The 230,686-nt window shown below is 59.0% G+C and carries 168 protein-coding genes, 1 tRNA gene and 61 pseudogenes (2 of these 230 running past the window's edge); 106 read left to right on the top strand and 124 right to left on the bottom strand.

Features of this window, described 5'->3' with window-relative positions; translation table 11 throughout:
- Together serS and cysG are read left to right on the top strand one after the other, a co-directional pair.
- Window positions 1–474, top strand: partial view of a serine--tRNA ligase gene (gene serS, locus AB4N76_RS02785; protein ID WP_460164091.1) — the 3' end only. The gene continues 807 nt to the left of window position 1, outside the view; only the last 474 of its 1,281 coding nucleotides appear in the window; the start codon falls outside the window, past its left edge; the stop codon is at window positions 472–474.
- Window positions 475–1,868: pseudogene (cysG, locus tag AB4N76_RS02780) on the top strand (siroheme synthase CysG).
- A gap of 49 nt (window positions 1,869–1,917) precedes the next feature.
- On the opposite strand, the gene AB4N76_RS02775 reads toward cysG, so the two are convergent.
- From AB4N76_RS02775 to AB4N76_RS02735, 9 genes are all read right to left on the bottom strand, one after another.
- Window positions 1,918–2,919, bottom strand: coding sequence for a glutathione S-transferase family protein (locus AB4N76_RS02775; RefSeq protein WP_046032470.1), 1,002 nt, complete (start codon window positions 2,917–2,919; stop codon window positions 1,918–1,920).
- A 90-nt stretch (window positions 2,920–3,009) separates the two neighbouring features.
- Entirely contained in the window at window positions 3,010–4,011 is a 1,002-nt protein-coding gene (locus tag AB4N76_RS02770; RefSeq protein WP_077431878.1) for a glycosyl transferase family protein, read from the bottom strand.
- Window positions 4,008–4,343: a TusE/DsrC/DsvC family sulfur relay protein gene (locus AB4N76_RS02765; protein ID WP_046032468.1), complete on the bottom strand. Its 336-nt coding sequence runs from the start codon at window positions 4,341–4,343 to the stop codon at window positions 4,008–4,010. Before AB4N76_RS02765 ends, AB4N76_RS02770 begins: the two co-directional genes overlap by 4 nt.
- Entirely contained in the window at window positions 4,340–4,633 is a 294-nt protein-coding gene (tusB, locus tag AB4N76_RS02760; RefSeq protein ID WP_046032467.1) for a sulfurtransferase complex subunit TusB, read from the bottom strand. Before tusB ends, AB4N76_RS02765 begins: the two co-directional genes overlap by 4 nt.
- Window positions 4,633–4,995, bottom strand: coding sequence for a sulfurtransferase complex subunit TusC (gene tusC, locus AB4N76_RS02755; RefSeq protein WP_046032466.1), 363 nt, complete (start codon window positions 4,993–4,995; stop codon window positions 4,633–4,635). Before tusC ends, tusB begins: the two co-directional genes overlap by 1 nt.
- Before the next feature lies 1 nt (window position 4,996).
- Entirely contained in the window at window positions 4,997–5,389 is a 393-nt protein-coding gene (gene tusD, locus AB4N76_RS02750) for a sulfurtransferase complex subunit TusD (protein ID WP_046032465.1), read from the bottom strand.
- A 212-nt stretch (window positions 5,390–5,601) separates the two neighbouring features.
- On the bottom strand, window positions 5,602–6,306 hold the full coding sequence (locus AB4N76_RS02745; protein WP_046032464.1) for a YoaK family protein: 705 nt from the start codon (window positions 6,304–6,306) through the stop codon (window positions 5,602–5,604).
- A gap of 25 nt (window positions 6,307–6,331) precedes the next feature.
- Window positions 6,332–6,661, bottom strand: a complete 330-nt coding sequence (locus tag AB4N76_RS02740) for a DUF6388 family protein (protein ID WP_046032463.1) — start codon at window positions 6,659–6,661, stop codon at window positions 6,332–6,334.
- Window positions 6,662–6,681: 20 nt separating this feature from the next.
- Window positions 6,682–6,930 (bottom strand): hypothetical protein, encoded by a 249-nt coding sequence (locus AB4N76_RS02735; RefSeq protein WP_034146936.1) that lies wholly within the window; start codon window positions 6,928–6,930, stop codon window positions 6,682–6,684.
- A gap of 149 nt (window positions 6,931–7,079) precedes the next feature.
- Between AB4N76_RS02735 and AB4N76_RS02730 the strand changes: the two genes are divergently transcribed.
- Entirely contained in the window at window positions 7,080–7,430 is a 351-nt protein-coding gene (locus AB4N76_RS02730) for a hypothetical protein (RefSeq protein WP_046032462.1), read from the top strand.
- 5 nt (window positions 7,431–7,435) lie between these two features.
- Here AB4N76_RS02730 and AB4N76_RS02725 read toward each other — a convergent pair whose 3' ends face one another.
- Window positions 7,436–7,864: a GNAT family N-acetyltransferase gene (locus AB4N76_RS02725; protein ID WP_046032461.1), complete on the bottom strand. Its 429-nt coding sequence runs from the start codon at window positions 7,862–7,864 to the stop codon at window positions 7,436–7,438.
- A 146-nt stretch (window positions 7,865–8,010) separates the two neighbouring features.
- Between AB4N76_RS02725 and AB4N76_RS02720 the strand changes: the two genes are divergently transcribed.
- The 3 genes from AB4N76_RS02720 to AB4N76_RS02710 all read left to right on the top strand — a co-directional run bounded on the left by AB4N76_RS02720 (window position 8,011) and on the right by AB4N76_RS02710 (window position 9,895).
- The gene (locus tag AB4N76_RS02720; protein WP_046032460.1) at window positions 8,011–8,448 is read left to right on the top strand and encodes a hemerythrin domain-containing protein; all 438 of its coding nucleotides are present in this window, start codon (window positions 8,011–8,013) and stop codon (window positions 8,446–8,448) included.
- Window positions 8,449–8,560: 112 nt separating this feature from the next.
- Complete coding sequence (locus AB4N76_RS02715; RefSeq protein ID WP_046032459.1) at window positions 8,561–9,154, top strand: NUDIX domain-containing protein; 594 nt, start codon at window positions 8,561–8,563, stop codon at window positions 9,152–9,154.
- A 429-nt stretch (window positions 9,155–9,583) separates the two neighbouring features.
- Window positions 9,584–9,895, top strand: a complete 312-nt coding sequence (locus AB4N76_RS02710) for a hypothetical protein (protein WP_460164090.1) — start codon at window positions 9,584–9,586, stop codon at window positions 9,893–9,895.
- An 18-nt stretch (window positions 9,896–9,913) separates the two neighbouring features.
- Here AB4N76_RS02710 and AB4N76_RS02705 read toward each other — a convergent pair whose 3' ends face one another.
- Window positions 9,914–10,432, bottom strand: coding sequence for a methylated-DNA--[protein]-cysteine S-methyltransferase (locus AB4N76_RS02705; RefSeq protein ID WP_460164089.1), 519 nt, complete (start codon window positions 10,430–10,432; stop codon window positions 9,914–9,916).
- 150 nt (window positions 10,433–10,582) lie between these two features.
- Here AB4N76_RS02705 and ggt point away from each other — a divergent pair, with 150 nt between their 5' ends.
- Entirely contained in the window at window positions 10,583–12,310 is a 1,728-nt protein-coding gene (ggt, locus tag AB4N76_RS02700; RefSeq protein ID WP_046032456.1) for a gamma-glutamyltransferase, read from the top strand.
- Between the two features lie 70 nt (window positions 12,311–12,380).
- Window positions 12,381–12,914, top strand: coding sequence for a cysteine hydrolase family protein (locus AB4N76_RS02695; RefSeq protein ID WP_077431880.1), 534 nt, complete (start codon window positions 12,381–12,383; stop codon window positions 12,912–12,914).
- Window positions 12,915–12,963: 49 nt separating this feature from the next.
- On the opposite strand, the gene AB4N76_RS02690 is transcribed toward AB4N76_RS02695, so the two are convergent.
- Entirely contained in the window at window positions 12,964–13,866 is a 903-nt protein-coding gene (locus AB4N76_RS02690; protein ID WP_046032454.1) for a LysR family transcriptional regulator, read from the bottom strand.
- Between the two features lie 145 nt (window positions 13,867–14,011).
- Between AB4N76_RS02690 and AB4N76_RS02685 the strand changes: the two genes are divergently transcribed.
- The 8 genes and pseudogenes from AB4N76_RS02685 to AB4N76_RS02650 all read left to right on the top strand — a co-directional run bounded on the left by AB4N76_RS02685 (window position 14,012) and on the right by AB4N76_RS02650 (window position 22,811).
- The gene (locus tag AB4N76_RS02685; RefSeq protein WP_460164088.1) at window positions 14,012–15,511 is read left to right on the top strand and encodes a purine-cytosine permease family protein; all 1,500 of its coding nucleotides are present in this window, start codon (window positions 14,012–14,014) and stop codon (window positions 15,509–15,511) included.
- Window positions 15,508–16,348: pseudogene (locus tag AB4N76_RS02680) on the top strand (nitrilase family protein). The gene AB4N76_RS02685 and the pseudogene AB4N76_RS02680 overlap by 4 nt, the downstream one beginning before the upstream one ends.
- Before the next feature lie 448 nt (window positions 16,349–16,796).
- Window positions 16,797–17,393, top strand: coding sequence for a hypothetical protein (locus AB4N76_RS02675; RefSeq protein ID WP_460164087.1), 597 nt, complete (start codon window positions 16,797–16,799; stop codon window positions 17,391–17,393).
- Between the two features lie 645 nt (window positions 17,394–18,038).
- Entirely contained in the window at window positions 18,039–18,617 is a 579-nt protein-coding gene (locus tag AB4N76_RS02670) for a hypothetical protein (RefSeq protein WP_460164086.1), read from the top strand.
- A 132-nt stretch (window positions 18,618–18,749) separates the two neighbouring features.
- Window positions 18,750–19,592 (top strand): DUF6502 family protein, encoded by an 843-nt coding sequence (locus AB4N76_RS02665; RefSeq protein WP_046032449.1) that lies wholly within the window; start codon window positions 18,750–18,752, stop codon window positions 19,590–19,592.
- Window positions 19,589–21,193: a DUF5666 domain-containing protein gene (locus AB4N76_RS02660; protein ID WP_046032448.1), complete on the top strand. Its 1,605-nt coding sequence runs from the start codon at window positions 19,589–19,591 to the stop codon at window positions 21,191–21,193. The genes AB4N76_RS02665 and AB4N76_RS02660 overlap by 4 nt, the downstream gene beginning before the upstream one ends.
- A gap of 102 nt (window positions 21,194–21,295) precedes the next feature.
- Complete coding sequence (locus AB4N76_RS02655) at window positions 21,296–22,045, top strand: transporter family protein (RefSeq protein WP_460164085.1); 750 nt, start codon at window positions 21,296–21,298, stop codon at window positions 22,043–22,045.
- A 205-nt stretch (window positions 22,046–22,250) separates the two neighbouring features.
- The gene (locus tag AB4N76_RS02650; protein ID WP_046032446.1) at window positions 22,251–22,811 is read left to right on the top strand and encodes a hypothetical protein; all 561 of its coding nucleotides are present in this window, start codon (window positions 22,251–22,253) and stop codon (window positions 22,809–22,811) included.
- A 45-nt stretch (window positions 22,812–22,856) separates the two neighbouring features.
- Here the strand turns inward: AB4N76_RS02650 and AB4N76_RS02645 are convergent, their stop codons facing one another.
- From AB4N76_RS02645 to AB4N76_RS02625, 5 genes and pseudogenes are all read right to left on the bottom strand, one after another.
- Window positions 22,857–23,174 (bottom strand): cytochrome C oxidase subunit IV family protein, encoded by a 318-nt coding sequence (locus AB4N76_RS02645; RefSeq protein ID WP_046032445.1) that lies wholly within the window; start codon window positions 23,172–23,174, stop codon window positions 22,857–22,859.
- 13 nt (window positions 23,175–23,187) lie between these two features.
- Window positions 23,188–23,901, bottom strand: a complete 714-nt coding sequence (locus tag AB4N76_RS02640; RefSeq protein ID WP_077431882.1) for a heme-copper oxidase subunit III family protein — start codon at window positions 23,899–23,901, stop codon at window positions 23,188–23,190.
- Window positions 23,902–23,907: 6 nt separating this feature from the next.
- A complete protein-coding gene (locus AB4N76_RS02635; RefSeq protein WP_046032443.1) occupies window positions 23,908–24,600 on the bottom strand; it encodes a cytochrome c oxidase subunit 3 in 693 nt (230 codons plus the stop codon).
- Window positions 24,597–26,371, bottom strand: a pseudogene (ctaD, locus tag AB4N76_RS02630) (cytochrome c oxidase subunit I). The gene AB4N76_RS02635 and the pseudogene ctaD overlap by 4 nt, the downstream one beginning before the upstream one ends.
- 42 nt (window positions 26,372–26,413) lie before the next feature.
- Complete coding sequence (locus AB4N76_RS02625) at window positions 26,414–27,892, bottom strand: c-type cytochrome (RefSeq protein ID WP_460164084.1); 1,479 nt, start codon at window positions 27,890–27,892, stop codon at window positions 26,414–26,416.
- A 316-nt stretch (window positions 27,893–28,208) separates the two neighbouring features.
- On the opposite strand from AB4N76_RS02625, the pseudogene AB4N76_RS02620 reads away from it, so the two are divergent.
- Both AB4N76_RS02620 and AB4N76_RS02615 read left to right on the top strand, forming a co-directional pair.
- Window positions 28,209–28,546, top strand: a pseudogene (locus tag AB4N76_RS02620) (hypothetical protein).
- Between the two features lie 334 nt (window positions 28,547–28,880).
- Window positions 28,881–29,311: pseudogene (locus AB4N76_RS02615) on the top strand (glycine zipper domain-containing protein).
- Window positions 29,312–29,808: 497 nt separating this feature from the next.
- Here AB4N76_RS02615 and AB4N76_RS02610 read toward each other — a convergent pair.
- Window positions 29,809–29,970, bottom strand: a complete 162-nt coding sequence (locus AB4N76_RS02610) for a hypothetical protein (RefSeq protein ID WP_460164083.1) — start codon at window positions 29,968–29,970, stop codon at window positions 29,809–29,811.
- Window positions 29,971–30,049: 79 nt separating this feature from the next.
- Here AB4N76_RS02610 and AB4N76_RS02605 point away from each other — a divergent pair, with 79 nt between their 5' ends.
- The gene (locus AB4N76_RS02605; RefSeq protein ID WP_460164082.1) at window positions 30,050–31,435 is read left to right on the top strand and encodes a multiheme c-type cytochrome; all 1,386 of its coding nucleotides are present in this window, start codon (window positions 30,050–30,052) and stop codon (window positions 31,433–31,435) included.
- A 117-nt stretch (window positions 31,436–31,552) separates the two neighbouring features.
- Here AB4N76_RS02605 and AB4N76_RS02600 read toward each other — a convergent pair whose 3' ends face one another.
- Window positions 31,553–32,374 (bottom strand): DUF1254 domain-containing protein, encoded by an 822-nt coding sequence (locus AB4N76_RS02600; protein ID WP_460164081.1) that lies wholly within the window; start codon window positions 32,372–32,374, stop codon window positions 31,553–31,555.
- 159 nt (window positions 32,375–32,533) lie between these two features.
- Window positions 32,534–32,959 carry a hypothetical protein gene (locus AB4N76_RS02595; RefSeq protein ID WP_077431885.1) on the bottom strand — a complete coding sequence of 142 codons (426 nt, stop codon included), beginning with the start codon at window positions 32,957–32,959 and terminating at the stop codon, window positions 32,534–32,536.
- 168 nt (window positions 32,960–33,127) lie between these two features.
- On the opposite strand from AB4N76_RS02595, the gene AB4N76_RS02590 reads away from it, so the two are divergent.
- Window positions 33,128–33,802, top strand: a complete 675-nt coding sequence (locus AB4N76_RS02590; protein ID WP_460164080.1) for a TetR/AcrR family transcriptional regulator — start codon at window positions 33,128–33,130, stop codon at window positions 33,800–33,802.
- A 351-nt stretch (window positions 33,803–34,153) separates the two neighbouring features.
- A complete protein-coding gene (locus AB4N76_RS02585) occupies window positions 34,154–34,852 on the top strand; it encodes a response regulator (RefSeq protein WP_046032435.1) in 699 nt (232 codons plus the stop codon).
- Here the strand turns inward: AB4N76_RS02585 and AB4N76_RS02580 are convergent, their stop codons facing one another.
- The 5 genes and pseudogenes from AB4N76_RS02580 to AB4N76_RS02560 form a co-directional block, all read right to left on the bottom strand.
- Window positions 34,853–36,316: a sensor histidine kinase gene (locus AB4N76_RS02580; protein ID WP_046032434.1), complete on the bottom strand. Its 1,464-nt coding sequence runs from the start codon at window positions 36,314–36,316 to the stop codon at window positions 34,853–34,855.
- A 50-nt stretch (window positions 36,317–36,366) separates the two neighbouring features.
- Window positions 36,367–36,850, bottom strand: a pseudogene (locus tag AB4N76_RS02575) (adenosine-specific kinase).
- Window positions 36,851–37,028: 178 nt separating this feature from the next.
- Window positions 37,029–38,276 carry an MFS transporter gene (locus AB4N76_RS02570; protein WP_046032617.1) on the bottom strand — a complete coding sequence of 416 codons (1,248 nt, stop codon included), beginning with the start codon at window positions 38,274–38,276 and terminating at the stop codon, window positions 37,029–37,031.
- Between the two features lie 78 nt (window positions 38,277–38,354).
- Complete coding sequence (locus AB4N76_RS02565; RefSeq protein ID WP_046032432.1) at window positions 38,355–39,032, bottom strand: DUF3313 domain-containing protein; 678 nt, start codon at window positions 39,030–39,032, stop codon at window positions 38,355–38,357.
- Window positions 39,033–39,058: 26 nt separating this feature from the next.
- Window positions 39,059–39,490 carry a hypothetical protein gene (locus AB4N76_RS02560; RefSeq protein ID WP_460164079.1) on the bottom strand — a complete coding sequence of 144 codons (432 nt, stop codon included), beginning with the start codon at window positions 39,488–39,490 and terminating at the stop codon, window positions 39,059–39,061.
- 182 nt (window positions 39,491–39,672) lie between these two features.
- Between AB4N76_RS02560 and AB4N76_RS02555 the strand changes: the two are divergent.
- Window positions 39,673–39,903: pseudogene (locus AB4N76_RS02555) on the top strand (methyl-accepting chemotaxis protein); the annotation flags it as partial.
- A 312-nt stretch (window positions 39,904–40,215) separates the two neighbouring features.
- A pseudogene (locus AB4N76_RS02550) lies at window positions 40,216–41,429 on the top strand (aldose 1-epimerase family protein).
- A gap of 6 nt (window positions 41,430–41,435) precedes the next feature.
- On the opposite strand, the pseudogene AB4N76_RS02545 reads toward AB4N76_RS02550, so the two are convergent.
- The 3 genes and pseudogenes from AB4N76_RS02545 to AB4N76_RS02535 form a co-directional block, all read right to left on the bottom strand.
- Window positions 41,436–41,612 (bottom strand): annotated as a pseudogene (locus AB4N76_RS02545) (magnesium chelatase subunit ChlI family protein); the annotation flags it as partial.
- A 247-nt stretch (window positions 41,613–41,859) separates the two neighbouring features.
- Window positions 41,860–41,973 (bottom strand): annotated as a pseudogene (locus AB4N76_RS02540) (acyl dehydratase); the annotation flags it as partial.
- 69 nt (window positions 41,974–42,042) lie between these two features.
- A complete protein-coding gene (locus AB4N76_RS02535) occupies window positions 42,043–42,666 on the bottom strand; it encodes a LysE family translocator (RefSeq protein ID WP_046032429.1) in 624 nt (207 codons plus the stop codon).
- A gap of 190 nt (window positions 42,667–42,856) precedes the next feature.
- Here AB4N76_RS02535 and AB4N76_RS02530 point away from each other — a divergent pair, with 190 nt between their 5' ends.
- Window positions 42,857–43,309, top strand: a complete 453-nt coding sequence (locus AB4N76_RS02530) for an Lrp/AsnC family transcriptional regulator (RefSeq protein ID WP_046032615.1) — start codon at window positions 42,857–42,859, stop codon at window positions 43,307–43,309.
- 200 nt (window positions 43,310–43,509) lie between these two features.
- On the opposite strand, the pseudogene AB4N76_RS02525 reads toward AB4N76_RS02530, so the two are convergent.
- The 6 genes and pseudogenes from AB4N76_RS02525 to AB4N76_RS02500 form a co-directional block, all read right to left on the bottom strand.
- Window positions 43,510–46,393, bottom strand: a pseudogene (locus AB4N76_RS02525) (multicopper oxidase domain-containing protein).
- Between the two features lie 399 nt (window positions 46,394–46,792).
- Complete coding sequence (locus AB4N76_RS02520) at window positions 46,793–47,155, bottom strand: DUF6463 family protein (RefSeq protein ID WP_046032427.1); 363 nt, start codon at window positions 47,153–47,155, stop codon at window positions 46,793–46,795.
- A gap of 393 nt (window positions 47,156–47,548) precedes the next feature.
- Window positions 47,549–49,402: an ABC transporter ATP-binding protein gene (locus AB4N76_RS02515; protein ID WP_460164078.1), complete on the bottom strand. Its 1,854-nt coding sequence runs from the start codon at window positions 49,400–49,402 to the stop codon at window positions 47,549–47,551.
- Window positions 49,403–49,530: 128 nt separating this feature from the next.
- A pseudogene (locus AB4N76_RS02510) lies at window positions 49,531–49,661 on the bottom strand (LysR family transcriptional regulator); the annotation flags it as partial.
- Between the two features lie 51 nt (window positions 49,662–49,712).
- Window positions 49,713–50,036, bottom strand: a pseudogene (locus tag AB4N76_RS02505) (Dyp-type peroxidase); the annotation flags it as partial.
- Window positions 50,037–50,487: 451 nt separating this feature from the next.
- Window positions 50,488–50,882 (bottom strand): annotated as a pseudogene (locus tag AB4N76_RS02500) (hypothetical protein).
- 271 nt (window positions 50,883–51,153) lie between these two features.
- On the opposite strand from AB4N76_RS02500, the pseudogene AB4N76_RS02495 reads away from it, so the two are divergent.
- Window positions 51,154–51,919, top strand: a pseudogene (locus tag AB4N76_RS02495) (tetratricopeptide repeat protein).
- Between the two features lie 100 nt (window positions 51,920–52,019).
- Here AB4N76_RS02495 and AB4N76_RS02490 read toward each other — a convergent pair.
- Window positions 52,020–53,237, bottom strand: a complete 1,218-nt coding sequence (locus AB4N76_RS02490; RefSeq protein WP_460164077.1) for a M24 family metallopeptidase — start codon at window positions 53,235–53,237, stop codon at window positions 52,020–52,022.
- Window positions 53,238–53,397: 160 nt separating this feature from the next.
- Between AB4N76_RS02490 and AB4N76_RS02485 the strand changes: the two genes are divergently transcribed.
- From AB4N76_RS02485 to AB4N76_RS02460, 6 genes and pseudogenes are all read left to right on the top strand, one after another.
- The gene (locus tag AB4N76_RS02485; protein ID WP_046032422.1) at window positions 53,398–53,964 is read left to right on the top strand and encodes a helix-turn-helix domain-containing protein; all 567 of its coding nucleotides are present in this window, start codon (window positions 53,398–53,400) and stop codon (window positions 53,962–53,964) included.
- Between the two features lie 263 nt (window positions 53,965–54,227).
- A complete protein-coding gene (locus tag AB4N76_RS02480; protein ID WP_460164076.1) occupies window positions 54,228–55,829 on the top strand; it encodes an ABC transporter substrate-binding protein in 1,602 nt (533 codons plus the stop codon).
- A gap of 206 nt (window positions 55,830–56,035) precedes the next feature.
- Entirely contained in the window at window positions 56,036–57,046 is a 1,011-nt protein-coding gene (locus AB4N76_RS02475; protein WP_046032420.1) for an ABC transporter permease subunit, read from the top strand.
- A 4-nt stretch (window positions 57,047–57,050) separates the two neighbouring features.
- Window positions 57,051–57,980 (top strand): ABC transporter permease subunit, encoded by a 930-nt coding sequence (locus tag AB4N76_RS02470; protein ID WP_408980958.1) that lies wholly within the window; start codon window positions 57,051–57,053, stop codon window positions 57,978–57,980.
- A gap of 10 nt (window positions 57,981–57,990) precedes the next feature.
- Window positions 57,991–58,960: pseudogene (locus AB4N76_RS02465) on the top strand (ABC transporter ATP-binding protein).
- Complete coding sequence (locus AB4N76_RS02460; RefSeq protein ID WP_258666402.1) at window positions 58,960–59,931, top strand: peptide ABC transporter ATP-binding protein; 972 nt, start codon at window positions 58,960–58,962, stop codon at window positions 59,929–59,931. The pseudogene AB4N76_RS02465 and the gene AB4N76_RS02460 overlap by 1 nt, the downstream one beginning before the upstream one ends.
- A 256-nt stretch (window positions 59,932–60,187) precedes the next feature.
- Here AB4N76_RS02460 and AB4N76_RS02455 read toward each other — a convergent pair whose 3' ends face one another.
- From AB4N76_RS02455 to AB4N76_RS02430, 6 genes and pseudogenes are all read right to left on the bottom strand, one after another.
- Window positions 60,188–60,310, bottom strand: a complete 123-nt coding sequence (locus tag AB4N76_RS02455) for a hypothetical protein (RefSeq protein ID WP_460164075.1) — start codon at window positions 60,308–60,310, stop codon at window positions 60,188–60,190.
- A 189-nt stretch (window positions 60,311–60,499) separates the two neighbouring features.
- Window positions 60,500–60,957 (bottom strand): annotated as a pseudogene (locus AB4N76_RS02450) (transposase); the annotation flags it as partial.
- A gap of 185 nt (window positions 60,958–61,142) precedes the next feature.
- Window positions 61,143–62,486, bottom strand: a complete 1,344-nt coding sequence (locus AB4N76_RS02445; RefSeq protein ID WP_460164074.1) for an OprD family outer membrane porin — start codon at window positions 62,484–62,486, stop codon at window positions 61,143–61,145.
- Between the two features lie 141 nt (window positions 62,487–62,627).
- Complete coding sequence (locus tag AB4N76_RS02440) at window positions 62,628–63,896, bottom strand: MFS transporter (protein ID WP_223524962.1); 1,269 nt, start codon at window positions 63,894–63,896, stop codon at window positions 62,628–62,630.
- Between the two features lie 119 nt (window positions 63,897–64,015).
- Complete coding sequence (locus AB4N76_RS02435) at window positions 64,016–65,089, bottom strand: M14 family metallopeptidase (protein WP_223524964.1); 1,074 nt, start codon at window positions 65,087–65,089, stop codon at window positions 64,016–64,018.
- A complete protein-coding gene (locus AB4N76_RS02430; RefSeq protein WP_460164073.1) occupies window positions 65,086–65,910 on the bottom strand; it encodes a gamma-glutamyl-gamma-aminobutyrate hydrolase family protein in 825 nt (274 codons plus the stop codon). The genes AB4N76_RS02435 and AB4N76_RS02430 overlap by 4 nt, the downstream gene beginning before the upstream one ends.
- A 108-nt stretch (window positions 65,911–66,018) precedes the next feature.
- Between AB4N76_RS02430 and AB4N76_RS02425 the strand changes: the two genes are divergently transcribed.
- Window positions 66,019–66,948: a LysR family transcriptional regulator gene (locus AB4N76_RS02425; RefSeq protein WP_158283928.1), complete on the top strand. Its 930-nt coding sequence runs from the start codon at window positions 66,019–66,021 to the stop codon at window positions 66,946–66,948.
- Between the two features lie 135 nt (window positions 66,949–67,083).
- Window positions 67,084–67,332 carry a DUF2790 domain-containing protein gene (locus tag AB4N76_RS02420; protein WP_223524968.1) on the top strand — a complete coding sequence of 83 codons (249 nt, stop codon included), beginning with the start codon at window positions 67,084–67,086 and terminating at the stop codon, window positions 67,330–67,332.
- A gap of 302 nt (window positions 67,333–67,634) precedes the next feature.
- Here the strand turns inward: AB4N76_RS02420 and AB4N76_RS02415 are convergent, their stop codons facing one another.
- From AB4N76_RS02415 to AB4N76_RS02390, 6 genes and pseudogenes are all read right to left on the bottom strand, one after another.
- A complete protein-coding gene (locus AB4N76_RS02415) occupies window positions 67,635–69,194 on the bottom strand; it encodes an amino acid permease (RefSeq protein WP_046030566.1) in 1,560 nt (519 codons plus the stop codon).
- Window positions 69,195–69,333: 139 nt separating this feature from the next.
- A pseudogene (locus tag AB4N76_RS02410) lies at window positions 69,334–70,493 on the bottom strand (iron-containing alcohol dehydrogenase).
- A gap of 3 nt (window positions 70,494–70,496) precedes the next feature.
- A complete protein-coding gene (locus AB4N76_RS02405) occupies window positions 70,497–71,888 on the bottom strand; it encodes an aldehyde dehydrogenase family protein (RefSeq protein ID WP_460164072.1) in 1,392 nt (463 codons plus the stop codon).
- Window positions 71,889–71,895: 7 nt separating this feature from the next.
- Window positions 71,896–73,269, bottom strand: coding sequence for a glutamine synthetase family protein (locus AB4N76_RS02400; RefSeq protein ID WP_046030559.1), 1,374 nt, complete (start codon window positions 73,267–73,269; stop codon window positions 71,896–71,898).
- 115 nt (window positions 73,270–73,384) lie between these two features.
- Entirely contained in the window at window positions 73,385–73,909 is a 525-nt protein-coding gene (mug, locus tag AB4N76_RS02395) for a G/U mismatch-specific DNA glycosylase (protein WP_046030556.1), read from the bottom strand.
- A gap of 8 nt (window positions 73,910–73,917) precedes the next feature.
- A complete protein-coding gene (locus AB4N76_RS02390) occupies window positions 73,918–74,580 on the bottom strand; it encodes a TetR/AcrR family transcriptional regulator (protein ID WP_460164664.1) in 663 nt (220 codons plus the stop codon).
- Window positions 74,581–74,768: 188 nt separating this feature from the next.
- Between AB4N76_RS02390 and AB4N76_RS02385 the strand changes: the two genes are divergently transcribed.
- The 5 genes and pseudogenes from AB4N76_RS02385 to AB4N76_RS02365 all read left to right on the top strand — a co-directional run bounded on the left by AB4N76_RS02385 (window position 74,769) and on the right by AB4N76_RS02365 (window position 80,880).
- On the top strand, window positions 74,769–75,905 hold the full coding sequence (locus tag AB4N76_RS02385; RefSeq protein WP_077431901.1) for an HlyD family secretion protein: 1,137 nt from the start codon (window positions 74,769–74,771) through the stop codon (window positions 75,903–75,905).
- Window positions 75,905–77,389 (top strand): DHA2 family efflux MFS transporter permease subunit, encoded by a 1,485-nt coding sequence (locus AB4N76_RS02380; RefSeq protein ID WP_460164071.1) that lies wholly within the window; start codon window positions 75,905–75,907, stop codon window positions 77,387–77,389. Before AB4N76_RS02385 ends, AB4N76_RS02380 begins: the two co-directional genes overlap by 1 nt.
- A gap of 19 nt (window positions 77,390–77,408) precedes the next feature.
- Window positions 77,409–78,881 carry an efflux transporter outer membrane subunit gene (locus AB4N76_RS02375; protein ID WP_046030545.1) on the top strand — a complete coding sequence of 491 codons (1,473 nt, stop codon included), beginning with the start codon at window positions 77,409–77,411 and terminating at the stop codon, window positions 78,879–78,881.
- A 31-nt stretch (window positions 78,882–78,912) separates the two neighbouring features.
- Window positions 78,913–79,862 (top strand): annotated as a pseudogene (locus tag AB4N76_RS02370) (aldo/keto reductase).
- Window positions 79,863–79,939: 77 nt separating this feature from the next.
- Window positions 79,940–80,880: pseudogene (locus AB4N76_RS02365) on the top strand (LysR family transcriptional regulator).
- Between the two features lie 51 nt (window positions 80,881–80,931).
- Here the strand turns inward: AB4N76_RS02365 and AB4N76_RS02360 are convergent.
- Complete coding sequence (locus AB4N76_RS02360) at window positions 80,932–81,195, bottom strand: DUF2790 domain-containing protein (RefSeq protein ID WP_046030537.1); 264 nt, start codon at window positions 81,193–81,195, stop codon at window positions 80,932–80,934.
- Window positions 81,196–81,421: 226 nt separating this feature from the next.
- Between AB4N76_RS02360 and AB4N76_RS02355 the strand changes: the two are divergent.
- The 3 pseudogenes from AB4N76_RS02355 (at window position 81,422) to AB4N76_RS02345 (ending at window position 86,123) form a co-directional block, all read left to right on the top strand.
- Window positions 81,422–82,433, top strand: a pseudogene (locus AB4N76_RS02355) (helix-turn-helix transcriptional regulator).
- Window positions 82,434–82,587: 154 nt separating this feature from the next.
- Window positions 82,588–84,435, top strand: a pseudogene (locus tag AB4N76_RS02350) (amidohydrolase).
- Between the two features lie 274 nt (window positions 84,436–84,709).
- Window positions 84,710–86,123: pseudogene (locus tag AB4N76_RS02345) on the top strand (purine-cytosine permease family protein).
- A 96-nt stretch (window positions 86,124–86,219) separates the two neighbouring features.
- On the opposite strand, the pseudogene AB4N76_RS02340 reads toward AB4N76_RS02345, so the two are convergent.
- The 3 genes and pseudogenes from AB4N76_RS02340 to AB4N76_RS02330 form a co-directional block, all read right to left on the bottom strand.
- Window positions 86,220–86,622 (bottom strand): annotated as a pseudogene (locus AB4N76_RS02340) (GFA family protein).
- Between the two features lie 161 nt (window positions 86,623–86,783).
- Window positions 86,784–87,642, bottom strand: a pseudogene (locus AB4N76_RS02335) (TauD/TfdA dioxygenase family protein).
- Between the two features lie 249 nt (window positions 87,643–87,891).
- Window positions 87,892–88,917: an AraC family transcriptional regulator gene (locus AB4N76_RS02330; RefSeq protein ID WP_460164070.1), complete on the bottom strand. Its 1,026-nt coding sequence runs from the start codon at window positions 88,915–88,917 to the stop codon at window positions 87,892–87,894.
- Window positions 88,918–89,026: 109 nt separating this feature from the next.
- Between AB4N76_RS02330 and AB4N76_RS02325 the strand changes: the two genes are divergently transcribed.
- Window positions 89,027–90,064, top strand: a complete 1,038-nt coding sequence (locus tag AB4N76_RS02325) for an alpha/beta fold hydrolase (RefSeq protein ID WP_460164069.1) — start codon at window positions 89,027–89,029, stop codon at window positions 90,062–90,064.
- A 63-nt stretch (window positions 90,065–90,127) separates the two neighbouring features.
- On the opposite strand, the gene AB4N76_RS02320 is transcribed toward AB4N76_RS02325, so the two are convergent.
- Both AB4N76_RS02320 and AB4N76_RS02315 read right to left on the bottom strand, forming a co-directional pair.
- Window positions 90,128–90,607, bottom strand: a complete 480-nt coding sequence (locus AB4N76_RS02320; RefSeq protein ID WP_046030525.1) for a 2,4'-dihydroxyacetophenone dioxygenase family protein — start codon at window positions 90,605–90,607, stop codon at window positions 90,128–90,130.
- A 107-nt stretch (window positions 90,608–90,714) separates the two neighbouring features.
- Window positions 90,715–91,588: pseudogene (locus AB4N76_RS02315) on the bottom strand (TauD/TfdA dioxygenase family protein).
- A gap of 502 nt (window positions 91,589–92,090) precedes the next feature.
- Here AB4N76_RS02315 and AB4N76_RS02310 point away from each other — a divergent pair.
- The 3 genes and pseudogenes from AB4N76_RS02310 to AB4N76_RS02300 all read left to right on the top strand — a co-directional run bounded on the left by AB4N76_RS02310 (window position 92,091) and on the right by AB4N76_RS02300 (window position 95,083).
- Window positions 92,091–92,750 carry a hypothetical protein gene (locus tag AB4N76_RS02310; RefSeq protein WP_460164068.1) on the top strand — a complete coding sequence of 220 codons (660 nt, stop codon included), beginning with the start codon at window positions 92,091–92,093 and terminating at the stop codon, window positions 92,748–92,750.
- Window positions 92,751–92,827: 77 nt separating this feature from the next.
- Window positions 92,828–94,617: pseudogene (locus AB4N76_RS02305) on the top strand (SulP family inorganic anion transporter).
- Window positions 94,618–94,819: 202 nt separating this feature from the next.
- Window positions 94,820–95,083, top strand: coding sequence for a hypothetical protein (locus tag AB4N76_RS02300; protein ID WP_052961888.1), 264 nt, complete (start codon window positions 94,820–94,822; stop codon window positions 95,081–95,083).
- Window positions 95,084–95,211: 128 nt separating this feature from the next.
- On the opposite strand, the gene AB4N76_RS02295 is transcribed toward AB4N76_RS02300, so the two are convergent.
- The 3 genes from AB4N76_RS02295 to AB4N76_RS02285 all read right to left on the bottom strand — a co-directional run bounded on the left by AB4N76_RS02295 (window position 95,212) and on the right by AB4N76_RS02285 (window position 98,465).
- On the bottom strand, window positions 95,212–96,507 hold the full coding sequence (locus AB4N76_RS02295) for an OprD family porin (RefSeq protein WP_185752268.1): 1,296 nt from the start codon (window positions 96,505–96,507) through the stop codon (window positions 95,212–95,214).
- 146 nt (window positions 96,508–96,653) lie between these two features.
- Entirely contained in the window at window positions 96,654–97,094 is a 441-nt protein-coding gene (locus tag AB4N76_RS02290) for a type II 3-dehydroquinate dehydratase (RefSeq protein WP_046030519.1), read from the bottom strand.
- Between the two features lie 15 nt (window positions 97,095–97,109).
- Complete coding sequence (locus AB4N76_RS02285) at window positions 97,110–98,465, bottom strand: MFS transporter (RefSeq protein ID WP_460164067.1); 1,356 nt, start codon at window positions 98,463–98,465, stop codon at window positions 97,110–97,112.
- 166 nt (window positions 98,466–98,631) lie between these two features.
- On the opposite strand from AB4N76_RS02285, the gene AB4N76_RS02280 reads away from it, so the two are divergent.
- Both AB4N76_RS02280 and AB4N76_RS02275 read left to right on the top strand, forming a co-directional pair.
- Window positions 98,632–99,516: a LysR family transcriptional regulator gene (locus AB4N76_RS02280; RefSeq protein WP_046030516.1), complete on the top strand. Its 885-nt coding sequence runs from the start codon at window positions 98,632–98,634 to the stop codon at window positions 99,514–99,516.
- An 82-nt stretch (window positions 99,517–99,598) separates the two neighbouring features.
- Window positions 99,599–100,990 (top strand): MFS transporter, encoded by a 1,392-nt coding sequence (locus AB4N76_RS02275; protein WP_460164066.1) that lies wholly within the window; start codon window positions 99,599–99,601, stop codon window positions 100,988–100,990.
- A 57-nt stretch (window positions 100,991–101,047) separates the two neighbouring features.
- On the opposite strand, the gene pcaG is transcribed toward AB4N76_RS02275, so the two are convergent.
- The 4 genes and pseudogenes from pcaG to AB4N76_RS02255 form a co-directional block, all read right to left on the bottom strand.
- Window positions 101,048–101,650, bottom strand: a complete 603-nt coding sequence (pcaG, locus tag AB4N76_RS02270) for a protocatechuate 3,4-dioxygenase subunit alpha (protein ID WP_460164065.1) — start codon at window positions 101,648–101,650, stop codon at window positions 101,048–101,050.
- A gap of 12 nt (window positions 101,651–101,662) precedes the next feature.
- Window positions 101,663–102,382: a protocatechuate 3,4-dioxygenase subunit beta gene (gene pcaH / locus AB4N76_RS02265; RefSeq protein WP_046030504.1), complete on the bottom strand. Its 720-nt coding sequence runs from the start codon at window positions 102,380–102,382 to the stop codon at window positions 101,663–101,665.
- Between the two features lie 122 nt (window positions 102,383–102,504).
- Window positions 102,505–103,433: pseudogene (gene pcaQ / locus AB4N76_RS02260) on the bottom strand (pca operon transcription factor PcaQ).
- A gap of 91 nt (window positions 103,434–103,524) precedes the next feature.
- Window positions 103,525–103,788 carry a hypothetical protein gene (locus AB4N76_RS02255; RefSeq protein ID WP_046030602.1) on the bottom strand — a complete coding sequence of 88 codons (264 nt, stop codon included), beginning with the start codon at window positions 103,786–103,788 and terminating at the stop codon, window positions 103,525–103,527.
- A 258-nt stretch (window positions 103,789–104,046) separates the two neighbouring features.
- Here AB4N76_RS02255 and AB4N76_RS02250 point away from each other — a divergent pair, with 258 nt between their 5' ends.
- Window positions 104,047–104,388, top strand: a complete 342-nt coding sequence (locus tag AB4N76_RS02250) for a YajG family lipoprotein (RefSeq protein WP_046030500.1) — start codon at window positions 104,047–104,049, stop codon at window positions 104,386–104,388.
- Between the two features lie 247 nt (window positions 104,389–104,635).
- Here AB4N76_RS02250 and AB4N76_RS02245 read toward each other — a convergent pair whose 3' ends face one another.
- A complete protein-coding gene (locus AB4N76_RS02245) occupies window positions 104,636–105,295 on the bottom strand; it encodes a MarC family protein (RefSeq protein WP_046030499.1) in 660 nt (219 codons plus the stop codon).
- Between the two features lie 320 nt (window positions 105,296–105,615).
- On the opposite strand from AB4N76_RS02245, the gene AB4N76_RS02240 reads away from it, so the two are divergent.
- Window positions 105,616–106,611 carry a metallophosphoesterase gene (locus AB4N76_RS02240; RefSeq protein WP_460164064.1) on the top strand — a complete coding sequence of 332 codons (996 nt, stop codon included), beginning with the start codon at window positions 105,616–105,618 and terminating at the stop codon, window positions 106,609–106,611.
- Window positions 106,612–106,662: 51 nt separating this feature from the next.
- On the opposite strand, the gene AB4N76_RS02235 is transcribed toward AB4N76_RS02240, so the two are convergent.
- Window positions 106,663–107,523: a LysR substrate-binding domain-containing protein gene (locus tag AB4N76_RS02235; RefSeq protein ID WP_460164063.1), complete on the bottom strand. Its 861-nt coding sequence runs from the start codon at window positions 107,521–107,523 to the stop codon at window positions 106,663–106,665.
- Between the two features lie 132 nt (window positions 107,524–107,655).
- Between AB4N76_RS02235 and AB4N76_RS02230 the strand changes: the two genes are divergently transcribed.
- The 5 genes from AB4N76_RS02230 to AB4N76_RS02210 all read left to right on the top strand — a co-directional run bounded on the left by AB4N76_RS02230 (window position 107,656) and on the right by AB4N76_RS02210 (window position 112,128).
- Complete coding sequence (locus tag AB4N76_RS02230; protein ID WP_077431914.1) at window positions 107,656–108,708, top strand: agmatine deiminase family protein; 1,053 nt, start codon at window positions 107,656–107,658, stop codon at window positions 108,706–108,708.
- 4 nt (window positions 108,709–108,712) lie between these two features.
- On the top strand, window positions 108,713–109,621 hold the full coding sequence (gene aguB / locus AB4N76_RS02225) for an N-carbamoylputrescine amidase (protein WP_046030489.1): 909 nt from the start codon (window positions 108,713–108,715) through the stop codon (window positions 109,619–109,621).
- A 1-nt stretch (window position 109,622) separates the two neighbouring features.
- Window positions 109,623–110,726: an extracellular solute-binding protein gene (locus AB4N76_RS02220; protein ID WP_046030486.1), complete on the top strand. Its 1,104-nt coding sequence runs from the start codon at window positions 109,623–109,625 to the stop codon at window positions 110,724–110,726.
- Window positions 110,727–110,795: 69 nt separating this feature from the next.
- A complete protein-coding gene (locus AB4N76_RS02215) occupies window positions 110,796–111,920 on the top strand; it encodes an agmatine deiminase family protein (protein WP_460164062.1) in 1,125 nt (374 codons plus the stop codon).
- Between the two features lie 133 nt (window positions 111,921–112,053).
- Window positions 112,054–112,128: transfer RNA gene (locus AB4N76_RS02210), tRNA-Gln, on the top strand.
- A 74-nt stretch (window positions 112,129–112,202) separates the two neighbouring features.
- Here AB4N76_RS02210 and lipA read toward each other — a convergent pair.
- From lipA to AB4N76_RS02185, 5 genes are all read right to left on the bottom strand, one after another.
- Window positions 112,203–113,189, bottom strand: coding sequence for a lipoyl synthase (lipA, locus tag AB4N76_RS02205; RefSeq protein WP_460164061.1), 987 nt, complete (start codon window positions 113,187–113,189; stop codon window positions 112,203–112,205).
- 52 nt (window positions 113,190–113,241) lie between these two features.
- Window positions 113,242–114,498, bottom strand: coding sequence for a serine hydroxymethyltransferase (glyA, locus tag AB4N76_RS02200; RefSeq protein WP_046030478.1), 1,257 nt, complete (start codon window positions 114,496–114,498; stop codon window positions 113,242–113,244).
- 42 nt (window positions 114,499–114,540) lie between these two features.
- On the bottom strand, window positions 114,541–114,924 hold the full coding sequence (gene gcvH, locus AB4N76_RS02195; RefSeq protein WP_460164060.1) for a glycine cleavage system protein GcvH: 384 nt from the start codon (window positions 114,922–114,924) through the stop codon (window positions 114,541–114,543).
- A 405-nt stretch (window positions 114,925–115,329) separates the two neighbouring features.
- Complete coding sequence (locus tag AB4N76_RS02190; protein WP_460164059.1) at window positions 115,330–116,838, bottom strand: sigma-54-dependent transcriptional regulator; 1,509 nt, start codon at window positions 116,836–116,838, stop codon at window positions 115,330–115,332.
- Between the two features lie 79 nt (window positions 116,839–116,917).
- Complete coding sequence (locus AB4N76_RS02185; RefSeq protein ID WP_460164058.1) at window positions 116,918–117,832, bottom strand: LysR family transcriptional regulator; 915 nt, start codon at window positions 117,830–117,832, stop codon at window positions 116,918–116,920.
- A 151-nt stretch (window positions 117,833–117,983) separates the two neighbouring features.
- Between AB4N76_RS02185 and speB the strand changes: the two genes are divergently transcribed.
- From speB to AB4N76_RS02145, 8 genes and pseudogenes are all read left to right on the top strand, one after another.
- Window positions 117,984–118,982: an agmatinase gene (gene speB, locus AB4N76_RS02180; RefSeq protein WP_460164057.1), complete on the top strand. Its 999-nt coding sequence runs from the start codon at window positions 117,984–117,986 to the stop codon at window positions 118,980–118,982.
- Window positions 118,983–119,049: 67 nt separating this feature from the next.
- Window positions 119,050–120,558, top strand: coding sequence for an aldehyde dehydrogenase family protein (locus AB4N76_RS02175; RefSeq protein ID WP_460164056.1), 1,509 nt, complete (start codon window positions 119,050–119,052; stop codon window positions 120,556–120,558).
- 285 nt (window positions 120,559–120,843) lie between these two features.
- Complete coding sequence (locus AB4N76_RS02170) at window positions 120,844–122,412, top strand: purine-cytosine permease family protein (RefSeq protein WP_046030468.1); 1,569 nt, start codon at window positions 120,844–120,846, stop codon at window positions 122,410–122,412.
- A 2-nt stretch (window positions 122,413–122,414) separates the two neighbouring features.
- A pseudogene (betA, locus tag AB4N76_RS02165) lies at window positions 122,415–124,104 on the top strand (choline dehydrogenase).
- 218 nt (window positions 124,105–124,322) lie between these two features.
- A complete protein-coding gene (locus AB4N76_RS02160) occupies window positions 124,323–124,976 on the top strand; it encodes a peroxiredoxin (RefSeq protein ID WP_046030465.1) in 654 nt (217 codons plus the stop codon).
- A gap of 22 nt (window positions 124,977–124,998) precedes the next feature.
- A pseudogene (locus tag AB4N76_RS02155) lies at window positions 124,999–125,458 on the top strand (GNAT family N-acetyltransferase).
- 270 nt (window positions 125,459–125,728) lie between these two features.
- Window positions 125,729–125,920 carry a type II toxin-antitoxin system RelB family antitoxin gene (gene relB, locus AB4N76_RS02150; protein ID WP_046030461.1) on the top strand — a complete coding sequence of 64 codons (192 nt, stop codon included), beginning with the start codon at window positions 125,729–125,731 and terminating at the stop codon, window positions 125,918–125,920.
- Window positions 125,910–126,179, top strand: coding sequence for a type II toxin-antitoxin system RelE/ParE family toxin (locus tag AB4N76_RS02145; protein ID WP_109786729.1), 270 nt, complete (start codon window positions 125,910–125,912; stop codon window positions 126,177–126,179). Before relB ends, AB4N76_RS02145 begins: the two co-directional genes overlap by 11 nt.
- Before the next feature lie 117 nt (window positions 126,180–126,296).
- Here AB4N76_RS02145 and AB4N76_RS02140 read toward each other — a convergent pair.
- Window positions 126,297–127,720 (bottom strand): annotated as a pseudogene (locus AB4N76_RS02140) (M15 family metallopeptidase).
- A gap of 146 nt (window positions 127,721–127,866) precedes the next feature.
- Between AB4N76_RS02140 and AB4N76_RS02135 the strand changes: the two are divergent.
- The 5 genes and pseudogenes from AB4N76_RS02135 (at window position 127,867) to AB4N76_RS02115 (ending at window position 131,911) form a co-directional block, all read left to right on the top strand.
- Window positions 127,867–128,843, top strand: a pseudogene (locus AB4N76_RS02135) (NAD-dependent epimerase).
- A 43-nt stretch (window positions 128,844–128,886) separates the two neighbouring features.
- On the top strand, window positions 128,887–129,627 hold the full coding sequence (locus tag AB4N76_RS02130) for a glycosyltransferase family 2 protein (RefSeq protein ID WP_046030456.1): 741 nt from the start codon (window positions 128,887–128,889) through the stop codon (window positions 129,625–129,627).
- Complete coding sequence (locus AB4N76_RS02125) at window positions 129,624–129,902, top strand: lipid-A-disaccharide synthase N-terminal domain-containing protein (protein ID WP_046030454.1); 279 nt, start codon at window positions 129,624–129,626, stop codon at window positions 129,900–129,902. Before AB4N76_RS02130 ends, AB4N76_RS02125 begins: the two co-directional genes overlap by 4 nt.
- 3 nt (window positions 129,903–129,905) lie before the next feature.
- A pseudogene (locus AB4N76_RS02120) lies at window positions 129,906–131,446 on the top strand (ArnT family glycosyltransferase).
- Between the two features lie 135 nt (window positions 131,447–131,581).
- Entirely contained in the window at window positions 131,582–131,911 is a 330-nt protein-coding gene (locus tag AB4N76_RS02115) for a hypothetical protein (protein ID WP_046030600.1), read from the top strand.
- Between the two features lie 165 nt (window positions 131,912–132,076).
- Here AB4N76_RS02115 and AB4N76_RS02110 read toward each other — a convergent pair whose 3' ends face one another.
- The 6 genes and pseudogenes from AB4N76_RS02110 to AB4N76_RS02085 form a co-directional block, all read right to left on the bottom strand.
- Window positions 132,077–132,478, bottom strand: coding sequence for a heme-binding protein (locus tag AB4N76_RS02110; protein WP_046030451.1), 402 nt, complete (start codon window positions 132,476–132,478; stop codon window positions 132,077–132,079).
- A 21-nt stretch (window positions 132,479–132,499) separates the two neighbouring features.
- Window positions 132,500–133,717, bottom strand: coding sequence for a glycolate oxidase subunit GlcF (gene glcF / locus AB4N76_RS02105; protein WP_046030450.1), 1,218 nt, complete (start codon window positions 133,715–133,717; stop codon window positions 132,500–132,502).
- A 3-nt stretch (window positions 133,718–133,720) separates the two neighbouring features.
- Complete coding sequence (glcE, locus tag AB4N76_RS02100; protein ID WP_109786722.1) at window positions 133,721–134,785, bottom strand: glycolate oxidase subunit GlcE; 1,065 nt, start codon at window positions 134,783–134,785, stop codon at window positions 133,721–133,723.
- Window positions 134,785–136,285 (bottom strand): annotated as a pseudogene (gene glcD / locus AB4N76_RS02095) (glycolate oxidase subunit GlcD). The gene glcE and the pseudogene glcD overlap by 1 nt, the downstream one beginning before the upstream one ends.
- A 174-nt stretch (window positions 136,286–136,459) precedes the next feature.
- Complete coding sequence (locus AB4N76_RS02090) at window positions 136,460–137,587, bottom strand: caspase family protein (protein ID WP_460164663.1); 1,128 nt, start codon at window positions 137,585–137,587, stop codon at window positions 136,460–136,462.
- Complete coding sequence (locus tag AB4N76_RS02085) at window positions 137,584–138,213, bottom strand: hypothetical protein (protein WP_460164055.1); 630 nt, start codon at window positions 138,211–138,213, stop codon at window positions 137,584–137,586. The genes AB4N76_RS02090 and AB4N76_RS02085 overlap by 4 nt, the downstream gene beginning before the upstream one ends.
- A gap of 618 nt (window positions 138,214–138,831) precedes the next feature.
- Here AB4N76_RS02085 and AB4N76_RS02080 point away from each other — a divergent pair.
- The 5 genes and pseudogenes from AB4N76_RS02080 (at window position 138,832) to AB4N76_RS02060 (ending at window position 144,201) form a co-directional block, all read left to right on the top strand.
- Window positions 138,832–140,834: pseudogene (locus AB4N76_RS02080) on the top strand (aminotransferase class I/II-fold pyridoxal phosphate-dependent enzyme).
- A 27-nt stretch (window positions 140,835–140,861) separates the two neighbouring features.
- A complete protein-coding gene (locus AB4N76_RS02075) occupies window positions 140,862–141,644 on the top strand; it encodes a transporter substrate-binding domain-containing protein (protein ID WP_046030438.1) in 783 nt (260 codons plus the stop codon).
- A gap of 132 nt (window positions 141,645–141,776) precedes the next feature.
- Entirely contained in the window at window positions 141,777–142,490 is a 714-nt protein-coding gene (locus AB4N76_RS02070) for an ABC transporter permease (RefSeq protein WP_046030435.1), read from the top strand.
- A 5-nt stretch (window positions 142,491–142,495) separates the two neighbouring features.
- Window positions 142,496–143,194: pseudogene (locus AB4N76_RS02065) on the top strand (ABC transporter permease subunit).
- Window positions 143,194–144,201, top strand: coding sequence for a DMT family transporter (locus AB4N76_RS02060; protein WP_460164054.1), 1,008 nt, complete (start codon window positions 143,194–143,196; stop codon window positions 144,199–144,201). The pseudogene AB4N76_RS02065 and the gene AB4N76_RS02060 overlap by 1 nt, the downstream one beginning before the upstream one ends.
- On the opposite strand, the pseudogene AB4N76_RS02055 reads toward AB4N76_RS02060, so the two are convergent.
- Window positions 144,157–144,642, bottom strand: a pseudogene (locus AB4N76_RS02055) (TetR/AcrR family transcriptional regulator); the annotation flags it as partial. The gene AB4N76_RS02060 and the pseudogene AB4N76_RS02055 sit on opposite strands and share 45 nt — an antisense overlap.
- Window positions 144,643–144,815: 173 nt before the next feature.
- Between AB4N76_RS02055 and AB4N76_RS02050 the strand changes: the two are divergent.
- Together AB4N76_RS02050 and AB4N76_RS02045 are read left to right on the top strand one after the other, a co-directional pair.
- Window positions 144,816–145,830: pseudogene (locus AB4N76_RS02050) on the top strand (M14 family metallopeptidase).
- A gap of 136 nt (window positions 145,831–145,966) precedes the next feature.
- Window positions 145,967–146,344: pseudogene (locus AB4N76_RS02045) on the top strand (RidA family protein).
- Window positions 146,345–146,405: 61 nt separating this feature from the next.
- Here AB4N76_RS02045 and AB4N76_RS02040 read toward each other — a convergent pair.
- Entirely contained in the window at window positions 146,406–148,118 is a 1,713-nt protein-coding gene (locus AB4N76_RS02040; protein WP_046030430.1) for an amidase, read from the bottom strand.
- A 244-nt stretch (window positions 148,119–148,362) separates the two neighbouring features.
- On the opposite strand from AB4N76_RS02040, the gene AB4N76_RS02035 reads away from it, so the two are divergent.
- Window positions 148,363–148,767 (top strand): DUF1801 domain-containing protein, encoded by a 405-nt coding sequence (locus AB4N76_RS02035; RefSeq protein ID WP_460164053.1) that lies wholly within the window; start codon window positions 148,363–148,365, stop codon window positions 148,765–148,767.
- Window positions 148,768–148,882: 115 nt separating this feature from the next.
- Window positions 148,883–149,218, top strand: coding sequence for a hypothetical protein (locus AB4N76_RS02030; protein WP_046030429.1), 336 nt, complete (start codon window positions 148,883–148,885; stop codon window positions 149,216–149,218).
- Between the two features lie 106 nt (window positions 149,219–149,324).
- Here the strand turns inward: AB4N76_RS02030 and AB4N76_RS02025 are convergent, their stop codons facing one another.
- Both AB4N76_RS02025 and AB4N76_RS02020 read right to left on the bottom strand, forming a co-directional pair.
- Window positions 149,325–149,621 carry a DUF7693 family protein gene (locus tag AB4N76_RS02025; protein WP_046030428.1) on the bottom strand — a complete coding sequence of 99 codons (297 nt, stop codon included), beginning with the start codon at window positions 149,619–149,621 and terminating at the stop codon, window positions 149,325–149,327.
- 93 nt (window positions 149,622–149,714) lie between these two features.
- The gene (locus AB4N76_RS02020) at window positions 149,715–150,284 is read right to left on the bottom strand and encodes a thioesterase family protein (protein ID WP_460164052.1); all 570 of its coding nucleotides are present in this window, start codon (window positions 150,282–150,284) and stop codon (window positions 149,715–149,717) included.
- 105 nt (window positions 150,285–150,389) lie between these two features.
- On the opposite strand from AB4N76_RS02020, the pseudogene AB4N76_RS02015 reads away from it, so the two are divergent.
- Window positions 150,390–151,356 (top strand): annotated as a pseudogene (locus AB4N76_RS02015) (GlxA family transcriptional regulator).
- 36 nt (window positions 151,357–151,392) lie between these two features.
- On the top strand, window positions 151,393–151,782 hold the full coding sequence (locus AB4N76_RS02010; RefSeq protein ID WP_460164051.1) for a c-type cytochrome: 390 nt from the start codon (window positions 151,393–151,395) through the stop codon (window positions 151,780–151,782).
- Window positions 151,783–151,802: 20 nt separating this feature from the next.
- Here AB4N76_RS02010 and AB4N76_RS02005 read toward each other — a convergent pair whose 3' ends face one another.
- The 14 genes and pseudogenes from AB4N76_RS02005 to AB4N76_RS01940 all read right to left on the bottom strand — a co-directional run bounded on the left by AB4N76_RS02005 (window position 151,803) and on the right by AB4N76_RS01940 (window position 167,163).
- Window positions 151,803–152,609, bottom strand: coding sequence for an alpha/beta fold hydrolase (locus AB4N76_RS02005; RefSeq protein WP_460164050.1), 807 nt, complete (start codon window positions 152,607–152,609; stop codon window positions 151,803–151,805).
- 118 nt (window positions 152,610–152,727) lie between these two features.
- Window positions 152,728–153,993: an MFS transporter gene (locus AB4N76_RS02000; RefSeq protein WP_460164049.1), complete on the bottom strand. Its 1,266-nt coding sequence runs from the start codon at window positions 153,991–153,993 to the stop codon at window positions 152,728–152,730.
- Window positions 153,994–154,025: 32 nt separating this feature from the next.
- Window positions 154,026–155,099 carry a sugar phosphate isomerase/epimerase family protein gene (locus AB4N76_RS01995; RefSeq protein WP_460164048.1) on the bottom strand — a complete coding sequence of 358 codons (1,074 nt, stop codon included), beginning with the start codon at window positions 155,097–155,099 and terminating at the stop codon, window positions 154,026–154,028.
- Window positions 155,100–155,211: 112 nt separating this feature from the next.
- Window positions 155,212–156,720, bottom strand: a complete 1,509-nt coding sequence (gene pdxR, locus AB4N76_RS01990; protein WP_460164047.1) for a MocR-like pyridoxine biosynthesis transcription factor PdxR — start codon at window positions 156,718–156,720, stop codon at window positions 155,212–155,214.
- A gap of 172 nt (window positions 156,721–156,892) precedes the next feature.
- Window positions 156,893–158,108 (bottom strand): annotated as a pseudogene (gene gltS, locus AB4N76_RS01985) (sodium/glutamate symporter).
- Window positions 158,109–158,379: 271 nt separating this feature from the next.
- Window positions 158,380–159,549 (bottom strand): methyl-accepting chemotaxis protein, encoded by a 1,170-nt coding sequence (locus tag AB4N76_RS01980; protein WP_460164662.1) that lies wholly within the window; start codon window positions 159,547–159,549, stop codon window positions 158,380–158,382.
- A gap of 93 nt (window positions 159,550–159,642) precedes the next feature.
- Window positions 159,643–159,945 (bottom strand): annotated as a pseudogene (locus AB4N76_RS01975) (PAS domain-containing protein); the annotation flags it as partial.
- Between the two features lie 247 nt (window positions 159,946–160,192).
- Window positions 160,193–160,488, bottom strand: a pseudogene (locus AB4N76_RS01970) (hypothetical protein).
- A gap of 71 nt (window positions 160,489–160,559) precedes the next feature.
- The gene (locus AB4N76_RS01965) at window positions 160,560–160,883 is read right to left on the bottom strand and encodes a hypothetical protein (protein WP_460164046.1); all 324 of its coding nucleotides are present in this window, start codon (window positions 160,881–160,883) and stop codon (window positions 160,560–160,562) included.
- Window positions 160,884–160,927: 44 nt separating this feature from the next.
- A complete protein-coding gene (locus AB4N76_RS01960; protein ID WP_460164045.1) occupies window positions 160,928–161,095 on the bottom strand; it encodes a hypothetical protein in 168 nt (55 codons plus the stop codon).
- On the bottom strand, window positions 161,088–161,303 hold the full coding sequence (locus AB4N76_RS01955) for a hypothetical protein (RefSeq protein WP_460164044.1): 216 nt from the start codon (window positions 161,301–161,303) through the stop codon (window positions 161,088–161,090). Before AB4N76_RS01955 ends, AB4N76_RS01960 begins: the two co-directional genes overlap by 8 nt.
- A gap of 17 nt (window positions 161,304–161,320) precedes the next feature.
- Window positions 161,321–161,971: a winged helix-turn-helix domain-containing protein gene (locus AB4N76_RS01950; RefSeq protein ID WP_460164043.1), complete on the bottom strand. Its 651-nt coding sequence runs from the start codon at window positions 161,969–161,971 to the stop codon at window positions 161,321–161,323.
- A gap of 133 nt (window positions 161,972–162,104) precedes the next feature.
- On the bottom strand, window positions 162,105–163,229 hold the full coding sequence (locus AB4N76_RS01945) for a response regulator (protein ID WP_460164042.1): 1,125 nt from the start codon (window positions 163,227–163,229) through the stop codon (window positions 162,105–162,107).
- Between the two features lie 184 nt (window positions 163,230–163,413).
- Window positions 163,414–167,163, bottom strand: a complete 3,750-nt coding sequence (locus tag AB4N76_RS01940) for a hybrid sensor histidine kinase/response regulator (protein WP_460164041.1) — start codon at window positions 167,161–167,163, stop codon at window positions 163,414–163,416.
- Window positions 167,164–167,370: 207 nt separating this feature from the next.
- Here AB4N76_RS01940 and AB4N76_RS01935 point away from each other — a divergent pair, with 207 nt between their 5' ends.
- Entirely contained in the window at window positions 167,371–167,763 is a 393-nt protein-coding gene (locus AB4N76_RS01935) for a GFA family protein (RefSeq protein ID WP_077431937.1), read from the top strand.
- A gap of 60 nt (window positions 167,764–167,823) precedes the next feature.
- Here AB4N76_RS01935 and AB4N76_RS01930 read toward each other — a convergent pair whose 3' ends face one another.
- Window positions 167,824–168,708: a ChaN family lipoprotein gene (locus AB4N76_RS01930; RefSeq protein WP_077431938.1), complete on the bottom strand. Its 885-nt coding sequence runs from the start codon at window positions 168,706–168,708 to the stop codon at window positions 167,824–167,826.
- Between the two features lie 275 nt (window positions 168,709–168,983).
- Here AB4N76_RS01930 and AB4N76_RS01925 point away from each other — a divergent pair.
- A pseudogene (locus tag AB4N76_RS01925) lies at window positions 168,984–169,798 on the top strand (transporter).
- A 48-nt stretch (window positions 169,799–169,846) separates the two neighbouring features.
- Here AB4N76_RS01925 and AB4N76_RS01920 read toward each other — a convergent pair.
- From AB4N76_RS01920 to AB4N76_RS01910, 3 genes are all read right to left on the bottom strand, one after another.
- The gene (locus tag AB4N76_RS01920; protein ID WP_460164040.1) at window positions 169,847–171,505 is read right to left on the bottom strand and encodes an arylsulfatase; all 1,659 of its coding nucleotides are present in this window, start codon (window positions 171,503–171,505) and stop codon (window positions 169,847–169,849) included.
- Between the two features lie 286 nt (window positions 171,506–171,791).
- The gene (locus AB4N76_RS01915) at window positions 171,792–172,205 is read right to left on the bottom strand and encodes a hypothetical protein (RefSeq protein ID WP_460164039.1); all 414 of its coding nucleotides are present in this window, start codon (window positions 172,203–172,205) and stop codon (window positions 171,792–171,794) included.
- A gap of 194 nt (window positions 172,206–172,399) precedes the next feature.
- Window positions 172,400–173,350 (bottom strand): LysR family transcriptional regulator, encoded by a 951-nt coding sequence (locus tag AB4N76_RS01910; RefSeq protein WP_046030383.1) that lies wholly within the window; start codon window positions 173,348–173,350, stop codon window positions 172,400–172,402.
- A gap of 169 nt (window positions 173,351–173,519) precedes the next feature.
- Between AB4N76_RS01910 and AB4N76_RS01905 the strand changes: the two genes are divergently transcribed.
- Window positions 173,520–175,556, top strand: coding sequence for an alkyl/aryl-sulfatase (locus AB4N76_RS01905; protein WP_077431940.1), 2,037 nt, complete (start codon window positions 173,520–173,522; stop codon window positions 175,554–175,556).
- 218 nt (window positions 175,557–175,774) lie between these two features.
- Here AB4N76_RS01905 and AB4N76_RS01900 read toward each other — a convergent pair whose 3' ends face one another.
- The 7 genes and pseudogenes from AB4N76_RS01900 to AB4N76_RS01870 all read right to left on the bottom strand — a co-directional run bounded on the left by AB4N76_RS01900 (window position 175,775) and on the right by AB4N76_RS01870 (window position 181,517).
- Complete coding sequence (locus AB4N76_RS01900; protein ID WP_460164038.1) at window positions 175,775–176,176, bottom strand: hypothetical protein; 402 nt, start codon at window positions 176,174–176,176, stop codon at window positions 175,775–175,777.
- 131 nt (window positions 176,177–176,307) lie between these two features.
- Entirely contained in the window at window positions 176,308–176,880 is a 573-nt protein-coding gene (locus AB4N76_RS01895) for a chorismate mutase (protein ID WP_046030374.1), read from the bottom strand.
- A gap of 155 nt (window positions 176,881–177,035) precedes the next feature.
- Window positions 177,036–177,464, bottom strand: a complete 429-nt coding sequence (locus AB4N76_RS01890) for a nuclear transport factor 2 family protein (protein WP_046030371.1) — start codon at window positions 177,462–177,464, stop codon at window positions 177,036–177,038.
- A gap of 2 nt (window positions 177,465–177,466) precedes the next feature.
- Window positions 177,467–178,175 (bottom strand): annotated as a pseudogene (locus tag AB4N76_RS01885) (SGNH/GDSL hydrolase family protein).
- A 232-nt stretch (window positions 178,176–178,407) separates the two neighbouring features.
- On the bottom strand, window positions 178,408–179,241 hold the full coding sequence (locus AB4N76_RS01880; RefSeq protein ID WP_460164037.1) for a DUF2950 domain-containing protein: 834 nt from the start codon (window positions 179,239–179,241) through the stop codon (window positions 178,408–178,410).
- Window positions 179,129–180,838 carry a DUF3300 domain-containing protein gene (locus AB4N76_RS01875; protein WP_460164036.1) on the bottom strand — a complete coding sequence of 570 codons (1,710 nt, stop codon included), beginning with the start codon at window positions 180,836–180,838 and terminating at the stop codon, window positions 179,129–179,131. The genes AB4N76_RS01880 and AB4N76_RS01875 overlap by 113 nt, the downstream gene beginning before the upstream one ends.
- A gap of 217 nt (window positions 180,839–181,055) precedes the next feature.
- A complete protein-coding gene (locus tag AB4N76_RS01870) occupies window positions 181,056–181,517 on the bottom strand; it encodes a hypothetical protein (RefSeq protein WP_046030365.1) in 462 nt (153 codons plus the stop codon).
- Between the two features lie 111 nt (window positions 181,518–181,628).
- On the opposite strand from AB4N76_RS01870, the gene AB4N76_RS01865 reads away from it, so the two are divergent.
- Entirely contained in the window at window positions 181,629–182,987 is a 1,359-nt protein-coding gene (locus AB4N76_RS01865; protein ID WP_460164035.1) for an MATE family efflux transporter, read from the top strand.
- A 94-nt stretch (window positions 182,988–183,081) separates the two neighbouring features.
- Window positions 183,082–183,745: pseudogene (locus AB4N76_RS01860) on the top strand (phosphoribosyltransferase).
- Between the two features lie 6 nt (window positions 183,746–183,751).
- Here AB4N76_RS01860 and AB4N76_RS01855 read toward each other — a convergent pair.
- Window positions 183,752–184,494, bottom strand: a pseudogene (locus tag AB4N76_RS01855) (SDR family oxidoreductase).
- Between the two features lie 205 nt (window positions 184,495–184,699).
- Between AB4N76_RS01855 and AB4N76_RS01850 the strand changes: the two are divergent.
- Together AB4N76_RS01850 and AB4N76_RS01845 are read left to right on the top strand one after the other, a co-directional pair.
- Window positions 184,700–185,269, top strand: a complete 570-nt coding sequence (locus AB4N76_RS01850; protein WP_139348147.1) for a YceI family protein — start codon at window positions 184,700–184,702, stop codon at window positions 185,267–185,269.
- A 98-nt stretch (window positions 185,270–185,367) separates the two neighbouring features.
- Window positions 185,368–186,494 (top strand): annotated as a pseudogene (locus AB4N76_RS01845) (GGDEF domain-containing protein).
- Window positions 186,495–186,506: 12 nt separating this feature from the next.
- Here AB4N76_RS01845 and AB4N76_RS01840 read toward each other — a convergent pair.
- The 3 genes and pseudogenes from AB4N76_RS01840 to AB4N76_RS01830 form a co-directional block, all read right to left on the bottom strand.
- Entirely contained in the window at window positions 186,507–186,992 is a 486-nt protein-coding gene (locus AB4N76_RS01840) for a DUF3592 domain-containing protein (RefSeq protein ID WP_046030355.1), read from the bottom strand.
- Between the two features lie 168 nt (window positions 186,993–187,160).
- Window positions 187,161–190,497: pseudogene (locus AB4N76_RS01835) on the bottom strand (Ig-like domain-containing protein).
- A 315-nt stretch (window positions 190,498–190,812) separates the two neighbouring features.
- Window positions 190,813–191,253: a hotdog fold domain-containing protein gene (locus AB4N76_RS01830; protein WP_460164034.1), complete on the bottom strand. Its 441-nt coding sequence runs from the start codon at window positions 191,251–191,253 to the stop codon at window positions 190,813–190,815.
- A 164-nt stretch (window positions 191,254–191,417) separates the two neighbouring features.
- On the opposite strand from AB4N76_RS01830, the pseudogene AB4N76_RS01825 reads away from it, so the two are divergent.
- From AB4N76_RS01825 to AB4N76_RS01765, 13 genes and pseudogenes are all read left to right on the top strand, one after another.
- Window positions 191,418–192,054: pseudogene (locus tag AB4N76_RS01825) on the top strand (TetR/AcrR family transcriptional regulator).
- A 25-nt stretch (window positions 192,055–192,079) separates the two neighbouring features.
- Window positions 192,080–192,789, top strand: a pseudogene (locus AB4N76_RS01820) (GNAT family N-acetyltransferase).
- A gap of 316 nt (window positions 192,790–193,105) precedes the next feature.
- Window positions 193,106–194,755: pseudogene (gene mqo / locus AB4N76_RS01815) on the top strand (malate dehydrogenase (quinone)).
- A gap of 391 nt (window positions 194,756–195,146) precedes the next feature.
- Entirely contained in the window at window positions 195,147–195,770 is a 624-nt protein-coding gene (locus AB4N76_RS01810) for a sulfatase-like hydrolase/transferase (RefSeq protein ID WP_460164033.1), read from the top strand.
- Entirely contained in the window at window positions 195,731–196,759 is a 1,029-nt protein-coding gene (locus AB4N76_RS01805; RefSeq protein ID WP_460164032.1) for a sulfatase-like hydrolase/transferase, read from the top strand. Before AB4N76_RS01810 ends, AB4N76_RS01805 begins: the two co-directional genes overlap by 40 nt.
- Window positions 196,760–197,156: 397 nt before the next feature.
- Window positions 197,157–197,507, top strand: a complete 351-nt coding sequence (locus AB4N76_RS01800; RefSeq protein ID WP_460164031.1) for an ArsR/SmtB family transcription factor — start codon at window positions 197,157–197,159, stop codon at window positions 197,505–197,507.
- Between the two features lie 69 nt (window positions 197,508–197,576).
- Window positions 197,577–198,581: pseudogene (locus tag AB4N76_RS01795) on the top strand (ArsJ-associated glyceraldehyde-3-phosphate dehydrogenase).
- A 94-nt stretch (window positions 198,582–198,675) separates the two neighbouring features.
- The gene (arsJ, locus tag AB4N76_RS01790) at window positions 198,676–199,824 is read left to right on the top strand and encodes an organoarsenical effux MFS transporter ArsJ (RefSeq protein WP_460164030.1); all 1,149 of its coding nucleotides are present in this window, start codon (window positions 198,676–198,678) and stop codon (window positions 199,822–199,824) included.
- Window positions 199,825–199,946: 122 nt separating this feature from the next.
- A pseudogene (locus tag AB4N76_RS01785) lies at window positions 199,947–200,356 on the top strand (DUF6632 domain-containing protein).
- A 482-nt stretch (window positions 200,357–200,838) separates the two neighbouring features.
- Complete coding sequence (locus AB4N76_RS01780; protein ID WP_460164029.1) at window positions 200,839–201,090, top strand: DUF2790 domain-containing protein; 252 nt, start codon at window positions 200,839–200,841, stop codon at window positions 201,088–201,090.
- A gap of 290 nt (window positions 201,091–201,380) precedes the next feature.
- Window positions 201,381–202,023, top strand: a pseudogene (locus AB4N76_RS01775) (hypothetical protein).
- A gap of 83 nt (window positions 202,024–202,106) precedes the next feature.
- Window positions 202,107–202,313: a co-regulatory protein PtrA N-terminal domain-containing protein gene (locus AB4N76_RS01770; RefSeq protein ID WP_046030326.1), complete on the top strand. Its 207-nt coding sequence runs from the start codon at window positions 202,107–202,109 to the stop codon at window positions 202,311–202,313.
- An 842-nt stretch (window positions 202,314–203,155) separates the two neighbouring features.
- A pseudogene (locus AB4N76_RS01765) lies at window positions 203,156–204,564 on the top strand (MFS transporter).
- On the opposite strand, the gene AB4N76_RS01760 reads toward AB4N76_RS01765, so the two are convergent.
- Window positions 204,551–205,855, bottom strand: a complete 1,305-nt coding sequence (locus AB4N76_RS01760) for an AbrB family transcriptional regulator (protein ID WP_460164028.1) — start codon at window positions 205,853–205,855, stop codon at window positions 204,551–204,553. The pseudogene AB4N76_RS01765 and the gene AB4N76_RS01760 sit on opposite strands and share 14 nt — an antisense overlap.
- A gap of 204 nt (window positions 205,856–206,059) precedes the next feature.
- Here AB4N76_RS01760 and AB4N76_RS01755 point away from each other — a divergent pair, with 204 nt between their 5' ends.
- The 3 genes and pseudogenes from AB4N76_RS01755 (at window position 206,060) to AB4N76_RS01745 (ending at window position 208,966) form a co-directional block, all read left to right on the top strand.
- Complete coding sequence (locus tag AB4N76_RS01755; RefSeq protein ID WP_460164027.1) at window positions 206,060–207,058, top strand: bile acid:sodium symporter family protein; 999 nt, start codon at window positions 206,060–206,062, stop codon at window positions 207,056–207,058.
- Between the two features lie 34 nt (window positions 207,059–207,092).
- A pseudogene (locus tag AB4N76_RS01750) lies at window positions 207,093–207,553 on the top strand (metallophosphoesterase family protein).
- A gap of 168 nt (window positions 207,554–207,721) precedes the next feature.
- Window positions 207,722–208,966 (top strand): T6SS phospholipase effector Tle1-like catalytic domain-containing protein, encoded by a 1,245-nt coding sequence (locus AB4N76_RS01745; protein ID WP_046030581.1) that lies wholly within the window; start codon window positions 207,722–207,724, stop codon window positions 208,964–208,966.
- A 120-nt stretch (window positions 208,967–209,086) separates the two neighbouring features.
- Here AB4N76_RS01745 and katG read toward each other — a convergent pair.
- Window positions 209,087–211,340 (bottom strand): annotated as a pseudogene (gene katG, locus AB4N76_RS01740) (catalase/peroxidase HPI).
- Window positions 211,341–211,750: 410 nt separating this feature from the next.
- Complete coding sequence (locus AB4N76_RS01735) at window positions 211,751–212,206, bottom strand: glycine zipper 2TM domain-containing protein (RefSeq protein ID WP_046030315.1); 456 nt, start codon at window positions 212,204–212,206, stop codon at window positions 211,751–211,753.
- A gap of 178 nt (window positions 212,207–212,384) precedes the next feature.
- On the opposite strand from AB4N76_RS01735, the gene AB4N76_RS01730 reads away from it, so the two are divergent.
- Complete coding sequence (locus AB4N76_RS01730) at window positions 212,385–213,110, top strand: DUF2238 domain-containing protein (protein ID WP_077431951.1); 726 nt, start codon at window positions 212,385–212,387, stop codon at window positions 213,108–213,110.
- Here AB4N76_RS01730 and AB4N76_RS01725 read toward each other — a convergent pair.
- A complete protein-coding gene (locus AB4N76_RS01725; protein ID WP_077431952.1) occupies window positions 213,028–213,888 on the bottom strand; it encodes a CAP domain-containing protein in 861 nt (286 codons plus the stop codon). The two genes, AB4N76_RS01730 and AB4N76_RS01725, sit on opposite strands and share 83 nt — an antisense overlap.
- Before the next feature lie 219 nt (window positions 213,889–214,107).
- Here AB4N76_RS01725 and AB4N76_RS01720 point away from each other — a divergent pair.
- Window positions 214,108–214,815 (top strand): annotated as a pseudogene (locus AB4N76_RS01720) (MCP four helix bundle domain-containing protein); the annotation flags it as partial.
- Between the two features lie 42 nt (window positions 214,816–214,857).
- Entirely contained in the window at window positions 214,858–215,721 is an 864-nt protein-coding gene (locus AB4N76_RS01715) for a methyl-accepting chemotaxis protein (protein WP_408981002.1), read from the top strand.
- Between the two features lie 63 nt (window positions 215,722–215,784).
- On the opposite strand, the gene AB4N76_RS01710 is transcribed toward AB4N76_RS01715, so the two are convergent.
- The 3 genes from AB4N76_RS01710 to AB4N76_RS01700 all read right to left on the bottom strand — a co-directional run bounded on the left by AB4N76_RS01710 (window position 215,785) and on the right by AB4N76_RS01700 (window position 218,976).
- Window positions 215,785–216,225, bottom strand: a complete 441-nt coding sequence (locus AB4N76_RS01710; RefSeq protein ID WP_046030309.1) for a hypothetical protein — start codon at window positions 216,223–216,225, stop codon at window positions 215,785–215,787.
- A gap of 105 nt (window positions 216,226–216,330) precedes the next feature.
- Window positions 216,331–218,013: a dihydroxy-acid dehydratase gene (ilvD, locus tag AB4N76_RS01705; protein WP_460164026.1), complete on the bottom strand. Its 1,683-nt coding sequence runs from the start codon at window positions 218,011–218,013 to the stop codon at window positions 216,331–216,333.
- A gap of 66 nt (window positions 218,014–218,079) precedes the next feature.
- Complete coding sequence (locus tag AB4N76_RS01700) at window positions 218,080–218,976, bottom strand: LysR family transcriptional regulator (protein WP_460164025.1); 897 nt, start codon at window positions 218,974–218,976, stop codon at window positions 218,080–218,082.
- A 130-nt stretch (window positions 218,977–219,106) separates the two neighbouring features.
- On the opposite strand from AB4N76_RS01700, the gene AB4N76_RS01695 reads away from it, so the two are divergent.
- Window positions 219,107–220,450 carry an MFS transporter gene (locus tag AB4N76_RS01695; RefSeq protein WP_046030307.1) on the top strand — a complete coding sequence of 448 codons (1,344 nt, stop codon included), beginning with the start codon at window positions 219,107–219,109 and terminating at the stop codon, window positions 220,448–220,450.
- A 132-nt stretch (window positions 220,451–220,582) separates the two neighbouring features.
- On the opposite strand, the gene AB4N76_RS01690 is transcribed toward AB4N76_RS01695, so the two are convergent.
- The 6 genes and pseudogenes from AB4N76_RS01690 to AB4N76_RS01665 form a co-directional block, all read right to left on the bottom strand.
- Entirely contained in the window at window positions 220,583–221,431 is an 849-nt protein-coding gene (locus AB4N76_RS01690) for a hypothetical protein (RefSeq protein WP_460164024.1), read from the bottom strand.
- Between the two features lie 152 nt (window positions 221,432–221,583).
- Window positions 221,584–222,242 (bottom strand): annotated as a pseudogene (locus tag AB4N76_RS01685) (helix-turn-helix transcriptional regulator).
- Between the two features lie 18 nt (window positions 222,243–222,260).
- Window positions 222,261–222,890, bottom strand: a complete 630-nt coding sequence (locus AB4N76_RS01680; protein ID WP_046030304.1) for a hypothetical protein — start codon at window positions 222,888–222,890, stop codon at window positions 222,261–222,263.
- 127 nt (window positions 222,891–223,017) lie between these two features.
- Complete coding sequence (locus AB4N76_RS01675) at window positions 223,018–224,076, bottom strand: acyltransferase family protein (RefSeq protein ID WP_077431954.1); 1,059 nt, start codon at window positions 224,074–224,076, stop codon at window positions 223,018–223,020.
- Window positions 224,077–224,151: 75 nt separating this feature from the next.
- Window positions 224,152–224,385 (bottom strand): hypothetical protein, encoded by a 234-nt coding sequence (locus AB4N76_RS01670; protein WP_046030302.1) that lies wholly within the window; start codon window positions 224,383–224,385, stop codon window positions 224,152–224,154.
- Window positions 224,386–224,522: 137 nt separating this feature from the next.
- Window positions 224,523–226,001: a family 16 glycosylhydrolase gene (locus AB4N76_RS01665; protein ID WP_077431955.1), complete on the bottom strand. Its 1,479-nt coding sequence runs from the start codon at window positions 225,999–226,001 to the stop codon at window positions 224,523–224,525.
- 23 nt (window positions 226,002–226,024) lie between these two features.
- Here AB4N76_RS01665 and AB4N76_RS01660 point away from each other — a divergent pair, with 23 nt between their 5' ends.
- Window positions 226,025–226,072: a hypothetical protein gene (locus AB4N76_RS01660; protein ID WP_371916738.1), complete on the top strand. Its 48-nt coding sequence runs from the start codon at window positions 226,025–226,027 to the stop codon at window positions 226,070–226,072.
- 56 nt (window positions 226,073–226,128) lie between these two features.
- Here the strand turns inward: AB4N76_RS01660 and galE are convergent.
- From galE to AB4N76_RS01640, 4 genes and pseudogenes are all read right to left on the bottom strand, one after another.
- Window positions 226,129–227,085 (bottom strand): annotated as a pseudogene (gene galE, locus AB4N76_RS01655) (UDP-glucose 4-epimerase GalE); the annotation flags it as partial.
- A 29-nt stretch (window positions 227,086–227,114) separates the two neighbouring features.
- A complete protein-coding gene (locus AB4N76_RS01650) occupies window positions 227,115–228,533 on the bottom strand; it encodes an oligosaccharide flippase family protein (protein ID WP_460164023.1) in 1,419 nt (472 codons plus the stop codon).
- A 13-nt stretch (window positions 228,534–228,546) separates the two neighbouring features.
- Window positions 228,547–229,500, bottom strand: a complete 954-nt coding sequence (locus tag AB4N76_RS01645) for a glycosyltransferase family 2 protein (protein ID WP_046030298.1) — start codon at window positions 229,498–229,500, stop codon at window positions 228,547–228,549.
- A gap of 15 nt (window positions 229,501–229,515) precedes the next feature.
- Window positions 229,516–230,686, bottom strand: the 3' portion of a protein-coding gene (locus AB4N76_RS01640; protein ID WP_460164022.1) for an O-antigen ligase family protein. 143 nt of this gene lie beyond the right edge of the window; the window shows 1,171 of its 1,314 coding nt (coding positions 144–1,314); its start codon lies beyond the right edge, outside the window — the gene reads right to left on this strand; the stop codon is at window positions 229,516–229,518.

Genomic DNA, 230,686 nt, shown 5'->3' with positions numbered 1-230,686 from the left:
TCGGGTCGTGATACGCGCGGCATGATCCGTCAGCACCAGTTCGACAAAGTCGAAATGGTCCAGGTCGTTGAGCCATCGACCTCGATGGAAGCACTGGAAGGCCTGACCGCCAACGCCGAGAAAGTCCTGCAACTGCTGGAACTGCCTTACCGCACCCTGGCGCTGTGCACCGGCGACATGGGCTTCAGCGCGGTCAAGACCTACGACCTGGAAGTGTGGATTCCGAGCCAGGACAAATACCGCGAGATTTCGTCGTGCTCCAACTGCGGCGACTTCCAGGCCCGTCGTATGCAAGCGCGTTTCCGCAACCCGGAAACCGGCAAGCCTGAACTGGTTCACACCCTGAACGGTTCTGGTCTGGCAGTCGGTCGTACCTTGGTCGCGGTGCTGGAAAACTATCAGCAGGCCGACGGCTCGATCCGTGTGCCGGAAGTGCTGAAGCCGTACATGGGTGGCATTGAGGTCATCGGCTAAATGAACTATCTGCCGCTGTTTCACAACCTGCGCGGCAGTCGTGTGTTGGTCGTCGGTGGGGGGAAATTGCCTTGCGCAAATCCCGCCTGCTGGCCGATGCCGGTGCGCTGCTGCGGGTGGTTGCACCTGAAATCGAACTGCAACTGCGCGAACTGGTTGCCGGCAGCGGTGGCGAGTGCCTGTTGCGTGGTTACGTCGAGGCGGATCTGGACGGTTGCGGGCTGATCATTGCCGCCACCGACGACGAATCGTTGAACGCACAAGTCTCCGCCGATGCTCATCGGCGGTGTGTGCCGGTCAATGTGGTGGATGCACCTGCGCTGTGCAGCGTGATCTTCCCGGCGATTGTCGATCGTTCCCCCTTGATTATTGCCGTGTCCAGCGGCGGCGATGCGCCGGTGTTGGCACGCTTGATCCGCGCCAAGATCGAAACCTGGATTCCTTCCACTTATGGTCATCTGGCCGGACTGGCCGCTGGCTTTCGCCATCAAGTGAAAAAACTGTTCCCGGATGTGCAGCAGCGCCGGGCGTTCTGGGAAGACGTATTCCAGGGGCCGATTGCCGACCGCCAGCTAGCCGGACAGGGCGCCGAAGCCAAGCGCCTGCTGCAAGCGAAAGTCGATGGCGAGGCGCCAGTGACCACCGGTGAGGTATATCTGGTGGGCGCAGGGCCGGGGGATCCCGATCTGCTGACGTTCAAGGCGCTGCGCCTGATGCAGCAAGCCGATGTGGTGCTGTACGACCGTCTGGTGGCGCCGGCGATTCTGGAGTTGTGCCGCCGCGACGCCGAGCGGGTCTACGTCGGCAAGCGCCGCGCCGATCACGCTGTGCCGCAGGATCAGATCAACCAGCAATTGGTGGTCCTGGCCAAGGCCGGCAAGCGTGTAGTGCGGTTGAAGGGCGGTGATCCGTTCATCTTCGGTCGCGGCGGTGAAGAGATCGAAGAGCTGGCGGCCCAGGGCATCCCGTTCCAGGTGGTGCCGGGTATCACGGCGGCCAGCGGTTGCGCGGCCTATGCCGGGATTCCGTTGACTCACCGCGATTACGCGCAGTCCGTGCGATTTGTTACCGGGCATTTGAAGGACGGTTCCACCGATCTGCCGTGGGCCGATCTGGTCGCGCCGGCGCAGACATTGGTGTTCTACATGGGCCTGGTGGGCTTGCCGATCATCTGCGAGCAATTGATCAAGCACGGTCGCGGGGCGGACACCCCGGCAGCGTTGATCCAGCAGGGCACCACCGTTAATCAGCGTGTATTCACCGGTACCTTGGCGGATTTGCCACAGTTGGTGGCGGAGCATGAAGTGCATGCGCCGACGCTGGTGATCGTGGGCGAAGTGGTGCAACTGCGCGAGAAACTGGCGTGGTTCGAAGGGGCTCAGGGGCAGGTCTAGAAACCGGCTAACTGATCATTCCCACGCTCTGCGTGGGAATGATCAGCTGTCAGGCCCAGCGCCAAACCCCTTTCCCATTCAACCGCGCCCGGTCATGCGGCACATTGAAATCCTGCTCTGGCCCCTTAGGCACAACCCCCGTCGGGTTGATGGTCTTGTGGCTGCCGTAGTAGTGGTTCTTGATGTGGGTGAAGTCCACCGTCTCGGCGATTCCTGGCCACTGATAAATCTCACGCAACCAATTCGACAGGTTCGGATAATCGGCAATCCGTCGCAGATTGCATTTGAAGTGCCCGTAATACACCGCGTCAAAACGGATCAGCGTGGTAAACAGCCGAATATCCGCTTCAGTCAGGTATTCACCCGTCAGATAGCGGTTGGCGCCCAATAGCTGGTCCAATCGATCCAGTTCTTCAAACAAGCCATCGAACGCTTCTTCATAGGCCTGTTGCGACGTTGCAAATCCAGCCCGGTAAACGCCGTTGTTCACCGCGGGGTAAATTCGCTCGTTCACCGCATCGATCTCGGCGCGCAGTGGCTGCGGATAGAAATCCAGGTCATTGCCCGTTAAGTCATCGAATGCGCTGTTGAACATGCGGATGATCTCCGCCGATTCATTGTTGACGATGCGATTCTGCTGCTTGTCCCACAAAACCGGCACCGTGACGCGGCCGGTGTAGTGGGCAGTGTCGGTGGTGTAGCGCTGGTGCATGAAGTCGAGGTGATCGAGCTTGTCACCGGTGGAGCCCAGGCTCTGGTCGAAGGTCCAGCCGTTTTCCAGCATCAGCCAACTGACTACAGAGACGTCGATCAGGCTGTCGAGGCCTTTGAGTTTGCGCAGGATCAGCGTGCGGTGGGCCCACGGGCAGGCGAGGGACACGTAGAGGTGATAGCGACCGGCCTCGGCGGCAAAGCCACCGACGCCCGTCAGCCCCGGCTTGCCGTCGGTGGTCACCCAGTTGCGACGTTGTGCCTGTTCACGCTGGAAAGCGCCGTCCTTGCTGCTTTCGTACCACTTGTCTTGCCAACGGCCATCGACTAACAAACCCATGTTCAAGACTCCTGAACCAATAATCGTTGGAGTTGAGTCTATTCCCATGAACCTGAACAAAAAGCGCAAAGATCGGGAGAAAATGATCGGTTAAATAGATTTGTTGCGTGCAACCCAATACTGCTCGGCGGTTTCGAAGGCTTGCTCGCGGCTCTGACCGAGCCCGCGCAAGGCCAGGGCCATGGTCGAAATCAGGGCCATTTGCGGATAGCTGTCGACCACGTCGCCGCGCCAGACGGCCTTCAAATGCTCGGGGTCGAGGGACGCCGGTTTGACGTGACGCTGGGCCGACAGTTGCGGCCATTCTTCATCCCAGCTTTCGCCGCCCGTGGTGCCGTACAAATGGCTGTCGGCGTCCGGGTTGATCTCGATCTCGCCGCCGTCGCCCTTGACCACAATGGCCGTGTCGCCCAGCAAGCCGCTGGCATCGCGATGCACGGCCTGATAGCCGGGGTGGAAAATACTTTGCAGGCCGCAGCGAGCGCCCAGCGGATTGAGGATGCGCGTCAGGGAATGGATCGGCGAACGCAGGCCCAAGGTGTTGCGCAGGTCGATCATGCGCTGGAGTTGCGGCGCCCAATCCACCAGCGGCATGAACGCCAGGCCACCGTTATCGAGTGCATCACCGACCTGTTGCCAGTCGCGGCACAGGGGGATGTTCAGGTCATTGAGCAATTGTTCGCTGTACAGCCGACCGGCCGTGTGTGCGCCCGCGCCGTGCATGAAGATACGCACACCGTTCTGCGCCAGGCACTTGGCCGCCAGCAGGTACCACGGCAAATGACGTTTCTTGCCGGCATACGTCGGCCAGTCCAGATCGACATTTAAGAAGGGAGCTTGCAATCGTTCACGCAGGGCCTCGGTGAAACCGGCCATTTCCTCGGCGCTTTCTTCCTTGTGTCGCAGCAACATCAAAAACGCCCCGAGCTGGGTGTCTTCGACCTTGTCGTCGAGCACCATGCCCATGGCTTCGCGGGCTTCTTCATGTGTCAGGTCGCGGGCGCCGCGCTTGCCTTTACCGAGGATTCGCACGAACTGGGCGAACGGATGCTCGGCAGGTGTTTCGAGGGTCAACGCTGGGAAGTCGGTCATAAGCAATTCGTCGGTTTGGGCAGGCCCGCCAGTTTCGCGGCGAGTTTGGCGGGGGTGCCTTTAAACAGTCGGTTGAGGTGCAGGCTGTTGCCTTTTTCCGGGCCGAGCTTCAATGCGGTGTATTTGATCAAGGGGCGGGTGGCCGGCGACAGCTGGAACTCGTCGTAGAAACGGCGCAGCAGTTCGAGGATTTCCCAGTGCTCAGGGCTCAACTCGATGTCTTCGGCTGCGGCCAGGGCGGCAGCGACGTCGGCGGACCAGTCACTGAGTTCGACCAGAAAACCGTCCTTGTCCAACTCGATGGCGCGGGCGCCGACCGTCAGGGAATTCATAGCCAACTGTTGACCTTGTCATGGTGAATCGACAGCTCGACGAAGGCCGGGTAGTCGATGGCCTTGGCCCAATCCGGGGTTTCAATGGACCGGGCTTGAACATCCTCGGCCAGCACGAAAAGGTTCAGGGCGCGAGAGTTCAGTGTATTGAACGGCGCAGTGCCCGGCTGCAGGGCATACACCGCGTCGCCGCTCAGCAAGAGCGCATCGTTCGCGCCGATCACGCGCAGGCAACTGCTCAGGCGATCGTCGCCGAACGGGGAGTGAGACAACACATGCAAAGTCGACATCAGAGGGTGATCACCTGGTCGTAGCGGTCAATAAGGGCGGTGATTTCGGGAGCGGTCAGCGTCCGGGCTTCTTCGAGCGGCAGGCTGTTCGGGTCCAGCCCACGTTCTGCGGCACTGTCGGCACAGACGAACAGCTCGTCGACACCGAACATCGGCAGGGCTTGCAGGTTGGCGCTCAGGTCTTTTTGTTGCAGGGCCTTGGCGTCCTGTTTCGCGGCGAGCTGGAACACCCCGTCATCGAGAAACAGCAGGCCGATGGGCAGGTCGAAGGCGCCGCCGGCGAGGACGATGTCCAGTGCTTCACGCGCATTCGGTCCGGACCAAGGCGCCTGTCGGCTGATAATCAGCAAGGATTTAGGCATCTTACGCGCCTCCAAAGCAGATCAAACGGTCGGCGCCCTGCACCGCGTCATGCAATTGCCCCAGACCGGACAATTCCCACGGCGCGCCCACGGCAACGGCGTCACGTTGATAACGCCCGGCTTCTTCTTCGTTCAATACCCCGCGACGCAGGGCCGCGGCGATACACACGACGCCATCCAGTTGGTGCTCGCTGACAAAGGCGCGCCATTGTTTGGGCACGTCCAGCTCATCTTGCGGCGTGACCACGCTGGCGGACGCGTTGTAGACGCCATCCTGATAAAAAAACAACCGGACAATCTCATGCCCGCCGGCCAGCGCAGCCTGAGCAAACAGCAAGGCGCGGCGCGAGGAGGGCGCATGGGCGGCGGAAAACAGCGCAATGGCGAATTTCATGACGGACTCGATCAACAAACTGCGGCCATGATAAAGCTTTATCGGCGGGGCGGCTAAATCGATGTTGTCTGGGCGGGCCTCATCGTCGGAACGCCGCCCGGAGCAGGCTCAGTCCTGCAGGAGGTTGGGTGTTGCCTGAGATTGCAGTTTCACCACAACCATCTGTAGGAGTGAGCCTGCTCGCAATAGCGGTCTAACAGGCAACACCTGAATCAACGCGGCATATACCCCAACTGCCAGCGCCGCGGAATCTTCAACGACACCACCCCCAGCACCCCCGCCAGCAATCCGCTGGCAAACAATGCCTGAAGTCCCAAATGATGTTCCAGCACCGCCCCAAGGACAGCCCCGGCGAACATCCCGGTCCAGGGGATCAGTTGCACGCGCCAGCCATTGCGCCGTTCGCCGAGCATCCAGCGCCCCAGCCCCCGTCCGAAGCGCGACAGGGCGCCGGTGACATAGGTCAGGCCAACCGGCAGGCCGTTCACTTCCTCGACGGCGGCATTGAGCATGCCCATGGCGATGATCGCCGCCAGCAGCGCAGGCAATTGTTCGTCGTAAGGCCAGGTGGCGGCCGCGCACAGCAACGCGGCGATGGTCAGCATCAAGGGCAGCGCCCGTCGCCCGCCGAGGCGGCTGACGACAATGCCCAAGGCGTTGCCAACGATGAACGTGGCCACGAGCAGCAGCAAACGCCCGGTCAGCCCCAGATCGCCGACGCTGATGGCCACGGCGAGCCGAGTGGTATTGCCACTCATGAATGAAACGAAATCGCCGCTGGCCATGAAGCCGATTGCGTCGGTCATGCCGGCCAGTACCGAGAGCATCGCTACCAGGGTCATGCCAATGCGCCCACGCCACTTTTGCGTGTGCAGGTGACCGGGGCTGGCGTGGGAGGTTGAGGCGGAAGGCAGCATGGGCGATGACATCCTTGAGCGGTGGTTACGGTTGTATCCCGTACATCTCGCAATAGTCCAGCCAGTCCATGCCAGCCATCTCCGCGACTTCGATGTGCACTTCCCTGCGCTGGGCTTCGTATTCTTGTGGTGTAGCCGCCGTCAGCCGCAGCGTCAGTTCCCAGGCGAACAACCCTTGGCGCTCGGCCTCATCTTCGAACGCTTCATGCAAGCGCTCGTCGCGATACTGCGCCTGGGTTTCACCCTTGGCTTGTGCCAGCAGCGGGTTGAGGTTGTCGAGTTCGTGGCGCAGTTCAGGGCGCTCTTCGAGAAACTTCTTCAACGCTTGCTCGTGTTGCTGTTCGGTTGCCGCCATGGTCGCTCCTTGAGAATGGATTACGAAGACTGCTTCTTGCTGGCCTTGGCCGCTGCCGCCAGGCATTCGAGGGCGAACTGTTCGGTGTAGGTCATCTGGATTGGCGTGGTTTCGCCTTTGACGGTGCGTTCGCCGTCGAGGATGTAACGAATGCGCTTGTCGGTGACGCCAATGCGCTTGGCGATCCAGGAAGGCGTCTGGCCGATCTGGCTGATCAGTTTGTCGGCGTATTCGGTGGTCGGTTTGTAGAATTCGGCGTTGGGTGTCATTGGGCTTTCCAGAAATAGACGCGATGCGGCATGAATGGCGCGACAGGGTGCGCGAATCATCGCGCGGTGTCGCGGTATAAATGAAGTAAAGCAGAACGAAACGGCGCGCCACGATGATACAGTCCGCTTTTTCTTGATGAGCGAATGCAATGCGAATTCTGATGGTGGCGCTGGCCGTAACGTTGCTGGCGGGATGCGCGGGCTCGGTGATGGACGATGCTCGTACCAAGACCCCGTACAAAACCCTGAACTCGGACAAGCCGTCATTGGCCGTGGCCCAGTGCGTGCAGTTTTCCTGGCAGGACGAAGCGGTATTCGGCGTCGATGCCGCCGCTTATCTGCAGCCTGGCAAAAAGGGCGGGTCGACCGTCTACACGCGGTCGGCGGAGTCCTTTGTGGACGTGACCACCGATGCGTCCGGTACCGTGCTGAGTTACTACGCGCAACATGACGACTTCGTCGCCAAGCGCCGTTTGGCAGCGTTGGCGACCTGTTTGTAAGCGATTCAGGCGTTTATCAGGCGCTTCTGAAAAAAGAAGCGCTTGTGGCCGGGCGGGTAGTCGGCAATCTGGCCCAGCTCGCTGTAGCCGAGCTTTTCGTAAAACTTCGGCGCCTGAAAGTCGAAGGTGTCCAGCCAGATCCCCACGCATTCCTTTTCCCGTGCGAGATCTTCGGCCATCTGCATCAACTTCGAGCCCAGGCCCTGTCCCCGGCCCTGTTCGGGCACCGACAGCAATTCGATGTACAACCACTGGTAAAAGAAGCGGCCATACAACCCGCCGAGAATCTCGCCGTGGTCGTCGCGCACCAGCAAGGCCAGCGGTTGCGCATTGGACGGGCCGGCCTGAGCCGCGTTGTAGGCGCGCAGTGGTGTGAGGATGGCCTCACGTTGTTCATCAGTGGGGTTTTGCGACTGTTCAATTCGCAGGGGCATGAGCGACATCCTTATGGCAATGAATCAGGAGCCTAGCGTGGTGATGGCGTTTGTTCTATCCCTGGCGCACCAAAGGAACCGTCGTGGTGGCACGGATGTCTAGCCTAAACAGCGTCACCCCGGAACGCCGCCGATGAGGACAACCCGTGAATATTTTCGAAGCCCTGCGCGAAAGCCACGAACGTCAAAGGACCTATGCCAAGGCACTGATCAAAACCAGTGGTGACACCCCGGAGCGGGTCGAGGCTTACCAGCAACTCAAGTCCGAGCTTCAAGCCCACGCTACTGCCGAAGAACGCCACTTCTATATCCCGCTGATGGAATTCGACAACGGCGTCGACCTGAGCCGCCATGCCATCGCCGAACACCACGAGATGGACGAAATGATGGAGGAACTGGACGGCACCGAGATGTCCAGCCCGTCATGGCTTGTGACCGCGAAAAAGCTGTCCGAGAAGGTTCATCATCACCTCAAGGAGGAAGAGCAGAAGTTCTTCCAGATGGCCGGCAAACTGCTCGATGACAAGCAAAAAGAAGCGCTGGCCGGCCAGTACGAGAAGGAATACAAGGCTCAGTTGTCCTGAGCCTGTGGCTGGACCCGTTAAGGAGCTGCTACAAGGTTCGCATTAGGGAGATGCCAGGCTTTTTTCGTTTTCGCCTACCATGAGCACTTTTCACGAAAAAGGATGCGGTGCCATGGCGAACACAGCCGAACGGGTCAACATCATCCAATCCCAGGTGTTGTCCCACGACTGGTATCTGCTGAAGAAAATCACCTTCGACTATCAGCGTAACAACGGCGACTGGCAGCGCCAGACCCGCGAGGTCTATGACCGTGGTAACGGCGCGGCGATTCTGCTGTTCAATCGCCAGAAGCGAACCGTGGTGCTGACCCGGCAGTTCCGCTTGCCGGTGTTCGTCAACGGCCATGACGGATTACTGATCGAAGTGGCCGCCGGCTTACTTGAAGGTGCCGCGCCGGAAGAACGCATCCGCGCCGAAGCCGAAGAAGAAACCGGTTACCGCGTGCACCATGTGCAGAAGGTCTTCGAGTCGTATATGAGCCCCGGCTCGGTCACTGAAAAACTGCATTTTTTCATCGCCGAATACGACGCTGCTTCAAAAGTCAGCGAAGGCGGCGGGCTGGAAGAAGAGACCGAAGAACTGGAAGTGCTGGAGTGGGCGTTCGATGAGGCACTTGAGGCGTTTTATCGCGGGGAGATCTGCGACGCCAAGACCATCATGCTGCTGCAATATGCGGCGATGAAGAATATTTTCGTGCCAGCCTGACAGTGCTGCATGCCCAGCCGTCGCCACCCGGTGGAGGAATGCGGCTTTCGTTGCTATGCCTTATGCGTGGCAAGAATGAACCCTGGAGGTTTGTTGAAAGTGATTGGATGAAACGTGCAGTACTGTCGCCCGTCTGCCACTTCAGTCGCCCGTTTTCAACAGGAGGACAGGAAATGCCAATTACAGGAACAGGTTGGGAAATGTGCATCACCCGAAAGTCCGAACAACGCCGTGCCAGTGATGGGAAGCGAAGAACGGTGGGTGACTATCAGATTTATCACGATGGGCAAAAACAGACAGGAGCAGGTCTTTCAGGGATGGTCGCGGAAACCCGTGGCCCTGGCGATAATACCCACGAGAATAACAATCGGCGAGTGGAGGCGGGGCGCTATCCCTTGGCAACTCAGGATGGCGTTAAGTACGTGACGATTGGTTATAAAAAATTCGGACAGTATTTCTACGCGACCCAGGCCCGGGATCGAACTGAAGGAGACCGATCCGCGGACGGAAATTTTAATTCATCCGGGGATAGGCTTTCTCGCCAGTATCGGTTGCATCAATCCTTGCACATCGCTACCCAACGCAGATGAGCCGATCGACTTTATCCCCAGCCGCAAGCGCGTCATCGCCATTATTGAAGATTTGAAGAACTACCTGGGTGATGATTTCCCATCGAAAAACGGCAAGAAAATTCCCAAGGCATTTGTGGTCATTGATGGGGAGCCCGAGTTCGAGGGTTAGGTTGCAGTACGCGAGTGCTCAGTCCCACAAATCGCCCATATTTTTCGAGCCTGACCACTCGCACCCTTCAAGCGTCAGCAACCGCTCTTTCGCCTCAAGCCCACCCGCAAACCCGGTGAGCTTCCCCGATGCACCGATCACCCGATGGCAGGGCGCCACAATCGATATCGGGTTCTTGCCATTCGCGGCTCCCACCGCCCGAACTGCGCTCGGATTGCCGATTTGCTCGGCTATCTGGCTATAGCTGCGCGTTTCTCCGAACGGGATGGTCAGCAGCGCCGCCCACACCTTCTTCTGAAATTCCGTGCCGGCAAAATCCAGTTCCAGCTCGAAGCGATCGCGCGTGCCGGCAAAGTATTCCTGCAACTGCTGAGCGGCGCGTACCAGAATCGGGTTGTCCGGGGCTTCGTGCATCGGGCCAAGCCGAACCCGGTTCGGTTTGTCGTTTTCCCAGAGGATGGCCGCCAGTCTTGCGTCTTTCGCTACCAGCTTCAGTTCGCCAACCGGGGATGCCAGAGTGGTGAAGGTGTAGGTCATGCTGACGGACTCCGCAGAGGGGCTGAATAGAGGCCCAGCATACTGTTCCGACGGGGAGGCGCAATACGTAATCCCGACCATACTTGCCTGTGCTTTTGAACTGCTCACTCTGTTTTGTGCAGAGCCCAAAAACAAAAAAGAGACCGACTGATGAAGTACGAACCTTTTGCCAAATCGCTCATAGCGACCTCCTTGGCGCTTAGTTGCCTGACTGCCCATGCCGCTTCCGTAGCCCCGGTTGCGGCCGAAAACGGCATGGTGGTCACCGCCCAGCATCTGGCCTCCCAGGTGGGGGTCAATGTGCTCAAGAACGGCGGCAACGCCGTGGATGCCGGCGTCGCGGTGGCGTATGCGCTGGCGGTGGTGTATCCCGCAGCGGGCAACCTGGGCGGCGGCGGTTTCATGACCATTCAGCTGGCGGACGGGCGCAAGACGTTCCTCGATTTCCGTGAAAAAGCGCCGCTGGCTGCCACCGCCAACATGTACCTGGATAAAGAAGGCAATGTCATCCCCGACCTCAGCACCCGTGGCCACCTGGCCGTCGGCGTGCCGGGGACTGTGTCCGGCATGGAACTGGCCCTGACCAAGTACGGCACCAAGCCGCGCAAGGAAGTGATTGCCCCGGCGATCAAACTGGCGGAAGACGGTTTTGTCCTGGAGCAGGGCGATGTCGATTTGCTGGACTACGCCACCGACGTGTTCAAGAAAGACATGAAGGACTCGGGCTCGATTTTCCTGAGCAAAGGCGAGCCGATGCAGGTCGGACAAAAACTGGTGCAGAAAGACCTGGCCAAAACCCTGCGGGAAATTTCCGAGAAGGGTGCCGACGGTTTCTATAAAGGGTGGGTCGCCGACGCCATCGTCACGTCCAGTCAGGCCAACAAAGGCATCATCACCCAGGCCGATCTCGACAAATACAAGACCCGAGAACTGGCGCCGATAGAGTGCGATTACCGGGGGTATCACGTGGTGTCGGCACCGCCACCGAGCTCCGGCGGGGTGGTGATCTGCGAGATCATGAACATCCTTGAAGGCTACCCGATCAAAGACCTCGGCTACCACTCGGCCCAGGGCATGCACTATCAGATCGAAGCCATGCGCCACGCTTATGTGGACCGCAACAGCTACCTCGGCGACCCGGACTTCGTGAAAAACCCGATCGCGCACCTGCTGGATAAAAATTACGCCACCAAAATCCGCGACGCCATCGACCCGAAAAAGGCCGCTATCTCCAGCGAGCTCAAACCCGGCGTAGCGCCGCATGAGGGCAGCAACACCACGCACTTCTCCATCGTCGACAAATGGGGCAATGCGGTGTCGATGACCTACACCCTCAACGACTGGTTTGGCGCTGGCGTCATGGCCAGCAAAACCGGGGTCATCCTCAACGACGAAATGGACGACTTCACCTCGAAAATCGGTGTACCGAACATGTACGGCCTGGTGCAAGGGGAGGCCAACGCTATCGCACCCGGCAAAGCACCGCTGTCGTCGATGAGCCCGACCATCGTCACCAAGGACGGTAAAGTCGTGATGGTCGTCGGCACACCGGGCGGCAGCCGCATCATCACTGCGACCTTGCTGACCATGCTCAACGTGATCGACTACGGCATGAACATCCAGGAAGCGGTGGATGCACCGCGGTTCCACCAGCAATGGTTGCCCGAAGAAACCAACCTGGAGACCTTCACCACCAGCCCGGACACGGTGAAAATCCTCGAAAGCTGGGGTCACAAGTTTGCCGGGCCACAGGATGCCAACCACGTGGCGGCAATCCTGGTCGGTGCGCCTTCGCTGGACGGCAAACCGGTCGGCAAAAACCGTTTCTACGGCGCCAACGACCCACGCCGTAACACCGGGTTGTCACTCGGTTACTAAGGGTTGTGTTTAACAGGGGACGGATCTGCTTTTTCGTCCCCTGATCTACCGACTGATCAAGGAAGGGGCCATGGCTACCGCACTGCTAATTATCGACGTCCAGAGGGCGCTGTGCTCGGGCGAGTACGCGTGCTTTGAGATCAACCGCGTCATCGAGAACATCAACCACCTCAGCACCCGAGCCCGGATAGCCGGGGTGCCGGTTGTTTTCATTCAGCACGAAGAAGAGGGCAGCCCTCTGGCATATGGCACCGATGGCTGGCAACTGGCCGAAAGCCTGGAAGCCGAGCCCAAGGATTATTACGTACGCAAAACCACACCGGATTCGTTCTATCAGACCAACCTTCAACAGCTGCTGTCGAAAGAGGAATTCGAGCGTCTGATCATCTGTGGTTTGCAAACCGATTATTGCGTCAACGCGACCGTGCGCCAGGCACTGAAAATGGGATATGACGTGGTGCTGGCGGCCGACGCGCACTCCACCGTCGACAACGGTAACCAAAGTGCCGAAGACATCATCGTCGAGCACAATAAGGACTTGGCGCACCTGACCGGTTCGGTGGCGCGTATCGACGTCATGCCGGCGGGTGAGATCAAAATCTGAGCCGCGGCGAAACGACCCGCCACGCAGGCACATTCAGTTGTTTGTGAACTTACGTTGCAGCAAAAATCTCGATCAGCTCCGTGAGGAATGCACTCACCACGTCGCGCTGCCGCGCCGAATGCCGAACGGCCGCATGGAAGCCGACTTCATAGCGCAACTGCTCAGGGTTCAGCGGATGCAACTGCCCCAGTTGTTGATGCTTGGCCGCGTAGTGCTGTGGCAGAAAGCCCAGGTGCTGGCCCGACAGAATGAGCAGGGCGGCACCGTCCATGCTGTCGGTGAGTACGGTCAACCGCTCGAGGGTGGTGGGCGCGGGCATTTCCGGCAGCGGGTGGCTGGGCCAGACCCAATCGTAATCGCGGACGTCATCGCGGGTCAGTGCGCCGACGTGATCGAACAATGGGTGCGCCGGGGCGCAGTAGGCGATTTGGGTTTCCTGAAACAAGGGGAAGTAATCGATGTTGGGCAAACGATGCCAGAAGTACCCGATGGCCAGATCGATATGGCCGTTGATGATTTTTTCTTCCAGCAAGGATGACGACAGCTCGGTGAAGTGGAAGTACAGGCCTTCATGTTGCGAGCGCAAACGCGCGATGGCCAGGGCGATGTTCTTGTTGGCGGAGGGATCGATTTGACCCAGCAGGCCGATGTTGATGTTGCCCGACACCTTGCGATTGATGTGCTGGACCTCAACCCGAAACCCTTCGGCCGCCGCCAGTAATCGACGGGCCGCTTCGACAAACTGCCCCCCTTTGGGCGTCACCGAAAACCCTCCGCGACCTCGCTCGCACAGACGAAACCCGACCCTCGCTTCGAGCGTCGCCAATTGCGCACTGATGGTGGGCTGAGTGGTGTTGAGCGCCGTTTGCGCGGCCGAGATGCCGCCCGCCTCAACGACAGTCAGGAAGACCCGGATCAAGCGCAAATCCAGTTCCGATACAGTGCCCAGCATGTGTGCCCCCCTGTTTGCCACATAGATGCCGATCTATGTAAACAGTGTGCCTGCGATATTTTACTGCCCTGACTAACGCCCTACATTGCAATGAAACCGGCGCTTTGCCCATAAAAACAACAATTACCAGCATAGGAACAATCGTATGTCAGGTTCTCCACAGTCTGTGCACGCCATTGCAGCGAGCAGCGGGTTGGCCATCGAAGGCCACTCGATCGATTACATTCCGGAAAATGAACGTCACGCCAAACTGAGCAGCCAAGGGCCTTTCTGGTTTCTGGGCAACTTCCACTTCTTCACCATCTCCATCGGTTTTGTCGGCCCGAGCCTTGGGTTGTCGGCGCTGTGGACCCTGCTGGCCGGTGCGCTGGGCATTATGTTCGGCACCATTTTCATGGCGTTTCACGGCTCGCAAGGTCCGGAGATGGGCCTTCCGCAAATGATCCAGTCCCGCGCCCAGTTTGGTTATCGCGGTGTGATCCTGGCCTTGATGGCGACGATGTTTGTGTTCGTCGGTTTCAACGTGGTGAACATCTCGCTGATCATGAACGGCCTGGAACATGTCTTCGGTTTCGACCCGACGATTGTCGCCGTGGCGGTGGTACTGATTGGCGCGCTGTTGTCGATCTACGGCCATGACCTGATGCACAAAGCGTTCAAATGGGCATTGTTGGCGACGTTGCCCCTGTATGCACTGGTGACCATCGCCTTGATGTTCGGTGCCGGCCAGGAAGGCGTCACCCCGGCGACAGACCTGGGTTTCAACTGGGTTGCGTTTGCCACGCTGTTTGCCATCGGTGCGAGTTACAACATTTCCTATGCGCCCTATGTGTCCGACTATTCCCGATACCTGCCGAAAAACACCAGCCGCCCGAAATTGATCGCCGCGGTGTTCATCGGCGCTTCGCTGTCCGGTGGCTGGATGATCGGCCTCGGTGCGTGGCTGGCGCAGCAACTGAAAGCGGCGGATGCGCTGGTGGCGTTGAACCAGGTCGGCTCTTCGATGATTCCGGGCTTGGGCAATGTGCTGGTCATTGTCTCGGTGGCGGGCTTTCTGCCGATCATCGCGCTCAACACTTACAGCGCCATGCTGACGTTGCTGACCGGTGTCGACTCGATCAAAAAGATCACGCCGACACCGCGTGCCCGAGTCATGTCCATCAGCGTGATCAGCATCATCCTGTTGACCTGCGTGTTGTCGATCAAAGGTGATGGCATCGCGTTGTTGAACACCTTCCTCGTGTTGTTGCTGTACTTCCTCGTGCCCTGGACCGCCGTCAATCTGGTGGACTACTTTTTCGTGCGCAAGGGCCGCTACGCGATCCCGCATTTCTTCACGCCGCAGGGCATCTATGGCGCCTGGCAATTTCGCGGCATCGTCTCGTACCTGATCGGTTTTGCCGCGATGGTGCCGTTCTTCTACATCTTTGATGCGTCTGCCAACAAAGAGGTATTCGTCGGTCCGCTGGCGCGCATGCTGGAAGGTGTGGACATTGCCTGGCTGGTGGGACTGGTGGTGTCGGGCCTGACGTATTACCTCCTCAGCCGTTCCATAGACCTCGCGGCCGAACGCCGGATCATCGATTCGATTACCGAGGACGACATTATTTCCATGGCTAAACAGCCTGTTGAGGAGGCGCGTTGAACAGCGCAAAGAAAACGGTGGTCGCCTGCTGCCAGGTGGCACCGAGAGTCGGCGATCTGGCTTACAACCGGACGCTGTCCGAACGCGCGATTCGTTCAGCGGCGAATCAAGGCGCACAGATTGTGGTGCTTCCAGAACTGGTGCAGAGCGGTTACGTGTTCAACCACCGTAGCGAGGCCTTGTCCTTGGCGGAACCGACAGAGGGGCCAACCTTGCGCCTGTGGGAGGCACTCGCCCGCGAACTGAACATCGTCGTGGTCGGTGGATTCTGTGAACGCTTGCAGGGCGATGAGTTGGCCAACAGTGCCGCCCTGATTGATGCCCAAGGCCTGCGCGCCGTGTACCGCAAAGCGCACCTCTGGGATGCCGAGCGTGAAATATTCAGTGCCGGTAACGCCGCGCCGCCGGTGGTTGAAACGGTTCATGGGCGAATCGGCATGCTGATTTGCTATGACCTGGAGTTCCCTGAGTGGGTGCGGCTCCCGGCACTGGCCGGCGCGGATTTGCTGTGCGCTCCGGTCAATTGGCCGGACGGACCGAGGCCTCCCCACCGAGCGGGCGGCGGAAGTGGTGCGGGTTCAGGCCAATGCTTCAGTTAACCGGATGTTCATCGCCGCGTGTGACCGGCATGGGCATGAGCGCGGTGTCGGTTGGGTGCAAGGCTCGGTCATCGTCGATGCGGATGGTTATCCGCTGGCAGGACCGGCCGAGCAGGGTGGTGAGCAGATTCTGCTGGCAACCCTCAACCTTGTCGAGGCGCGAAACAAACGCATCAGTGCACGCAACGATTTGCACCGGGATCGGCGGCAGGGGTTGTATGGGGGCGTCGAGGGATGAAGCGCTAGATCGCCGCTGTTTCTGTCACCGGGTGCGGTGGCAGGGAAGGGGCGACTGTTGGACGATTCTCAAAAGGCATTGATTGAGATTTTTGCTCCTGCGCGTTCCTTGGTCCTGATATTCGGTTGTTGACACCCGGGCTGACAGTACTAACCTATAGCTGTGGGAATATTTCCCACAAACGATGCTGACTGGCTCTGAAGGACCGTGCGGAAACCGCAGTTGCTCGTTGTTGCTGCATATTCATGGCCGCGCCGGTTGGCTGGCCGCTTCAATGGGCGGCCGGGAACTCATTGGATATTGCGTTCGATACGGAGATGACTTCGCAACTCCAAGTGGAGGTGCATCATGCTGCTCAAGAAATGTTTATTGGCTCTGGCAATCGGCGGAGTCCTGTCGGCATCGACTGTTCTGGTGCCTGATTACATCAATAGTTTCTCCAGCGTGTATGCCAAAGATGGCGGCAGCGGCGGTGGTGGAGGAGGCCACGGCGGTGGCGGTGGCGGTGGCGGTGGTCACGGTGGAGACGGCGGAGGCGGTCACGGTGGCGGAGGCTCTGGTAATGGAGGCTCCGGCGGCGGCGGTGGTCACGGTGGCGGCAGCGGTGGCGGTGGCTCCGGCAATGGAGGCAATGGAGGCAATGGAGGCGGTGGTCACGGTGGCGACGGCGGTGGCTCCGGAGGTGGTGGTCACGGCGGCGGCGACCATGGCGCTGGCGGCGATCATGGTGCTGGTGGCGATCATGGTGCTGGAGGCCATGACGGTAACGGTCATGCAGGTCCGGGACGCGGCGACGCTGACCATGGTGGTGTTGCTGGGAACAGAGGCCCAGGCAATGCGCGTGACAACGATGACAACGATGACAACGATGCCGCAGATGCAGCCAGGGACGCTGCCAGAAACGATGCAAATGCAGCCAGAGATGCTGCCAGAAATGATGCAGATGCAGCCCGGGATGCTGCAAAAGCTGCTGCAGATGCAGCTAGAGATGCCGCCAGAGCCGAGGCGGATGCAGCCAGGGATGCTGCAAAAGCTGCTGGCGTAGCGGGCGCAGATGCAACCCGAGACGCTGCCAGGGCGGCTGCCGATGCAGCCAGGGACGCCGCACGGCGAGATGCAGATGCAGCAAGAGATGCTGCAAGGGCTGCTGCCGATGCAGCCAGGGACGCAGCTAAAGTTGACGCGAACGCAGCCAGAGAGGCTGCCAAAGCTGAGGCGAGGGCCGCCAGAGAGGATGTGGCGGACGCCCCAGATGCCCCGGACGCGCCGGATTTCGACGCGGTTGAGGTACAGAACTAGGCCAGCACGTTCCGAACGAACACGGCTGGCATACCCGAAGAAAACGTCCCGAGCGTTTGAGGGACGTATCGGCAATGAGTCGCAAGCCCTGAAAAGACGCGGGGTTTGCGACTTTTTTTCGTATGGCGATCAAGAAACGCGCCAGACATACAGCGCATACCACGCCGTAAGGGCAACCCCCATCTCCATTCGTGCCCCTAGCCATCGGTCGGCTTTCTCCTGCGCGGGTTGACCCGGAGTCAGAAAGGACTAACTTACGTCTAGTGGGAAAATTTCCCACGAAAATTATTCTTAAGAAATTTTAAAGCTACGGGGTTGATCCCATGCCGCTCCCGGATTGCAACCTGATTGCGTTGGCTCAGCTCGTGGCAAATCACCTGGAGAATGCACGATGAACACTTACCTGCTTTTCAAGAGAGGGTTACTGGCGCTGGCAATCGGTGGCGTCCTTTCGGCTTCCATTGTTTTAGTACCAGATTCCATTTCCCATGACTCGAGTGCCTATGCCAAAGATGGTGGCGGTGGTGGTGGTGGTGGTGGTGGTGGTGGTGGTGGTGGTGGTGGTGGTGGTGGTGGTGGCGGTAATGGTGGCGGCGGTGGCGGTGGCGGCAACAGCGGTGGCGGTAATGGTGGCGGTGGAAACAGCGGCGGTAATGGCGGCAACAGTGGCCACAGCGGCAGCGACCATGGGAACGGGAATGGGAATTCAGGCCATGCCAGTTCCGGAAGCTCGAACTCCGGTCGCGGTGGTACCCACGCAGAAGCGGGTGACGACCACGGCAACCACGCCCGCGGCGAGCCCGGTGACGATCATGGCGTTCATGTTGGCGGTGAACCCGGTGACGACCACGGCGTCCACGTAGGCGGCGAGCCTGGTGACGATCATGGCGTCCACGCAGGCGGCGAGCCTGGTGACGACAATGGCAACCATGTTGGTGACGAACCCGGTGACGACAACAGCCGTATCTGACGCGGCTTGACGACCTCATACAAGACCCAGGGGGCCGGTTTTGTATGAGGTATGGCAAAAAATACGCGCTTGTGTTCATGGGATTATTTCCCACGCAGCTATACTGGGGTTAACTGTCTAGGAATGCGCTGAATGCAATCGTCTACCCTGCCCATGTCCCTTCTAAAAGCCCTGCGGCATGTCATGCGGCCGCTGGTTCGTTTGATGCTGCGCAAAGGCGTCACCTACCTGGTGTTCGCCGACCTGCTCAAAGAGGTTTTTGTCGATGTCGCGGACCGTGAGTTCCGTCTGGACGACAAGGCTCCAACCGACAGCCGTATCAGTCTGCTCACCGGTGTGCACCGCAAGGATGTACGGCGCTTGCGCAACACCAGCGACCCCGCTTCCTCCACGCTTCCGGCAAACGTCACCTTCGGTGCGCAACTGGTCAACGCCTGGTCCAGCGCGCCCTTTTGTGACAACGCGGGACAGCCACTGCCTCTGCCTCGATTGGCCAGTGTCGGTGGCGACCGCTCCTTCGATGCCTTGGTGGCGATGGTCAGCACGGACATCAGGGCGCGGGTGGTGTTGGACGAGTGGCTGCGCCTGGGCGTCGTACGTCTTGACGAACAAGAGTGCGTGCACCTCGAAGTCCAGGCCTTTGTGCCGCAAAAAGGCTTCGATGAGAAAACAGCGTACCTGGGGCATAACTTGCACGATCATGCCTGCGCCGCGGTACACAACCTGAGCAGCGAAGGTCCGGCCTTTTTTGAACGCAGCGTTCACTATGACGCACTGGCCCCGACGAGCGTCGAGGCGTTGCGCGAGGCCGTTGCCAGCGAGGGAATGCAGGCCCTGTTGAGCTTCAACCGACTTGCCGCCGAGCTGGAATTCCAGGACCTGCCCAGCCCTGAACCGCGCCAGCGCATCACGGTCGGCTTGTACTTCTACACTGAAGCTTCTGATCCCAATCCGCCAACAGCCCCTAAACCATGACCGTCCATGTGCGCCTGACTCGTGCAATCGCCCTCGTTCTGGGCCTCGGGCTTCCCATTGTGTTGCAAGCCGCCCCAGCCTGTGTCAGTCAGAATGATGCCGGCATAAGTGAAGTGCCGATCATCAATGCCCCGGGTGGCACCGGCGGCACGGGCGCAGCACCTGGCGGCATGGGTGGCACCGGCATCAGCACCGACAACGGTGGGGTCGGTGGTACCGGCGCACCGTTGAAAAAGCACCCTGGCGGCATTGGCGGCACCGGTGCCGTTGCAGGCGGTGTGGGTGGCACGGGCATCAGCAACGACAACGGCGGCATCGGTGGCACCGGCATTGTCGGCACCATCACCGGGTTCGCCTCGATTTGTGTCAATGGCGTGGAAGTGCACTTCACCCAAAACGTTCCGATCAGCGAGAACGGCGTTGCCGCCTCCAGTACCCACCTGGCGGTAGGCCAAGTGGTTGCCGTGGAAGCATTCAATTCCCGGCGTGGCCTGGAAGCCGGGCGCATTTCCATCTTGCACGTCTACGAAGGCCCCTTGACCGCTCTGCCACGCGATTCCATGCCCATGCGTGTCATGGGGCAACCGGTACGCCTGGCCAACGGTGCTCAAGTCGCTGCTGGTCTGCGTCCGGGTGATCCGGTACGGGTCAGTGGGCTGCGCGATGCTCGCGGCGAAGTAGTGGCCAGCCGCATCGACCGAGCGCCCGGCCTCAAGGAGGCCAGTGCTATCGGCTCGGTGGATCGCAGCGGCTATCTCGAGGGGCTCAAACTCGGCAATCAACCGCGCCCGGCGCAGGAAATGCTGGTACGCGGCCAGTGGACCGGCCGCGAGTTGGACGTCACCCAAAGCCGTCCCGACCCGAGCCTGCCCTTCAATGGCAGGGCACGCAATGCGGTGATCGAGGGCCTGGTACAGGGCCGACAGGACCGCCAATTGATGGTCGGTGGCTTTAAGGTGACGCTGGCGAACGACACCGTGTTTGTCGGTGTGCAGCCTTCGGGGCTGGCGCTGGATCGACGCGTGCGGGTCAGCGGCGTGTTCACCGGCGCGCGGGAGGTGCAGGCAACGCGCATCGAATTGCCCCGCGAGCGCGCCGATTCGCCGGCCAGCAACCGGCACGGACCACCCGGCACCAGCGAGCAGAGCACGGACGATTCAAGTGGTTCGAGCAACTCGAGCGGCTCCGGTAACTCTGGCAACTCTGGCGGTTCGGGGAATTCAGGGAGTTCAGGCAGTGACAGGAGCGGGCGCTCCGAGAGCGAGGGCAGCGTTGTCGACGATACTCGCCACGGGGGCAATGACAGTCATGGCGGTGGCGAGAAGACAGAGCGCGTGGACGTGGACAAGTCCGGTAAGTCAGAGCGTATCGAGAAGGTCGAGCAATCCGGCAAAGTCGAGAAGGTGGAGAGGGTAGAGAAGGTCGAAAAGGTCGAGCGTCCGGAGAAAGTCGAGAAAATTGATCGGCCAGAAAAAGTCGAGAAGGTAGAGAAAGTCGAGAAGGTAGAGAGGGTCGAGAAAGTCGAAAAGGTAGAGAAAGTAGAGAAGGTCGAGAAAGTCGAGAAGGTTGAAAAAGTCGATCACTCTGGCAAATCGGGTTAAACCGTGCAGGCATGATGCACTATTGTCATAAGTAACTAGGCTGGGTAAGTCACGCAACTCAGCATGCGTGTGAACTTCGAAGACGGAACACACGAGGTGAACATGAGCCCCAAGCGCATCCTGCTCGTCGGCTTGCTTGCCTGTCTGGCCATGCCAGTCCTGGCCGATACCTTCACGACCTCAATCGGAACCGACTACTCTCGAGGCGACTACGGTACCGGTACCACTTCTGAAACCTGGTATGTCCCGCTGGTGGGCAAATACGAAACCGGTCCCATGACCTACAAGCTCACGGTGCCCTGGCTGCGCATCACCAATCCTTCGGTCGGCCCTGATGGCGACCCGCTGCCCGGCGGTTGCGGCAAAGTGGAAAGCGGTCTGGGCGACACCGTTGCCGGTGCAAGCTATGCCGCGATTGATGGCAGCGTTGGCGGGTTGTTCGTGGACTTGATCGGCAAGGTCAAGCTACCCACGGCCGACGAAGACAAGTGCCTGGGCACCGGCAAAACCGACTATTCCGCTCAGGTCGATGTCGCCAAAGCCTTCGGTGCTGTGACCGGGTTTGCCACCCTGGGCTGGAAAAAATACGGCGACCCGTCGGACACCAACTTCGACAACCCGATATTCGCCGGCCTGGGCTTTGCGATGCCTGTGTTCGCGCGCACCACGGCGGGCGTGTCCTACGACTGGCGGCAAAAGGTCGTTTCCACGGGCGACCAGATCAAGGAACTCACTCTTTTTCTCACGCACAAGCTCAATCAGAACTGGAAGATTCAGTTGTATGCCGTCAAGGGTTTTTCCGACGCCAGCCCGGATGGCGAGGCTGGACTGTTGTTCAGCCACACCTACTGATTCCCCACGGGTCCAGGCGCAGCGGTGGGCTTAGGCAGCGCCAGTGAGGCTCATCAGATCGTCTGATCCGCATACTGTGGACTGCTATACTTTTTTCAGATTGCATGAAGTGTGCGACGTTCCTCGCGGTACATCGACTGCAAATCTCAGTTAGCGGCTGCCGGACAGAGGAGGTCTACAGCAAACTCGAGATGGGAGGTGTGACATGAATCGGCACTATTACATCAGTGACAATCTCAATGATCTTGAAACTGTTGAAAATGAACTGGAAGCCAGCGGCATTAATTCCGAACAAATTCATGTGCTCAGTGAAGAAGTTGCTGAAGTTGAAGAGCATCACCTCCACGAAGTTAATTCGTTAATGAAACAAGATACGGTTCACTCTGGAGAGATTGGTGCGGTGGTCGGAGTGCCTCTCGCGCTGCTGATCCTGGGTGGCGCCTATTGGATGGGGTGGACCGAATCCGCCGCCGGCTGGGTGCCGTTTATCTTCCTTGCCATTGTTGTATTTGGCTTTTGCATCTGGGAAGGCGGATTGTTTGGTATCCAGGTGCCGAACGCTCACTTCCGCAGCTTTAAACAGATAGTCGAGGAGGGCAAACATGTCTTCTTCGTTGATGTCGAACCGCATCAGGAATCGGTTCTGGACCGGGTAATCGAGCATCATCCAACGCTGATGGTCGCCGGCATGGGAGCGGCAGCCCCCCACTGGACAGTGGCCTGGCAGCACAAATGGCATCAGTTCAAGCGAGTAATATCGGGTTAGCTCCCGCAGACTCCGGGCCATCCGAAAGCTATTTCCGAAAGCCATTTATTGGCCGAAGGAAATGACCCGGCTGAGGAAAACATAGTCTGCCTCGCTGGCCATCAGCCCGACGAGCACCAGTAAACACAACGGTGGCACCAATATCGCGTAGACCATGGCCAGCCGCTCCCAAGCCATATGCATGAAGATGGAGACAATTAAACCCGCCTTCAACAACATGAACGTGATAATCAGGGACCACCGAAGGTAACCATGGAAGTGGAAATAGTCGACAAGGTACGACAGCGTGCTGAGTACGAATAACAGCCCCCAGATCTTAAGGTACAAACTGATTGGATGTTGCTGACCCTGAGCATGTGCCATCACCCGTGCTCCTCTACCATAAATAGAAGAAAGCAAAAATAAATACCCACACCAAATCCACGAAGTGCCAGTAAAGCCCGGCTATCTCGACATTCTGATAGTTTCCGGAGCGCTCATAATCTCCCCGAAATACTTTCAGCGCGACAATGCTGAGGTAGATGGCGCCGATCGATACATGCAGTCCGTGAAAACCGGTAATCATGAAAAAGCTGGCACCAAATTGCGCCGCCCCCATTGGATTCCCCCACGGACGCACGCCTTCTGCGATGAGCTTGCTCCATTCAAATGCCTGCATGCCGACGAACGTCACACCCAAGGCTGCAGTCGTCAGCATCAGGGCCGTGGTTTTCGCGCGATCACGGCGATAGGCGAAGTTAACGGCCATAGCCATGGTGCCGCTGCTACTGATCAGTACAAAGGTCATGATGGCGATCAGAATAAGCGGGATTTCTCTACCGCCGATCGTCAATGCGAACACTTCACTGGGGTTCGGCCAGGCGGTGGTGATGGTCATGCGTACCGACATGTAGCCGGTCAGGAAACAGGTGAATATAAACGTATCGCTGAGCAGGAATATCCACATCATCGCCTTGCCCCAGGGCACCTGCTTAAAGGCCTCTCTATCCGAGGACCAGTCGCTGGCGATGCTCTGCCATCCCGGTGCAGGCGGCAAGCCTGGTGGATTGGAAGAACTGGATTCGACTGGGGCTTGTGGGTGCGATGCCATGGCTTTTCACCTCAGGCCGCAGAATCTGGCGATGGCGTCATAGGTTTGAGGCGTGCTGGCCAGCAGTGCGAATAGCACGAACCAAAGACCCAGTAAGTAATGCCAATAGATGGCACAGAGTTCTACGCTGGCGCTCAGTTGCGCCAATGGCACATGACGCAGGAATTTAGCGACGATCCAGCACCAGGCGATCAGCCCGCCCAGCAGGTGGAGCCCATGCAGGCCGGTCAACAGGTAGAAGAAACTGTTTGCCGGGTTGCTGGCGACAAAGTAGCCCCAGGCGACAAACTGTTGCCAGACCCAGAGTTGCCCGGCCAGAAAGGCCATTGCAAAGACGCCCCCCAATGTAAAACCAATGACAGTAGCGTTCAGTCGAGCCTGTCGGGCGGTCATGCGTGACCACTGCAGTGCGATGCAACTCAACACCAGAAAAGCCGAATTCAGCCAGAGTGGACGGAGATTGCCTAACGGCGCCAAAGGCTCTGTCAGGGGGAGCCAGTCGGCCATTTGCGAACGGGCAATAAAGGCGATCAGGAAGAGAAAGAATAACGAACTCACCACCACCATAAACAAGCGCAGGCCGACTCTTGCGGTTTGCCTTCTGTCGGCGCCCTCGGTGGCGTGAATACCCTCAGGGCCGCGACGCCAACTGCCGCCGGGGTCAGAGCGGTCGGCGTTTCTCAATAGCAGCCTGTTCATGTCTTGGCGTCCGCTATTTTAGTTCCGGCACCGAGTTGTCGCATGTGCTCCAGCTCCTCGGCGGAAACCGTTTGCGGAACGAAGTCCTGCTCTATCCCCGGCACACTGTAGTCATAGGCCCAGCGATGCACGACCGGCAACTTCTCTCCCCAGTTACCGTGTTTCGGCGGGGTGTCCGGCGTTTGCCATTCCAGGCTGGCCGCGCCCCAGGGATTACTGCCTGCGGGCTTACCCTTGAACACACTCCAGGCCATATTGAACAAGAACAGCAGCTGGGAAACCCCGACAGTCAATGCGACCACCGTAATGAAGGCATTCAATTCTTGCGCCGACTGCGGGATGAACGCGTAGTTTTCATAGGCGTAGTAGCGACGTGGCATGCCCTGGAAACCCAGGTAGTGCATGGGGAAGAAGATGGCGTAGGTGCCCAGAAAGGTAATCCAGAAATGCAGCTTGCCCAGGGTGTCGTTCCACATGCGCCCAGTGACTTTCGGGAACCAGTGATAAATGCCGCCGAACACCACCAGAACCGGCGCGACCCCCATGACCATATGAAAATGGGCTACGACGAAATAGGTGTCCGAGAGCGGTATATCCACGATCACATTGCCCAGAAACAACCCGGTCAGACCGCCGACCAGGAAGGTGACGATAAAGGCCAGGGCAAACAGCATCGGCACGGTCAGGTGAATGTCGCCCCGCCACAGGGTCAGCACCCAGTTGTAGACTTTCAGCGCGGTCGGCACCGCGATAATCAAGGTGCTGATGGCGAAAAAAAGCCAAAGTACGGGTTCATTCCGCTGACATACATATGGTGCGCCCAGACCACAAAACTGAGCACGCCAATTGCAATAATGGCCCACACCATCATTCGGTAACCGAAGATGTTTTTACGCGCATGCGTGCTGATCAAGTCGGAGACCAGGCCAAATGCCGGGAGAGCAACGATGTAGACCTCCGGGTGGCCGAAGAACCAGAACAGGTGCTGGAATAATATCGGGCTGCCACCTTGGTGATTGAGCTGCTGCCCCAGAGAGATCATCGCCGGCATAAAGAAGCTGGTGCCCAACAGCTTGTCAAACAGCATCATGACCGCACTGACAAACAATGCCGGGAAGGCCAGCAAGGCCATGATCGAGGCCATGAAGATGCCCCATACCGAGAGTGGCATGCGGAACAATGTCATACCGTGCGTGCGCGCCTGCAACACCGTGGTGACGTAGTTCAACCCGCCCATGGTGGCCGCGACAATAAAAATAGCCAGTGAGATGAACATCAGGACAATGCCCCACTCGACCCCCGGTGTCCCCTGGCTAATGGACTGTGGCGGATAGAGCGTCCAGCCCGAACCAGTGGGGCCGCCAGGGACAAAAAAACTGCTGAGCAACACCAGTACCGCCACCAGGTAAAACCAGTAGCTGAGCATATTGACGTAGGGGAAGACCATGTCGCGGGCGCCCACCATCAGCGGGATCAGATAGTTGCCGAAGCCACCCAGAAACAAGGCCGTCAGCAAGTAGATAACCATGATCATGCCGTGCATGGTCATCGCCTGATAGTAAGTACTGGCGTCCATGAACGACAAACTACCGGGGAAGCCTATCTGCATGCGCATCAAGTCGGACAACACCAAAGCGATAAGACCCACGAACAGAGCCGTCAAGGAGTATTGAATGGCTATGACCTTGTGGTCCTGACTCCATATGTATTTGGTCAGGAAACTTTTGGGTTCGTGCAGTACTTCTGTTTCGGCATGCTCCGCATAGGCCATCACGTCATCCTCCTGCTGAAGTTTCAGTGTGTTTCTGGCTCCTTACGGCTGCTTTCCTGGCTCCGCTTTGCTCGTATCAGTTTCGGTGTTCGCTTTGGATTTGATAAAGGCGATCAGTGCGTTCAAGTCCTTATCACTCGGAGCAAAGGGTGGCATGACGGCTGCAAAGCCCTTGACGATTTTGGCGTTGGGATGAAGAACCGACTCTTTTAGATAGCCCTCATCGACCTTTACGCTCGTATCGTCGGCAAGGGTTTCTGTCTTGCCATACAGGCCCAGCCAGCTGGGGCCGATGCCTTTATTGCCATCAACACTGTGGCAGGCCAGGCAGCCAAGCGACCCGGCCAGCCGCTGTCCCTGCGCCGCCAGGTCTTCACCTGGGGCCGATGCTTCGCCGGTCGAAGGTTCATCGTCTTGCCGCGCAGTACCCAGTGATTTGATCAGGGCGATGACAGCACCCTGTTCATCGTCATTGAGAGTATAGGCCACCATCACCGGCGGGTAGCCCTGTACCAGTCGGGCCTTCGGATCGAGAATCGACTCTTTAAGGTAGGCCTCGTCGACTTGCACACGGGTGCCATCGGCGAGTTGTTCAGTGCGGCCGTACAGCCCCTTCCATCCCGGGCCGAGACTGGCAGTACCATCCTGGCTATGGCAGGCCTTGCAGCCATGTTGTTCGACCAACTGGCGGCCTTTTTCCAGCACGCTGTCTCGACTCGGCTTGGCAGCGGTCATTAATGTCTGCGCAAAAGTCGGTTGGCCTTTTAGCCATTGATCGAAGACATCCTGTTCTACCACGATCATATGACCGCGCATGTTGTAATGCCCTACGCCACAATACTCAGCGCAAAGGACTTCATAGTTCCCGGTTTTAGTTGGCGTAAACCAAAAGTACGACACCATGCCGGGCACCATGTCCATCTTGCTGCGAATTTGCGGTACATAGAAATCGTGCAGCACATCTTTTGAGCGCAGTAAAACTTTCACCGGCTTGTCGAGTGGAAGGTGAACTTCATTGTTTATTACAAGCACATCGTCCTGCCCTGCAGGATCCTTGGGGTCAAGGCCAAAGGGATTGGCGGAATCAATAAACCTGACATCCGATTTGCCCAGCTTTGCGTCTTGGCCGGGGAAACGAAAGGCCCACTGCCACTGCTGGGCGACCACTTCAAGTTCGTAAGCATTTTTCGGCACCCGGATGAAATCGTTGTAAACAACCAGACCTGGCGCCAACATCGCGGCAATACCTACGGAAGTAACGATGATTAACCATAATTCCAGTTTTTTACTTTCTGGCTGGTAGGCCGCCCTGACACCGTCCTTGTGACGATAGCGCATCACCGCTACAGCCATGAATACCGTGATGGCAATGAAAAATATCCCGCAAATAATCAGGGTGATGAACAGGGTGGTGTCTATGGAGCCCCAGTTGGAAGCGGCCGGTGTCGCCTGCCAGGGCGCTAGTATGTCGAATAGCACTGACGCAATAACGATTAGTATCAGGACAATTGCTATTGCCATTTCCTCTTCATCCTATTCCTGTTGTTCATTGGTTATGCAAAAGCATCGCCACTGACATCCAAGCAGGGCAGACAACTACCACCCGTCCGGGTGGCAAAGTCAGTAAGAAGTATAGAACCATCGGGTTGTACCGTGAGGCTGGCAAGCGAGGCCCGGCGACCAGCTATACTGAATTTCTGATGACGGACGGCAGGGTTCGGCCAGAAGCGGCGCCAAAAAGACGAACTCTGCCCTTGTCCAGTTATCCAACGTAAGTGATGGCATTGAGCAGGGACGATAGCGACAGAGTCCAGCAATCCACATGGGAGGTTTCGTCATGAGTGCCCTGACGATCGAAGGCTGGTGCAAAACCAGCGACGCCCAAAAGTCCACCCCGATGGGGAAGTCCATTTCTACGTCGACGGACCTCTCCATCTCCGTCTGGAAGAGGCCGAAGAGCGCTTGCAGAAGACCCAAGAGCCTGAAGCCATGGTCGATGTCGATATGGACTCGATGGAGTTGATCATGCCAAAGGGATACGCCCCCTTGTCCGACTGTCAAATGCGCGTCTATTTGCACGACGAACGCGGCCAGTTCCACCTGGTCGGACACCGCGCCAGTGATGGCAGCTTGATCTATACCAACGCGGTGTTGATTGATCAGCTGCTTGAGTAGTGGCTACGTGATTCTCGGCGTCGGTCTTTCTCTTCGGGGGGGAGGGCGGTGCCGAGTGTGACCGTATAGACCTTCAGTCGTAAGGAATACAACCGGGTGGCACATGATCCGAGTCGAGCCGATTGTCGACTCGCGCAAAGACGTGCGCTCATCCCCGGCGCGCTATCGACCCCCCGGTTTAGCGGGGTCGCCCACAGGTCATAATTGATCGATAAGCGGTTGTACTACTCACCGATTGATTGATCCACGTTACTGCGCGGCCGAATAAGTATTGACCTGACTGTTTCGTACCAACAGACTTTTCTACTCTTGTGTATTTTTTAAGGTCTGTCTGATGCGTAAATCATTCTCCATCGTTGCAATTAGCCTTCTTGTATCGCAGTACTCCCTCGCCGGCGAAACGACCAATACCGCTATCGGTGGCGGTGTCGGCGGCGCCCTTGGAAGCGTGGTCGGTCAAGCCATGGGAGGTAGCACGGGCGCCGCGATCGGAGCCGGGGTCGGTGGCGCGGCTGGGGGCGCAATGACGGCGAAGAGCGGCAAGAAGACTGAATCAGCTATTGGTGGGGGGCTCGGGGCAGCGGGTGGCCAGGTGATTGGCAACAGCGTCGGTGGCTCAACCGGTGGCCTGATCGGCGCTGGACTGGGCGGTGCTGCAGGGGGGCTGTCGGCAACAATATGGCCGATGACAACGACCACCACAGTTCTGACTACAAGCATAAGAATAAATATAAGGATAAACATAAACACAAGCATGGCGATTGATCGCGGGTGCAGAGTCAGAACTAGTGGAAACTTTGTTTCAACCAGGGGGGCGGGCATAACCTTCCCCCTAGGGGCGTCTTTTAGGCCGTGGAGTGGTGGTCTTCAACGAATCGGGCTGTAATCACGGGGAATTTGCGTAAAACGCGGCATGTCCATGTACGCGACGCAACCCCCGGTTTCGGCGTGAGTCCCCCCCCCACTAATGAGCGCCATTCCCCGGCAGCATTCGCGTCTCCATCAACACACTATTTCAGCCTGTGGCCAATGTGTGCGGGGCGTTCAGTTCATCGCACATGTTTGCCGCAGTGCTGGCAAAGTAATTGCTATGTCAGCTTATACCATCCACCAAAGGCGCAGAGTCGGGAAGCTTTGGAGCTGAAAGCACCCCCGTTGAGTGATTACATATAACCATCGGTTTGCGTCATAAAATTCCCCTGGCTACTCAATAGAAGTGCCGCAGTCATCCTCTGCAACCGTCTAGGGGGAATTCTTATGAATCACTCTAAACGTACGTGTACACCGGCAGCGTTGCACTGGTTATCGGCCTTGATGGTTCTATGGGTAATGTGCGCGGGCTCTTGCACGGCCTCGTTCAATGTGCCGGCTGGCGTCAAGCTGGCCCTTGTCGGCTTGAGTATTTCGCTCACGATATTGTTCATACTGTTTTTCCTGGTGATCAAACCTTTCGTTCGCCGTTTTTTGTGCTTTCTGGCTTGCCTGCTTACGGTCACTCTGGTCGTGGCCGATGAACCTCAGGGCAATGACACTCAAGCCAATGAGAAGTGGCTGGAGCCGGAACGCTCCAAGCTCATGCATGTGAATGGTGGGATGCCGTTCTTTCCGCACCGGGCCAATACCACTGGCAACCTGGTTTTGAATGTTAAGGACTTCGACAATGCCCAGGTATGTGGCGCTTGCCATACGGAGATTTACAAGCAGTGGCGCTCCTCGATGATGTCCCAAGCCTGGGATGAGCCCATCTATCGAGCCTTGCTCAAGCGTGCGAGTTCGGCCACCGACGGGAAGGTCGATAACTTCTGCACCGGCTGCCATACCCCGATTGGTCTCACGACCGGTCAGATCACTTCGGAAATCAACCGCTCATCGATTGAAGACAGCACCCAACATCATCCAATGCCCGGGGTCGATTGCGAGACCTGTCACAACATCAGTGCCCGCACGGGCCTCGATAACGGCGCTTATGTCTTGAGCCCTCGAGCGCACGGTAAACCCACCAAGTTCGGCCCGCGTAAAGATGCCGTTTCGCCTTATCACGACACCGTGTATTCCGCTCTGCACACGCGCTCGGACTTTTGCGGCACTTGTCACAACGTCACGCACCCGTTCAGCAGTGTGGCGGTCGAGCGAACCTATGACGAATGGCAGGAGAGTGCCTACAGCCTTAACGATGTAACCTGCCAGAGTTGCCATATGCAGGGTTTTGCGGGTAAGGCCGCGATCATGGGGCCGGACCGCGAGCAAGTCGCCTCGCATTGGTTCAGCGGAGCCAACGCCATGATGCTCAAGCACCTCGGTCAGGACGAGGGTGCGCAACGCGCGCGCGACATGCTCGTGCGTGCGGCGCAAATACAATTCCAGCAACTGCCGGCAACTGTCATTCCCGGGCAATACACCTCGGTTGCGGTCAAAGTTGCGAATGTCGGCGCAGGGCACAAACTACCGACCGGCTTTCCAGAGGGACGGGAGATGTGGATTGATTTCCGGGTACTGGATGCCAGTGGTCGCGAGCTCTATCGGCTGGGTTCGATCAAGGACGGCAAGACCGAGGACAACACCCGAAACTTCAAAGTGCACATTGGCGACAAGGACGGCAATCCGTTGGACGTCGAGGTCTGGAATGCCACGCAAATACTCTCGGACAATCGCATTCTGCCCAAGGGCTACGATATCGGGACGTTCTCCTTCCTGGTGCCGGCCGACGCAGTGGGGCCGCTCACATTGTCTGCCGAACTGAACTACTGGCCGTTTTCGCAGAAGCTGGCCGACTACCTGCTCGGCAAGGATCAGTTGCAGGTGGAAATTACCCAGATGGCCAAGGTCACGCAGAGCGTTCCTCTCTCGACCAGCCTGCCAGTCGCCAAGGCGGACACTGCGCACTTTTAGCTGCACAGTGTCGAGGTCCAGCGGGGGCTGATCTCTATATACGCCTTGCCGAAGGAGAGGGACGTTAGAGGAGGGCTCGTTGCACAGCAATCGACGCATGGCAAACGGTCGCGGACGTTATGAAGCCTTGACGATCTGCGGCGGGCTCCACGTTCCTTTGCCAGGCGGCAAGATGGAAGGCGCCTGCGTCTTCGGCCAATAGAGACGCATCACCAGGTAGATCCGATCATTCGGTGCGGGCAGCCAGTTGCTTTCCTTGTCCACGCCGGGTGAGTTTTTCTGCAGGTAGAGTGTTAGTGAGCCGTCCGCATTCTTCTTCATACCGGGCAACATTGGTGAGTTGATGAGGTAGCGATTGATCGGGTTTTCGATCAGCAATTGCGACTTGCCGTCGTACATTGTCACTGACCAGAAGGCATTAACCGGTGGAAGTTGTCCGGCAGCAAAGGTGATCGTGTAGTTGTGCTTGCTGCCGTCGAGCGGTTCGACATTTGGCAAGGTATTGGCCAGCGGGTACGTGGCCTCATCGGCATCGTTGGCGTATATGCCTGCTTGCGCAACAGCAGCACGCTTGAGCCAGTCGCCATTGTAGAAGGCGTTGTCGCCGCCGGCACCGACAACGTTCCAGCCATTAATCCTGGTGCCCAGATTTTTAATCCCTTCCTCAACCTTTGCATGCCCAGCCTGCAGGCCTTGAACCACCGCGGTTTTCTGTTCGGCGGACAGGTTCTGGAAGTTGAAGTCCTTGCCGACGCCGATTCGGGCAAGTTTCTCGCGGATCGCTACTTCGTCCGGTGTGGCCGGGTCGAACTGCAAGGCAAAGCCCAGATACTTGAAGAAGTCAGTCTTCACCAGGTCTTTATCGATCTTCGGGAAATCAATCGCGGGTGCTGCAGGTGGCGCGGGCTGCTGGAGATAAGCGGAAAGCGGCTGCACCATCACTGTCTGTCGGTATCATCGCCTGCGTCCTACGCTTTGACGTGTTCAAAGAACAGTGAGAAATCACTATGATTCCCGGTCGCAAAGGGCAGCATCCGATCCAGGGAGGACACACCCTGCACCGATACGCTGCCTAAAAACGACTAGAAGTAACCTGCGTCATGACTGACGCGATTCACCGTTCGTACCGCTAAAATTTTCGAATGTTACGCCGATGCGCGAGAACACCTGCCACACGAAGAGCAGCACACTGGAACCGATGAGAATTGATGCGAACGCAATCAATGGCTCGACTGAGGGGAAGCCCTTGATACGCAGTGTCAGTGCGCCGAGCATCACCGGTACGCCAACGTTGTACGTCCAGAACTGTGCGCTAGCGATGCGTCCTTCAGTGATTGACGGGTGCAACGTGCCGAACAGCCCGAACAGTGCCATCGACACCCACCCCAACAGATTGATATGGGCATGTACCGCGAAGAGTGAATGGTCGCCGGAAGCGCCCATCGTCACGCCCAGCGCCACGCCACTGGCAAAGTAGAGGGCCGCGAGCCGAAACCAGGTCCGTGAACGGGGATTGTGATTCATGGCATTCACCTCATGCGCCCTGAGGCGCGCTCAGTTGCTGAAAAAACGATGTGGAATCGTTATGCCCGGCGCGCCGATTGTGCTTCGCAAAGCGCCATTGGCATATCCTGCGTTGCGTGTCTATTATGAGACTCAAGTCTCATTACAAGACGGAGTATCATTTATTCCATGCCGACCTCGAAGTCAAGCCCGCCTGTCCGTGATACTGATACGCAAGGCCGCGCCAACCAGCGGCAACGCACGCGTCAAGCGCTGATCGATGCCGCCATCGCCTTACGCGACGAGGGCCACAACCCGACTGTCGCGCAAGTCGCCGAGCGCGCGATGGTGTCGCGGGCCACGGCGTATCGTTACTTTCCCTCGCCTGAGGCGTTGATCAGCGAGACGGCGGCCGATCGCGACATGACGCCGCTGGAGAACCTCTGGCGGCCGGGAGACGATCCGGTAAAGGGCATCGGCCTGGCGGCGAACGCGTTGAACACACTGCTGCTCGACGACGAGATTGGCCTGCACGTGATGGAGCGCTCGTTCATGACGGTGTGGCTCGAAACGGAACCCCACGAACCCTTGCGGCCGGGGCGACGCATGAGCTACATCGAGCCGATTGTCGACTCGCTGAAAGACGTGCTCTCACCCCGCGCACGCAAGCGACTGAAACAGGCGCTGTCGATCGTGATCGGCACCGAAGCGTTGATCGCCGTGCGCGATATCGGTGGCGCGAGTATCGAAGAATCGCTCGACACCTGCGTTTGGGCCGCTCGAGCGCTCGTCCGCCAGGCGCTGGCGGAGGATGAGCAGGCGCGGCAAAAGCGCAAGGCTGTGTCCGCAAGATTGCGAAAGTGAACCCGCATTTCACTGGGGGCGCACTCGAGTAGCCCGTCGACGCAAGTCCAGACGGGGCCCGGTGCTGCTGCATCGAAGAAGAGCGACGGTTGGTCGAATGAATGATGAATCCGGGTGAATGAGACTGTCTGTTTTTTGATGGGCGTAGCGGCCTTTTAAAACAATGGGTTGGGGTACAGAGGTTCAGAATCCCCACGTCGTGATTGCTTACTGACGATCGAAATTTATCCGACCTAAGTCTGATTTCTTGACGCCAGGAGCCTTGGACACTCGACGGATAACCAGCGGGGTCCCTGGTTCCCTGCTATTAATCAATGAGTGTTCGAGTGCTAATCCTTTCGGGAGCGCGTTATGAGTCCATCCATTCGCATCGGCATTGCCGACGATCATCCTTTGTTGCGTGAGGGCGTTGCCAATACGTTGAAAAGGCGGGCGGATCTTCAGGTCGTGGAGCAGGGCGCCAATGCGGATGAAGCCAGGGATATTGCCGTGAGGGTTCGTCCGGACGTGATGTTGATGGACGTCAATATGCCGGGCGATGTTTTCGCCGCGGTACGATTCATTGCCACTGAGCTGCCGGAAGTGAAGGTGCTGATGCTGACCGTTTCGGAATCCGAAGATGACGCCTTTTCGGCACTGGAGGCCGGCGCGCGCGGGTATGTGTTGAAAGGAGTCAGTGGACCGGAACTGGTCCTGGCGATCAGGTCGGTTGCCAAGGGCGAGTCATACATCACCCCCGAATTCGCCAATAAACTGCTTAATAACATCAAGAAACACAAAGCGGAAAATCAAACGTTTGATCTCACCCCTCGCGAGGAGGAAGTCATTTGTGAAGTTTCAAAGGGGCTGACCAATAGAGAGGTTGCGTCAAAGCTGTCGATCAGCGAAAAAACCGTCAAGCATCACATGGGCTGCGTGATGCAGAAACTGCACGCCCGAAATCGTGTCGAAGCGGTCACGGCCCTACGGCATTACAGGGAGCACGAAGCTGTCGGGCGGCTTCACATCGACGCAGGGAAAACACAAGCGGATGCCGGGAACGGCTCCTGACTAGATCTTGAACTGTGCATTGACCGACGTACCCGAGGCGCAAGAGTCGATGCTGAACAACCCGCCCAGCGATTCAACGCGATAACGCAAACCGGCGAGCCCCAATCGGGTTCTGCCGGATGTCTCGAGCAGCATGGCGTCCGCCGTCATGCCGGGACCCCTGTCCCTGACGCTGATATTCAATACTTCATCAATGTATTGCGCCTGGATGACCTGACCCTCGCCGTTGGCATGACGGTAAGCGTTGTTGAGGGCTTCTTGCACAAAACGGTACAAACAGAGTTTGAGTGGTAGTGACGCGGCCTTCGGTAGTCGCCCCAGGGCTAACGTGACCTTGGTACCCGTGCGTTGCTCGTGCCGTTGCGCCACCAATTGCAACTCTTCCACCAGGCTCAAATCGTTGATTTCCGGAAGTGCCAGGCCTCGTGATAATTCGCGGACCTCCCGCAATGCGTCGGTGGCGGCGCCACGAATGGTTTCCATCGACTCCTGATCGACCGCGGAGCAGTTTTCGGCCAAGTCGTCGAGCCGGATCAGAATCAAGGTCAATAACTGCGCCGGCCCATCGTGCAGGTCTGCACCAATGCGCCGCAAGGTGAGTTCGTTGACCCGGGAAAACTCCTGGGTCGCCGTCGCCATCTTGCGCTGGAGTTCGACATTACTGACGTGTAAACGGGTTTGCTCCTGCAGCCGTAAGTGCAGTGCCACTTGTTGGCGCTGGATAATCTTGTCACCGCGTCGCACGATGAAGAAAAGCAGCGTCAGCATTGCCAGCGTCGCGGCACCGACAACCTCCCATACCTGCTGTCGGACACGATTGATCTCGCGCTTGAGGCTCTCGGCCTTTTCATAAAACTCGCCCACCGCGATGACTTTCCTGGAGTTTGAATCCCGCAGAGGCGCGTAGATCTCATAGAGCGGCAGGTTGAGCTTGCGTTCGAACTCGTTCTCCTGCTGGCTCAGCTCTTCAAGGTCGGTGACCACTTTGCCTTTGAATGCCTCGGTGATCTCATCCACGGGGAATTGGTGGTTGGTGATGGCTTTATTCGTGCTGTAGACAACTGTGCCATCCGCCCGCCAGATCTTGATCGAAACAATGTGCTGTTTTAGCGCACGACTTTGCGTGAGGCGGTCCAGGGCCTGGACACTTTCAGCGGAGAGGTTGTTGTCCCGGCTCATCTCCTGCACATAGGGCTCCAGAAACGTGTCCATGTACTGAGCAGCGGCTTCTGCCGCGCTATGTACCGCGGCACCTTCTATTCGTAGGCTCACCAAATTGCCGACGAAGAACATGGTCAGTCCCAGGATCACCGCAGCGGCAATGACAAACTGGGTCGAGTGACTCAGATTGCGCACCTGGACTCTGATTCGTCTGTGCCAGATAGGGGAGGGGGCGCTCAGCGCCTCAGTCTCCTGCGCGATAAACGTCTCGTTTTTGGATTCGACTTTTGCATCGTTTGCCATCGATTGGGTTCCCTGAACATCCTGATAGGTCGATTGGACAACCCTGCAACTCACTGTTTGTAGCCAATTTGTCGCAACAGATTCTTGCGCCACTGAATGTCTTCATCGCCTTCAATGTCATTGGCACAAAAGCCATCCACTACGCCCAGGATTGCTCGCCCTTGTTCCGTCTCAGCGAGAATCACCTCGGTTGGATTGGCTGTTGCACAAAGATACGGCAGACCTCTGGAACCATTTTGATGGTGTTTAACACGTTCAGCGGATAGAAACCGTCGCCCAGGAAAATGATGAAGCTATGGCCTGCGGCGATGGCTTTCGCATTCTTCTGTGCAAGTTCAATCATTGGGGTATCGGTGCCAGACCATCGCACCAGGCATTTGCCAGAGGCTTCACAAAGGCCACGCCAAACTGGATACCTGGTACAGCATTGACCAGCGCTTCGTGGATGTCCTCGACGGACTTGATGAAGTGCGTCTGACCTAAAATGAAGTTCGTCACTTCCGGTTTATCGATTTTCAACGTGATGAGTTGCATCTCAAACCCCTCCATTCACGAAGTCGTTACCAGCGTCTGGCAACACACCAAGCATAGCTACTCATTTGTTATTGCTCCGGCAACCGACGGTTTCTGGCCGTTTGCTCCCTGTCGTGAGGGGGGGCAATCGACCAACGTCAGACGGACTTGTCGTCCTGATGGTCGTGACTGGGCGTTGTTATCGAACCTGGACTTTCGATCGGATCACCCACAACCCCAAAAAAGTCAAAACAGCAAAGCCCCCTCCCATCAAGAAGGTCGCTTGGTAGCCTGCCGTATCCCATAGCGCCCCCGCGATGACACTCGCCATCAGCAAGGCCAGTCCGGTCAACAAATTGAACATGCCAAATGCCGTCCCACGCAGTTCAGCCGGCGCGCAATCGGCGATGAGGGCGGCGAATATCCCCTGGGTAAACCCCATGTGCAGCCCCCATAGAACGACGCCGACGACCAGCCCCGCGATACCCGGCACAAACGCTAGCGTCAAATCGGCAGCCATCAGAAATATCAGACCTATGCCGAGCACCGGCACGCGGCTGACACGATCAGACAATGCCCCGGCGGGATAGGCTGACAGCGAGTACGCCACTGCCATCAGGACAAGTACCGCTGGCGCCCACATCGGCGCCAGCCCAACAGCCTGGCCGCGCAGGATCAGAAAGGCCTCGCTGAATCGCGCCAGGGTGAACACCGAAGCGACACCCACCACCCACCAGTAACCGGCGCCCAGTCGGGCCAGTTCCCGCCGACTCAAGGGCGTACGCACCCGTTGCGGCCCTTGCACTTGTCTGGGCTCATGAACGAACAAAAGCAGCACAGCGACGGCGAGGAAGGCCGGGATGACAGCCACCCAGAACACGGTCTGGAAGTGGTTCGCGGTCAGCCACATCAAACCAATCGCCAGCAACGGCCCCAGGAATGCACCAACGGTATCCAGCGTCTGACGCAGGCCGAAAGCCGCCCCGCGTACCGCGGGTGGTGTGATGTCGGCCACTAATGCATCGCGCGGGGCACCGCGAATCCCTTTGCCGATACGGTCGATAAAGCGAGCCCCGGTCAGCCAGTCCAGCGAGCCCGCCAAAGGAAAGATTGGTTTGGACAGCGCCCCCAGTCCATAACCCAGCGCCGCCAGCAGCTTGCGTTTGCCCAATCGATCACTGAGCGCCCCGGAGAATACCTTGGTGATCGAGGCAGTAGCCTCGGCTATTCCCTCGATGAGACCCACCGCCAGGACGGAGGTACCCAGTACTGTCACCATGTAGAGCGGCAACAATGCATGGATCATCTCTGAGGAGATGTCCATCAGCATCGAGACGAAGCCGAGCGCCCAGATGCCACCAGGAAGGGTGCGCCAGACATTGCCGGTTGACGCCTTCTGGATTGGCGCTGTAGTGGAAGTACCGCCCGACTTGTCAGTGGTTTTCATCATGAGCCTCACACTCCTTTAGCCGCGTCGGCAGGATGCCAGAGGAGGGAGAAAAAAAAGCTGAAAGGTTTGTAACGGTCAACTGTGGATGAACGTCCAGAGATCAGTGCTCAGTTTGTCGATAGCGGCTTTAAAGTCCTTGGTGGTGATGCGCTGGCTCTCGTTCTCTAGCTGGCTGCCGAATACCTTGCGTACCACTTTGGCCATGGTCTGATTCGTTCTCGCGTCAATGAACTCGGCTTCGAAGTAGATATTCGTGTCTTGATCCCGGTGCCCGGTGGCTGCCTGTGTCGCTCCGACAACGGCTGCGATCGGCATCACTTCATACCACTTCATGCCTTCGTTCGAGGCGCTGACGCCCGTGATCGCCGCACGCAGGATCAGGGGGCGTGAGCCGGCCGGTGCAGCGGCCGCGTTAGATACCCTCCGGTATTTCTGGCCCAGCACGATTTTGGCCTTCCTGGACATGTAGTCCTGCAATTCGACCAGCGTCTGCTGATTGACCTGTTCATTGGGCTTCGGCGCGGGGTAAAACTCCAGCGTTCTGAACGCGATGGTGTCATACGCATTCGGGTTCCAGGACGGGCTCACCCAACGCATTGCCTTCTCACCGGTGGCGGTGGTCACTTCTTCCAGGTTGTTGTAGTTGGACAGGAAGCCGGAGTACTGCTCGCGCTCAGTGACCTGGGAGGTGCAACCGCCAAGTAGCAGGCTGGCCATTGCAACGCCAACAAACAGTTTATGGGCCAGGGTCATAGTGAATTCACTCCTTGGAGCCAGGACTAATTACAGGACTCAGTTACAGCCTTCTCGGTGCGTTTGATTTCCTGCTTGATGTCCGTGGTTATTCGCTGTTCTTTGAGTTGCTGTTCGAGAAAATGCTGACTCCCCAGGTTTTTCAGTTCTGCATCGGTCGCTGCGTCCTTTGCCTCCAATTTTGCGGCGTGTGCGTCTATGACCGCTTCAACCTCCGCGTCATTGTTTGCGGTATCCAGCGCGCTGACCAATTCATCCACCTCAGAACTCTCCGCCTCGGCGTAAGCCTCCATAGACAGCCCCGCAGTCATCGCTCGTGCTCGAGTTTCCAGGGTTTTCATATGCTGCTGTACTGACCTGCACAGGGCCTCCTTTCGCTCGTTCTCGAACGATTTCCACTCCATGAACCTCTGCGTTGTTACACCCATCACCGTGATGATGACGGCGGCCCCAATCAATCCGGCTCTCACGTTTCGCAACCTCAACAAGATTTTGTGAGTGATTACCTTAAATCTACTCGAGAAATTAAAAAGCGTAGCAGGACGGTGCTAAAAATCGCTTCGAGCCGTTTCTGGGCATGCTGACTGATTCGGGCCGTTTTCTGTCTGTCGCGGAGGGTAGTAAACGACCCGAAGCGGACATTCACGAAGGTCTGCTTTCGGCTATCAGAGGCATTACCGTGTTTGCCCTGCGCTCGCTGGACGCTGCCAACCTCGCCACCCGCGAAGAGCATCTGGCGAGCGAGGCGCGGTTACTGGCCGATCAACTGAGCACTTTTCACGGCACGTTGCGTGAAAGTACCCAGCGCCTTAGCGGCCTGTTCGAGAAACGCTTCAGTGCCGGATTGAGCGTGCATCCGGATGAGCCGGTGGGCGGTGACTGCCAAAGAGCTGGAGAAGCTTGCGGCGGATTTGCGGCATGAGGTTGATCGGTTTCGTTGAGTCGTTGCCGAGATTGCCATCGCGAGCAGGCTTGCACACAGTTGATCTCGAATGTTCACAAAACCTGTGCTCACCTTCAAGTCTAAACATACAAGCGAGCCTGCTCGCGATGGCATCGACTCAATTTTTCGATTTGTCCCAAATCTTTCTTGGCATTTGCCGGCGTGGTATCGCTTTTTAAGCTTGCTGAAACGTTTCATCAAGTCTATAAAAATGGCACAACTCCAAGAAAGGCTGCTGCCATGACCCCGCTCAAACTCTTTGTTGCCCTCAGCGCACTGTCCGCTGCCTCCCACGCCATGGCCTGGGATTACGTTTTGCTCGACACCGACAAAGCCGCCCAGAACTGGCAGATCACCAGCCAGCAACTCAGCATAAAAACCGACAAACCCTTCAACGTTACCCTACGCACCTTGCACGGCGGTCGGCAGGAGGGCGTCAGCATCGTCGACATCGATAACGGCACGATGAAACTCTCGGTAGTGCCGACTCGCGGAATGAACGTCTTGCAGGCCTCGGTCGGCAATGTGCGCATGGGCTGGGATTCGCCGGTCAAGGAAGTGGTCAATCCGTCCTTCATCGAACTCAATGGCCGCGGTGGTCTGGGCTGGCTGGAAGGTTTCAATGAGCTGGTCACCCGCTGCGGATACGAATGGGTCGGCCACCCCGGCGTCGACAACGGCGAACTGCTGACCCTGCACGGTCGGGCCGCCAACATTCCTGCGAACAAAGTCACCCTGCACATCGATGAAAAACCACCGTACGCCATCACCCTGCGCGGCGAACTGAAAGAGCAGGCGTTCAAGAAGGTCGACTTCTCCGTCGCGACCGAACTGGTCACCGAACCCGGCAGCGTAGTGTTCACCCTCAACGACACCCTGGCCAACAACGGCGACTATCCGAAGGAATACCAGGCGCTGTATCACAGTAACTTCAGCACCCCGTTCCTGGAGCAGGGCGCTCATTTCGCCGCGCCGGTGAAACAGGTGTCGCCGTTCAACGACAAGGCCAAGGGCGATCTGCCCGACTGGCAGACCTACCGCGCACCGACCAAGGACTACGACGAAACGGTTTACAACGTGGTGCCGTATGCCGATGCAAAGGGCGATACGTTGACCGTGTTGCATAACAAGGCCGGCAGCCTGGGCGTTTCGGTCGGCTTCAACACTCAGACACTGCCCGTGTTTTCCCTGTGGAAAAACACCGATACCCAAGGCCAGGGCTATGTCACGGGGCTGGAGCCAGGGACAAGTTTTCCTACAACCGCCGTTATCAGCGGCCACTGAACCTGGTACCAACAATTGGGCCGAAGGAACACAAGCAGTTCCGCATCAGCTACAGCTTGTTGGCGGATAAGGCTGCTGTGGATAAGGCCTTGAAGCAGGTGAGCGAGATTCAGGGTGGGCGGGAGACTGAGGTGCGGCAGACGCCGTTGGTTGATCTGACCAAGGGGTGACACCGGCTAGAGCATTGTCGGCCGATATTGCAGCCCATCGGCCAAATGTTCGCGTCTGATCCCGTCGGCTTGTTCAAGGTCCGCCAGCGTGCGCGCGACCTTGAGCAGTCGATGGGCTGCTCGCAACGACGGAGTTAAACGCTCGCAGACGGATTCCAGCCTGTTTTCATCGACCGTGGATAGGTGTCTAGCCTGTTATTCGTATCGAGGATCTGCATTCTGAGCCTAGGGAGTCCGATGGATTTGTAAATCGTTCGGCTCTTGTCACTTTGCCATCAAAGCATCGAAATTATCGATAACCACTTTAAGGCGCTACTCGCTGATCACACCAGCATGTTGCTGTTTGCCTAATGATGTATTCGGTCACTGTCCGCTCTTGGCCGATTTTTGCCTGTCTCCACCGTCTATATTGGGTCGTTCACTTCCATTAGTCGCGTGAAATCTGCGCGAATTGGCGAATATCGTCATCTGAAAAGCAACGGACTACCGTGAACCGGTCTCCGACCTTGAGACCTTCGGCAGCGCGTTCTCTTGGGCTATTCATTACGACTTCCTGTAAGGCGAGGGTGGGAAAATCAAACAGTATGCTCGGGCCCGGGAAATTCTCCTGGGCTCACCTCAAGTGCAAAGATCCTTCGGCAAACAGAGCCAGTGCGATGAGGATCATGGCCGCGCCGGAAAAACGACTGACCCGTTGAGCGGCGGCTGGACGTGCCCGCAGAACAACCTGCGAGCCAAATCCGACTAGAAGGTAGATCACGCCACAGCTGATAGTGTGGACGAGCCCGAGCGCAATCATCTGCATCGGTACAGGCCAGGGGGCCGTGGCGTCGGCAAATTGCGGCAACAGCGCGAGGAACAGCAGGAACACTTTCGGATTCAGCCCGCTGACGCAAAGCCCCTTGAACGCCCAGCGCTTCCAGGAGCCTGACGCCTGAACCTCATCCGCGTGCGGAGTAGAGGGGCGCACGAGCATGTTGATGCCCAACCAAAGCAGATAACCCGCCCCGGCCATCGTCAGCACTGACAGGGCCAGAGGGTGGTTGGCGACCAAGGTGCCAACACCACCGGCTACCACCAGTGTGGCAATCAAGTGGCCGGATAACAGTCCGCCCACGGCGGGTATGACAACTCGATGCTTCAAGCCTGCGGATATCGCGTAGGCCCAATCGGCTCCAGGCGTGATCACGAACAGTATCGACACCGCCCAGAAGGCCACAAAAACACTGAAGGTCATGGCGTCACCCACGCCCGTTCATCACTCAACACTTCATTCATCATTCCACCTCTCAATTCCAAGGCCGTTCCTCTTGTTTCATTTTGAGGAGTACGGTTGTTAATGGTGGGAGGAAGATTAATGAAATCTGGTTAGAATTAGCTTTCAAAGACGGTCGCAATGGCGTTGCAGGTTGGGGAGATTATTCTGCGTGGATAGAATTGATCGGAAGATTCTTGCTGAGCTGCAAAAGGATGGCCGCCTTTCGGTCACTGAGCTTGCCGAGCGTGTAGGGCTGAGCCTCTCACCTTGTCACCGGCGAGTGCGGGCACTGGAGGAGTCCGGTGTGTTGCTGGGCTATCGCGCGCAACTTGATCCCGGCGCATTGGGCCTGAATTTTTCCGCCATGGTGTTTGCCACGCTTAGGGAGGGTGACAGGCAGGCGGTCGAGGCGTTCGAATCGGCACTCATTGATATACCTCAGATAGTCGATGCCCAGAGGTTATTTGGCGAGCCGGACTACCTGCTGCACGTCATCACTCAGGATCTACCGGCCTTCCAAAGGCTTTACGATGAAAGCCTCTCGACATTGCCCAATGTGCAGCGGCTGACTTCGACGCTGGTCATGAAGCGGGTTGTCCAGGATAGGCCGTTGCCTTTGTGATGGTGCTTGGTCCTGCTTCGCCTTTAAAACAGGGTCTTGCGCCAATCAGGGATGACCGCTCTTGGCCGATTGCCGTCTGTCACGAGGCTCCGCCATCGACCCAAAGCTGACTGTGATGATAGGCGGCTTTGGGTTTGAAACGCATACATAGCGGTCTTTTGCGCTTGCTGACGACACAACTAGCCTTTTGATAGGCGACGCTAACCTCCACCTCCACCTCCACCTCCACCTCTACCTCCGCTGCTAATGCTGTTTTCTGGGTCATTGTTGACCTTGACCTGCGGCCCGACGCCATCTCCCGTACGGAATGTCGGTAACGCAACCGAGTCCACGAATTTCACGCCGTCCCAGCTCGGTAACGGTGTGGGCATCAATTGGAACTGGCCCGGGTGCTCAGAGTCCCAGCGCAGCAGCATCGAGGTGTCCTCATGCTGTGTGTTGTGGCAGTGCTCCATGTAGGTACCGGCAAACTCACGGATGCGTATGGCCATTTCGACATTGTCGAGGCTGTCTGGATCGGAGCCAATACGGTAGACATCCTTGCGCGCCCCTTTTTCCCATTCGGGTGGTGTTTTGCCACCGCGAGTGAGAATGATCCCTTCCTCGAAATGCACATGCACCGGGTGACTCCAGCCATTGCCGCCGTTCTGGATCTTCCAGACTTCCAGCGTACCTTCACCCCTGAACCCTGCCGGTGTCGGGCCAGTGGCCAGTTGTGGCGCGGCTGAAATCCGGCGCGGGTCCATGTTGAAGCCTTCGCCGCCATCGGTCTTGATCGTCCACGGCTTGAAATCCGTGCCGTCGGAGCGGCCAAAGATAAAGGTTCGGTGCCGAGCCTGGGCGAGCCGGGCGATATCGGCAGGGTCATCACGGTGCAAGGGCAGCGGGATCATGAACCTGCCCTCGGGTTTGCCAGGCTTGGCGGGCTCGAAGTCGACGGGGTTCATGCTGACATCCTGGCCAGTGTAGGGCCTCACGTTCAGTTGCATGAACACGCCCACGCCCGGGTCGCCGTTGATCCACTGTGGCCCGTGGCTGGTTTGCCTGACGACGGGAAGGTACTTCTCGGAGAGTACATCTGCCAATGGAATGTCACGTTTGGGAAGCTTGCCGTTTTCATGCTCCTCGATGTTGACGAAGAAAATTTTGTCGCCCGGCTTGATGCCGTTTTTCGCGAAGTCGACGACGATGTCATAGCGCTCAGCAATACCCAGTATCGGCAGAATGGCATTGTGGTCCTGTTTGTCGCCGTCACCATCGAGGTCCAGGCTGCCATCGAACGGCACCGCGTGCTCCATGATATTGCCGTCGTTGGCAATCATGTGGAACGGCACCCGGTTGTATGAAAAACCGGAGTTTTTCGGGCCAGGAAACTCACCGCCATTACCTTTGATCTGACGCACCACCGCCAGCGTGAAGAAGCGAGAAACCGATCCGTTGAGAATCCTGAAGCGGTAGCGGCGGGCACGTACGTCCAGGAAGGGCTTGTACTCCCAGTTGGTCAGCACTTGGTCACCGAGAAAGCCGTCGGTGTTGAACGGGTTGAACCACAACTGGCCGGCCTTGTCCCAGGCCTTGTCGGCAATCGTCAAGTTGATGTCATAGTCGCGGTTACCCCAGCCCAGCGCCGAGCCGCTGGGCAAGCGCAGGTTGACCCCGTCGTCGACCGCCTCGTTGCCACGGTCCACGGCGCTGTAGTAGTTCATCATCGTCGCATTGCCCTTGTAGACATTTTGCGCGGTGAAATCGAGCATGTGGTCGTGGAACCAGTGGGTGCTCATGGTTTCGCGCCAGTCGCCACGGATCTTGATGGCGCCGTTGTTGCAGGTTTTGAAGCCTGGGTTGGCATCGTTGACGAAAAGCTTTTCACCGGGGTCGCACGGGAACGCTGCCCGTGCGTCCTGGGCATTAGTATTGATGCTGTCGTAACCGGCCAATTGGAGCGGCCAGCGATAGTCGTAGTACTGGCCCGGGAAGAAGAACGCGTTGGTAAAGCCGTCGCTTTCCGCGGGGGAGTGACCGTTATGTTCATGGGTGGTGAGGGTGTGCAGGCCAAAGCCCCGGTTGGCCGACGGGTCAATGGGCAAGGCATCGTAATGACGCATCAGCATCGCCTGGCCATTGCGGACTTGAAGCAGTTTCGGCGGAAAGGTGCCGTCGAACGTCCACAGTGCATTGTGGTCCTGGACAGGGAGGTTGGGGTGAAACTGCACTTGAATGCCCTTGGTTGTGCCCTCGTTGGCCGAGTTGCCGTTGGTGTTGTGATAGAGCCCGCCTGGCGCAAATTCCCCCACGGCGTAGTTATGCCGTTGCATACGATCACGCAAGCCGCTGTTGACGTGCGCGCCGGCTTGCACAGTCTTGAAGGCGTCGCGCGGGAAAAACTCATTGAAACGCTGGTGCGACCAGCCTTTTCCCGGTGGCCGGCCCTCTGCGGGCGAATCGACCCGGCGATTGAGGAAATCCTCGATCTGCGCCCTCCAGGGGGTTGCGGTCCAGTACATTGGAGAACTCTGTCGGGAAGGGCGTCAATGCCGGCTGCCTGAGAAAGGCATCCAGCGCAGCCGGTGACGGACCGCTACGCGCCACCTTCAATGGATCTTGCGCCGGTGCGGGGCCCACCGTCGGGACCGGAAACGGCACGGGTGATGGCGGGTCGGCCGCATCCAGTTTGTTCGAACCGAATTCCTCGAAAAGTTCTAGCTTCTGTGAGAACGGTTGAGCCCCGAATACCGGGCTGGCATTACCGTTGGTGGGGATATTGAAGCTGGGTTGCAGATCGGGTGGCAGCACATTGTCGACCAAGGGCGTCTTGCGGTTACCGACCACGCCATTGGGCAAGTCGAAGGCGCCGACGTTTGCGGGAGGCAGCTTGAGCAAGTTCCTCAATGCGGCGTCGGGGTCGGCGGGCTGATTGGTGAACGCCGATGGGTCGGTAGGGGGCGGTGGGTCGGTGTTGTCGAGGGGGGCTGCCTGGGTCTGGGACAAGCCCAGCCCAAACATGAACACGGCAGCAGAGATACTCAGCGCCAGCCTGGTTTTGGACAATGGACTAGGAGTCAACCTTCCGGTATCTAGTTTCATTGCAAACACCTCTGACGGGTTCTGCGGAGCGCGTGGCAATACTCGAGCAATGAGCCACGGCTACTAGCCCAGCTGGCGAAATGTTTGATTTCGAGCCGGGATGGGAGCGATGCAAGCTTTCCGCCAAAAGTGACAGGAGGTGACTAATGACTCTACGCCGCGCTTCTCTTGGCTGCTGGCTTTAAACAGACGTATGAGAACCCCCGGTGAAGGGGAATATGCCCCCCAATACAGGGTGCGATTTGGGGGCTAGAGAAGTGAGCATTTTCTGAATGTTTCGATGGCCACTATTGGCCGAGTGTTGCTTATCGTGAAGGACCACAATCGACCCCGATCGGACGTTGAAGCCCTCGCGAGAGGCGAGCGAAGCGAAGCGAAGCGAACGCCTTGAACCGATTGTCAGGCGTACAAGCCATACCCTGCCGCGATGATCAGCGGAGAAACCAGCAACGTTGCCCAGAATCCCGATTTTGGAACAGCAATGACGCAAATGATCGAGATCATAAGCACATAGATGCCAACAATTTTAAGTAGCACGAGATCGCCAACGGCTACGGCGTGAATCGCTGTCTGCCCTGCGAGCATAAAAAGCGGCCCCAGCATGGTAAACCAGAGGGCAGTACGCCGATCTTCGTGCGCTTTGAATTGGTCAACGAAGCCAGAGTCTATAGCGGCGGCGAATGCTGTTTTGAACTTGATGATACCGAATGGAATATGGAGGACGCCCAAGGCGAACAGGGTCCATGCGACGATGTTTGACATGTCTTATATGCTCCGTAACGGTAAGGTTGGATAGGTGCCTGACAATTGGTTAAGGGGGGCGGCACGCGGTCCCAGAGAGCGAAGCGAGAGGTTTGCGTTTCTTGTCGCGATGGTGTGTCGTACAACATTCCTTGTCATCCCGTAAGTCCTTGCCTGGCTTAGAAGTGGTCACGGCAAATGCGACATTGCTCAAGGAGAAACGCAACATGGGTGAGGGCAAGGACGGCTGCCCTCGAATGAAGCTACCCATTTGCCATCACCGTGTCCACCGTCCACTTTTGGCCGACTGCTGCCTCTCGAAAAACGCAGCGCTCGACCCATCCTGACGTTCTTGAGGGTGTCCGATTGGGTGCCGTGCTGGATGATTGTCTCGCCAGCAACGGCCGCTCATGCCTACTCCATCGCCTCAGCCACCCCCTGATCCTCGCCCAGAAACCCACCGCTCTGATGATGCCAAAGCCGCGCATAGGTGCCGTTTTTACGCAGCAATTCGGCATGGGTACCCTGTTCGATGATGCGTCCGTCATCCATGACAATCAGCCGATCCATGGCCGCGATCGTTGACAGCCGATGGGCGATGGCGATGACGGTCTTGCCCTCCATCATTTCATCGAGGCTTTCCTGGATGGCGACTTCGACTTCCGAATCCAGGGCGCTGGTGGCCTCGTCAAGCAACAGGATCGGGGCGTTCTTGAGCATCACCCGGGCGATGGCAATGCGTTGGCGCTGGCCACCCGAAAGCTTGATACCGCGCTCACCCACCAGGGTGTCATAACCGGTATGGCCTTGCCGGTCGCTCAGTTGACTGATGAAACCATCGGCCTGGGCGTTGGCGGCGGCCCTGCGGATTTGCGCGTCGGTTGCATCCGGGCGACCGTAGGCGATGTTGTCGCGAATGGAACGGTGCAGCAGGGAGGTGTCCTGAGTGACCATGCCGATGGCGCTGCGCAGGCTGTCTTGTGTCACCTGAGCGATGTTTTGTCCATCGATGCGAATCTCGCCACTGTCCACGTCGTAGAAGCGCAGCAGCAGGTTGATCAGCGTGGATTTGCCGGCTCCGGAACGGCCCACCAGGCCGATTTTTTCGCCCGGGCGGATGTTCAGGCTAAGGCCATCGAGCACGTGGCGTTCACCGTTGTAGTTGAAACCGACATTGTCGAAGGTCACCGCGCCGCCGGCGGGCACCAGCACTCCGGCGTCTGGCGCATCCTGCACCTTGGGGCCACGGGTCAAGGTCGCCATGCCATCCTGCACGGTGCCGATGCTTTCGAACAGCGAGGTCATCTGCCACATGATCCAATGCGACATGCCGTTGATACGCAGCGCCATGGCGGTAATCGCCGCAACGGCCCCCGTGCCGACTTCGCCCTGGTGCCACAGCCACAGGGCATAGCCGCCAGCTCCAATAATCAGCGCGACCACCAGCGCCTGGTTGACGATCTCGAACTGGCTGACCAGACGCATCTGGCGAAAGCCGGTCAGCTTGAAATCCTCCATCGCCGCGCGCGCGAAGTGTGCCTCGCGATTGGAGTGCGAGAACAGCTTCACTGTGGTGATGTTGGTGTAGGCGTCCGAGATGCGCCCGGTCATCGACGACCGCGCATGGGCCTGTTCCTGCCCGACTTGCCCCAAGCGTGGCACAAAGTACAGCATGGCCAGGCCGAACAAGGCGATCCAGGCAATAAAAGGCAGCATCAGTTTCAGGTCGAAGCCGCCGGCCAGTGCGATGATCGCGATGAAATAAACCCCGATCCCGGGGGCGATTTCGATGACGGTGAACAGGACCTCGCGCACGCCGAGTGCGGTCTGCATCACCTTGGTCGTCACCCGGCCGGAGAACTCATCGGAAAAGAATGAAAGGCTTTGCCGCAGCATCAGGCGATGGAAATCCCAGCGCAGCCGCAGCGGCAGATTAATCGCCAATATCTGGTGCTGCACCATGGTGCGTAGTGCTACCAACCCGATGCTGGTGATCAGTACGATGCCGATGCCCCACAGCACTCGACTTTCCTGCGCCTGTGCATCGCCGCCGGCCTGCCAGGTGGAGAGCAGGTCCACGACCTGCCCGAGAAAGGAAAACAACCAGGCTTCGTAAATCGACACACTGGCACTGAGCAGCGCAAACGCCAGGATATAACCGCGGGCGCCGCGGGTGCAGGCCCACAGGAACCGCACCAGGCCGACAGGTGGCGGCGGTGCTTCATCGGGTGGGAAAGGGTCGAGTCTTCGTTCAAGCACGCGAAGCATGGTGGCCTCAAAAAGGATCAAGTTAAGGCAATTCTGCCATTTAACGATTGTTTTGAGGCTTTTGCAGGTCAGGGGTTCGGCAAGGTGGGACCATTGTAAGTAATGGCCTGGGCAATTCAGACGACACTTTAGATCGGGTTCTTTACTGCAAACAGTTTTCGGGCTTCAGCAAAACATTTTTCGGCGATGGCCGAGCGCGGTTCGGTTTTGCGCATGACCAGGCCCAGGGGGGGGCGAGCACGCTGGCATCCGGCAGGTTGCTACCGCCGCTGAACGCCGGATCTTCATCGCCAATGATTGTGAAGTCGACTGCATGCCGACCCACCGGGTTTTCGGTGCCATCCACAAAGCCGACCATGCTGCGCATGTCGAAGTAACGGAAACCCTGGACCTCATCAACGACTGAAATCGCATCGCCCAGCGCCGAAAGCAACTGCGTCGCCAATTCGAAACACAGGTCCATCTGGTCCGCACGAATGTGCAGCAAAATGTCCCCCGGCGTTGCCATCGCGCGACGTCCCTTAGTGCCGAACTCGCGAAACGGGTGGAGTGAGGCGGGGCGCGGCTGACCAAAGAGTAAGTCCCAGGCACTGGAACCAAAGCCGCAGACGCACGACAAATTTCCGGAGGGCACCCGTTTGCCGACTGATCGCGTAAGGGCCGCGATGTCTGCGCACTAGCCCCGTACTTTCTCCGCGCGGTCGCTACCCGGAGCCACCGTTGCAACGATGAAGATCGCGCTTCTGGTGATGGGGCTGTAGACGGATTGAGGCTCGGGCGTTTGGTTAGTCATGGGGTGAGTATTGTCATTGATAAGGCCACAAGTGGCGAAAGAGCAAGGGGGAACGAGCGTAACAGATCAGATAGACCGCTGCCTTTGTGAGGGTACGGTCCCATGCCTCTGCTATTGGCGTTCAAAGCTGAAGGCACGGATCTAAGGAAGGAGCGCGGCACGCACGCCGGGGGCGGCGCCGAGGTGGCGACGGCGTCGCAGGCTGCGGATTGAGCGGGGCCTTTCGCCAGGGTGACCACCTCAGGCTTACCCCAGCCGTGAACTTCAGCGTCCTCTACGCCGTGGATTCGCACTAGCGACGATAGTAACGGTGATCGTCCTCGTAACGATGCCGCATGGCCCGATCCTGGTGGCGCTCCCAATCACGACGTTCAGCTTCTCGGCGGGCTTGCTCTCACGCCAATTATCTCTGCGCCATTCATCTCGGCGCCAATCGTCTCTACGATCGTGCCAACGGCCGTCATGCCAGTATCGATCGTCATGGGCTAGCAACGGCCCTGGCTGCTTGCCGGTCATACTGGCCAAGGTCGGCCAAGGGTTGCCGGCGGCCTGGACAGGCGCTTGAATGGCTGTGACTTCAGTGGCGAAAACCGGGGTTGAGGTTTTCATCTGTGTGGCTGATGCCGAGCTCACTGCCGCGAACGCGAACAGGCCGACGAGCACTATCCGTGGGACATGGAATTTCATGAGCGAAGGCAACCTCTGATGGACAATTGGACGTGTGGCGATCTGGCTGTGGTAAGCCTGCGGGGGACGTGCTTACCGAGCGGATGTGCCTATCCACATAGACCGATAAATAGGGAAAAGTTCTAGGAAGCCGTTGCTTAAATAGTCCCCGTTGCCCCAGGAACTTCAGGGTGTTGGCCCGGTCAATAGCGGCCCTGTATCGGAAATGCCGAGCAGCGCTGTGGTCTGTTTTACGCCAGTGCCGTCCGAGTTCAGTCGAGTCAACCCCCTGATGCCAACCAAGAGTTTTCTGCCAGGCCTCATCCTGGTGTTCTGTGCCGTCGCGTCGTTTTGTTCTGTCGCTGCCGAGCGAAGTGCACCCGCGCAAAGCAACAGCGCATCAACCACCTTGATCGAAACAGCCTCGCGGCAGTATGGGAATGGCCAGCTGGACCAGGCCGCCGCAACGCTGGAGCGTGCCCTGCATATCCAGCCGAACAATCCCGCGACGCTGCATTACCTCGGTGTATTGCGTCTTCAGCAGGGGCAGTACCAGCAGGCTGAAACCTTGGCGGCGCGTTCGAACATGAGGGTGGGGCGCAACGTCGAGTTGCGCAACCGTAACTTCCAATTGATCCAGGCGGCGCAGCAGGCCCAATCCTCGGGTATCCCACCCATCGGCAAAGAGGACCAGGTTGCAGTGCAGAAGGGGCTGGAAGAGGAGACCCAAAGGCGCCGCGAAGCGCAGATGGCGGTTGTTGAGCCATCCACTCCGGACACCGGGCGTGACGCTGGCAACTTCGCTAGCGCAGGGGCAGATCGGGTTTCGGATGTACCGACGGCATGGCAGCGCCGGGGCCGAAGGATATTTGCAAATGGCGAATGTCGAGCCAGAGCGGGCGTACGCTGAGCTTGAGATTCCCCGCGGCCATATGCCGCCTCCGGGCAAATGCCGGATTTGGTTTCCTGATCGTCCGCCAGGGCATCAGCCTGCACCCGGCAAATGCAAGAAGCTGCGATATCGGGTTCCTTCAGGGGCCTACCTGGTGCGCGGTTGAGTTTCCGAGTGTCCACTCCTGGCCGATAGCTGCCTGAAGTGAAGGGCCGCTACCGACCCTTTGTGACAGGTAGCGAGCCACCTCGGACAATCGCCTGCCCTCAGGCCTCCAACCCGAACGGGTCGTCTACGGAATAGCTCGGCTGGGTAAACCAGCGCGGGCCAGTGGCGGTCATGTAGAAATGATCCTCCAGGCGAATGCCAAACTCTCCCGGTACGCAAATCATCGGCTCATTGGAGAAGCACATGCCCTCGGCCAGCGGCGTCTGGTCACCACGCACCAGGTAGGGCCCTTCGTGAATGTCCAGGCCGATGCCATGTCCGGTGCGGTGCGGCAGGCCGGGTAACTGGTAGTCCGGGCCGAGACCGGCGGCTTCCAGGCTAAGCCGCGCGGCGGCATCCACCACCCGGCAGGGTTCGCCCAGGCGCGCGGCGTCGAAGGCGGCCAGTTGGGCGGCCTTTTCCAGGTTCCACATGGCGCGCTGGCGGACGCTCGGGGTGCCAAACACGTAACTGCGAGTGATATCCGACTGGTAGCCATGGAGCAGGCAGCCCGTGTCGATCAGCACCATGTCGCCGTCCTTGAGCACCTGCGCGTGCTTCACTCCATGGGGGAAGGCGCTGGCCTCGCCGAACAGCACGATGCAGAAGGTCGAACCCGGCGCGCCCACCTTGCGGTGCGCCTCGCGGATGAACTCGGCAACCTCGGTGGTGCTGATACCTGCGCGCAGGATGCTGGCGGCAGCCTTGTGCACTTCCAGGGTCATGTCTTTGGCGCGCTGCATCAGTGCCAACTCTGTAGCGGACTTGTGATAGCGACACGGGTTTATCACGCAAGAAGCGTCTACGAACTCGAAGCCCGATCCGAGGCGCCGGATTGCGTCGAACATGAAGAACGCCAGGGACGGGCACAGGCCCACCACTGCGTCGGCGGCGATGCCCATTCCAGCGAGCATGTCGAGCAGCAGGCGGTAGGGACTCTCGTGCTCATGCCAACCATGGATAACCCCATCCACCTCACGGAAGTCGCGGATGGTGCCCTCTTCGAAGGCCGGGGCGATATAGGCCAGCGGGCCGTTGGCGGGCAGCACGGCGCCGACCATGCGTTCGCTCGGGCTCCACTTCACTCCGGTGAAGTAGCACAGGTTGCTGCCAGCGTTCAGGTAGAGGGCAGCGATGCCCTGCTCGAGCATCAGGCTCTGGGCCTTGGCAATGCGTGACTGGTATTCGTCGAGGCCGATGGGCTGCATGCCCGCGGTCATCTTCGCCAGGCCGGCCAGCGCCTGTTCCGGAGTTTTGCCACCTACACCCACTGTCATCTCGTTCTCCTGAGTTATGTTGCAGTGCGCGAAATTTAAGCCTGACTTAAAAAGCGGTCAAGACGTTTTTTTAGCCCCACTTAATTTCAATATGGCGAAAAGCCTTTTCGACAATGCGCTGCCCGTTATACTGGCGCCTTTCAGCACACGAGCCACGCCAATGACCGCAGAACAGATCGGGGAACGGTTGCGCCGCTACCGCCGTGCCGCCAACAAGACCCTGAACCAAGTCGCCACTGAAACAGGCCTCACAGCCAGTTTCCTGTCCCAAGCGGAACGTAACCTCACTGGCGTGTCCATCTCCTCGTTGGCGAGAATCGCAAATGCCTTGGGCGTTCCGCTCAACACCCTGTTCGACCAGCCCACCCAGCCCCAGCCCGACTCCCACCAGGGCCAGCGCGTGCGGTACTCCATCGGCAGCCAGCCGCTGGTCTACGAGCGCCTGTCCAGCAACTTCCCCGGCAACCTGATCAATGCGATGAAGATGACCATGGCAGTGGGCTACCAGTCCGAGCTCATCTCCCACGAAGGCGCAGAGTTTACCTATGTGCTTTCCGGGCAAATCGTCTACACCATCGAAGGCCACACCTACCCGCTCGGCCCTGGGGGATCGGTGCATTTTGACTCCACCAAGCAACATTCCATCGCCAATTCTGGCAACGAAGTTGCCGAAGTGCTGGTCGTCACCACCATGGGCGGCCTGCTCGACGATCACCCCACGGCCTGACCGTGCGCCTTTAAAATGTAAGCATTACTTAATTTAAGTTGAAATTAATTTTAGATTGACTTAATTTTTGCCTCGGCCGGTGGCGGCGCGAGCGTCCCTCTCCCCACTTCAGCGCTACCGCCCGAGCCAGGACGTCGGCCTTCGGCTGCCTGTTCGCAAATGACAGGCAGCCTACAGCCCGTAAAGCCGCAGGGTCAGGTGCATCCCCCCAGGAATGGACTACCTGATCTGCCGCCCTCAAAAATAACAACAATGAGGTTCGCATGCGCAAAAAAACCACGCTCAAGACCATGATCGCCGCCGGCCTGATCCTCGGTTCCGGCTTCACCCACGCCGCCAGCAACCTGGTGTTCTGCTCCGAAGGCAGCCCGGCTGGCTTCGACCCAGGCCAATACACCACGGGGACCGACTTCGACGCCTCAGCCGAAACCGTATTCAACCGTCTCTCGCAGTTTGAACGTGGCGGCACCAAGGTCATCCCGGGCCTGGCAACCAGCTGGGACGTTTCTCCCGATGGCCTGACCTACACCTTCCACCTGCGTGACGGGGTCAAGTTCCACACCACCGACTACTTCAAGCCGACCCGCGACTTCAACGCCGACGACGTGCTGTTCACCTTCAACCGCATGCTCGACAAGGACATGCCGTTCCGCAAGGCCTACCCCACCGAATTTCCCTACTTCACCGACATGGGGATGAACGAAAAGATCACCAAGGTCGAAAAAGTCGACGACCATACCGTCAAGTTCACCCTCAAGGGTGTCGACGCAGCCTTCATCCAGAACCTGGCCATGAGCTTCGCCTCGATCCAGTCGGCCGAATACGCCAACCAGTTGCTCAAGGAAGGCAAGGCCCAGGACATCAACCAAAAGCCGATCGGCACTGGCCCGTTCGTGTTCAGCAAGTACCAGAAAGACGCCCAGATTCGCTACAAGGGCAACAAGGATTACTGGAAGCCTGAAGACGTGAAGATCGACAATCTGATCTTCGCCATCACCACCGACGCCTCGGTGCGCATGCAAAAGCTGAAAAAGAACGAATGTCAGATCACCTCCTTCCCGCGCCCGGCCGACATCAAGCCGCTGCAGGAAGACAAGAACATCAAGATGCCTAGTCAACCAGGCTTCAATCTTGGCTATATCGCCTACAACTTCACCCACAAGCCGTTCGACAAGCTCGAAGTACGCCAGGCGCTAGACATGGCGGTAAACAAGAAAGCCATCATCGAAGCCGTTTACCAGGGCGCCGGCCAGTTGGCCGTCAACGGCCTGCCGCCGACCCAGTGGTCCTACGACGAGTCCATCAAGGACGCCGGCTACAACCCGCAGAAGGCCAAGGAGTTGCTGAAGGCTGCAGGCGTGAAAGAAGGCACAGAAATCACCCTCTGGGCCATGCCGGTGCAGCGCCCCTACAACCCCAACGCCAAGCTGATGGCCGAAATGCTCCAGGCCGACTGGGCCAAAATCGGCATCAAGGCCAACATCGTCAGCTATGAGTGGGGCGAGTACATCAAGCGCGGCCACGCCGGCGAGCACGACGCCATGCTGATCGGCTTCACTGGCGACAACGGTGACCCGGACAACTGGTTGGGCACCCTCTACACCTGTAACGCGGTCAACGGCAACAACTTCTCCAAGTGGTGCGATGCTGGCTACGACAAACTGGTGAAGGCCGCCGAGGCCACCTCCGATGTGGACAAGCGCACTGCGCTGTACAAAGAAGCACAGCATGTCCTGAAAGCGCAGGTGCCGATGACCCCGATCGCCCACTCCACGGTCTACCAGCCGATGCGCACCAGTGTGCAGGACTTCCAGATCAGCCCCTTCGGACTCAGTAGCTTCTACGGCGTCTACAACGAACAGTGAGCGACAGGGGCCGGCCAAACGGCCCCCTTCGCCTTCCTCGAGCCGGCGCCAGACCGGCGAGGACTTTCTCACCTGCTACAACGAAAAAAATTAAGCGCCACACCGGGAAACGTCGAGCCGGAGCCTTTACTCACGCAGCCTAAACTGCTGAGAACGGCCAGCACGCTGACCGGCATTACAAAAATAATAAAGAGTGATAAGCCCTAATGCTGAGTTTTATTACCCGCCGATTGGGGTTATTGATCCCCACGTTTTTCGGCATCACCTTGCTGACTTTCGCGCTGATTCGCATGATTCCAGGCGACCCGGTGGAAGTCATGATGGGCGAACGTCGCGTCGACCCCGAAATGCACGCACAGGCAATGGAACGCCTTGGTCTGAACAAGCCGCTGTATGCCCAGTACCTGGACTACATCGGCAAACTGGCCCACGGCGACCTCGGCGAATCGCTGCGTACCCGTGAAAGCGTGTGGAGCGAGTTCACCTCTCTATTCCCCGCGACCCTGGAACTGTCCATGGCCGCCCTGTTGTTCGCCGGTATCCTGGGCCTTCTGGCCGGGGTGATCGCGGCACTCAAGCGAGGATCCCTGTTCGACCATGGGGTGATGGGCGTCTCCCTCGCGGGGTACTCGATGCCGATCTTCTGGTGGGGCCTGATCCTGATCATGTTCTTCTCGGTGAGCCTGGGCTGGACCCCGGTATCGGGGCGGATCGACCTGCTCTACGACATCGAGCCGCGCACCGGTTTCATGCTGATCGACACGCTGCTGGCCGATGACGTCGGTGCGTTCCTCGATGCCCTGCATCACCTGATCCTGCCGGCCATCGTGCTGGGCACTATCCCGCTGGCCGTTATCGCGCGGATGACCCGTTCGTCGATGCTCGAAGTGCTGCGTGAAGACTACATCCGTACCGCCCGCGCCAAAGGCCTCTCGCCATCGCGCGTGGTGTTCGTGCACGGCTTGCGTAACGCACTGATTCCGGTACTGACCGTGGTCGGCCTGCAAGTCGGCACATTGCTGGCCGGTGCGGTACTGACCGAGACCATCTTCTCGTGGCCCGGCATCGGCAAATGGCTGATCGAAGCCATTGGCGCCCGGGACTATCCCGTTGTGCAAAACGGCATCCTGCTAATCGCCTGCCTGGTGATTGTGGTCAACTTCGTAGTGGACATCCTCTACGGCTTTGCCAACCCACGCATCCGTCACCAGCGCTGAGATCATGACCATGACCACTCCAGCTTCAACTCAAAATCAAGCGGTAGCAGTCGATCAAAGCCTGCTTTACCCGTCCCCGTACAAAGAATTCTGGCAAGCGTTCTCCAAAAACAAAGGCGCCGTTGCCGGCCTGATGTTCATGTTGCTGGTGATTTTCTGCGCGATCTTCGCGCCATGGGTTGCCCCGCATAACCCGAGCGAGCAATACCGCGATTTCCTGCTGACCCCGCCAGCCTGGCTGGAAGGTGGGCAGATCCAGTTCCTGCTCGGCACCGATGAACTGGGTCGCGACCTGCTGTCGCGTCTGATCACGGGCTCGCGGCTGTCGCTGATGATCGGCTTGTCGTCGGTGGTGATGTCGTTGATTCCGGGGATCCTGCTGGGTCTGTTCGCCGGGTTCTTCCCGCGCCTTCTGGGCCCGACCATCATGCGTCTGATGGACATCATGCTGGCGCTGCCGTCGCTGCTGCTGGCCGTGGCGATTGTCGCCATCCTCGGCCCTGGCCTGATCAACACCGTGATCGCCATCGCCGTGGTGTCCCTGCCGTCCTATGTTCGACTGACCCGCGCGGCGGTGATGGGCGAACTGAACCGCGATTACGTGACCGCCGCCCGCCTGGCCGGTGCCACGTTGCCGCGCCTGATGTTCATCACCGTGCTGCCGAACTGCATGGCACCGCTGATCGTTCAGGCCACCCTGAGCTTCTCCTCGGCGATTCTCGATGCCGCGGCACTGGGCTTCCTCGGCCTTGGCGTACAACCGCCAACCCCTGAGTGGGGCACCATGCTGGCTTCGGCTCGCGACTACATCGAACGCGCCTGGTGGGTGGTCAGCCTGCCGGGTTTGACCATTTTGCTCAGCGTGCTGGCAATCAACTTGATGGGCGACGGCCTGCGCGATGCGCTGGACCCGAAACTCAAGAACGCCGCCTGAGGAGATTCAAATGTCACTGTTAGAAATCAAGAATCTCAACGTTCGCTTTGGCGACAAAAACGCCGTTCCGGTGGTCGACGGGCTCGACATTACCGTGGAGAAGGGCGAAGTCCTGGCCATCGTTGGCGAGTCGGGTTCGGGTAAGTCCGTGACCATGATGGCGCTGATGGGCCTGATCGAACACCCGGGGATCGTCACTGCCGACGCCCTGAACTTCGACGGCAAGAACATGCTCACGCTCAGCAACCGTCAGCGTCGGCAAATCGTCGGCAAAGACCTGGCCATGGTCTTCCAGGACCCGATGACCGCGCTGAACCCGAGCTACACCGTCGGTTTCCAGATCGAAGAAGTGCTGCGCCTGCACCTGAAAATGTCCGGCAAGCAAGCGCGCAAGCGTGCCATCGAGCTGCTGGAAAAAGTGGAAATCCCCGGCGCCGCCAGCCGTAGTGGACGCCTACCCGCACCAACTGTCCGGCGGTATGAGCCAGCGTGTGGCGATTGCCATGGCGATTGCCGGCGAACCGAAACTGCTGATCGCCGACGAACCGACCACCGCGCTGGACGTAACGATTCAGGCGCAGATCATGGACCTGCTGCTGGCGTTGCAGAAAGAGCAGAACATGGGCCTGGTACTGATCACCCACGACCTCGCGGTCGTGGCCGAAACCGCCCAGCGCGTGTGCGTGATGTACGCCGGTCAAGCGGTTGAAGTCGGTCAGGTGCCCCAGCTGTTCGACATTCCGGCGCACCCTTACAGCGAAGCGCTGCTCAAGGCGATTCCGGAACACAGCCTCGGTGCCACACGCCTGTCGACCCTGCCGGGCATCGTTCCCGGTCGCTACGACCGTCCGCAAGGCTGCCTGCTGTCGCCGCGTTGCCCGTATGTGCAAGACAGCTGCCGCGCCACGCGCCCGGCCCTGGACCCGAAAAGCCACAGCCTCGCCCGCTGCTTCTACCCGCTGAATCAGGAGGTGGCGTAATGGCCGTCGTACTTACCGCCCGCGACCTGACCCGTCACTACGAAGTGTCCCGCGGCCTGTTCAAGGGCCATGCGACCGTGCGCGCCCTCAACGGCGTGTCGTTTGAACTGCATGCCGGCAAAACCCTTGCCGTCGTCGGTGAATCAGGCTGCGGCAAATCCACCCTGGCCCGGGCGTTGACCCTGATCGAAGAGCCGTCCTCCGGCTCCTTGAAAATCGCCGGCCAGGAAGTCACCGGTGCCGACAAGGCCCAGCGCAAGCAACTGCGCAAAGACGTGCAGATGGTGTTCCAGAGCCCGTACGCGTCGCTCAACCCTCGGCAAAAAGTCGGTGATCAGCTCGGTGAACCGCTGCTGATCAACACCAACCTGAGTGCGTCCGAACGTCGCGAGAAAGTCCAGGCGATGATGAAGCAGGTGGGCTTGCGTCCCGAGCACTACCAGCGTTATCCGCACATGTTCTCCGGCGGTCAGCGCCAGCGGATTGCCCTGGCCCGCGCGATGATGTTGCAGCCTAAAGTGCTGGTGGCGGATGAGCCGACCTCGGCATTGGACGTGTCGATCCAGGCGCAGGTGCTGAACCTGTTCATGGATTTGCAGCAAGAGTTCAACACCGCCTACGTGTTCATCTCGCACAACCTGGCGGTGGTGCAACACGTGGCTGATGACGTGATGGTGATGTACCTCGGTCGCCCGGTGGAAATGGGTCCGAAGAACGACATCTACGAGCGTCCGCTGCACCCGTACACCCAGGCGCTATTGTCGGCCACGCCGACCATTCACCCGGACCCGAACAAGCCGAAAATCAAGATCGTCGGCGAGTTGCCCAACCCGCTGAACCCACCGTCCGGCTGCGCCTTCCACAAGCGCTGCCCGTATGCCACCGAGCGCTGCAGCACCGAAGAGCCAGCCCTGCGCCCTCTCGATAACCGCCAGGTGGCTTGCCACTACGCGGAAGACATCAGCGACTGAGCCACCGGGGTTGACAGGCCGCGTCCTTGTCCACCCCCCACGCCAGCCGACGGACTGAGCGCCCCGGGTTTCCTGGACAAATCTGACGGACAACCCTGCGAAAGGAGACCTCCGTCAACGTCCGCTATTGGCCCAGAGTGTGTAAAAACGCTCATGGCCTCATCGCTTTCGATCATCGACGTTCGTTGGCTGAGCGATTGCGCAGTCAACGCCGTGGGTCGCATAAGTCTCGACCTAGAACACGTCAACGCTGTTTTTACAGCCTCAGGGATGGGCCAAAACCAGCCTTTTTTATGCCAACAGCACCTTCATCAAAACCGTGAGCACCGTTGATTTTCATGACCCGTTTCAGGTTGTAGGCGAGCACATTCAAACTCATCACCGCGCTCACCCCGGCCCGTTTTCGGGTCAGGGAGTGCGCCGCACCAGATCAGCGCCTCTCCAGCCGGGCAGATGTATTGGTTTTTCCCGCGTCATAGATGAACGCATCGTTATTAAAACGCCCGTCAGCCTTGGCTCCAGAGGTCATCGGTTTGGGCACATAGGCGGTGATGCCGGCATCGTGACAAGCGACCAGATTTTCTCCGAACAGTCCCAACTGCTGACACAGCACAACGAACTGGCGACAGAAGCCTCGGATGGCCTTGCTGTTGTCTTTTCGGAAGTTGGCGATGGTCTTGAAATCGGGTGCAATACGCCCGATCAGCCACATTGGTTCGACGTTGCGCTGGGCTTCTCGCTCCAAACGTCGGCATCGACTGGATGCGGTTGAGATAGCCATAGATGTAGATCTTCAGCATGATCGCGGGGGTGGTAAGCGGGCCGGCCAGTATCGGCTGGAACGGCACCTTCAAAACCCAGATTGACCAGATCAAGTTCGTCGACAAAGACGTCGACTACGCGCACCGGATTGGTATCGCTGATGTAGTCGTCGAGGCTCTCTGGAAGTAAGGTGCCTTGGCCTCGATGTTCACCTCGGATAAAGCGCTCATGGGCGATCCCTGCGATGAAATCCTCAGAAATCATAGCAAGGGTTCGCGAAGGCGTTTTGACACACTCTGGGCCGATTGCTGCCCTTGGCGAGAGACAGAAAACGGCCAAAAGCAGTGAGTGCTTTTGAATCAAAAGCTACCCTGTTTATACAAAACCAGAATAAGTCCGTACGCGCCTTATTCTCCTCCAGTATTGCTGATTACTGGCATTTGCTCGGGTTACAGAATTTTGAAGGGAACGTTGATAATCAAGCGGAACTCTTCGATATTGTTTTCCAGCTGGAGTGGGCTGGACCGGTGCCAGACATAGCCGCTCATCACACTCGCACCCTTGAAATTACCAGACTGCAAGGTGTAGCTGGCCAGCGTGCCGACTTCATACTCGTTTTCGTTGTCCTGTTTTTTAAAGTCGGCATACATTCCGTTTGAGCCACCATTGTAGTGGGTAGCATCGATGCCCCAGCCCTTGATGTACCAAATAGAGGTCTTCAAGCCTGGCAGGCCGTAAGCGGCAAAGTCGGTCATATAATTAACCTGGAACGACTTTTCGTTTGGCCCGTTATAGTTCGAGAGCCCGAGGTTGGGCAGGTTGATCGCATTCGACTCACCGACAAAGTCGAAGAATTCGTCGCCATCGATTTTCTGCAGTCCAAACTTCAGCGTATGGTTTTTCCAGGTCGGGGCGACGCTCAGGCCGTAGGCCTGCTGGTCGATATAACCCCCTTTCTCGGCTCCACTCGACTGAGTGTTATAGACATCCAACTGCATGTCGGTACTGATCGGGCCCCACTGGTATTTCTTGCCCAGGCCGAAGTATTCACGGTCCCAGATATCGTCGAAGCGCGACAGGTAGGCACTGGCGCGCCATCCACCTTTGGTCACGTAGTCTGCGCCACCGTAGGCAATGAAATCGCCGGTGACGTGCCTGTACGTATAGGTCGGGGTCAGATCCTGAGTGCCCGCGCCGGTCCTGGGGGATGCTCTGTCAAAGTACCCGGACTTGACCGTCAGACCGTCGATATCATGGCTTTCCAGCGAAACACCGTCGAAGGAAGCAGGCAGAGTCCGGGTGTCTGCGTAACCCATGACCGGCGTTCTGGACATCTGCTGCCGACCGACTTTGAGCGTTGTCTGCGCGAGTTTTACCTTCAACGCCACCACGCCGATTTTGCTCCAGTCGTCGACCACATTGCCGTCCTTGTCCACCAGCACGCGGTTGCTGCCGCCAGCCGTTGCCAGCTGGCTGCGCTCCAGCGCCACTGCCGAATAGGTTGAGACGTCGAGACCAAACCCCAGGGGGCCTTGAGTGAAACCGGATATGTAATCCAGCTTGAAACCCTGCACCCAGGCAGTACGGTCTCGCACCGCGCGGGGGCCTTCATTGGTCTGTGCGCGGAAGTGCACAGCCTTGCTGCCGATTTCATGGGAATACCACTGACGGGTATTGAGCGTCAGGGTGCTGTCTTTGGCAAACCCATGTTCCTCTGCATAAACCGGCGACGCTGAAATAACAGCCGCGAGCATACCCGCCGACCATACTGGCAACTTTTCTGTGCGGTACATTGACTGTGCCTATAACTGTGGTGTTAACAGACAAACGTCTGAAATTATTGTTGTTGTTTTATAGGGAGGCCGAAGGCGCTTTTTGAGCGCTTTTCAAACTCCCTCTTCGCAAAAATTCAATCTTCCACGGGGTGCCAGCGGTTATTCCTGAACGTTGGTGTCACGTGATTCAGGCAGCATCCGCATGGCAATAAGGCTAACTATGCTGATACCGACCAAGTACCAGGCGGGGGCCATGGGGCTGCCGGTTGCAGCAATTAGCCAAGTGACGATGAATTGGGTACTGCCACCAAATATCGCGGCACCAATGGCATAGGTAATTGACAGGCCGGTGCTGCGCACAGCGATCGGCAACAGCTCCGGTACCTGGACGATACCCGCCGCGCCAAACATGGCAGTCAGGGCTGCAAGTACCGCATTAACGGTTAGCAACGTGACCAGGCTTGGTGAACCCGTGAGCCACAGGAACAGCGGGACGATCAGCAAGGTCAGCGCGACCCGAGGCAAAATGTTGGTCAGGCGCCGTCCGTAACGATCACTCAGGTGCCCACCAATCAGGGAAAAGGCAAAGGTCACAATCCCACCGATCAGTACACTGCTTTGAGCAACCGCTGCCGGCAGCTTCAGGACCTGTACCGCGTAGCTCACCATGTAGTTGCCAATCTGCGATGCGACCGCGATCGAGGCGAACAGCATCATGCCGAGGATCAAAATCTTTTTGTGGTTACGCAGCACCTCGCCGACTATCGCGCTACCGCTGCGTTCTTGCGTGTCCTGATGGGTTTCGGGCAGGGACTTGCGCATGTACACCACCAGAGGGATCAGCACCAGGCTCAGCAGGAACGGAATCCGCCAGCCCCAACTCGCCAATTGCTCAGTGCTCAGGCTCAGGGACAGCACCACCCCGAGCATGCCACCCACGGCAACGGCCAAGCCTTGGCTGGCGACTTGCCAACTGGCGTAGAAGCCACGGCGGCCGGGGGGTGCAGCTTCAATCAACAGTGAGGTCGCAGGACCCAGCTCGCCGCCCAGGGCCAGGCCCTGCAGCAGACGGCAAAAAACCACGAAGATGGGGGCCGCGATACCGATCGTTTCGTAGCTCGGCGTGATGGCGACGCCCAGCGTGCCGAGGGTGATCAGGGCCGCTGTCAGGATCATTGCCGGTTTGCGCCCGGCCTTGTCGGCAAAGGTGCCGATCAGCACACCGCCCAGTGGCCGCGCGAGAAAGCCGACGCCAAAGGTCGCTGCCGCTGCCATCAGGCTGCCGTACTCGCCTGACACCGGGAAAAAGGCTTTGCCGATGTAGATTGCGAAATACGCATAGATGACAAAGTCATAGAACTCGAGCGCATTACCAGCCACCGCGGCGGCAACTGATTTCTTGCTGAGGGTGGGGTGTGGAATTGCCATTTCAGGACTTTCCTCACTCGGGTTCTCAGTGATCGATACTGTCGAGTAGTTCATAGATCAAGATCTCTGTATTTATTAGAATTAATCTTAAACAAGTCCCTGTTTTCCGATGTTTGCCCTTACCAGTTTTCCAGCCCTTGTAGTGCCTGAGTCACGACATGGCTGGCTTGCGTCCAAACGGGTGTTTTCCAGTCCGCGTGGTTGGGGTAGAACAAATCCTTGAGTCGTTGGGTGATCTCGCTGCTTTGCGCCGTGTTCTGCTTGCCGTGACGGAAAACCCAGTGATCGGCCCGCAGCGTCGTGATTATTTGCTCAATCGGGTAGGTACCAAACTCCAGGCAAATGCCGATGTGTTTGGCCGCTGGGCATTCCTGCGAAATGGCCACCTGAATGGGGCCGCTCATCGGCACGCTGGTAGAGCTGCCGGCATGTACGTCGGTGATCTCACCCCACCAGTTCCTGGCTTTCTCCAGGGTGCAGATGTCGCGGGTGGCGAATATTTTTTCCCCGTAGCCATAGGGGCCGAGTCCGGTATGGACGTCCACAGAAGCGATGACCGTGGCGTTTGCCGCATAGGTACGCAGGATCTGCCGGAAGGTGGTGTTGCTCCAGGTCGGCGTCAGTCCACCAAAGAACATGCCATCCGGGTAATGGTACTGGCCCAGGGAGATGGCGCACTGGAACTTCTTGTCACCGTGGGTCATACGGTATTGCTGCAATACCTGATCATCCTCGGGGGGCCATTGCGCAGGAAGCAGGGCCTCATGAATTTCGTGGTAACCCTCGTTTTCCGGAAGCGGACCGTCGAACTGAATAAAGTTACGGTTCAGGTCTACGTTTTCCTGGGTCACTCGGCGCAGGTGGGAAAAGCCGTGCGGGTTAATCGCGTGAACATAGAGAATCGCCGTGTCGTCCGGCTTGGGCGGATCGAGCTGTAGTGCGCCAGTCTGCACGGCCGATCCAGGGAAACCTTCCACGCCATGGACGCCACTGAGCACGATCAGCACCTTGGAAGCGTCCCTTGGACCGTCGAACACGACATCCGTTGCCAGCGTTTCGTCCCTGCCACCCTTGAGATTCAGCTCATAGCTGTCGATCGACAGGCTTCGCTGGTTGGCAGCCGCAAAAAACTTTTCGCGTGCTTGTGCATACGAATCACTGAATAGGTCGTCGATGTGTTCTGCGTTCATCATGAAGTCAAAGTCTCGACGTGTGCAGCGTGTACGATCGAACGCAGGCGCGTTTCGCGGCGGCGTCGGCAGGCCTCACCAAATGCCTCGAATATGTCGCGGGACAGTCGGTCATCGTGCACGCGCATCTCCGGATGCCACTGCACCGCCAGGGCGAAGCTGCTGGCGCCAGTGACCGAAAACGCCTCAATCAGCCCGTCCGGTGCGGTGGCCTCGACAGTCAGGCCAGTCCCAAGCCTTGCGATGCCTTGATGGTGCAAGGAGTTGACTTGCGCATCATCCGCGGCATGCAGTCGGGACAGTAGTCCACCCGCAGCAACCTTGATGCCGTGACTGTGCTGATACCACTCGACAATGGGTCTGGAATGGTCACCTTCGCGGTGGTCAATGGCCCCGGGGCGCTGATGAACGGCACTGTCCAGCGTGCCACCCCAGGCAACATTCATCTCCTGGAAGCCGCGGCATATGCCCAATACCGGGACCCCTGCATCCACCAGCCTTCTGACGAGCGGTAGAACCGTTGCGTCTCTGGCCAGGTCCAGCGTCGATATGTCCGGCGTAGCGGTGCCGCCATAACGCAGAGGCGAAATATTTGACGGGCTGCCGGTGAGCACCAGCCCATCGACGTTGGCCAGCAGGCTGTCGAAGTCGATGGCATCGGGATCAGCGGGCAGCGCCAAGGGCAATGCGCGAGCTGTACTCGCCACTGCGTCCACGTAGCCGTGCAGCAAGGTATGCGCAGGATGGCCATAGCGATCCACGCGATCGGTGGCGATGGCAACAAGTGGTCTGGCACCGTCCGCGAATAGTGGCGATCTGGTCATGGTCAAGTCCCGTAGGGGTAAACGAGAACCCAGTCTATGAGATGGTTAAATCATGGTAAATTGCATAATAAATTCAGATTTCATGCATTAACTGCAAGTGAGAAACCCATGAACACCCGACAGTTGCAGCACTTTCTTGCCCTGATGAACACCGGATCGCTCAGCGCTGCGGCTGATGCGGTGCACCTGAGTCAACCGGCGCTCTCCAGAAGCATCAAGGCGCTGGAGGACGAACTGCGGGTGTCGCTCTTTGACCGGACTAATCGTCGCTTGCATCCCACGCCATTCGCGATGGAATACCTCGAGCGGGCAAAGCGCATCGTTTTCGAAGAGCGTGACGGGGCGCGAACGCTGAATCTGATGAAGAATGGGGCCTATGGTCCGCTCGCGTTCGGCTTGGGCTCCTCGGTTGCCCTTGACTTCCTGGCCTCGCTAATCCGGCAACTGCTTGCTACGGGCCCGGGCTTGAAGATCCAGGCTCAGGTACACAGTACCGATGTGCTGCTGGACGCCCTGCAAAAGGAAAAGCTCGACTTCTTCATTGGTGATGTTGGTGCGGCAGCCCGCTACCCGGAGCTAATGGCCGAGCCTTTGTACACATGCAGTTTTGGCTGGTTCGCCCGGGCCGGGCACCCACTGGCCGGGCGCAAGGGCCTGACCATGGATGACCTCAAAGAGTACCCGCTGATCGGCTCGGGATACATCAGTGAGATGTTGGCACTGAAGATGGCCCATCTCTATGGCATGCAGCTGCCCATCGAGACCAACTTTGCCGCGAGCATCAATAACATCGAGACGGCGCACGACCTGATTCTCAGTACCGACGTGCTTTTTCCCACCACCTTCCTCGCCATGATCAAACTGCTCAGGGAAAAGTCCGTCGCAATCCTCAATGTGCAGCCACCCTTTGAACTAGACCTGACCCTGGGCATCGTAACGATCCGGCATCGGACACTGACACCCGCTGCGAAGCAGTCGTTCAGTATCATCCGTTCGTACTTCCAGGAGGCGGAGCAGGAGATCGCGGCTTATCTATAGTCGCGCCTGATGGGGCGCGTTACCCATCACGGGTCCATACTGGTTGATTGCATCGACCACAAAAGTGACTCAGGCAGTCACTCGATCAACTGGACAGGGAATGCGAAGCGCTACAGAAATACTGAGGAAACGAAAATGAAAAAAACATTGTGTTTCGTCATGCTGGTGCTGACTACAGGTCCGGTGCTGGCCGTCAGCCCGTCACCTGTCGCCGACACTCAGTATAAGTATGGGATGCACCTGGATATCGCCGAGGTGGTCTCGGTGACGGCAACACCCGTCGAGGATGCAGTTTATCCGGTGACCATGGAATACATTGACCATCAAGGCCAGACGCAACGGCTTGCGTACATCGTGACGGACACCACCTGGGGTGGTAAGTAGTTCCAGTCAGGGCGCGCGTCGCGATTGATGCCGGGTGTGTGGAGTTGATCGGCAATGTCGCGGCCGCTTTCTGCCCGTGCTGACCGGCAGCAATTGACCGGCAGCCGGCTGATACAGAGACCACGTCACCACCACCCTTGCGACGTTGCCTACGGGTACGCCAGAATCCGCCGGCTTTGCTAGCTTCCCCGGTCGACTAACCTGCGTACAGCTGCCTCCCTCTCGTTTAGTCATTGATCTATTTACTCGCATAAAAAACGGGACGTTCAGCGTCCCGTTTTTTATGGCGAAGGCGATCAGCTTCAAGCGCGCTTGTTCAACGCCGCCTCAGCCGCTGCAATTTCTGCCTGGCGCTTGACGATCATGTCGCCCACCGGCGGCCCCTGGAAGCGGCGGGCTTCAAAGCCGAACCAGACGATGGCCGTCAGCACCAGGAAACCAATAGTGATGTACAGCGCCCAATCGTTCGGTGGCTGGATGCCGATGACGAAAATAATGATCATCGACAGAACCGAGAGCAGGGCAAACACGGTGTACCAGAAGCGCCCCATGTTCCACGGGCCCATGGTTGGCCATTTCGAGGTCCCGTAGGTGAACAGGCCCAGCACGATGGGAATGATGAACGAGAAGAACAGGAAGATCACCGTGCAGGACACCACGATCGTATAGACCGGCGTTGCCCCCACCGAGATCACCGACGATCCCCAGTCGAACAAAACGGCGAGGGTGGCACCGGTCCAGATCGCGGCCACCGGGCTGCGAAAGGTCGGCGAGACCGAGGCCAGCGCTTTGGAGCAGGGCAGGCCGCCGTCACGTGAGAACGCGAAGATCATGCGCGAAACCGAGGTTACCGTCGCCAAGCCGCAGAGGATCTGCGAGATGAAGATCGCCACATACAGTGCGATTTTCAGCGTCGGGCTGACCTGCGCGTTCATGGCCCAAAAAAATACGTTCCAGCCTTGTTTGGCCGCCTCGTCCATGTTCGGCAGCATCAGTACGAACGAGCTGAGCATCACCCAGCCGAACAGCAACGACCAGACCACCGACATGACCATGCCGCGTGGCACTGAAACGGCCGCATTGCGGGTTTCCTCGGAGGTGTGCGCAGAGGCGTCATAGCCGGTGATGGTGTAGATCGGCAGCAGCAGGCCGAGCATGAAAATCCAGCCGTTCGACACTTGTGGCCAGACACCGCCGCCGGCATCGCCGGAGTAATTGCTGAAGGTCCACAACCGCGCGACTTCATAGCTGGGCGCCGAGATCAGGCAAACGATGGTCAGCGCCAGCGCTGTGGCAAAAATCAGATACCCGGAAAAGTCAGTCAGCTTGGCGGTCAGGCCGATTCCCAAGTGATTGCACAAGGCCTGGAGACCCGTCAGCACCGCGAGGAAAATCACCCGGACGGTGGTCGTGTCTTCCATGCCCAGTGCCGGTCCGAAGGCACCGAAAAAGAAGTAATAGGTGCCGACGTTGATCGCACCCAGCACGGTGACCAACCCCAAGAGGTTGAACCACGCGGTCAGCCATCCGGTAAAGCGGTTGCCGAGAATCGAGCCCCAGTGATACAGGCCGCCAGCGGTGGGGTACGCCGAGGAAATCTGCGCCATGGCCATGGCGAACACCCCGGAGATCAGGCAGCCAATCGGCCAGCCGATGCCGATGGACGCGCCGCCCGCACCGGAGGTGCCCTGGGCGAGTGAGTTGATCCCGCCCGAGAGGATGCAAATGATCGAGAAGGAAATCGCGAAGTTGGAGAAAACCCCCATTCGTCGCGAGAGCTGCTGGGCGTAGCCCATGCTGTGCAGCACCTTGACGTCGTCGTCATGCGGCGTGTCGGTGCCGGGTTGGCTTGCTGGATTCATGTTGTGTGCCCCATCAGGTTTTGATACGCATCCATCCGGGGTTCCGGACGGTCTGGCTTTCAACCCCTTGTCGTACTGCTCCTGTCTCCCACCTGTCCGTGCGCTGCATTCAAAAGTCGGGCGCCGACAGTCAACTGCTCTACAGGCGGCCGTGATACGCCGCGTCGAAAATTTCCGCCGCACCGGCCCGCGTCAATGGCAGCGGGTTGCCGCCGGCAGACGGGTCGACAATCGCCATGTCCGCGATCAGGTCGGCCTGTTGATCATCCACCCCCAATTCGACCAGCGTGTGTGGTACGCCGATGTCTTTGCGCAGTTTGAGGATGAAGGCCAGAAAACTGTCGAAGCTGGGGGAGGGCAGGCGTAAATACGCGGCCAAGCGCGTGATGCGTTCTTCGATGGCCGGGCGATTGAATTTCAGGACATACGGCATGAAGGTCGCATTGGTCATGCCGTGATGCGTGTCGTACAGCGCGCCCACCGGATGCGACAGGGCATGCATCCCACCCAGTCCTTTCTGGAACGCGGTGGCGCCCATCGCTGCCGCCGCGAGCATCTGCGCGCGCGCCTCAAGGTCGGACGGCATGTGCACAGCGCGCACCAGCGCGTTGGCCACCAGGCGCATGCCTTCCACGGCGATGCCATCGGCCAGCGGGTGAAAGCCGGGGGCGCAGTAGGATTCCAGGCAGTGGGCCAACGCGTCCATGCCCGTGCCGGCGGTGATTTTGGCCGGCATGCCGACGGTCAGGGCCGGGTCGCTGATGACCACGCGCGGCATCATTTTCGGGTGGAAGATGATGCGTTTGGTGTGGGTGCGCTCATCAATGATCACCGCCGCACGGCCCACTTCCGAACCGGTGCCCGCGGTCGTCGGCACGGCAATGACCGGGGCGATGCGGCTTTCGTCGGCGCGGGTCCAGTAGTCGCCGATGTCTTCGAAATCCCAGACCGGGCGCGTCTGGCCGCTCATGAAGGCGATGAGCTTGCCCATGTCCAGGCCACTGCCGCCGCCGAAGGCGACCACACCGTCGTGGTTGCCGGCGCGCCAGGCGTCGAGCCCCCCGCCAGGTTGGCTTCCACCGGGTTCGGCTTGAGGTCGCAAAACAACGCGACGCCGAGGCCGGCAGCGCGCAGGGCATCCAGTGTGGCGATGGTCATCGGCGCACGCGCCAGGCCGCTGTCGGTGACCAGCAGCGGTCGCTCGATACCCTGGCTGCGGCAAGTGTCGGCGAGTTCGGCGATGCGGCCGACACCAAAGTGGACGCTCGTGGGGTAATTCCAATTCCCGGTCAGGCTCATGGCTCAGATCTCATGGCGCAAATGGAAGGATTTGGCACGGGTCAGGTGTTCATAACCGAGGCGCGACAGGGTGACGCCGCGCCCGCTGTTTTTCACCCCGGTCCAGGCCAGGGCCGGGTCCAGGTAATCGCAGCGGTTCATGAATACGGTGCCGGTGTCGATTTCGTTGCCGATACGTTCGGCGGCGGCGAGGTCTTGGGTCCAGATCGAGGCGCTAAGCCCGAACTCGCTGTCATTCATCAAGGCGATGGCTTCGTCGTCGCTGGCCACCGGCATGATGCCGACCACCGGACCGAAGCTTTCATCACGCATCACCGACATTTGATGGGTGACGTCGACCAGAACCTGCGGCGCGAGGTAAGCACTGCCCGGCGCGTCAGCCGGGAACGTGGTCGGGTCGATCAGTGCCTTGGCGCCCAGGGCCAGCGCTTCGGCGATCTGACCACGAACGAACACCGCAGCGCCCGGTGTCACCAGTGGGCCGAGGGTGGTGGCTTCGTCCAGAGGATTGCCGAGCACGTATTGGCGAGTCAGCGCGGCGAAGCGCTCGACAAATACCGGGTAGATTTTCTCATCGACATAAATGCGCTCGACGGCGCAGCAGCTCTGCCCGGAATTGAAAAAGCTGCCGTCCACCAGGTTTTCCACCGCGTGGTCGAGGTGGGCGTCTGCCCGCACGTAGGCCGGGTCTTTTCCGCCGAGCTCCAGGCCCAGGCCGAGGAAGCGCCCGGTGGCCGCGTTTTCCATCGCCTGGCCGGCGCCCACCGAGCCGGTGAAGTTCACCTGCTGCACGCGTGCGGAACCGATGATCGCGGCGGTCTGGTCGTGATTCAGCAACAGATTATTGAACAGGCCGGCGGGCAGATGGGCGCGGGCCGCCGCTTGCGCAAAGCGTTCACCGACCAGCAGCGTTTGCGAGGCGTGTTTGAGGATGACGCTGTTGCCGGCCATCAACGCCGGAATGATCGTGTTCACCGCCGTCAGGTAAGGGTAATTCCAGGGTGCGACGACCAGCACCGTACCCAGCGGTTCACGCTGGATAAACCGACTAAACCCCGCGACCGGTGTGGGTTCAATCGCGGCCAGCGCTTCGGGGGCAATGGCGATCATGTGGCGGGCGCGTTCTTCGAAACCACGCAACTCCCCAGCGCAATATCGGACCGGGCGGCCCATTTGCCAGGCCAGTTCCGGGACGATGTCGTCTTTCATCGCCAGCATTGCGTCCACCACGGCGCTGCACAGGGCGGCGCGCTCGCTCAGAGGCCGGCGTTTCCAGTGCGCCTGGGCGTCTGCGGCAGCCGCCAGCGTGTGTTCGATCTGCGTCGCGTCGGCGTATTGGCGTTCGGCATAAATCCGGCCATCGACCGGTGAGATGAGTTGGATCATGGCGGTCATGCTCTGCTCAATAGCGCTCGAATCCGCGCTGCAATTCCCAGTCGGTGATCCGCCGGTCGTACTCTTTCTGCTCCCATTCGGCGGTGTGCACGTAGTGGTCGATCACCTCATCGCCGAACGCTTCACGCAACATGGTGGAGGTCTGGAGCGCGGCGCTGGCTTCGCGCAACGTCTTGGAGACTTCAGGCAAGTGTTCGTCGAGGTAGGCGTCACCTTCAAAGGGCGGCGCAAGGTTGAGCTGCTCGTCGATGCCGGCCAGACCCGCCGCGATCAGGGCCGCAAAGGCCAGATAGGGGTTGAGGTCGGCGCCGCCGATGCGGCATTCGATGCGGATGGATTTGCTGCTTTCGGCACACAACCGGAAGCCGGCGGTGCGGTTGTCGCGGCTCCACACGGCCCGCGTCGGAGCAAAGGTGCCAGCCTGAAAGCGTTTGTACGAGTTGATGTAGGGCGCGAGAAAGCAGGTGATGTCGTTGGCGTACTTGAGCTGCCCGGCCACCCAGGATCGCATCAGTGTCGACATGCCGAACTCGGCCTTGGCGTCGAAGAACAGCGGCTTCTTGGCGTTCTTGTCCCACAGCGAGTTATGGATGTGGCTGCTGGAACCGGCGGCGTCATAGCGCCACTTGGCCATGAACGTGATCGCCTTGCCTTGCAGTTGCGCTATTTCCTTGCAGGCGTGTTTGATGATGACGTGGTGGTCGGCCATGGTCAGGGCATCGGCGTAGCGGATGTTGATCTCTTCCTGCCCCGGGCCCCATTCACCCTTGGAATTTTCCACCGGGATGCCGCAGGCCTGCAGATGCTTGCGAATCGCCCGCAGCACCGGCTCTTCGCGGGTGGTCTGCAGGATGTTGTAATCCTCGATGTAGTGGCCGGCGGTTTTGGGCTTGTAGTAGTTGCGCTTGTGGATGGACTCGTAGGTCTCGTCGAACAGATAGAACTCAAGCTCCGAGGCGAACATGCCGGTATAGCCACGCTCGCGCAGGCGCTCGACCTGCTTTTTCAGGATCGCCCGCGGGCTGTGCGGCAAGTCGCGTCGATGGTGGTGATCGAGCACATCACAGAGCACCAGCGCCGTGCACTCCAGCCACGGCACCTTGCGCAACGTGCTCATGTCGGGTTTGAGCACGAAGTCGCCATAGCCCTTGCTCCAACTGGCGGCGGCGTAACCCGGCACGGGTTCCATGTCGATGTCGTCGGCCAGCAGGTAGTTGCAACAGTGGGTTTCTTCATGGCCGCTGTCGATGAAAAATTCGACCTGGAATCGTTTGCCGACCAATCGGCCTTGCATGTCGACCATGCAGACCAGGACGGTATCAATTTCGCCGGACGCGGCGGCACGCTTCAGTTCATCAAAGCTGAGTTGGGGCTCGGTCATCACGTCAGTCCTGCGTGAATAGTGTGGGCCTGTCTGAAATAGCTGTTGCAGACGCTCTTCAGAAAAACCCAAACCCTGCCGGAGCGAGCATCGTGCGCAATAAGCTGCCCTTAGCTTAGCCTACTGTCGATTTGTGCAAGTTTTGATGGAGTTGGCGATATGCGCCCACCAGTTGATCAAGCGAGAACGCAAGATTTCGCCCGCTCGGATTGGGCAAGACCCAGACCTGTGCATGACCGAAGGTGTCGGGTTGTAGTCCCCAGGGAATGTCGCGCCGGCCCGATAGCGCGCAGTACGCCGCTTTGCCGAGAAACGCCACAACGCGCGGCCCGTAGCGGGCGATCTTCTGTTCGAAGCTGGCCGCGGCGGCCATGAACTCATCGCGCGACAGCTGATCTGCGCTCGCTGTGGGCCGTTCGACCACGGCGGTCAAGCCGCAGCGATACTGCAAAATCGTCCGGTCGTTTTCCGGGCGCACCTGCTCGGGGGTGAACCCGGCGAGATGCAGGGTGCGCCAGAAACGATTGCCCCGGCCTGCAAAATGATGCCCTTGGGCGGCGGCCGTCAAACCCGGATTGATCCCGCAAAAAATCACGTCGAGCTGTTCGGCCAGAATGTCTTCGAGTCTTTCGCCCGCCATAAAATCTCTCAACCGCAGATCACGTTGACTGCGTTGCGTGCCAGTTCAGTCAGTTCTTCGCGGGATTTTCCCGCCCGTGCCCGTATCGAAATGCTGTGCAGCAGGGAGGAGGCGAGGACGGCGAGGGCTGTCGGGTCGACGTCGTCTTTCAATTCTCCGGTGGTGATTGCGGTTTGCAGGCGTGCTTCGAGATCGGCATCGAGTCGGCTCAGGCGATCTGACAACACCTCACGGATTTCAGAATCTTCCACGGCTTCGGTCGTTGCGGTGCCGATCGCAAAGCAGCCACGGGGTTGGCCTTCGCCCGAGAAGTAGATCGACAGCTGACCTTCATAGAAACGCATCAACGCTTCACGCAAGGTCAGTTGCTGGTCCGTCAACGCCTCGTGCATGGCGGCGGCGGCAAATTCCCAATATTGCTCAAGCGCTTTGATGTAGAGCGCGTGTTTGTCACCGAAAGCGGCATAGAGGCTGGGGCGATTCATGCCGGCCGCGGTGGCGATGCTGTCCAGGGAAGCGGCGGCATAACCGGTACTCCAGAACACACCAAGCGCTTGCTGCAATGCGGTCTGCGGGTCATAGGCGCGGGGTCTTCCCCGGACTTTTGCTTCGGTAATCTTTTTTGTGCCATGGCGTACAAAATCCTTGTGCGGAGGTGGGTCGAGGAATATTCTTACACCATCGCACAAAATTAAGGAACCAGAAGTTCCTGATTTCAAGGTTTGTTGTAGCGGAGCTCGAACTGGGTATTGCGGCGACGAAACACGGTGCGGCGGAGCGATCCTTCTGACTGCGCACGGCATGGCTGTTTCTTTGTGGGTATTAGCCCCCGACTTCCCGGTTAAAGGTGTATTCGATCATGACCAAACAGTTCGACATTCCAGCGACACAAACCTTTGAGCACCCAGGGCCGAACCCGACAGGCACGCCAGCCAAAAAACTGCTTAAAGCGACACTGCGCCCCCTGCTGATGGTGGGCCTGCCGGCGCTCTTTGCGGCGATTGGCTACGCACACTACATGGCCGGCCAGCCTTTCATGTCGACCGATAACGCCTACGCCCGTGTGGCGAAGGCCTCGATCAATGCGCGCACGTCCGGCCAGGTGATCGACATTGCAGTCGAGGACAACCAGCCGGTTCGCAAGGGCCAGGTGTTGTTCCGCATCGACCCCAAGCCATTGCAGATTTCCGTTGACCGCGCACAAGCGCAGTTGAGCGTTGCCCGGTTGCGCATCGATGGGCTCAAGGCCAGCTACCGCCAGCAACAGGCGGAACTGCAATCGGCCAAAGAGTCGGCCGATTTCGATCAAAAGGAGTTTGGCCGCAAGAAGGCGTTGGTCGCTTCCGAGTTCGTTTCGAAGTCCCTTTATGAACGTGCAGACACCGACCTGAAAGTGTCACGGCAACGAATCGTCTCCATCGAACAGCAGATCGCGAGCACGGTGGTTGCCTTGAACGGCAACCCGAACATCAACGTCGACAGCCACCCGACCGTTCGCGAGGCCCAGGCGCAGCTTGATGAAACGCAGCTCAATCTGTCCTACGCAACGGTGTATGCACCGGACGATGGCATCGTGGCCAAAGTCGACGATTTGCAGGTTGGCAACTATGTGAACAACGGTGCGCCGGCGTTTGCGCTGCTGTCTGATCGCCAGGTGTGGATCGAGGCCAATTTCCGTGAAACGCAGGTGGCGCACATGCGCCCGGGCCAGAGTGCGACGATCCGCATCGATACCTATCCGGATCACGAATTCAAAGCCCACGTGGTCAGCATGAGCCCCGGCGCCGGTTCGGATTTCGCACTGCTGCCGCCCGAAAACGCGACCGGCAACTGGGTCAAAGTGGTGCAGCGGGTACCGGTACGCCTCGAACTCGATGAGGTCGACCCGCAGATGCCGCTCTACTCGGGGATCAGCGCCACGGTCAAGGTCGATACCGGGCATCGCACGTCGTGGTGGTATCCAATCAAAGCATTGTTGACCGCAGGTGCCTCCTGATGAACGCCATTCCTGCCAGACCTCAAAATGCGGGCGCGTTAAGGTTTGCCGCGTTGCTTGCGACTTATATGCAATCGGCCAACCTGCCGTTGCCCAATGCCGTGCTCCGGTTGATCCAGGGCAGTATGTCGATGACCGACGACCAGGCTGGGTGGATCTTCACCTCGTACCTTGCCGCCAGCGCGATCACGATGCCGATTGCTCAATGGCTCGCCGGGCGCTATGGCTTGAAGCGGGTTTACCAAACCGCGTTGGTCATGTTCATGCTGGGCTTATGGCTTGCGACCCTGGCGACGACGCCGCTGGAATTCATCGGCGCGCGCATCATTGAGGGCCTGGCGAGTGGCGTGCTGGCGCCGCTGTCGATGGCGATTGCCATGGAAACGCTGCCACTGGAGAAACGCGCGAAGTTTGGCGCGACGTGGACCGCCATCGTGCTCTTGGGCATCGTCAGCGGCCCGAGCATCGGCGGCTGGGTGGCCGAACATTTCGACTGGCGCCCGATCTTCTACATCAGCCTGCCGCTGTCGGCGTTTATCTTCCTGGTGATGGCGCTGCTGCTTGCCGAGAAAAAGGCCGAGAAACGTCCCACGTTCGATTTCTTTGGTTTCGGCACCTTCACGCTGTCGCTGATCAGCCTGCAGATGTTGCTCGATCGCGGTGAACGCCTGGACTGGTTTGCCTCCCCCGAGATCTGGCTGGAAGCGATCGGCTGTGCACTGGGGTTCTACCTGTTCGTGGTGCATGTGCTGACCGCGAAGGTGCATTTCCTCAACAAGCGCTTGTTCAACGACCGCAATTTCATGCTGTCGACCGTGATCTTTTTCGCCGTGGGTTTCGTGCTGTTGTCGACCATGGCACTGACCTCGCCGATGCTCGATGAAATTCTCGGCTACCCGCCTGACACCACCGGTGCCCTGACCATCCCGCGTGGCATGGGACTGGTTGGTGCGTTTTTGCTGATGGGGCGGGTGCCCGAGCGTTTCGACCGGCGGCTGTTCGTCGCGGCAGGTGTTGCCATCGTGGCGTATGCCAACTGGATGATGCTCGGCTATTCGCCGCTGATGGACGCGTCGCCGGTGGCGGTGGCCGGGGCGGTGCAGGGCATTGGTATCGGCATCTTGATGCCGTCGTTGACCAAGGTCGCGTTCAGCACGCTCGACCCCGCGTTGCGCCCGGAAGGCACCGGTTTTTTCAATTTGTCCCGCGTGTACGGAAGCACCCTGGGTGTTGCGATTGTGCAGCTGTTTTTCTTCAACAACATGCACGCGATGCACATGGCACTGGCCAGCAATATCACGCTCTACGGCGCCGTCGCGCATTCCGCACCGGGCTCGCTGCAAGCACTGGCGGGGCTTAACGAAATGATCACCGGGCAAGCGGCGTTTATTGCCGTGATCGACCAATTCAAGATTTTGATGTTCGCGATGCTGGTGGTGAGCCCACTGGTGATCTTTCTTCGCAAGCCCGTTGCGACCAACTAGTTTTCGTGGAGTTTGCCTCATGAAATCCAATGCGCGCTTCATCAATGCACAGCCGTTGAAAACCACGTTTGGCGCAGTGTCGGTGCTGATGTTCCTGTCCGCCTGTGCGGTTGGCCCTGATTATCAGATGCCGACACCCAGCCAGTCGCAGCACTTTGACCAACAGGCCGAGCAGCGTCTTGGCCAGAGCGGCAACATTGATCTGGGCAAGAAGGTCACTGGCGATTGGTGGTCTGCGTTTCGCTCGCCAAAACTCGACCAGGTGGTGCGCCGGGCCATCGACGGCAATCTTGAACTTGTGGCTGCCGATGCCACGATCCGCCAGGCCGCGTCCTCCGTTGCGGCGGCGCAAGGTGCGCTGTATCCGCAGGTCGATTTCGGTGCTCAGGCCGGTCGCGTACGCACCCACAACGGGCCGGAGCCGGTTGTCTCCAACTTCTATGCCATCGGTCCACGGGTTGGTTTTGACCTGGACGTGTTCGGCGGTAACAAGCGACAGGTCGAACAACAAGAAGCGCTGACAGCCTTCCAGAAACATCGCTACGAAGCGGCGTACCTGACCCTGACGGGAAATGTCGCCAGCCAGGCTTTGTTGATGGCCTCTGCCAACGCGCAGATGCAAGCCGTGGAAAAACTGTTGGCCAATGACACCAAGAACCTCGAACTGGTGCGCATGGCGCATGCCAATGGCGCCACTACGCAGATCGACGTGTCGCTGGCCGAAACCCGGCTTGCACAGGACCGCACGCTGCTGCCGCCCCTAGCTCAACAGCGCGATTCGGCCCGGCATGCGTTGTCGATTCTGACGGGCAAAGGCCCGGCCGACTGGATCGCACCCGACTTCGACCTTGGCGAGTTTGCCTTGCCGTCGGGCGTGCCGGTCAGTTTGCCCTCGGAAATGGCCCACACCCGGCCGGACGTGCTGCAAGCCGAAGCGCAACTGCACATGGCCAGCGCCGCCGTCGGTGTCGCGACCGCCAACCTCTATCCCCATGTGGAGCTGACAGCGTTTCTTGCGCAGTCGGCATCCGGTAATGGCGGTGCCGCACTGTGGGGGTTCGCCGCCGGGGTGGCGGGGCCGATCTTCAATGGCGGCACACTCAAGGCTGAGCGCCAGGCGGCGGTCGACGGCTACAACGCGTCGCTCGCTGACTACCAGCAAACCGTCATCACATCGTTCGGTCAGGTCGCCGACACGCTGCAAGCCATCAACCATGACGCCGAGGCAAACCTGGCCCAGGAGGACGCCTTACGTGCCGCCGACAGTAGTTTTCGCTTGAACCAGCAAGCGTATGCCCAAGGCGAAAACAGCATTCTCCAGGTGCTGGAAGCAGAGCGCGCCTATGAGCAGGCGTTGCTCGGGCACATCCGGGTGAAGACCGCCCAGTACCTCGACACCGTTCAGTTGTTTGTGGCGCTCGGCGGCAATTCCGTTGGCGTTTTCGAGCAACGGGTGGCCAGTCGTGAAGCACCGAAACGTTCATATCAGTAACGGCTGCGGCCAGAGAGAGTGGAGTCAAGACATGTCATATGAAGCCTTTCACGATGAACTTCGCGAAACAAAATTTGCGCTCAATCATGGATCGGTAGCGATGCCAGCCGTTGGGTTCGGCACATTGTTCCGGGACCTCAGCGTTACCACCCAAGCCGTCACTCACGCGCTGGAAACAGGCTTTCGTCATTTCGATTGCGCCGAGCGTTATCGAAACGAGGAGGGCGTGGGCGTGGCGATCAAAGCGTTCCTCGACACGGGCAAAGCCCGGCGCGAGGACCTGTTCATCACCACCAAGCTGTGGAACACCAACCACCGTCCGGAGCGCGTATTGCCGGCGTTCGAGGCCAGTTGCCGACGGCTTCAGGTGGATTACATCGATTGCTATCTGATCCATACGCCTTTTGCCTTTCAGCCCGGCGATGACCAGGACCCAGGGACATCTACGGCCACATCATTTATGACGGGGGCGTGACGCTGATCGAAACCTGGCAGGCCCTTGAACGCCTGGTGGATGAAGGACGCTGCAAGACCATCGGCTTGTCCGACATCACCTTGCCGGCGCTTCAGAAGATTGTCGAAGTGGCGCGGATCAAACCTGCCGTGGTGCAGGTGGAAGCCCATCCGTATCTGCCGGAATGGGAGCTGCTGGAGTTTTGCAAGCAGCATGGAATTATCGTCCTCGCGTTTGCCCCACTCGGCCACGGCATGGAGCCCGCCGTACTCGAAGACCCGGTGATTACCGGCATCGCCAAACACGTGCAGAAAACCCCGGCGCAAGTCGCGTTGGCCTGGTCGGTACAGCGTGGCGTGGCGTTTCTGACCACCTCTGCAACACTGAGCCATATCCAGGAAAACTTTGATCTTTCCACGTTGCCGCATCGGGCCATGCGTGAAATTCAGGACGATATTACGACCCGGGTGCGCTTCAACTCGGTCGTTGAAACGGGAGTCCCCGGATTCATCCCGCGCCAAAAGTAATGCACGCCAAAGCGCCGGCCTGATGCCTGGCCGGCGCTATTATTCCTGCACATCAATCTTGCGCCGAGGCGAAAACGATGGACGTTTTCCAGACCATGCGATGTTTCATAGCCGTTGCCCAAAGCGGCAGCTTTACGGCGGCGGCCAAGACGCTGGACACCACGACCACCCATATTTCCAAAGCCGTCTCCAGCCTGGAGGCTGAAGGTTGCAGACACGCCTGATCAACCGCACGACCCGGCGCCTGGCACTGACCGAGGCGGGGCTGCGCTATTTGCAACGCTGCGAGAAGATCATCGACGAGATGCGTGATGCCGATGAGGAAGCCGGGACGGCGAAAATCAGGCCCATGGGCCGCCTCAAGATTCATGCGATGTCCGCCATTGGCAATCACTACGTGATCAACGCCATCGCCAAATACAGAGAAACCCACCCATCGGTGATGTTCGATTTGACCCTGACCAATCGGCTGCCTGATTTGCTGGAGGAGGGCTATGACATGTCGATTGTGTTGGCGCGGGATCTGCCCGATTCCGGGTTTGTTGCGCAGCGGCTCGGCATTACCTACAGCATCCTGTGCGCCTCGCCCGCGTACTTGAAAAAACGCGGCGTGCCCGACACGCCCGACTCACTGGGCGAACATGATTGCCTGAGGATCGTGAATACGGTGATGCCGACTGAGAACTGGGTATTTGAAGGGCCTGAAGGCGTGGTGACAGTGAGTACGCCGTTGTCTCCCTTTCACGTCAACACGGCCGATGCGATGACGGTTGCCATTACTCAAGGGATGGGCATCGGGATTCAACCGATTGCTTCTGCGGTAGAGGGTTTGAAAGCGGGGACGTTGGTGCGGGTGCTGCCTGAGTATCACTTTGAAGAGCTGAATGTCTTCGCCATTTACCCGTCACGAAAGTTCGTCGATGCGAAAATAAAAACCTGGGTAGAGTTTCTTAAACACTACATTCCGGTCCTGCTGGCCTCAGATGAAAAAATCGTCGGCTCGGCAATCAGCAGATAGTCGCCAGTGCCGTCGGTATGGAGTGTCGACCCTCCATCGCCTGCACCTGACTCAACCGTTTGAACACCCGGTGCCCATCACTAGATATTGAAGGACGTGTTGTTGACCGTGGGAGTCTTCATACGTCATTTGCGCGGGACCCGGGCCGCATTGGTCTCCGACGTCGCTCACGCTAATCACCCGTTTGATGTCCAGTTGAGTGGCGTAGGTATAGGTTTCAACCGAGAGCCTGGTAGTTGAAGCGCTATCGTCGGCCCAAGCCTGTGTTCCGGCACTGGCAAACGCCAGCAGGATTGCGATTTTCGAAAGGTTCATGGTGTTCACCGTATCGTTTGAGGATGACCGGATTGATCATCCCTTTGCTACCTGTGAGCACAGGCTGAATGCTCATCGGGTAGGGACGATGCTAGGGGTTTGTCCAACCCCCAAACAGCGGCTCGCAAGACAAACACTGTTGCCGGATGGCGCATGAATACAGGGCTGCTGGACGCCATCGCGACCGCTGTGGCATGGTCGGCGAAAAACCAACGGGATCAAGATGATGGAGGAGGGTGTAGAGCTCGGCGGCACACCGTCGATGGCGATGCTCAAGGCATTCAATCGTTGTGTGTTGCACCTCGGGCGGCTGGCTCGGGAGCGCGGTGCCTCGCAATTCATCGAAGACGGGCTGCAAGCGTTTCGCCAACTGGTGCCATTTGCTTCCGCCTGGTGGGGCGAGATGTCCACGTCGCACGCCAACGTGGCGCCCAAAAGCTGGATGCACGGGCGCATCGACCTGCCTGAATCGTTTGCTGCTGAATGGCACAAGAGGTGCGGGCAGCGACAAGTTTTCCCATGACACCTTGAACCAGCCCGGCGAAGTGGTGCGCGACAGCGGGTTCACCGATCCCGATGAAGAGGTCGACGCATTCGCTCGCCGTCACGATCTCTACCACCCGATGTGCATCACCTTCCGAGCTGCCCGAAAGCGGCTTGATGTTTTTGTCTGCCTCTATCGCGGTGCACACGCCCCCGGATTCAACGACAGTGAAGCCGCGTTGTTTTCAGCGTTCTGCGACCACCTGTTGCAGTTATGGCGATTCCAGGTGCAAGACATGATCCGCTTCGACACCGGTAACGGCGCCAGCGACTTCGGGGTCGCACGGCTGGACGGCACGCTGCTGTACGTGGGCGCCAATCTCTGCGCTGTCATTCAGCGCGAGGTGGCGGGGTGGCACGGTTCAATGCTGCCCGCGCCCGTGATCGCGCAACTGCAAAAGGCACCGTGTGTCATGCGTCTCGGGCGGTGTGCGCTGACCCTCACCCCGAATGCCGAGCACGTCATTCTGTCTCTCGAAGCGCAGTCGCGCGGGGCAGTACTGGCCCCACGCGAACGAACGGCGGCGATGCTGTTCGCCGCCGGGCACTCCTACAAGGAAATTGCCAGGATCCTGGGCTTGAGCCCCTCGACCGTGCGCACCTATCTGCGCAACTGCTATTTGCAACTCGGGGTGAAGAGCAAGATCGAGTTGGGGTCTGTCCTGTCAGTGCAGGCACGCCGCGAATCACCGTGACGCCCCCCGATTTCGCCTGATCAATCACTGACCCCTCCTCATTTGCAGAGGTCCATATAACCGCCGCGCGCTATAGGGTATGCCCTGCATATCAAGGGCTTGTGCGCAGGCTGTTCGGGCCACTTCGAAAACTATAAAAACAGAGGTGAGGCAGTTGAAATTTTCCAGGCTTTTTATCGCCATGGCGGCGACAACCGCAGTGTCCGGTATGGCGTTGGTGGGGTGCCAGACGCAGGGTTCCCATCCGGCCGACATGGTCATGCGCAACGGTTATGTCTACACCGTCGATGGGCAGAATTCGGTGCAGCAAGCGATCGCCATCACGGGCGGGAAGATTGTCTATGTCGGTAACGACGAAGGGGCGGCCTCGTACATCGGCCAGCAAACGCAGCTGATCGATCTGGCGGGGCGCATGCTGATGCCGGGCTTCATTGATGCGCACATGCACCCGGGGGACGGCGGCCGCGCCATGACCTTGTGCGACCTGAAATATCAGACCATGACCCGCAAGGTGTTCCAGGAAACCATCCAGGCATGCCTGGATGCCGACAAGGGCAAGGGCCCCGATGTCTGGCTTGAAGTGGGCAGCTGGGATCGCATGGGCATGGATGGCCTCGACGGTGACCCTGACAAGTCGACGCTGGACGCACTCAAGACGGATCGGCCGATTCCAGGTCCGCTCCACCGATTTCCATACCGTGCTGACCAACTCTCGCGGCCTGGCGGTCGCCGGCATCAACAAGCACACGGCCAATCCAGGTGACGGCAAGTACGTGCGCGACAGCGCCGGTAACCCGACCGGCATCTGCGAAGACGGCGCTGCCGATGCCATGGCCGCCGTGGTGCCACCCGCCACCGACGCAGAAAAACTCAACCAGACCCGCGCCGCGCTCGATGCCATGCGCCAGCAGGGCATCACCAGTTTCTTCGATGCCTTGTCGGGGCCGGAGAATGGCAAGGCGTTCACCTCGTTGCAGCAGTCGGGTGAACTGACCGCGCGGGCCTTGCTGGCGATCAAACTGGACCCGGCTGCGGCAGCGGCGGATCCGGCCAAGACCATCGCTGAGGCCAAGGCAATGGCCGCCACCTACGATCAGGGCGAAGCCAACGTCGCGCCGGGTGTGAGCATGCGTCACGTCAAATTGTTCATGGACGGCATCATCAATGCCCCGGCGGACACCGGTGCGATGCTGACGCCCTACCTGAACAACGCCGGCACCGACAAGATGCCGAAATGGGCGCCGGGCAAAAACGTCGGCGAGCTGTATTTCCCGCCGCAAGTGCTCAAACCGTTGCTGTTGCAAGCCGTGCAGGCCGGTCTCGATCCGCATCTGCACGCCACCGGAGACCGCGCCGTGCGTGACTCGCTCGACGGCATTGAGTACGTGCGCCAGCAGTTGCCCGGCAACGGTTTTCGCCCGGCCATTACTCATAACGAGTCCGTGGACCCCGCCGATTATGGGCGTTTCAAGGCGCTCGACGTGACCGCCAACATGTCCTTTCAATGGGCGCGGCGGCGCCGTCACAGTCGATGGCACCAGCGATCACCTCGGCCCTGTGCGCTTTGCCCGCATGGAGCCGATCGGGCAGCATCGCCCGCGCTGGCGGCCGTGTGGCGTATGGCAGCGACTGGCCGGTTGACCCGCTCGATGAGTTCCTGGCGCTGAAGATCGGTGTCACCCGTTCAGGCGACCCGCTGAACCCGCACAGCTATGGCCCCAAGTACGCCGGCCGACTGAACGCCGACCCGGCGCTGTCGCGTACCGAAGTGCTGCGCACCATCACGGTCAACGCCGCCGAGCAACTGAAACTGGAGAAAGTCGTGGGTTCGGTCGAGGTCGGCAAGTTTGCTGACGTGATCGTGCTCGACAAAAACTTCATGCAAGTGCCCGAGGACGAGTTGGCCCGTAACTCGGTGCTGATGACGGTAGTCGGCGGCAAGGTGGTGTGGGCCAAGGCGCCGTTCGCGGGACAAGTGGCCATGACCGAACAACAAAAATAGCCCATGCCGGCTAATGCCGATCAGCTAAGCAGTTTTTGCTGTAACGCAATTTTCTGTAGCAGCTGGCGAAGCCTGCGTCCGGCTGCGAAGCAGTCGTTAATCTTGAGTTTGCGTTCTTCCTGAAACACCGCATCGTCTGATTTCACGACTGCTTCGCAGCCGGACGCAGGCTTCGCCAGCTGCTACGGATCGCGTCATGGCTTAGCTGTTCGGCATTACCCATGCCCACATTGGATTGTGTGGATGCCTTCTACCTTTGAAGAGAATAAAAATAATGACCCAGGTCCGCGATAGTCAGCAACGAAGTCCCCTGATCGAGACACGCTCGATCGATTACATCTCGAGGCCGAGCGTCATCGGCAGCCTCTACAGCCAGTTCACCCTGTGGCTGGGTGCCAACCTGCAAATCACCGCGATTGTCACCGGGGCGCTGGCCGTGGTGTTGGGCGGTGATGTGTTCTGGTCATTGATCGGCTTGCTGATCGGCCAATTGCTCGGCGGTGCCGTCGTCGCCTTGCACGCCGCTCAGGGACCGAAGCTTGGGCTGCCGCAGATGATCTCCAGCCGTGTGCAACTCGGGGTCTACGGCGCGGCGATCCCGATTGTGCTGGTGTGCCTGATGTACCTCGGTTTCAGCGCGACCGGCGCGGTCCTGTCGGGGCAGGCGATTGCCCAGTTGATCAGTGTCAGTGACAGCACCGGCATCCTGATATTTGCTGCTTGCATCGCGTTCCTGACGATCTTCGGCTACCGGGTGATTCACCTGGTCGGACGGGTAGCGAGCGTGCTCGGCATCATCGCCTTCGCTTACCTGTTTACTCGGTTGATGACCCTCAACGACATCGGCCTGCTCCTGGAAAACCGCTACTTCGGTTGGAGCACATTCCTGCTGGCGGTGTCGTTGTCGGCCTCTTGGCAGATCGCCTTCGGCCCGTACGTGGCCGACTACTCGCGCTACTTGCCGAGCAAAACGTCGTCCTGGAAAACCTTCGCCGCCGTCGGCCTGGGAACCGTATTCGGCGCCCAGGCTTCCATGGTGCTCGGCGTGTTCGCCGCCGCGTTGGCCGGCGCCAATTTCCGCGGTCACGAAGTGGCGACCATCGTCGGCCTGGGCAGCACCGGGGTGATGGCATCGTTGCTGTACCTGAGCGTGGTGTTCGGCAAAGTCACCGTGTCCACACTCAACGCCTATGGCAGCTTCATGTGCGTGGCCACCATCATCAGCGGTTTTCGTAGTCGCCTGGAAATCACCGCCCGCCAGCGCATGCTGTTTGTGCTGCTGATCGTCGCGGCGTCCACCACGCTCGCACTGGTCAGCCAGTACTTCGTTCCTGAATTCGTTCAGGTACTTCATCCTGTTCTTGCTGACGTTCTTCACCCCGTGGAGCGCGATCAACCTGGTGGACTACTACTTCATCAATAAAGAGCGCTACGACATCCCGGCGTTGTCCGACCCGGCGGGGCGTTATGGTCGCTGGAACGTGTTGGGGATCAGCGTGTACGTCAGCGGCGTATTGATCCAGCTGCCTTTTGTCGACACGCATTTCTACTCCGGGCCGATGGTCGCGCAACTCGGCGGGGTGGATATTTCCTGGATCGTCGGGTTGGTGGTGCCGGGTGTTCTTTACTATCTGCTGGCCAGGAAGTCAGTGGTGGCGGTGCCGGTTGTACGCAGCACCAAGGCCTGACCGAGGGGCGACAGTGCATTGATCTACGCTGCACTGTCGCCGTTGCCTGAGGGCACTTTGATCTTTGAGGTACAGAGCATTTCCGACCCATTGCGATCACTGGTGTTGCGGCCATTGATCCAGAATTTCGTACCACGAAGCCTTGGACATCACCTGAACGTGTTTTTGTTTGGCCGAGGGCAGTGTTGTATCCAAAGTCCCTAGCGCTATCGAGATCCAGTCAGAGTATTCGCCTTGGCTCGCTGACCAGAACAGCGACGAGCCGCACTGGATGGCAAAATTGCCGAAGTACGGATTCAGAGGACGGGTACGACTTGAGGCTATCGGCGCCTTGAATAAGTTGCAGATCATCGCGCAACACACTGCCATAGCTGGCAAAGGCTGCCCCATGGCTTTTGCGGCATTGGCTGCAATGGCAGTGAGACAGCGCTTTAGGTTGTGACAAGACCCGATACTTGACGGCGCCGCAAAGGCAGCTGCCCTGGAAGGCATCAGTCATTCAGGGGGGATACCTTGTATTGAGAAGGCCGCAAATTTAAACAGCCAGAGTTGTCGTTGTCGACCGACGCTTTCTGGCCGTTTTCTGCCTGTCGTAGAAGGCGATAGTCGGCCCAAAGTAGACACTCAGAAGCATCTCTCGTCTCTGGGCCGCTTTACTTGTCAGTAGGGTTTGTCGCCGATGATGGCCGCGCGCTCCATCTTGCGATGGCAGGGCGGATAGTCCATCACTGCATAGTGCTGGGTGCAACGGTTATCCCATATCGCCACGCTGTTTTGCTTCCAGCGCCAACGGACTTGGTACTCGGGGTTGTAGGCCTGGCTAATCAGGTACTTCAGCAGGTCGACGCCTTTTTGGTTGTAGTCCTGGCCGACACGGACGCGTCCCTGGCTGTGGTAGTTCGGCCAAGTGCGTCGCGTAGGCATTGACGAATAGCACCTTTTCGCCGGTTTCGGGATGGGTACGCACTACCGGATGCTCGGCATCGGGGTATTGTGCCTTCATCGCCAAGCGCTTTTCCTTCGGCATGGCGGCAGCGAAGGAAGCGTTGAAGCTGTGGCTGGCGATCAAGCTGTCGATTTCCTGCTTCACATCGATTGGCAGTTTTTCATAGGCCATCACCATGTTGGCCCACATGGTGTCGCCTCCGGTGGGTGGGCATTCGATACAGCGCAACACAGCGCCCATCGGCGGCGCCTCCCGCCAGGTGGCATCGCAGTGCCACGCATTCTCGTAGCGATCTGCCGGATTCTCCGGGGTCTTGTAGATTTGCACGAGACCGGGGGCCTCCGGGTGGCTGGGGAGCATCGGATGGGTTTCGAGCTGGCCGAGGCGCAGGGCAAATGCTTCGTGATCGCGGCGTGAGAGCTTGTCCAGATCCTGATCGCGCAGGAACAGCACCTTGTATTTCAATAGTGCCGCATACACTTCGTTGAACAAGCCGTCGTCGCGCACTGCGTCGCCCAGATTCACGTTGTGCAGTTCCGCGCCAATGGCACAGGTCAATTGTTCGACTCGCATTGCGTCTCCATTTCGATGGTTCTTGGCCGGGCCGTGGGCAGGCAGGAGAAATCGTGCCTTGATAGACGGCGGCGCTTGTTATTGTTGATCCGGTCTTTGCAGGTGCGGCAAGGCGGGAGATGGGTATCCGGCGCACGTACTGGCCCCTCTCGGTTGAGAAGGGACCGAGGACCCATAGTAGGAAGCGCGAGAGTCACGCCATGGGCATGGCGGGACATTTTCTTCGCTTATTGGGACACAGCAGGCGGGTTAAAGCGGTGGTGTTGCCTTGCTCTCTCGATAGCAGGCAGCCCAATCGGAAGGTGTCTTGCCAAACTGACTGCGAAACCAGCGTGAAAAATCACCGGCAGAGGAAAAACCGAGAAGTTCGGCAACTTCATACAATCGGCGTTTGCTGTTAGCCAGATACTCTTCGGCGAGTTCAGCACGCACAGCATTGATGATCGTTGTGACACTCTCTCCCTCGGTCGCCAGGTGTCGGTTAAGGGTGCGTCGATGCATGCCAAGATGCTGGGCAACCCCGTCGACAGAACACAGTCCGCTTGGCAGCAGCATCTTGACGATCTGGCGTACGCGCTGCGCCGGTTCGTCGCGCAGGTTAGCCAATTGCATGTCCAGCGTTCGCTTCACCTCGCGATGCAACGCGGGGTCAGCCGCGGGAATGGGCATGTCCAGGTCGCGCGCGCGGCAAACAATGGCGTTGAATTCCTGGGAAAACTCGATAGCGGCACCCAGCACTCGTTGGTGCACTTCAAGGCTGGAAGGGCGCTCGTGAGTAAAACTGACCCTGACCGGGCGAAACGTATTGCGCGTCAGTACGCTCAACGTCCGCAGGCCAATGCCTGTCGACTGTTCGATAGCCTGGCGCCAGACACCGTGCCCACCCTGCATATTCACACCCACATGTAGCAGCACCAGGTCGCCTGCGTCTTCAAGTCGCAACTGCACCCCGGCGTTATGCAGACGCATGTACCGCGCACACGATTGCAAGGCGGCACGAAGTGTTGGTTCTTCGCGGATGAGCAACGCCAGCATGCCGAAATTGGACAGGTGTCGCGTTTCCGCGAGCAACAACCCGAAGGCTTCCTGACCGGACAGGCGGGCTGATTCCTCCAGCAGCCAACCCACCGAATCGATGCTGATCATGATATTCGGATCGTCGAGGACACTGGCCGGCAACTTGGCCAAACGCAGCATACGAAAGGGATCGAGCCCCACTGAACGGGCAACCTGCTCATAGTCGGTAAGGCTGGCACTTCGCGTCAGGGTATACATGTGTCCCCGTGTCCCAATTTCACAAGATTGTGTCCTGCGCAGCTTAGTGCAGGACGCCTTGTCACGGCTACCTTCAGGCCAACAACCAAAAAAGGATGGAGGTAGATAAATGAACAAGCGCCCCGCTATGCGCGTCGGTCAGAAGCAAGTGGCAATAGAGCGATCGGACGCCGACGATCCCGATGCATTCAATCACTGCTTTGCCGAACTCAACGGTATTCGCATGCATTACATCGACGAGGGGCAGGGCCCGCTCGTCATTCTGCTGCACGGTTTTCCTTATCTTTGGTACATGTGGCGGCGCCAGATCGGGGCGTTGGTCGAGGCCGGGTATCGAGTCGTGGTCCCCGATCAGCGGGGGTTTGGGCAAACCGATCGACCCGATGCCATCGAAGCCTATGACATGAGTCAGGCAGTCGGCGACATGGTGGGCTTGATGGCGACTCTGGGCGAAACGTCAGCGGTGATCATTGGGCACGACTTGGGTGCCTGGGTGGCCCAGGCGGCGGCCATGCTGCGGCCGGATCTGTTCCGTGGCCTGGTGATGCTCAATACGCCGGTGCCACCGCGTGGCAAGATCAAGCCGACCGTAGCTTTGCAGGCAATGGCCAAGGGCAGGGTGTATCACCACCTGTATTTCCAGCAGCTCGACAAGCCGGATCGCGAATTGGCCTGCGACCCGCGCAAGACCTTGCGTAGTGTTTTCTATTCGATTTCCGGCAGTGCTGTCGGCGCTGAACGCTGGCGTCTGTTCGTCGAACCAGGTGAGCCCATTCTCAACGCCTTCACGGAACCGAAGGGCGAGTTCCCGTCATGGCTGAGCGCGCGGGCGCTTGATTACTACGTCGCCGAATATTCCCGCACCGGGTTTAGCGGTGCCCTGAACTACTACCGCTGTCGCGACCGGAACTGGGAAATCACCGCGTTTCTCGACGGTGCGGTGGTGCGCCAGCCAAGCCTGTTCATCGGTGGTGCTGCCGACCCTTCACTGGAACCGGTCGAAATCCGCGGTCTCTACGACCAGCTCGACACTTATTTACCCAGGCTGCAGAACAAGGTGCTGTTACCCGGCGTGGGTCATAGCGCCGCGGAAGAAAGCCCCGAACAGGTCAATGAACTGCTCCTAACGTATCTCGAACAGTTCTAACGATGAGGGCGAGCGCCTTGGCGCGCCCGCCCGATTCGCGATGTTCGCGGCAATACCTGTTACTCAGTTGAATGCCGTGAGGTCTTTCGGCGCGATGTCATGTTGCTCGCACCAGGCGAGATAACGCTTCAACCCGGACTTCCAGTTTTCGAGCGCGACGATGTTGTCGTTCCCGTCCAGGAACGCCAGATCGCCGGTCACGTGAACCAGCGTGAGCACATACCCATCTGCGCTTCCCGTGCTGACGACTTCAGGCGTGTGAGTCGATGCCGCCGTCTCGTACACGATGCTGCCAGGGCCGGCGATCCAGTCATGCTCCTTGTATTTCCACTGGCCTTCGATCGTGTAAACCATCACCGTCCCGGTGTGGTGATGCTTGGGCAGTTGCATGTCCAGCGGTGCCTTCATCATGACGATCCATTCACCCCGGATCGGGTCAAGTTTGAAGTACTTCAGCAGGACGTTTTCCGCATAGGGCGTAAAGGGTATCCACGGCAGCGATTCGCCATCGATGACTGCGGTGTCGACGTGTTCGTAGAGCATGTCTTTCTCCATTGATGCGGTTCAGGTCGAGTATTCGTCGGCAGCCAGTGCCGCCCGACCATCTCTGATGGTCGGGTGCTCCGGATTTTCTGAAGGGGGTGTCGGGATCAGGTGAGCGGGGTGCCCGCGAGAGTCGCGCGTAGCATCTTTCTTGGCGCATTGCCGTAGTCAGCAACTGCGTAATGCTGGACTTGCAAGTTGTCCCACATGGCAATCGTGTTGGTTCGCCACTTCAGACGTACCTGGTACTCGGGAATCGCGGCCTGCGACGTCAGGTAGTTCATCAGGTGATGAGCCTCGGGCATGAAGTCCTGGCCGTAGCGGATATCCTCGAAGTTGAAGAAATTCGAGAAATGGGTGGTGAACGCGGAGTTGACGAACAGCACCTTTTTCGCCTGTTTCGGGATGAACAAGCACCACAGGATGTTCAGCAGCGGGATTCTTCACGGCCATGGCGTGACGTTGTTCACGTGGCAACTGGGCACCAAAGGAATGCTCGGCACTGTGCTTTGCGTACAGACCTTCGATCCGTTGTTTGACCGCTTCGGGCAGGTTTTCGTAAGCCATGACCATGTTGGAGAACAGGGTGTCGCCGCCGGATTCAGGGCCCTGCTCGCAGCGCAATATCGCTCCGCGAGGCGGCGCTGGCTTGAAGGTGACATCCGTGTGCCAGAGGTTTTCTCGGCTGGCCTTTTCGACAAAGCTCTTGGGCTTGTTCGGGTCAAGGTTGCGATAAAGCATCAGCAGCTTGTCCGCCTCCGGATGGCTCGGCGCCAGGGGATGACCTTCCAGTTCGCCGAATTGCGCTGCGAAGTGCTGTTGCTCCAGGGGAGAAATGTCCTGATCGCGAAAGAACAGCACTTTGTGCTTCAACCACAGCGCCCGGATTTGTGCGATCAGTTCGGGATCCCGGGTAGCGTCGGCCAGGTTGATGTTGCTCAGTTCGGCACCGATGGCGGGGGAGCAAATCTCCACCTTGATCGAATGCTGACGCACTGACGACCGAATAATGGCGGGTGCCGAGTGGGGAAGTGGTGAAGGAGTGTCTTGGGTTGTGGCGACTGTTGTCATTGTTGTCTCCAATCCGGGCTTGTACAGCGGTGCGCAAATGTGTGCATCCGGCATAAGTAACTGGCCCCTGCCAGCGGGGCAGAGGTACCGGTCCTATAGTAGGTAGTGCGGGCGGAATGCCATGGGCTTGGCGGGACAGTTTCTTCGCATGTTGGGACACTGGCAGAGAGGACATCGAACAATAGTGCAATGGAGGGCGCACGGTGTAGTTGCATTCTGCTACGCAGGGTGTCGTTTCTTGACTGATCGATATCAGGCAAGCATGCCGCCATTGGAGATTCGCGCACGATGGCGGCGACAATTATTTTTGTCACTACAATGAAGTGAAATCGAAAGGAGCTCCGCCCGAACGCGTGGTGCTCTGGCCCAGGAAGTTTGCACCCCGCAGGTACTTTTCAGCGAGGAAGGACGTATGCCAACCCCCGTAGAACAGAAGCGGGCGCGGATTCTCGACCCCGTCGACCGCGTCACCGAGGTGATCTTCGGCCTGCTCATGGCGATGACGTTCACGGGGACGATCAGCGTGGCGACCTCGGGCCAGGAGGCCGAACGTACGATGATGTTCGCCGCGCTCGGTTGCAATCTTGCCTGGGGGCTCGCCGACGGGGTGATGTATCTACTCAGGGCATTGGTCGACCGCACGCGCAAAAGCACGTTATTCGAAAAACTCGCCAGGGCGGACGCGGCCACCGGGCAGGCGCTGGTGGCGGGGGCATTACCGTCGCACGTGGCGGCAGCCGCCAAGACAGAGACCCTTGAATTGTTACGCAGCCGCCTGGTCGAGTACCCGGCCACGACAGTGCAGTCGGGCCTCGGCTGGGAAGATTTCAAGGGGGCATTGGGCGTTTTTCTGCTGGTGGTGTTATCGACCTTTCCACTCGTCATACCTTTCCTGTTACTCGAACAGACGGCGCTCGCCGTTCGTTTATCCAATTTGATCGGGCTCGTGGTGCTGTTCATCGCGGGTTGGATATTGGCGCGGTACGCAGGCGCAAAGCCGTGGCAAGGCGGGATTGCGCTGGCGGTCACTGGCGCATTGCTGATCGCTGCGATCATCGCACTCGGCGGATGAAGACGAGAGGCGGGCACGGCCAATCCGCGGCTGCCCACTAAGCCAAATTGTGCTGTACACCAAGGGGTTACAGTTCTATGAGCGATTCGAACTCTTCACCTTCCACCCCGGAACCGGGTCGTATTGCCCGTCGGGAAGCAGGCGCCAATCAGAGCGCCTGGATCCGCTGGCTGCCGGGGCTGAACACGCTGCGCCACTATCAAATAGCCTGGCTGCGAAATGACATCGTCGCCGGGCTCGTGCTGACCACCATGCTGGTGCCGGTGGGTATTGCTTACGCTGTGGCCTCGGGCGTCCCGGGCATCTATGGCCTCTACGCGACGATCATTCCACTGCTCGCCTATGCGTTGTTCGGCCCCAGCCGGATTCTGGTGCTGGGACCGGATTCCTCGCTGGCCGCGGTCATCCTTGCTGTCATCCTGCCGCTGTCGGGCGGCGACCCGTATCGGGCCGTCGCCCTGGCGGGAATGATGGCGATTGTGTCGGGGCTGGTCTGTATCCTGGCGGGCATAGCGCGCCTGGGCTTCATCACGGAGCTGCTCTCCAAACCGATCCGCTACGGGTACATGAACGGTATCGCACTGACCGTATTGATCAGCCAACTGCCGAAAGTCTTCGGTTTCAAGATCGAGTCCGCCGGGCCTCTGAGGAACCTGTGGGCGATCGCCTCCGGGGTGATGGAGGAAAAAGCAACTGGATCACGTTCGCGGTCGGCGTCGCCACGTTGGTGGTGATCCTGTTGCTCAAGGGGCACAAACGCATTCCGGGTATTTTGATCGCCGTGGCCGGCGCAACCATCGTGGTCGGTGTGCTGGAGCTTGGCACGAAATACGGCGTAATCGGTCCTCGGCACGCTTCCACAAGGCATGCCGGCGTTTGCCATTCCCTGGATCACCCAGGCCGATATAGTCCCGATCGTGATCGGTGGCTTTGCCGTGGCGATGGTTTCGTTTGCTGACACTAGCGTGCTGTCGCGCGTCTATGCGGCGCGCTCGCGTACTACGTTGACCCGAACCAGGAGATGGTCGGGCTCGGCGTTGCCAATCTGGCGGCGGGGTTTTTCCAGGGCTTTCCCATCAGCAGCAGTTCGTCACGCACACCCGTAGCCGAGGCCGCCGGCGCTAAAACCCAATTATCCGGGGTCGTCGGAGCGCTGGCTGTGGCCTTGCTGCTGATGGTGGCGCCGAACCTGTTGCAGGACTTGCCCAACAGCGCGCTGGCCGCGGTGGTGATTGCATCGGCCATCGGCTTGATCGAGGTCGCTGACCTGCGCCGTATCTACCGCATTCAGCCCTGGGAGTTCTGGCTGTCCATCGCCTGCACCGTCGGCGTTGCTGTGTTCGGCGCCATTGAGGGTATCGGCCTGGCCATCCTGCTCGCGGTGATTGAATTCCTGTGGGACGCCTGGCGCCCGTACTCAGCCGTGCTGGGGCGTGCCGATGAGGTTCAGGGCTACCATGACATCACGCGCTTTCCCGATGCGCGACTCATCCCCGGCCTGGTCTTGTTCCGCTGGGATGCGCCTTTGTTTTTCGCCAACGCCGAGTTGTTCAATGAACGGGTGCTGGACGCGGTGGCGACGTCGCCGACGCCGGTGCGCTGGATTGTCATTGCGGCAGAACCGATGACCAGTGTGGACGTGACGTCTGCCGATATGTTGGCGGAATTGGACGAAACCTTGCGCAACGCGAGCATCGAGTTGTGTTTTGCCGAGATGAAAGACCCGGTCCAGGACAAACTGAAGCGATTCGGGATTTTCACGCAGTTTGGCGCCACCGCGTTTTTCCCCACGATAGGCACTGCCGTCAACAGCTACCTGGCGACGTATGCGGTGGATTGGGTCGTCCGCGAGGGCGAGGAACACTGAGCGTAACGCTTGATTTTGGCGGCTATCAACGACCGTCTCGCCTTGCGGGACGGTCTAAGTGGTCCTATCGTCGGATTTCAGGTGCTACACCGGTTGGGTGGTTGAGAATGAAGGATGCAAGAAGACTTTCCCCTGGACATCCTCGGCGAGCGGACTGATTGGCGAGCGAGACGACCGAGTGTTTTTGAATTGGAGGAACATCATGATTCGCAAGCACTGCTTGATGGCCCTGGCGACACTGGTCGTCGCCGCTGGTGTGCAGTGGGTGTCGGCGCCCGCGTACGCAACTGAACAGGGAGAGCAACGGCGCGAAGCGCGGGATACCAGGCAGACAGGGCGCTCCGATGCACGGCAAACCAAATATGATTGCCGCAAGGACAATGACAAGAGCAATGCAAACTGTCGCCAGGACAAGCGCAGCAGCAAACAGGACACGCGCCGCACGGCTCGAGACATCAAATATTGATGGCTGAGATAAATCCCGTTTTCATCGGGATTTATCAGGGATGGATTTATCTTTGCACCTGAAACGGCTGCTCTTGGCGGGTTTGGCTTGCCAAAACGGTCAGTTGCAGCGCGTTTATGTGAGTCGCCTTACAACAACGATATCGGGTAGCTGACAAAGAGCCGGTTTTCGTCAAATTCATTGGTGCTGAAACTTTTCCGGATACTGGAATTTCGCCATTTGACGCTCAGGTTTTTCAAGGCTCCAGACTGAATGACATAGGCCAGTTCCGACTCCCGACCCCATTCCTTGCCATCGGTGAAAGCACCCGTGTGCACGTTATCGCCACTCAAATAACGATTCATCATGGTGAGTCCGGGGATGCCGACGGTGGCGAAATTGAAATCGTGACGAACCTGCCAGGAATGCTCTTGGGCGTTATCGTAGCTGGAGTTGTAACTGTCGTTCGCCAGCGTGCCGCCACTGGCACCATTGACTCGCATCCACGCGGTATCTCCGGTCAGTTTTTGCAAGCCTACATAAAACGTACTGCCTCCCAGCTTTGCAGATAACAGGCCAAACATTGTTTTGTTGTCCATGTCCCCGGCCAGGCTGGCCCCGTTTTCCTTGCCGGTGAAAAAGCCCAGATTGGCGCCCAGTGTCCAGTCACCCACAGGTTGGCTGTGATTGAGGCTGAAGTATTGTTGCTGATAGATGTCCTTGAGTTCGTCGTACCAGAGCCCAACCGTAGTGCGCTTGTCGTTGAAGGTGTATTCACCGCCGCCGAAGTTAAAACGGTTGGAAGTGAACGCCGCTTTGCCGTTCATGGACATGTCTTCCATGCTGGCGTCGTTGCGCGGGCTGTTTTGCCTGATTTGACCGCCATACAACGCCAGCCCGCCGATTTCCTGGGAGGTGATCTGAGCGCCACGAAAGGTTTGCGGCAAGGAACGGCCATCATCCGAACGCAGGATGGGCAGCGTACTGACCCATTCGCCGACTTTGACCACCGTTTTTGAGACCTTGGCCTTGGCGGCAACGCCCAGGCGTCCAAAGTTGTCAGCGGGGCGCCCATCATCATGGATAGGCAGAAGCTGCGTGCCGCCCGTGCCTTTGCCCCCGTCGAGCTTTTGCGAATAAAGCCCCAGTACATCGACACCGAACCCTATGGGGCCTTGGGTATAGCCGGAGCGGGCATCGAGGATAAAGTTTTGCGTCCACTCCTCGGCTTTGTTCTGTGGCGCGGCCCTGTTTGGGTAGGCGGGATTGACGAAGTTGCGATTGATGTAGGCGTTGCGCAGATTGAGGGTAGCGGTAGCACCCTCGACAAAACCGCTATTTTCGTCGGCATGAACGACTGCTGCCGAGCCGGCGCTGAGTGCCAGGGTCAGGCTGATCAATGAGTAATGAGCAGGTACGTTGCAGCGAAAAATAGTGTGGCGCATGGTGGTTTTCTCGCAGTGAATTATTATTTTTTTTGGCGGTTTTTGTGGCCCACACCTGAATTTCAGGCGCAGGCGGCCCTGGCAACCATCAGCCGGGAGGCCGCCGTGTAAGCGTCTAGCGATCAGGTGTGTCGGGTCGTGGGCAACTAGCGACGCAGCAGGTCATTAATGGCGCGGAGTGCGAGGGGATAACCGTCCGCACCCATGCCGCAAATCACCGCGTTCACTACGCCAGACATGATTGAGTGGCGATGCAGTTCGTCCCGTGCATGGATGTTCGACAGGTGCAGTTCAATCAGTGGTGCGTCGATCAACTTCAGGGCGTCCAGCACCGGAATCGAGTGAAACGAAAAGCCGGCCGGGTTGATGATCAAGGCCGCGCCTTGCTCGAAGGCCTCCTGAATCCAGTCGACCATTACGCCCTCGTGGTTGGTCTGGCGAAAGTCGCATACCAGGCCAAGTTCCTCGGCCAGCATTTCTGTACGTTGCCGGATTTGATCGAGCGTGGTGTGCCCGTAAATGTGCGGCTCACGACGACCCAGCAAGTTCAAGTTAGGGCCGTTAAGGATGAAGACGGTGCGGTTCATGGTCGTCCTGGTGCGTTATTTGGAAAGAATGACGGCAGAAGTGGTATCGACAGCGTCTGATGCGGCGACGGCATTGAGGTCGACGCCGCGGGTTTCAGGGCCGATGACGATCATTGCCAGCGAGATCAGGTTGATCACGGCGCACAGCGTCACCAATGGCCACGGCGAGTTGTTCGACTGGCTCATCAGCCAGACCGCGATCATCGGCATCGGGCCACCGATCACCAGGTTGGCGCCGGTGTAGGCCAGGGCGGAGCCGGAGTAACGGACCTGGGTCGGGAATGCTTCGGCGAATGCCACCGGCTGGATGCCGCTCTGGAACTGGGTAAAGCCCAAAAACAGACCCATGATCGCCATGATCGCGGTGACGTTTTGCGTGTTGAGGATCGGGAAGTAGACGAACAGGATCAGCAAGGTCATGCACGAGCCCAGGGCCAGCGCCTTTTTACGGCCCCAGCGATCCGACAGATAACCACCGGCTAGCGCACCGAAAATCGCGCAGACGTTGGCGACCATGAGGGACATGAAGCCCATCGATTGGCTCATGCCCAGATGCTTGGTCAGGTAGCTCAGGGAAAAAATCACGATCAAATAGAACAGCGCAGCGGGCGAGCAGAAAAACAGCATCAAGCGCAGGATGGTTTTGTAGTGGCTGCCCAGTGCGGATTTGAGCGGGCTTTTTTCTTTCTTCGCTGGCGTCTTTTTCAGAGCCACGAACGCCGGGGTTTCATCGACCTTCAACCGGATGAAAATCGCGACCACCACCAGTACGAAACTCAGCAAGAAGGGGATTCGCCAGCCAAAACTTTCAAACTGCTCACTTGAAAGCGTCGCTGCCAGGCCCATCAACACGCCGTTGGCCAATATCTGGCTGAGCGGTGAACACAACCCGAGCATGCCGGAATAACGCCCTCGGCGTTCGGGGGATGCGTGCTCCAGGGCCATCAGTTGCGCCCCGGTGGACTCACCGCCCAACGCGAAGCCTTGAATGATCCGCAGCAGCACCAGCAGGATCGGCGCCCAGATACCCACCTGGCCATAAGTAGGCAACAGGCCCATCAATACCGACGCCAACCCCATCATGGTCACTGTAGCCAGCATCAGGTTGCGTCGACCGAGTTTGTCACCCAGGTAACCGCAGGTGATGGCACCCAGTGGCCGCGCTGCCAGGCCAACGCCGAACGTCGCCAGCGAAGCCAGCAGCCCCGCGGTCGGCTCCATGGCCGGGAAGAACAACTTGGGCAAAATGGTCGCCGACACCGCGCCATACAGCGTGAAGTCAAACCATTCCAGGGCGGTGCCAATGGTCGCGGCGGTCACTGCTTTGCGAGGCATGCGCAAATCATGAGTCTCGTTACTGGTCGTGCTCATAGAGGTGCTCGTCATTGTTTTTATGGTTATGGATTACCCACACGATCCTGCTCGGGCAAAGGCTTTGGCAGGACGCGTCGAAGTGAGTAGACGTTAGCGCATCCTGCTTGCAGAATAATTATCGAAATCCAGATAAATTAATAAGCCAGCCTTATGGATAAGCCTTATGGAACTGCGTCACCTGAAAGCCTTTGTCGTGGCGGCCGACCTGCAACACTTCAGCCGGGCTGCCGAGCAGTTGGGCATTGCCCAACCGGCACTCAGCCAATTGATGCGCACGCTTGAGTCCGAACTGGGCCTGGCACTGTTTCGCCGGGAAAATCGCGGTGTGACGTTGACGGCTGCTGGCGAGGCGTTTCTGCCTCACGCGCGCCAATCCATCGATTCCAGTGAACTGGCGGCGGCAGCGGCGCGACGTGCCCGGCGTGGAGAAGTGGGCGAGATCAACATCGGTTACCACTCGGCGTTGTTCGAGGCCAATTTGCCGCAACTGCTGCGCCATTACTTCAGCTCGTTTCCCGAGGTCAAAGTGTCGCTGGTGGATGCGGGTATTCGTATGCAGTTCGACATGTTGCTCGATCATAAACTCGACCTGGCCTTTGCCAGGGTGTTCAAGGATCACCTGCCCGACCGGTTGCGCACCCACCATTTCAGCCAGTCCAGGCTCGTTCTGTTGATCCCGGACAACCATGAACTGGCGGAAAATTTTACCGGTGAACTCGCGACATTGCGGCACGAGAAGTTCGTATTTCTTCAGGACGTTGCCGGCATTGGCCTGACGTCTCACACACTCCAGGCCTGCCGGCAAAATCAACTGCATCCCAAAAACATCATGTACGTACCGTCGCTGATGAGTATTCCTGGATTGGTCGCAGCTGGCATCGGCCTGAGCATCGTGCCGGAAACCATGACCCGGTTAACCATGCCTGGTATACGGATAGTGCCGCTGGATCAGCCGGAAATGGTCAGTGAACTGTCGCTGATTTCCCGAATTGACGAGCGTTCCAGTGCGGTGCTGCATTTTATCGAGGAGGCTCATGGGTGGGGGTAACCTTGCCCTAAGGGCCTTTCGACTTTCATTCGTTTTCGATAGTAAAGTGTCGGCCAATGCCTTGGCTGATCCGGGATGACCGATGTCTCAACGCCGCTCAACGTTGATTGCCCTGTTGGTAGCGGTCACGTTCTTTATGGAGAATCTCGACGCCACCGTGATCGCGACCGCGCTGCCTGACATGGCCAGGACGTTTGGTGTGCCGGCGGTGGATGTGAACATTGGCATGAGCGTCTATATGCTCGCGGTTGCGGTGTTCATCCCCATCAGCGGCTGGCTGGCTGATCGCTTCGGTTCACGCTTTATATTCAGTTCGGCGATCGTGCTGTTTTGTCTGTCTTCATTGCTGTGTGGGTTGAGTGACAGCCTGCCAACCTTTGTCGCCGCGCGCGTGCTGCAGGGAATCAGCGGAGCGATGATGGTACCGGTCGGGCGCCTGGCAGTGCTTCGTACGACCGAGAAGAAAGACCTCGTGCGGGCTATCTCTGTGATTACCTGGCCCGGTCTGGTGGCTCCGGTTCTCGGTCCCCCGTTAGGTGGTTTCATCGTCACCCACGCTTCCTGGCCGTGGATTTTCTACCTCAATCTTCCGCTGGGCGTGTTGGCCATGATTGCCGCGCTCGTCTTGATTCCCAAGCGAGACCCTGTCATTGCCCGGACATTCGATTTCAGTGGTTTTCTGCTCGTTGCTGGCGCCAGCGCCGCGCTGCTGTTTGGCGTCGAGCTGCTGGGGCAAAGCCGTGCCAATGTGTGGCCGGCACTGTCACTCGGTTGCGCAGGCGTGATGCTCGGTGTTTTAGCCTGGCGACATCTGCGTCGGCAGGACCAACCGTTACTGGCGCTGGATGTCTTGGGAGTCCGCACCTTCAGTGTCTGTCTATGTGGCGGGTCGATTTTTCGGATCGCCATCAGCACCTTGCCGTTTCTCCTGCCGCTGATGTTTCAACTGGCCTTCGGTCTTTCTGCGTTGGATGCGGGGTTACTGGTGTTGGCTGTCTTTGCGGGCAATCTGGCCATGAAGCCGTTCACCACGAGGGTGATGCAACGCTTCGGATTTCGCCCGGTGCTGATGATCAACGGCATCCTCGGCGTAATGGCCATTGCGGCCTGTGCGTTGCTGGATGAGCGCATGAGTTGGGCGTTGGTCTTGTTCATTCTGTTTGTCGGTGGCTTGTCACGGTCCATGCAATTCACCGCGTTCAACACGTTGGGTTTTGCCGATGTCCCAAAGGAGCAGATGAGCGATGCGTCGACCCTGTTCAGTATGTTTTTCCAACTGAGCATGGCGATGGGGGTTGCCACGGGCGCGTTGCTGCTACGGCTCGCGATGAGCATTCATGGCAATAACGGCCACGCAGAGACGGTCGACTTTCAGCTGACGTTCCTGTGTGTGGCGGTGATTGCAGCGATTGCTTTGCTGGACAACCGGCGATTGCCACCGAAGGCGGGTGAGTCGGTGTTGCAGCGAGCATGAACAGGGGAAAATGCCCACGGTGTTGAGCGTTTGCATCTCAACACCGTGCCTGCATCGTTAGAAGTCGAAGAACACCGTTTCCGATTCGCCTTGCACATGAATGTCGAAGCGGTAGGCCAACTTGCCATCAACGGTACAGCGCCTGGCAATCAGGGATTCGCGCCGATGGGGTTGTTCGATCAGATTCAATACGGGGTCCACGGCATTCGCCTCGGGTTCATCGTCGAAGTACAGGCGGGTCTGCAAGTGGATGTTGATACCCCGGGCAAACAGCGCCACGTTGATATGCGCGGCCATGGCAACGCCTGAGGCATTTTTCAGCGTGCCCGGCTTGATGGTTTTGATCGTCCATTCACCGATATCTGTCGTGGCGGTGCGGCCAAAACAGTTGAAGGGTTTTTCCAGGTCGTAAGCCGTGTCGAAGTCGCCTTCGTGATTCGCCTGCCAGAACTCCAGAAACGCGTCACGAATCAGGTGGCCGTTGCCGTCATACACCTGGCCCATCAATAAAACGTGCTCACCTGGCGCGTCAGGTTTAGCCATGTGGTTCCAGATTTCCTGTTCGCGCGGCGCGTTACCGGCAGCCTCCAGCGCCAAGCCGATATGGACATAAGGGCCGGCCGTTTGCGACGGGGTTTCAGGCAGAAGTTGAACGGGCATGTGCAGGCCTCCTCAGCGGTTTTCGAAGTGGGTCTTGCGCTGGCCGCGCAGGACGATATCAAAACGATAAGCCAGGCAATCCATTGGATTGGCCATGCTCATATCCAGCTTGGCGATCAAACTCTGCACCGCTTCCTGATTCGAAATCGACTTGACGATGGGGCACATCGGGATGAGCGGATCACCTTCGAAATACAGCTGAGTAATCAAACGCGTGGCAATTGACGGGCCACTGATGGAGACGTGGATATGGGCCGGTCGCCAATCGTTGGGGCCGTTGCGCCATGGGTAGGGGCCGGGTTTGACGGTGCGGAAACTGTAGTTGCCATCGCGGTCCGTCAACGCTCGGCCAACCCCGCCGAAATTCGGGTCAAGGGGGGCCAGGTAACTGTCTTTTTTATGCCGATAACGGCCGCCGGCATTGGCCTGCCACATCTCCACCAACGTGTGAGGGATTGGCTTGCCGTACTGATCACACACTCGACCTGCGACGATGATTCGCTCTCCGATCGGCAGGCCACCATGATTGAAGTTCAACAGCAGATCGTTATCGTGCTGACCCAGCTTCAGATGGGAAAAATCCGGGCCGCTGGTTTCGGATAATGACTGGGGGATGCTCACCAGTGCCTGACGGGGAGATCGCAGGATGGATGTCTTGTAGTCCGGTGTCAGGGCTTTGGGATGCCAATTACGGTCACGGATGACGAAGCGGCTGTCATGCGCATCAGACATGTCGTTTTTCCTATTGTTATGGTTGGAGGCAGAGACTGCGTTGGCAGCGACTCGACACCCAGTTTCCGCTGATGCGGCCCAACCCAAAATTGAAAAAAACGACCTTATCCATGTCCAAATGGTTATGGATATTCTCCGTCACGATATTCCTGGCCAACCTCGCGCAAGGCCTCCACGCACCATTGCGCCGCGGGTGTCACCGGCAACGCAGGGTTTGTGCATAGCCCCACGGAACCGCCTGGCTCACGCATCCCCAGATCCAGCTCCGCCAACTCTCCTTGCCGCAAATCCTGCCTGACCGCATCAAGTGGTGCGACCCAGATGGCCTGACTGCATTGTACGTAGCGCCGGCTCAGGGCTATCGACAAGGTTTCCAGGCGTTGGCGTGAAGGCGTTATCCCGTGTTGCACAAACAGACTGTCGGCGAACTGGCGGATGGTGGTCCCCGCCGACGGCAATACCAGCGGATAGCGTTCGAGGTTTTGATGCCCTGCTGGATCGGCGAGCACCGGATGGCCAGTGCGAACCACCAGGGTCATGGACTCGCTGTAGAGATGTTCGAACGCCAGCCCGGAAATAAAGGGGCTATCGGTCATTCTGCCCACCACCAGATCCAGTTCACCGACACGCAGTCGGGACAGCAAATAGGCACTTGGCCCGGTCACGACACTGACCACCAATGCGGGGTGGCGGTCGTGTAAACGGCAGACAACTTCAGGCACCAACTGACTTTCGACAGTGGACAGTACGCCGAGCTGCACGGTAATGGGCTCATGTACACCGGAGCGCAAACTGTTAACCCCTTCGCGCAGCGATTGCACACTCGGTCCTGCGTATCGCAAAAAGCCACGCCGGATTCGGTCAGCGTCGAGCCTTTTTTACCCCGTTCAAACAGTGTGGCTTCCAGCAGGGTTTCCAGTTCCTTTAGCGTCTTGGACAGTGCCGGTTGGCTGATTGCCAACTTGACGCAAGCACGTGCGAGGCTGCCCTGGCGCGCCACCTCGAGAAAACACACCAGATGACGGAATTTGATGCGGGTATCGATGTTCAATCGGGGTGCTCTGCCTTCTTGGTATGGCACCCATTAGTGCTGGATGCGAAGCGTTAGAGCAGCTATACGGAGCTGCGCTGTTTTAATGTCGCTATTCGAGCCCGTGTTTGTCCAGTTGCTGAAGCCACGTATTCACCACCCTGCGATCCAGCTCCTCCCAATCCGCCATGCCCAACACCCGCATGGTGTTCAACCCGCGTAAATAACCGCGCAACTGATGGGCGGTGTCTCGGACAAGCTCCGGGTCGGACGCGTTTTCGCCCAACAGAACGCTTTCGTACTGGATCAGGTAGTCGGCCACCCGGTCACGGAAGTCGGGCAAAACGGCATCGCGAATCAGGTCAAAAGTTCTCAAGGAGAGATCCTCATCAATCTTTTCCAGTTGTGATTGAGTGCGCATTCGTCTGCCCGGCGCACAACTATTGTTAGAAGTAATAGTGACCATTACGAAACGCAAGTTCTGATTTGTCGGAAATAGTCGGAAAATCGCGTCCATCGAACACGCCGCTCAAGAAATTCAGGCGATGAGACATTGACCCGATGGCAATGGCGGCGCCCTTGAGGCTGTTCCGTTGCTGGATGAACTGAACCTTTTATTTTCAGGATGAGCCCGATGCGCCGTTTATTCGTACCCGTCATGGCGTTTGCCTCTTTGTTGCTCGCCGGTTGTGCGTCGGCGCCGAACGATCCGACGCTGACCTTGCAGACCAGCAAGACCCCAGCTCAATACGCTGACTGCGTCGTGCCGAAATTGCAGGGCAATGCGTTGACCCCGACTGTCTCGCAGACCCAGCGCAGCTACCGGATCGTGGTGCCGAGCAAAATCTCGACGGATAACGTACTGGAAGCCTACAAGGCCGGGAACGGCGGCAAGGTGTTCATCTACGAGCGGCATCTGCTGGCTTCGAACTTGCTGCCTTCGAGTTTTCAACGCGCTGCACAGGATTGCATCTGACCCTGACTCGTAAACGCTTTTCACCGTGCTCCTTTGGTTGGCCGCAACCAACCAATTCTTTGCCCCGCACCGCATTCGGTAGCGGGGCTTTTTTTTGTCTGAGAATGCTCATGGTGAGTTCAAACCAGTCAATTGTCTGTTGGGCCGAACTCAATGCTGAAGATTTTTGATGAACCGCTTAAAGGCTGTTTTGATCGTGACGGGGCGGGAAAGCTATGGATTAGATCAACGACCGCCAAGAACGTGCCTACTTCGCCACCGCATTGAGGAGCACGCCGTACGACTGGAGGAATTCCACCGTGCCGTGGAAGATAAGGCCCACGCCCATGGCCGAGACAAAAAAACCGACGATGCGGGTCGCGGCGTCGATGCCTTGCGGGCCGATCTTTTTCAATATGCCCTTGGCGTAGACCAGTGACAGGTAGGTGGTGAACATCGTGGCGCAGATGGCCAGGGCCACGACAGCGAACGACATCACCGCGCGATTGGAGTCCTTGATGGTGCTGGTCAAGCCAATAACGGTAGCGATGGCGCCGGGGCCAAACATGATCGGCATGGCCATCGGGATGAAGGCAATGTCCTGGTCACCCTTGACGCTGCTGGGAATCAGGCTGCTGTTGGGCGAGGGGGCGAAAAGCTCGAAGCCGATTTTCATCAGGATCAACCCGCCGACCACCCGAATCATGCTCAGGGGCACCTCGAACAGACGCAGCAGCAGGTTGCCGAAAATCAGAAAAAAGAACATCAACAACAGTGCATAGAGGCACGCTTTGCGCGCTACTCGGCGCAACTCGGCGGCGTCCTTGTCATGTAGCAACCCCAAGAACACAGGAATGGCCTCCAATGGATTGATGATCGCCAAGAGGGTGGTAAACATTCCGAAGAACAGCGTGAGGTACGAGTTCATGAGGGCTGCCTGAGAAGGGGCTTGCGATTCACCCTAGCTGATCGGGAGGCAACTCACCTCGAACGGTGCCGAAAAAAAGCCGGACTTGCGGACGGGAGGTCTTCCGAGAGGCGCGCAACGTCGAATGGAGGCGGGGTAGGGCGCAAAAGCAGACTTCAAAATGAATGCGGTACGAATTTTTAACGAAGTACCAACAACTGGAGTGATCTATTGAAGGGGAGGTTGAACCTGACTTCCCCGCCTGCCGATACCCAGTGAGTGACCGATTGAAACGCACGACTTCATCCTCTATTGCAAAACGTTCGGTGTTCAGGAAAGTAGTGATTTGCTCTGGCGTCACCATTGTTCTTCTGCTGATCGCCGGGGGGGATTGGCTGTATACGCCCCCATCGCCTTATGTTCCGTTGAGTGCGCTGGACCCTGCGTCGGTATCGATGATCGCCGTGGGCGATCAAGGCAGCGGTAACCTGCAGCAGTGGCGGGTGGGGCGGGCCATGGAGCGAGTCGCCGCCAATGAGGGGCGACTGAACATGGTGGTGTTTCTGGGTGACAACTTCTACGGCAAGCCGTTAGCCAGCACTCACGACCTCAACTGGCAGACCCGATTCGAGCGTGTCTATTGGGGCCATTGGCTCAGTCATGTGCCGTTCTATGCGGTGCTGGGCAATCACGATTACCCGGCGTCGCAGCAGTATGAGATCGAATACGGACAGCAGCACAAGGGATCGGGCCGCTGGCAGATGCCGGCGAACTTTTACGTCAAGGATTTCGGTGACGTCGACGGGCGCCCCTTGGTGCGAATGGTGTTCCTCGACACGTCGGCACCGCGTGAAAGTTTGCAGCAGCAAATCGACATGATCGATCAGGCATTCCAGGCACCTGGTCCGGGTCCGGTGTGGCGGATCGCTGCGTCCCACCACCCGGTGCGCAATCAGGGGCAACATGGCGAGGAGTCGGATCTGGTTGCCAGGCTTCTGCCGGCCTTGCAACGCAACAATGTCGATCTGCTTTTGTCAGGCCATGATCACAATCAGCAATTACTGCTGCGCGCCGGGGAGCCCGCGTGGGTCATCTCCGGTGCGGGAGGGCAGAGACTTTATGCCCTGAATACACCTGCGCCGGACAGTGCGTTCGCCGCATCACGGGCCGGGTTTGCCAAACTCGACCTGAATGCCCGTCAACTGCGTTTGGCTTATTACAATGATCGCGGTGATCTGGAAACCGATTATCGCTGGGCCAGAGACTGCCCATGGATGGCCAAGGGCTGTTTACTGCCCGGGGCGTCGCAAGGGAGCATCGCGCAGTCGTCACAATGACGGAAAACCGGGGCGCCAGTCATTTACGAGGCGCCAGCGCAGTGGTATCGGTCACGAATCTGCCCCCTCCAACTGACTCACCAGCCACTCACTGAAACTCTTCGCATTGCTCTCGCTGTCACGGTGGGTCAACAACGCCCAGTTCGGGCCGCGAATGGTTTGTTCCACCAAGGGTTGCAACAACCCGTCGGCGCACGCCTGCCGGCTCAGTAACTGGCTGACCAGGGCGATGCCAAGCCCCGCGCAGGCAGCGTCCAGCAGCAGGCCGGGGTCGGAGAAATTCAGCCCCTGATCTTGCTGGCCGACATCGATCCCGGCTTCCACCGCCCAATGGCTCCAGTCCATTTCCCGCTCGCCATGCAGGGTGCTGCGCTGTTCGTTCGCCAGCGCCAATTGGCTCGGGTGGCACGCCGGGAAGAGGCGGTCGGCGTGCAGCACTTTGAAGCTGCATTCGGCCTGGGAGCTGATGTCGTCGCGCACCGCGATGTCGATGGTCTGGGTGGTCATGTCCGGGACTTCATCGGTGCTGTAAATCCACAGGTCCACCTCCGGATGCTGACGGCGGAAGTCCCCCAAGCGTGGCAACAGCCAATGACGCGCGAACGCCGGCGTGGTGTTGAGTACCAGTTGATTGGGCTTCTGGTATTGCCCGAGACGCCGAATGCCGACGGCCAATTGTTGCAGCAGTGCCTGGGTGGTGCTGAGCAGATCGTGGCCGGCATCGGTCAGGCTGACACTGCGACCGCTGCGAAAGAACAGGGGTTGTTCCAGGTACGCCTCAAGGCTGCGGATCTGCTGACTGATGGCCGACTGAGTGAGGTGCAACTCGTCGGCCGCCTTGTGAAAACTGCCCAAACGGGCGGCGGCTTCAAAGCCGCGAAGGGTGCCGAGCGGGGGCCAGTGCTTGAGCATCGATAAGGTTTCCTAATCAGTTTTCCACTAAATCCATCGTTTGTTCGCCCATTTTTACAGCCGTAGCATGCATGCCAAGACCGCCAAGGCAGTTTTCGTTGAACACAATGGCTTAACTTAAAGGTGCTTGTCATGCAGCAGAACGAAATTCGAAACAGTGGCTGGTGGATGCCGGCTGAGTGGGCTCGACACGCCGCGACCTGGATGGTCTGGCCGCACAACCAGGCACTTTGGGAATCGGGTTGGGGCGTGACGCTGGCACTGGTGCAAGAAGACTTCGCCCGTGTAGCCAATGCCATTGCCCGTTTCGAGCCGGTGAAAATGGTCGTCGATCCATCCGCCATTACCAGTGCCAAAGCCTTGTGCGGGCCCAGCATCGAACTGATCGCCCTGGCGGTAAACGACAGTTGGTGCCGCGACTCCGGCCCGAGTTTCGTCTGCCATCCGCAACAAGGTCTGGCCGGTGTGAGCTGGCGCTTCAACGCGTGGGGCGGCAAGTCGGTGCATGATCTGGACGAAAGCCTGGCGCGCCGCGCGCTCAATCATCTGGGCTTGCCGTGCTTTGGCACACCGCTGAGCAACGAAGGCGGGGCCATCCATGTGGACGGCGAGGGCACGCTGATCACCACTGAGTCGGTGCTGCTCAACCCTAACCGCAACCCGATTATGAGCAAGGCTGACATGGAGGAGATCTTCACGCGTTTGCTGGGCGTGAAGAAGACCATCTGGCTGCCGGGCGATCCGGACTATGTGACCGGTGACATGACTGATGGCCATGTCGATGGCGTCTGTGCATTTGCCCGCCCTGGTGTGTTGCTGGTCGACGCCACCCGCGATCAAGGCTCGGTGTATGCCGAAGTGGTCCGCGAAAACCGTCGTGCGCTGGAGCTGGCAACCGATGCCCAAGGGCGCAAGTTCGAGCTGATCGAATTGTATGAAGCCACCGATGCCGTCGACACCGACGCTGAAGTGTTCTGCGCTTCCTACACCAATTTCTACATCGCCAACGGCGCGATCATCATGCCGGCCTACGGCATCGATGCCGACCACGTCGCGGCCGACGTATTGCGCCAGGCGTTCCCCGGGCGGGAAGTGGTGCCGGTGCGGATCAATCATCTGGCCCATGGCGGCGGTGGGGTGCATTGCATCACCCAGCAGCAACCGGCATGGCCAGTGGAGGGTTGATCTGATGACACTTTTGACGATTGCCACCACCCAGATGCCTTGCACCTGGAACCTGCAACACAACCTCGATCAGGCCGAGCAGTTAGTGCGCGACGCGGCGGCCAAGGGCGCCCAGGTCATCCTGCTGCAGGAGCTGTTTGCCACGCCGTATTTTTGCATCGAACAAAGCCACAAACACTTGGCGCTGGCCGAAGAATATCGCGACAGTCCTGTGCTCAAGCGTTTCGCCGCGCTGGCCAAGGAGTTGGGTGTGGTGTTGCCGCTGAGCTGGTTCGAGAAGGCCGGCAACGCGTACTTCAATTCGTTGAGCGTGGCCGATGCCGACGGGCGCTTGCTGGGCGTGTATCGCAAGACCCACATTCCCAATGCCATCGGTTATCAGGAGAAGGAATATTTCAGTCCCGGCGATACCGGTTTCCGTGTCTGGGACACCGCGTTCGGCCGCCTCGGCGTGGGCATCTGCTGGGATCAGTGGTTTCCCGAGACCGCGCGTTGCCTGGCGTTGATGGGCGCTGAAGTCCTGCTGTTTCCCACCGCCATCGGCTCTGAGCCTGGCTGCACGACCCTGGATTCCCGGGACCATTGGCAAATGACCATGCGCGGTCATGCGGCGGCCAACATCCTGCCAGTGGTGGCTGCCAACCGCGTCGGCCGCGAAGTGGCGACCACCGATCCCGAGCTGCAAATGAGCTTCTACGGTTCGTCCTTTATCTGTAACCACAAGGGCAAGATGCTCGCCGAAGCCGACCGCGACAGCACGGGCGTGTTGGTGCACAACCTGGACCTGGCCGCGATGCGCGAAGAACGCTTGAGCTGGGGCATTTACCGCGACCGCCGCCCGGACATGTACGGGGCGCTGCTGAGTCAGGACGGTCGTCACCTCAATGCACGCTGGAATACTCAAGGGGTTTGACATGCAAATCGCCAACAAACGCGTGCTCGGCGCCCTGGGCCTGGCCCTGTGCTGCGCGATTCCGTCGCTGCACGCCGAAGAGAAAACCCTGCGGCTGTACAACTGGGCCGATTACTTTGCCGAGGACACGCTCAGCCGATTCACCGCCGAAACCGGGATCAAAGTGATCTACGACGTCATGGACGGCAGTGAAACGCTGGAAGCCAAGATGCTCGCCGGCGGTAGTGGTTACGACTTGATCTTCCCCGGCGACACCGTCGCCGAACGCTTGATGCGCGCCGGAAGCCTGCAACCGCTGGATCAGTCAAAAGTCATCGCGCTGGATGACGTCGAACCTGGTTTGCAGAAGCTGCGTTCGCACTATGAGCATTCGAGCAAGGCCACCGTTCCCTACACCTGGGGCACCATCGGCCTGACCTACAACGCCGAGCAGATCAAGCAGCGCATGCCGGATGCACCGGTCAACAGCCTGGACATGCTGTTCAAACCGGAGCTGGCCGCACGGTTCGCCGATTGCGGTATCTCGATGATCGATTCGCCGGACGAAGTGCTGGCGGTGGTGCTCAATTACCTGGGCAAGGATCCCCGTAGCGCCAAGCCTCAGGACCTTGCTGCGGCCAGTGACTTGCTGATGAAACTGCGACCGCACATTCGCAAGTTCCAGTCGCAACCGGTGACTGATCTGGTCAATGGCAACCTGTGTCTGTCGCTTGGCTACAGCGGCGACATGACACAGGCGCAACGAACCTCGGACAGCGCCGGCAAGAACACCACCTTCCAGTATCGCGTTCCCCGTGAAGGCACCACGGTGTGGATGGACACCATGGCGATACCGGTCGACGCCAAACACCCGGAGTACGCCTACGCGTTCATCAACTTTGTCATGCGCCCGGAGAACATGGCCGCCATCAGCAACTTCACCGGCTACCCTACGTCCAACGCGAAGGCGCGTCCGAGCGTCGATGCGGCCATGCGTAATAACCCGGACATTTACCTCGATGAAGCCACGTATGAACGGCTGATTCCGGGCAAGGACATCCCCCAATCCGATATGCGCGCGCGCATGCGCACCTGGACCAAGTTCAAGACCGCCACTGCCCAGTGACATTCGCCGGCACCCGGTGCCGGCCTTCAATCTTTCAGCAATAACGAACAGCTATTCAAGGATTCACACATGTCGACGCGTCGCCAGTTCATCAAACACGCATCAGTAATCGCAGGTATAGGCGCCGCTGCGTCCATGGGGTTCAGCCTCTCGCCGGTGTCAGCACACGCTGCCACCGGGGGGCAATGGTTCATGCCGGACGAAGGCGACAAACATCAGCGTGCGTTCATTGCCTTTGGCGCACAGGAGGCGATCTGGGAAGACTTTACCGCCGACGTGCAAGAGGCCCTTGGCCTGATCGCGCGCACCGTCGCCGACTACGAGCCGGTGACCGTGTTCTGCCGCGCCAGCGAGCGGGAACTGGCCGAAGAGCACTGCGGCACGTCGGGCGTCACCTACGTCACCACTGAGCTCGACGATATCTGGATGCGTGACATCGGCGCCAACTTCGTCATCGACGGGGACGGCGGATTGGGCGCCGTCGACTTCAACTTCAATGGCTGGGGCAACAAACAACGGCATGCCAAGGACGCGAAACTGGCCGCGCTGGTCGCCAAAAACGCCAAGGCCAGCTACCTGCGTAGCGAACTGGTGGGCGAGGGCGGTGGTATCGAAGTGGACGGTCACGGCACCGGGATCATGACCGAAAGCAGTTGGATCAACAGCAATCGCAACCCGGACTGGAGCAAAGCCGAGGTCGAGCAAGAGCTGAAGGAACGCCTCGGCTTGCGCAAAATCATTTGGCTGCCGGGCATCAAAGGCAAGGACATCACCGACGCCCATGTCGATTTCTATGCGCGCTTCGTCAAGCCGGGGGTGGTGATCGCCAACCTCGACAACGACCCCGAATCCTACGACCGCAAAGTGACATTGGCCCACCTGGACATTCTGAAAAACGCCACGGACGCCGATGGCCGCAAGTTGCAAGTGCGCACCGTGTCGCCGCCGCTGAACCCGCGCAAAAGCAAGTTCAACAAAAACAATCCGGATTTTGCCGCCGGTTACATCAACTACTTCGTGATCAACGGGGCGGTCATTGCGCCTGAGTTCGGCGACAAAGCGGCCGATACCAAGGCCTTCGACCTGTTGTCCGAGCTCTACCCGGACCGTGAGGTGGTACAGCTCAACATCGATGCAATCTCGGCCGGTGGCGGCGGCATCCACTGTGTGACCAGTCATCAGCCACGGGTTTGATCTGGTGCCGTGCCCGTTGTATCTAAACTTGATTAATGTTAAGTGGCTGTTTTAGAACAAAAATATGTTCTATGGGGGCTTCCCATGCGGCGGGAAAGTTGATAAATTTCCGCCCGTTCGTAGCAATTGCTACAGGGGCGTCGCCAAGCGGTAAGGCAGCAGGTTTTGATCCTGCCATGCGTTGGTTCAAATCCAGCCGCCCCTGCCATATTTCAAGAAGCGCCAGACCTGACCGGTCTGGCGTTTTTTTATGCCTGTGATTTTCTCTCCAGGCGATACGCCTCAGCGTTCAACTGACTTCGTCCCTTGAACTTGTTGGTCGGCATGGTAAGACGAGCGCACCAACGGGCCAGACGCGACGTTCTTGAAACCCATGCGCGCACCTTCCTCGGCAAACCAGGCAAACACGTCCGGGTGCACGAAGCGCTGGACTGGCAAGTGACTGCGTGACGGTTGCAGGTACTGGCCGAGCGTGAGCATGTCGACATCGTGCTCGCGCATGCGCTGCATCACCTCGATGACTTCCTCGTCGGTTTCGCCGAGGCCCAGCATCAGGCCGGATTTGGTCGGCACGGACGGAACCAAACCCTTGAACTTCTGCAACAGGTCCAGTGACCACTCGAAATCCGAACCCGGTCGCGCCGCTTTATACAGGCGCGGCACGGTTTCTAGGTTGTGGTTGAACACATCGGGTGGCTCAGTGGCGGTGATCGCCAGCGCGACGTCCATGCGCCCGCGATAGTCCGGGACCAGGGTTTCCAGTTGCACGCCCGGCGACAATTTGCGGATTTCGCGCAGGCAATCGACAAAGTGTTGGGCGCCGCCATCGCGCAGATCATCGCGGTCCACCGAAGTGATGACCACGTACTTCAGGCGCAGGTCGGCGATGGCCACGGCGAGGCTCATCGGCTCATCGGCGTCGAGCGGTTTCGGCCGGCCGTGGCCGACATCGCAGAACGGGCACCGACGGGTGCAGATGTCGCCCATGATCATGAAGGTCGCCGTGCCACCGGAAAAACACTCGCCAAGGTTCGGGCAGGACGCTTCTTCGCAAACGCTGTGCAGCTTGTGTTTGCGCAGCAGTTGCTTGATCCGGTCGACCTCGGGAGAAATCGGCATGCGCACCCGGATCCAGTCGGGTTTGCGAGGGAGTTCATCGGTCGGGATAATCTTGACCGGAATCCGCGCGACCTTTTCCGCACCGCGCAGTTTGATGCCAACTTGCATTTTTGCCGGGGCGGTGCCGGTTGGTTCCATCACTGTACTCATGTGTTTCTTCCTTTGGCGCGAGCGGGAGGGCGGTTAACCCTCCCGTGGCTGATCAGTCGCGGTAGACCGGGAAGTCACTGCACATTGCAGCGGCTTGTCGGGCGACGTGCGCCTCGACATCGGCATCACCAAGGTGATCAAGCAGGTCGCAGATCCATCCCGCCAACTCGATACTCTGCGCTTCCTTGAAACCACGGCTGGTGATCGCCGGCGTGCCGATGCGCAGGCCCGAGGTCACGAACGGCGATTGCGGATCATTGGGCACGGCATTCTTGTTCACGGTGATACCGGCGCGGCCGAGGGCGGCGTCGGCGTCTTTGCCGGTCAGGCCCTGGCGAATCAGGCTGACCAGGAACAGGTGGTTGTCGGTGCCACCGGAAACGACGTCGAAACCCCGATCGATAAAGACCTTGGCCATCGCCTGGGCATTGCGGATCACCTGCGCCTGATAGGTTTTGAAACCGGGCTCCAGCGCTTCCTTGAAGCACACCGCTTTGGCCGCGATCACGTGCATCAGCGGACCGCCCTGACCGCCCGGGAACACTGCCGCGTTGAGTTTTTTCTCCAGTTCCGGATTGGCCTTGGCCAGGATCAGGCCGCCACGCGGACCGCGCAGGGTTTTGTGCGTGGTGGTGGTGACGACGTCGGCGAAGGGGATCGGGTTCGGGTACAAGCCGGTCGCCACCAGCCCGGCGACGTGGGCCATGTCGACGAACAGGTAAGCCCCGACTTTGTCGGCGATCTGGCGGAAACGCGGGAAGTCCAACGTCTTGGAATAGGCGGAGAATCCGGCGATGAGCATTTTCGGTTTGTGCTCGACGGCCAAACGCTCGACTTCGTCGTAATCAATCAGCCCGGTGGCGGTGTCGATGCCGTACTGCACGGCGTTGTACAGCTTGCCGGAAAAACTCACTTTGGCGCCGTGGGTCAAGTGACCGCCATGGGCCAGGCTCATGCCCAACACGGTGTCGCCCGCTTGCAGCAGCGCGAGGAAGACGGCGGCGTTGGCCTGACTGCCGGAGTGTGGCTGGACGTTAGCGTAATCGGCGCCGAACAATTGTTTGGCCCGGTCAATCGCCAGTTGTTCGACCACATCAACGTGTTCGCAGCCACCGTAATAGCGCTTGCCTGGATAACCTTCGGCGTATTTGTTGGTCAGGCCACTGCCTTGCGCTTCCATCACCCGTTGACTGGTGTAGTTCTCGGAGGCGATCAGTTCGATGTGGTGCTCTTGCCGTGCGTCTTCGGCATTCATCGCCGCCAGCAGTTCGTCGTCGTAGCCTTTGATCTGGTCGTGTTTGCTGAACATGGTGTGGTCCTTTTTCGGATTCAGGAAATGCGTGGGGGGGCTTCAAGCGTCGGCGTGTTCTGCGGTCAGGCGTTCATAGGCGTCTTGATCCAGCAAGTCGCTCAATGCCTCGACATCGACCGGTTTGAAGCGAAAGAACCAGCCTTCGCCCAATGGGTCTTCGTTGACCCGTTCCGGAGTGCTCTCGAGCGTCGCGTTAATCTCGACCACTTCACCGTCCAGCGGCATGCCGATACCGCTGGCCGCTTTCACCGATTCCAGTACCGACACTTCAGCGCCTGCATCGAAGGCGCCCAGTTCAGGCACCTGAACGAACACCACATCCCCCAATGCCTGCTGGGCAAACTCAGTGATGCCAACGGTGACCAGGTCATTGCTCTCAAGGCGCAACCATTCGTGATCGACGGTAAAACGCAATTCGCTCATAACAACTCCTCATTGTTCAGACTCATCCACTGCTGGTGGCGGATGACGTTTACAGGCTCGTGCGGGGCAACGAGCGTGGCTGGAACAGTGATAGCAAGGGCGGTGCCAATGTTGGTTAGTTGTTTAAAATCAAAGAGTTGTTATGTTATTGAAAGTGCCAATAGGGTTTTCCTGTATTGAAATCAATACGGACAAGAGGAGGGCAACGAGCAGGGCAGGAAAAAATGGGGTCGCAGAAGGTTGTCTTGAATTCGATACGCTGTAGCGATTTCAAGACGACTTCAAATCCTTGGGAGCGGGCTTGCCCGCGATGAGGGAGTGTCAGTCAACATCAATGCTGAATGTCACACCGCTATCGCGGGCAAGCCCGCTCCCACAGGGTCCTTGTGTTGTTTGGGGCAGGGCTCAGGGCTTGGTGGGAATGCCGTACTTGCGCAGGCGAATGGCGATGGCGCTGTGCGACGTTTGCAGCCGCGCCGCCAGCAAGCGGCTGGAGGGATAACTGCGGTAAAGCTGTTCCAGCAGGTGCTTTTCAAAGCCTTCGACGGCAGCTTCGAGGCTGCCCACTTCACCGTCGTTTTGCCGCTCTACAGCGGTTCTGGCAATGTCCAGATCGTCGATGTCCACCAGCGGATTTTCGCAAATCGCCGCCGCCCGGAAAATCACGTTTTGCAGCTGCCGAACGTTACCCGGCCAGCGGTTGCCGAGCAGGGCAGGAAAGGTGCTTGGGGCCAAACGGCACACCGGACGCTGGATCTGTGCGCAGGCCTGCTGCATGAAGTGGTTGGCCATCAACAGGATGTCGTGGCCGCGCTCACGCAGCGGCGGCACTTGCAGGTTGAGGACATTGAGACGGTAGAACAGGTCCTCTCGAAAGTGACCTTCAGTGACCATTTTTTCCAGGTCGCGGTGGGTGGCGCTCAGCACTCGAACATTGACCTTGACCTCGCGATCACCACCGACCCGGCGGAAGCAGCCATCGCTTAAAAAGCGCAGCAACTTGGCTTGCAGGTAGGGCGACATTTCACCGACTTCGTCGAGGAACACTGTGCCTTGGTCAGCCAGTTCCAGCAGGCCGAGTTTGCCGCCACGCTGGGCGCCGGTGAAGGCCCCGGCGGCGTAGCCGAACAGTTCGCTTTCGGCGAGACTTTCCGGGAGGGCTGCGCAGTTCAACGCCAAAAACGGTGAATCGCGCCGCGTGCTGATCGCATGGCAAGCGCGGGCCACCAGCTCTTTGCCGGTGCCGGTTTCTCCCTGGATCAACAGCGGCGCGTCGAGCGTGGCCACGCGCTGGGCACGGGCCTTGAGCGTGCGAATCGCCGGGGATTCGCCCAGCAAAGCATCGAACCCTTCGGCATGGTCATGGTGCAGCGCCGACAGGCGTTCGCCGATGCGGTTCGGGTGATACAGCGTCAGCAGGGCGCCGGCATCGGTGATCGGCATGGCGTCCAGCAGCAACGTCTGGCCGCCCAGGCTGACCTCGTGCATGGGCAGGCGGAAGTGGTGTTCGATCAGCGTCTGTTGCAGCGACGGATCATCGAACAACGCACTCAGCGATTCACCGGCCGGTTCGCGACCACACAAAGCGATCAGCGCCGGGTTGGCCAGCAATACAAAACCGCGGTCATCCACCGCCAATACCGCGTCGGTGCTGGCCGCCAGCAAGGCATCGAGTTGCAAGCTTCGGCGTTGCCCCGGAAGGATGTCGACCATCGTCACCGCTTGCACACCTTGTACGCCGAGAAACGCCTCGCGCAGCTCTTCCAGAACATCGACGCCGAGGGTCGGTGCATCGATGTAAACGTTCGGTGGCACCATCTCGACGGCGTCCAGATTGAACCGGCGCCCACCGAGCAGGGCCAGTACTTCCTGGGTGATGCCGACGCGGTCGATGAAGGTGACGTGGATGCGCATAACGGGCCTGCAAGGGTGGCGAACGGGGTGGTGGCGTCAATGAGTATGCCGGGCAGTGTTGACCTGTGGCGAGCGCAGATCAGCCATTGCCGGTTTTACGCGAGCACGCGGCCAGGTCTTCGAGGAACGCCTGGAGGATCGGCGGCGGCGCGGTGCCGCGTCGGGTAATCACGTCGAACGGCGACATCAATTGCAAGCTGTTCGGCGCCAGTTGATGCATCTCTCCGGTCTTGATCCACTGGCTGGCGAAGTGCGCCGGAAGAAACCCCAGATAGGCCCCGGAGATCAGCAAAATGGCGAGCGCCTCGATGTTGTCGACGGTGGCCGCCGCTTTGCTGACGCCCAGGTGTTCAAGGTCGTATTGCTGCATGTAGCCGCGCACGACAATCCGGCTCGCGGCGATTTCTTCGAGCAGTTCATCACCTTCGGCCTTACTGCCATACAGCGGATGCCGCCGCCCGCAATACAACCCCAACGCTTCCTGATACAGCGGTGTGTGCAGCAGGCCCGGAACGTGGATCGGGAAGTGCCCGATGGCCAGGTGCAACCGGCCGTCGAGTACGCGTTCTTCGAGTTCGGCGGGGGTGCCCACGTACACGTTGAGGTGCACGTCGTGCCCCCTGGACACAAAGCGCTGAGTGGTGCGCGGCAGCGGCGAATCGGGGTCGGTGATGGTGGTGTCGATGATCCCCAGGTTGAGCTTGCCGCTGATGTGCTGCTTGAGCACGTCGGCGTCCATGCAGAAATTTTCCACCGCCGACAGCAGGCGCTGGGTGGCTTCATGAATGGCCACGCCTTGCTCGGTCAAGCGAAAGTCGCTGCGCCCGCGCTGACAGAGTTTGACCCCCAGTCGGGTCTCCAGATGAGTCATCTGTTCGCTGATGGTTGATTGGCCGGCGTTCAACGCCGCTTGCGCTGCGGAAAAACCGCCGCACCTGACAATCGTGGCAAACACCCTGAGTAATTTCAGATCGACATCGTGCAGTTGAATCACGTTGGATCTCCCGCGTGTGGATGCATCGGTAATGCCGATATGAGTATCTGATGTTTAGCATTTTTTCCACGAAAACCTGCGCCCATAGTCATTCCAACGGCGGTCGCCTTGCAGTCCGCCCAGCCGATAACAAAAAGTGGAGAGGCTTGAAATGTCGAACAACGGTTATGAATCCGGTCGTCTGAACCTGCCATTCGTGGGTCATTGCACCTTTGGCAAATCCCCGGTGTGCACCGATTGGGACGCGCTGGATGCCGACGTCGCGGTGCTCGGCGTTCCCAACGACATGGGCACCCAATGGCGCTCCGGCGCACGCTTCGGACCACGCGGGATTCGCGAAGCATCGACGCTGTTTTCCTTCGGCCATGCCGGCGCCTATGACCACGAAGACGACGTGATGTACCTGACCGCCGCCGACGTGCGCATGGTCGATGTCGGCGATGCCGATATCGTGCACACCGACATGGTCACCAGTAACAAGAACACCGAATACGCCGTGCGCAAGATTCTCGATGCCGGTGTCATGCCGGTGGTGCTCGGCGGCGATCACTCGGTGCACGCGCCGGTGATCAAGGCGTTCGAGGGCCGTGGCCCGATCCACATCATCCACTTCGATGCGCACCTGGACTTCGTCGATGAACGCCACGGTGTGCGCTACGGCCACGGCAACCCGCTGCGCCGCGCCTCGGAAATGAACCACATCGTCGGCATGACCCAGATGGGCATCCGCAACGTGTCGTCCTCCAACCGCGATGACTACGAAGCGGCCCACGAGGCGGGTTCGAAGATTCTCTCGGTACGTGATGTACGTCGCCTCGGCGTCGAGGGTGTGCTGGCGTTGATCCCGCAGAACATCAATTACTACATCACCATCGATATCGACGGTTTTGACCCTTCCATCGCCCCGGGCACTGGCACGCCAAGTCACGGCGGCTTCCTCTACTACGAAGTGCTGGAAATCATCCAGGCCCTGGCCAAACGCAGCCAAGGCAACATCGTCGGCATGGACCTGGTGGAGGTTGCACCGGTGTATGACCCGACCGGCATGACTTCGATTCTCGCCGCGCAACTGCTGCTCAACAGCATCGGTTTCATCTTCCACGAGCGGGCCAAGGTGCGTGCGGCCGAAGGCGAAGCCACTCCGGCCTGACGGCACGGATCGATCCTCGAACCACAGTGACCCGGCAGGACCTGACTGCCGGGCAGAGAGAATAAAAATGGACACGATCGTTAAGCAGTACCTGCAGAAATTTGGCGTCTCCGAAGCGACCCAGACCTTCCTCAGCAAGGTGCAGAAAATGTTCATCGGCGGTGCTTTTGTCGAGGCCAGCGACGGGCAGACGTCCGATGTCATCGAGCCGTCGACCGAAGGCCTGATCACGCGTATTCCGATGGGCACCACCGATGACCTGGACCGCGCCGTGCAAGCGGCTCGCGCGCAGTTCGACGGCGGCGCCTGGCGCCAGGCCAAACCGGCCGAACGCGAACGGCTGATCCAGCGCCTGGCTGACCTGATTGAACAGAACGCCGAGGAGCTGGCGCAAATCGAATCGATCGACATGGGCAAGTCCGTAGCGTTTGCCAAAGACGTCGATATCCAGGGCACAGTCGACACCCTGCGTTATTTCGCCGGTTGGGCGACCAAGCTTCACGGGCGCACCGTCGAGCCCTCGCTGCCCGGCAATTACCTGGCCTATACGCGCAAAGAACCGGTGGGTGTGGTCGGCGCTATCGTGCCGTGGAACTTCCCGTTGCAAACCATGGCCTGGAAGCTCGGCGCCGCCCTGGCGACCGGTTGCACCGTGGTGGTCAAACCCGCCGAGCTGACCTCGCTGTCGGCCCTGCGTTTTGCCGAACTGGTGCAGGAAGCCGGCATCCCGGATGGCGTCATCAACATCGTGTCCGGGCGCGGCAGCGTGGTCGGCGCCGCCATGGCCACGCACCCTGGCATCGACAAACTGACCTTCACCGGCTCGACCCCGGTCGGCCAGACTGCTGGCCGCGCAGCGCTGGAAGACATGAAGCGCCTGACGCTCGAACTCGGTGGTAAATCGCCGGTCATCGTCTGCGCCGACGCCGACATCCCGGCCGCCGCTCAAGCGGTCGCCAACGGCGTGTTTTTCAACTCCGGGCAGGTATGCGACGCCGGTACACGGGCCTATATTCATAGCAGTGTCTACGACGAATTCCTGCGTGAACTGATCGCCTATACCCGCACGTTGAAAATCGCACCGGGCCTGGACCCTGACTGCTTCATCGGTCCGCTGGTGTCGGCGCTGCAAAAACAGCGCGTGACCGAGTACATCGAAACCGGCAAGCAGGAAGGCGCCGAACTGGTCTACGGCGGCCAGCCCGTCGATGGCCCGGGCTTCTTCGTCGAGCCGACCATCTTCGCCCATTGCCGCAACGACATGCGCATTGTCCAGGAAGAGATCTTTGGCCCGGTGCTGGTCACCGCACCGTTCGACGATGAGGAAGAGGCGCTGGCCTTGGCCAATGACTCGGTGTACGGCCTGGCCGCAGCCCTTTATTCCAATGACCTGGGCAAGGTGCACAGCCTGATTCCACGGCTGAAGGCCGGTTCGGTCTACGTCAATGCCCACGGCACCCTCGACCCGTCGATGCCGTTCGGTGGCTACAAGCAGTCCGGATTCGGCAAGGACCTGGGCGCCGAGCAGCTCGATTACCTGCTCGAAACCAAGGCCGTCTGGATCACGCTGCCCTGAGTCACGGCTGACGTCTTTCTGTCGGTTCAGCCGCAACGCAATCCGTAGCAGCTGGCGAAGCCTGCGTCCGGCGGCGCAGCCGTCGTAAAACCAGTGAGGGTGGTGTGTCTGGTAAGCCTTGGTCATCGGGTTTACGACGGCTGCGCCGCCGGACGCCGCCTTCGGCAGCTGCTACACGGTTCGCGGCATCTTCAACAACAGGGAACGGCAAGGATGCGCCCGGGCGTCGTTCACCCGAAAGAATGCAGTTATTCCGTCATGATCTTCCAACAATAAGAGTCCATCATGAACACTGACGCCAAAGCCGCTCCTAGCGTGTCGCTTCTCGATGACAAACCGATCGTCGAAAGCCATTCGATCGACTTCATCCCGGAACACGAACGCACCGACAAACTGTCCAGTCAAGGCCCGTTCTGGTTCCTCGGCAACTTCACCTTCTTCACCATGACCATCGGCTTCGTGGGCCCAAGCGTCGGCCTGACCGCGCTCTGGACCACACTCGCCGGCACGCTGGGCATCATGTTCGGCACGCTGTTCATGGCGTTTCACGGTTCGCAAGGTCCGCACCTGGGCCTGCCACAAATGATCCAGTCGCGCGCGCAGTTCGGCTATCGCGGGGTGATTCTGGTCCTGCTGGCGACGCTGTTTGTATTTGCCGGGTTCAACATCGTCAACCTGGTGTTGATGATGCAGGGCCTGCACACACTCTTCGGTTTCAACCCCGCCGTGATCGCGGTGGCGGTGACGATACCGGCGGCGGTCCTGGCCATCCTCGGTCATGACTGGATGCACCGCAGTTTCAAATGGGCGTTGTACTTGTCGATTCCGCTGTACGGGCTGGTCACGCTGGCGGTGATGATGGGTTGGGTGCCTGATGCGGCGATGCCAGTGCTCGCCGCCGGTGAGGTGGCGCCTGCTCCGTTGGGCTTCAACTGGACCGGTTTCATCGCCCAGTTCGCGGCGGCGGCCAGTTACAACATCGCTTACGCGCCTTACGTCTCCGACTATTCGCGTTACCTGCCGAAAAACACCTCCAGCGGCAAGCTGATTGCGGTGGTGTTCCTGGGCGCGTCGTTGTCCGGTGCGTGGATGATTTCTGTCGGTGGCTGGCTGGCCGATCACCTGCACTCCACCGATGTGCTGGTGGCCCTTGGACAAGTCGGCAACACCGTTTCACCGCTGATCGGTACGGCGGTGGTGGTGATCACCATTCTGGCGTTCCTGCCGGTGATTGCGATGAACATCTACAGCGCGAAACTGACCACGCTGACCTGCGTCGACTCCATCAAGCACATCGAGCCGACGCGCAAGGCGCGGATCCTGGCGATCGGTTTTGTGATCCTGCTGCAACTGGGCGTGGCCCTGAGCATCCAGAGTTCGGGCAAAGGCTTGTCGGTGCTGGGGATCTACCTGGTGGTGATGCTGTACTTCCTGGTGCCCTGGACCTCGGTCAACCTCACCGACTATTTCTTCGTGCGCAAGGGCCGCTACGCCATCCCGCACTTCTTCATGCCTCACGGCAACATTTACGGCAGCTGGGGCCTGCGTGGCATCGCCGCGTATGCCATCGGTTTCATCTCTATGATCCCGTTCTTCTACATCTACGACGGCGTTGAGCAGCGTGAGGTCTATGTCGGCCCGCTCGCCAAGGCGCTGGGCAGCATCGACATCGCCTGGCTGGTCGGGCTGATCGTATCGGGCCTGGTTTACTACTGGTTCAGCCGCTCGATCGACCTCAAGCGTGAAGAAGCCGTCATTCAGCACATCGAGAAAACCTCTCCTCAATACACCACTGGCGATTCGCTGACCCAACGTTCGACGCCGGTATTCAACGAATCGACGGCCGGGAGATAACCATGGCTACGCAAAATTACGACTACATCATCATTGGCGCAGGCTCGGCGGGTTGTGTGTTGGCCAACCGCTTGAGCGAAGACCCGGACACCTCGGTTCTGGTCCTGGAATTCGGTGGTAGTGATCGCAGTGTGGTGATCCAGATGCCCAGCGCGTTTTCGATTCCGATGAACACCAAGAAATACAACTGGCGCTACGAAACCGAGCCGGAGCCGTTCCTCAACGGCCGGCGCATTCACTGCCCGCGCGGCAAGGTGTTGGGCGGCTCCTCTTCGATCAACGGCCTGGTCTATATCCGTGGCCACGCCTATGACTTTGATGAGTGGGAATCGCTCGGCGCGCAGGGTTGGGGCTATCGTAATTGCCTGCCGTACTTCAAACGCGCCGAAAGCTACGAGTCGGGCGGCGACAGCTACCGTGGGCAAACCGGGCCGTTGCACACCACCAACGGCAACCACATGAAAAACCCGCTGTACGGGGCGTGGGTCGAAGCTGGCGCGGAAGCGGGTTACATCAAGACCGACGACTGCAACGGCTACATGCAGGAAGGGTTTGGCGCCATGCACATGACCGTGAAAAACGGCGTGCGCTGCTCCACGGCCAACGCCTATTTGCGCCCGGCCATGGGCCGTCCGAACCTGACGGTGATCACCCACGCGATGACCCGACAGATCATCCTTGAAGGCAAACGCGCGGTCGGCGTCATGTACGACCACGACGGTCAGACTCACCAAGTCTATTGCAACCGTGAAGTGCTGATTTCCTCGGGCCCCATCGGTTCGCCGCACCTGCTGCAACGTTCCGGAATCGGCCCGGCCGAGGTCCTGCGCAAAGCCGGGATCGGCGTGCGCCATGACCTGCCGGGAGTAGGGGAGAACCTGCAGGATCACGCCGAGGTGTACATCCAGTTCGGCTGCAAGGAACCGGTGACCCTCAACAGCAAAATGGACCCGCTGAGCAAGTTGATGATCGGTTTGCGCTGGCTGCTGTTCAAGGACGGGCTCGGCGCCACCAACCATTTCGAGGCGGGTGGTTTCATTCGGCTCGGACAAGGGGTTGCGCTGGCCGGACATTCAGTTCCACTTCCTGCCTGCTGCGATGCGCTACGACGGCAATAAACCGATCAAGGGCCATGGCTTCATGGTGCTCACCGGGCCGAACAAACCCAAGAGCCGCGGCTTTGTGCGCGCGGTTTCAGCCGACCCGTATGAGCATCCGCAGATTCAGTTCAACTACCTGCAACGGGAAGAGGACCGCGAGGGCTTCCGCCGCTGCATCCGGCTGACCCGGGAGATCATTGGCCAGAAAGCGATGGACCGTTTCCGCGATGGCGAAATCGCACCGGGCGCACAGGTGACCAGCGATGAAGACCTGGATGCCTTCGTGCGTGAAAACCTCGAAAGCACCTACCACCCCTGCGGCTCGTGCCGCATGGGCGAGGACGACATGGCGGTGGTGGATTCCGAGCTGCGGGTGCATGGCATCGCCGGGTTGCGCGTGATCGACTCGTCGGTGTTCCCGACCGAACCGAACGGTAACCTCAATGCACCGACGATCATGCTCGCCGAGCGGGCCAGCGATCTGGTGCGCGGACGCACCATGCTGCCGGCTTCCGACGCGCCTGTCGGCCTTGTGCAAGATTGGGAAAACAGCCAGCGGTCGACGCTGCCGGGACGCAACGTCCGGGTTTGATGTGTTCGAAATGAATCAGGTCGCCGGTCGGGCGACCTGATTGGTTTTGCTCTTATGAAATCAAAGGCTTATTGATCCAGTACGGCGGTCACTGCCGTGTCTTGAAGCGTCTCCTATACTGATCCGCGTTGGCAGGTTCAACACCGATCCTGAATGCCGTTGGAGACGTCCCCCATTCCGACGGTTTTCCCTACGACCCCACAGTAAGGAGAACGAACATGGCAATCCGCATTGGCGACGAGGCACCGGACTTTACCGTCGAAAGCACCGAAGGCACGCTGAACTTCCACGAATGGATTGGCGACAAATGGGCCATTCTGTTTTCCCATCCGAAGGACTTCACCCCGGTATGCACCACTGAACTGGGCTACATGGCAGGGCTCAAACCGGAGTTCGACAAGCGCAACACCAAGATCGTCGGACTCAGTGTCGACCCGGTCAGCAATCATGCAAGCTGGGCCAAAGACATCGAAGAAACCCAGGGGCACGCCGTCAACTACCCGATGATCGGTGACGAAAACCTGGTCGTGGCGAAGCTCTACGACATGATCCATCCGAATGCCAGCGGCGGCGCCCGCACCGCCGTAGACAATGCCACCGTGCGCTCTGTGTTCATCATCGGCCCGGACAAAAAGGTCAAGGCCATGCTGATCTACCCGATGAGTGCCGGGCGAAACTTCGATGAGGTACTGCGTCTGCTGGATTCCCTGCAACTGAACGCCAAACACACCGTCGCGACTCCAGTGAACTGGCGTCCGGGTGAAGACGTGATCATCCCCACGTCGGTGTCCGATGAAGACGCACGCAAGAAATACCCCGATGGCTTCAAAACCATCAAGCCTTATTTGCGCACGGTTGCGCAGCCGAAGTAACGCATTGCAGAGGAACCTCAAAATGGTCGTACAAGCCCTGCGTGTCGACGCCACCCATCTCGACAAGGTGGCGCGTCTTTTCGACGCCTACCGAGGCTTTTACGGCCAGCCCTCGAACCTGACGCAATCGCGCGATTTCATCGCCGAACGTATTGCCCGGGACGAGTCGGCGATTTTCCTCGCCGAAGACACCGCAGGCCACGCGTTGGGTTTTGTGCAGTTGTACCCGACGTTTTCCTCCATTGACGCCCACCGCACATGGTTGCTCAGCGACCTGTTCACCAGCCCCCAGGCCCGAGGGCGAGGGGGTCGGGACGTTGCTGATGAACACCGCTCGCGAATTTGCGGTGTTGAGCGGTGCCAAGGGCATGGTGCTGGAAACGGCCACCGACAATCTTGGTGCACAGCGTTTGTATGAGTCATTGGGGTATGTGCGTGACGGGGGGTATTACACGTATTGCCTTGATTTGAAGCAGGGTTGAGAAGGAGCCGGGCCTTACGAAAGTGGCTGGGGCGGCAACCGCGCGTCATAAAACAGGCACCGTAAGACGTGCGACTGCTTTCAAATAATCGAAGAAATATCCCACAGGGTTTTAGGGTTGGCGCTCGGAAGCGAGGCGGGTAGCGTGGTCGCTGCAACAGGAAGGAGTGAGCGGACTGTCGGTAGCAGGCATGAACGCCCTTCATCTTGCCAGCGACGACAGCAAGCCACTTACCGATTAGACTGCTAAACATCAAATCCGGAGGTCACTATGAGCGCCGAACTTTCCCCCATCGTTTCAGAGTTTGAAACTGAAGAGCAGGCTGCCAGCTACGACCATTGGTTTCGTGCCAAAGTGCAAGCCTCGCTCGATGATCCACGCCCGAATGTCCCACACGATCAGGTGATGGCTGATATGCGAGCCTTGATCGAATCCAAGCGCAACAAGCGCGATGCTGGTTGAGTGGCGGCCCGAGGCTCGGGCTGAACTCTGGCAAATTCTGGATTATATTGGCGACCGTCACCTTGTAGCGGCTAGTGAGCTGTACCAAGCTATTGAAGTTGCTACCTCAGCACTTCCTCAACATCCCTACCTTTATCGATTTGGCCGTGTGCCCGGTACACGGGAAATTGTTGTGCACCCCATTTATCTGGTGGTCTATAGAGTGACGGATCGAATTGAGATCGTGACCGTTTTGCATGCCCGGCAGGAATATCCCTGACTTTTGATTGGGCTGTTCTGTACACGACGCTCCGCTTATTCAGCTCCTTTGTTTTGGCGGTTGGCGAGCTTTGGTAACAGTACCTTTCCAGTTGATCCAACCCAAGCGCCACCAACGTCACGGCAAATTCCAGCCCTCTTGAAACCGCTCGTATTGCGCCTGCGGCATTTGCACCAGCAACGGTGACTCGCGAGGGTCCAGCCATTTGAGCAGCGCGGCAATATCTCCCTGATCCATGGCCGTGCAGCCCAGCGCGTCGGTGAGGTCGGGCCGCGCCAGATATGGAAGAAAATGCACGAGCCCGAGCCCGCATTGGCCGGGGTATTGTGCTCGATGAAAATGCCTTGGCGATAACCTGGCTCGTTGCGCATGTGCTCAGAACTGCTCCAGTCCTTGGCAATCGCCGCGCCGTCGACCAGTTCGTTGTAGCGTCTGGACTGGCCGTCATCCACGCATTCGGTGCTCGGTGTCAGCGAGAGGTACGGTAATTGGGTGTCGGCCGTGGTGTCGTAACCGAATGCCGTTCCGAGTTTGAAGACCCCGGCCGGTGCCTTTCCGTCGCCTTCGCGTTTGACCGGGCCTTCACCGGCGTCAACGCTGGCAAGACCCTTGCCCCAACCCATGCCGTTTTTACCCACCATCACTGGAAACGCATCCCCAACTTTTCGAAAGGAGGTGCCGTCGCGCTCATAGCGCTGTGCGGTGCCCTGGATGTCATCCCAGTTTTTGCTGGTAACCACAATCAACTGGCCACTGGCAGCGATCGCGTCGCGGGTGCTGATGGGTGTAATCGGGAAGTCCATCACGTCCTTTGGCGCGCCTTCGCCACCGAACGTGAAGTGCCACCATTCCTTCGAATACCCGCTAAACCCTTCTTTCTCCATGGCGCTGCTCAGGCGCTGACGGTTTTCTTTTGCGGTGGCATTGATCGAAGGGTTGGCGGTGTGCGCGCGTTCATCGAAGCAATCGAACCCGGTGCCCATGTCGAGTGCGCCGTCATGCCAGCGCTGTTCATAGGGGGCCGTGCAATCGATGGGCGCGGCCAATGGCGTCCATTGGACGGCGGGCAAGGTGTTCGGACCGGTCAGTGTCAGGTCCACGGTCGAGCCTCTGGAGTGCCCCGACACCCGCGCCACATAGCCCAGGCGCCAGAAGTCCTGTTTGTCCACCCGTGGATAGAACTCGGCCTTGCGTGGGTCGCCCGGTTCTGTCGCGAAGCGGCCCATGTCGGCGACGGCGTGGCTGGGTCGATAGCAATCGAATACCTTCAAACCGTAGCCCTGCAGGCGCAAGGCCGCTTGGACCCGGGCGAGGGCCTTGGCGGTGTCCACGGACAACAGGCATTCGGCTGCGTCGTAACCGTCGAGCCGGTGCCCGGTGAAGTTGTGAGCACCGGCATAACGCATATCCTGTTCTATGCTCGGGTCGATGGTGCGCAAATACACCATGTTCGCAGGCCTTTGTTCGGCACTGGCCATGCCGCAAATGACAAGGCTTATCAGTAGCGTCAAAACGCGATTGCGCACTCTTGTCGCCTTCATACAATTTAAATAAATATGTAACAAGATTTCACCATTGGACAGGCAGGGTAACGGTGGCTTCGTGTCAACGATGTCACGGGCCTCAATGACTTATCAATGGTGCAGGGCATGAAGTTGAAGCGGGTCTCGAATAATAATGAGGTGCTATGACTGTTCTGGTTACCGGCGCTGCCGGTTTTATTGGTTATCACACTGTTAAGCGTTTGTGTCAGCAAGGTCTTGAAGTGATCGGTATCGACAACCTCAACGACTACTACAGTGTAGAGCTCAAAAGGGCACGGCTCAAAGAGTTGGAGTCCTTGCGGGGTTTTCGTTTCCAGCGACTCGATATTGTCGACAAACCGGCCTTGATGACGTTGTTCAAAGAGCATGCTTTCACCGAGGTCGTGCATTTGGCGGCGCAGGCGGGTGTTCGCTATTCGCTGGACAACCCGGACATTTATGCGCAATCGAACCTGGTGGGTTTTCTGAATGTATTGGAAGCCTGTCGGCACCATCGCCCGGAGCATTTGATCTATGCGTCGAGCAGTTCGGTGTACGGCACCAACAGCAAAATGCCGTTCAGCGTCGAAGACGCCGTCGATCACCCGGTTTCGCTGTATGCCGCCAGCAAACGCGCCAATGAAATGCTCGCGCACAGTTATAGCCATCTCTACGGAATTCGTACCAGCGGCCTGCGCTTTTTCACCGTTTACGGGCCGTGGGGCCGGCCAGACATGGCCTTGTTCAAGTTCACCAAGGCGATCCTCAATGACGAGCCGATCGATATCTATAACCACGGCGAGATGGCCCGCGATTTCACGTATGTCGATGACATTGTTGAAAGCATTGCGCGCCTGCGGACAAAACCGCCGGTACAGGGCGATGACGGTGAAGCCGCCAACCGAATCTTCAACATCGGCCGGGGCGAACCCGTGCCGTTGCTGGCGTTCGTCGACTGTCTGGAAAACGTGCTGGGCATCAAGGCCCGGCGCAATTACTACCGCTACAGGCGGGCGATGTGATCAAGACCTGGGCCGATGTGTCGGTGCTGGCGGACTGGGTCGATTTCCGCCCGCAAGTAGCGGTTGAAACCGGTGTGGCGGAATTTGTGAAGTGGTATCGCCACTTCTATCAGCTATGAAGCGTTCACCCTTGATGTCAACCAATAGCGGCGGGCGAACCCTGTGAGCCAAAATATTTTTGTATCGGTACTGATTCCGGCAAAGAACGAATCCAACAACCTCAAGCCCTTGATTGAGGAAGTGCGCGCCGCATTGGCGGATGAAGCGTACGAAATCGTCGTGGTCGACGATGGCAGCACCGACGCCACCTTGCACGAACTGCAACAGATCAAAAACAGTGGCCTGAGCACGCTGCGCATTTTGTGTCATGAGCGTTCGCTGGGCCAAAGCACCTCGCTTTACCATGCCGCGCTCGCGGCTCGAGGGCAGTGGCTGGCGACGCTCGATGGCGACGGTCAAAACGACCCGGCGGACATCCCCGGCATGTTGCAATTGGTGCGTGGCGGTCATGGTCCGGTCGACGTTCAACTGGTGGCCGGTCACCGGGTCAACCGCCGCGACACCGCGAGTAAACGCTGGGCGTCGCGTTTCGCCAATGGTCTGCGTCGGCGCATGCTCAACGACGCCACGCCGGACACCGGTTGCGGGCTGAAGCTGATCGAGCGCGCAGCGTTTTTGCGCTTGCCGTACTTCGACCATATGCATCGATTCCTGCCAGCACTGATCCAGCGTCACAACGGCCGAATGATCGTCCACCCGGTCAACCATCGTCCCCGTACAGCGGGGGTGTCCAAGTACGGCAACCTCGACCGCGCGCTGGTGGGCATTCTGGACCTGGTCGGTGTCTGGTGGCTGATCAAGCGCACGCGCCTCAATACCAAGGCACTGGAGATCGAAGGATGAGTTTCTCCCGCGAAACCCTGTGGCTGGCGGTCGGTTTCATTGGCCAGATCGCCTTCACCGGTCGTTTTGTCTTGCAATGGTTGTACAGCGAGTACCAGAAGCGCAGCGTGATTCCCGTGGCGTTCTGGTACTTGAGCATCATCGGCAGCGCATTGCTGCTGGCCTACGCGATTTACCGCCAGGACCCGGTGTTCATTGTCGGTCAGGCGTTTGGCTCGATTGTTTATCTGCGCAATTTGCAGCTGATTGCCAAAAGCAAACTGGTGAAGGAATGAGTCATGCGTAGATCGCTGTCGCCCGGTGTTGAATGCCTGGGCCTGATGTTGCTGGCGCTGCTGTTGATCGGCGCCGGATTGGGGCTGCGTCAGCCACAGAATGTCGACGAGGAACGATTCCTGGGTGTTGCCCTGGAGATGTTGCACAACAGTTCGTGGCTCATTCCGCACCGGGCGGCAGAGATTTACGGCGACAAGCCACCGATTTTCATGTGGACAGTGGCGTTCTTCAGTTGGTTGACCGGGAAACCGGCCATTGCCCTGTATATTCCGGGCCTGTTGTCGGGCGTGACGGTCACTGCAGTGGTCTACGATTTGGGCCGCCGTTTGTGGAATCAGCGTATTGGCCGGATCGCAGCGCTGCTGTATCTGGCCACGTATCAGACCTACAGCATTCTGCAGACCGGTCAGATCGACAGCTTTCTGGTGCTGTTCACCTCGGTCGGCCTGTACGGCCTGGCGCGGCACCTGTTGCTCGGCCCGGCCTGGCGCTGGTTTTACCTGGGCTGCGCCGCCATGGGCGTGGGCGTGATCACCAAAGGCGTCGGGTTCGTCCCTGCATTGATGTTGATTCCCTATGCCTATGCCGTGCGCAAAGACTGGTCCGGCGTGGTGGCGATGCCGGGCGAGGCGCGCAAGTGGTGGTTGGGGTTGGCGGTGATGTTGGGTGCCACGGCGATCTGGTTGCTGCCCCTGGCGTTGTCCATCGTGCTCAACGGTGGCGCTGATGAAATCGCCTATGCCAAGGAAATACTGCTGCGTCAGACCGCAGGGCGATATGCCGCGGCCTGGGACCATCGCGAACCGTTCTGGTACTTCTTCGTTTATGTGATCCCGCAATACTGGCTGCCGCTGGTGCTTGCATTGCCGTGGCTGGTGCCCGCGTGGCGTCGGCAGTTGCGCAAGCACGACGGTCGCGTGTTGGTGCTGCTGGGCTGGGTCATGCTGGTGGTGCTGTTTTTTTGCATCAGCAGCGGCAAGCGCAAGTTGTACATCTACCCGGCGCTGCCCGGGCTGGTGCTGGTGGCGGCACCGCTGATTCCCTGGTTGCTCAAACGCTGGTTCAGCCAGCGCCCGCGCGGTCGGCAGGTGTTCCAGGCGGTGGCCGTGATCTGGTTTGCACTGTGGTTCGCCCGAGGGTTCATCGAACCGGTCAGGGACGGTGCCAACCCGCATAACGCGATCATGGAACAGGCCGCGACAATGACCGGTGGCGCGGAGCTGGTGTTGGTCAACTGGCGTGAGGGTCACTGGTTATACGCCCGGCAACCGATTGTGCATTTCGGCATGGCCGGCTCCTCGGTCGAGCAAGCGGCCCAATGGTTGCGCGATCATCCCAAGGCGTTTGCACTGGTGCCCGACGAGGAGCTGGGCAGTGTTTCAATGCCCAGACCGCCCGTGAGCTGGGCGAAACCTCGCGCGCGCAGTGGTCGATTGTGGGCGCCGATGCGGACAACGGTAAGTGTCATCCCTTACCGCCAGCCAATGTCTATCACTTCACCTGGAACGAGCGGGTGAATGAGATGAGGGCGGCGCTGCGCTGAGGGTGCGTTATCGGGCTCAGGGCTGATCCTGAGCCCGTTTACTGTTGTTTGATCAAATAAGGCAATTTGCTGGCCCCGCAAGCGCAAAACTATCGCCAAAATCACTTTATTTTCAGGTGGTTAGGGCTAATGCAAGTGCGCAACGTAGCTGTCACGATGATCTCGTTTGCCCTGGCAAGCACTGCCGGCGCTGTCCAGGCCAGGGAATTGATGCCCAATGACCGGTATATGTGCGACTGGGGTGCAGGAACGGCGGCGAGAGCGCAGGAACTCAAGCTGTCCGGGGTGTCGCTGTATGCCGCGCGCCAGAAGATTCAGGTTTATAAATTCAACAAATCGTGGATGCGCATGATGGCGATGGGCATTACCGAGCAAACCTACGACAGCCCTTCGCGCTACACGCCTGCTGCTGTGCGGCAGAGTTTCTATGAAGAATGCGTGCGGTTTAAGTTGGCGCGTAAATAACAACGCACGAGCGTGTAGCAGCTGGCGAAGCCTGCGTTCGGCTGCGTAGCAGTCGTAAATTCTGTACGCGCGGAGTTCCTGAAACACAGCATCGTAGGATTTCACGACTGCTTCGCAGCCGAACGCAGGCTTCGCCAGCTGCTACAGGCTGCTTCGCTGAGGGTGTTACTTCAGGCATTGCGCGCCGGCCCTGGCCACTTGTGCATCCTGCTCGGCCTTGACGCCGGACACGCCGACCGCGCCAATCACCTGCCCACCGACAATGATCGGCACGCCCCCTTCAAGTGACGTCAGTAGCGGCGCTGATAAAAAGGCGTAGCGCCCACCGTTGACCATCTCCTCGTAACCCTTGGATTCGCGCCGGCCCAACGCCGAGGTGCGGGCTTTTTCGGTGGCAATGTAGGCGCTGATGGCCGCGCAACCGTCGAGGCGTTCGAGCGCCAGGGGATGCCCGCCGTCATCGACAACAACGATGGTCACGGCCCATTGATTGTTCTGTGCTTCGGTGCGGGCGGCGGTGAGGATCTGGCTGACCTCGATCTGGCTCAGTACGGCTTTACTCTTCATGGCAATGGCTCCAAAGGGTGATCAGGGCAGGGCGGCTTCCACCAGTTCAATCCAGTGCCGGACCGGGGTTCGACCGGCACCGTCGAGATGGGTCTGACAACCGATATTGGCGGTAACAATGACTTCAGGGTGCCCGCTTTCCAGCGCATTGAGTTTGTTATCGCGCAGTTGTCGGGACAGTTCGGGTTGGGTCAGCGAATAGGTGCCCGCCGAGCCGCAGCACAGGTGGCTGTCGGGCACGGGCGTGAGGTTGAACCCCAGGCTCGTCAGCAGAGCCTCCACCGCGCCACCGAGTTTTTGCGCGTGCTGCAAGGTGCAGGGGCAGTGGAACGCCAGGCGCTGATCGCTGTGGATGCCGAGTGTTTCCAGCGGTTCATCGCGCAGCACTTCGACCAGGTCCTTGGCCAGGGCGCTGACCTTTTTCGCCTTGTCGGCATAGGCCGGGTCGGTGCGGAGCAAGTGGCCGTAGTCCTTGATGAATGCACCGCAACCGCTGGCAGTCTGCACGATGGCTTCGGCACCGTTCTCAATGCTTGGCCACCACGCATCGATGTTGTGACGGGCACGGTCCAGCCCCGCCGCCTGGGCGTCGAGGTGATAGTCGACGGCACCGCAGCAACCAGCCTCGCGGGCCGGTATGACGCTGATGCCCAACCGGTCCAGCACGCGTGCGGTGGCGGCATTGGTGTTGGGTGACAGACCCGGCTGAACGCAGCCTTCCAGGATCAATACCTGCCTGGCGTGGCGCACCGTCGGTCGTGGTTTCGCCGGGTACACACGGCGCGGCAGTTTGGCCTGCAAAGTGTTTGGCAGCAGTGCACGGAACACTTGCCCACTATTGACCAGCGCCTTGAACAGTCCGGGATTGGGCACGACGCTGCGCAAACCTTCACGCAACAAGCGCTGCTCGAGTGAACGCGGTACGGCCGCGTCCACGACTGCGCGACCGATGTCGAGCAAGTTGTGGTAATCGACGCCGGAGGGGCAGGTGGTTTCGCAGTTGCGGCACGACAGGCAACGGTCCAGGTGCTGTTGGGTTTTGCTGGTGACCTCGTGCCCTTCCAGCACCTGCTTGATCAGGTAGATGCGCCCCCTCGGCCCATCCAGTTCATCGCCCAGCAACTGGTACGTCGGGCAAGTGGCGTTGCAAAAACCGCAGTGCACGCACGTGCGCAGAATGCTTTCGGCTTCTTCGGCGCGGGGCAGTTGGCGGGCGTGTTCGCTGAGTGTGGTCTGCATGGTTCAACACTCCGCATACAGGCGACCGGGATTGAAGATGCCCCGTGGATCGAGCTGCTGCTTGAGGTTTCGGTGGTACAGCATCAGCGCCGCGGGCAACGGTTGGAAGGGGCTATCGATCAGGCCGTGGCTGTAACAGGTCACATGCCCGCCGACCTCGCTCACGATCTTGCGAATGAACGATGCCTGCGCCTCGGATTTGAGCCAGCGCTGTGCGCCGCCCCAATCGATCAGTTGCACACCGGGCAGGGAAAGCCGAGGCGTGTTGTGAGGCAGGGACAAGCGCCAAAGGGGCTGGTCCTCATCGAAGAAACTCAGTCGATGCTCATTGAGGTCTTCCCAGTACGACGCGTCCAGCAACTCGCCGCCCAAACGGTCATGGGCCGCCGCCACCGAGCCTTCGCCTCCTTCCAGCCGCAGGTGCAGGCGTTGCCCGTCGTGGCTCGCCGCGCTGATCGGCAGCGGCTGTTGGCCCCATTCCGCCAGGAGCAGCAAGGCACGGTCACTGTCCATTTCCAGGCTGATACTCAGGCACTGACGTGGTTTGGGCAGGACCTTGAGCGAGACCTCCGTCACCACACCCAACGCCCCGAAACTGCCAGCCATCAAGCGCGAGAGGTCGTAGCCTGCGACGTTCTTCATGACTTCGCCACCGAAGCGCAAATGCTTGCCTAGCCCGGTGATCACCCGCGTACCGAGGACAAAATCTCTGACCGATCCAGACCACGGGCGCCGTGGCCCCGACAATCCGCAGGCAATCATGCCGCCGACGGTGGCGTCGTCACCGAAGGAGGGCGGTTCGCACGCCAGCATTTGCTGCGCGTCGTCCAGGACGTTGGCCAATTCTGACAACCGCGTACCGCAACGGGCGGTGATCACCAGCTCGGTCGGGTCATAACTGACGATGCCTCTATGAGTGCGTGTGTCGAGGACTTCGCCCGCGACGATGCGCCCAAGAAACGCCTTGCTGTTGGAGCCCTGAATGCGCAACGGCGTGGCGTTTTGCAGCGCCTGATTGACCTGCTCCAGCAGGGCATCGCTGTCATCCATATCGTAGGGTTCAAGCATCAGAAACGCTCCAGATCAGGGAAGGGCATCTGACCCGAATGCACGTGCATGGCGCCAAACTCGGCGCAGCGGTGCAGGGTGGGGATGTTCTTGCCGGGATTGAGCAGGCCGCCCGGATCGAAGGCGGCTTTGACCGCATGGAACAGCGTCAACTCATCGCTGTTGAACTGCGCGCACATCTGATTGATTTTCTCGCGGCCCACACCGTGTTCACCGGTAATGCTGCCGCCGACCTTCACGCACAACTCAAGGATTTTGCCGCCCAGGGTTTCGGCGCGATCCAGTTCGCCGGGTTGGTTGGCATCGAACAGAATCAGCGGATGCATGTTGCCGTCGCCCGCATGGAAAACATTGGCGACCCGCAGGCCATATTCGACCGACAGCGCAGCAATCGCCTGCAACACGCCGGGCAGTTCGCGGCGCGGGATCGTCCCGTCCATGCAGTAATAATCGGGTGAGAGGCGTCCCACCGCTGGAAAGGCATTCTTGCGTCCGGCCCAGAAGCGCACGCGCTCCGCTTCGTCACGGGCCTGGCGGACTTCGGTGGCGCCGGCCTGTTCCAGCACTAGGCGCACGCGGTTGCAGTCATCGAAAACGTCGGCCTCAACGCCATCGAGTTCGCAGAGCAAAATGGCTTCGGCGTCGACGGGATAACCAGCGTGGATAAAGTCCTCGGCGGCGCGAATGGCCAGGTTGTCCATCATCTCCAAACCACCGGGGATGATCCCGGCCGCAATGATGTCGCCCACTGCGCGACCGGCCTTTTCGACGGAATCGAACGCGGCCAGCAGTACCTTTGCCGTTTGCGGTTTGGGCAGCAGTTTGACGGTGATTTCGGTAATCACCCCGAGCATGCCTTCAGAGCCGGTGAACAGGGCCAGAAGGTCGAAGCCCGGTGAATCGAGTGCTTCGCTGCCCAGCGTCAGGTGTTCGCCATCGACGGTCAGGATGTCGACCTTGAGCACGTTGTGCACGGTCAGGCCGTACTTCAAGCAATGCACGCCACCGGCATTTTCGGCGACGTTGCCGCCAATAGAACAGGCGATCTGCGAGGAAGGGTCCGGCGCGTAGTACAGTCCGAAGGGCGCGGCCGCCTGGGAAATCGCCAGATTACGCACCCCCGGCTGAACCCGCGCCGTGCGGGCGGCGGCGTCGATATGCAGGATGTTGTTGAAGCGCGCCATCACCAGCAATACACCTTTTTCCAGCGGCAATGCACCGCCGGACAACCCGGTACCGGCACCACGGGCAACCACCAGGACGTGCCGTTCATGGCAGAGTCGAAGGATGCCCTGGACTTCGTCGAGGTGGCGGGGCAGCACCACCAGCAGCGGCGTGGTGCGGTAAGCGGAGAGCCCGTCGCATTCGTACGGTCTGAGTTCCTCCTGCTGATGCAGGATTTCCAGATCCGGCAACCGTGCTCGCAGTGCCTGGAGCAGGGGCGGCTCTGTCGACCTCGGGCAAAGCGCCGTCGACGCGTTCATCGTAAAGAATGTTCATAGCCTGATCGCGACCCTCAGTTATTTTTATTAGAGGTCAGTTTCCGGTGATAGGTCCTTGGCAAACGTTAGCTCAGTTGCGCGCTTGAGCAGATTTGATTTTGACGCACCCATAAAAAAACGGGCGTCTTCAAGACGCCCGGTTGGATTTTCAGCGTTGCCGGGGAATAACGGCTTATGGAACAACTTTGCCGAGCAAATCCTTGGGTCCGACGATGGCCGGTTTCTGGTCATAACCCAGTTCGGCCAGGAGCTTGCCCGTCGCGCGAACCAGGGCATTGAACGTTGGCCGTTGTTTGGATGAGCGCAGCGTTTGGGCGAGTGCGTAAGTGAATGCACCGTACGAAATCACGCCGTGACGGTATTCATACGACAATTGGGATTCGCCACAGGCGTACATCAGGATCGGCAGAAACGGGCCGTTATGCTTATAAACAGCACGACGTTTGTTGTAGAGCTTGTCGTCGTACCCACGCTCGGCGATGGCTTGTCCGACTCGGCGAATGCCATTGCGATTGCTCACGGTATTGGCGGCTTCGGCCTGCTGTGCACTTTTGCGTGCCTGTTTGACCCAGTCGCGCTCGACCCACATCTGCAACTTGGCCTCCCAGCGCAGGGCGCGATGGCGGATGTCATCCGGCGGTGTCAATCCGCGGGCACGCCGTGCGCCTTCGCGCGTCATGCCGCCCGAATGGCAGCAATCGAAGATCGTAATGAACTGCGTGTCGTATGGCAGCTGGATGTATAGGTCGCGAAAGTCGTTGTCGACGATGGCGTGCTGCGGTGTCCAGTCGAAATCCCATGGGCACAGGCATTCGTCGATGCGATCGGCTTCGCCTGCGGCATTGGTATTGGGAATCTGCGCACCGTGCCCCGAGTAGAAGAGCACCCGGCGATCACCTGCCTGAGCATCGTCGAGCAGCCAGTGCAGGCGATCGCGAATGCCGGCCGTGGTGGCGCGGTCATCGAGCACCACGCGGATGTCATCCGGCGAGAAGTTCGATTCTTGCAGCAGCGAACTCATCAGAAACACGTCATTGACGCAGCCTTCGAGCCGGTCCGAAGGGTTGGGGTAATTGTTGATCCCGATCAGCAGGGCCTTGTCCCGCGAGCGACGGGCGGTGCGCGCCTTTGGCACTGCAAGCCCCAGTGACTTGTCGACAGCAAGCAGGCGTTTGTCGAATCCTCTGGCAAGGCCTGCCTGCAACAGGGGCCCCCATACATTGGACCGGGTTTCGACGTGGCCCAGATAGAACGTCGCATCGTGATTGAGCGCGTCGCCCGGCTTGTCGAACGGCGTCATGACCTGGGTGAAGTTTGCATCGCGCAAGTACAGCGGTGCGGTAAACACATGGTCGTGTTCGTTGTAGAGGTGATACCACTTGTACGCTGTCTCGATGCCTTCAATGCGCCCGCCGAACGTTTCGCGCACGGCGGGGTTGGCAATCTGCGAGCCGAGGTGATCAACACACGATTGCTCATCAGTGACGAATCTCGCCGGAACGTGTCGTAGGCGACCAGCGTACCGAGGCTGTGGGCGCAGACGATGTCCGGCCGGAAATCATTGACGCGGTTGGCGAGGTCTTTACGCAATGTGGTTCGCAGCTTCTCGTCCGCCGTCCACTGCGCCACCATGCCGGCCGTCCAGCGCAGGCGATCGGAAAATTGCCCGATGCCGCGGTCGCGCCGGAACACGTCGCCAACCGAGTGGATCACGGAACTGGTCAGGAGTCGCAGCGTCGCTTCGGCAATTTCCGGCGCGCCGAGGCCGCTGTTTGCAAAACGCGCGTCATATTCGAAATAGTCCAGTTCGATGACGGCGTTCGGCGCCGCGCTCAGTACCGCGTTGGTAATGGCTCGCTTCCAGGATTGCTCAAAAGTCTCGTCCGCTTCCTCGTGGCCGATGCCATGCACGCACAAAATCTTCATTTCCATTTCCTTGTTGTCATGTTGAGTTTGCTGGCGTTTTTTAGGCAGGCGAACTTGGAGTCGTGGTCGAGGGAAGAGCGGTGCACGTTAATAACTAATCACTTGTTCGCATGTGGTGTTGAGCATATTAGATAAACAAAATCCGTCCGAAAGTTTTTATGAATATTCGGAATGAATGGTTCGTTTTTAATTTTGATAGTTGCTATGGGGGTGCAGGTCACGTTATTCGCTGCCTGTGGGGTCGGTAGGGTAGGGCTTTTGATATTCATGCTGGCGCGCCAAGTATCAATTTTTTATGGTGTATTACTTGCATTACAAATGCAGGATTATTTGTTTTAGGGCCGTTGTATTAATTGAAACTTCGACGGGGTGCTTGCGTTTTTTTAAAACATTAACGGTTGTAATACACCCGCAAAGTCATCGGGGCTTCTACTCGCGACCCTTTTGTGTTCCCTTGCTGAAAAACGCCTCGACTGTCGTAAAAACGACCTGTTTACGCCGAACGCGAAGCATCGCGACTTTTCTGTTGAACGACTGTTCAGCTTCGACTATGTTGGTGGCCACCTCCCCGGCTGGTTGCGCGGGCTTGCGTTTCTTCATTTCGAACGAGGCACTGGCATGCGGTTTTCACCCTTTGTTGAGCGGATTTCAGGCGACGGTGTCGCCGCCTGGGATATTCACAATGCAGCCTTTGAAGCCCTGCGCCGTGGTGAGGATGTGATCATTCTCAGTGTCGGTGATCCGGATTTCCCCACACCCGATTTCATCACCGATGCCGCCATCGAAGCGCTGCGCGAAGGCGACACTCACTACACCGAAATCGCCGGGCGCCAGGCCTTGCGCGAAGCCATCGCCGCTCGCTACAGCCCGCTGTTCGACCGTGAGATGGCAGCGCCCAATGTCATCGTCGCGGCCGGGGCGCAGAACGCGCTGTTCATCACGTCGATGTGCCTGCTCAACACCGGCGATGAAGTGATTGCCCTCGACCCGATGTACGTGACGTACGAGGCCACACTCAAGGCGTCCGGTGCGACGCTGGTGCGGGTGCCGTGCTCGGCGGATTCCGGTTTCAGGCTCGATGCCGCTGTGTTGGCCAAGGCCATTACCCCGCGCACCCGGGCAATTTTCTTCTCCAACCCGAACAACCCCACCGGCGTGGTGCTCAACCGCGAAGAGCTGCAAGCCATCGCCGATCTCGCCATCGAGCATGACCTGTGGGTCGTGGTCGATGAGGTCTACGAAAGCCTCGCGTTCGAACGCGAACACCTCAGTCTCGCGGCGTTGCCGGGCATGGCCGAACGCTGCGTGGTCATTGGCAGTCTGTCGAAGTCTCATGCCATGACCGGTTGGCGCATCGGCTGGATCGTCGCCGCACCCGCCCTGATCGAGCACGCCGAAACCCTGGTGCTGAGCATGCTGTATGGCTTGCCGGGGTTTGTCATGGAAGCGGCGCTCAAAGCGGTGCAGGCCCACGACGACGTGACCCACGGCATGCGCGAGATCTATCGCCGTCGTCGTGATCTGGTGGTCGCGAGCCTGGCGGATTGCCCGGGCATTTCAGTGCTCAATCCCGATGCCGGCATGTTTGTGCTGGTGGACGTGCGCGACACCGGGCTGGCCTCGCTGGAGTTCGCCTGGCGCCTGCTGCGCGAGGCGCGCGTGTCGGTCCTCGATGCGGCAGCGTTTGGCGAACCCGCGCAAGGTTTTGTACGGCTCTCGTTCACCCTGGGTGAAGAGCGACTGGCCCAGGCTTGCCAGCGTATTCGCGATTTTGTCCTGGTGTTGAAAGGTGAGGTTCCACGGCCCGTAATCAGCCGCGTTACTTGTGAGGCAACCGTTGCACCGGTTGCGGCCAAGACCATGATCGAGGTCGATGGCCTGCACAAACGCTTCGGCAATATCGAAGTGCTCAAAGGCGTTTCCCTGACGGCTCGCGAAGGCGATGTGATCTCCCTGATCGGCGCCAGCGGCTCGGGCAAAAGTACCTTGCTGCGTTGCATCAACATGCTCGAAGTGCCGGATCAGGGGCGGATTCTGGTGGACGGCGAAAGCATCAAGCTCAACCACGACCGTCCCGGCGCGCCGCTGGTGTCTGACGCCAAACAGTTGGTGCGGATCCGTTCGAGCCTGGGCATGGTGTTTCAGAATTTCAATCTCTGGCCCCATCGCACGGTGCTGGAAAACCTCATCGAAGCGCCGACCCAGGTCCTGCGTGAAAGCCGTGCCGAGGCCACCGAACGGGCCGAAGCGTTGCTGGAGCGTGTCGGGCTGGCGGCCAAGCGCAACGAGTACCCGGCGTTTCTCTCCGGGGGCAGCAACAACGGGTGGCCATCGCCCGGGCCCTGGCCATGCGGCCCAAGGTCATGCTGTTCGATGAACCCACCTCGGCACTCGACCCGGAACTGGTCGGCGAAGTGCTGCGGGTGATCCGCTCCCTCGCGGAAGAAGGCCGGACCATGATCCTGGTGACCCATGAGATGGCTTTTGCCCGCGATGTCTCTTCCAAAGTTGCCTATTTGCACCAAGGGCTGATCGAGGAAACCGGTTCGCCGGATGAAGTGTTCGTACACCCACGCAGTGAACGTTGCCGACAATTCGTCAACGCGCATCAGACTCGCTAATACATCATAAAAAGACGGGGAAAAATCATGGGAAATCGACGTTTGGCAAACTGGTTTACAGGCGCGGCCTGCTTGTTGCTGGCCGGCATGAGCGCGGCGCAAGCCCAACCGATCAGGTTCGCGGTCGCGGCCGAACCGTATCCGCCGTACACCGAAAAGCAGGCCAACGGTGAATGGAAAGGCTTTGAGGTCGACCTGATCCACAAGCTGTGCAGCGAAATGAAAGCCGAGTGCGAGATCAAGGAAGTGGCGTGGGACGGGATCATTCCGTCGCTGCTGGCGAAGAAGATCGACGTGATTTTTTCCTCGATGTCGGTGACCGAAGAACGCGAAAAACAGATCGCCTTCAGCAAGGCCTACTACGACTCGGTGATCGCGATTGTCGGTCCGAAGGGCACGTCCGTTAAAAAGTACCCGGATGACCTCAAGGGCAAGACCATCGGCGTGCAGAACTCGACGGTCAGCGCCAGTTTCCTGAAGACCTACTACGAGAAAATCGCCGACGTTAAGTATTACGACACCCAGGACTCGGCCAACGCCGACCTGATTGCCGGCCGCATCGACCTGATGATGGCGGACGGCACGGCCATGGCGGCTTTCGTACAGACGCCGGATGCCAGCAACCTGGCCTACCTCGGCGCGGTGCCCTATGACCCGATCTTCGGCAAAGGTGTGGGCGCCGGCCTGCGCAAGGATGACACCGAGCTCAAGGCCAAACTCGACAAGGCCATCCAGGAACTGCTGGCGAGCAAGGACTATGACGACCTCTCCCAAAGCTACTTCGGTACCAGCGTAAAACCGACTTTCTGACCTCAACACAGATCCCTGTAGGAGCCGGGCTTGCCCGCGATGGGGCCCTCGAGGCCGCCCAAAAGCATCGCGGGCAAGCCATGCTCCTACAGAGGTAGGTGATGCCGTGAACGTCGCTAACTGGAGAGTGAAATGCCAGCAATGTTCGAGTTGATCAACTTCAGCGAGCAAGGATGGGGCGGTGCGCTGTTGAAGGGGCTCTGGATGACCCTGCAGATTTCGGCCGGGGCGTTTGTACTCGGGCTTTTGATCGGGCTGGTGGTGGCCTGCCTCAAGCTGAGTGCGCCCAAACCCATCGCGGCACTGATGCGCAGCTACACCACCTTGTTCCGCGCGGTTCCGGAGTTGTTGCTGATTCTCTTGCTGTACTACGTCGGCTCCATGCTCCTCAATTCGCTGATGACGCAGATGGGTTATGGCACCGTGGATGTCAGCGGCCCATTGGCGGCGATCGTGGTGCTGGGCCTGGTGCAAGGGGCTTACGCGTCGGAGATTTTCCGCGCGGCGATCCAGGCCATTCCGTTCGGCCAGATCGAGGCGGCCAAGGCGTTTGGCTTGAACGGCTTCGGCCTGTTCCGGCGAGTCACGCTGCCGATCATGGCGCCTTACGCAATGGCCGGGATGGCCAACTTGTGGATCAACCTGATCAAGGACAGCGCATTGATCAGCGTGGTCGGCACTAACGAACTGCTCTACACCGCCAAGCAAGGCGCGGGTTCGACGCGGCATTACTTGTTGTTCTACCTCACCGCCGCGGCGATGTATTACGCGGTGACACTGGTGTCCAACTACCTGTCTGGACGGCTTGAGCGACGCATCCGTCGCTGGATGCCTTTGGCTGAGTAAACGAAATGATTCCAGCGTGGATAATTGAATACGCGGCGCTGTTGGGCCGAGGGCTGCAAACGACCATCACCATCCTGTTGATCTCCAGCGTGTTCGGCTACGCACTGGCGGTGTTGGTGGCACTGGCGCGGATTTCAAAGAACCGGGTGATTGCCAAGGTCAGCCTGTTCTACACCAGCGTGACGCGCGGTACGCCGTTGCTGATCCAGATCTACATTTTCTACTACGGCCTCGGCAGCCTGTTTGCGCAGTTTCCGTTGATTCGCGGCAGCTTCCTCTGGCCGTACCTGCGTGACGGTTACTGGTACATCGTGTTTGCCCTGGTGGTGTCGGTAGGGGCTCTATGTCGGCGAAGTGATTCGCGGTGGCCTATTGGCGGTACCCAAGGGTGAGATGGAAGCGGCGTCGGCCTTTGGCATGACGGCGCGCCAGTCCCTGCTTCGCGTGCGCTTGCCTCGGCCCTGCGCTTGCTGTTGCCGACATTGGCCGGGGAGACCGTGATGCTTCTCAAGTCGACGGCGCTGGCCTCGACCATTGCCATTATCGATCTGCTGGGGGCCGCCAACGTGGTGCGGGCGCAGACGCTGCAAGTCTATGAGCCGCTGTTGCTGGTGGCCGGTGTGTATGTCTGCCTGACGTTCCTGATCGAGGCGCTGTTTGCCTTTGCCGAGCGGCGCGGGACGCCCGTGCGCAGGTCGGCGTAATGAGCACGACACGGATCGTCGACCGGTCGTTGCAAGGCATCGGCCTGTGCACGTTGGGTTATACGTTTCTGGCGTTGCAGGACGCCGCCATCAAATGGCTGGTCGCCGATTATTCGGTGGTCAGCATTCTGTTCTGGCGTGCGTTCGTGGTGGTGCTGGCCTGTCTGCTGGCGGGGCGGTTGCGCCTGGTCCAGCGCGCCTGGCACTCACCGAGCCGACGCTTGCTGGTGATGCGCGGGCTGCTGTCGATAGTGGCCTGGGTGTTGTATTACACGGCGGCCCGCGACCTGAGCCTGGCGGAAATGACCACCTTGTATTTCTCCGCACCGATCATGGTCACGGTACTGGCGACGGTGATTCTCAAGGAACGCGCCAGCGCGTGGCAGTGGGTCAGCCTGATCATCGGGTTTGCCGGTGTGCTCATTGCCTGTCGCCCCGGCAACATGACCGACCCGCTGCCGGTGGCGCTGACGCTGTTGGCCGCGGTGTGCTGGGCGTTCACCTACATTCAATTGCGCCAGGTGGATGAGCAGACATCCGTGCTGGAGCAGATGCTGATCACCAACGTGGTGTTTGTCATTTGCATGACAGTGGCCTTGCCCTGGACCTACACCCCGGCGCCGACCCCGGCCTGGCTGGGGATGCTCGGGGCCGGGCTGGTCGGCGGTATTGGTCAGTTTCTATTGTTCGCCAGTTTCCAGCGGGCCACCGCGACGTTGCTGGCACCGTTCGAGTACACCGGGCTGATCTGGGCGTTCCTGCTGTCGAGCCTGATCTGGGGCACGCTGATGGATGTGTCGCTGATGATCGGTGCCGGGCTGATCGCGGTCAGTGGCACCCTGGCGATGATCTTTGGTCGTCATCCCTCACACGACGTCGTCGGTGCTGAATGCTCCGTGACGCAGCCCCTTTATCCAGCAACGACAGATATGGAGGCCGTTGGCGGGGCTGAAGGTTTCGGGGTTCAGGCACCACTCGATCCAGAGTCCGTCGAGCATCGCCGATAAACCGATGGCGGCCAGGCGCGTGTCGTGGATCACGAACCCTTCGCTGGTTGCCATGTCATCGAGCAATTGGCGGAGCAGGTCGAGGTAGGCGCGATAGCTTTTTTCGTGGGACTGGCTGACGTGTTCGGAGTGACGAATCAGGCTCCAGAACACCACCCAGACGCCGAGCAGTTGCGGGTCCATGACCCGGGGCGAGAAGGAGCCGGTGAGGAAGGCGTCCATCTTTTCGGCAGGGGTGCCGGCCTGCTGGATTTCCTGGAGCAGGGCGGTGGTCAGTTCGCTGGCGATCTTTTGGTAGGTGTCGGCGATCAACGCATCGATGCTGCCGAAATGGTGATTGAGCAACCCTACGGACACGCCGGCTTCGGTGGCGATGCGACGCACGGAAATACCGGCGTGACCATCGCGCACCAGGCAACGCAGGGTCGCGGCAACCAGCATTTCGCGGCGTTCGTCAGGTTCGGCACGACGGTTTTTCGGGGCGGGGGTGGTCACACGCGAATCCTTGGGTGTATTGCCTGGTTCGCGAGCTTAGTTGAACGTGCGTTCAATCACCAGTCTCGACGCCGGCAATGCAGGTTTTTTAAACGTGGGTGACGCGGGAGGACAAACCGATGGCGCAGGATGTTTCGTTCAGTGTTCGCAACAATAACGGCGACGCGGTGCAGGTCGGTGCCTGGCGTTTCGAGGGCGATGGCAGTGGACCGACCGTGCACCTGCAAGCCGGGGTGCACGCCGATGAAATTGCCGGGATGCTGGTGCTGCATCTGTTGATGCAAAGCTTCAGGTCGCCGATGCCCACGGTCGGCTCAAAGGCAGCGTGACGGTGGTGCCGCAAGCCAATCCGCTGGGCATCGGGCAGTTTCGCCAAGGCCGGCTTCTCGGTCGCTTTCATGACGCCACCGGGCACAACTTCAACCGTTCTGTTCGACCAATCGGCGGCCATGGCCCAACCGTCGACCAGCGTTCAAGCGTGGCAAAAAACTGGTGCAACTGGCGGCGCCGGCACACGTGGTGCTCGATCTGCACACTCGATGACGAGGCGCTGCCCTACCTCTACGTTCACCGCCGTTTCTGGCCACGAGGCCGCGAAACTGGCCGCCGCGATGAAGATGGACGTGGCAATCATCTGGGATGACGGCGGCGATGGCTCCTTCGAAGAAACCATCATTGCGCCATGGCTGCGTGACGGCGTCACCGACCAGCGCATGGCCGCGACACTGGAGCTGCGCGGGCAGGGCGATGTCAGTGACCGGGTTGCCGAACAGGATGCCGACGGGTTGTATGCGTGGCTGGGCGGTTGCGGGGTCATCGACGAAGCGCTGACACCCGCTGACTGGCCCGTCGAGGCGATGGAAATGGGCCATATGGAAACCATTCTGGCGCCACAGCCCGGGGTGCTGATCTTCGAAAAAGAGCTCGGTGATTTCGTCGAGGAGGGGCAGCGCTTTGCGCGGATTCTACGGCGGCCGGGGATCCGTCCTCCGAAGTGGTGCTGCACGCCGAGCAGGAGCAGGGCGAATGGTCACCCGCTATCGGGATCGGCTGGTGCCTCAGGGCATGGTGGTGGCGAAATTCACCGGCAGCCGGGTCTCGCGCAACTGGAGCGGCGGGTTGCTCGACCCCTGACTAGGCCTCGTTGGCGAGTGTGGCGGCAACACCGCCCACTTTCACCACACGATCTTGAACAGCGGTGCGCCGTGGGGTTGTAAACTGCCCGCCTGATACGCGACAGCCCCTTACTCCTTTCAAGCACGAGATCCCCATGGCAAACCAAGACATCACGTTCACCCCGATCCAGACCAGGACTCCATCTCCTCCGACGTCGCCGGATTTGGCGGTCTGTTGGTCTCCACTCAGATTCCGACTCGCGCTGACGGCAGTCTGGAGTTGGGCGGCATCGTCGAGCAAAGCGAATGCACGCTGCAAGCGCTCAAAGTTGCACTGGAGCGCGCCGGCAGTTCGATGGATCGGGTGTTGCACCTGACCATCACCTCACCGACATGGCCGACCGCGCCGCGTTCAACGGGGTCTACAAGCGCTTCTTCGCCAAACCGTGGCCGGTGCTGCCGCTGTGGGTGTCGCCGCGCTGGCAGTCGAAGGCATGCGAGTGGAAGTCACCGCGATGGCGGCCAAGGCCTGATGCAGCAGAGAGTCTGAATGGTTGACCGCTGGGGCGAGTACAGCCCCAATCCCGGTGTTCTTTACGGGTGACCCGACAGCGGCGGGGTACGCGGGGGGATCATTCGCTTCGTCCCGGTCGCTTCAAACGCGGATGCCAGGCGCAGCAGCGACGAGTCGTCATAGGCGCGACCGGCAAAGGTCAAACCGACGGGCATGCCAATGTCCGGCATGACGCCCATCGGCACCGTGACCGTGGGAACGCCCAAGTGGCGGATGGCGAGGTTGCCGTTGGCGACCCAGACGCCATTGCTCCACGCGATGTCTGCAGACGCCGGATCGACATCGGCATTTGCCGGCCCAACGTCGGCGACCGTCGGAAACAGCACCGCATCGAGCCCCAGGCGATCCATCCACTCTTCAAGATCGATGCGGCGCGTGTGTTCAAGCCCACGCAAGCCATCCGGCACCGTGGTGATCTCGTTCCATGGCGTAATGCCGCGCTCGGCCATCCGCACATACTCGTCCATGCCGGCGGCAAGGTCGCCCTCGCGGTTGGGCAGGGTGCCGGGGTCGTGCGGGAAAATCAGCGGTCCGTCGACGTCGACCAGACGGTTCAATGTCGGGTCGCCGTTGGCCTGGAGAAAATCATCGAACGCCCAGGCTGTCAGGTCCCACAACTCGTGGTGCAGGAACTCTTTAGAGACAATGCCGCGATTGAACACGGTCGGCGCGCCCGGACGGTCGCCTTCGCAATTGGATACCAACGGGAAATCGACCTCGATGACTTCGGCGCCGGCGGCTTCGAGTGCCTGGCGAGCCGCTTCCCACAGTCCGATCACCGAGGCCCGGGTGTTGATTCGCTGCCCCGTTGGCCCGCCGATGCCCGGCGCTTCGCTGGTGCCTGCTTCCAGGTCCTTGTTGATGTACATGCGGGGCACGCCGAAACGCTTGCCGGCCAGTGCGTCAGGCTTCGCCGCCAGCTCGTGATAAGAGGCCGGGCGTACCGAGGTGACGCTCGGAATCGGCACCCAGGGCTGCATCCGCCACAGGTCGCCGCGGGTGTCGGGGTCTTCGGCCACGACCACGTCAAGCACTTCAAGCAGGTCGGCCATGGTTCTGGCAAACGGCACGACAACGTCCATGGTCGGGGTCAGCGGCCAGTTGCCGCGCACCGAAATCACCCCGCGCGATGGCGTGTAGGCGCACAAACCATTGTTCGAAGCGGGACCGCGTCCACTCGACCAGGTTTCTTCGGCCAGGCCAAACGCCGCGAAACTGGCAGCGGTGGCCGTGCCGGCACCGTTCGACGAACCCGAGGCGAACGGCGCAGTGAGGTAGTCAGCGTTGTACGGGCTTTCGGCGCGGCCATAGACCCCGCGTTGCATGCCGCCGTTGGCCATGGGCGGCATGTTGGTCTTGCCCAGGCAAATGGCGCCGGCACCGCGCAGCCGCTCGATGGTAAACGCATCGCGATAAGCGATCAGGTTGACGAAGGCCGGGCTGCCGGACGCGGCGGTCAGGCCCTTGACCAGATAGCTGTCCTTGGCCGTGTAGGGGATGCCATCGAGTGGCCCCAGCGTTTCGCCTTTGGCCCGGCGGGCATCGGATGCCTGCGCTTCCTTGAGTGCGTCGGGGTTACGCACCACGACCGCGTTGAGGGCGGTGGGTGTGTCCGCACCGTCGTAGGCATCGATCCGGGCGAGATAAGCATTGACCAGCTCAACCGCGGTGGTCTGGCCGGATTCGAGCGCAGTGCGCAGTTGCGCAATGGAAACCTCGGTTACCTCAATCATGCTGTCACCGCCGACGGCTGGGAGACGTGGGATTTCGGAGCATCACTTGGCTCGAAAATGGGTGTTCCATATCAATTCTCGTTGCACTGCATTACGCGACAAGGGCTGGACGGGTGACCTGAGCGTCGCATTTTGGCATCAAGCCGGGAGCAGGGGAAACGCCCGGCAACTATCATGAGGCGGGTAAAAACCATCATGAAGAAGGTGACGACCATCATGAAGAAGGAAGCGAGCGCTGAAAAGGATGGCGAAGGGCAAAGTGGCGGCCTCTGAGCTGATAGACGCGAGAATCAAGGAACTGAATGATTGGCGGGGCGAAACACTCGCCAGAATCCGGGCGCTTATTCGCCAGGCCGACCCCGAGGTGGTGGAGGAGTGGAAGTGGCGCGGTGTGCCGGTGTGGTCTCACGCTGGCATCATCTGCACCGGCGAGACGTACAAAAGCGTCGTCAAAATGACCTTTGCCCAAGGCGCTTCGCTGGAGGACCCTTCGGGTCTTTTCAACTCCAGTCTTGAAGGCAATACCCGACGAGCCATTGATGTGCATGAGGGTGAACAGCTGGATGAAACGGCATTGCAGGCACTGATTGGCGCTGCCGTGGCGCTCAATCTTTCGCGGGTGGCGGCTCGGCGAAAACCGGCCAAATGAACACGCGAGGCCGCTAAATCAAGTGTCTCATGGTGATACCAATTGGCCATCAACTCCGTTAGAGTGTGCGCCGCCCGAGAGACGGATCCCGGGCACATTCTTATGGAGTTTTTCAGTGAAGTACCTCAGCAAAGTTGTTGCCGTCGCTCTGTTTGGCCTGGTTCTGGCGGGTTGCACCGGCACCCCGATGAATACCCAGCACTATGAAAGCAGCCAATACACGGTCCTCGGCCATAGCGAAGCAACCGCCACTGGCCTGCTGCTGTTCGGCGTCATCCCGATCCAGCAGAACAACCGTTTTATCCGCGCGCAGGACGCCGCGATCAAAGCCAAGGGCGGTGACGCGATGATCAACACCCAGGTGCAGGAAAACTGGTTCTGGGCCTGGGTCCTGACCGGTTACACCACCAAGATTTCCGGTGATGTGGTCAAGCTGAAAAACGTACAGTAAGCGCCGGAGCCTGCCGTTTGGCGGGTCTGCGTTGACATGAAAAAGCCCGGCTTGGCCGGGCTTTTTCGTCTGCGGTGTTTGCCGATCTGAAAACCGGGCGCGGTGCTCAGCCTCCGGCCAGCAACCGCTCGATCTGCGTCAGTTCCCACGCGCTGAGAAAACTCACCGGGTCAGTGCCAAAACGTTGCCAGCTATCGAAGTCACCCTCGCGGCCATCGGGGCTGAGGCAATACTGGCAGCGGCGCAAATGAATGCCATCGACATCGAGCGTCAGGCGCCAGCCTTCGATATCGACCTGCACCTGAGCGGGTTCGGGCTGTTCATCAAGGCGCAGAAAAGGGCGGATGCCCAGTGCGGCGTCACGCAATGTCTGGTAAACCTCGCGGGCGGTCAGCGGTGGCACAGGTGTCTCCAGTGAAAGGTCGGTCAGGCGCCGATGCGCGCGGCACAGGATAGAGTCTGCGCCCGAGGCTGTCAGCGGCTACCCCGCCGTTTCTTAAGCGACCGTCTGCGGACGCCGAATCGGCTGACCCTCTTCCTCGCGCAACTGAGCGCTCATGTCGTTGCAGCTTTGCGACCAGTCCGTCAGCCACGTCGGCATCGGCGGCGACTGCTCGTCCAATCCCAGCTCACGGGCAAACTCGCCGGGTGCCACCGTGCCTTTGCCTGTGCGGAACACACCGCGCATCACCACCACTCCGATCACACGCCCTTTGCTGACAAAACGGTGCTCCATGAAGCTCCACTTGTCGTCCCAGCCCAGCATCCGCGTGTGAATCTCGAACGCTTCGAACAGCTTCAACTCACGACGGAACTTGCCCCAGGTGTCCCCGACGATCGGCACGGCCTTGTTACGCAGCGCCACGCGGAATGCACCGCTGCGAAGCACGTAATCCATGCGCCCGAGATCGGCCAGGGTGAAATAGCGACCATTGGTGACGTGGCGATTGAGGTCGAGGTCGAGCGGCCAGACGCGCAGACGGATAACCGTGGTGGCCATGGCGTCGACCGGCTTGCGCCACGGACGACGAAACAGCATGAGGAGCAGTCGGAACCAGAGATTCATAAGTACGCCGATGATTGAATGATCGGTGCACTTTATGCAGCGGGGATCGGGTAAGGTAGGTGCACAAATGACTTTTTACATGCGATATGCGCAATTGGATCATTTATGCACGTCACGCTTTTATTGACCAACCAATGTTCTGCCGCCAGCGCCACGATGGCGCTGGAAGTGCTCAGTGCCGCCAACCTGTTTGCGGACACGGCCAGCTCGCCGTTTGAAGTGGTCATTGCCTCTCTGGACGGTGAAGAGGTTGCCGCGTGGGGAGGGCAGACGCTGCGCGTGGACCAATCCACCCGCGAGATTGCGCAGACTGATCTGGTGCTGATTCCCGGTTTTCTCTTCACCCTCAAGGATGCCTTGCCGGCCTTTTTGGCGTATGGACCCTGGCTGCGTAAACAGCACGCTCAGGGCGCAGTGGTGGCGTCGATGTGTACCGCGGCGTTCATGCTGGCTGAAGCGGGTTTGCTCGACGGCGTTCGAGGCCACCACGCACTGGGCGTTTGCCGACCCGTTTCGTCGCCGCTATGCCGACGTTTGCCTGGACGACTCGCAGATCATCTGCGAGGACAATCGTCTGGTCACCAGCGGTGGCGCGAGCGCGGCCATGGACCTGTTGCTGCACCTTGTGCGCCGGTTCGCGTCGCTGGAGCTGGCGCAGAAATGTGGCAAATATTTGCTGGTCGACAGTGTGCGCAGCGAGCAGTCGGTGTATGTGATGTGGTCACTGCCCAAGCAGCATGGTGATGCCGGCATCCTGCAGGTTCAAAACTGGCTGGAGCAGCACTTTGACCGTTCAGTGATGATTGATGACGTCGCCCGGCAGTTCGGATTCGGCATCCGAAACTTCAAGCGGCGTTTCAAGGACGCGACGGGGTACACGCCGATTACTTACCTGCAAACGCTGCGGCTGGAAAAGGCCAAACAGCTGCTTGAGACCACTCGCATGACCCAGGACAGCATCACGTATGCCGTGGGCTACGAAGATGGCAATTCTTTCCGTAGACTTTTCCGCCAGCGAGTGGGCTTGCTGCCTGCGGCTTACCGGAAGAAGTTTCAACCGGGCGCCCACTGATTGACGCGCCTGGCCTTACACCATTGGGAACAGAACATGCACAAAGCCGCCGTACTCACCTTGTCCTTGCTGCTTGGCGCAGGGGTGTTGAGCCTTCAGGCACACGCGGCCGGCGATGCCGAAGCGGGGGCGACGCTGTTCAAGCGGATCTGCGGGGGATGCCATCAGGTCGGTGAGTCGGCACGGGGTTCATTTGGTCCGCAGCTCAACGGCATCTTTGGACGACATTCCGCCAGCACCACGGACTACCAATATTCCGATGCGATGAAAGCCGCCAACATCATCTGGACCCGCGAAACACTGACCGCGTACCTCGAAGACCCGAAAAAAGTGGTCCCGGGCACCCGCATGATTTTCTGGGGGCTCAGCGATCCGGAAAAGATCGAAAACCTGCTGGCGTACCTGCAAACCTTTCAGCCGCAGTAGCGCCTTGCAAGATCAGGCACTCAGCCGGCGTTCGATTCCAGGTGCTGTTTGACCACGTCCAGCACTTCGTTCGGCGCTTCACGATGGGGGACGTGATGACGGTTTTTCAGGATTACGCTTGTGCTCGACGCCGTTCCCAGCATGGCAATCCGCTGCGGGTGCAACACGGACCCGTACTCGTCGTTCTCGCCATGTAGCGCCAGCAACGGGCACTGAATCGAGGCTGCGCTGCTTTCGAGGGTCCATTGCTCGAAGGCCTTTGATAACCAGGTCTCTGTCCAGGCAGACAGCACCCAGGCGGCCTTGTCGCCGTGGTACTTGTGCAACCGCTCCATTTGCCCCGCCTCCTTGAACTGGGCCTTGGCAATGCGAATGCCGTTCAACGTCCGGTCTTCAACAAATGCTTGAGCCGACTCGGTGATCAACGACTGGCAACTGTGCGGATACAGCGCCGCGCACGTCGCCGCCATTGCCCCGCCAACGCTGTGACCGAAGGCCACGAACCGGTCGATTTGCCATTGATCGCGAAGCAGCGGAAAGAAGCATTCAGCTTCATCCCGAATAAATCGAGTGGGCAGGTCACCGGGGTAGGCATCGGACTGCCCGAAGCCGAGCCGGTCGTAGGCGACAACTATGCGCCCCGTGGCCTGGCACAGTTGTTCTGGAAAATCCCGCCACAGTGCGACGCAACCCAGAGAGTCATGAAACAGAATGATCGGTGGCTGGGCCGTTTCGGCACGCTCGCCGGCAGGCGACCAGCGTTGGGAGAACAAACGACCGTGAGGCGTCTCGATCCAACGGGTTTCTTCACTGACAAACAACGGCATTGCTGACCTCGACCTGGCGCTCAAGCGGATAACAGATCACGCAGCGTACCCGTTTTGAACCAGCGCTTGAATAGCTGCCGGAAGAGAAGAGGGTCCCTTCCGGCAGCTCCGGAGCTGATCAGGCTTGTGCTGCGCTCACCCCGCCAGTCGCCGTGGATTTTTTGCGCACCGATTGATACAGCAGGCTGGACACCATGAAGCCGATAATGGCCAGCACGCTCATCAGGCTGAAGACATAGTTGTAACCCTGTTCACCGGGGAAGTGATCGAGGATGGCGCCATAGATGACGTAGGCGAACATGCCCGGTGCGTAGCCGATCAGGCAACCGATGCCGAAGGCCGAGCCGGTGATGTGTTGAGGAATGCCGACTTCACCCATGGGCGCCCAGAACACGCCGCGCATTGAGAACACGATCAGCGCGAACGACAGGGTGGCGGCCATGCCCGCGTAGATGAAGCTCGGGCTTTTCGGGATCAGCATGATGACGCCCATCAAGGGCAGCAGCGCCAGGAAGGCCCACTTCAGGTAGCGGCTGGTGCTCTTGAACTGTTTGTCAGCGATGAAGCCGCCGGCAGGGCTACCGAGGATCTTGAGAAAGTACTGGTTGATGATGCCGTAGGCGCCCACCAGTGCCACGGGCAACCCGTACATTTCCTTGAGGTAGGGAATGAAATAGGTCAGGCCGCAGTAGACGATGTAGACCATGAACACGTTGAGGCTGACCAGCCAGATACCCGGCACCTTGATCGCCTCGACCAGGTTCGCCAGGCCGTTTTTCGGTTTGGCCACCGACTGCGCGGTGCCACCCTTGAGCAGGAACCAGGTGACGGTCCCGGCGAGGATGTCGATCACCGAGTAAAACAGGATGGCCGATTTCAGGCCGGCTTCGCCCGACCCCATGGCGACGAACACGCCCAGCGCGGAAAAAGCCACCAGGGTATCGATCACACCACGTCCGCCTTCCAGCAGGCCGAACAACCGGCCTTGTTCCTGATCGTCACCCAGGTTGCGAATCGCCTTGAGCAGCGAAGGCCAGAAGATGCAGTCGGCACAGACCGCCAGCAGGCTGAACACGATCAGCAGGTTGCTGAAGGGTGGAAAGGTCGCCAGGTACAACCCCAGACCACCCGTACCGATCAGGCCGATGGGGATCAGTTTGCGGGTATCGTAGCGATCGGCGAGCAGCCCGCCGACGACGAACAACGCCGTGGCAATGATGGCGTTGGCACTCAGCAGCATGCCGATTTCAGTGTGGGTCAGGCCCATGAATTCCTGCATGGGCACATAGAAGGCGTCCTTGAGGTTCGCCAGTTTATAGATGGTACCGCCACCGAGGATGAGGATCAGGAATCTGAACCATTTGGCCTTGTTTTGAATTGTCATTATTGTTCTCCGGGCGTATCGGGTCGTCAGGTTCAGGCGTGGGAGGAGTGGGCCAGGGTCAGTTCGGCCAAGGTGCGAAGTTCGGCCAGCAAGCTGCGCACATAGGCCACCTGGTTGTTCGCCCAGCGGTGTTCATCGGCGAGCATTCGCTCAAGCGAGTAGCCATTGGGGAGCGGTGTGTCGCTCATTTCCCGATAGGCAATGAAGGGGTCAGTCGCCTCGTCGGTCTGACGGAAGGCCGGGGCCACATAGTGGTTTTCCTGCTCAAGAATGAATGCGATCACCTGAGGAGTGGCTGCGTCGCCCAGCATCAACAGTTCGAACAGCATGCGAGCGCTGGGCAGGTCGTCTTCGACGCTGCCCTGCAGCACGCCGTAGTGGCCAAAACCGTTTTGCTCGGGCACAACGCGCACGCCCTTGAGGTGGGTCTGGCGGATGTGTGGCGCCAGATTGCGCAGCGCCTGTAAAGGCTGCTCGCAGGCATTGATCATGTTGCCGAAGTCGAACAACGCGTGCAGGCGAGGGTGGTCGAGCCGCTTGAGCAATTGCGCGATCTCGCCGCTCTTGAGTTCTTCATGCTGCTCGAAATCGAAGTACAGGTCGTGCTCGTCGGCCTGCTGAGCGAGGTAGTGCAGGTCGGTCTCGATCACGTCCATGACGCGCGACAGCGCGCCCTCATAACGTGAGTAAACGCGGATGTTGCGTACTCCCAACGCCCTGGCGATGGCGATCACCTGGTCGACATCTTTTTTCAGTGTGCTGCTGATTTCCAGGTGCACATCCAGCCCCAGCGCCTTGGCCTTGTTGGCAAATGCTTGCAGTTGCTCGGGGGACATTTGGCTCAGGCTGTTTTCCTCACCGTCCAGCAAGTGCAGGCTCAGCCCCTGCAACTCGTGGCGATAGGCGAAGTCCAGCAGGTCGGCGGGGGTGACGCGGCCGTGGGTGAGATTGGTCAGCAGCGGGTAGGCGTGGGCAAACAGGCGCATATGCCCCAGACGTTCGAGCAACTGCCGGGCCAGTGCTTCGGTCAGTACCGGGGCTGTACCGTCCTCGACCACGTTGTGGCTCAGCAAGGCGTTGAATCGTTCCTGGATCTTATTGTTCATTAGAGTCGTTCCTGGTTCAGACACCGGGTCTACCGGCGCAGCCTTTATCGCGCCAGTCAGGAACTCTCGATAGATCCATTATCAGTTAATTCATAAGACCACTTGCCTTGCTTCAAGTGATTTGCGGCAGGCACCCGATTGCGGACAAGGCCCGGGCCAGCGCTTCGACGCGTTCGCGGGCCTGGTTTTCCGACGTACCGGCAAAGCCGATCAACAGGGCCGGCGGCAGGACATGCGTGATGCGGTAGTCGCTCAGTGCATAGGTGTGGATGTTGTGTCCGGCCAACGCCTTGGCGATGGCGTCGTCATCGAGCTCGGTCGGCAGCCAGGCGATCAGGTGCATGCCAGCCTCCACCGGGGTGATCTTGAAGAAGTTGCCGAGCTGCTTTTCGAGCTGCTCGATCAATGCCTGCTGGCGAGCCTGATACAGCGCACGCATGCGACGGATATGCCCCAGGAAGTGGCCTTCGACCATGAAGTCCGTCGTCGTTGCCTGAAGCAGGGTGGGCGGGCTGCGATCCATGACCGCGCGCAGGGTGCAGAAGGGTTCGACCAGGGCTTTTGGCAGAATCACGTAACCCAGGCGCAGCGACGGGAACAGTACTTTGCTGAAGGTGCCGACGTAGATCACCCGGGCCATCTGGTCCATGGCGTAGAGCGCCGGAAGGAGGCGGCCGCTGTAGCGAAACTCACTGTCGCAATCGTCCTCGATGATCCAGCTCTGATGTTGCGCGGCCCAGTCAATCAGGGCCTGGCGTCGCGCATAGCTCAGGGTGACGCCCAATGGATGCTGGCGAGAAGGGGTGGTGAACACCAGGCGGGCGTCGGGGCACTCGTCCAGGCCTTGCTGGACATCGATGCCCTGTTCATCGATACGCAACGGCACCACGCGGGCGCCTTGGGCTTGCAAGGCAATGCGCGCGGCGATGTGGCCCAGGTCTTCCATCCAGACGCTGTCCTGCGGATTGAGCAGCAACATGCCCAGCAGGTTGAACGCTTGCTGCGCACCGGAAACGATCACCACTTGCCCGGCATCACAGTCGATGCCACGGGCGTCGAACACGTATTCGGCAATCGCCGTGCGAAACGCCTGCAAGCCTTGCAGCTCGCCATAGCCGAGCATGGCCTTGGTCGGCTTCAGCAGGTGGCGGTTCATCAGGCGTCGCCAGATGGCTTGGGGGAAGGCATCGTAAGTGCTGTGGCTGGGCAAGAAGGAGGTCGGGGTCGCGGGGTCCCAGTCGGCATAAGACACCCCGCGAAAATGATCGCTACGCAGCGACAGCATCGACTGGCTCAAGTCGGACAGGCGCGGAGGCGGGCGCTGTTGCCCATCGTCGGTGATACCGCGATTTTCCCACTCGTTGCCGACATAGGTGCCGGCGCCGGTGCGCGAGGCCAGGAAACCTTCAGCAATCAGTTGATCGAACGCATTGAGAATGGTGATCCGCGATAGCGCCAGTTCCTTGCTCAGGGTCCGGGTCGACGGCAAGCGCACGCCGCCCTGGAGCCGGCCACTGAGTACCTGTTTGCGAATCTGCAGGTACAACTGGCGGTACAAGGGGATGGCGCTGGCACGGTCCAGTTCGATAGCCGACAGCAGCAAACCTGCGGGGGATTTCATGACATGGCTCGTCTGGGTGGAGGAGGGGTTTACCGTCGGGCGACGTGGCGTGCAAGGGTATCGAGCGACGCCGGATAAGTCATCCACCCCGGGAGTTTGTCATTTTACGCTCGCGGCTCAGGCGTCATGGGTCGACGCCAAGCCGGGCTTTGATCGATCGAAGGGGCCGTCGCTAAATACCACTGAACAGGCCGATGATCACGGCATTGACCAGGTCAATGAAGAAGCCACACACCAGCGGCACGATCAGGAAGGCTTGGTGGGCTGCGCCGTATTTTTGCGTCACGGTGGTCATGTTGACGATGGCCGTGGCCGTGGAGCCAAGGGCAATCCCCCCGAATCCGGAAGCAATCACGCTGGCTTCGTAATTGCGTCCCATAAAGCGGAACACCACAAAATACGTGTAGAGCACCGTCAGCAGAATTTGCAGGGTCAAGGCGCACAGAATGAACATCAACGCGCCGCTGAGTTGCCCATAGCTGAAGCCCCATCAGGGCCATGGTCAGGAACATGCCCAGGCAGATATCGGAGATCAGTGCCAGCCCCAAGCTGGCGCCGCTCCAGGTTTTCAGCCGTTGATCACCGACCACGGCGAGAACGATGTGGTGAATGACGATACCCGCGAACAGACAACTGACGAATTTGGGCAGGGTGATGCCGGCGTTTTCCAGCAGCAGGTTAAGTCCATAGCCGAGCATAAGGGTCAGGTTGAGCCACATCCACGCCCAGAGCACATCGTAGTAGTCCAGGCCCTTGCTCGGTTGTTGCTCGAGAATGCCGACTTCCAGCGTCGCATCCCCGGAAGTCTTCAGGCGATAACGGCTGATCAGTCGATTGGCGATAGGGCCGCCGATCACGCACGCGGCAATCAGGCCGACGGTGTTGCTGGCCATGCCCAGTTCATGGGCGTTACTGATGCCCAGCTTCTCGATGAAAAGCGGCGCCCAGGCCAGCGTGGTACCCGCCCCACCCGTGAGGGAAATGGAGCCCACCATCAATCCTGCCTTGGGATCTGGCCCGAATGCCTCGGCCACCCCCATGCCCAATGAGTTTTGCAGGACGATGAACACACCGGCGAGCAACAGCAGGACCAGTAGCGGGCGTCCACCCTTGAGCAGTTGGCGCATGTCCGATTTCAAGCCAATGCCGGCAAAGAAATAGAGCAGCAGGGTGTCGCGAACCTGCAGGTCGAATTCGATCTGGATCTTGAGTCCGAAGTACAGCAGGCTCGTCACCGCCGCACAGACGAAGCCACCGACAACCGATTCGGGAATACAGTATTGGCGGAGCAGGGTGCTGCGCTGGACAAGGGTTTTGCCGAGGAACAGCAGGAGGATGGCGAGGGTAAAACTCACGAGGCCGTGAACCGAAAAGAGCTGGGGAGTCATGTCAACCTGCCTAAAAATCTAAAAGCATTATCAGGATTCACCGTTCAATGTTCAGACCTTTATCAATGAACGGGGGATACAGCCAGGCAGTCTGGTCAGCGCCTTCCCGCTGCCCTCAATGCACGCCTGGCCAGTTCAGGTCGCGGCCCGATCACTCAGTAAACGCCTGATGCTTACACCCCAGTGTGTTGCATATTCCCGTTCCATTGATAGCCGATAGCTGCCAGTCAAGACCGGCAGCAGGCAGCCATGGAGATTAGTTGCTTTTTGGCTATCGGTTGAAACGTTCGGCCAGGCTGTGCAGGTAATCGGCCATTCCCTCGAGATCGCGGCTGATCGCGGCGCCTTGCTCGGCCTGCCCGGCACTGTGGTCACACAGTTGCGCGATGCGCGTGATCTGTTGATTGATATCTTCCGTCACGTGACTTTGCTGCTCTGATGCCGATGCCATTTGCTGGCTCATGGCGGTGATGCGGCTGACGGCTTGACTGATGCCGACCAGCGCCGACTGCACCGCCTCGACACGCTGCATGCTGTCGCGGGAAATCTGCTCACCCCGGGAGGCCGTGGAGACGGCGCGATCGGCACCGTTGTTCAGCGATGCGATGATGCCGTGGATCTGCTCGGTGGAGGTGCGGGTGCGCTGTGCCAGGGAGCGCACCTCGTCGGCAACCACTGCAAAACCCCGGCCTTGTTCACCTGCCCGGGCCGCCTCGATCGCTGCATTGAGCGCCAACAGGTTGGTCTGTTCAGCAATGGAAGTGATGACATCCACGACACTGCCGATCGATTGCGTCTCGCTCGCCAATGCGTTGACCGCCAGGCCGATTTCGTTGACGGCCTCATTCATCGCTTCCATGGCGTGCAGGCTTTGCCGGGCCAGTTCACTGCCTTCTTGAGTCAGCTGGTCGGCTTCGGACGCTGCATGCGCCGTCGTGATGACGTTTTGAGTCACCTCCTGATTCGTTGCCGCCATCTGCGCGATGGCGGCGGCGGACTGATCCGTTTCACTGCGCTGGCGATCAAGCGACTGCGCTTGCGAGCCGGACAGTTCGGATGACTGTGCTGCCTTGGCCTTCACGCTGATCCCGGCATCGACAAGCCGGCTCAACGCAGTTTGCAAACGGGCTTCCTCGCTGAGCATGGCCATGTCCAGCCGGCCTTGGGGGCCGTAGTTGTCGCTGTAGGTCAGCGCGACCAACGGGTCGGCAAATGCTTTTGGATGCTCGGCGAGGGTGCGCTCGATGGAGCTGCGATGTCGGGACTCGATGCGGTACCAGGCAAGACTCAGGCTCGCCACCAGGACACATTGAGCCGCCGTGTCCGGTAGCCAATGAGCACCCAGCAGTGAAAGCACGCCAGCCGCAAATAATGGAAAACCGTTTCGCAGTGGCCGCAGAATCCGGGCACTGCGCGCCACAATCGGCTTGCCGGCGCGCATCCTTGCATAGAGCGCTGATGCCCGACGGACCTGGTCGCGGCTGGGCACCGAGCGTACCGACTCGTAACCACTCATGCGCCCGTTTTCATACATGGGCGTGACGTAGGTATTGACCCAATAAAAATCGCCATTTTTCGAGCGGTTTTTCACAATCCCCATCCAGGGTTTGCCTTGCTTGAGGGTGTGCCACATATGAATGAATACCCCGGGTGGCATATCGGGGTGTCGAATCAGGTTATGAGGCTGGCCGACCAATTCGTCGGCAGTGAACCCGCTGATGGTCACAAACGCGTCATTGCAGTAAGTGATTCGGCTATCAAGGTCGGTCGTGGAGATCAAACGCTGGTTGGCAGGGAACGCTCTTTCTTGGTCGGTGACGGGCAGATTCACACGCATTAACGCGATCCTTTTTCGGATTATTATTCTGATGTCGAGCGTGTAAATCGGAACCATGGCGCAACGGCAAGCACCCAACGGTGTTTGTGCTACAGCATCCCCTTGTATTCGTTTCAGCGTGGCACCGATTCAGCTCGCGATTCGTTCTACGCGTTTTTCGGGTGGGCAGCCGTACATTCGGCGACAGTTTTTTTTCATTTCATGACAGCTTCGCGGCGCTGACGTGGAGTGTTGCGCCGTGTTCACGCTATTGGTTTTTGCACTCCGACACCACCACTTGGCAGGTGTTGGGCGTGCCCCGGACCGGCCGGCATAGCGCATGCAGTTGTTCATGGACTTTTGCTGAGCAATGTTCAAGGTGGCGCCCCAGGCCAGGCCGCCCTCGCCAGCTGTGGGGAGCGATTTTGCGTAGCAATTTGAGCCGGCGACCTGATAGGGGTCCCTGGAGTGTTTACCTGAACATCCCGCCGTCAGCGCCAGGCTGATGGCGAGCAGGCAAGGGAGAACCCATGACCCGCATTGGCGCGCTGCTGTTTTGGTCATTGCGTTTCCCCCGATCAAGAGGCTGAAGGCGTGTCCTTCCTTTCAAAGATTAGACGCTCTCGCGCCTGCCTTTAGATCGGTTTAGCGGGTATGGGGCGTTTATCGCTGTCATCGTTTGCTGCACAGAATGAACATGTCGTTGCCATCATCGAACAGGTAACGCGTCTGTGAAGCGAGCGCATCCAGTAACTCACGCTGGTGTCCGAGCGGAAGATAAACAGGCCGAGTGTCCCCGCCAGCTCAGGCGTTGCGCTGTCCGCTTCGCCCTTGGCGCTCCGTACGACAGTGACCTGCAAGCGGTGTCCCTGTTGTTGCACCCTAAAGGCACTATTGCGGCGCAGGGTGTCAATTTCAGCACCGGATCCGGTATCGATCAGTTGGGCCACCATGCGCATGTGACTGAGCCCGGTGGGCCTCAAGTCCAGTCTGAAGCGCGTCGTCAGCCACGCAGCAGGCAATGCCGAGGCACTTGATGCGCGCTCTCCCCGGTGCACCAGAAGTCCAGGTTGGCCTTGTGCTCGCCCGTCAGGCGTCCCAGTGCAACACCCAACAGCCCCACGACGACGAAGGCCAGGCACCAAGCTGAGGTGGCGGCGCGTCTAGTCATGTTGTTGTACACCGATGCAGCGACTGCTCGCCGTTTCCAGCGCGCCATCGCAGAGAATCTGATCGGCCCCCCGACGCGACGGTAACAAGTACAGGTGCATGTTTTGCGTCGAAAGACCTAGAATTCCCGCCAGTTTTCGACTGTTCTCGACCATCAATTGCAAGTGGGGCGCCACTGGCGGCTGTACGTCCTGAGTGGGCAAGTGCACGAGCACATCATCCATCGTTACGGGAGCGGCGAACGCTGGCGGTTCCACCTCAAGCGGCGGTGCCAGCCAGATTCTTCCCAGCACAAATGCACAGGCTCCCCACACGGGCAATGCGAGCCACAAGTGCCAACGCCTTGGGGTTGCAATCGCAGACGTAGGTATCGGCCCGGGAGCGGGTTCCGTTGAGGCAGGGATTGGCTTGATCGAAGGCGGTTCGCCAGCTTCTCCCTCTGCATCAGCGATGGCCGATACGGCAGGCTCAAGGGGCAGGGGGCTTCGTTGCCAGTGACCATCGTGCATGATGGCAGCGCCGGTTTCGGGTGCGCAGTCAGTTCTTCGACTGTCACCCCGTCGGCAAGCTTGTAGCCGATGCGTGGCAAGGTCTGGATGAATTCTCGATCAGGCTGCAGTTTTTCCAGCGCCAGCCGCAATTGGCGGACCACCTGGGCCAGGCTGTTGTCGGTCACTTCCAGCCCGTATTGTCCCCATGCCCCGGCCATCAGTTCGCGCTTGCGAACCACAGAACCCCCGGACCTGAGCAGCATGGCCAGGCATCGGCTGGCGATTGCACCCAGGCGCAAAGGCTCCTCATTGGCGGCGTCGACACGAAACAACAGGAAGTTGTTCTCGTCGAACACCAAGTGTTCATCAATCAGCAGTTGGCCCATGGCGAGCTTCCGTGCGTGGCAAGAAGACAAGTCGGATTCGTGTCGTTGGCTTCTAGAGTTAAGCGGCCATTCCTTGCTTTGGCCAACCTCTGCGCTGAATAGGTGGCGAGCTCAGTCGTTGTTTGCCAGTGGTCTACCCGGCCAAGGCCTCAAGGGCATCCTCGGCAGGGGCGTCGGCATAGCGCTCGGCGATCCGCTCAAACTCTTTTTCCAGGTCGATGAAGGCGGCCACCACATCCGGATCAAAATGCCGTCCGGCACCCTCGCAGATGATCGCGAATGCCTTCTCGTGGCACATCTGCGACTTGTATACCCGTCGGCTGATGACCGCGTCGTAGACATCGGCAACCGCCATCAAGCGGGCGCTGACAGGAATGGCGTCACCGGCCAGGCCATTGGGATAACCGCTGCCATCCCATTTTTCGTGGTGGCACAGGGCAATTTCCTTGGCGATACGCAGGAACGGCACTTGCGCGCCCAACAGTTCCTCGGCATGTACCAGGGCCTGGTAACCCAGCTGGGCGTGGGTCTTCATGATTTCGAACTCGGCAGGTTCAAAGCGCCCCGGTTTGAGCAGGATATGGTCTGCAATACCGACCTTGCCGATATCGTGCAGCGGCGCCGACTTGAACATCAGCTCAATGCTTTGATCATCTAGATGCACGCTGAATCGCGGGTAATCGCTTAATTTTTCTGCCAGTAGCCGAACATAGTGCTGTGTGCGCCGCAGGTGGTTGCCTGTCTCGTTGTCGCGAGTCTCGGCCAGCGAGGCAAGGGCCAGGATGGTCACGTCATGGGTGGCCTGCAGCTCACGGGTTCGCGCCAGGACTTCCTGGTCGAGGTAGGCATTGTGCGAACGCAACAGGTCCGTCGTCGCCTTGAGGCGCAACTGTGTATGCACCCGCGCCAGCAGAATGGCCGGATTGATCGGCTTGAACAGATAGTCGGCAGCTCCCAGTGCGAAACCCTGGCACTCATCCTCATGCTGAATCCTGGCGCTCAGAAACATCACCGGCACATCACGTGTCTGCGGATTTTGCTGGAGACGACGACAAACCTCATAGCCATCCATTTCGGGCATCATCACATCCAGCAGAATCAGGTCGGGTATTGTCCGATCGACGATCTTCAAGGCCTGGGCACCGCTGGTAGCAATTCGTACGTGATAAAGCTCACGCAACAGCTCACTGATCAGCTGCAGATTGGCCGGCACATCGTCGACCACCAGCACGATGGGTCTTTGGGTTGAGCTGTTCACGGGGTTTCCTTGTGACGGCAGTCACGGATGTGTCGATAAAGTACTTTCAGTAACGCATGCCACTTGCACCTCTGCTCTGAAATGGACTGAGCCTTTTCCGCCGGGTGCTGAAAAACGCTGAAAACTTCTGAACAGCCTGCTTATGAGGTCATGAAGTGCGCGTTGCCTCAGCGTTTCTATTCGTTCATTGCGCGGGTTCCACCGCCTGCATCGCCTCCTTCAGACAGACCTGCGCCCGCTCAAAATCGAAACGTTTCACCGCGTCGTCCAGTGGCTGGAAGCGTTGCGCGAACGCGCCTCGCAATACACCCGCATTTGAGGACAAATAGGGCACTGCCTGCGCATCAAAATCACTCAGCAGGGTTTCGAGATGTCGGCAGATCCGTCGTAACTCGACGTAGTCGACCGCTGTCGGTGCCGTCTCGATTTCACCGGGCAACCGCTCCCGCATTTGCCCCAGCAGGGCTTCCAAGGGTTCAGACAATGCCTGAAGAGCGATTTGCAGCGCTTCATTGGGGCGCTTTGTGCGAAGAGCTTGCTCCAATTCGTTTGCCGCCTGCGCGACGATGTCGGCACCGATGGTCGCTGACACGCCTTTGCAGCTATGGGCCAACAGTTCGGCTTTAGCCAGGTCACCCTGCATCAACGCGGTGCGTAACTGCTTGAGCAAGTGGCTCTGGTGGGTCTGGTAACTGCGCAGCAAATTCGCATACAGAGTGTGCCGGCCCAGTACCCGTCGCAGGCCCGCAACCGTGTCCACGCCGTCGAGTTTGAAGCTCGCCTCGGCGCAACTCGGCGTTGTCAACGGCTCCAGCGCTACGTCACACGCAGGCTGGACCGATGTCTCAGGCTGCCAGCGACGCAACACCGCGTAGAGCGTCTGCGGTTCGAAGGGTTTGCTGACAAAGTCATTCATGCCGGCTGCCAGACAAGCGTCTTGATCACGCTGGCTCGCATTGGCGGTAATGGCAATGACGGGCAGTGTGTCCATGCCGGGCAACCGACGCAGCAGGCGGGTGGCCGTCAGACCATCGAGCACCGGCATCTGCATGTCCATGAACACCAGGTCGTAGCGCTCCTCGGCCAATCGATCCAGCGCCTGGCGGCCATCTGTCGCGATTTCGACCCGACAACCGGCCGCCCGCAGTAATTCGGTGGCCACTTGCTGGTTTAACTCGTTGTCTTCCACCAGTAAAACGCGGGTCCCTTCGGTCGCCTGCCAGTCGCTGTGATGCTCCGCTGCGCACAGGCCTTCAATGACCGTGTTGCGGGCCAACAACAGGCGCACCTCAAACCAGAAATGACTGCCTTCCCCCAGCACGCTCTGAACACCCACCTGACCGCCCATCAACTCGGACAGCTGTTTGGCGATGGCCAGCCCCAGGCCAGTGCCACCAAAGCGTCGTGTGGTGGAGGCATCGGCCTGCTGGAAGCTCTGGAACATGTGTTTCAACTGCTCGGACGACAGGCCGATGCCGGTATCGCTCACGCTGAAGCAAAGCAAGGCGTCATCGGCGGCGGCCTGGCGCAGACTGACTTCAATACGGATCTGCCCACGTTCGGTGAATTTCACCGCATTACTCAGGTAGTTGAGTAATATCTGCCGCAGTCGCAGCGGATCGCCACACACGCGATCGGGTACGTCCGCCCCCATGTTGAGCCGCACATCCAGGCCTTTATCGGCAATACGCGCACGTACCTGGTCGAGGGCTTCCTCCAGCAGTTGGGTCAGGCTGAAGTCGCGGACCTCCAGTTGAAGCTTGCCGGCCTCGATCTTGGAAAAATCCAGAATATCGTCAAGCACGCCCAGCAAATGGCGGCTGGAGCTCTGTACCTTGTTCAAGTAGTCGCGCTGAGATTCGTTCAGCTCCGTCCTCAAGGTCAGGTGTGTCATACCAATGATGGCGTTCATCGGCGTGCGAATCTCGTGACTCATGTTGGCCAGGAACTCAGCCTTGATACGCGCACTGTCCTCGGCCAGTTGCCGCGCCTGCTGCATCTCGTTCGCCGCGGCGTGCTGGGCAGAAATGTCTTCGATGATCCAGATCGAGCCTCGGGAGTTGTTTGCGGACGTGATGGCTCGCGCACTGACGCTGGCCCAGAAGCATCGGGCGTCCTTGCGACGCAGTTGCAGCTGCTGCTGATAGATTTCGCCACGGTCCAGCGCCTCGCGAATCTGTGCTTCCAGTGTCTGCACTGTTTGCGCCGAAATGACCTGATCCAGCCAGATCAGCGGGGAACGCTGCAGTTGCTCACCGGGTGCGTAACCCAGCAATTCATCCAGACGCGAATTGGCCTGTGCGATCAATCCACCCTGTACGAGTGCAATGCCATAGGGCGCCGAGCCGACAATGGCCTGCTGCTGCTCATGCGCTTCACGCAGGCAGCGCTCTTCGGCTTTACGCTGGCTGAGATCGCGTATCGCAATGCACAGGCATTGCCCACGATCCTCGCGCACGGGCAGCAGGCACAGGCGCAATTCAGCGGGAAACTCACTGCCATCGGCTCGTCGCGCAATCACCTCGGCGGTGTCGAGCACCTTGTTCAGGTGCACTCGCTCAAGCATGCGATCAACGGTCTCGAGCTGGCTGTCCGGCACCAGCGCGCGGTAACTCTGGCCAAGCAAGGTGCCGGGGGCATAACCAAAGGTTGCTTCGCTTTCCTGGTTGGCGAGGATCACGCCGCCCTCGTCGAACACCAGCAGTGCTTTGGGGGCAAACTCGACGATGCTGCGATACCAGCCCTCAGTGGCTTCCAGCGACTGTTGGCGTTGTTGCAGAATCAGCGCCTGGCGCTCCAGCAGCCGGGCCTGCAGGTGGGCCTGGTGCAGCAATCGCTGATTGTGCGTGCTCTGATCCAGCGCATTCAGGAGCGTGGCGAGTCGGTTGGGCAGGGTGTCGAGCAACTGGAGCTGAGCGCAATCCGGGCGATGGGCGAAATCGAGTTCAAGGCTCGCCAGCTGCTGCCCGTCCTGTTGCAGTGGCAAGCTGTAGTGCAAGTGGCCTGCCGGCATGTCGAAGGACTCGGCATCGAATAGCAAAACCGCCTTGCAACCCAGGCACTCGCCCAGCTTTTGCTGCAACGTTGCGGCGAATGCCTCCCGACTGGTGCACAACTGCAACGCTTGGACCAGCTCGCCGAGGTGCCCCTTGACCCAGTGCTGTCGGTGCAGCTCTTCATTGACGTCGACATAGGCATCGAATGCCTCGGCCAGCGCCACGACTTCAGCAAGCCCCTGGCGCTGCGCCGGCTCACCAAGGGCTTCGCCGGCGTGCAGGCGGCGCATGCGCTCGGAAAGACGCAACAACGGGATCATCAACTGGCGACGCAGGACCACCAGAAATGCCAATAGACCTGCGCCCAATGTGATCAATTGCATCAAGACATTGATGTGGCTGGCCAACTGGGCTTTGTTTCGCGCGGCCTCGAAGTCGCTATTAAAACGTTGGGTCGTCGAGGTGGTCAGTTGATTCAGCGCGTCGGCAAAATTCCACTCGGTATTGATGTAAGTGGTGCTTGCAAGCTGTGTCGGACCGCCTCGATGAAAACTTTGTTTCATCGCAAGGCGCTCCATGCTCGTTTGCCTGAGATCCATGTCCTCGACCGTCGCCAGCAATCGGGCTTCCTGATCATTCAGTCCGACGGCTTGAAGCTCCAGTTTGGTGTCGTGGAAAGTCCGGCCTTTTTGCCACTTTTCGTTGTATTGGGTGAGAAACAGCTCGTCGCCCGTGCCGACATACAGGCGCGCCAGTTGGGTCAGTTCACGGTTGAGGGTCGCCATTCGGGCAACGGTGGTGATGGTCTGGTGCCGTCGATCCGTGGCGCGCGCGGCTTGGGCACCGTAATACTCATCCAGGGACAGGGTCAGCAGGCAAGCAATCACCGCCATGCCAAATCCTGCCGAAATGAGTTTGCTCAGACGTTCCAGACTCATGGGCACTCCTGCGACAACCGCTCCGGACACGCGCCGGAAGCTTAGGTCTGCAGTAAACCGCCACGCCTGCGCCGGTGCTGTGAAAACACCTGATTCAGTGGGATCGATTCGATGAAAAACGCTGAAAAGTCGTGAAGCGGCCCCAGACTGGATCGCTGCTATTTTTAAAGGGCCGTTCCAACCGCTTGATTGACGAGGAGGTGCAACATGGAACGATTCACCGGTGGTTGCCTGTGCGGCAACGTCAGAATTGTGGCTTCAGGGCGCCCATACCGGGTGGGCCTTTGTCACTGCCTCGATTGCCGCAAGCATCATGGGGCGCTTTTTAATGCCTGCGCGATATTCCCTCAGGAGGCGGTGACGATCGAGGGCGAAACGCGCGATTACGCCGGGAGGTTTTTCTGCCCTCGCTGCGGTTCGTCTGTTTTCGCCCGCACCGCCGACGAGGTCGAAGTCAACCTGGGTTCCCTGGATGCCCCTGACCAACTGCCGCCAACCTACGAAAGCTGGACCGTTCGGCGCGAGTCCTGGTTGCCGGTGTTTGCGCATACGCGGCGATATGAGCACGACCGTGAGGCCGCCGGGCGTTTCGAGGAGTAGTCCACGGAGCCCCTCGCTGGTCGACGGGCGGCCAGGCTTGTGCCTGACGCTAGCCGATCTTCAACGGCGCAACGTCGCGCAATAGTCCTGTTCCGGTTGTGCAGCGCTATACCACACGTAATCCGCTTGCTCGACGGTCACCGTCTTGCCCGCTTCAGCCAGGATCAGCACCGCGTTGCCTTCGCCAGCGTCGAGGTCCGTCAGGTGCAGTGGCACGCCCAGATCCTTGCGCACATGGAAAGCCCCGGCCAGTAACAGCGCCGGTGTCGGTGCAGCCATCAGGTGTTCGGCCATGCGTCGGTCACGCTGCTGTTGCACGGCGAGCATCGCGGGCATTTGCGCTTCAGGCAGCAATCCGCAATGGGACTCTCTGATATTCGCAAGCAAGGTGGCTTGCACGGCTTTCGTGGTGGACGCTGTACCCGTGAGTGCCGGGCGCTGTTTGTAGATTTGCATGATTTGCGCCCTGTCCAGGTTGGCCGCCAGCAGCGGATAGGGTTGGCGCAGCGCGTAAGTGACCAGCACGCCGTAGACGCTCCAGTCCCAATTAGCCTGCCAGGCCAGCGCCTTGAACGCGTCGGCCGGTGGTTGTCCGGCACGGGTGGCGGTTTGCGCCGCGTCGACCCTGGTTTGCTGATCGGGATTGAGCATTTCCATCAGCAGGCTGCCCTGAGGGCGTTGAATCGCCAGTTCACGCAACAGCCACAATTGCAGGGCGTGGTGATCCGGATTGTCATGCTGTTCGCCGACCAGCACACGCGGCGCAACGGCGAGACGTTCGACCAGTTCCTGTGGTGTCAGCGTTCGACCGGTGGCGAGTTCGCGGATGACGCCAAGGTCGGCATGGTCCCGTCCTTGCGGGGCGATGGGCGCCGGGGGCGGCGAGACGTGATGGGATTGGCAGGCAGCCAGCAGGCTGAACAGGCAGAGCAACAGAAGCCGCATCGTTTTTCCTTGGTAGACGGTGGCCTCCTCGATCAATAGAGGAGGAGGGATATCAGCGTGCGATGATCAAAGGGTGGCCGCGTTCCGGGTGCTGGTGAATCAACGCACGACCTGACAGCGCGCCGTAACGCTCGTGCCCACGCTGAATAAAGATGGAACGCGAGCGTCACGCGTCGCAAAAACACTCAGAAAAATCTCAACTAAGCTAATTGGGTTACAGGTCATTCACCTTGATTGGGGAGAGGTCTGTTCCCGATTTCTGATATGAGGTTCTGATGAATAAACGCTTTCAACTGGCTCCTGTTCTGGCGTGTGTGGTGGTTTGGCCACAAACCGGTTTCCCTGACGATAGTCAGGCCGAACTGGCCAAGCAAACACTGAATCCCGTGGCCGCGCTGTACAGCCTACCCATTCAGTACAACTGGAACCAGAAACTCGGCCCGAGCGGCGAGGGTTACCAAAGCGTCACCAACATCCAGCCGGTGCTGCCATTCAGACTCAATGACGAGTGGAACCTGATATCGCGAACCATCCTGCCGATCATTGATCAGCATGGCCTGGTGCCTGGCGGGCAGGCAGATAAATCCGGAACCGGTGATGTGACCCAGAGCTTCTTTTTCTCACCCCAAAAACCAACCGCGAATGGCTGGATATGGGGGTGGGACCGGCCATTCTGGTGCCGACCGGCAGCAATGATCTTTTGAGCAATGAGCAATGGGGGTTAGGCCCTACGGTGGTGCTCCTAAAACAGAGCAATGGCTGGACCCGCGGAATATTGGCCAATCACATCTGGTCACTGGAAAACAGCCCGCCCGATGACAAGGAAAAGGTCAACGCGACGTTCCTGCAACCGTTTTTCAGCTACACCACCCACACCTACACCACCTTCGGCATCAACACCGAATCCACCTACGATTGGCAGACCCGTGAATGGTCCGTGCCGATCAACCTGTCAGTCACCCAGTTGTTCAAAGTGGGTCATCAACCCATGACCGTGCAAGTTGGACCGCGTTATTGGGCTGACAGCCCGAAAGATGGCGCTGAGGGCTGGGGGTTCAGGGTGGCGTTTACGCTGTTGTTTCCAAAGTAAGCGCCACCCTGATTATCCTTCCATGTATGAACAGCCGTGCCTGACTAGCTAATTGCCGGCTGGCATTGGCAGGTTAATGCCTTCTTTCTGCAATTCCTCGCGAACCGACTGGAATTTTTGATACTGGGACAACTCGATCGGTCCGTCATAGGTCATGCTTTGCATCTTGCGAGGTGGGTATTTGACATAGGTCTGCATGAGCTTGGATATCGCCTGGCTGATCGGCACCATCGTCCAGGTACGCTCAGTAAAGTTGTTCATGAACAGGTCATAGCGCTCTTGCGGGTCTTGCCACAAGTCAAAGACTTGCGGCACCGTGGCCACATATTTTACGGCGCCTTTCCAGCCCAGGTTGGAGTCCACCGCCAGACCACCGGTTTGCGCGCCATCATCGCCCCGCAGGTTGAACACGGCCTTATAGTTTCCAACACGGGCCGCACCCGGGGACAATTCGTTCTCGGTGAAGTAGAACCACTCTTTGCGCGGAGAGGGGCCGTTGCCGGTGAGAACTGGCGTCATGTCGTAACTGTCGAAGATGATCGGCTGACCCTCACGATCTTTCTCTGGCAGTTTCACGCCGGCAACAGAAGCGAACGTCGCCATCAGATCCAGGCCACCGAGAATCTCGTGATTTTTCGTGTCCGGCTTGATCTTGTCTGGCCAGACGGCGATGGCCGGTACCCGGTTACCGCCCTCACGCACGGTACCTTTGGTCCCTCGGAACGGGGTGTAGCCGGCATCCGGATAAACATCCTGCCAGGCCCCGTTGTCCGTGGTGTAAACCACCAACGTGTTCTTATCCATGCCAAGTGCCTTGAGCTTGTCCATGATGCGACCGATGTGGGTATCGAGCTCGACCACAGAGTCGGCGTACTTGGACTTGGACATGGACTTATGAATGAACTCCGGTGCTGGCAAGTTCGGCTGGTGCACTTTCATGAAGTTGATGTTGATGAAAAACGGCTTGTCCGACTTGGCCGCGGTGTCGAGAAACTCCAGTGCGGCTTTTTCCACATAGTTGTCAAAGAACGGAATGCCGACCACGCCGGGTTTACCATCCACGACGGGCGTGTCGACGTACTGGCCGTTGATCTTGAATTCTTCGACCGGTTTTTCGCCCGCCTTGCCGGACAACGCGCCCTTGGTCACCTTTTGAAACATCGCGCGGGTTTCCGGGTCCATGTCGGGGAACCAGGTCGGGTCGGCATAGGTGTAGGCATTGAGGTGATACAGGCCGACGTATTTCATCACGTCATAGCCTTGTGCATTGGGCAGGGCATAGTCGGCTTCACCCAAGTGCCATTTGCCGGTGAAATAGGTGTCGTAGCCACCGGTTTTCAGCACCGATGCCAGCGTCCATTCGGCGGCAGGCAAGCCGCCGCCCTGGCCCTGGAAGGCCACGGTGGTCATGCCGCTACGGTTGGGGATGCGGCCGGTTTGCATGGCTGCCCGGCCAGGCGTGCAACTGGGTTGCGCATAAAAGGAGTAAAAAGTGACGCCTTCTGCCGCCAGCTCATCGATGCTGGGCGTCGGCATGCCCCGGCCGACACCACCGCCATAGGGGCCGAGGTCGCCGTAACCGGTGTCGTCGGAGACGATAAACAGGATGTTGGTTTTTTCCGTTTGAGCGGCGTGGGCGAGTCCGTTCAGTGACATAAGTGCGGCGAATGCGACAGACAACTTGAAGCGATCCGATAGCTTATCCATACCAGCAATCCTCGTTGTTTCATTGTGTTGGCGGCTGACTAGCGCACAACTACATTGACACTTGGTGCGTTGACCACCGAGTAATAAGCCTGGTACTGCGTACAGAATCATTTCCCCCTTACTGCATGACCATGCACAACTCAAGGCGCAGGAAGGAGTCTAGTGCGGTTTTTCCGGTTGGACGTGGTGATTGCTATGTTTTGGACGGGCGCGTCATGACCTCCATGAATACGCCAGACAGCAAGGCAATCACCCGATGAGCCGATTCACAAAATCCATGGCTGCTTCATGGTTTCGCCTGCGCCACATCACCACAGAAAATATTGACATTGCCATCTTCGGGCGCAGTGCGCACAAGTACGGAGTACTTGCCGGCAAGCAGGTCTGGCAATTTGATTGGAGCGCTTCTGTAAAACATCCAGCCATTGGTACCTGAATTACGCTCGGTGTTGACCTTATCGTTCATGGCATAGGCCACTGGCCCTGGTTGCTGGCAGCTGCCTTTATTGACGAATGTGTAGATGCGCGGAGGCAAGTTAGTGCCGGTTGGAACGCCGCTGATGTAGAAATCAAAGTTGGTCTTATCGCCTACGGCGGTCAACGTGGTGTTGCCGATCTGGCCCATATTTTGGTGGGTGGCCGCCAGAGGAAGGTTCATTGAATGGTTTGAGGAGTTGGTGCAGCCGAAGAGACTTGCCATGACCAGTACCGCTGCCAGGGGGTGCAGTGATTCATTGTCAATCTCCAGTAATGGAATAAGTGCAGGGGGAATATTGGGTATAGCTCATTAAAACGGCGTTGCATTCCCATTCGCTTATTTTCGGAGAAGTTCGGCTATCAATCGTCCCCTCTGTTGTTGGGTGGTCGTAAATTTCGACCCTTAATTCACGCCATCTATATCTTGGCTAAAAGGCTTTCACGCTGACGAAGTTCTTCTTCCATCGCCCTCACTTCCCTCATGTAAAGCTCTACAACGGGAGGTAGCGAGCGCGACTTGAGGTAGATGAAACCGTAATGGGTGCGTAGTGCGAGGTCTTGGAGGGGCAAGGGTACTAACTCACCCGTCCTGAACGCCTGTTCAAAGCTTGATAAGTTGCCTAAGGCCAAGGCATTACTGTTCTCTACGAACGCCGTAATTTGCATCGGCACATCTATTTCAATGGCCGGTACAAAATCGCCATTCACTGCGTCATAAGTGCCGGCGCAGCCCAATGTGGCGGGCAGTAAATGGCTGGCGATCCGCAACGGGATGCGCGAGGCCACCCACGGATAATCGAGTGTTTGCGCCAACTTCAACGAACGCTTTTGCGTGAGCAACGGATGCCCGGGGCGGCAAAACAGGCGCCCCTCATGTTCACCCAGCAGTTCACAGGTGAATTCTTCCCGGCCTTGCAACGTACTGATTTCGGCGATCCCCAGGTCCACCGCCCCGGTGGCAACCTGAAGGGCCACGTCACGCCAGCCCGCGACATGGGCCGTGACTTTGATGTGTGGATGCCGCGCATGCAATCGGGCGATGCTGGCATACCCGCTGCTGATGCTGGGGTAGGGGCCCAGCGCAACTTTCAACGCACCGATATCGCCACCTGTCAGCAAGGCCATGTCGCGAACCAGATCCTCTTGCGCCATCAACAGGCGCTGGCTCTTTTCCCGAAGCAACTGACCAAACGCCGTCAACACGACGCCTTCCGTGCGCCGGTCGAACAACGTGACCCCGAGTTCATTCTCCAGCAACTGGATGCTTTTGCTCAGCGCCGGCTGCGAAACCCCTAACGCCTTGGCGGCCCGACCAAAGTGGGCGTGTTCGATCAATGCCAAAAACTGGCGCAGACGGCGTGGTGTCATTACATAACCTTTATGTTATCGAATATCGACAAAACGGAATTTTTCGTAATCAGATCAATATGCTATTCATACGCCGACGGGTCAAGTTGACCTCGTATCCAGAACACGGAACCCCGCGCAATCATTGGCATTCATGCCTTTGACCCCCCCTTAGGCGAAGGAACATTTCATGTACAACAAGACCCTTCATCTGGCACTGGCAATCACGCTGGGCAGCAGTTTCAGCCCCAGCGTTTTTGCAGCCGATGCAAACGGCGCAAGTCCTGTCCCGGCCACGACGCAAAACGGCCATTTCGATAACAAAGGCAAGCCGCCTTCCACCTACACGGTCGAACTGCAAAAAGGTCTGCGCAAGTCACTGCCGTTTTCTGACAAGCGCGATTTTGAAGAGGCGAAAAAAGGCTTCATCGCCGCACCGTCCTATAAAAAGATCATGGCCGAAGCCGGGAATGTTGCCTGGAACATGGGCAGCTACGACTTCCTTCTGGACGGCAAGGATTACGACAGCATCAACCCGTCCTTGCAGCGTCAGGCCGAACTGAACATGGCCTATGGTTTGTACGAAGTGGTGCCGGACAAGATCTATCAGGTGCGCGGCTTTGACCTGGCCAACATCACCTTTATCAAGGGCGATACCGGCTGGATCGTCTTCGACACCCTGATGTCCAAGGAAACCGCCAAGGCCGCCCTGGATTTCATCAACGAAAAAATCGGCAAACGCCCGGTGGTCGCGGTCGTCATTTCCCATTCCCATGCCGACCATTTTGGCGGCATCCGCGGTGTCGTCGATGAGGCGGATATCCGCAGTGGCAAGGTTCCGCTGATCGCCCCGAAAGGTTTTATGGAGCATGCCGTGGCGGAAAACGTCTACGCCGGTAATGCCATGAGTCGCCGCGCCTACTTCCAGTATGGTTTGATGTTGCCGCACAGCCCCAATGGCCATGTCGACATGGCGATTGGTAAAAATGCCTCCATTGGCAACATGGGCCTGATCGAGCCCAATCGCTACATTGAAAAAGATTTCGAGACCGTGACCATTGACGGTGTAGAAATGGAATTCCAGAGCACCCCCGGCACCGAAGCCCCGGCGGAAATGAACACCTGGTTTCCGCAATTCAAAGCGTTCTGGGCCGCCGAAAATATTGTCGGCACGATCCATAACATCTACACGTTGCGCGGTGCGCTGGTTCGCGATCCGCTGGTGTGGTCGAAGAACATCAACAACGCCTTGTATCGCTACGGGCAACAGGCCGACGTCATGTTTGCCGCCCACAGTTGGCCACGTTGGGGCAATGAGCGAATTCAGGACGTCATGCGCGCACAACGCGATGCTTACGCCAACCTGAACAACGCCGTACTGCATGCTGCCAACGAAGGCGTCACCATCAACGAGATTCATAACGTCTACACGTTGCCCGACAGCCTTAAAAACAACTGGGCGACTCATAGCTATCACGGTTCGGAAGAGCACAACAGCCGGGCCGTAATCAACCGCTACCTGGGTTACTGGGATGCCAACCCGGCCACGCTGATGCCGCTGTCACCGAAGGATTCGGCGCCGCTCTATGTGGAAATGATGGGGGGCGCAGACAAGATCATGACCAAGGGCAAGGCCTTGTTCGATCAGGGCAAATACCGCGAAGCATACGAAATCCTCAATAAGCTGGTGTATGCCGAACCACAAAACACCCAGGCCAAGGACTTGCTGGCGGACGTCTATGAACAGGTTGGCTATCAGAAGGAAAGTGCCGGTGTACGCAACAGTTTCCTTGCGGCTGCGAATGAACTACGCAATGGCATGCCCAAGGGCGTACCGCCAAAAACCGCCGGGCCAGACATGATCCGTGGCATGAGCACGGAGTTGTGGCTTGAGTACCTTGGCATCGCCCTGGACGGCAGCAAAGTCGCGGACCAACACTTCGTGATGAATCTCAAGACGCCCGACAACGGGGAAGAGTTTGTGGTGGAGTTGAGCAATTCGACCCTGACTAACATCAAGGGGCAGCAGGCCAAACATCCTGATCTGACAATTACCCTTGATCGCGCTGTGCTCGAAGGTGTGATGGCAAGGCAAACCAGCCTTGCTCAACTCGTTGCGAGTGGTAAAGCCACCCTCGAAGGCGATCACAAACCCTTCCAGCAGTTGATGGCCGCCATGACGCCGTTTACCCCAGACTTCGAACTGCTGCCGGGCACCAAACAGTAATCGGTTTGGATTTATGGATCGTTGGATCGTTCCTACGCTCTGCGTGGGAATGCCTCGACGGACGCTCCGCGTTCGGCTTTGGAGGGACGCGGAGCGCCCCGGGCTGCATTCCCACGCAGAGCGTGGGAACGATCAGAACGCGAGATTTGTCTCGTGCACGAAAAAGCCCGGCTGATAAGGCCGGGCTTTTCTTTGAGTACCGCGGTAGAACCCCGCATTTATGCAGCGCGGCTTTCGATCAGACGGTCGGAGCCACCTTCGGCAACGCGGTTTTGCATCAGACGGTCGGAACCATCAGCGGCAACGCGGTTTTCGATCAGACGGTCGGAACCACCTTCGGCAACGCGGTTTTGCATCAGACGGTCGGAACCATCAGCAGCGACGCGGTTTTCGATCAGACGGTCGGAACCATCAGCAGCAACGCGGTTTTCGATCAAACGGTCGGAGCCATCAGCGGCGACGCGATTCTCGATCAAACGATCCGAACCCCCTTCAGCCACACGGCTTTCAATCAGACGATCCGAGCCGCCTTCAGCGACGACAGGTTGAGCAGAGGTAGCGGCAAAAGCGTTAACTGCGAAAACCGAGAAAGCGATGCTGAGAAGGGTTTGGCGTTTCATGATTGTGTGCTCCGGGGTGTAGTTGTTTGGTCTGGAGCCGATGTTACGCCGCGGATTTTTAAGAGAACTTCATTGAGTTAATGGTGACTATTGACGCAAGCAATGGTTGCCTCAAATCGTCGGTTGCCCGGTCATTGAGCCACGACACACAACTCGCCGGTGGCGCGGATCAGAGCCTGTCCATGCAGTTGATCCTTGATCAGGCCCGCTCGCTCGATCCCCAGCCAGTCCGGGCAGTCGGGGTCATTGCGATAGGGCACAAAGTCGGCGTATTGCTGCAGCAGGCGGTTTTGCAGCTCATCGAGCCGAGGCCTGATTTGATTGACGAGGTCCGGCCGAGGCGTGTCCGGCGCCCTGTCCGCCGCGCGCCAATGAGCGAGCAGGCCGTACTGCACCAGTTTGTTGGCTTCGATCTGCGCGGCGATCAGGTCGGCGACGTCCTGCGGGTTCAGTTTCTGGCTTTCGGCCGTCTTCCTGGCACTGTCGATGACCTGAGCTTCCCGGGCCGTATCCTGGATCGGTTTGCGACTGTCCCATTTGGTCAGTGCCACGAGGTCCGCAATGTTCAAGCGCTCATTGATCGTCTCCAGCAGCGGTAACAAGCTGGCAGGTGCCGGCGATGGCGTACCGGCCTGGGCGCCGCAAGCGAGTGAGCCGAGCAGGGCAGCGGTCAGCAGTTGCGGCAAGCGTAGGGCGTGGAGCATGGGCAAACCTCATTGGGCGCAGGATTCACAATCAGGACCTATGTAACACAGGTTCGGCAGCCGCTTTAAGTGGGGTCTGAATTTTTTTCGAGCACGAAAAAGCCCGGCGTGTCAGGCCGGGCTTGCTGTCGATTACCCCAACGCCTCGCCAACGATCAGCCTTTACTGGCCGCCAGATAAGCACCCAGGCGCTGTCCCATTTGCTCGCCCAAGGCCTGCAAACCGCTCAGGGGCCGGACCATCACCTCAAACTCAACGATTTTCCCCTGTTCGTTGAACCGGATCATGTCGATGCCCTTGATCTGTTTTTCGCCAACCTTGGCGCTGAACTCCAGAACGACGTTCAACCCGTCCGCCGTCGACAGTTCGCGGTGGTAGGCAAAGTCCTCAAAGACCTTGACGACCGTGTTGAGAATCATCGAGACCACGGCCGCGCCCGGATAAGGCGTGTGCGCCATCGGCGAGCGGAACACAGCATTTGCGTCCAGCAAACCGGGCAGGGTACTCAAGTCCCTCGTGCGGATCATGTCGTGCCATTGCTTCAAGGAATCAGCGGCGTTGGGGTGCAGGTTCAGTTCGGACATTTTTACTCCTGTATTTTTATTGTGTGTTCTGCGACATGGAGGGGCGCGGACTGGCGCCGTTGTTGGTCAATGACCACCGCCGCATCCTGCGCCCACTGACTGTATATCGCAGGTCCCGGATGGAAACCATCCCGCGCCATCGAACCGGCCACGGGGGCCAACCGGGTGGTCAGCAGTGTGCATCCCTCCGTTCGCCCGGCCAGGTCGGCAAGGTGTGCGTTGAATCCACTGGCCCGCAGCCCCAGGTACCAGCGCAGCGGTTGTGGAAGTGCGGGAAACAGGTGCATGGGTGGAAGAGGGGACACCACGATCAGCTTCGCCGCGTACTGGCTACGCAACAGGCTCATCAACCGTTGTTGCCGGGCGATCCACTGATCTGTCGCCAACGTGCTGGTGACATCGTTGACGCCAATAGACAACAGCACCACATCGAAGTGTTCCGGCGAATGTGCTTCAAGCAGCTCCAGCAGCGCTTGCGTGTCGAGACCGGACCTGGCCCAGAGTTTCCAGCAGACCCGGTAATCTTTGGCCAATAGCCTGACGAGTTGGCCGCTGAGCGCTTCCTCCTGAGTCGATGCACCGACCCCGGCGGCGGCGCTGTCGCCGACAATCAACAACCGCCAAGGCATCGCCGCTGCCGGTGATCCCTTGGCGTTCGCCCTCGGCTTCCGGCAGCTTGGGCGTTACCCGGCGCGTGTAGATGCCCTGCATCAGCAGCAAGGGACCGAGCAGGATTTTGGTCAGCGCAGCCTTCAAAATGAGGTCATTGCGATTTTTGGGGGGATAGTTGCCGCGCACGCCCCCGGACTTGTTGCCGGTTTTACCAGGAAGGCCAGGCACTACCGGACGGGACCGGGGCTGCGGGTTGGCGCGGCTACGGGGTTGAGGTTGTTTGCTCATCGTCCGTCTCCTGATGGTTCGCATTGGGCCTCAGTAATGCTGGCTACTCTTCATTGTCCGGAACCTCTTCCCAACTGGCATCCGGATCAAAGTTCTTCATCGCCTTCGCCAGCTGTTCACTGTCGGGCCCCATGTCTTTCTCGAATACCTGCCCGTCATGGCTGATCATGAAACTCATGACGCCGGTATCGTTGTATTTCGCCGGCCAGGCGATCAGTGCAAAGCCTCGGGTCATCTTGTCACCGATGAGGTAGCTGTAGGCGCCACCCGGTGCTGAAGGGCCCTGGCTATGAAGGATGCGGAAGTGATAACCGTGCCACGGTTCACCCGCAATGGTTTTGCCGAACTGGAGACCCAACGGGCTGATCTGGCCGCTATTGTCGTCCCGCCAATAAAGTCCGTCGTGCTTGCCGGGGGCGCTGTAAATATTCTCTGCATACTCAAGTGCGCCGTCGCCGTCACGGTCCACGGATGCATAGTCCATCTGGGCGTCGTGATAGGCCCGCACTGACTGCAACGCGGCGAGTTCGTTGCGGCCAATTCGACGTGCACGAATTTCGGCACCACCGGCCTTGGTGTCGAAGTGCCAACCGCTTGCGCCTTTTACAATGGGTATAGGCAGAGTCCAGTGGTTAGTTCCGACGGACAGAACCGCCTTGTCCTCGCCGCTTTTTTCAATGGTGTTTTGCTCGTGGTACAGCTTCAGGAACGCATCGACATCCTCGCGCTCCGCGCCTTGGCTAGGGATGAAACTGCGCCATTGCTCACCCAGCAACTCTGCCAGCCGTTTGTGATCGGCTTGTTTCGTACCCAGTGCATCGACGAACGCTTGAGCGGCTTTTTCCGGCGTTGGAAATTCTTGCTGTGCCATCGCCATGAACGACCACGAGAGGCCGGCGGTCAGCGCCAAGGCCTGAAGGAATAATCCCATGAGTGCCTTCACTCCAGAATGGTAATTCACCGGCGGCCCCCCCACTTCTTTGACGAGATGGTGGACTGGACGGCCGACTGACTTGGTGGCCAGCGGAACGCGAGGCACTGGGGCGCTGGGCGGAAGCCTGGCTGGCCCGGCCACGATTGGCTTGTGCGTTGATTTGGGACGGTGAGCGCGTGCCGGCAAATGCATTGTTGCGGGCAGCGCCCTTGTTGGTGGTCGTCGCGGCCGGGCGGTTTTGCGTGGTTTGGCGCGCCTTCGCGTTACCTTGTCCGCGTTGTTTCACGTCAGAGGTTTGTTTCCTCGGTTGCTGATTTTCACGGGTGTTTCTGGCCGTACCCTGACCTCTGTCAGCCGCTTTCGGTCTGTCCGCATTGGCTTGCATCCGATTGCCGGCCGAGACACCGGGTTCGGCCTTGCGCATTTGATTACGTGCTTCACGGTTGCTGGTGGCGGGGCGTTCAATGCCGGCCCTGTCCATTGAACCGCGAGCGTTTTCACGCGCCTGGGCGCGCTGGGCACTGTCCCCTCGATAGGCCGAACGCTGATTGGCGCCGTTCAGTTGGCGGCCATACTGTTCGCGGCTCCTGTTGTCTCGATAAGGCACGCCATTGCGGTGAGCGGAGTTATGCTGCCACTTGTTCTGATTAACGTTGATCCGGTTGTTGCCATTGATGTTGTTGTAGCGTTCGACATCGATGTCGACATCGTTATTGCCCCAGTCACATTCACCCCACAACGCACCGACGATCGCCACACCGGTACCAAACGCCAGCCCGGCCATCAATGCCTGACCGGGATAGTAGGCTGGCGGCGGCGGATAGTACGCAGGCGGCGAGGCTGGATACGGCCAGGTGCCGTAGGTGGTTGTCGGGTTATAGGTGGGGACGTACACAACCTGCGGGTCTGCGGGTTGGATGATGATGGTCGAGGCGGGGGCCGCAGCGGCGGGTGCTGATTCAACGGCGGGTGCCGATGGCGGAATGTTCTGAATCGTCACGTTCTGATACTGGTTGCTCTGCAGGTTGCCTGCGGTTTGCGCCTGATGCCGTAAACGTTGCACGGCCCCCATGACATCGTCGGGCTGCGCCAGGAACGCATCACCCAGACGTTGTACCCAGACGGGGTCCTGCCCCAGCGTGACCAGAACCTGCGGGAAGGCGACCAGCGCCTGCACACTCGGATCCCACGGCTGGTTTGCCACTTGTCTTACCGCGTCATCGCCCGTGGCTTTCGGGTTGGCTTTAGACCAGGTCACCGCCTCGGCCACTTCGCCGGGGTACGTGGAGGCCATCAGCACCTGTGCCAGCAGCGGGTCCGGATAAAGCGCAATGGGCGCCAGCATTTGATCCAGCTGTTCCTGGGTAAACACCGGATCTTTCGCCAGCGGCGCGGCGGGCGCCGCACTGGGCGGGTTTGCCGGGGCGGCTGCGGGAGCAGCAGCGGGCGCGGGTACGGCCGCATCCACTGGCTGCGCTATGCAGAACGATCCGCTCAAAAAAATGACAGCTGACAGCGCGTGAAATAATGGAATGCGCATTGCAACTCCATGTGGTCAGGCAGGTTTGAAATGAGTGGATCAATGCCTGAGTGTGAGCGCCTGCGTTGCAGGCTACAGACCCTCGGCTTCGATGCCGCTCCCTAAGCGTAGCAAACAAAAAATTTCTGCCATTTATTTAAGGTCACTCAAACGCCTATCGAAACTCGCGAGCACTCGGGAGATTTTTTTCATCGCTAAAACGACTAACAATCACCGGTCACTGTGGAGGATTTGCCGCGCCAGCGTGTTTGATATCCCCACAAAAGATATCAACGTTGCCATCGGTCGCGGCCGTTCGCACGACGATGGAATACTCACCCGCCAGCAGCACCGACAGGGCGACAGGTGCGCTTCTGGAAAGCGTCCAGCCGCGTATGGGCTGGCGTTCGGTGTTGACCTGATCGTTCATGGCGTAGGCCACTGACCCGGGGTGTTGGCAACTGCCTTTATAAATGAACGTATAGAGACGCAAGGGTAGGGTGCCACCGCTGGGAACACCGCTGATAAAGAAACTGAGTCCGGTTTTATTGTCCCAGTCGGCCAACGTCACATTGCCGATCTGACCGGTGTTTTGCCGCGTGGCAACCAATGAAACGGACACCACCGGTTTTGATGATGTGGTGCAGCCGAATAGGGTGGCAGCGATCAATAGGGCGGTAAGTGCATGTGCGAGCTTCATGGCCAAGCTCCTGTGTTGAAAAACTGCGGGGGTGAATAGCGGTATAGCTGATTAATCGCCCTGGCGTAGAATCCCCCAAACCCGCGCGCGCCCATCCGAGACGGATACTCAATGCAAACCCCCACCCAATCCACCCCGCTCTGGAAAACCTACCTGCTTTTCCTTGGCCCGATGGTCCTGTCGAATTTCCTGCAATCCATGTCGGGCACCGTCAACAGCATCTACATCGGCCAGATGCTCGGTACCCAGGCCCTGGCTGCTGTCTCTGGCATGTTTCCCATCATTTTCTTCTTCATCGCGCTGGTTATTGGCCTCGGTGCGGGTGCCAGTGTGCTCATCGGTCAGGCGTGGGGCGCCCGTGAGCCGCATCTGGTGAAAACCATCGCTGCGACTACTTTGCTGCTGGGCGCCATGATCGGGCTGTCGGCGGCGGTGTTGGGCAGTGTGTTTGCCAGGCCCGCCTTGCAGGGGTTGGGCACGCCAGCGGATGTACTGGATGACGCGGTGGCCTATGCCCACGTGATGATGTGGATCATGCCGTCGCTGTTGGTTTACGTGCTGTTCACCCAACTGCTGCGCGGGGTCAGCGATACGGTGTCGCCGCTGATTGCGTTGGTGGTGTCGACGTGTATCGGGTTGGCGCTGACGCCGGCGTTGATTCGCGGTTGGTTCGGGTTGCCGCCGATGGGGATTCAGAGTGCGGCGTATGCCGGGTTGACGGGTAACTTGTCGGCGATGGGGTGGCTGGCGTGGCGGTTGATACGCAAAGGGCATCCTTTGGCACCGGATCGCGAGATGTTTGCGGCGATGAAGCTGGACCTGGTGATTCTTGGCAAGGTGCTGCGCATTGGCCTGCCGACCGGTTTGCAGATGGTGGTGTTGTCGGTGTCGGAGCTGGTGATTCTGGCGCTGGTGAACCAGCACGGCTCGCAGGCGACGGCGGCGTACGGGGCGGTGACGCAGATCGTCAATTACGTGCAGTTCCCGGCGCTGTCGATTGCGATCACCGCGTCGATCCTCGGCGCCCAGGCGATCGGGGCAGGGCGTGTCGATCGCATGGGGCCGATTTTGCGCACGGGGCTGCTGATCAATGTGTGCCTGACCGGTGGTTTGGTGGTGTTGGGTTACGTGTTGTCGCACTGGTTGTTGGGCTTGTTCCTGACCGATGATTCCACCCGGGCGATGGCCGAGCACTTGTTGCACATCATGCTCTGGAGCCTGTTGGTGTTTGGTTTCCAGGCGATTGTCGGCGGCATCATGCGCGCCAGCGGTACGGTGTTGGTGCCGATGGCCGTGTCGATTTTTTGCGTAGTGCTGGTGCAGTTGCCGGTAGCGTATGTGCTGGACGGGCACTTTGGTTTGCAGGGTGTGTGGATGGCGTTTCCAGTGGCGTACCTGGGGATGCTGGCGTTGCAGACGGCGTACTACCGGTTTGTGTGGCGGCATCAGAAGATCGAACGGTTGGTGTAAGCGGCACCGCTTGCTGTCGGCCATGGTCAGGCCGACAATTCTCGGGGACTGCGTGATGAAACCGGCGGGCGTGATCGCCTGAGGAGGTTTTCAGATGAGTCCCTCATCGCACTCTGTTTTGCAGGACCGGGTTGCGGCCGGTCGGCGTCTGGTGGCGCCATTGCTCGCTTACGCTCATCGCCCGGACGTCATCGTCCTCGCATTGCCCCGGGGCGGCGTGCCGGTGGCCTATGAAGTGGCCACGGCGCTGGACGTTCGCCTCGACCTGATGCTGGTGCGCAAGCTCGGCGTACCGTCCCACGAAGAGTTCGCCATGGGCGCGATCGCGAGTGGCGGCATCCAGATTCTCAATGAACAGGCATTGCGGGTGCACCCGATTGATAAGGACACGTTCGATGCCGTGGTCGCACGAGAAACCCGGGAGCTGCTGCGGCGCGAGCAGGCTTACCGGGGCGCGCGCCCGCCCGTGCAGCTCAAGGATCAGGTGGTGATTCTGATCGACGATGGCCTGGCGACGGGCGCCTCGATGATGGCAGCGATCCACGCCGTGCGGGTGCATTCGCCCGCTCGTATCGTGGTCGCCGTGCCGGTGGGACCACCCGAGACGGTCGAGGCGTTGCGCAGTGAAGTGGATGAGCTGATCTGCCCGCTGATCCCGGAGTGGCTCATGTCGATCGGTCATTGGTACATGGATTTTTCCCAGACCCCGGATGCCGAAGTCATCCGGCTGTTGCCAACGGGCCTGGCAAAAAGCATGACGATGCTCAGGTGTTGAGCCAGATTTTAAACCAGGTCGTGCCGAGAATCGGATGCTCGCCTGGCGTCAGCGACTGGTCATCGATTGGCGCACCGAAGTAAGGCGCCGTGACATCCGCGACGGTTCGGCGCGGGTCCTTGATGTGTTGCAAATACTCGCCAACAAACTCAACCAGTGGCCGCCGCTCAGGCCCGGCCACTTCCACGGTCTGATTACCGGGTGCTTGCAAGGCAATGTCTGTCAGTACCGCCGCGACGTCGATCGAGGCCACCGGTTGCAACGCCGCCGAGGCCAAGTGGATGGTGTCGCCGTCCTCGCGACCCGAGAACGCGATGGCGCTGATGAACTCGAAAAATTGAGTGGCCCGCAGGATGGTGTAGGGAATTCCCGACTTTTTGATCAGCGTTTCCTGCGCCATTTTTGCGCGGAAGTAACCACTGTCGAGCATTCGCTCGGTGCCGACGACGGACAGGGCGACATGATGTTTGACGCCGTCGAGCTTCTCCGCCGCGAACAGGTTGTGCCCGGCGGTTTGAAAAAAATGCAACGCGGCGTGGTCTTCGAAGAGGGCGAGTTCGCTACGTCGACCACCACGTCGGCGCCTTTCAGGGCCTGCGTCAGCCCTTCGCCGCTGATGACATTCACCCCGGTACTCGGTGACGCTGCGTAGGCTTCATGGCCCAGTTCCTGCAGGTTTTTGCAGACCTTGCTGCCGATCAGGCCGGTTCCTCCGATGACGACGATTTTCATGTCTGTTTCCCGAAACGGTGAGTGCCACCCTCATTAAAGACCCGCTGGGAGGGGCGTATCGGGCGCTGAATCGGATTAACTGACAGGTGGTCGGAAGACTGCGCAACAGGTGGAATAAACGGTGGTTCTTTGCTTTAGTCCTTCTATCGCTGGTCCATGTGTGCGGGTGCCAGGCTCAAGTCAGGGGCCACGACCGGAGAATCCCATAATGTTTCGATTGCCGCGGCTTGCAGTACTGGCTGCCATGCTCATCTTTGGGTTTTTGCCCTGTGCCCAAGCGGTCCAGTACACCCAAGTCAATCAGACCGCCAGCACCATCTCCTTCACGTACAACCAGTTCGCCTCCAAGGTGTACGGCACGTTTGGCAAGTTCAAGGCGTCGCTGGATTTCGACACTGCCAAACCCGCAGCGGCCAAGGCGGCGCTCACTATCCAGCTCGACAGCATCAATGCCGGCAGCGATGACGCCAACGCTGAACTGCAAAAACCTGCCTGGTTCAATACCGCGGCGTATCCCGTGGCGACCTTTGAATCAGTCGGTGTGAAAGCGCTCGGCGACAACAAATACACAATCATCGGCAACCTGACACTCAGAGGCATTACTCGTAAGGTGAAAGTCCCTGTCTTGCTGACGACACACAACGCCATCGGGATTTTCGTCGGCGAGTTAACGCTCAAGCGCAGCGCCTTCAAGATCGGCGAGGGTGAATATGCCGATAACGTCGTTTCCGACGACATCAATATCCGGTTCAAGATGGTTGCGCCGCAGCAATAACGTGCCAGCTGCACTTTGAGCGTGTGATTCGATTGTTTGCCGGGGTGGCAGGGTGCCACAATCGGTTTTTGTCGCAGCATCATGATCAGGCGGATCAAATGGGTGGCCCAGGATTCAGGCACGACCAGGAGCTTTTTATCGCGGCGCAAGTGCGCAGCGATCGTTGCGACAGCTATTCCACCAATCCGTGTCTGCGGTGTTCGGCAGTTTCCTGGCCGCGATCATGCTGTGCGGACTGTGCTGGGGGCGTGTTGATCACCGCATCATGTTCGGGTGGATTGGCCTGCTGAGTATCTCGTCGCTGCTGCGCATCCTGATGTTTGCCACCTATTTTCGCAGCCCGGACAATGAGCGCACGCCGCAACGCTGGGAGCGGACTTACTGGGTGACGTTGATGTTGTCGGCCGGTATCTGGGGTGCAGGCGCTTTGGCGATCATGCCGGCAAACGACCTGCTGGCCCAGGCGTTGGTCATGCTTTTTGCCGTCGGCATGTCGGTCAGCGCAGTGTCGTGTTACTCGTCCTACCGTTACATGACGCTGGCGTCGATTGGCCTGGTGCTGCTGCCGTGTACCACGTGGCTATTGTTTCAACCGTCGGCACTGCAAGTCGGGATGGCGTTCGCCGTCCTGGTGTTCGCCTCATTTGTCGCCAGCGCGACCCGCAAGCTGTCCGAAGCCCTGGAAACAGCGTTTCGTCTAACCCGTGAAATGGAGCAGGCGCACCACATTTCCACGCATGCCGCACAAACCGATGAATTGACCGGGCTGAAAAATCGCCGGGCATTTTTTGAGCGGGCGCAGCTATTGTTAAATGACTGCCAGAAAAAACGGTTGCCGCTGTGCGCCGTGATGCTGGATATGGATCACTTCAAGCACATCAATGACACCTATGGCCATCAGGTTGGCGATCAAGTGCTGCGACAGATGGGCGTCGTGATCAGCACCTGTTTTCGCGATACAGATGTCTGCGGCAGGATGGGTGGCGAGGAGTTCGCGATCCTGCTGCCGGACACGTCCATTGAGGTTGCCCTTGAAATCGCCGAACAGCTCATTCGGTCGATCAGCGGGGTAATGTCCGGGCCCGTTCACCGCATATCGGCCAGCGTCGGTGTCGCGGCAATGGAAATGCACGACAACGATCTGCAAAGCTTGATGAACAACGCGGACAAAGCGCTGTATCGGGCCAAGGCGCGTGGACGTAATCAGGTGGTGGTTTCGGAGTAGAGACGGGGATGACTAGTAAAACCGGTCTTCCTCTTTCATCCGGGCAATGCGCCCCAGCGTCCTGAACGATATCCCCAAAAACAACAGCGTCAGTAACACCCCGCCCATCATGATGTAAAACCCCGGACGGTTGCCGTTCAGTTCACGGGCAATGCTGCTTTGCCCCGGTAGCCAGCGGGAATAGATCAGGGGGATGCTGCCGCCGGTTTCAAAAGCGGTTTTCTGTGCGTAGCGCTCGTCGACATACTGATCGTCGTGCACCTGGTCGTCTTGATCGGTGTAGCGGTAGTGGATCACTTTGCCGTCGCGGTTCATGCGGATGTCGTCGAGTTGCGTCACCGTGCCGGTGGTCTCGATGGGGCCCAACTGGATGGCGGCATAGAGCATGCCCTCTTGCCGGGCCATGCCGGCGAGGAGCAGCACCACTAAACAGGCAACGGTCAGCAGGATCACCCGGTTGTACAGGTGATCTTTTTCAGCTTCGCGGGGGTAAAACATCTCACGGTCCTTCGTCGATTGGCTCACCAGCAGAAGTCGGCGGACCGCGAAGCAACTTTAGACGCGAGAAGATTATTTTTCGGTTATCGGTGTCCGTCCCTGGCCGAACCCGTAATCGACTGGCGCCCGGTCCGCAATGAACGGACCGGGTGCCAAGCGACTACCGCTTTAGCGCACGGATATCGGCGCCGTTATCGTCTTGCCAAGTGCTGACTTGACGGTGATGGTCGGGGTTGCTGCCGGCCCGGCACCGGTGGTCGTCACAGTCAACCGCCACCGTCCGCCCGTGCCGACTTTCGTGAGCGTGGCGGTGCCCAGGTTAAGTGGCCCGGCGGTGGTGGCCGCGGTCACCGTTATGTTATTGCCGGCGAAGCGCGAGGTGGTCCCGGAAATATCCCAGGCGTAGCGATTGCCGATGCGAACGGTGACGGTAGCGCTGGTGACCAGCAGATCCTCGTTGACCGCTGCGGCGGAAACCGCCACCGAGACTGTCGCCGGATCCGACTTCGCGTCCTTGGCGTCGCTGGCCTGATAGATGAAGGTCGCGGTGAACGGCGCCGGGACGATGGCCGGTGGTGTGTAGACCACACGCACCCCGTCGGTGCTGACCGTGCCCTTGCCGGAGTCCGGCTGATTCAGCCCCACGACTTTGAGCGGCAGATTGCCGTCGGGGTCGGTGTCATTGGCCAATACGTTGATGGTCAGCGGCAGGCCATTGTTGCTGATGGCACTGTCAGGGTTGGCGATCGGTTTTTTGTTGTCGCCTTGGTTGTTGTTACCGTCACCGCCAGTGCGGAAGGTAGGCAGGCCCACGGAGTTCACGTAGGTGACGCCGTCCCAGCCAGGCAGGGGCGTTGGCATCAACTGGAACTGACCCGGGTGCTCGACATCCCAACGCAGCAACATCGAATTATCTTCATGTTGAGTGTTGTGACAGTGCTCCATGTAGGTCCCGGCGAATTCACGGAAGTGGATCGCCATTTCGACGTTCTCCGAACTTTCCACGCCTTCGCCAATGCGATAGACGTCCTTGCGTGCCCATTTTTCCCATTCCGGCGGTGCCTTGCCGTCACGGCTGAGGATCACGCCTTCTTCGAAGTGCACGTGGACAGGGTGGTTCCAGCCGTTGCCGCCATTTACGATTTTCCACACTTCGAGGGTGCCGTCTCCGGAGAACCCCGCATCTTTCGGTCCGTTGGCCAATTGCGGCGCAGCACTGAGCCGGCGAGGGTCCATGGTGTAACCGAAACCGCCGTCGGTCTTGATGGTCCAGGGGGCTTCGTCGGTGCCATCGGAGCGGCCGAAAATGAACTCGCGATGCCGCGCCACTGTGAGTTTTTGCTGGTCGTTGGGGTTGTCGCGGTCGATGGTCAGCGGGATCATTTTCTTGCCGGCAGCTTTGCCCGGTTTTGCCGGTTCATAGGCGACCGGGTCCATGCTCTGGTCCTGCCCGCTGTAAGGCTGGACAACCATTTGCATGAACTTGCCAACAGCGGGGTCACCCTCGTCCCATTTCGGGCCGGTGCTGGTTTGCTTGATCACCGCCTTGTACGTCCCGGACAACACGTCTGCCAGTGCCAGTTCTTCCTTTATCGGGCCCTTGCCGGTCTGGTGTGGCATCACGTTGACGAAGTACAGCTTGTCACCCACCGAGATCCCGTTTTTCGCCGAAGTTGACGATGATGTCGAAGCGTTCGGCAATGCCTTGGGTTGGCAAAATTGCGTTGTTGTCCTGCGTATTACCGTCACCGTCCAGGTCCATGCTGCCGTCGAACGGTACGGCGTGCTCCATGATGTTGCCGTCGTTGCCGATCATGTGGAACGGCACCCGGGCGTAAGAAACCCCGGAACCGGCGGGCCCGGGAAACTCACCGCCATTGCCGGCAATTTCGCGCACCAGAGCCATCTTGAGGTAGCGCGACACCGAGCCGTTGAGAATGCGGAATCGGTAGGCGCGCGCGCGGACTTTCAGGCTCGGTTGATACTGCCAGTTGACGAGGATCTGGTCGCCCAGAAAACCATCGGTGTTGAACGGGTTGAACCACAACTGGCCATTGGCATCCCAGGCCTTGTCGGCGATCATCAGGTTCACGTCGTAGTCGCGGTTGCCCCACGGCAATCCTGAACCGCTGGGGAGGCGCAGGTTGACGCCATCCTCGATCGCTTCGTTGCCGCGATCGATGGCGCTGTAGTAGTTCATCATCGACGCATTGCCCTTGTAGACATTCTGCGCGGTGAAATCGAGCATGTGGTCATGAAACCAGTGGGTACTCATGGTCTCGCGCCAGTCGCCGCGAATCTTGATCGTGCCGTTGTCGCAGGTTTTCAGGCCTGGGCTGGTGTCATTGACGTACAACTTCTCGCCCGGTGCGCAGGGGAACGCGGCACGAGGGTCTTGCGCGGTGGTGTTGATGGTGTCGTAACCGGCCAGTTGCAGCGGCCAGCGATAATCATAGAACTGCCCCGGAAAGAAAAACGCGTTGGCATAGCCATCGCTTTCAGCCGGTGAGTGCCCATTGTGTTCGTGGGAGCTAAGGGTGTGCAGGCCAAAACCGGCGTTGGCTGACGGGTCGATCGGCAGGGCGTTGTAGTGACGCATCAGCACGGGCTGACCGTAACGCACCATGAGCAACTTGACTGGAAAAGTGCCGTCGAAGGTCCACAACGATTTGTGGTTTTGTATCGGCATTTTGGGGTGGAAGCGTGTGTCGATGCCTTTGGTGGTGCCTAACGTGGTCGGGATGTCCGAGGTCTGGTAATAGAGCCCGCCAGGGGCGAATTCTCCGACGGCATAGTGGTGCAATTGCTTGCTGTCACGCAGACCTTTGTTGATACGTGCGCCCACCTGCACGGTCTTGAATTGGACCTGAGGATAAAATTCGTTCCAGCGTTGATGCGACCAGCCTTTTCCCGGTGGCCGTCCTTCGGCGGGCGAGCCAACCGGATGGCGGTTGAGGAAAGCTTCGATCGGCGACTTCCACGGGTTGCGATCCAGCACATTGGAAAACTGCGTGGGGTACGGCGTCAGCCCCGGCTGCCGCATGAAATTGTCCAGCCCGGTAAGCGATGGGCCGCTGCGCGCGATACTGTTCGGGTCTTGCGCGGGTGCCGGGCCGGCAAGGGGGACGGGGAACGTCAACGTATAGGGCGGGGTGGTCGGGTCGAGTGTTTCCGGGCCGAATTCTTCGAACAGCAACAACTGCTGGGTGTACGGTTGGGCGCCGAACAATGGGCTGGGTTTGCCATTGGTGGGGTAGTTGAAAGAAGTCTGCAAGGCGGGCGGCAATACGTTATCGGTCCGGGTTGTGGCTTTGTCGCCATACACGCCATTGGGCAACGCAATTGAGCCCTGATTGGCCGGAGGCATGGTCTTCAATGCTTCCAGCGCCGCTGCCGGATCGGCTGGCTGGTTAGTGTACGCCGAGGGGTCCGTCGGTGGCGGTGGCCCGTAATCATCCAGTGGGGCGGCGTTGACGGCGGTCAGGCTGAACGTCATCAACACCATTGAGGTAATGCCCTGCGCCCCGAAGAAGCCGGGCGACTTGTTCACAGGAAATGAGTTTTTCATGATGGTTCTCGGGGGGGCATGCCTAAGTGGTGGCACTTGCATTTTGGCCAATGCATAAGTTGCGCCATCACCAGGTACACCTGAGAAACCAAGATGAATCATTGAGTTGTGAAAAAAATGTAAACGTGGGGCTGAATTGGGGAAAGTGGGGGGGACCGGGTGTAAGTCCTCATTGTCGGGGAATGGGGTTGTCTTTACGCGACAACCTGTAGCAGCCGGACGCAGGCTGCGCCAGCTGCTAAGGATCGGGGTTCAGGAAAGCTTCACATTCATGGTGATCCGCGCCGTGAACACTTTTTTGCCTTCAGCGTCATGAATGTCCACCGGGACAATCTTGTCGCCTTCAGTCTGCCAGTCGACCTCTTCACCGTTGGCCACTGCGGTCACGTCGCTTTTGGCCTTGGCGAGGTACTCCACGCTCATGCCTTTTGGAATCCAGCGCGCGCCAGCAGAGATGGACACGTCGGTCATCATTCCGGCGGCCAGCTCGGCGGCGTTGCACATCGCAATAGCATGGACCGTACCAAGGTGGTTGGTGATCTCCCGGCTGAAGGGCACCTGGACCGTGGCGTGATCTGGACGCAACTCCGAGACCAGCGGGTTGATGGTGCTGAAGTAGGGCGCCACCTGACAGGCCATTTGGCTGAACGCTTGCGGGCCTGCGCTGTTGAACATGCTGAGAAACTGACTCATGTTGAAGCCTCACTGCTGGGTTGGTTTTACAGAATGATGTTCCGTAACAGAATAATGTTCTGTTACGGAACAGTATTCTGTTGCCGTGAAATCTGTCAACCTAGCGCGGCTTGTTCATCGGCAGTCGTCTGCCTTGTCATGGACTTTTTTGGCCTGTGTCCCGTATGGAAACCTCAGATTTACTTGAGCGCTGCTACCCCGGCAGAAGAGCCGAACTCAAACGCGATATCTTCAGAAAGGCCCTGGCCCTGTTCAATGAACAAGGGCTGGAAGCCACGACCATCGAGATGATTCGCGCCGAGTGCGACACCAGCGTGGGCGCGATCTACCATCATTTCGGCAACAAGGAAGGTTTGGTGGCGGCGCTGTTTTTCGCCGCGCTGGACGATCAGATCCAGCTTCGCGACCGCTATTTGAGTGAAGCAAAGACCACCCAAGAAGGCGTACACGCGCTGGTGCACAGCTTCGTCGATTGGGTCGACAGCCAGCCGGAATGGGCGCGGTTCCAGTACCACGCGCGATTTGCCGTGACCAAAGGGCCGTTCAAGGACGAGCTTGTGGCCCGCAACAAGGCCGCGTAACCAAAAGCTCGGAGAATGGCTGGCGGAACCCGGCCGGCGCGATGAGTTGCGAGCGGTTCCGGCTGAACTGCTGCTATCGCTGATCATTGGCCAGTCCGACAGTTACTGCCGCGCGTGGTTGTCGGGGCGGGTGAAGGGCAGTCCGAAGGCTTACCGGGAACTGCTGGCCGAAGCAGCGTGGCGATCAATCTGTGACAATAGCCTGGCCGATGCCCAGTAAGCCTTTTCCCGGAGTCAGAATTTCAATGCCGTCACTCACCCATTTCGACGCCCCGTGCCCGGAGCCCATCAACAGCCAGATCCTGCAAATGGTCGTCGATAACCTGACCGACATCAGCATGGTCGGCATCGGTCCGAGCAACCCGCTGTACAACGTGTACCAATACACGGTCGGCTTCGAGGTGCACCTGTACCTGGAAGCACTCGACGGCTCCAAGGGCATTGCAGTCGAGCTGATCGTCGCCACCGACGATGAAGACCCGTCGAAAGTCATCGGTTTTCTGTTGTACCTGCCGATCGAGGACGACCCCGATGCGTGTGGCGTGGCCTACATGGCGGTCGACGCCGGCCATCGTCGCCGAGGTGTTGCGCGCGCCATGCTGCAAGACATGACCCGCCGCTACCCGCACGCCGAGTTGACCTGCGCCGTCGCCAAGGTGCCATGGTTCGAATCGATGGGGTTTCAGGTGCTGGGTGTGCGCAGCACCAAGTGCTGATGAACACTCGCGACCACAGTAGCGAAGGCTTGATGGGGCTGCTGGATGTGGCGTCGATCTACGGTTCGCTGGAGGTTCGACAGATCCATGCCTACTTGCTGCAGAAACACGGCAAGCGCGCAATGATCGACGCCGAGAAGCAGCGTGACCGGCATTTGGACCAGATGATCCGCAACGCCAAGGTGTTTGTGCTGAATCGTTTGGGCCAGAACGCGGCGAACGAGCCTCGTCTGGACTAGACCCGTGAGTCCTTTCCGGAGCGCACGGTCGCCCGACCGTGATATTCTGCGCGCCAACTTGGTTTGACCTAATCAGTTTGCCCGTCCCTGAGACGCGCAGACAGGATCAATGTCGCTCAAGTAGCTGAAGCCAATAATGATAAAAAGTCAGTTCAGTAGGGACATATAACTGAGGTCGATGGAGACACATCGGCCTTGTGTCCCACCCCTCAATCCTCATGCATGAACACCCACGACATCCTGCCTGAATGCCGTGAACCAGGGGTTTTGACATGAAGATGGAAGGGCGGATGGCGTTTTATCATAGGTGCTACAGATGTTTAAAAAAATGAACACGGCCCTGCTGGGGCTGGCTTTGTCGATGGGGATGACTTCCGTCCACGCGGAAGAGGCAAAGAAAGTCGATGTGCTGCTGATGAGGCGGCGGCATCATGAGCGCAACGCTGGGTGTCTGGCTCAATGAGCTGGAACCTGGCACCTCGATGGAAATGATCGAGCGCCTCGACGGCGTCGCCCTGGAAAGCTCCAACGGCTGGAACAACGCCGGTACCCGGTCACTCCGCCCTGGCCGAGTTGAACTACACCCCGGAAGACGAGAACGGCAAAGTCCAGATCCCGAAAGCCGTTGAAATCAACGAAGCGTTCCAGATCTCCCGTCAGTTCTGGTCCTGGCAGGATTCAGCAAGGTGTGTTGAAAAACCCGCGTTCGTTCATCAATTCCACACCGCACATGAGCTTTGTGTGGGGCGATGACAACATCAAGTTCCTGAAGAAGCGCTACGAAGCCCTGCAAGCCGGGCCCGTTGTTCGCCGGCATGCAGTACTCCGAAGACCCGGCTGTGATCAAGAAGTGGGTTCCGCTGATGATGGAAGGGCGCGACCCGAACCAGAAAATCGCGGCCACCTGGTCGCCGATCGGCACCGACGTGAACTTCGGCGAGTTCACCCGCCAGTTCGTCGCGCACCTGCAAACCACGCCAAAGTTCGACTTGAAGTTGTCTAGCGAAGTGCAAGACATCACCAAGAACGAAGACGGCACCTGGCGCGTCAGCTACAAAAACCTGAAAGACGGCACCAAGTCCGAAACCGACGCCAAGTTCGTGTTCATCGGCGCCGGCGGCGGTGCACTGCACCTGCTGCAGAAGTCCGGCATTCCAGGAAGCCCAGGAATACGCAGGATTCCCGGTCGGCGGCTCGTTCCTCGTGACCGAAAACCCGACCATCGCCGAACAGCACCTGGCCAAGGCCTACGGCAAAGCCTCCGTTGGCGCACCGCCGATGTCGGTTCCGCACCTGGACACCCGTGTCCTGGACGGCAAGCGCGTCATCCTGTTTGGCCCATTCGCAACCTTCAGCACCAAGTTCCTGAAGGAAGGTTCATACATGGACCTGCTGACCACCACCACCACGCACAACGTGTGGCCGATGACCAAGGTCGGCATCAAGGAATACCCGCTGGTCGAGTACCTCGCCGGCCAGCTGATGCTGTCTGACGAAGACCGCATGAACGCCCTGAAAGAATACTTCCCGAACGCCAAAGCCGAAGACTGGCGCCTGTGGCAAGCCGGCCAACGCGTGCAAATCATCAAGCGCGATGAAGCCGCTGGCGGCGTGCTGAAACTGGGCACCGAAATCGTTGCCTCCGCTGACGGCTCGATCGCCGGCCTGCTGGGCGCATCGCCGGGTGCGTCGACTGCTGCGCCGATCATGCTGACCGTGCTGCAGAAAGTGTTCAAGGACAAGGTTGCTTCGCCGGCCTGGCAGGAGAAGCTGCACCAGATCGTGCCGAGCTATGGCACTCAGTTGAACGGCAGTCCTGAAGGTTGCGCAGGAGTGGGCTTACACTGCCAAGGTGTTGGAGTTGACTCCGCCGCCGGTGATCCCGCAGATGGCGGCTCCGGTTGTTGCTCCTGGTGAAGCGCCAAAAGCTCCGAAGGCTAATGCTGCGAGTGATATGGCTTTGTAAGTAGAAGCTGAATTGGAAAGCCCACTGAACCGGTGACGGTCAGTGGGCTTTTTTGTGGGGAGTGATTTTCTGCGAGGGATAGATTCAACTCGTTCGCATTTTTGTAAACCTTCTTTCCCGAACCTTGTCATTTTCTCTCGGCCATCGACGCGAGTCTCATTTGTCAGGGCGACAACGTAGGGCAGCAGGGAGCGTCGTATTTGCCTTCGCCAAATAAGTGCGCTGATCCCTGTATTCGCCCCATCGTCTAGACTCATCCATCCACGAACTGACGTTTGCCGCACCGCAAGGCTGGAGGGTCATCATCATTATCCATTCGCGCTTTTCGAGGGAGGTGCAGCGGTAGTCAGAAGTAGCTGTACGCCTATATCAACAGATAGAGGAACACGCTATGAGACTTAAACAGATGGTGCTGGTGGGGTTGGCCACCAGCGGCATGATGTTGGGAGCGTTTTCACCAACGCTCACCCAAGCAGCCGACAAAAAGCCCAATATTCTGTTCATCATGGGAGATGACATCGGCTGGATGCAGGTCGGGGCTTATCAGAACGGACTGGGTTTTGATACGACACCCAATCTGGACCGAATCGCCAATGAAGGCGCCAAGTTCATGACTTACTATGCCGAGCAAAGTTGCACGGCTGGCCGCAACGCTTTTTTCACCGGCATGACCCCCTTGCGCACCGGCATGATTCCGCCGCAATTGCCTGGCAGCCCCTCTTACCTGCGACCAGGCACACCGGCACTCGCCAAGTTCCTGCTGGACCAGGGCTACACCACTGGTGAGTTCGGCAAGAATCACTTGGGAGATCACCCCGACGCACTGCCTACAGCACACGGCTTCCAGGAGTTTTGGGGCTACCTCTATCACCTGGATGCCATGCAGCAGGTCAGCTTTCCGGACATCAACAAAGCCCTACCGAACAGGGCATTGCCCCACCGTGCCAAACGGAGCTCATTCCAGGGGTGCCGGGAGTGCCAGGAGCCGTCGACCCCAAAACCACCGTTTGCCTGACACCACCGCGGCCTGTTTTGGCCTGTGCGTCCAAGGACGGCTCGTCAAAGAACCAGACGTGCAAGGATGAGGGGCCGCTCACCCTGGAACGCTCGAAAACGGTGGATGAAGAAATTTCAGCCAAGGTTATCGACTTCCTCGACCGCAACGACCCAAAGACGACCGACAAGCCCTTTTTTGTCTGGTACAACCCGGCGCGCATGCATGTAACCACCGTGTTCTCGCCCAAGTATGAGGCCATGCTGGGTGAACGAGGTGGTAACGACTGGGGTATCCAGGAAGTCGGCATGAAGCAGATGGACGACAATATCGGCCTGGTGCTGAAAAAGCTCGAGAGTATGGGGCAGCTGGACAACACCATCGTGGTGTTCACCACAGACAACGGTGCAGAAAGCCAGACATTCCCCGATGGTGGCATGACGCCCTTCAAGGCCGGCAAGCTGACGACCTGGGAAGGCGGCATGCGTGTACCGGCGCTGATCCGTTGGCCTGGTCAAATCAAGCCCGGTACGGTGTATGACGACATCGTTGCCTCCTACGACTGGATGCCGACACTGGTTGAAATCGCAGGCGGCCCGAAAGGCAACGAACTCAACGCGCAGATCATGGCCGGCAAGTACCCGGGCATCGTCAAAACCAAGCTGCAGGGCGTCAATCAACTGGACTATCTGACAGGCAAATCGAACAAGTCCGCGCGCGATACATTCTTGTACTACACCGGGGCTACACCGTCGGCCGTACGCTACAAGAACTGGAAGATTTACTTCACCATGGAAGGGTCCATCCGGCGCTTCAGCACTGGCAGGCCCACAGCAGTATGGCTGGGCGCAGGTGCAAAATATTCGCAGGGATCCGTTCGAACAGGCTGTAGGCGAAGAGCAGAAGTCGGTGCTGTCTATCGGCGGTGCATTGGCGGCACCCAGCACGGCCTATCTCTACGATTGGAACCTGTTGCCGGTTGGCCAGCAATTATGGCTACAGGAACTTGAGTCCTTTGCCGAGTTCCCGCCCCTGCAATCGCCGGAGTCCTACAACCTCGTGCAGGTCCTGGATCAAGTCAAGGCGATGAGCAAGAAGGTACCAGGCCAGTAGGCGTGTGAAGCGAGAAAGCCAGGGCGCTCTGCCCCTGGCTTTCTCGGCTGCGGGTAATCAAATCAATTCCGATTGTATTGGGGGATGTGACGGCATAGGCGAAAAGCTGGGTTTGCTTGCCAAAACACCCGCTGCGGATCGATCGCGGCGCCAAAAACAGGCAACGATAGGCTAGAAGCAGGCACTGAAGGCGTTCATTAAGCATTGGAATATTTCACTGGCATGCCAATGTCAGGTCTTTCTCAATTCATAAATATCCGTATATTCGTATGTTCATATATATGAGCCACTCCGATGAACCTCCTGCCTGCCACTGTCTTCAAATGCCTGGGTGATGAAACCCGCGCAAGGGTCCTGTTACTGCTCTGCGCACAAGGTGAACTCTGCGTATGCGAACTGATCTGCGCACTCGGTGACAGTCAACCCAAGATTTCACGCCACCTGGCTCAGTTGCGTAGCTGCGGACTGCTCGAAACTCGCCGTCAAGGGCAATGGATTTACTACCGACTGAACGTTGAGCTTCCACAGTGGGTCATCGACGTAATCCAGGTCACGCTTGAGGCCAACCGCCACTGGCTGAGCCAGGACGAAAAACGCCTTGATCAGATGGGTGAGCGTCCCGAGCGCCAGGCAGCATGTTGCTGAGATAGCTGTTAATTCAATCAAACCATCTACTGCCCCCTCGAAGTCAGCACACGAAAGAGAACAACATCACTGAGCATCAAAGTAGGTATCAACGGTTTCGGTCGAATCGGTCGTCTTGCATTGCGCGCCGCTTGGCAATGGCCCGAGTTTGAATTCGTGCAAATCAATGACCCTGCTGGCGACGCTACCACCCATGCGCACCTGATCAATTTCGATTCGGTGCACGGCCGTTAGCACAACGAAGCCAGCGCCGATGGCGATTGCGTGGTCATTGACGGTCGACGCATTCGGGTGACGGCCAACCAATCCATCGCCGACACTGACTGGTCCGGCTGCGATTTAGTCATCGAAGCCAGTGGCAAAATGAAGTCCGTTGGCGTGCTTCAGGCGTATCTGGAACAAGGTGTGAAGCGCGTGGTGGTCTGCGCACCGGTGAAGGAGCAGGGCGCGCTGAACATCGTCATGGGCGTCAATCAGCACCTGTTCGATCCGGCTCGGCACCGTATTGTTACCGCCGCATCCTGCACCACCATTGCCTGGCTCCGGTGGTCAAAGTGATCCACGAAAACCTCGGTATTCGCCATGGTTCGATCACCACGATCCACGACCTGACCAATACGCAAAGCATCCTCGATCAGCCGCACAAGGACCTGCGTCGCGCCCGTGCTTCGGGCATGAGCCTGATCCCGACCAGCACAGGCTCGGCGACAGCCATTGCCGGAAATTTTCCCGGAGTTGCGTGGCCGCCTGAACGGCCATGCCGTGCGCGTACCACTGGCCAATGCCTCTCTTACCGACTGCGTGTTCGAGGTGGAGCGTGCGACTTCGGTGGATGAAGTCAATGAGTTGCTCAAATCTGCGGCTGCTGGTCCGCTCAAAGACATCCTCGGTTATGAGGAGCGTCCACTGGTTTCGATCGACTACCGCACCGATCCGCGCTCCTCGATCATCGATGCGCTTTCGACCATGGTGGTGAACGGCACCCAAGTGAAGATCTACGCCTGGTACGACAACGAGTGGGAGTACGCCAACCGCGTTGTCGAACTGGCCAAACTGGCCGGCTTGGCCGGTTAACAGCGGTGGTCATGAAGGCGTCGTCAGCCCTTTCCCCGGAAGTTCGGCGAGTACCTGCTGGTCACCGGCAACTACTGGGCCTTCACCCTCACCGATGGCGCACTGCGCATGTTGGTGGTATTGCATTTCCACACATTGGGCTACTCGCCAGCTGCACATTGCCGCGCTGTTCCTGTTCTACGAAATCTTCGGCGTCATCACCAACCTGGTGGGCGGCTACCTGGGCGCTCGCCTGGGCTTGAATCGCACGATGAATATCGGTCTTGGCCTCCAGGTCGCCGCCTTGCTGATGCTCACAGTACCAGTCGCTCTACTGACCATTCCTTGGGTGATGGGCGCTCAAGCATTGTCCGGTATCGCCAAGGACCTCAATAAGATGAGTGCCAAGAGTTCGATCAAACTTTTGGTGCCCGACCAGCAGCAGGGCACGCTTTATCAGTGGATAGCCGTCCTCACCGGCTCAAAAAACGCCCTCAAGGGTGTGGGCTTCTTCCTGGGCGGTGCCTTGCTGGCATGGTTGACGTTCAGAGGGGGCGGTGCTGCTGATGGCAACGGTATTGGCGCTGATCTGGATCGCGAGCCTGTTCTTGCTGCAAAAGGATCTGGGCAGAGCCAAGGCCAAGCCGAAGTTCCGCGAAATGCTCTCCAAGAGCCGAGCGATCAACATCCTCTCGGCGGCGCGGCTGTTTCTTTTGGTGCTCGCGATGTGTGGTTTGTCGTCGCCTTGCCGGTGTACCTGAGTGAAGTACTGGGCTGGGACTTTTGGCGGGTGGGTGGATTTCTGGCGGCCTGGATCATCGGCTACGGCATCGTTCAGTCTCTCGCCCCGAACATCACCGGGAAAACGCGTGGCCATGTCCCGGATGGGCGGGCGGCCTTCATTTGGGCGGCTTCGCTGGCCGGCTTCCCGGCCACTATCGCCCTCGGCCTCTCGGCGGGCGGGTCACCCCAGGTTGTGCTCCTGGGTGGATTGATGATCTTCGGTGCGCTGTTTGCGGTGAACTCCTCCTTACACAGCTACTCGATCATCTCCTATGCAAAAGAGGACGGGGTATCGCTGGATGTGGGTTTCTATTACATGTCCAACGCATTGGGGCGGCTGCTCGGTACCGTACTGTCTGGTTGGATTTACCAAGCCTACGGACTGGAAGCTTGCCTGTGGGTTTCTACGGCCTTTGTCATGCTGGCCGCGCTGATTTCCATCGGCTTGCCCAAACACGCCAAAGCGATACCTTCGACATGACAAAAGGAAAGAGGACAGATTTATTTTCCGGAAATAAATCCATCCCCTTTTCTGCTTTTTCTGTGAAGGTGTTATCACCCCACTTGGGGTCAATTTAGAGTTAGACCCAAGAGGAGTCCGCCATGACCGTAGTCGATCGCCTCAGGTATTTGCGCGTCGTTCTGGTTTTGGCTGGCCTCGCGTGCCTTGCTCTCTACCCACTTATGTTGTTCTGGCCGTCCGGCTGGGCCTGCACGTCGGTCACTCGGACTACCCGATAATGATCGTTGGCATCTACGCACACTTGGCGTGTTCTTGATCCTGGCCGCACGTGATCCATTAGCCAATCTGAGCCTAATCCTGGTTCACCGTGTGGTCTAGCTTTTCCTTTATACACGGAGGAATCATGGCCGTCCAGGCGGTCACCCAGCCGGGGCAAATGGGGCACTTGGCAGGTGACGTGCCGGCGCTCTTCATCGTGGCGGTTGCCTTGGCCATCTTGACGCCCCGCTCGCAATTGGCCGCTCGGCCCCGGACACACAATGGGGCCTAAGAGCGGGAGTTTGACTGTCAGGATCGGGACGAAAGTCGCGTTTCTACACAAATTTTTGGTCTGCTGATCAACCAAATGCCGACAGATTTTACGTAGCAACGCAGTCTTCAAGACTGTGCCGCTTTTTTTCACAGCCTGGGGCGTTTTCTGCCTGTCACGAGAGCTTGAATTCGCCATCCATTCGTACTCAGCTGACTGAATTGAAAGTACTGATTCACCTTGCGTAAAAATCCGTCATGACATGTTATGACCTCCTTCAAAAACGGACTTTGACCAACAAATACGGGGGTTAGGACGAGATGAGTCGGGAGGTGTCAAGCGCGGTGAGTTGCTGGGGGTTTGCAGCCACTACATGCTTTTCAGGCAGGCGCGTTCGTCGCGGGAAGTGAACTTCATTTTCTTCACGTGTCACATTAGGTCCTCGTCAAGTGAACTTCAGCAGAGGTACAGCCTAATGAACATGGCCGCACGTAGTCAGTGCCGTGATTTCGAGTCTCGCACCAAGTGTCTTTGACCAGAACGGCTTGCAAGAGCCCGGCGCGCATGTGTCAGCCGTCGATTACCACTACGGAATGGAAATCGATGTGAAGCAAGTACTGCGGCGCACCGATACATCCGATAAGACTGGCGTAGTACCAGTGACCCTGGTTTACCTGGACAGCCAAGGCGAGGTTCACAAACTTCGTTTCCTCGAATGGGGCGGAAGCCCGGCCAACCCCACCAGCGTGACCTGATCCGCTCACGCGACAGGGTTCTGGGCCTCGCCTGCCCCCGGAAGCGCAAGTTAAACCTCATATGTATTAAGTACGAATGAAGTTTTTGTTACCTGAAAATGGACATGATCGAATGATTGAAAGTTCATTCGCCAAAATCGCTATTATCTTGGCAGCGTATTACTGCAAGAGTATTTGATAATAATTATTGGATCCTAATTGCAATCAGCAACGGCAAAGCTCTAATTAAGTCGTGTCGTGAGTTATGTTGATTCACTATTGAAGTCAAGAGGTCACCATGGAACTTAGTCATGCTTTCTTCGTCCACCGTGGAATATGTGCGTTTGGGTGTTGTGTATTTCCATCTTATCGCTTGCTGCGTAGCAATCGGGCTGGTGTTGACCAGTGACATTGCAATGGTCAAGCAACTCCTCAAGGGGATGTGTCGGAGTCACCATGATGACGCGCATATGGAAAGTCTTCAAAAGACCGTAGTGCTTGCACTTGTCGCTCTGTGGATTACGGGCATTGGTATTGTCGGGATAGATTATGCCGGCAAGGGAATGGAATATTTCCTCAATCCAAAATTGCAAGCCAAGATCGGGATAGTTGTGCTGTTGACCTTTAACGGTTTCCTCTTGCATAGCGCTGTATTGCCGGCCCTGAAAAAAGCCGGTTCGTTGCTGAAAACTCTCCTTTAGCTTGCGGATGCTGGCGCTGTTCTCCGGCGCCCTCTCTGGCGTGTCGTGGTTCTATGCCGCCATGCTGGGTGTTGGTCGTCCGCTGGCCTGGAAGTACTCGCTGGTGGAGTTGCTGGCAGCCTATCCGGTTCTCATCGTCGGTGGATTTGGAATGATGGTGCTGCTCACTGCCTGGGCAAAAAACAGAGACGCTCAAGAGCGCATGGAGCAAGGCGCCTGGGGCGCCAGAAGCACCGCCCTGGCTGGATGGTGAAGCCCGGTTGAATAAGCAAGTTCAGCTTTAACAAATGAATTCCGTTGTTAACCGTTAATAAAATCTCACGTGAGGATACCCAAATGAAATCTATGAAAGCTCTCTTCGTAGTCGCCGCTTTGACCGCTTCTTCCCTGGCGATGGCCACAGGTGGCGGTGACCGAACCTTCACACGCATGGAGTCGGCCCGGAAAGTGTCGATGGAAGCCTTCCAGGTTGCGCAGAAACAGAAGGCTGAAGCCGCTGTAGCTCAAAGCAAAGCCAAGGCGACCGATCGCACCAACAGCTGATCTGTGTAGCGCGTTCCCGGGCAGGGCTGTCGGTAAACCTAATGTTGGATCAAGTAGATCTACAAGGGTGAGCGAGGGCGTTGTTCCAGCGTGGTGAGCAGTAAAAAGCCCCGCTCCCTTTTACAGGGGCGGGGCTTTACATTTCAGCAATGTCGCAAAGACAAAGCGTCATGGTGAAAGGTGCTGACTTTGGAAAAGCTCCTTCCTGGAGTACTCAAAACGGATTGAAGAGTCGCCATTCCGCCGTCCTGTGCGGGGATATTGGTCGTCGTACAACGAGATTTTGTTTCGAATTCCCCACAACCTGCCATCAACACCCGTAACGCCAAAACGCCAACACTCCTGCAGCTAGCGCCGTCTGTACCCATCCGCAAATTTTATCGCAACCCCGTCACCCAGACCAACGGCCATCTTTCAGATTGACAGCCCAACCTCAATCTCGCTATAAAAGGCGCAGTTGTACGACGACAGACGAGACATCGACTGTTCATCCTAAAAATAAAAAAGCGTGTCGGCCCTCATCATGCCAGATTCATCTGGCGTACTCAGCCCCCTCTACGTCGCTTCTTCTGGCCCGATCCTGTCTGCTTGCGCGCCCGCGCAATCGGCTGTGATTGCAGGCGACTGCCCCGTCAAACCCCTGCCAGCACTCGCGACACGTCTACCTCCAGCCGTAAAAAGATGCACCGGCGGCGGGGTACAGCATTCGAGTTAATCGAAAGTTACGGCTGAACCTGACCCGCCTCGACGCGGATTTCTCGCGTTTTGGCGATGCTTTACGACACACTGATCTCGCTTGAAACCGAGAGATCATCACCATAATCCAATAATAAAGTGATGCCATGAATCTGAACGAGCCCATCAATGCGCAACGCGTCGGCCAAACGGTCGGCAAATATCGCTGGACGATCTGTGCACTGTTGTTTTTCGCCACCACCGTCAATTACCTGGACCGTCAGGTACTGAGTCTGTTGGCGCCGCAACTGTCGACGCAGTTTGGTTGGAGTAACACTGATTACGCCAACATTGCCGCGGTTTTCCAGTTCGTGTACGCGATTTCCATGCTGTTTGCCGGCCGCTTCGTCGACAAGATCGGCGCCAAAGAAAGCTTATATGTTCGCGATTGGTATCTGGTCCACGGGCGCGGTCATGCACGCCTTTGCGGTGCCAATGGGTGAGGGCATCGGTGCGCTGAGCAGTGCACTCGGCCTGGCGGTCATTCCGGTTTCGATTGCGGGTTTCATGCTGTCGCGCGCTGTGCTGGCGATTGGTGAAGCGGGTAACTTCCCGATTGCGATCAAGGCCACCGCCGAATACTTCCCGAAAGAAGGAACGTTCTTTCGCCACCGGCATCTTCAACTCCGGCGCCAACGTGGGCGCAGTCCTGGCACCGATCTGCGTGCCGCTGATTGCCGGCATTTGGGGCTGGGAAGCCGCGTTTATCGTGATCGGTATGTTGGGCTTCGTCTGGGTCGCCGTCTGGATCGCACTTTACGAGAAGCCAGATCAGCAAAAGCGTCTGTCGGCTGAGGAACTGGCTTATATCCGCAGCGATGAAGGGGTGCAAGTGGCTACGCCTGAAGTGAAGGGTGTCGCGGCTAAAAAAGTATCGTGGTTCAAGTTGCTGACCTACCGTCAGACCTGGGCCTTTGCTTTCGGCAAGTTCATGACCGACGGCGTGTGGTGGTTCTTCCTGTTCTGGCTGCCGACCTATCTGTCGGCGCAATACGGCATGAAGGGCGCGGACATCGTGTTGCCACTGGCCGTGTTGTACAACATGACCATGGTCGGCAGCATCGGCGGGGGCTGGTTCCCGAGCTACTTCATGGCGCGCGCGGCGACAAGCCGTATGACGGCCGCATGAAAGCCATGCTGGTGATCGCGCTGTTCCCGTTGGTGGTGCTGCTGGCGCAGCCATTCGGTTACATCAGCTTCTGGGTGCCGGTGCTGCTGATCGGTGTTGGCGCGTCGGCTCACCAGGCGTGGTCGTGCAACATCTTCACGACCGTGTCCGACTATGTTCCCGCAAAAAACCATCGCTTCCGTGGTCGGCATTGGCGGCATGGCGGGTGGTTTGGGCGGTGTCGTGATGACGAAGGTGGGTGGTTACGTGTTCGACTACTACAAATCGATCAACGATATTCACACCGGCTACATGATCATGTTCGCCATCTGTTCGCTGGCCTATCTGGTGGCCTGGAGCGTGATGAAAACGCTGGTGCCACGCCATAAGGAAATCACCGATCTGTAAGCGGCGATTGATGCAATAGAAAGCCCGTCCACGTGAGTGGGGCGGGGCTTTTCGTTTGCAGGATCAAATCTGATCCGTATTTTTCTGAGGAATCTGAATCTGTAATGCGCTCAGTTGCGGGCTCAGAATGAAGGCACGCAGCAACCTCACAATTCAGGAGGCCCCAATGGGCAAGATGGCACTCTTCCTCGGTGGATTTCTGGTGTTGACCATTCTGATTGGTGCACTGGCCACGATCTCTCCCGCTCAATCCTTTCCTGCGACCCCTGATCAAACATCTTCCCGCCAGCGCCGGGCCTGCACGATCAATGCGGGGGCGAAGTGCAACACGACCATGCGCATCAGGTGGTGAGTGAGGATGAACACGACGTTCAGCCCGCCACTGAAGGCGACGATGGCGATGGTCTCGACAGCGCCCGGCATGTACGCCAGCCACAACGACAAGGGGTCGCTGCCCAGCACCCGACCCGCCACCCCGGCGAACGCCGCGGCGATCAGCAACATCAAGGCGACGGACATCAGTCCGGCGCGGCCGATGGTGCCATAGCTGCGCGAGGCTGATGTCCTTGAATTTCGAGCCAATCAACACACCAAGCAGGACCGCCGCCGAGTCGACACTCCAGGCGGGCATCTGGAATCCGTGGAGGTAGCCCAGCTTGACGTAGACGCCCGTGAGGACGATGGCCGTGAGCATGAACGGCGCCGGCACGCCGACGTTCAAGAGCAAACGCCCGAGCAACAAACACATGGCGATCAGCGACAGCAGGGTCAACGCCATGCTCATGTCCAGCGGGCTGCTCTGGGCAATCGCCAGGTGGGTCTGCCCGGGAATACAAAAGCTGACGAGGAGGGTGATGGACAGCAGTCGAACCAGATGCACGACGATCACTTTGCTGGACGCTCGTTCGGACTCCAGCAAGTCGAACACGGCGGCGAGGGCGCCGGGGTAGACGGCGAGGAGGGTGTCCTTGCGGTTCCAGCCGGCGACCTTGAGCAACGAGAAACCGGCCACGGTGCTTTGCACCACCAGGCACAACAGCATCAAGCCCAGGCTGGGCAACATGGCGGCGACTGTCTGGCTGTCCCACGCGGTGAACATCAGGCCCGTCGCGATCCCCAACACGAGTTGCACGTAGCCGAGGCTGAAACGCACGGTGGGAGAGAATCGAAAACGGCTGGCGATGACGGCGGTTGCGAGTATCGAGCCCAATAACAGGCCATGAGGGATACCAGCGTGTTGCAGCGCGGTGCCGACGCCGGCGGCGATCAGCAAATACAACAGGGTTTTCATGAGCCGTCCTTGATTCGTGAGTGAGCCCGATACGTCCATCCGGGCCAGCCACGTTTCCCACCTAACCGCATGAGGCGTCAAGAACGATGGTTGACTCATCAGTCATGTCCTTTAGGCGACATCTCCTGGCTTACTAGCGTTAGTCGGTAATCATCAGGCGCGTTAGAGTCGTCATCACGTTCCTGGCAAACCTGGATGATCCTGATGACGCGTCCCCGTTTCTTACCCGACAACTTCACCTTGACCCTGATTGGCGTCGTGCTGCTGGCCAGCGTGTTGCCCGCCAGCGGTCAGGTGGCGGTGGGCTTTGGGTGGCTGACCAACGTCGCCATCGCCCTGCTGTTTTTTCTGCATGGCGCCAAACTGTCACGCGAGTCGATCATTGCCGGGGCCGGGCATTGGCGCCTGCATTTGCTGGTGTTCAGCCTGACCTTTGTGGTGTTCCCGCTGCTCGGTCTGGCGCTCAAACCGGTGCTGTCGCCACTGATCGGTGATGATCTGTACATGGGCATGTTGTACCTCTGCGCACTGCCTGCGACGGTGCAGTCGGCCATTGCCTTTACCTCGCTGGCGCGCGGCAATATTCCGGCGGCGATTTGCAGTGCGGCGGCGTCCAGTCTGTTCGGGATCTTCCTCACACCACTGCTGGTGACGCTGCTGCTGAATGTGCAGGGCGATGGCGGCTCGACCCTCGATGCGATTGTGAAGATCAGCGTGCAACTGCTGCTGCCGTTCATTGCCGGGCAGATCGCACGCCGCTGGATCGGTGCCTGGGTCGGACGCAACAAAAGCTGGCTGAAGTTTGTGGATCAGGGTTCGATACTTTTAGTGGTTTTCGGCGCATTCAGCGAAGCCGTGAACGAGGGCATCTGGCACCAGATCCCGCTGTGGGAACTGGCCGGGCTGGTGGTGGCCTGCTGCGTGTTGCTGGGGCTGGTATTGGTGGCCTCCACGGTGCTCGGCAAAGCCTTTGGTTTCAACATGGAAGACCGCATTACCATTCTGTTCTGCGGCTCGAAGAAGAGTCTGGCCACCGGTGTGCCGATGGCGCAGGTGCTGTTCGCCGGCAGCACCATCGGCGTGTTGATCCTGCCGTTGATGTTGTTCCATCAAATTCAGCTGATGGTCTGTGCGGTGCTGGCCCAGCGCTACGCCAATCGCCAGGAATCGGTTGCTGAACTGATGGCGCAAGTAGATCCTTGATCGCGTCAGACCCCGACCTCAACGGGAGCGATGCATGAAGGTTGGCGTGATTTCCGATACCCACGGTTTGCTCCGCCCCGAAGCCCTTGCGGCCCTGGAAGGGTGCGAGCGGATCATTCACGCGGGCGACATCGGCAGCCCGGACATCCTCGATCAACTGGCGTCTATTGCTCCACTGCATGTCGTGCGCGGCAACAACGACGTGGGCGCGCCTTGGGCCGCGCATCTGGATGATCTTCTGCGTTTCGACCTGAAGGGTTGGGGCACTTTGCTGGTGCATGACATCGCCGATGTCCCGGCCGCGCTCGATGCCGGCATCAAACTGGTGATCACCGGGCACCTCGCACAAGCCATGCATCGAATGGCGCGGCGATCAGCTGTTCCTCAATCCCGGCAGCGCGGGGCGGCGGCGTTTCCAAGTTGCCGGTGACGCTGGCGTTGGTTGAGGTGTTGGAGGCTTCAATTGAACCGCGCATGGTCTCGTTATTGAGCTAGCTTTATGGCTAAGCGCCATTAACTCTGCTATGCCTTGGATAGCCCTCCACGATTTACCGCAGCAGTTGTCACGACACGGATGTGGGGCCACACCGTCCCTCGCTTGCCGACAGGAAGCGCGGGAACCCCACTTTGCCGGGCAACAAGATTGCGGAGAGCACACAGATCATGGCGCGCCAACTGATTCTCTGTATCGATGGAACGAACAACCGCTTCTGTGACAAACCCACCAATGTGCTCCGGGTGTTTCGGTCATTACCCAAGAACAGCAGTGAGCTTCTGAGCTATTACGATCAGGGTGTGGGCACGTTCGGGTTAAGTGAAACCCTGTTCGAATGGGAGAAGGTACCGTCGCGAATTGCCGGGCTGGCGTTTGGTTGGGGGATCAAGCGTAACGTGCTCAATGCCTACCGTTTTCTCATGGAGAACTATCAGGAAGGCGATCAGATTTTCATCTATGGTTTTTCCCGAGGTTCCTATGCTGCCCGGGTCCTGGCAGCCATGATTCATACGCTTGGGCTGCTACCGGCCCACCAGGCTCAACAACTGGACTTTGCCTGGTCATTACTGACCACACGAACACGTTCCGAAAAAGGTGCGCCCGAACCTTCCCTAAAGCGGCCGTGGAGCTATTTCTGGTGGCGCCTGACCGCGGACAAGCGACCGGATTTTTCCTTGATGACGCAGTTCAAGGAATCCTTTTCCCAGGATGTCGATGTCTACTTTCTCGGGTTGTTCGACACCGTGAGTTCAGTGGGTTGGGTGTATGACCCGTTGGTCGTTCCCTATACCGCAAACAATCCAAGCGTACGCACCATCCGTCATGCGGTGTCCATTGACGAGCGACGCTGTTTTTTCCGCCAGAACCTATGGAATGTCGCCAAGGCCGCGGACCTGAAACAGGTGTGGTTCGCCGGCGTGCATTGCGATGTCGGTGGCGGCTACCCGTTGGAAGAATCGCAGCTTGCCCTGATTGCCTTGCGCTGGATGATTGGGGAGAGCCTGGAGGCCGGGTTGAACATCGATGATGCATCGTGTCGTGGCGAACTCCATCCCAAGACCTGCCCGGTAGCGGATCCGCTGGCACAAGCCCACCAATCGCTGTCCCGATGGTGGATGATTGCGGAGTGGGTGCCGCGCTTGAGGTGGGACCCCAAAACTCACACTCGAACGCTCAAGTTTGGCTCGATGCCGCCATTCGGCAAACCCAGAGCGCGAGAGATTCCCCAGCCTGAGCCCGGGCAGAAAGTCTGGGTGCATGAATCCGTGATGGTGCGCCTGAACGGATCGTTGACCACCGGCCAGCCGTGGGGAGATCAGCTGAAATACGAGCCTGAAAACCTGCTGTGCATTGATCCAGCACTGATTGATCAGGTTTTCGACGCTCCGGACCTTGCTCCGCGTGGGTTATAGGATCAGAGCCCAAGTCGTGATATGACGCGCCGACGTCCAGAAAGAGTAAGCCTTTAAAAGCCACCCCGACCCGTTTGATCGGGGCGGGGTGGTTCATTCAAGGCCTGACGGTTTACCCCGTCACTTCACATCAAACCGATCCAGGTTCATCACCTTGGTCCAGGCCGCCACAAAGTCCTTAACAAATTTCTCCTTCGCATCACTGCTCGCATACACCTCGGCCAGTGCCCGCAATTGCGCATTCGACCCAAAGACCAGGTCAACACGCGTCCCGGTCCACTTCACTGCACCGGATTTGCGATCGCGTCCTTCGAACTCTTCAGCGGCCTCGGAGGTGGGTTTCCATTCCACGCTCATGTCCAGCAGGTTGGTGAAGAAGTCGTTGGTCAGCGCTTCCGGTTGTTGGGTGAAGACGCCGTGGCGGGTTTGTCCGACGTTGGTGTTCAGCACTCGCAGACCACCGATCAGCGCGGTCATTTGCGGAGCGGTGAGCGTCAGCAGTTGCGCCTTGTCGATCAACAGTTGCTCGGCCGGTACGCGGTAGCGGGTTTTCAGGTAGTTGCGGAAGCCATCGGCAATCGGTTCGAGGAAGCCGAAGGATTCCACGTCCGTTTGCTCTTGCGACGCGTCCATCCGCCCCGGCGTGAACGGAACCGTCACGCTGTGACCGGCATTTTTCGCCGCTTGTTCGACGCCCGCGTTACCCGCCAATACGATCAGGTCGGCCAGCGAGACTTTCTTGCCGCCGCTGTTGAACTCGCTCTGGATGCTTTCGAGTTTCGCCAGGACGTTCGCCAATTGTTCTGGCTGGTTGGCTTGCCAGAATTTTTGCGGGGCCAGGCGCAGGCGTCCGCCGTTGGCACCGCCGCGTTTGTCGGAGCCGCGGAAGGTGGAAGCGGCTGCCCAGGCAGTCGATACCAGCTGCGAGACCGACAGGCCGGAAGCAAGGATTTTGCCCTTGAGTGCAGCGACGTCGCTGTCGCTGACCAAGGCATGATCGACCGCCGGGATGGGGTCTTGCCACAGCAGTACTTCGTTGGGCATTTCCGGGCCGAGGTAGCGGGAGAGGGGGCCCATGTCGCGGTGGATCAGCTTGAACCAGGCGCGGGCGAAGGCGTCGGCCAGTTGATCGGGATTGGCCAGGAAGCGTCGGGAAATCGGCTCATAGATCGGGTCGAAGCGCAGGGACAGGTCCGTGGTCAGCATGGTGGGATTGCGCCGTTTGGACGGGTCGTGGGCATCCGGAATGGTACCGGCACCGGCGCCGTTTTTTGCGACCCACTGGTGCGCCCCGGCTGGGCTTTGCTTAGTTCCCACTCGAAGCCGAACAGGTTTTCCAGGTAGTTGTTGCTCCATTTTGTTGGCGTGGTGGTCCAGGTCACTTCCAGCCCGCTGGTGATGGTGTCCGCGCCTTTGCCGGTGCCAAAGCTGTTCTTCCAGCCAAAGCCTTGCTGTTCGAGACCAGCGGCTTCGGGCTCGGCACCGACATTGTCGGCAGGTCCGGCGCCGTGGGTTTTACCGAACGCGTGGCCGCCAGCGATCAGCGCCACGGTTTCTTCGTCGTTCATCGCCATGCGGGCGAAGGTTTCACGGATGTCCGTGCCTGCAGCGACAGGATCCGGATTGCCTTCAGGGCCCTCGGGGTTGACGTAGATGAGGCCCATTTGCACGGCGGCGAGTGGGTTTTCCAGATTTCGGCCCTGCTCGGTGCGGCTCTCCTCGTTTTTCCCAGGCTCAGCAACCAGCGGACCTTCGCCGGGCTCTTGCATAGGCTGGTTTCTTTGCCGTAGCGGATATCGCCGCCCAGCCATTTGTTTTCGGAGCCCCAGTAAACGTCTTCGTCCGGTTCCCAAACGTCCGGACGACCACCGGAGAAACCAAAGGTCTTGAAGCCCATCGACTCCAGCGCCACATTGCCGGTCAGCACGATCAGGTCAGCCCAGGAAATGTTGCGCCCATATTTTTGCTTGATCGGCCAGAGCAACCGTCGTGCCTTGTCGAGGCTGACGTTGTCCGGCCAGCTGTTGAGCGGTGCAAAGCGTTGCTGACCGGAGCCGGCCCCACCCCGGCCGTCACCGGTGCGATAGGTTCCGGCGGCGTGCCAGGCCATGCGAATGAAGAGTGGCCCATAGTGACCAAAGTCCGCTGGCCACCAGTCTTGCGAATCGGTCATCAACGCCGTGAGGTCTCGTTTGACCGCTGCAAAATCCAGTTTTTTGTACGCTTCGGTGTAGTTGAAACCCTCGTCCGAGGGATCGGACAGAGACGAATGCTGGTGCAGGATGTTCAGGTTCAGTTGGTTCGGCCACCAATCGCGGTTCTTCGTGCCACCACCGGCGGCGTGGTTAAACGGGCATTTCGATTCATTTGCCATGTGCGAGCTACCTTTGGTCGTGTTCATCCGGGCTACCCGGCCCGTTGTGGGCTCGAAATAGCGACGAGCGAAAGCAATGACACAGGCTGCTGGGCCAGCAGTTCGATTCACTGATTGTTTTGATCACACGGGCATCGGTACAGCGCAGAACGAGGTGCAATCACGGTGGCCCACGGCAGGCTTAGTCATGTTTCTGACTCATTCCTGTCTCCTTATCAGCTCAAAACCGGCCGGCTCACGCCAGCGCTGGGATAAGGTTAGACGCCTATCTGCAAGTCAGCTAATAGGTGGAGTATTCGGGGCTGATAGGCAAAAGCTTTTATTGGGGCCTTTGAGATTGTCTGGGTTTAGAGGCCCTTGGAAGGAGACGGATCTATTGATAAACAAAAAATCCATCCCCTCATTTTTACTTAGCCCTGCGGCACCACCCGAGCTTCGTTTCCAGTGCCTTCGATATAAACGTTCATGCCTTTGTTCAGTCCAGGATTGATCGGCTGGGTCACCGACACCAGCACACCACTTTTTGTGCGCACGATGATCTGTTGAGCTTCCTGAGGCTGGTCATATTTTTTCTTCTCCGCGTAGTTGCCGCCTGCCGCACCCGCGAGCGCGCCGGCCACCATCGCCACGTCCCGTCCTGTGCCATGCCCGATCAAACTGCCAAGGCCGACACCGGCGATCCCGCCAAGAATGGCGCCGACACCACTGTCATGATTGGTTTGCATCTGCGTGAGGGTGATCTGCTCAATCTTGCCCGAGCGAATTTCCATTTCACCCGCGCCTCCGCTCCCGGCTCCAACGGCGGCGCAGGCGCTAAGCACAAGGCTCATCAGTGTGATCGTTATCCAGGAAACAGTGGTTTTCATCATTGAGCTCCAGCTTTCAGGAAGGGGTGTGTATCCAAACGCATCACCTCACGTTAGTGCAAAAGCCTAGCACACGCTTTTAAGCCCATTGGTGTTCAGGAGTCCTGCCTTTTGTCGCTGTGCTTGAACCGGTTTTACGTTGAATTGATCTGATGTTTGTCACCCAGGAGCCCACGCCATGCAGCCAAAACCCTATGCGCGATACGACCTGACGCTGCTTTTGGTGTTTGTTTCAATCGTCGTGGTGCTGGGCTTTTCGCCGCACAGTCGGGTTGATTGGGCGCTGGAAAACCTGTTGGTGCTGTTGCTCGTGGGCACCTTGGTGGCGGCCTCTTACTGGTTTCGTTTGTCTGCGGTGTCCGTCACCCTGATTTTCGTTTTCCTGTGTATTCACGAATTGGGTTCTCACTACACCTACGCCGAAGTGCCCTACGACCGTTGGTGTGCGGACCTGGCCGGGTTCAGCCTCAACAAAGCCCTTGGCCTGCATCGCAACCATTTTGATCGGCTGGTCCATTTGAGCTACGGGTTGTTTTTGGTCTATCCCGTGCGAGAAGTGCTGCTGCGGCTGACCCCATTGCGGGGCATTTGGCTGCTGTTCGTGGCGATGAACATCATGCTGTCGACGTCAGCCATCTACGAATTGGTGGAGTGGATTGGCGGGGCCTATCTGGGCGACGACACGTCCCGCGCCTTCATTGGTGCTCAAAACGATCCGTGGGATTCACAGAAAGACATGGCGCTGGCGGTGACCGGCGCCTTTGTCAGTTTGCTGGTGATGTTCCTTTTCAAGGTAAAGAAACAGCGTTCAAGTCACCCGATCAAGGCGCCCCAAACAGCATCGTCCAATACACCCCTTCATCACTGCGGGCATCTGCCGCATAACCCGCGCCGACCTGAGTAAATATCGGGTTCATCAGATTCGCGCAATGCCCGGGACTGGCCAGCCATCCTGACATCGCCTTGCTCGGTGAACTTTGCCCGGCGGCGATGTTTTCGCCGGTCTGCCTGCCGCGAAAGCCGGCGGCCCGAGCCCGGTCGGCGGGCATATCACCGTCGGGGTCTCGGTGCGCAAAGTAGTTGCCGTAGGCCATGGCCTTGCTGTGCCCTTGGGCGGCGGCGCCCAAGGCGGTGTTCCAGCTCAGCGGCCGTGCGGCGGCGAAGCGCTGAGCGCCACACATCCGCGGTTTGGCCCGTGCCGCGTTGACTTGTGCCAACAGTGCCTTGCCGACGGTTCGCGAGTCGCCGACCTGACGGTCGAGTACCGGTTGCGCCAGCACCACTTGCCATTGCGATCGGCTGCGACTGACGCCGATGTCCGCGTACTGGCCGTCCAGCAGCGCACCGCAGTAATCGTCTTGCAACCTGTCAAAGGCTTCATCGGCATCCTGCGCACCGACCACCCGAATGCTTCGAACCGTGACCGCCGAATAGCCGGAAGCCTTCAGCCGATCGCGCAAACCACCGCCATAGCCGATGGGCAGCGCCAGGTTCGAGTTCAGCGCCAGCGGCGCCAGGCGTTGTGCTGGGCGCCTGTCGCAACGTTGCGGATGGGCACGGTAATCGTTGATCGCGGCCACCAGTTGGCGTTCGCCGCTGGCATGGGCAGGGGTGGCCATTAGAGCAAGCACAGGTAAACAACACAGCGAGGCGCAGCGCAAGGCGAGGACGGTGGGGTGCATGGGGCGGACAGCTCTGAGGAGATAATGACGAAAATGAGAATTTACGGCGCCTGTAAGACTGGCGACTGAACACTAGGTTCAGGAGGGAAGGGGGCAGAAAAGCGCGTTTTACCTACCGCATGTCGAAAAAGGTCAAAAGTACCGAGCCACTGTTAAACAAGTGGCTGCAGCGGTCGATAGCATTTTCACAAAACCGACTAGCCAACAGAGGGCTGCACTGTGTCGATAAAACTGCGATTACTGTTGTTGATTGGCACCAGCTTGCTCACCGCGCTGATCGTGAGTCTGGTCAGTTACGTAGGTAACACGCAGATGGCCGAAGCGGTGAATGAGAGCGAGGTCAGCATGACCGCGCTGCGCAATCACCTCGAAGCCGACATGATGCATGACGCCCTGCGCGCCGATGTGTTGTCGGCGATGCTGGTCGGCCTGGGCAAAAGCACCAGCAGCAAGGTCGAGGTGCACAGTTCAATCGAAGAACACACGACGCATTTTCGCGAAGTGCTGGGTGAAAACCTCAAGTTGCCGGTCAACGACACCCTCAAGGTTGCCCTGAACAAGGTCAAGCCGAGTCTGGACACCTACATCGCTGCGGCAGAGCGCATCGTTGGCCTGGCATTGGAAAACCCCGAAGCCGCGCAGAAAGAACTGGGCACCTTCAATGCCGCGTTCAGCCAACTGGAAGATCAGATGGCGGCCCTCAGCGAGCTGATCGAAACCAACACGCAACAGACCAGCCAAAATACCCAGCAAGCGATCCAGAGCGCCAACTTCACCCTCGGCGTCGTGCTCATCGCCAGCCTGGTGTTGCTGCTTATTCAGGGACGCTGGGTGATGCTGAGCATCATGGGGCCTTTGCAGACCGCTAATCGTATCGCCATCAGCATCGCCCATGGCAACCTCAGCGAACCGATTGTCGAGCCGACGCAAAAAGACGAAGCCAGCACCCTGATTCGCAGCCTCGCCACGATGCAGCGCGACTTGCGCGGCATGATCGAAGTGGTGCGCAGCAACGCTCACGGCGTGAGCGGCATGAGCGATCAATTGAGCAGCGGTTGCCATCAGGTCGCCGACAGCAGCCAGCAGCAAAGCGCCGCCGCCAGCACCATGGCCGCCGCCGCCAGCGAAATGACCGCGAGCATCGAGGAAATCACCCGCCACGCCGAACGCGCGCTGGACATGGCCAATCAGGCTGAATCACTGGCCAAGGATGGTGGTCGGGTGATCCATCAGGTCGTCGCAGACATGGACGGCATCGCCCGTTCCGCGCAGCAATCGGCCCAGGTGATTCGCACGCTGGACAAGGAGTCCGAAGGGATTTTCAGCATCATTCAGGTGATCAAGGGCATCGCCGACCAGACCAACCTGCTGGCCTTGAACGCCGCCATCGAGGCGGCGCGCGCCGGTGAGCAGGGCCGTGGTTTTGCCGTGGTCGCCGACGAAGTGCGTAGCCTCGCCGGACGCACCAGCGCCTCCACCCAGGAAATTGCCAGCATGGTCTCGCGCATCCAGCAAAGCACCCGCGAGGCGGTGACCAGCATGGAGGCGGGCGTGGCACAGGTGGACAAAGGCATGGCCGTGACGGCCGACGTTGAGCGCGCCATCCGTGAAATCCTCAGTGCGACGCTGAGTACCACGCAACTGGTCAACGACATTACCCGCACCATCGGCGAGCAAAGCCTGGCCAGCAACGAAATTGCCCATCAGGTGGACATGATCGCCGGTATGTCGGAGGGCAACAGCAAGGTCATCGGCCAGACCGCCTCGACTACCGATGAACTGTCGAGCCTGGCGGGCAAACTGTCGCAATCGGTGGATCGGTTTCGGCTCTGACAGCATCTGGTCGTTACGTCTTCCCGCTCCCACGCTTTTGCGTGGAAGCGGGAGGAGAGGTTCTTAGATAAGTTCACCGCAGAAAATATCGTGATTGCCATCGGCCGGGCTATCTCGCACCACCAGCGAGTAATGGCCGGAGCGCAGTGTTTCGTATGGCAGAGGCACAGTCTTCTGGAGTTGGATTCCCTCTGTTTCGTTGAAGTTGTCAGTCACGACCTGGTTGAGTGAATAGGCCGGTTTCGGCTCATGCCGGGCACAGCTTCCCGAGTAGACATAGGTATACAAGTGCGCCGGAACTAAAGTGCTATCGGGTACACCACCCACGAACAATGAGAGTTCCGTCTCACCAGTGTTCAAGGGGGTTAGAACGGCCTGAGCGATATGTCCGGCATTGTAAGTAGTTGCGTTCAAGGGAACGGCGTCGATCTGCTGCGGGGTTGCTACAGCCACCGAGATGCAGCCAGCCGCGACCATCAACGCCAGCGAAGATACGATTTTCATCGTAAAACCTCCTGCCTTACAAAGGCGTGCTGAAGTGATCCCCCTATAAATTTTAGTCGCCTATACACATCCAGGTGTTCTTCAGACGTTTGGTCCTCTGATGTTTTAGAGGTACTTATCCGTCACCGCGCCTTCCGAGGCACTGGACACGGTCTTCGCATATTTGGCCAGCACACCGCGTTTGTACTTGGATTCCGGGCGGACCCAGCGGGTCTTGCGCTCGGCCAATACCGCGTCGGTCACGTCGACGGTGATCTGCCGGGTTTCGGCGTCGATGGTGATCCGGTCGCCGTCTTCAATCAGCGCGATTGGCCCGCCTTCAAACGCTTCCGGTGTGATATGCCCGACCACAAAACCGTGCGAGCCGCCGGAAAAACGGCCATCGGTAATCAGCGCGACGTCCTTGCCCAATCCCTTGCCCATCACCGCAGACGTGGGCGAGAGCATTTCGCGCATGCCCGGGCCACCTTTTGGCCCTTCGTAACGGATCACGATGACGTCGCCGGCCTTGACCTCCCCATTGAGGATGCCGGCCAGCGCACCTTCTTCACCGTGATAGACGCGGGCCGTCCCTTCAAAGCGCAGGCCTTCCTTGCCGGTGATCTTGGCCACGGCGCCGGTGGGCGAGAGGTTGCCGTGCAGTATCACCAGGTGCGAGTCCTTTTTGATCGGTTTGTCGAAGGGCAGAATCACGTCCTGGCCTTCGGGGTAGTCGGCAACGTTTTCGAGGTTTTCCGCCAGGGTTTTTCCGGTGACCGTCAGCACGTCGCCATGCAGCATGCCGGCGGCGAGCATGCGTTTCATCAGTGGCTGGATGCCGCCAATGGCGACCAGTTCGCTCATCATGTATTTGCCGCTGGGGCGCAGGTCCGCCACCACCGGGGACACCTTGCCCAGCTCGACGAAGTCGTCCAGCGTCAGTTCGACATCCACGGCATTGGCCATGGCCAACAGGTGCAGCACGGCATTGGTCGAGCCGGCGAGGGCGATGACCACGCGGATCGCATTTTCAAAGGCTTTGCGGGTCATGATGTCGCGCGGCTTGAGGTCCAGCTTGAGCAATTCCATGACCTGCTGACCGGCGCGAAAGCTGTCTGACGCCTTGTCGATGCCGACCGCTTCCTGGGAGCTGGAACCGGGCAGGCTCATACCGAGCGCTTCAATGGCCGACGCCATGGTGTTGGCCGTGTACATGCCGCCGCAGGAGCCGGGGCCGGGGATCGCCACTTCTTCAATCTGCTTGACCTGAATCTCGCTGATATCGCCCCGTGCGTGCTGACCCACGGCCTCGAACACCGAAATGATGTCGGTGTGGCCGGCGCCCAGGCGAATGGTGCCGCCATAGACGAAAATCGACGGCCGATTCAGCCGCGCCATGCCAATCAGGCAGCCCGGCATGTTCTTGTCACAACCGCCGACGGTCACCAGGCCGTCAAAGCCCTCACAACCGACCACCACCTCAATCGAATCGGCGATCACCTCGCGCGACACCAGCGAATACTTCATGCCTTCGGTGCCGTTGGCGATGCCGTCGGAGATGGTGATGGTATTGAAAATGACGCCTTTGGCACCCGCCGCGTTCGCGCCTTTTTCGGCTTCCAGGGCGAGTTTGTCGATATGCATGTTGCACGGCGTGACCATCGCCCAAGTGGAGGCGATGCCGATCTGTGGTTTCTTGAAATCCTCATCGGTAAAACCCACGGCGCGCAGCATGGCGCGTGCGGGAGCGGCTTCGACGCCGTCGATGACTTGGGAAGAGTATTTGCGCAGATCGTCGTTGTCGCTCATGGCGTTGGCTCACATCAGCAGACCGTATCGGCAAGGATTGAAGTCTAGACCCGGCTGCCGCAAAAATCAGTCCACCGTTGCACACACTTCACGCACACATTCGCGCAACCACCGATGCGCCGAGTCCGCGTCCATTCGCGGGTGCCAGAGCATGGAAACCGTGATCGCTGGAGTGGCCACCGGCAGCGGGAAACTGTGCAGTCCGGTGCGCAGGTTTTGCGTGTGCCGTTCGGGTACGGCAGCGATCAGATCCGAGGCGCGGGCCAGGGCCAGCGCGGCGGAAAACCCGCCGACGATGGTGACGATGTCTCGCTCAAGCCCCAGTGATTTCAAGGCGTCATCCATCGGCCCTTTATCCCGCCCGCGTCGCGAAACCAGAATGTGCCGGCCGGACGCGTAACGGGCGGGGGTGATCTCGCCCTCGCTCAACCCGTGCCCGACGCGTACCACTCCGATGAAGCGATCCTGAAACAACGCGCGGGTGCGCACTTCGGGGCTGGTGGTGTCGTCCACCACGCCAGTTTCCAGATCGACGGTGCCATCGCGCAGCAGCGTGCGGTCCTGATTGAGTTTCTGCACAAAATGCAGACGCACGTCGGGTGCTTGCTCGCTGATGCGGGCGATAAGAGCCGGCCCGAAGTTCTCGACGAAGCCATCGCTGGTGCGCAGGGTGAATGTGCGCACCAGGTGTTTGAGGTCGAGTTGCTCGGCAGGGCGCAGCACCGCCTCGGCGTGCAGCACCAGTTGACTCACCTGTTCGCGCAGTTCGAGTGCGCGGGGTGTCGGCACCAGGCCGCGTCCGGCGCGCACCAATAGCGGGTCGCCAGTGGTTTCACGCAATCGCGCCAACGCACGGCTCATGGCCGATGGACTCAGGCGCAAGCGTCGGGCGGCGCCCGCGACGCTGCCTTCGGTGAGCAGGGCATCGAGGGTAATCAGCAGGTTCAGATCAGGAGTAGTCATGGGGTGAACGCTAGCACGACTTTGCAGTGATGTGGCGTTGCGTGCAGGTATCAAGTGCAAGCCGTGCGTCTTCCGCCATGCCACGTCCGGCCATACGCTGGAGACCAACTTTTGATTCAGTGGCCAGGCAATGAAACTCATCACGCAATCAGGATCGGCCCGTTGGGCACTCGCCAGTCTTTCGCTGTCGATGTTGATGCCTTCACTCGACACCAGCATCGCCAATGCCGGATTACCGACATTGGCTCACGCCTTTGACGCAACGTTTGCGCAGGTCCAGTGGATCGTGCTCGCGTACTTGCTGGCGATCACCACATTAATCGTCAGTGCCGGACGGCTCGGTGACCTTGTCGGGCGCAAGCGCTTGCTGTTGAGCGGGATCGCGATTTTTACCCTGGCCTCGCTCGCCTGCGGGCTCGCACCTTCATTGGGCTGGCTGGTCGCGGCCCGCGCGGTGCAAGGCCTCGGTGCAGCCGTCATGTTGGCGCTCACCGTGGCGTTTGTCGCGGACACGGTGCCGAAGGCGCAGACCGGCAGCGCCATGGGCTTGCTCGGTACGATGTCGGCGATCGGTACCACGCTCGGTCCGGCACTGGGGGGCATGTTGATTTCCGGGGTTGGCTGGCAGGCGATTTTTTTGGTCAATGTGCCGGTGGGCGTTCTGAATTTCGTGCTCGCCTATCGCTGTTTACCGGCGGATCGTTCAGTCGCCCGGCCAGGTGGTTTCGATTTGCCGGGGACGCTGCTGTTGGCGCTGACGCTCGGCGCGTATGCGCTGGCCATGACGTTGGGCGATTGGGGTTCGCTCAACCTGGTGTTGCTGCTGGTTGCGGTGGTGGGTGCCGGGTTTTTCCTGTTCGTCGAAGCGAAAGCGTCATCGCCCTTGATCAGGCTGGCGCTGTTCCAGGATCGCCGGTTGAGTGCGAGCCTGGTCATGAGCGTGCTGGTGTCGACGGTGATGATGGCGACGCTGGTGGTCGGGCCGTTTTATCTGTCGGGCACGCTGGGGCTGAAGGCGGCGCTGGTCGGGCTTACGTTGTCGGTCGGCCCACTGGTGGCGGCGCTGGCCGGAGTGCCGGCCGGTCGTCTGGTGGACCGTTTTGGCGCGCAGCGCATGACGGTGTTTGGGCTGACATTCATGGCATTGGGTGCGGGGGTGTTGTCGATTATGCCGACTGGTTTCGGTATTCCCGGCTATGTCGCGCCCATCGCAGTCATCACCGCCAGTTATGCGCTGTTTCAGGCGGCCAACAATACGTTGATCATGAGCGGTGTCAGTACCGATCAGCGGGGCGTGATCGCCGGGTTGCTCAGCCTGTCGCGCAATCTGGGGTTGATCACGGGCGCTTCGGTGATGGGCGCGGTGTTTGCAGGCAATGGCATGCGTGTCACGTTTGCGCTGGCGACGGGGTTGATCGTGCTGGCGTTAGTCATCGCGTTGCCCGCTCGCAAACGCCAGCTCTCCGCTGCCTAAACAGCGCATCCACCGCAGTCCCCTTGTAGGAGCCGAGCTTGCTCGCGATAGCGCAGTGTCAGTCGATACAAATGTTGACTGATACACCGCCATCGCGAGCAAGCTCGGCTCCCAGGGGTGGTGGTGGCGGGATCAGGAAACCTGCGTTTGAAGCGTGTCCAGAAGGTGGGCAAGCGGATCGGCCGTTTTGGCATCGTCGGTTTTTTTATCCGAGCCATCCGTCACTACACCCGCGAGGATTTCAGCCAGGTTGTGAAAATGCCCGGACTTCTTATCGGCGGGATCCGAGCCGGCGCTCTGGTTCAGTGCCGCTTCCAGCGAAAGGTGTTGGGTCAGCCATTGCGGCGTGTTCTTTTCTTCGGGGCTCATGTTGTCGAGAAAATCCAGGGCGGCATGAGCGCGGGCAACCGGGTCGTTGGCGAACGGGTCTTTCCAGTTTTTTTCCTGGTCCGCCGGGCCACTGTAATAACCGGTGGCGAGCCGGCCTTGCTGGCGCATCAAGGCTTGGGCCGACGCTTGTTCATCAGCGGTGAACTTGCCGCCTTCATTGGTGGCGACGGCGTTCAACGAACGTCGATCCAGGTCGCCAAACAGTGCATTACGGTCTTCATCCGTCTTGGCGTATGGCTGGCCGCTGGCGGTCATCTGCGCGTATTTTTCATCCATGCGCTTGCGCGCGTCGGCGGCCACTTCCGGGAAGGTCTTGTCCTTGGAACTGGAGACTGCGCCAGGCTTGGACGCGCCGAGCACCAGCGCATCGGCATTCATCCCCGCGCGGACCGGGAAGTACGGCGCATTGCCGACGATCGAGCTGTTGTAATCGGTGGAAGTGCTGGAGAGGCTCACCGAATCAGTGTTTGACGTCTGGATCTGCGCCGTCTCGTCTTGACCGACCTGCTGTCGGGTATTGGCAGACTTCGAATCGACAGCCGCCGCGTAGGCAGACATCGCCGCATTCGTTGAAGTTGAGACAGTGATCATTGTGCTTCCTTGGCGAGGACCGCTCACAAGTAGGAGCGTTGAGACGCTCGATGTCAGACACGGTACGTCGTATCCGTGACGCTTTCAGGTGTATCGGCGGCGACGCCCCCTACTTGAAGGCGCCGGTCGGTGGCCAGGGTTTCACCGATGATTCAAGGCGTCGGTTCCGGTTCTGTGGTCGCTTCAGCCTCTTCCTGAGGCTCACTCGGCCGCAGTTTGAACCGGCAGACATTTCCGCCCCGAACCATGCATTCCGTATGGTCGACCTCACCCCCCCCAACGCGCCGATCAAGGCCAGGTCCAGCTCGCAGACCACCGGATGCGCGGCGGCGAGGCGGTGGAATACGCAGTTGTGCGCGACGATTTCCTTATCGTCCGAGCTGCGAAAGATCACCTCGGCTTCGTACCCGGCCTGATTCATGTGCTGCACGATGGTGCCTTCGTCCACCACGTGCTGTTCACGGTCCAGCGCCAGTTTACGACCCATGCTGCGCATCAGTGCCGCCAGGGCTTCGGGGCCGATGATGCCAGCCACTTCGTCAATCAGGACACTGGCCAGCAGCTGATACTGGCGAGGGAATTGCTCCTTCGCATGGTCGGTGAGCTGATACAACTGCTCCGGACGCCGCCCCGTCGGGCGCGTATCACCGCGCAGCACCAGGCCGGCACCCTCCAGCGCCGCCAGGTGCTGGCGAATCGCGGTGCGGGTGACGGCCAACTGCTCGGCCAGCTCGTCAATGCTCATGCCGCGTGCATGGTGCAGTAGCGCATTGAGCAAGTCCTGCTGGGTTCGGCCCAGTCCTTCAAGCATGGGGTGTCCTCGCGCGGGTCAGAATTTTTCCGGGAACTGTTTGACCAGCGCCGCCGTCAGTGCGTCGGCCAGCGCGAGTATGTGGGTGCGCATCATGTTCCAGGTGCTGGCTTCGCCGGCATAGTCGTGCGCGGCGATTTGATCGATCTGGCTGACATGGTGCCCGCCGTGGGCGGCCAGCATCGTCACCAGGGTGCTCTCCGGCAAGTTGGGGTTGGCCTTGGCCAGGAAGGCGGCGATGGCTTTGGCGTTGCTGGTCAAGTCAGCGACGGCGGCCTGCTTGCCTTTGGCATCCTTGGCGACGGTGGCGTCGCTGTAGTGTTTCACCGCGCCCCAGTGACCGGCAAGCAGCTTGAGCAACTGATCGGCAGCGGGCTGGCCGTAGAGCGGGGCGATGCTGTTGGCGATTTTGGTGGCGTTATCGACCACCTGATCGGCGGCGACTTTAGCCTGTGCCTTGTCGTGCTCCTGATTGGCAATGGCGTAGCTTCTGATCCAGAAAATATGCTCGACCCACAGGTCCCGCAGAGCGAGACGGGTGGTGAGTGCCGCGCTGTCGGCGGCGGGCGGTGAAGCGGGGGGCGTCTGGCTCCAGACGGGTTGAGCGCACAGGGCCAACAACAATAAAGCCAAGGTTTTGATATTCATCACGGCACCCTCTGTAGGTGGGATTGTTCGACAATATCAATTAAAGCATCAAAATATGTTTTTATTGGGCGTTAGCAAAAATTGCAGATCAACGGTCATGTCGTTGCGCTGCGGTGGAGGAGGCGCTTTATCGAGGCTTATTCGCCTCGACACGTTTGAAGGAGAATGAAAGGGCTTTTTTAATGTGCCTGGCAATGGGCGTTTCTATTTGTTTATGGATGACATGAGACGCACCGATCATCAACGCGATAGTGCCCCAGAGCAGGAGGTGTGGGTTTATCGCCGGATAGGCAATGTTGAAAATCATAAAGCCGATCATTTGATGCAGTAGATAAAGTGGGTAAGTCAGCGCGCCTAATGCCGTCCAGTTGAATGTCCCTACGGCTGCAGTCTTGTTGGTTGCGACCAGGAAGAATGTCATGAAGAACAGGATGATCATGCTGCAGACGATCAGGGGATCGAAGTCGGTTGGATATTTGGTTTCGAGCAATTCGGCCCAAACGATGGCGGTGAAGCAGGCCAATGCCAATGCCCCAGCCAAGAGCAGCACTCGTGTTTTGGTGATCCCCTTGGCCCAGATCATGAAGAACGTCGCACCCGCTATGAAATAGGCGGCGTAATCGGTAATTAATACCGAGCGCAACTTTTCGAAGGCGAATACTTCGGCACCGGCAGAGATCAGCAACCACCACACAAGACAGGTTTCTATTTTTTCTATTTTCTTGAAGGCCAGGAGAATGGAGATCATCAGGTAGAACTTTATTTCTACAAACAGCGACCAGTACACGCCGTCTATGGGCTCGACACCTACAAAGTCGCCCAGCAACGTCATGTTAATAATGTATTGATAAACATCAGCGGTGTATCGCGGCTGCCCAATGGCCAGCGTGATCAGAAAAGTCAGGGTGCAGCACACCCAGAAAGCAGGGTAGAGGCGAATGGCGCGGGATATGAAAAAGGCTTTGAGATTGTTGCCCGACGCGGTCATGAGAATGACGAATCCGCTGATCATGAAAAACAGTTCGACACCCAAGTAACCGTATTTGGCAGGCTCAGCCAACAGCGGGTAGGGCATTACAGACATGTCGCCTTTTGCATACCCGCGAAAAGCATAGTGAAAAAACACCACGGCGAGCGCTGCCAGGAAGCGCAGCAAATCCAGTTCATTCAGCCGGCGTTTGATCACGTACACGCTCCAGATGGGTTGGCGCTGATTGACAACTGACCTCCCTGCCGATTGAACGTTGATCCAGCGCGAACGCTAGAGCAGCAGTAGCGCCTCATGGACTTCAATTGAAGGGGTAACACCTTCCTTGCGTTGGCTCTCGAGCCAGTTTCTGGTTTTGATGACATCGAAGATCTGGCCTTGATCCATCAAGGTCAAAAGCAGCTCATCGGAAACCCGATAGCGCCCGCATTCCGGACAATCCCTTTCCTCCCATGGGCCGTGGCACTGAATGCGTTCCGCCACGCCGACACAAATCAGACAATTCACCGTTAGCCCCTCATTCTTGTTTTTTTAACCGCCGCCCGGGAGCCGGATGAGGCTGGAATTCTGTCGACCTGACTGCTCGAACGAAAGTTCAGGGGTAATCGGATGAACCTGACGGACAGATCCATGATTGAGAAACGCTACTGACTGCGTTGCCACACCTTGACGTAATCGACTCTGAAGGTAGAGGGCAGGTCAGCATCGTCCACCACTCCGAACCATTGCCACATGGCCTCACTGTCAAAGACGATCTGCATTGGAAAGAAGAAATTCGTATTCCTGGATTCCCGGACCAGCACGCCATCGACGTACCAGCGCAGGGTGTCGGGCTGCCAGTCGAAGCCGTAGACATGAAACGTACTCGCCAGGCGCCAGGGGCTGACCCAGATGCTGGCGCTGGCGACATGTTCGGTGCTTTGGGGCGTGGCCCACAGGTGGGCGTTCATGTTGTACAAGCGGTCGTAGGCAGCGTCTTTGGTCTTGCCGCCGATTTCGAAGATGTCGATCTCGGTGGCGTTATCTTCCATGCCCGTCCAGGCCAGCCAGAAGGCGCTGGAACCTGCCGAGTCCATGGGTTTGGCGCGTGCCTCGTAGTAACCGTAAAAACCGCGCTCGACCGTGCGAACCATGGCGGAAGAATAATCCTTGAAACCCAGTTGCACGTACTTCTGTGGCAAGGCTTCCTTGCGAAAGACGATGTTCAGGTTGCCGTTGGCCAAGAACGCATTGGCCGGCCTGAACAGCGCCGGCTTGCGGCCCAGGGATTCATTCCCCTGGGCATTGTTGACGTGCCAGCGCACGGTGTCGAGAACGTCGCCATCGAAGTCATCGGACAGTTTGCTGTCGAATATCCAGTTACCCGCATCGGCCTGATCGGACAAGGGCAAGCCGGCGTCGTCGAGTGTCGGCAAGGGGCCCAGCGGCCCGACCCGGGTCCAGGTATCAGCCTGCCGGGGAATGGCAACCGACCACTTGTCCGCCAGGTATTGATACGCCTCTTGTTGCTGCGCAAGGGAGGCAAACGGGCGGTCGTACACCAGCACTTCCGCGATATCGCCTTTGAAGTTGTCGGCGTTTCCGACCACGTTGCGCCCGACCGCGTAGGGCCCAATCGGCACGTCTTGAAGTTCGAGCACGGAGATGGTCGGCGCGTAGGCGTCTGCCTGTCGCAGGCTAATGGCAAAGTTGGGCAGCACATTGTCGTTATCGACGCTATTGGGGCGTGAGCTGAACAGCCGCTGCCAAGGGTCTGCCGGGCTCTGTTCGGGCAGACGGCGGGAGACGATCAGGAGGGTTGCCGGGCCATTGCCAACGCGGATTGTTTTGCCCAGAAACGCCGAAACGCCATTGAAACGCACCACCGCGTGGCCGTGCAAGGCGTTGGCCACGAGCTGCGGACCCGAGGGCCCAATGGCGTCGTCCACCGTGGCGTGGTTGGATTTGCCGGACTTGTCGTTCCAGTGCTGGAGGCGGTCCTGTGCGTCGATACTCATGGTCGATGCATCGGCCGCGTCCAGCCACAGCACCAGCCCGGCGGCTGGCGGACGGGAAGGCGCTGGCGCGGCGCTGCACGCCAGCGAAACCGACAACAGCAGTACCCACAGGCATTCTCTGAACATGTGCTTTCCTTACCGTTGGAACGATTGCTTACTTCACCGCAGTCAATGCCACTACGCCGAATGAGGATTGATAGCCCTGCGGATTGCACGACTGCCAACGCCAGGAATCCGCCATCATCTGATCCAGATCGCGTTGCGCGCTCCAGCCCAGATCCCGTCCAGCCCTGCTCGGGTCGGCCCACATTTGGGCGATGTCTCCGGGGCGACGCGGGGCGAAGCTGAAGGGGATGGTGATGCCGGTAACGTCTTCGAAACTGTGGATGATCTGGAGCACGCTATAGCCAATGCCGGTGCCCAGGTTCCAGGAATGAATGCCACCCATGTCTTGCAATGCCTGCAGCGCCTTCAGATGACCATTGGCAAGGTCGACCACATGGATGTAGTCGCGCACGCACGTTCCGTCCACGGTGGGATAGTCGCGGCCGTACACCGTGAGTTCGGGCATCCGTCCAATCGCGACCTGCGTCAGGCACGGCAACAGGTTGTTGGGGCGGCCCTTGGGGTCTTCGCCGATCATCCCGCTCTCGTGAGCGCCAATCGGGTTGAAGTAGCGTAGCAAGGCGATGTTCCAGCGCGAATCGGAGTGACACAGGTCGGTCAGCAGCTCTTCGATCATCAGCTTGGTCCGGCCGTAGGGATTGACGGGTTTGCCAGTGCCGAGATCTTCGGCAATCGGTACGTGCGTGGGGTCGCCATACACCGTGGCCGACGAGCTGAACACCAGGTTGAACACTTCATGACGCACCATCGCCCGGCAAAGATTGAGTGTCCCGGCGACGTTGTTGGCGTAATAGTCCAGTGGCTTGCGGATGCTTTCTTCCACGGATTTGAGACTCGCAAAATGCACCACGGCATCGATGTCGTAACGACGGAAAATGTTGTCGAGCAAGATCGAGTCGCCCATGTCGCCATTGATGAAATCGACCCGGGTGTCGGTCAGTAGCTCAAGGCGCGCGATGCACTCTCGACAGCTGTTGCACAGGTTGTCGAGTATCAGCACGTGGTGTCCGGCGTTGATGAGCGCCAGGGCGGTATGGGAGCCGATGTAGCCGGCCCCGCCAGTGATCAGCGTAGTTTTGCGCATGGTGAGGTGTTCCTGTTTCGGGATTGAATTCAGCGAGCGGTGAAAACCGATTTGAATTCTTGCGGCCAGCGCGGGTGCATGACGCTATACGCCACGGCATAGCTCAGCGCGCCTGCCACGATGTTGCAGATCAGGTGCAAGTAACCTTCAAAACCCGATCGGGAAGAAACCAGGAGGACGAATGCGGCCATGACGAGCGAGGCAATCACGCTGCGATAGTTGGTGTCGAAAAACAGCCGCCAGTCATAGCCGATTGCGCTGTTCAAACCGCGGATTTGCAACGGTGTGATGATCGCCATCCGGGCCAGTAACGCCAGGGCGGCAGCCATGCCGCCATAGAGACTGCCGAAGCTATAGACCAGCGCCAGTGCCATTACCGTGGTTGCCACTTCGGCCTTGATGGTCAGGTGACTGCGATTGACCGCGACCAGTGCGGTCGTGGCATACATGGCGGTATTGCCGATGGCTGCCGTGCACGCAAGCACTTGCAACAGCGCAATGGCCTCGGTCCATTTGGCGCCGAAGATCAACAGGATCACGTCGTGCGCCGTGAGTGCGATGCCGATGAACAAGGGCGTCAGCAGGAAGCCGCTGACGGCGGTCGAATCGCTGAAGATCGCGCGCAACCGTGATGGATCGGCGCTGCGCCGCGCGAACACCGGCAGCGCATAGCTCAGCAGGCCGTTGTAAATCGCGGTGCGGGGCAGTTCGATGATGCGCATCGCCATGTTGAACATGCCGACCGCATTTGCGCCGGCCGTCATGCCCAGGACCACGTTGACCCCGCGCTGCAGCGTTTGCGAACTCAGCGCGTTGACGGCTACCGGTGCACCGGCCTTCAACAGTTCTCGCAAGACGGGGCCGTCAATATGAAAGGCGATGCGCTGCCGGTCTGCGCGCATCAATACGATGATGGACACGAACTCCATGATCAGTGCCTGGGCAATGACCGCCCAGGCCCCCAATCCCCAAAGCGCGACAGCGACGCCGCCGACGCCACCACACACCTTGCCCAGCAGCGTGCGCGACGCCAGCGTCTTGAAGTCGCCGCTACGGCGCATCTGCGCCACATAGACCCGCGCCATCATGGTGAACAGGATTTTCACCGAGGCCACCGCCGTCATCCATCGCAGCATCGGGTCAGGCGTGTACACAAGTACCGCGCCCGAGATGACGACGATGGACGCCAGACTGACGAGTACCGCCGCCCAGAAGGCCGTGGAGATGTGTTTGTCCTCCAACCTCTCGAGTCGTACCAGCGGGTCTTCCAGAACCGATGAATACACCAGGCCGATCAACTCGACGATGGCAATGATCACCGTGCCCACACCCAGCTCTGCGGGCGACAGCAGCCTGGCATACGCGACAAAGGTAATCATCGACAGGAAGATCAGGCCGAATTTCTCGGTGAAGATCCAGATCAATGTAACCAGACGGTGATTGGCCATGGCGGATACCGGTTCAATGAGCGGTGGTTGACGCCGTTGCCTTGCGCAATGTTCGAACACAGGCATAGAGGTAGCGCAAGGTCGGTTTGCCGTTGGCGAAGATCAGCGTTTGCCAGGAATAGTCCAGCATTCGCCGGTAGACGCCGATCACGTCGGCATGCTCGCCTTTGCGGGAAAAGGCATTGAGAAAGTCAGTGTGGTTGCCCAGCACGAAATCGATCCGTTGCTGCTTGCTGAGCTGCGCGCCGTAGCGGGCGAGGTACACCTCGATGAACCTGATCTTGTTCGGGTAGTACTTCTTCGGTTGCGCGGTCATGTTGCCGGCATTGACCGTGCGCTCCAGCAGCACTTGCGGCACCGTGTGGATCTCCCAGTGTTCGGCGATCCGGGTCCACATGAAGCGGTCTTCGGAGTAACGCAGGCTGGCATCGAAGCCGCCGAGTTGCAGGATCACGTCACGCTTGACCAGCGCGGTGGATACGCCATTGAGGACGTTGGCGTGGATGAAATCGTAGAAATGCCGGCCGTTCTTGCGCAGATTGTCCATTTGCCGCCTGCCGTCGCTGTAATTGACCTGCGTGTAGCAGTCGATCAGCCCCACCGGCCGGCCTTGACGACTCAGTTCGTCATACAGGGCCAGCTGTAGCTCCAGCTTTTGCGGACGAAATTGGTCATCGGCATCGAGAAACGCCACAAACGTCTCCTCAGAGTGCCGCAGACCGTGGTTGCGGGCGCTGGCCTGGCCTTCGTTGGCCTGGTGCAACAGCGTCAGGCGAAACGGCGCCGCGAAGGCGTTGACCCGTTGTGGCCCGTCATCGGAGGAACCATCGTCGACGACGATGACGTGGTCGGGCAGTCGGGTTTGCCCGGCCAGGGACGCCAGTGTTTGCTCAATGCTGTCGGCGCCGTTGTACATCGGGATCACGACACACACTGTATGCGGTAAAGACGGGGCTTGGTCTGACACGGGTGTCTCTCCTTTTTACGCTTTGGCTGAATCGCGCGGTAATGCCCTGCCAGACGGACGCTGACGCAGGGTTGCCGGGGACAACTCGGGATAGGTCGCAGGGTGATGCCGAAAGGACAGGGCCAGGGTGCAGAACACCAGGAACTCGGCAGAGCGGTAGTTGGGAATCACGTACGCCACGTAATTGGTGACGGCGAACAGACCGATGATCACCAAGGCGCTGGCGCGAAACTGCGCAGACTGGTTCGCCGTCACGGCCCGGTACTGTTTGATCAGCGCTTCAGCGAGCAGCAGAGCCAGCGCGGTCAGTTGGATGATGCCGCCGTTGAGCAGGGTCTCCACGTAACCGCTGTGCGCGTTGCCGATGTAACCCCAACGCTTTGTGAACGCGGCGGCATCGGGGCTGGACCAGAAGGCGCCGAAGCCGTAGCCCTTGAGGTATTGATCGTCGACAAACGGCCCGAGCAGCTCCCAGATCATCGTGCGGTCGGTGAGTGACGGGTCACGACCGGCCATTTCCAGCAACACCGCAAAGTTGCTGTAGAGGAACAGGCACACCAGCAGGTAGAGGAGGGTGCAGCCGAGGAACAACAGCTGCGATCGGTTCATGCGTAAACGGATCAACGTCAGGAAATACCCGTAGCTGATCGTGCCGGCAATGACCAGCACCACCCCGGTCGCCGACTGGGCAAGCAAGATGGCAATCAGCGAGAAGAACGAGCAGAACAATGCCCAGCGGTTACGCTGGCGAATCATCGGCAGCAGCAACAGGATCGCGATGGCGTTGATCCGTGCGCCGGCATTCTTCTCCATGAAAATCCCTTTGAACGCGCCTTCGCGAATACCGCCGGAAACGAACGCGGCGCTGGGCATGACCAGCGCCAGGATCAAACCGATCAACGCCGCCACGCCAATGGCGCAACCGAGCATGAAGGTGATTTTTTCGAGGCTGTAGTTGTAGGCGATGAAACCGGCGAAAAACACCACGCTGATCATCGCGACAAATCGTTTGAGGCTGAGCATCGGGTCAGAGGACCAGCCGATGGAGGCGATCACGCAGAGTAGGAACACCAGCAGAAAGAAGTTGCCGCGGTAAAAGCTTTTGCTGAGGAAGACCTTATTGCGGATGAAGAAAAACAAGGGCACCAGCAACGTGATCAGGCCGCAGATCTGGTTGGTCACGTTG

The sequence above is a fragment of the Pseudomonas sp. S2_F03 genome, assembly GCF_054668335.1.
Note: the sequence above shows the minus strand (reverse complement) of the source record. Positions and strands in the feature narration are given on the sequence as shown.

What these genes read in the sequence shown, in the direction of transcription:
- AB4N76_RS02775 (WP_046032470.1), bottom strand. Translation starts at nt 2,919, where the DNA reads ATGGGTTTGTTAGTCGATGGCCGTTGGCAAGACAAGTGGTACGAAAGC.
- AB4N76_RS02770 (WP_077431878.1), bottom strand. Translation starts at nt 4,011, where the DNA reads ATGACCGACTTCCCAGCGTTGACCCTCGAAACACCTGCCGAGCATCCG.
- AB4N76_RS02765 (WP_046032468.1), bottom strand. Translation starts at nt 4,343, where the DNA reads ATGAATTCCCTGACGGTCGGCGCCCGCGCCATCGAGTTGGACAAGGAC.
- tusB (WP_046032467.1), bottom strand. Translation starts at nt 4,633, where the DNA reads ATGTCGACTTTGCATGTGTTGTCTCACTCCCCGTTCGGCGACGATCGC.
- tusC (WP_046032466.1), bottom strand. Translation starts at nt 4,995, where the DNA reads ATGCCTAAATCCTTGCTGATTATCAGCCGACAGGCGCCTTGGTCCGGA.
- tusD (WP_046032465.1), bottom strand. Translation starts at nt 5,389, where the DNA reads ATGAAATTCGCCATTGCGCTGTTTTCCGCCGCCCATGCGCCCTCCTCG.
- AB4N76_RS02745 (WP_046032464.1), bottom strand. Translation starts at nt 6,306, where the DNA reads ATGCTGCCTTCCGCCTCAACCTCCCACGCCAGCCCCGGTCACCTGCAC.
- AB4N76_RS02740 (WP_046032463.1), bottom strand. Translation starts at nt 6,661, where the DNA reads ATGGCGGCAACCGAACAGCAACACGAGCAAGCGTTGAAGAAGTTTCTC.
- AB4N76_RS02735 (WP_034146936.1), bottom strand. Translation starts at nt 6,930, where the DNA reads ATGACACCCAACGCCGAATTCTACAAACCGACCACCGAATACGCCGAC.
- AB4N76_RS02730 (WP_046032462.1), top strand. Translation starts at nt 7,080, where the DNA reads ATGCGAATTCTGATGGTGGCGCTGGCCGTAACGTTGCTGGCGGGATGC.
- AB4N76_RS02725 (WP_046032461.1), bottom strand. Translation starts at nt 7,864, where the DNA reads ATGCCCCTGCGAATTGAACAGTCGCAAAACCCCACTGATGAACAACGT.
- AB4N76_RS02715 (WP_046032459.1), top strand. Translation starts at nt 8,561, where the DNA reads ATGGCGAACACAGCCGAACGGGTCAACATCATCCAATCCCAGGTGTTG.
- AB4N76_RS02705 (WP_460164089.1), bottom strand. Translation starts at nt 10,432, where the DNA reads ATGACCTACACCTTCACCACTCTGGCATCCCCGGTTGGCGAACTGAAG.
- ggt (WP_046032456.1), top strand. Translation starts at nt 10,583, where the DNA reads ATGAAGTACGAACCTTTTGCCAAATCGCTCATAGCGACCTCCTTGGCG.
- AB4N76_RS02695 (WP_077431880.1), top strand. Translation starts at nt 12,381, where the DNA reads ATGGCTACCGCACTGCTAATTATCGACGTCCAGAGGGCGCTGTGCTCG.
- AB4N76_RS02690 (WP_046032454.1), bottom strand. Translation starts at nt 13,866, where the DNA reads ATGCTGGGCACTGTATCGGAACTGGATTTGCGCTTGATCCGGGTCTTC.
- AB4N76_RS02685 (WP_460164088.1), top strand. Translation starts at nt 14,012, where the DNA reads ATGTCAGGTTCTCCACAGTCTGTGCACGCCATTGCAGCGAGCAGCGGG.
- AB4N76_RS02675 (WP_460164087.1), top strand. Translation starts at nt 16,797, where the DNA reads ATGCCAAAGATGGCGGCAGCGGCGGTGGTGGAGGAGGCCACGGCGGTG.
- AB4N76_RS02670 (WP_460164086.1), top strand. Translation starts at nt 18,039, where the DNA reads ATGAACACTTACCTGCTTTTCAAGAGAGGGTTACTGGCGCTGGCAATC.
- AB4N76_RS02665 (WP_046032449.1), top strand. Translation starts at nt 18,750, where the DNA reads ATGCAATCGTCTACCCTGCCCATGTCCCTTCTAAAAGCCCTGCGGCAT.
- AB4N76_RS02660 (WP_046032448.1), top strand. Translation starts at nt 19,589, where the DNA reads ATGACCGTCCATGTGCGCCTGACTCGTGCAATCGCCCTCGTTCTGGGC.
- AB4N76_RS02655 (WP_460164085.1), top strand. Translation starts at nt 21,296, where the DNA reads ATGAGCCCCAAGCGCATCCTGCTCGTCGGCTTGCTTGCCTGTCTGGCC.
- AB4N76_RS02650 (WP_046032446.1), top strand. Translation starts at nt 22,251, where the DNA reads ATGAATCGGCACTATTACATCAGTGACAATCTCAATGATCTTGAAACT.
- AB4N76_RS02645 (WP_046032445.1), bottom strand. Translation starts at nt 23,174, where the DNA reads ATGGCACATGCTCAGGGTCAGCAACATCCAATCAGTTTGTACCTTAAG.
- AB4N76_RS02640 (WP_077431882.1), bottom strand. Translation starts at nt 23,901, where the DNA reads ATGGCATCGCACCCACAAGCCCCAGTCGAATCCAGTTCTTCCAATCCA.
- AB4N76_RS02635 (WP_046032443.1), bottom strand. Translation starts at nt 24,600, where the DNA reads ATGAACAGGCTGCTATTGAGAAACGCCGACCGCTCTGACCCCGGCGGC.
- AB4N76_RS02625 (WP_460164084.1), bottom strand. Translation starts at nt 27,892, where the DNA reads ATGGCAATAGCAATTGTCCTGATACTAATCGTTATTGCGTCAGTGCTA.
- AB4N76_RS02610 (WP_460164083.1), bottom strand. Translation starts at nt 29,970, where the DNA reads ATGAACAATATCGTGAGCGAAATACTCAAGCCGACAAGGGCCAGCTTG.
- AB4N76_RS02600 (WP_460164081.1), bottom strand. Translation starts at nt 32,374, where the DNA reads ATGGTGCAGCCGCTTTCCGCTTATCTCCAGCAGCCCGCGCCACCTGCA.
- AB4N76_RS02595 (WP_077431885.1), bottom strand. Translation starts at nt 32,959, where the DNA reads ATGAATCACAATCCCCGTTCACGGACCTGGTTTCGGCTCGCGGCCCTC.
- AB4N76_RS02590 (WP_460164080.1), top strand. Translation starts at nt 33,128, where the DNA reads ATGCCGACCTCGAAGTCAAGCCCGCCTGTCCGTGATACTGATACGCAA.
- AB4N76_RS02585 (WP_046032435.1), top strand. Translation starts at nt 34,154, where the DNA reads ATGAGTCCATCCATTCGCATCGGCATTGCCGACGATCATCCTTTGTTG.
- AB4N76_RS02580 (WP_046032434.1), bottom strand. Translation starts at nt 36,316, where the DNA reads ATGGCAAACGATGCAAAAGTCGAATCCAAAAACGAGACGTTTATCGCG.
- AB4N76_RS02570 (WP_046032617.1), bottom strand. Translation starts at nt 38,276, where the DNA reads ATGAAAACCACTGACAAGTCGGGCGGTACTTCCACTACAGCGCCAATC.
- AB4N76_RS02565 (WP_046032432.1), bottom strand. Translation starts at nt 39,032, where the DNA reads ATGACCCTGGCCCATAAACTGTTTGTTGGCGTTGCAATGGCCAGCCTG.
- AB4N76_RS02535 (WP_046032429.1), bottom strand. Translation starts at nt 42,666, where the DNA reads ATGACCTTCAGTGTTTTTGTGGCCTTCTGGGCGGTGTCGATACTGTTC.
- AB4N76_RS02520 (WP_046032427.1), bottom strand. Translation starts at nt 47,155, where the DNA reads ATGTCAAACATCGTCGCATGGACCCTGTTCGCCTTGGGCGTCCTCCAT.
- AB4N76_RS02515 (WP_460164078.1), bottom strand. Translation starts at nt 49,402, where the DNA reads ATGCTTCGCGTGCTTGAACGAAGACTCGACCCTTTCCCACCCGATGAA.
- AB4N76_RS02490 (WP_460164077.1), bottom strand. Translation starts at nt 53,237, where the DNA reads ATGACAGTGGGTGTAGGTGGCAAAACTCCGGAACAGGCGCTGGCCGGC.
- AB4N76_RS02485 (WP_046032422.1), top strand. Translation starts at nt 53,398, where the DNA reads ATGACCGCAGAACAGATCGGGGAACGGTTGCGCCGCTACCGCCGTGCC.
- AB4N76_RS02480 (WP_460164076.1), top strand. Translation starts at nt 54,228, where the DNA reads ATGCGCAAAAAAACCACGCTCAAGACCATGATCGCCGCCGGCCTGATC.
- AB4N76_RS02475 (WP_046032420.1), top strand. Translation starts at nt 56,036, where the DNA reads ATGCTGAGTTTTATTACCCGCCGATTGGGGTTATTGATCCCCACGTTT.
- AB4N76_RS02470 (WP_408980958.1), top strand. Translation starts at nt 57,051, where the DNA reads ATGACCATGACCACTCCAGCTTCAACTCAAAATCAAGCGGTAGCAGTC.
- AB4N76_RS02460 (WP_258666402.1), top strand. Translation starts at nt 58,960, where the DNA reads ATGGCCGTCGTACTTACCGCCCGCGACCTGACCCGTCACTACGAAGTG.
- AB4N76_RS02455 (WP_460164075.1), bottom strand. Translation starts at nt 60,310, where the DNA reads ATGAGTTTGAATGTGCTCGCCTACAACCTGAAACGGGTCATGAAAATC.
- AB4N76_RS02445 (WP_460164074.1), bottom strand. Translation starts at nt 62,486, where the DNA reads ATGTACCGCACAGAAAAGTTGCCAGTATGGTCGGCGGGTATGCTCGCG.
- AB4N76_RS02440 (WP_223524962.1), bottom strand. Translation starts at nt 63,896, where the DNA reads ATGGCAATTCCACACCCCACCCTCAGCAAGAAATCAGTTGCCGCCGCG.
- AB4N76_RS02435 (WP_223524964.1), bottom strand. Translation starts at nt 65,089, where the DNA reads ATGATGAACGCAGAACACATCGACGACCTATTCAGTGATTCGTATGCA.
- AB4N76_RS02430 (WP_460164073.1), bottom strand. Translation starts at nt 65,910, where the DNA reads ATGACCAGATCGCCACTATTCGCGGACGGTGCCAGACCACTTGTTGCC.
- AB4N76_RS02425 (WP_158283928.1), top strand. Translation starts at nt 66,019, where the DNA reads ATGAACACCCGACAGTTGCAGCACTTTCTTGCCCTGATGAACACCGGA.
- AB4N76_RS02420 (WP_223524968.1), top strand. Translation starts at nt 67,084, where the DNA reads ATGAAAAAAACATTGTGTTTCGTCATGCTGGTGCTGACTACAGGTCCG.
- AB4N76_RS02415 (WP_046030566.1), bottom strand. Translation starts at nt 69,194, where the DNA reads ATGAATCCAGCAAGCCAACCCGGCACCGACACGCCGCATGACGACGAC.
- AB4N76_RS02405 (WP_460164072.1), bottom strand. Translation starts at nt 71,888, where the DNA reads ATGACCGCCATGATCCAACTCATCTCACCGGTCGATGGCCGGATTTAT.
- AB4N76_RS02400 (WP_046030559.1), bottom strand. Translation starts at nt 73,269, where the DNA reads ATGACCGAGCCCCAACTCAGCTTTGATGAACTGAAGCGTGCCGCCGCG.
- mug (WP_046030556.1), bottom strand. Translation starts at nt 73,909, where the DNA reads ATGGCGGGCGAAAGACTCGAAGACATTCTGGCCGAACAGCTCGACGTG.
- AB4N76_RS02385 (WP_077431901.1), top strand. Translation starts at nt 74,769, where the DNA reads ATGACCAAACAGTTCGACATTCCAGCGACACAAACCTTTGAGCACCCA.
- AB4N76_RS02380 (WP_460164071.1), top strand. Translation starts at nt 75,905, where the DNA reads ATGAACGCCATTCCTGCCAGACCTCAAAATGCGGGCGCGTTAAGGTTT.
- AB4N76_RS02375 (WP_046030545.1), top strand. Translation starts at nt 77,409, where the DNA reads ATGAAATCCAATGCGCGCTTCATCAATGCACAGCCGTTGAAAACCACG.
- AB4N76_RS02360 (WP_046030537.1), bottom strand. Translation starts at nt 81,195, where the DNA reads ATGAACCTTTCGAAAATCGCAATCCTGCTGGCGTTTGCCAGTGCCGGA.
- AB4N76_RS02330 (WP_460164070.1), bottom strand. Translation starts at nt 88,917, where the DNA reads ATGTATACCCTGACGCGAAGTGCCAGCCTTACCGACTATGAGCAGGTT.
- AB4N76_RS02325 (WP_460164069.1), top strand. Translation starts at nt 89,027, where the DNA reads ATGAACAAGCGCCCCGCTATGCGCGTCGGTCAGAAGCAAGTGGCAATA.
- AB4N76_RS02320 (WP_046030525.1), bottom strand. Translation starts at nt 90,607, where the DNA reads ATGCTCTACGAACACGTCGACACCGCAGTCATCGATGGCGAATCGCTG.
- AB4N76_RS02310 (WP_460164068.1), top strand. Translation starts at nt 92,091, where the DNA reads ATGCCAACCCCCGTAGAACAGAAGCGGGCGCGGATTCTCGACCCCGTC.
- AB4N76_RS02300 (WP_052961888.1), top strand. Translation starts at nt 94,820, where the DNA reads ATGATTCGCAAGCACTGCTTGATGGCCCTGGCGACACTGGTCGTCGCC.
- AB4N76_RS02295 (WP_185752268.1), bottom strand. Translation starts at nt 96,507, where the DNA reads ATGCGCCACACTATTTTTCGCTGCAACGTACCTGCTCATTACTCATTG.
- AB4N76_RS02290 (WP_046030519.1), bottom strand. Translation starts at nt 97,094, where the DNA reads ATGAACCGCACCGTCTTCATCCTTAACGGCCCTAACTTGAACTTGCTG.
- AB4N76_RS02285 (WP_460164067.1), bottom strand. Translation starts at nt 98,465, where the DNA reads ATGAGCACGACCAGTAACGAGACTCATGATTTGCGCATGCCTCGCAAA.
- AB4N76_RS02280 (WP_046030516.1), top strand. Translation starts at nt 98,632, where the DNA reads ATGGAACTGCGTCACCTGAAAGCCTTTGTCGTGGCGGCCGACCTGCAA.
- AB4N76_RS02275 (WP_460164066.1), top strand. Translation starts at nt 99,599, where the DNA reads ATGTCTCAACGCCGCTCAACGTTGATTGCCCTGTTGGTAGCGGTCACG.
- pcaG (WP_460164065.1), bottom strand. Translation starts at nt 101,650, where the DNA reads ATGCCCGTTCAACTTCTGCCTGAAACCCCGTCGCAAACGGCCGGCCCT.
- pcaH (WP_046030504.1), bottom strand. Translation starts at nt 102,382, where the DNA reads ATGTCTGATGCGCATGACAGCCGCTTCGTCATCCGTGACCGTAATTGG.
- AB4N76_RS02250 (WP_046030500.1), top strand. Translation starts at nt 104,047, where the DNA reads ATGCGCCGTTTATTCGTACCCGTCATGGCGTTTGCCTCTTTGTTGCTC.
- AB4N76_RS02245 (WP_046030499.1), bottom strand. Translation starts at nt 105,295, where the DNA reads ATGAACTCGTACCTCACGCTGTTCTTCGGAATGTTTACCACCCTCTTG.
- AB4N76_RS02235 (WP_460164063.1), bottom strand. Translation starts at nt 107,523, where the DNA reads ATGCTCAAGCACTGGCCCCCGCTCGGCACCCTTCGCGGCTTTGAAGCC.
- AB4N76_RS02230 (WP_077431914.1), top strand. Translation starts at nt 107,656, where the DNA reads ATGCAGCAGAACGAAATTCGAAACAGTGGCTGGTGGATGCCGGCTGAG.
- aguB (WP_046030489.1), top strand. Translation starts at nt 108,713, where the DNA reads ATGACACTTTTGACGATTGCCACCACCCAGATGCCTTGCACCTGGAAC.
- AB4N76_RS02220 (WP_046030486.1), top strand. Translation starts at nt 109,623, where the DNA reads ATGCAAATCGCCAACAAACGCGTGCTCGGCGCCCTGGGCCTGGCCCTG.
- AB4N76_RS02215 (WP_460164062.1), top strand. Translation starts at nt 110,796, where the DNA reads ATGTCGACGCGTCGCCAGTTCATCAAACACGCATCAGTAATCGCAGGT.
- lipA (WP_460164061.1), bottom strand. Translation starts at nt 113,189, where the DNA reads ATGAGTACAGTGATGGAACCAACCGGCACCGCCCCGGCAAAAATGCAA.
- glyA (WP_046030478.1), bottom strand. Translation starts at nt 114,498, where the DNA reads ATGTTCAGCAAACACGACCAGATCAAAGGCTACGACGACGAACTGCTG.
- gcvH (WP_460164060.1), bottom strand. Translation starts at nt 114,924, where the DNA reads ATGAGCGAATTGCGTTTTACCGTCGATCACGAATGGTTGCGCCTTGAG.
- AB4N76_RS02190 (WP_460164059.1), bottom strand. Translation starts at nt 116,838, where the DNA reads ATGCGCATCCACGTCACCTTCATCGACCGCGTCGGCATCACCCAGGAA.
- speB (WP_460164057.1), top strand. Translation starts at nt 117,984, where the DNA reads ATGTCGAACAACGGTTATGAATCCGGTCGTCTGAACCTGCCATTCGTG.
- AB4N76_RS02175 (WP_460164056.1), top strand. Translation starts at nt 119,050, where the DNA reads ATGGACACGATCGTTAAGCAGTACCTGCAGAAATTTGGCGTCTCCGAA.
- AB4N76_RS02170 (WP_046030468.1), top strand. Translation starts at nt 120,844, where the DNA reads ATGAACACTGACGCCAAAGCCGCTCCTAGCGTGTCGCTTCTCGATGAC.
- AB4N76_RS02160 (WP_046030465.1), top strand. Translation starts at nt 124,323, where the DNA reads ATGGCAATCCGCATTGGCGACGAGGCACCGGACTTTACCGTCGAAAGC.
- relB (WP_046030461.1), top strand. Translation starts at nt 125,729, where the DNA reads ATGAGCGCCGAACTTTCCCCCATCGTTTCAGAGTTTGAAACTGAAGAG.
- AB4N76_RS02145 (WP_109786729.1), top strand. Translation starts at nt 125,910, where the DNA reads ATGCTGGTTGAGTGGCGGCCCGAGGCTCGGGCTGAACTCTGGCAAATT.
- AB4N76_RS02125 (WP_046030454.1), top strand. Translation starts at nt 129,624, where the DNA reads ATGAGTTTCTCCCGCGAAACCCTGTGGCTGGCGGTCGGTTTCATTGGC.
- AB4N76_RS02110 (WP_046030451.1), bottom strand. Translation starts at nt 132,478, where the DNA reads ATGAAGAGTAAAGCCGTACTGAGCCAGATCGAGGTCAGCCAGATCCTC.
- glcF (WP_046030450.1), bottom strand. Translation starts at nt 133,717, where the DNA reads ATGCAGACCACACTCAGCGAACACGCCCGCCAACTGCCCCGCGCCGAA.
- glcE (WP_109786722.1), bottom strand. Translation starts at nt 134,785, where the DNA reads ATGCTTGAACCCTACGATATGGATGACAGCGATGCCCTGCTGGAGCAG.
- AB4N76_RS02090 (WP_460164663.1), bottom strand. Translation starts at nt 137,587, where the DNA reads ATGACGCCGTTCGACAAGCCGGGCGACGCGCTCAATCACGATGCGACG.
- AB4N76_RS02085 (WP_460164055.1), bottom strand. Translation starts at nt 138,213, where the DNA reads ATGAAGATTTTGTGCGTGCATGGCATCGGCCACGAGGAAGCGGACGAG.
- AB4N76_RS02075 (WP_046030438.1), top strand. Translation starts at nt 140,862, where the DNA reads ATGGGAAATCGACGTTTGGCAAACTGGTTTACAGGCGCGGCCTGCTTG.
- AB4N76_RS02070 (WP_046030435.1), top strand. Translation starts at nt 141,777, where the DNA reads ATGCCAGCAATGTTCGAGTTGATCAACTTCAGCGAGCAAGGATGGGGC.
- AB4N76_RS02060 (WP_460164054.1), top strand. Translation starts at nt 143,194, where the DNA reads ATGAGCACGACACGGATCGTCGACCGGTCGTTGCAAGGCATCGGCCTG.
- AB4N76_RS02040 (WP_046030430.1), bottom strand. Translation starts at nt 148,118, where the DNA reads ATGATTGAGGTAACCGAGGTTTCCATTGCGCAACTGCGCACTGCGCTC.
- AB4N76_RS02035 (WP_460164053.1), top strand. Translation starts at nt 148,363, where the DNA reads ATGGCGAAGGGCAAAGTGGCGGCCTCTGAGCTGATAGACGCGAGAATC.
- AB4N76_RS02020 (WP_460164052.1), bottom strand. Translation starts at nt 150,284, where the DNA reads ATGAATCTCTGGTTCCGACTGCTCCTCATGCTGTTTCGTCGTCCGTGG.
- AB4N76_RS02010 (WP_460164051.1), top strand. Translation starts at nt 151,393, where the DNA reads ATGCACAAAGCCGCCGTACTCACCTTGTCCTTGCTGCTTGGCGCAGGG.
- AB4N76_RS02005 (WP_460164050.1), bottom strand. Translation starts at nt 152,609, where the DNA reads ATGCCGTTGTTTGTCAGTGAAGAAACCCGTTGGATCGAGACGCCTCAC.
- AB4N76_RS02000 (WP_460164049.1), bottom strand. Translation starts at nt 153,993, where the DNA reads ATGACAATTCAAAACAAGGCCAAATGGTTCAGATTCCTGATCCTCATC.
- AB4N76_RS01995 (WP_460164048.1), bottom strand. Translation starts at nt 155,099, where the DNA reads ATGAACAATAAGATCCAGGAACGATTCAACGCCTTGCTGAGCCACAAC.
- pdxR (WP_460164047.1), bottom strand. Translation starts at nt 156,720, where the DNA reads ATGAAATCCCCCGCAGGTTTGCTGCTGTCGGCTATCGAACTGGACCGT.
- AB4N76_RS01980 (WP_460164662.1), bottom strand. Translation starts at nt 159,549, where the DNA reads ATGCGCGCCGGCAAGCCGATTGTGGCGCGCAGTGCCCGGATTCTGCGG.
- AB4N76_RS01965 (WP_460164046.1), bottom strand. Translation starts at nt 160,883, where the DNA reads ATGCGCATGGTGGCCCAACTGATCGATACCGGATCCGGTGCTGAAATT.
- AB4N76_RS01960 (WP_460164045.1), bottom strand. Translation starts at nt 161,095, where the DNA reads ATGACTAGACGCGCCGCCACCTCAGCTTGGTGCCTGGCCTTCGTCGTC.
- AB4N76_RS01950 (WP_460164043.1), bottom strand. Translation starts at nt 161,971, where the DNA reads ATGGGCCAACTGCTGATTGATGAACACTTGGTGTTCGACGAGAACAAC.
- AB4N76_RS01940 (WP_460164041.1), bottom strand. Translation starts at nt 167,163, where the DNA reads ATGAGTCTGGAACGTCTGAGCAAACTCATTTCGGCAGGATTTGGCATG.
- AB4N76_RS01935 (WP_077431937.1), top strand. Translation starts at nt 167,371, where the DNA reads ATGGAACGATTCACCGGTGGTTGCCTGTGCGGCAACGTCAGAATTGTG.
- AB4N76_RS01930 (WP_077431938.1), bottom strand. Translation starts at nt 168,708, where the DNA reads ATGCGGCTTCTGTTGCTCTGCCTGTTCAGCCTGCTGGCTGCCTGCCAA.
- AB4N76_RS01920 (WP_460164040.1), bottom strand. Translation starts at nt 171,505, where the DNA reads ATGGATAAGCTATCGGATCGCTTCAAGTTGTCTGTCGCATTCGCCGCA.
- AB4N76_RS01915 (WP_460164039.1), bottom strand. Translation starts at nt 172,205, where the DNA reads ATGGCAAGTCTCTTCGGCTGCACCAACTCCTCAAACCATTCAATGAAC.
- AB4N76_RS01910 (WP_046030383.1), bottom strand. Translation starts at nt 173,350, where the DNA reads ATGACACCACGCCGTCTGCGCCAGTTTTTGGCATTGATCGAACACGCC.
- AB4N76_RS01905 (WP_077431940.1), top strand. Translation starts at nt 173,520, where the DNA reads ATGTACAACAAGACCCTTCATCTGGCACTGGCAATCACGCTGGGCAGC.
- AB4N76_RS01900 (WP_460164038.1), bottom strand. Translation starts at nt 176,176, where the DNA reads ATGAAACGCCAAACCCTTCTCAGCATCGCTTTCTCGGTTTTCGCAGTT.
- AB4N76_RS01895 (WP_046030374.1), bottom strand. Translation starts at nt 176,880, where the DNA reads ATGCTCCACGCCCTACGCTTGCCGCAACTGCTGACCGCTGCCCTGCTC.
- AB4N76_RS01890 (WP_046030371.1), bottom strand. Translation starts at nt 177,464, where the DNA reads ATGTCCGAACTGAACCTGCACCCCAACGCCGCTGATTCCTTGAAGCAA.
- AB4N76_RS01880 (WP_460164037.1), bottom strand. Translation starts at nt 179,241, where the DNA reads ATGGCGATGGCACAGCAAGAATTTCCAACGCCGGAAAAAGCCGCTCAA.
- AB4N76_RS01875 (WP_460164036.1), bottom strand. Translation starts at nt 180,838, where the DNA reads ATGCGCATTCCATTATTTCACGCGCTGTCAGCTGTCATTTTTTTGAGC.
- AB4N76_RS01870 (WP_046030365.1), bottom strand. Translation starts at nt 181,517, where the DNA reads ATGAAGCTCGCACATGCACTTACCGCCCTATTGATCGCTGCCACCCTA.
- AB4N76_RS01865 (WP_460164035.1), top strand. Translation starts at nt 181,629, where the DNA reads ATGCAAACCCCCACCCAATCCACCCCGCTCTGGAAAACCTACCTGCTT.
- AB4N76_RS01840 (WP_046030355.1), bottom strand. Translation starts at nt 186,992, where the DNA reads ATGTTTTACCCCCGCGAAGCTGAAAAAGATCACCTGTACAACCGGGTG.
- AB4N76_RS01830 (WP_460164034.1), bottom strand. Translation starts at nt 191,253, where the DNA reads ATGAGTCAGTTTCTCAGCATGTTCAACAGCGCAGGCCCGCAAGCGTTC.
- AB4N76_RS01810 (WP_460164033.1), top strand. Translation starts at nt 195,147, where the DNA reads ATGAGACTTAAACAGATGGTGCTGGTGGGGTTGGCCACCAGCGGCATG.
- AB4N76_RS01800 (WP_460164031.1), top strand. Translation starts at nt 197,157, where the DNA reads ATGAACCTCCTGCCTGCCACTGTCTTCAAATGCCTGGGTGATGAAACC.
- arsJ (WP_460164030.1), top strand. Translation starts at nt 198,676, where the DNA reads ATGGCGCACTGCGCATGTTGGTGGTATTGCATTTCCACACATTGGGCT.
- AB4N76_RS01770 (WP_046030326.1), top strand. Translation starts at nt 202,107, where the DNA reads ATGAAATCTATGAAAGCTCTCTTCGTAGTCGCCGCTTTGACCGCTTCT.
- AB4N76_RS01760 (WP_460164028.1), bottom strand. Translation starts at nt 205,855, where the DNA reads ATGAAAACCCTGTTGTATTTGCTGATCGCCGCCGGCGTCGGCACCGCG.
- AB4N76_RS01755 (WP_460164027.1), top strand. Translation starts at nt 206,060, where the DNA reads ATGACGCGTCCCCGTTTCTTACCCGACAACTTCACCTTGACCCTGATT.
- AB4N76_RS01745 (WP_046030581.1), top strand. Translation starts at nt 207,722, where the DNA reads ATGGCGCGCCAACTGATTCTCTGTATCGATGGAACGAACAACCGCTTC.
- AB4N76_RS01735 (WP_046030315.1), bottom strand. Translation starts at nt 212,206, where the DNA reads ATGAAAACCACTGTTTCCTGGATAACGATCACACTGATGAGCCTTGTG.
- AB4N76_RS01730 (WP_077431951.1), top strand. Translation starts at nt 212,385, where the DNA reads ATGCAGCCAAAACCCTATGCGCGATACGACCTGACGCTGCTTTTGGTG.
- AB4N76_RS01725 (WP_077431952.1), bottom strand. Translation starts at nt 213,888, where the DNA reads ATGCACCCCACCGTCCTCGCCTTGCGCTGCGCCTCGCTGTGTTGTTTA.
- AB4N76_RS01715 (WP_408981002.1), top strand. Translation starts at nt 214,858, where the DNA reads ATGCAGCGCGACTTGCGCGGCATGATCGAAGTGGTGCGCAGCAACGCT.
- AB4N76_RS01710 (WP_046030309.1), bottom strand. Translation starts at nt 216,225, where the DNA reads ATGAAAATCGTATCTTCGCTGGCGTTGATGGTCGCGGCTGGCTGCATC.
- ilvD (WP_460164026.1), bottom strand. Translation starts at nt 218,013, where the DNA reads ATGAGCGACAACGACGATCTGCGCAAATACTCTTCCCAAGTCATCGAC.
- AB4N76_RS01700 (WP_460164025.1), bottom strand. Translation starts at nt 218,976, where the DNA reads ATGACTACTCCTGATCTGAACCTGCTGATTACCCTCGATGCCCTGCTC.
- AB4N76_RS01695 (WP_046030307.1), top strand. Translation starts at nt 219,107, where the DNA reads ATGAAACTCATCACGCAATCAGGATCGGCCCGTTGGGCACTCGCCAGT.
- AB4N76_RS01690 (WP_460164024.1), bottom strand. Translation starts at nt 221,431, where the DNA reads ATGATCACTGTCTCAACTTCAACGAATGCGGCGATGTCTGCCTACGCG.
- AB4N76_RS01680 (WP_046030304.1), bottom strand. Translation starts at nt 222,890, where the DNA reads ATGAATATCAAAACCTTGGCTTTATTGTTGTTGGCCCTGTGCGCTCAA.
- AB4N76_RS01665 (WP_077431955.1), bottom strand. Translation starts at nt 226,001, where the DNA reads ATGTTCAGAGAATGCCTGTGGGTACTGCTGTTGTCGGTTTCGCTGGCG.
- AB4N76_RS01650 (WP_460164023.1), bottom strand. Translation starts at nt 228,533, where the DNA reads ATGGCCAATCACCGTCTGGTTACATTGATCTGGATCTTCACCGAGAAA.